This window comes from Streptoalloteichus hindustanus (genome assembly GCF_900129375.1).
Lineage (GTDB): Bacteria > Actinomycetota > Actinomycetes > Mycobacteriales > Pseudonocardiaceae > Streptoalloteichus > Streptoalloteichus hindustanus.
The window spans coordinates 398,309-628,994 of record NZ_FQVN01000006.1 but is presented as its reverse complement, the minus strand read 5'-3'; the positions used below and the strand labels follow the sequence as shown (position 1 = coordinate 628,994).

Genomic DNA, 230,686 nt, shown 5'->3' with positions numbered 1-230,686 from the left:
CGGCGACCCGCACGTGCATCCCCGCGGTGGCCCCGCCGAGCATCAGCGAGTGGGCCATGTTGTTCGCGCCGTCGCCGAGGTAGGTCAGGGTGAGGCCGGCGAGCCGGCCGAAGCGCTCGCGCACGGTCTGCAGGTCGGCGAGGACCTGGCAGGGGTGGAACTCGTCGGTGAGGGCGTTGATCACCGGCACCCGGGACACCGAGGCCATGGCGTTGATCCTGGCCTGGGCGAAGGTCCGCCAGACCACGGCGTCGACGTAGCGGGACAGGATGCGCGAGGTGTCCTCGATGGTCTCCTCGCGGCCGAGCTGCATCATCCGGCCGTCCACGATCACCGGGTGGCCGCCGAGCTGAGCGATGCCCACCTCGAAGGACAGCCGGGTCCGGGTGGAGTTCTTCTCGAAGAGCACCGCGACCGACCGCGGCCCGGCCAGCGCCCGGTTGCCCAGCGGGTCCCGCTTGAGCTCGTCGGCCAGGTCGAGCACGGCGAGCTGCTCGTCGGGCGACAGGTCGTCGTCCCGGAGGAAGTGGCGGGGGGTCATGACGTCGCCTCCGAGGAAGAGGAAGGGAGGGCGGCGTCGAGCACCGCCGGCAGGTCGGCGAGGAACTGGTGGACGTCGGCCTCGGTGAGCACCAGGGGCGGCGCCAGGCGGAGCGCGTCGGGCTGGACGTTGTTGAGCAGGTAGCCCGCCTTCCGCGCGTGGGCCGCGACGGCGGCCGACACCGGGTGGCGCAGCATCACGCCCAGCAGCAGGCCGACGCCCCGCACCCCGGCGACCAGCGGGTGGCCCAGCTCCTCCACGCCGTTGGCGATCTCCTTGCCCAGCCGGGAGACGTGGTCGAGCAGACCCTCGTCGCGGATCGTGCGCAGGACGGCGAGGCCGGCGGCGCAGCAGACCGGGTTGCCGCCGAAGGTCGTGCCGTGCTGGCCGGGCTCCAGCAGCTCGCCAGCCCGGCCGACGCCGACGCACACGCCCAGCGGCAGCCCGCCGCCGATCCCCTTGGCCAGGGTGATCACGTCCGGGACGATTCCCGCGTGCTGGAAGGCGAACCAGGTCCCGGTGCGCCCGATCCCGGTCTGCACCTCGTCCAGCACGAGCAGCGCGCCGTGCCGGCTGGTGATCTCCCTGGCGCGCTGGAGGTAGCCGTCCGGCGGGACCAGCACGCCGTTCTCGCCCTGCACCGGCTCCAGCACGACCGCGGCGGTCTCACCGTCCACAACGGACTCCAGCGCGTCGGCGTCGCCGTAGGGGACGTGCACCACGCCGGGCGTCAGCGGTTCGAAGGGCGCGCGCTTGGCCGGCTGGCCGGTCAGCGCGAGCGCGCCCATGGTGCGGCCGTGGAAACCGCCCTCGGCCGCCACCACCTTCGGCCGGCCGGTCCGCCGCGCGATCTTGAAGGCGGCCTCGACGGCCTCGGCCCCCGAGTTGCAGAACAACACCTTGGCCTCGCCGTGCAGGCCGGCCAGGTCCAGCAGCGTCTCGGCCAGCTCCAGCGTCGGCTCGGCGACGAAGAAGTTGGAGACGTGGCCCAGCCGGCCGAGCTGGTCGGTGACCGCGGCGACGACGGCCGGGTGCCCGTGGCCGAGCGCGTTCACCGCGATGCCGGACAGCAGGTCCAGGTAGCGGTTGCCGTCGGCGTCCCACACGTGGGCGCCCTCGCCCCGCACCAGGGTGAGCTGCGGCGTGCCGTAGTTGTTCATCATCGCGGCCCGCCAGCGCCGCTGGCCCCCGTCGTTGCCAACGTGGTCGCCGGCGTGGTCGCCGGTGTCGTTGCCGGCGCCGGCGCCGGTCCGGGTGTCGAGGTCCGACATCACGCCCCCTCTCCCCGACCCGGGACGACCATGGTCCCGACGCCGGAGCTGGTGAAGACTTCGAGCAGAACGGAGTGGGCCAGCCGGCCGTCGACGACGTGCGCGCTGGGGACCCCGCCCCGGACCGCGCGCAGGCAGGCCTCCATCTTGGGCGCCATGCCGGCGTCCAGGCCCGGCAGCAGCTCCGCCAGGGTGTCCCCGTCGATCCGGGAGACCAGCGACGTGCGGTCCGGCCAGTCGGCGTACAGCCCCTCGACGTCGGTGAGCACGACGAACTTCTCCGCCTTCAGCGCCACGGCCAGCGCGGCGGCCGCGGTGTCGGCGTTGACGTTGTGCACCACGCCGTCCCGGTCCGGCGCGACCGTCGAGACGACCGGGATCCGGCCGGCGTCGAGGAGGTCCAGCACGACCTCTGGGTTGACGTCGACGACGTCGCCGACCAGCCCGAGGTCCACCGGCTCGCCGTCGACGACGACGCCCCGCCGCCGCGCCGTGAACAGCCGGGCGTCCTCACCGGACATCCCCACCGCGTACGGCCCGTGCTCGTTGACCAACCCGACGAGCTCGCGCCCGACCTGGCCGACGAGCACCATCCGCACCACGTCCAGCGCCTCGGGCGTGGTGACCCGCAGCCCGCCGCGGAACTCGCTGGCGATGCCGAGCCGGCCCAGCATCGCGCCGATCTGCGGGCCCCCGCCGTGCACGACGACCGGCCGCAGCCCGGCCGCCCGCAGGAAGACCACGTCCCGCGCGAAGGCCCGCCGGAGCTCGTCGTCGACCATCGCGTTGCCGCCGTACTTCAGCACGACGGTGGCGCCGTGGAACCGCCGCAGCCAGGGCAGGGCCTCGACCAGGACCTCGGCCTTGCCCGCGGCCTCGGCGATCCGCCGCTGGTGGCTGTCGGTGTCGGTCACGACCACGTGCTCAGGAGGAGTAGGCACTGTTCTCCTCCACGTAGCCGTGCGACAGGTCGGTGGTGAGGACCGTCGCCTCACCCCCGCCCAGCCCGAGTCCGATGTGGACGGTGACGTGGCGGCCGGACAGGTCGGCGGCGGAGCGCTCGGCGGCCTTGGCCCCGCCCTCGCAGAGCAGAACACCGTTGATGGTGACGTCGAGCCGGTCCGGGTCCAGCTCGGCCGGCGCGGCGCCCGCGGCGGCGGCGATCCGGCCCCAGTTCGGGTCCGAGCCGAACAGCGCGGTCTTCACCAGGTTGTCCCTGGCGACCCAGCGGGCCACGGTGAGCGCGTCGGCCTCGCTGGCCGCGCCGGTCACCGTGATCGTGATCTCCTTGGTCACGCCCTCGGCGTCGGCCTGCATCTGCGCGGCCAGGTCGGCGCTCACCGCGGTGAGCGCGGCGGCGAGCTCCTCCTGCGACGGCCGCACGCCCGACGCTCCCGACGCGAGCAGCAGCACGGTGTCGTTGGTGGACATGCTGCCGTCGATGTCCAGGCGGTCGAAGGTGACCCTGGACGCGGCGCGGAGCGCGGCGTCGGCGGTCTCGGGTTCGACCACCGCGTCGGTGGTGAGCACGACGAGCATCGTGGCCAGGCTCGGGGCCATCATGCCGGCGCCCTTGCCCATGCCGCCCACGGTCCAGCCGGACGGGTCGCGCAGGGCGGCCTGCTTGGGCCGGGTGTCGGTGGTCATCACGGCGACGGCGGCGGCGAGGCCGTCCTCGGCGGCGTCGCCGAGCGCGGCGGCCGCACTGTCCACACCGGACAGAACGGCGGGCATCGGCAGCCGTTCGCCGATCAGGCCGGTGGAGCAGACCACGACGTCGATCGCGCCGATCCCGAGGACCTCGGCGACCTTCTCCGCGGTGGCGTGCGCGTCCTGGAAGCCCTCCGGCCCGGTGCACGCGTTCGCGCCACCGGAGTTCAGCACCACGGCGCGCGAGCGCTGCTGCCGCAGCACCTGCCGCGACCACAGCACCGGCGCGGCCTTCACCTTGTTCTCGGTGAAGACACCGGCCGCGACGTCCGACGGGCCGTCGTTGACGACGAGCGCGAGGTCCGGGTTGCCGGACTCCTTGATGCCGGCGGCGATCCCGGCCGCACGGAAGCCGCGCGGCGCGGTCACCCCGACCGATCGGTCCACAGTGGACACACCTGGCCCGGCGGACTCGGTGGACACAGTGGACACGGCGGTCTCGGCGGTCTCGGCGGTTGGGCCGCTGACGGGCTGCGCGCTCACGGGGCGACTCCCACGGTGGACAGGCCGGTGGTCTCCGGCAGGTCGAGGGCGATGTTCATGCACTGCACGGCGGCGCCGGCGGTGCCCTTGGTCAGGTTGTCCTCGGCGGCGACCGCGACCAGGCGGCGCGCGTCCGCGTCGACGGTGACCTGGAGGTGCAGGGCGTTCGCGCCGAGGGTCGCGCCGGTGGTGGGCCACGCGCCCTCGGGCAGCAGGTGGACGAACGGCTCGTCGTCGTAGGCGTCCGCGTAGACCTTCCGGACCGCGGCGGGGTCGGCGTCGCCGGCGAGCGACGCGGTGCAGGTCGCGAGGATGCCGCGCGGCATCGGGGCGAGCACCGGGGTGAAGGACACCGTCACCGGCTCGCCGCCGGCCGCGGCGAGGTTCTGCGCGATCTCCGGCGTGTGCCGGTGGACCCCGCCGACCCCGTAGGCGCTGACCGAGCCCATCACCTCGGACCCGAGCAGGGTCGGCTTCAGCGAGCGGCCGGCGCCGGAGGTGCCGGAGACCGCGACGACCACCACGTCCGGCTCGACCAGGCCCGCGGCCGCGGCGGGCGCGAGCGCCAGCGAGGCCGCGGTCGGGTAGCAGCCGGGAACGGCGATCCGCCGGGCCCCGCGCAGCGCGTCCCGCTGCCGGCCGCCGCCGGCCAGCGGCAGCTCGGGGAGGCCGTAGGGCCAGCTCCCGGCGTGCTCGCCGCCGTAGTAGCGCTGCCACGCGGCCGGGTCGGCGAGCCGGAAGTCGGCCCCGCAGTCGATCACCAGCACGTCGTCGCCGAGCTGGGCGGCGAGGGCGGCCGAGTGGCCGTGCGGCAGCGCCAGGAAGACGACGTCGTGGCCGGCGAGCCGCTCGGCGGTGGTGTCGACGAGGACCCGGTCGGCCAGCGGCAGCAGGTGCGGCTGGTGCTGCCCGAGCCGCGTGCCCGCGCTGCCCCCCGCCGTCACCGCGCCGATCTCCACCTCGGGGTGCGCGAGCAGCAGGCGCAACACCTCGCCACCCGCATATCCGCTCGCCCCGGCGACCGCCACCCGAACCGTCATGCGCATAAGTATGCACATCCATGCAAACCTTTACAAACCAGGGCCGGACGATCACCCGATCGAGACGCGCTGGCAGGCGCTACCCCGCGTGATACAGGCAAGAAGGCACGAGAAGGTGCACGTGGACGAGCAACACCATGCGATGACCGACGCCGAGGCCGCCGAGCACTACTTCGTGCACCAGAACGACCCCGATCTGTTCGGCGAGCTGGTCGAGGTGCGCACCCGCGACCGTCTCCCGCGAGTCGTCTCGGTCCGGTTCGATCCCCATGAAGCCGAGGAGATCGACCGACGAGCCGAGGACGCAGGACTGCCAGTCCCCGCGTATGTGCGGCAGGCAGCATTGAACGCCGAACGGGTCAGCGCGGAGAAGGTGCTCCACGAACTCGTCGCGCTGCGTGACGCCGTCTCGCGGATCGAGGACAAGCTCGGCGCCTGACGGCAGCCCGCCGTGGACGACTCGGCCCACGCTTGGTGGTCGGGAGCCGAGGAACCAGGCCGGGCGGTTCTGGTCTTCGGGCCCGGCGTTCGTGAAGGGACGTGAAGCTCGGTCGACCTCACCCAGCCGGATTTGCCCTGTTCGTGGGCGAGTTGTTCACAGGCCCGGGGAGTTGTCCCCAGAGACCCGATTGTCGGGTGACCATGTGGCCCATCCGGAGCGGGTTGTCCACAGGTCCACATCTTGTCCGGGCGGTCGCGGGCGGGGAGCGAATAGGCTGGAGCAGGGCTCGCCCCCCAGGGCGGGTGGGGGCTGACCTGAGGAGAGCAGGAGGTGGGGCCGCGAAGCGCCGGCTTGGCGGAGGCGGCGGTGCGGCTCCGGGCGAACCCCTACGAGTGCAACGAGAAACACGCGACGAGAAACGCCCCCGGCCGTTGGCGCCGGGGGCGTTCGTCGGTTCGTGGAGCCGGTCAGGCGCGCAGGGTCGCGCCGAAGCGCTCCGCCGCGGCGGCGACCGCCGCGTCGCGGGCCGCGGTCGCCTCCTCGACGGTCAGCGTCCGGTCGGCGGCGCGGAAGCGCAGCGCGAACGCCAGCGACCGCTTGCCCTCCCCGAGCTGCTCGCCGGTGTAGACGTCGAACAGCCGCACGTCCTCCAGCAGTTCGCCGCCACCGCCGCGGATCACCTCGGCGACCTCGGCGACCGGCACCTTCTCGTCCAGCACGAGCGCGACGTCCAGCAGCACCGGCGGGTACGGCGACACGCGGGGCGCGGGTCGGCGTCCGTCCAGCGGCAGCAGGTCCAGGTCCAGCTCCATCGCGCAGGTGCGCGCCGGCAGACCGAGCGCCTCCACGACCTTCGGGTGCAGCTCGCCCGCGTGCCCGACCGGGATGTCGCCCACCCGCAGCTCGGCGCACCGGCCCGGGTGCCACGGCGCCAGGTCGCCGGCGACGACCCGCAGCTCGACCCCGGCCGCCTCGGCCACCACGCGCGCGGCCTCCACGGCGTCGGCCCAGGTCGCGGCCCTGCCCTTGCCCCACCAGCCGGCCCGCTCGCGGTTGCCCGCCAGCACGACGGCCACGTGCGTCGGCTGCTGCGGCAGCGCCGCCTCCAGGCCGGCCAGCTCCTCGTCGGACGGCCGGCCCTCGGCGCCCACCTCGGGCACCGGGAGCCGCTGGGCGCGCGGCAGCGTGACCTGCCCGATGTGGAACAGGGCCACGTCGCGCTGACCCCGGGCGACGTTGCGCTGCAACGCCTCCAGCAGACCGGGCAGCAGCGTGGTGGTCAGCTCGGCCTTCTCCGGCTCCAGCGGGTTGAGCACCCGGACGGTGCGACGCCGCACGTCGTCGGCGGGCAGGCCGAAGGCGTCCCACACGGCGGGGCCGGTGAACGGGAAGGGCAGCACCTCGACGTGGCCGGTGTTGGCCAGCACCCGGGCGACGGCGCGGCGCCGGCGCTGGGTCTCGCTCAGTCCCCGGCCGGCCGCGGCGGACGGCAGCGTGGAGGGGATCGTGTCGTAGCCCTCCAGCCGCAGCACCTCCTCGACGAGGTCGGCGGGCTGGGTGAGGTCGGGCCGCCAGCTCGGCGGGGTGGCGGTGACCATCGCGGTGCCGTCGTCGGCCGTGAACAGCTCCAGCCGGCAGCCGATCTGCCCCAGGCGGCGGGCGGTGGCGCCCCGCTCGTAGCGCACGCCGGCCACCCGGTCGGGCAGCGCCAGCGGCATGGTGATCGGGGCGGGCGACGGCGGCGTGCCGACGTCCGTGCGGCCCCGGCCGAACCGGCCGTCGCCGTAGCGGACCAGCAGCTGGGCGGCCATCTCCGCGGCGGCCGCGGCCACCATGGGGTCGACGGCGCGCTCGAACCGCTTCGCCGCCTCGCTGGGCAGCTTGTGCCGGCGGACCATCCTGGCCACCGTCGCCGGCTCCCAGTTGGCCGCCTCCAGCAGGACCTCGGTGGTGGTCGAGCCGATCTCGGTGCTGGCGCCGCCCATGGTGCCGGCCAGCGACACCGGGCCGGAGTCGTCGCAGATGACCAGGTCGTCGGGGTCGAGCACGCGCTCGACGCCGTCGAGGGTGGTCAGCTTCTCGCCGGCGACGGCCCTGCGCACCACCAGCGGGCCCTTGACCAGGTTGGCGTCGAAGGCGTGCAGCGGCTGGCCGGTCTCCAACATCACGTAGTTGGTGACGTCGACCGCCAGCGAGATCGACCGGATGCCGGCCAGCATGAGCCGGCGACGCATCCACCACGGCGTGGGCGCGGTCGGGTCGACCTCGCACACGCGCCGCATCACGAACCGGCGGCAACCCACCGGGTCCTCCACGCGCACCTGGTAGGCGTCGCCGTCGGCCTCCGGCACCTCGATCGCCGCCGGGTCGCCGTAGGGCAGGTCCAGCGCGCAGGCCAGCTCGCGGGCCAGGCCGCGCACCGAGAAGCAGTAGCCCCGGTCCGGGGTGATGGACAGCTCGATGACCGCGTCGTCCAGGCCGAGCAGCTCGCTGGCGTCGTCGCCGGGGCTGGCGGTGCCGCTCGGCAGCACCAGGATGCCGGCGTGCTCGTCGCCGAGCCCCAGCTCCCGGGCCGAGCAGATCATGCCGTCGCTGACGCGGCCGTAGGTCTTCCGCGAGGCGATCTTGAAGTCGCCCGGCAGCACCGCGCCCGGCAGGGCGGCGACCACGAGGTCGCCCTCGCGGAAGTTGGTGGCGCCGCAGACGATGCCGCGCGAGTCGGCGGCGCCGTCCTGGCCGTCCGGGCCGACCTCGACCCGGCAGAACCGGATCGGCTTCTTGAAGCCGGTCAGCTCCTCGATCTCGGCGACCCTGGCGACCACCAGCGGACCGGTGACCGGGCCGACCGGGTGGACGCCCTCGACCTCGATACCGAGGCCGACGAACGCGTCGGCGAGCTGCTGGGCGGTGACGTCCTCCGGGAGCTGGAGGTGGGTCCCCAGCCAGGAAACCGGGATGAGCACGACTCAGGCCTCCGTTCCGAAGGGCAGGGTGAAGCGGACGTCGCCCTCGACCATGTCCCGCATGTCCGGGATGCCGTTGCGGAACTGCAGGGTGCGCTCCAGCCCCATGCCGAAGGCGAAGCCCGAGTAGACCTCGGGGTCGACGCCGCAGGCGCGCAGCACGTTCGGGTTGACCATGCCGCAGCCGCCCCACTCGACCCAGCCCGGTCCGCCCTTCTTCTCGGGGAACCAGACGTCCACCTCGGCGGACGGCTCGGTGAACGGGAAGTACGACGGCCGCAGCCTGGTCCGCGACTGCTCGCCGAACATGGCGCGGGCGAAGGCGTCCAGGGTGCCCTTCAGGTGCCCCATGGTGATGCCCCTGTCCACGGCGAGGCCCTCGACCTGGTGGAAGACCGGGGTGTGGGTGGCGTCCAGCTCGTCGGTGCGGAACGTCCGGCCGGGGCACACCACGTACACCGGGAGCTCGCGGTCGAGCAGCGTGCGGATCTGCACCGGGGAGGTGTGCGTGCGCAGCACCAGGCCGGAGTCCTCCGACCCCACGTAGAACGTGTCCTGCATGGTGCGCGCCGGGTGGTCCTTGCCGAAGTTCAACGCGTCGAAGTTGAACCACTCGGTCTCCAGCTCGGGCCCCTCGGCCACCTCGTAGCCCATGCCCACGAACACGTCGGCGACGTGGTCGGCGAGCTGGCTGATCGGGTGGCGGGCGCCGAGCGGGACGCGGTCCCACGGCAGCGTGACGTCGACGGCCTCCTCGCGCAGCACCCGCTCGTCGCGCTCGGCCTGGAGCGCCGCGCGCCGCTCGTCGAAGGCGGACTGGATCGCGGCGCGGGTCTCGTTGACCCGCTTGCCGGCCTCCGAGCGGGCGGCCGGGGGCAGCGCGCCGATCTCCCGCCGGGCGGTCAGCAGCGGCGACCGGTCACCGAGGTGCGCGGGCTTGACGGCGGCCAACGCGTCGAGGTCGGCCGCCGCGGCGAACGCCGCCCGCGCCCCCTCGACGGCGTCGCGCAAGGCCTCCGGCGCGAGCGCCGCGACCTCCTTGGGGTCGTACGGGTCGTTGGCTCCGGACATGGTGGTGAACAGCTCCCGGGCTCCTCGACGGCCACTACACGTCGTCGCGGCCCGAGGGCCACCACAACGGGCCGATCCTATGTGATCGGACCGAGTGGGATTGACGCAGATGGCGCACACAGTTGTCACTGTCGGTAGCGTCGGCGCGAATCCACTCCGTCACTGTCCGGGTGACGCAGTAACCTCGCCCTCGTTGATCTCGCACCGACGGTCCGATCTTCTTCGAGGTTCAGCCTTGACCCACACCTTCGGCGTCAACCTGCGTGGCGTCATCGACCTGTTGAGCCACCACCTCTACAGCAGTCCCCGCGTCTACGTGCGGGAACTGCTGCAGAACGCGGTCGACGCCATCACGGCCCGACGCGCGGTGGAGCCGGACGCCCCGGCCACCGTCGTGATCGAACCCGCCGAGACGACCGGCACCGGGCGGCTGCGCGTGACCGACAGCGGCATCGGGCTCACCGAGGACGAGGTCCACGCCCTGCTGTCCACGCTGGGCAGCACGTCCAAGCGGGACGAGCTGGGTTTCGCCCGGCAGGGCTTCCTCGGCCAGTTCGGCGTGGGGATGCTGTCCTGCTTCCTGGTGGCCGAGCGGGTGGAGCTGACCACGCGGTCGGCGAAGGGCGGGCCGGCGGTGCGCTGGGTCGCCGACGCGTCCGGCAGCTACTCGGTCGAGGTCGACGAGCGGTTCGCGACCGAGGTGGGCACCACCGTCGAGCTGGTGCCGCGCCCGGACGCCGAGCACTGGCTGTGCCGGGACGTGGTCGCGGCGCTGGCCGAGGAGTTCGGCTCGCTGCTGCCGGTCTCGGTGGACGTGCGCGGGCCCGGCGGCGACCAGCGGGTGACGCTGGGCGAGCTGCCCTGGCTGCGGGGCGCCGACGAGTCGCCGGAGGAGCACGAGGCCCGGCTGTCCGACTACTGCGAGGCGGCCCTCGGCTTCCGCCCGTTCGGCGTGCTGCCGGTGTCCGCGCCGGCGGCCGGGCTCACCGGCGCGATCTTCGTCCTGCCGGGCGGCGCGCACCCGGGCAACCGGCAGGCGCACCGTGTCTACCTCAAGCGGATGCTGGTCGGCACGGCGGTGGAGGGACTGCTGCCGGACTGGGCGTACTTCGCGCGCTGCGTGGTGAACACCGAGACGCTGCGGCCGACCGCCAGCCGCGAGGCGCTGTACGAGGACGAGACGTTGCTCGCGGTGCGCGACCAGCTCGGCGCGAGCCTGCGGGACTGGATGGTGCGGCTCGGGGCGAGCCAGCCGGAGCGGGCCGGCGCCCTGTTGGCCACGCACCACCTCGGGATCAAGTCGGTGGCGCTGGTCGACGACGAGATGCTGCGGCTGGCGGAGCGGTGGCTGCCGTTCGAGACCACCGAGGGCGTCATGCCGCTGCGCCAGTTCCGGCGCCGCTACCCCACCCTGCTGTACACGCCGGACGCCGACGAGTTCCGGCAGCTCGCCCCGGTCGCCGAGGCGCAGGGGATCGGGCTGGTCAACGCCGGCTACGCCTACGACACCGAGCTGGTGCGGCGCCTCGGCGAGCTGGAGGGCGCGTCGGTGGCCCGGCGGGTCGAGCCGACCGAGCTGCTGGCCGCCCTGGACTCGCCGGCGCCGGAGGTCGCCGCCGGCTTCGCACCGGTGCTCTCGGTCGCCGAGCGGGTGTTGGCGCGGCACGACTGCGCGCCCGTGCTGCGCGAGTTCGACCCGGTCTCGCTGCCCGCGCTCCTGATCAGCGACCCGGCCGGCCAGCGCCGCCAGGACGCCGAGCAGGCGCGGCAGGACAGCGACCCGCTGTGGGCCGACCTGCTGGAGCGGCTGGTGGACGAGGAGCCGACCGCGAGCCAGCGGCTGGTGCTCAACGCCCGCAACCCGCTCGCGCAGCGCCTGCCGGCCCTGGGCGGGGACGCGGTGGCCGAGCTGGTGGTCGAGTCGCTCTACGTGCACGCGGTGCTCCAGTCCCGGCGGCCGCTGCGGCCCAGGGAGACCGCGGCGCTGAACCACTCGTTCCTGGCGTTGCTCGACCGCGCCGTCCAACCCTGACGGCGTCGCCCGAGGTTCCGACGATCCGGAAAGGCCGACCAAGGTGACCGACGACTTCGACGCGCCCACCGCCGAGCAGGAGCGGGTGCGCCAGCTCATCGGCGAGGCGATGAGCATGCCCGTCGGCGACACGCGGTGCGAGCTCCTGGAGCGCGCCGCCCGGCTGGCCGACGCCGCCGGCGAGGTGCAGCTGGGCGTGCTCGCCCGGCTGGAACTGGTGGACGCCTACTCCGAGCTGCGCCGCAGCGAGCTGATGCTCGCCCCGTTCGCCTGGTGCCGCAAGGCCGAGCAGCGCGCGCCCGAGGCGTTCGACGAGTCGCTGACGCACTGGCTGAACTGGCAGCACAAGTGGCTGCCCGGCGCGTTGGTCGACGACCCCCGGTTCAGCCTGGCCCAGGTCGGCGCCCTGGTGGACGACCTGGCCGCGCACTACCAGCGGCAGGGCTTCTCGGCGCACCCCGTGCACGGCATCCGCCTGTCCGTGGCGGAGCACGTGGGCGACGAGGAGGCCGTGGAGCGGCACTACGCGGCGTGGGTCGCGGCCGAGCCGGACGCGATGAGCAACTGCGCCGCCTGCGTGGTGGAGGCCCAGATCGACCACCTGGTGCGCCGGGGACGGCACGAGGACGCCGTGCGGCACGCGGAGCCGGTGCTGTCCGGCCAGACGACGTGCCGGGAGCAGCCGCACGGCGTGCTGACCGCGCTGCTGCCGGCGTTGCTGGCGACCGGGCGGACCGAGTTCGCCGCCCGCGCGCACCTGCTGGCCTACCGCGCCGAGCGGGACCTGCCCCGGGGGCGCACCTCGGTGCACCACCACCTGTGGTTCTGCGCCCTGACCGACAACGTCGACCGCGGCGTGCGGTTGCTGCGGCGGCACCTGGACATGGTGACCGACCCGCCGAGCCCCCGGCAGGCGATGACCTTCGCGACGGACGCGGCCCTGCTGCTCGGCCGGCTGCCGGCGGCGGAGCGGGACCGGACCGAGTTCACCCTGCCCGGCCCCGACGGCGCGCGGCGGACGCTTACCGGCGAGTCGCTGCGGGTCGAGTTGGAGAAGACGGCGCTGGAGCTGGCCGCGCGGTTCGACGCCCGCAACGGGACGGACGCGCGCAGCCGGTGGGTGCGGGAGCGCCTGGCCGCGCCGGACGCCGACCCGGTGCCGCTCGCCGTGCCCGACGTGGTGGTCGGCCCGACTCCTCCGTCCACACAGGACGTCCACTCAGGACAGTCCCCTGCGGACACTCAGACCCGCGGGGACAGCGGGGATGCCGGGGACGGCGCGCCGCTCGCCGACCCGGTCGAGCTCGCCGGCCGGGCGGTGGCGGCGCTGGACGACGGCGAGTTCTTCGAGGGGGCGCGGCTGCTGGCCCAGCTCCCCGCCGATCTCGACGCCCTGCTGCCCTCGGCGCTGGCCGCGAAGGTCGCGGCGCACCGCCTCTGGCGGGAGGTCGCGGCGATCCCGCGCGCCGAGATGCTGGCCGAGCTGGACCGGATGGTCGAGCGGCTGCGCGCGGAGGGCGAGCACGTCGCCGCGCTCCGCTTCGAGTGCCGGGCCATCGGGCTGCTCGACGCCCACGACCCGGAGGCCGCCGCGCTGGCCAGGGCGGAGCGCGCGCTGCGGGAGGCCGAGCTCCTCGACGACCCGCAGGCGCTCATCGCCACCCACCTCACCCTGGCCGACGTCCTGTCCCACACCGAGGACGCCGCCGGGGACGGCGCCGCGGGCGACACGCGGCGGGCCGAGCAGCTCGACCGCGCCGAGGACGTCGCCACCCGGCGCCTCCCGCGGCGGGTGGCGTGGGTGCGGGTGGAGCGGGCCGCGCTCCTCGCCGACCGGGGCGAGCAGGGCGCGGCGCTGCACGTGCTGGGCGAGGTGTTGGCCGAGCCGACGCCGGCCGGCACCCGCTACGCCGCGCTGCGGGCCAAGGCCCGCCTGCTGCTGGACGTGGGCGAGGTCGAGGAGGGCCTGGCGGCGCTGGACGAGTTCACCGCGTTCGCGGGCACGGTCGACGGCCCGTGGCACGCCCTCGCGCTGCTGGAGCGCGCGTTCATGGTCGACCACCTGGACCGGGGCGGCGACCGGATCGCCGACCTGGTCGCGACGGTGGCCGCGACCCGCCGGCACCTGCCGCCCTCGGCCACCGCCACCGCCTGCCTCTACCTGGCCGGCGGCTACCTGCTGCAGGGCAGGAACCTGGAGGCGGCCGAGACCCTGGAGGAGGGGCTGCGGCTGGCCGGGCCGGAGCCGGACGAGGAGTTCGAGCTCAACGCCCGGTACCGGCTCGGCTTCGCCTGCGGCGCGCTCGGCGAGCACGCCGCGGCCGCAGAGCACTTCGGCGCGGTGGCCGCGCGGATGGGCGACAACCAGCCGAGCCTGCACGCCAGGGTGCTCGACAACCTCGGGCGCGCCCACTCGATGCTGGGCGACTCGGACGCCGCGGCCGACGCGTTCCGGCGCTCCGCCGAGCTGCGGGAGCGCGAGGGGGACCCGGTCGAGGCCGCGGGCAGCCTGGTCCGCCTCGCCCAGGCGATCACCCCCGACCTGCCGGCAGCCTCGGCGGCGTTGGACAGGGCGGTGGAGCTGACCAGGGAGTCGACCGAGGACGGCGCGGCGGCCGAGCACGCCAACGCGGTCGGCTTCCGGGCCGCCCTGCTCGCCAGCCACGGCCGGTTCGACGAGGCGCTGACCGCCAACGCCCACGCCGAGCAGCTCGCGGTCGACCTCGGCGACCCGGACTGGCAGGCGTTCCTCGCCGGCCGGGCCGGCCGGATCCACCTCGCGGCCGAGCGGCCGGACCAGGCCGAGCGGGACGCCCGCCGGGCGGCCGCGCTGCTCACCGCCGACGGCGACGAGGACACCGTGGCCGGGGTGCTCGACACGCTCACCCGGGCGCTGGAGGAGCAGGGTCGGCCGGTGGCGGCGGACCCGCTCGTGCGCGAGCTGACCGACCGCCTCTCCGACTGACCCGCGGTCTCGCGCTGCCGGACGGCGGCCGACGGCGTTGGATGGAGCCCGTGATGCGGGCGTGGTCGGTCCGCCGGCCCGGGCCGGCGCGCGGGTGGCCGATGGTGCTGGAGCGGCGGCCGGTGCCGACACCGGCCGCCGACGAGCTGCTGGTGCGGGTGCGCGCGTGCGGGGTGTGCCGGACCGACCTGCACGTGGCCGAGGGCGACCTCCCGGTGCACCGGCCGGGCGTGGTGCCCGGGCACGAGGCCGTCGGGGAGGTCGTGGCGCTCGGCAGCGCCGTGACCGGCTTCGCCCCCGGGGACCGGGTCGGCATCGCCTGGCTGCGCGGGACGTGCGGGGAGTGCCGGTACTGCCTGACCGGGCGGGAGAACCTGTGTCCCTACTCGGTCTACACCGGATGGGATGACGACGGTGGCTACGCGGAGTTCACCACCGTGCCCGCGGAGTTCGCCTACCACCTGCCCGAGGGCTACCCGGACGAGAAGCTGGCCCCGCTGTTGTGCGCCGGGATCATCGGCTACCGCGCCCTGCGGCGCACGGAGCTGCCGAGGGGCGGACGGCTCGGGATCTACGGCTTCGGGGCCAGCGCGCACCTCACCGCGCAGGTGGCGCTCGCCACCGGCGCGCTCGTGCACGTGTTCACCCGCTCGCCGCGCGCCCGGGAGCTCGCGCTGGAGCTGGGGGCGGCCTCGGCGGGCCCGCCGACGGGCCGGCCGCCCGAGCCGCTCGACGCGGCGATCCTGTTCGCCCCGGCGGGCGAGCTGGTGCCGCCCGCGTTGGCGGCGCTGGACTGGGGCGGCGTGTTGGTGGTGGCCGGCATCCACCTGACCGACATCGCCCGGTTGAACTACCAACGCCACCTCTACGGGGAGCGCACCGTGCGCAGCGTCACCGCCAACACCCGGGAGGACGGACAGGAGTTCCTGCGCCTCGCCGCCCGACACCCGCTCCAGGTCCACACCACGGCCTACGACCTCGGCGCCGCCGACCACGCGCTCGCCGACCTCGCGGGCGACCGCGTCACCGGCGCCGCCGTCCTGGTCGCGGGCTGACCACGGGCTGACCACGGGTTCGACCACCGAGGACTTCTCCCCACAACGCCGGACGGCACGAGGGATGCCCTCGTGCCGTCCGGTGGGTGGAACCGTGGTGGTCAGCCCCGTCGCTGGGCGCGGGCGCTGGTGTAGAGGCAGACCGCGGCGGCGGTGGCGAGGTTGAGGCTCTCGGCGGCGCCGTACAGCGGCACCCGCACCGCCTCGTCGACCGCGGCCAGCACCTCGCCCGGCAGGCCGTGCGCCTCGCTGCCGAAGACCCAGGCCGTCGGGCGCACCAGGTCGCCGAACTCCTCGGCGGCGTCCAGGTCCGTCTCGGCGTGGCCGTCGGCGGCGACCAGCCGCAGCCCGGCCGCGCGGCACGCGTCGAACACCGCGTCGACCTCGCGGCCGCGCGCGACGGGCAGGTGGAACAGGCTGCCGGTGGTGGCGCGCACGCACTTGCCGTTGTGCGGGTCGACGGCGTCGCCGGCGAAGATCACCGCGTCCGCGCCGGCGGCGTCGGCCACCCGCAGCACGGTGCCGGCGTTGCCGGGGTCGGACACCCCGACCAGCACGGCGACCAGTCGGGGCTGGCCGGCCAACGCGGTCGCGAGGCGCACGTCGACCGGGTCGCAGACGGCCACCAGGCCCTGCGGGGTGACGGTCTCGGACAGCCCGGCCGCGGCCCGCTCGGTCACGGTGCTGACCGGGACGCCGGCCTGCCGCGCGGCGGTCAGCAGCTCGGGGTGGCGCCCGGCGGCCTCGTCGGTGGCGAACAGCTCGTGCACGCGTCCCCGGCCGGCGCCGGCCCAGGCCAACGCCTCGCGGACGGCCTGGGCGCCCTCGGCGAGGAAGCGCTCCGCCCGGTCCCTGCCGGCGCGGCGGGTCAGGTGCCGAGCGGCGACGACCCGGGGCGTCCGCTCGGTGAACGGAGCGTCCCCGGGTCGTCCGGCACGCTGGTCGCGGCTCAACTCAGGCCGCATCCCCGGTGGCCAGGTTCTGGCGGGCCAGCTCGGCCAGCGCGGTGAACGCGGCCGGGTCGTTGACGGCCAGCTCGGCGAGGATCTTGCGGTCGACCTCGACGCCGGCGGCCTTCAGGCCCTGGATGAACCGGTTGTAGGTGATGCCGTTCTGCCGCGCGGCGGCGTTGATCCGGGTGATCCACAGCTGGCGGAAGTCACCCTTGCGGGCACGGCGGTCCCGGTAGGCGTAGTTGAGCGAGTGGAGCATCTGCTCCTTGGCCTTGCGGTACAGCCGGGAGCGCTGCCCCCGGTAGCCGCTGGCCAGCTCCAGCACAGTGCGGCGCTTCTTCTGGGCGTTGACCGCCCGCTTGACGCGTGCCACGGGTCCGTCCTGTCGTTGTCTCGGGGGCGACGATCAGCCGCCCTGGCGGTGGAAGGTCTGGAGGGCCTTCGGCCGTCAGCGGCCGAGCAGCTTCTTGACGCGCGAGACGTCCTGCTTGGCCAGGGTGTCGGTGCCGGCAAGGCGCCGGGTGCGGGTCGTCGGCTTGTGCTCGAGCAGGTGCCGGCGGTTCGCGCGCTCGTGCTGCAGCTTGCCCTTGCCGCTCACCTTGATGCGCTTGGACATCCCGCTGTGCGTCTTGTTCTTCGGCATTCGTCGTCCTCGTCGGTTCGGGGGCCCGGCCCCGTCGGACGGCCGCCCGCGGGCACGGGTGGTCCGGCGGGGCCTGGTCGGCCCGGTGGGGGGTGAGCCGGGGTGGGCCCGGCTCACTCCTCCCTGGTGTCCTCGGCGCTGGCCGCCGCCTTCGAGCGCGGCTTCACGTTCTTGTGCGGCGCGAGCACCATGATCATGTTTCGACCGTCCTGCTTGGGCGCGGCCTCGACGAACCCCAGCTCGGCGACGTCGTCGGCGAGCCGCTGCAGGAGCCGGAAACCGAGCTCCGGCCTGGACTGCTCGCGGCCCCGGAACATGATCGTCACCTTGACCTTGTTCCCATGCTCGAGGAAGCGGGCCACGGCCTTCTTCTTCGTCTCGTAGTCATGGGTGTCGATCTTGGGGCGGAGCTTCTGCTCCTTGATCACGGTGAGCTGCTGGTTCCGGCGGGCCTCGCGGGCCTTCTGCGCGCTCTCGTACTTGAACTTGCCGTAGTCCATGAGCTTGCAGACCGGCGGGCGCGCCTGCGGGGCGACCTCAACGAGGTCGAGGTCCGCTTCCTGGGCAAGCCGGAGCGCGTCCTCGATGCGGACGATCCCGACCTGCTCACCCTGCGGTCCGACGAGACGGACCTCCGGGACCCGGATGCGGTCGTTGATGCGCGGCTCGGAGCTGATGGGGCCTCCTCGGTTCGGTCGGTGCTGCGGTGGGACCCGTTCCCGCGGAAAGACGAGAGCCCCGGCGCCTCTTGGCGCGCGGGGCCCGCTTCCGACCGTTCGACCCGCCGCCGGATGGCGCGCGCGTCGACCATCACCAGTGTGATCACCGGTGGTGGACCGGACCCGGCCACCTGATCCGGCGGCTCGGGTGGGAGCGGGGGCTCCACTTGGCCGCCCCCGACTACACGGGGGCTGGTCGCTCGTGACAGGGTAGCAGCCGTGTCCGAGTCCATGCGAACCGAGTCCGACCAGCAACCCGTTCGGGAGCTCGCCGAGGTGCCGAGCGTCGAGGTCATCAGCAAGGCGGCCGTGATGCTGCTGTCCGCCGCCGCGGAGAAGCTGGGCCTGGCCGACGAGGACCCGGACTCCAGCGAGCGCCGGGACCTCGACGAGGCACGCCGGGTGATCACCGCCCTGGCCGGCCTGGTCACCGCCTCCGCCGAGTACCTGGGGCCGCACGCCGGGCCGCTGCGCGAGGGCCTCCAGGCCGTGCAGCGCGCCTTCCGCGAGGCGTCCCCGGTCCCGGACGAGCCGGGCAAGGGCCCCGGCGAGAAGTACACCGGCCCGGTCTACTGACCGACCTCGACCCCGACGCGCCACCACCGACGAACACCGGTCCCCCTCCGGCGGAGAACACCCCTTCTCCGCCGGAGGGGGACTTCGTCTCTCCGGGCCGGGCTCCGGGCGCCGGCGCGCGAGATCAGGGCGAACCACCCGGACGGCGGCGCAGCCCCAGCTCGTCGAGCTGGGTCTGGGCGAGCGCGGCGATCGCCACCGGGTCGCCGGCCCGCCACGCGGTCGCCGGGTCGACGCCGTACCGCGCGAGTTGGGCGGCGGGCAGGCGGGTCAACGCGCGCAGCGCGAGCAGGTCCTCGAAACCGCCCTGGTCGGCGAGCCGGCGCACCACCGCGGCCTCCCGCGCGTAGCGCAGGCGCGCGGGCAGCCAGACCATGAGCAGCATCAGCACGGGCACCACGATCACCACGACGGCGAGCCAGGTGCCGGTCCGCTCCACCGCGGCGGCCTGGTTGTGCCCGGCCAGGACCAGCCGGGTCCCCGCCGTCTCGCCGCGGCCGAACGCCGCGGCCAGCGACTCCCCGAGCAGCGGCACCCGCGCCGCGTGCTCGGCGGCGGCGCCGAACGCCCCCTGCAGGCCGGCGCCGGCGTCGGCCATCCGGTCGCCGGGGCCGCGCAGCCGCAGCACGTCGTCCCGCAACCGCAGCGCCAGCACCACCCAGAGCACGATCCAGGCCAGGGCGAACACGTCCGCCGCGAGCTGGCGCGCCCGACGGGCCGGGGCGTCGGCGTACCACTTCATCGGGCCTCCCCACGATCACCGCGTGGGTCGACCGTACGGGCTCCGGCCCCGCGCCGGCAGGCGGGAACGGCCGAACCGCCCGACTCGTGGCGCGCGGTCGGGCGGTTCGGCGTCAGGGGCGGCTCAGGCGGTCGGCTCGCCCACCACGGCGAGGGCGTCGATCTCCACGAGCAGCCCCTCCGGCAGCCCCACGTAGACCGTGGTGCGGGCCGGGTAGGGCTCGGCGACGAACTCGCCGTAGGCCTCGTTCATCTCGGCGAAGTGCGCGGTGTCGGTCAGGTAGACGCGCAGCATCACCACGTCGTCCATGCTCGCGCCGGCCGCGGCCAGCACCGCGTTGACGTTGCGCAGGGCCTGCCGGGTCTGCTCCGCCACGGTGTCCCCGACGACCGCGCCGGACGCCGGGTCGAAGGCGACCTGGCCCGCCACCTGCAGGATGTTGCCCTTGCGCACCCCCTGGGTGAACTTGGCGACCGGCGTCGGGGCGTCGGCGGTGCGGATCTCGGTCTTGGCCATCAGTCGTCCTTCCTCGTCCTGATCAAACCGTGCTGATCGAACCGTGCTGATCGAACCGTGCTCGTCGAACAACTGTGCTCGTCGAACAACTGTGCTCGTCGAACAACTAGGTGCCCGGGGTGCGGCCCGGGCTCGGGGTCCAGCCGCACTCGACGGAGGCGGCCTCCGCGGTGCGCGCCAGGTCGGGCAGCAGGCCCATCAGGCCCTCGAAGTCGAGCAGCATCTGCGGCACCGACAGGGAGACCGCGGCGAGCACCCGACCGCCCGCTCCCCGGATCGGCGCGCCGAGGCAGTGGATGAAGTCCTCGTGCTCGGCGTTGTCGACGGCGTACCCCTGCTCGCGGACCCGGTCCAGCTCGGCGAGGTAGCGCTCCGGATCGGTGATCGTGTTCTCGGTGAGCCTCGGGTACTCCAGCGAGGCCGCGATCGCCCGGCGCTCGGCCACGGGCAGCGCCGCCACCAGCACCTTCGCCACGGCCGTGCAGTGCAGGGCCGCCCGGCGGCCGATCCGGGAGTACATCCGCACCGGGTGTCGGCTGTCGTACTTGTCGATGTAGACGACCTCGCCGTCCTCGTAGCTGGCGAGGTGGACGGTGTGCCCGGTGCGGGCGTTGAGCGCGCGCAGGTGGGGCTCGACCACCCGCCGCACGTCGCGTTCCTCCAGCGCCTGGTTGGCGAGGTCGAACATGGCGGTGCCGAGGCGGTAGTGCCGGACGTCGTCGCGCTGCACGAAGCGGTGGGACTCCAACGTGCGGAGCAGGCGCAGCGCCGTGGACTTGTGCACGCCGAGCGTCACGGCGAGCTGGTCGAGGGTGCGCGGGCCGCCGGCCAGCTCGGCGAGCATGGTCAACGCCCGGTCGAGGCTCTGGCTCATCGCGGCGCCACCCCCTCCCGGGTGACACGGGCGGCGGCCCAGGTCGCGGCGTCGGCGGCGAGCAGGGCGGCGACGCGGTCGGCGGGCAGCGGGTCGCCGACGTCCTCGCGGCTGCACAGGGTGGCGGCGGCGAGCAGGTGGCCGGCGCGCAGGCGGTGGGCGGGTTCCGCCCCGGCGAGCGTGGCGGCGAGGAAGCCGGCGGCGAAGGCGTCCCCGGCTCCGACGGGTTCCACGACGTCCACCGCGAGCGCGGGCTGGAAGACCGCGGTGCCCCCCTCGACGAGGGTCGCGCCGCGCGCGCCCTGCTTGACGACCACGGTGGTCGGGGCGGGCAGCAGCGCGCGCACCCGGTCGGGGTCACCGGTCCCCCACAGCGCCTCGGCCTCGTCCTCCCCCACGAACACGACGTCGGCGGCGTTGGCCAGTTCGGTCAGCACGCGCGCATCCTGGTCGCGCCACAGCACCGGACGCCAGTTGACGTCGAACGACACCAGGGGGGACGACCGACGCCGGCCCGGGTCCATCGCGGTCCGCAGCAGCGCCCGGCAGCTCGGGGACAACGCGGCGGTGATGCCGGTGAGGTGCACCAACCGGGCGGTCGTGAGGTCGAGGGTGGCGAGGAAGTCGGGGCCGAGCGCGGACGCCGCCGACCCGCTGCGGTAGTACCGCATCCGGCTACCGCCGGCGTCGGGCTCCTTCACGTAGAGGCCGGTGGGGCGCTCGGGGTCGACCCGCACGGCGGCGACGTCGACGCCGGAGGCGCGCAGGTGGTCGAGCACGGCGCGGCCGAGGTCGTCCTCGCCCACCGCCCCGACCCACCGGACGGGCAGGCCCGCCCTGGCGAGGTGGCGGGCCACGTTGGACTCGGCGCCCCCGATCGTGAGCAGGTAGCGCCCGGGCTCCTCGGCGTCCGGGACGAACACCGCCAGCGACTCGCCGAGGCAGACCACGTCGCCCGTCGCGTTCCCATCGGGGACGGCGTCCTCCACCACCGCACTCCCCACTGCGGCGTTCCCCGAGGCGTTCCCCGCGGCGTTCCGAGGGCGGGAACGTTCCCGGGGGTCGACCCTGTCCCTGTCCACACCGGACTGCCCCATGTGTCCCCTTCCGTGCACGGCCCACCACCGGGCGCGACACCGTTGACCGGGCGGCGGCGGGAATGCTACACACCCCCGCATCACATCTTGCAACTGCCGTTGCACATGCTGCAACAGAGCGGAGGTGGGCGGTGCGTCCGGCCAACATCGACCGGGCCGCGGTCGCGGCCATCGGGTCCGAGCGGGTCGACTGGCACTTCAAGGGAATGCCCTCGTGGGCGTTCGGCGCCACCCTCGGGGAGGTGGCCGCCCGCCGACCCCGCCTCTTCACCGACGGGTTCGTCGGCCCGCTCGTCGTGATCGACAAGCCGGCGCTGGAGCACAACCTCCGGACGATGGCCGAGTGGTGTGCCCGGCACGGTCTCGCGCTGGCCCCGCACGGCAAGACCACCATGGCGCCGCAGTTGTTCGCCGCCCAGCTCGACGCGGGCGCGTGGGCGATCACCGTGGCCACCCCCAGTCAGCTGCGCGTGTGTCGCGCGTTCGGGGTCAGCCGGATCGTGCTGGCCAACGAGCTGGTCGAGGCGCCGGCGGTGCGCTGGGTCGCCGACGAGCTGGACCGCGACGCGGACTTCGAGTTCGTCTGCTGGGTGGACTCGGCGCGCGGCGTGGAGCTGATGACGGAGGCGCTCGCGGGGCGGACCCCCGGCCGCCCGGTGGACGTCGCGGTCGAGCTGGGGGCGGCCGGGGGGCGCACCGGCGTGCGGGAGCTGGCCGAGGGGCTCGCCGTCGCCGAGGCGGTCGCGGCCAGCCCGGCGCTGCGACTCGTCGGCGTCGCCGGCTACGAGGGGGCCGTCGCCCACGAGGCCACCCCGGACGCTCTGTCCACTGTGGACGAGTATCTGGGCCGGCTGCGGGAGCTCGTGGTCCTGCTCGCCGGGGCCGGCCACCTCGCCGGCCTGGAGCGGGTGTTCGTCTCCGCCGGCGGCAGCTCGTACTTCGACCAGGTGGCGGCCGCGTTCACCGCACCGTGGCCGGCCGGGATCGAGGTGCTCCCGGTCGTCCGCAGCGGCGCCTACCTCACGCACGACGACGGCCTGTACCGGCGGTTGTCCCCGTTCGGCCGGGCCCACGCGCTCGCCGGCGACGAGCCGCCGTTCCGCCCCGCGCTGCGGGCGTGGGCGCAGGTCCTCTCGCGCCCGGAGCCGGGGCTGGCCCTGCTCCCCCTCGGCCGCAGGGACGCCTCCTTCGACCAGGACCTGCCCGAGCCGCAGGTGCTGCGCCGCGCCGGCGGCGGGCCGGAGCGGCCGCTGGCCGGGTGCCGGGTCACCGCCCTCGCCGACCAGCACGCGTTCCTGGAGGTGGGGCCGGACGTCGAGCTGGCCGTCGGCGACTGGGTGGGATTCGGCCTGTCGCACCCCTGCACGGTCTTCGACAAGTGGCCGCTCCTCCCGGTCGTCGACGCGGACGGCGAGACCGTCGTCGACCTCGTCCGGACCTACTTCTGACCAGCGGCTGGACGGGGAGGCACAGGTGGACATCGTCTTCAGGGGCGCGACGGTCGTCGACGGAACCGGGGCGCCGGCGGTGCGCGCCGACGTCGGGGTGGCGGACGGTCGGATCGCCGCGATCGAGAGCGACCGGCGGCTCGGCGGCCGCAGGGTGGTGGACGCCGACGGGCTGGCGCTGGCGCCCGGCTTCATCGACATGCACTCCCACTCCGACCTCCAGCTCCTCGCCAACCCCGACCACCTGGCGAAGGTGTCGCAGGGCGTGACGCTGGAGGTGCTGGGCCAGGACGGGCTGTCCTACGCGCCGGTGGACGACGACGTGCTCACCCAGCTCCGCACCCAGCTCGCCGGGTGGAACGACGACCCGCCGGGGTTCGACTGGGACTGGCGCACGGTCGGCGAGTACCTGGACCGGCTCGACCGGGGCGTGGCCGTGAACGCGGCCTACCTCGTGCCGCAGGGAACGCTGCGGATGATGTGCGTGGGCTGGGAGGCCCGGCCGGCCACCGAGGACGAGCTGGACGCGATGCGCCGGCTGCTCGCCGAGGGGCTGGCCCAGGGCGCGGTCGGCATGTCCTCGGGCCTGACCTACACCCCGGGGATGTACGCCGACACCGCCGAGCTGGTCGCGCTGTGCGAGGTGGTCGCGGCCCACGAAGGTTTCTACAGCCCGCACCACCGCAGCTACGGGGCGGGCGCGCTGGCGGCCTACGCCGAGATGGTCGACGTGGCACTGCGCTCCGGCTGCGCGCTGCACCTCGCCCACGCCACGATGAACTTCCCGGTCAACGCGGGGCGCGCCGGCGAACTCCTGTCCCTTGTGGACAGTGCGATGGCCAGGGGGTGCGACATCACGCTGGACACCTACCCGTACCTCCCCGGCGCCACCTACCTGTCCGCGCTGCTGCCGAGCTGGGTGTCCGAGGGCGGCGTGGACGCCGCGCTGGCCCGGCTGACCGACGCGGCGACCCGGGAGCGGATCAGGCACGAGCTGGAGGAGGTCGGCTCGGACGGCTGCCACGGCGTCCCGGTGGACTGGGACACGATCGAGGTCAACGGCGTGCGCCGGGCCGAGAACACCGGCCTGGTCGGGCTGACCGTGGCCGAGGCCGCGCGCCGGGCCGGACGCGCGCCCGCCGAGCTGTACTTCGACGTGCTGGTCGCCGAGCGCCTGGGCACGTCGTGCCTGATGCACGTGGGCCACGAGGACAACGTCCGGACGATCATGCGGCACCCGGCGCACACCGTGGGCAGCGACGGCCTGCTGGTCGGCGACCGCCCGCACCCCCGCGCGTGGGGGACCTTCCCGCGATACCTCGGCCGCTACGTGCGCGAACTGGGCGTGCTGACCCTGGAGGAGTGCGTCGCGCGCATGACCGGCCGGCCGGCGCGGCGGCTGCGGCTGCGCGACCGGGGGCTGGTGCGGGTGGGCCACGCGGCCGACCTCGTGCTGTTCGACCCCGACGCGGTCCTGGACACCGCCACCTTCGACGAGCCGAGGCAGCCCGCCGTCGGCATCCGGCACGTGCTGGTCAACGGGGTGCCCGTGATCGACGACGGCCGACCGACCGGCGCGCTGCCCGGTCGCTCGATCCGCCGCGGCTGACCCGCCTCCCGCCTCCCGCTCCCCACCCGCCCACCGCCGGCATACCGGCGGTGGGCGCGGACACCCCTACCTGGAGGACATTCGTGGCCGCACTCCTGCAGTGGTTGCGGCAGGACACGGCCGGGCTGCTGACTCTGTCCGCGCTCGGCATCGCCCTGCTGCTATTCCTGATCATCAGAGTCAAGACCGAGCCGTTCATCGCGTTGCTGCTGGCCGGTCTGCTCGTCGCGCTGGGCGCCGGCCTGCCGGTGGAGCGGATCGTCGGCTCGGCGCAGAGCGGCAAGGAGTCGCTACTGGAGGGCGGCTTCGGCGGCATCCTCGGGCACGTCACCGTGATCATCGGGTTGGGCACGCTGCTCGGCGCCGTGCTGGAGGCCTCCGGCGGCGCCGAGGTGCTCACCCGCCGCCTCCTCGGCGCGTTCGGGGAGCGCCGCGCCCCGCTGGCCATGGGCCTGTCCGGCCTCGTCTTCGGCATCCCAGTGTTCTTCGACATCGGCATCTTCGTGCTCGCGCCCCTGGTCTACGTGGCGGCGCGGCGCAGCGGCCGGTCGATCCTGCTGTACTGCCTGCCGCTGCTGGCCGGCCTGTCCGTCACGCACGCGTTCCTGCCGCCGCACCCCGGCCCCGTCGCGCTGGCCGGCCTGCTCAAGGTCGACATGGGCTGGATCATCATCATGGGCCTGGCCTGCGGCATCCCCGCCTGGCTGGTCGGCGGCGTCCTCTTCTCCTCCTGGATCGGCAGGCGGCTGCACCTGCCGGTGCCCGAGGAGGTGGGCGCGGCCGACGCCGACGCCCGGACGGACGGGCGGCCCGAGCCCCCGCTCGCCCTGGTCGGCACGATCATCGGCATCCCGCTGGTGCTGATCCTGGGCGCCACCTTCGGCGGCATGCTGCTGCCCAGGGGATCGGCGGCGCTCGGCGTGCTGACCTTCCTCGGCACGCCGGCGGTCGCGCTCACCATCGCGGTGCTGCTGGCGATCTGGCTGCTCGGCCTGCGGCGCGGCATGACCAGGGCGGAGATCGGCCAGCTCACCGCCGCCTCGCTGCGCCCGGTGGGCATGCTCCTGCTCGTCGTCGGCGCGGGCGGGTTCTTCGGCGCGGTGCTGGCCGCCACCGGCGTGGGCAAGGCGCTGGCCGGCGCGTTGTCCTCGGCCGGACTGCCGCTGATCGTGCTCGCCTACGTCATCAGCTGCGCGCTGCGCGTCGCCCAGGGCTCGGCCACGGTGGCGATCGTGACGACCGGCGGCATCGTCGCGCCGCTGCTGGCCGGTGGCCAGTACACGCAGCCCCAGCTGGCCCTGGTCGCGGTGGCCATCACCGCCGGCTCGATCATCGCCTCGCACGTCAACGACGGCGGGTTCTGGATCGTCTCGCGGTACTTCGGCATCCCGGTCAAGGACACGCTGCGCACCTGGACGGTCCTGGAGACGATCCTGTCCGTCGTCGGCTTCGCCGTCGCGGGCCTGCTCAGCCTCGTGATCTGACCGCCCGGTCGCCTGCCTGACCGCAACCACGGGCGGCGGGCTCCAGCCGTCGGCCGGGCACCCGCTCGACGACGTTCCCGCCTGCTCCCGCGACAGCCCCCACCCGTCCCGGGGGGCGAGCCCCGCTCCAGCCTATCGGCCGACGATCAGCCCGACCAAGAGCACATCGCCGAGCTGTGGACAACTGGGCCGCCTGTGGACAACTCGGCCGTTACCAGCGATAACAAGTTGCGCGCCCCGGCGCCGAGCGTCCGAGCAAATCCCTCCGCACACGGGGATTCACGGGCTCGCGGAGGGGACAGCGGACACGACCAAGTCGCCGCCGGCACCGGCCGAATCGCTCCATGGAGCGAACTTCGCCCTCCCCATCCGACAGCAGCAGACATCACCAAACCACGGAGGGTGTCTGTCCCTAGTGGACGGACACCCTCCGTGGTTCGTGGTCAGGCGAGCGGTCAGGCGGAGGCCGACTCCAGCTCCGCCGCGTCCAGCAGCGGCCGCAGGAACCGCCCGGTGTGGCTGTCCTCGTCCGCCGCGATCACCTCGGGCGTGCCCTCGGCGACCACCGTGCCGCCCCCGGAGCCGCCCTCCGGCCCCATGTCGACGATCCAGTCCGCCGTCTTGATGACGTCGAGGTTGTGCTCGATGACGATCACGGTGTTGCCCTTGTCCACCAAGCCGTTGATCACGCCGAGCAGCTTGCGGATGTCCTCGAAGTGCAGACCGGTCGTGGGCTCGTCCAGGATGTAGACGGTCTTGCCGGTCGAGCGCTTCTGCAGCTCGCTGGCGAGCTTCACCCGCTGCGCCTCGCCGCCGGACAGCGTCGGCGCCGGCTGGCCCAGCCGGACGTAGCCCAGGCCGACGTCGACCAGGGTCCGCAGGTGGCGGTGGATGGCGTTGATCGGCTGGAAGAACTCCGCCGCCTCCTCGATCGGCATGTCGAGGACCTCGGCGATCGTCTTGCCCTTGTAGTGCACCTCCAGGGTCTCCCGGTTGTACCGGGCCCCCTTGCACACCTCGCACGGCACGTAGACGTCCGGCAGGAAGTTCATCTCGATCTTGATCGTGCCGTCGCCGGCGCACGCCTCGCAGCGCCCGCCCTTGACGTTGAACGAGAACCGGCCGGGCTGGTAGCCCCGCACCTTCGCCTCGGTCGTGGCCGCGAAGAGCTTGCGGATGTGGTCGAACACGCCGGTGTAGGTGGCCGGGTTGGACCGGGGCGTGCGCCCGATCGGCGACTGGTCCACCTGCACCAGCTTGTCCACGTGCTCCAGGCCCTTGACCCTGGTGTGCCGGCCGGGGACCTGGCGCGCGCCGTTGAGCTTGTTCGCCAGCACGGTGGCCAGGATGTCGTTGACCAGCGTCGACTTGCCCGACCCCGAGACGCCGGTCACCGCGACCAGGCAGCCCAGCGGGAACGACACCTCGACGGACCGCAGGTTGTGCTCGCGCGCGCCCACCACCGTGAGCTGCCGCTTGCGGTCGACCGGCCGCCGGGTGTCGGGCACCGCGATGCGCTTGCGCCCGGACAGGTACGCGCCGGTCAGCGAGCTGGTGTGGGAGAGCAGCCCCTCGACCGGACCGCTGTGCACCACCCGGCCGCCGTGCTCGCCGGCGCCGGGGCCGATGTCGACCACCCAGTCGGAGGCGCGGATGGTGTCCTCGTCGTGCTCGACCACGATCAGCGTGTTGCCGAGGTCGCGCAGGCGGGTGAGCGTCTCGATGAGCCGGTGGTTGTCCCGCTGGTGCAGGCCGATCGACGGCTCGTCGAGCACGTAGAGCACGCCCACCAGCCCGGAGCCGATCTGCGTCGCCAGCCGGATGCGCTGCGCCTCACCGCCGGACAGGGTGCCGGCCGCGCGGTCCAGCGACAGGTAGTCCAGGCCCACGTCGAGCAGGAAGCCCAGGCGCGCCTGCACCTCCTTGAGCACCCTGGCGGCGATCATCCGCTCCCGCTGGCCCAGCGCGAGGCCGGACAGGAAGTCGGCGCAGTCCCGCACGCTCATCGCGCAGACCTCGGCGATGGAGCGCTCGCCCAGCTCGCCGTGCTCCAGGGTGACGGCGAGGATCTCCGGCTTGAGCCGGGTGCCCTGGCAGGCCGGGCAGGGCACCTCCCGCATGTAGCCCTCGTACTTCTCGCGCATGTACTCGGACTCGGTCTGGTCCAGCCGGCGCTCGAGGAACGGGATGACGCCCTCGAAGTTCGCGTAGTACGCGCGCTCGCGGCCGTACCGATTGCGGTAGCGGACGTGCACCTGCTCGTTGACGCCGTGCAGGACGGCCTTCTGGACCTTGGCCGGCAGCCGCCGCCACGGCACGTCCATCCGGAAGCCGATCGTCTCGGCCAGCGCCTCCAGCAGGCGGAGGAAGTACTCGGCGCTCTGGCCGCCGGCCCACGGCGCGATCGCGCCGTCGGCCAGGGATAGCTCGTCGTCCGGCACGACCAGCTCGGGGTCGACCTCCTTGCGCACGCCGATGCCGGTGCACTCGGGGCAGGCCCCGTACGGGGAGTTGAAGGAGAACGAGCGCGGCTCCAGCTCGTCGATCGCCAGCGGGTGGCCGTTGGGGCAGGCCATGCGCTCGGAGAACCCGCGCTCGCGGTGCGGGTCGTCCTCCGGCAGGTCGACGAACTCCAGCACGACCAGCCCGTCGGCCAGCCGCAGCGCGGTCTCCACCGAGTCGGTGAGCCGCTGCTTGGCGCTCCGCTTGACGGTGAGCCGGTCGACGACCACCGCGATGTGGTGCTTCTCCTGCTTCTTCAGCTTCGGCGGCTCGGTCAGCGGGTGGACCTCGCCGTCGACCCGGACGCGGGAGAAGCCCTGCGTCTGGAGCTGCTCGAACAGGTCGACGTACTCGCCCTTGCGGCCGCGCACGACCGGGGCGAGCACCTGGAACCGGGTGCCCTCCGCCATGGCGAGCACCTGGTCGACGATCTGCTGCGGCGTCTGCCGGCTGATCGGCTCGCCGCAGGTCGGGCAGTGCGGCTTGCCGGCGCGCGCGTAGAGCAGCCGGAGGTAGTCGTAGACCTCGGTGATGGTGCCGACCGTCGAGCGCGGGTTGCGCGAGGTCGACTTCTGGTCGATGGAGACCGCCGGCGACAGGCCCTCGATGAAGTCCACGTCGGGCTTGTCCATCTGGCCGAGGAACTGCCTGGCGTAGGCCGAGAGCGACTCGACGTACCGTCGCTGCCCCTCGGCGAAGATCGTGTCGAAGGCCAGGCTGGACTTCCCCGACCCGGACAGCCCGGTGAAGACGATCAGGCTGTCCCGCGGCAGCTCCAGGTCCACGCCGCGGAGGTTGTGCTCTCGGGCACCGCGAACGACGAGTCGGTCGGCCACTGGGGCGGGTCCCTTCGGATCAGGTCCGTGCGGAGATGGCGGGTGTGCGTGGTGGTCGTGCTCTCGGTCGGTACGGACCGGAGCCTGCCCGCGACTCGCCTCGGACGAGCCGAGACGCGCCGTGAACGAGCTCTGCCGAGCACCGCCGGGTGTCCGTCCTCGCGCTCGTCCAGCGCTGGACGAGCAGGCCCGACCCGACGGCGCCGAACCGAACGGTGCCGAGCGGGGTCGGCTGGCCCGACCGGCGCCGCCACCGACTCGCCCGGTGCTCGTGGCACCTGACGTGCGTCGATGTGCGTTGGTGTGCGCGCCGGCCGAACCGCACAGGACGGCCGCCGACCACTGTAGGCCCGCCCACCGACAACAACCGGCGAGGTGGGTCGTTCTGTTCCGCCGCGGACCGCCCGGGTCAGCCCTCGTCCGCCCGGACGAGATCCGCGTCCCGGGTCTCCTTACCCCTCAGGTACACGACCAGGCTCAGCAGGCACAGGAGTCCCAGGTACCAGGGGTACCAACCGCTCCTCCCCTGTGCGGTGAGCCACTCCACGATGTAGGGGGCGGTGCCGCCGAACAACGCCACCGTGAGGGCGTAGGGCAGGCCGACGCCGGCCGCCCGCACCTCGGTGGGGAACAGCTCGGCCATCGCCGCCGGGGCGACCGCGCCGTAGCAGGAGAAGAGCACCAGCCCCGCCGTCATGGCCGCGAACAGCGACCACGCGGACGAGGTGAGCAGGGCGAACAGCGGGACGACGAGCACGACGAACCCGGCGGCGAAGGCGATCAGCAGCGGGCGCCGGCCCACCCGGTCGGACAACGCGCCGAGCAGCGGCAGGACCACGATCATGACCAGCTGCGCGGCCACCGAGGCCCACAACGCCGACGACGTCGGCACCGCGTGCTCCTTCTGCGCGTAGTTCGGCAGGTAGACCGCGAAGGTGTAGTAGGCGGTGGTGGCGCCCACCGTGAACCCGACCACCCGCAGCGCGCCGAGCGGGTGCTTCCGCAGCAGCTCCAACGTGGGCCGGGCCACCCGGCGCCGCTGCCCCTCGGTGTACGCCTCGGTCTCCTCCAGCGTGCGGCGCAGGTACAGGCCGTAGACGCCGAGCAGCGCGCCCACCGCGAACGGGATGCGCCACGCCCACTCGGCCACCGCGGCCTTGCCGAGGGTGCTGGTCAGCACCGTCGCCAGCAGGGTCGCCGCGATCGTGCCGAGCGTGGTGCTCAGGTAGAGGAAGCTCGCGTAGAAGCCGCGCCGGCCCGGCGGCGCCAGCTCGGCCAGGTAGGTCGAGGACGCGGCGAACTCGCCGCCGGTCGACAGGCCCTGCGCGACCCGCGCGAGCAGCAACAGCACCGGAGCCAGCAGGCCGACCTGCTCGTAGGTGGGGCTCACCGCGATCAGCAGGCTGCCGCCGGCCATCAGCACCACCGACAGGGTCAGGCCGGCGCGGCGGCCCCTGCGGTCGGCGAAGGCGGCGAGCAGCGCGCCGCCCAGCGGCCGGAAGAAGAACCCGACCGCGAAGATCGCCAGCGCGCTGAGCACGGCCGTCGCGCTGCTGCCCTTGGCGAAGAACTGCGGGGCGAAGAACGTCGAGAAGATCGCGAAGCTGTTCCAGTCGAACCACTCCAGGGCGTTGCCGATCGACGCCGCGACCAGCCCCTTCCGCCGGGTCCGACTCCGCTCCGCCCGTGTCTCGGGCACCGTGCTGGTCACTGTCGCCTCCGCTGTTCGCGCTCCCCCCAGGAGGCAGAGCTAACCCCACGGAACTGACGGGTTCCACGGCCCGGGGTATTCGTTCCACGAGGTGGGACACGTGCGCCACTGGCCGACCGGGCGCGCACGCTGCGTCATCGCCGACGGCCCGTCCTGGGCAAAACCAGTGGTCGGCAGCGGTTCAGCGGCCCCGATCGGGTCTATCGGGGGGTCGCTCGTCGCACTTACCCTGTTCCCTACCGCACGCGCTCACGCCACCCGCTCACCCCACCTCCAGGAGGGGCGCCATGTCCGCAGCGGAGACGCGACCGGACCTCCGGTCCCTGGCCCTCGCCCGGTCCGCGGCCGCCGCCCAGGCCGCCGGCCGGGCCACCGCCGGACTGACCGCCCTGGACCAGGCCACCGACCGCCTCCTCGACGTCGTCGACGGGATGGACGAGACCACGGCGCACGGCCCCAGCCTGTGCCCCGGCTGGACCAGGGCCCACGCCATCACCCACCTGGCGCGCAACGCCGACGCGCTGGTCAACCTGCTCACCTGGGCCAGAACCGGGGTCGAGCACCAGATGTACGCGAGCCGCGCCGACCGGGACGCCGACATCGAGGAGGGGGCGGCCCGCCACTGGCGGCTGCTGGCCGAGGACGTGCGCGCGGCGTGTGAGCGGTTCGCGGCCGCGGCGGCCCGGCTCCCGGAGGACGCCTGGCGCGCCGAGGTGATCGGCGGCCGGGGCCGTCCGATCATGGCCTACGACATCCCGTGGATGCGGTTGCGCGAGGTGTGGGTGCACCTGGTCGACCTCGACCGCGGCGTGGGGTTCGGCGACATCCCCGACGGCCACCTGGAGCCGTTGCTGGACGACGCGGTCGTGCAGTTCCGCGGGCGGTCGGACGTGCCGCCGATGCGGCTGCACGTCGACCTTCCCGACGGGGGTCAGCGGGTGTGGGAACTGGCCCCCTCCGCCAGCGGCACGCCCACCTCGATCAGGGGCCGCGCGGCCAGCGTGCTCGCCTGGCTGACCGGGCGCGGCGACGGGATGGCGCTGGCCGGCGAGCTGCCCGAGCTGCCGCCCTGGATCTGATCCCCTGGCCGCGACGCGGTCGGGAGCCGGCCGAGGCCGGCGCTGATCCGCAACGCCCAGCGGAGCCGGAGCGCCAGGGCCAGCCGGATGCCCCAGCCCGCGCGCAGGCCGACGGCCCGCCCGGCGTGGGCCAGCCGGTCGCCGACCCGGCCGGTGAGCCACCGGTGCGCGGGCCGTTCCACGAGCGCGGTCAGCAGCCAGCCCAGCAGGACGGCCGTGGCCACGGTCGCGGCGAGCCGGGACCACGGTCCGACGCCGTGGTCGAGCAGCACCCTGGCCACCAGGTAGCCGATCTCCTGGTTGAGCAGGTAGACCCCGTAGGAGATGCCGGACAGGAAGGCGACCGGCCGGCCGAGGAACCGCGCGAAGGGCCAGTCGGGTCCGGCGGCGGCGAGGCAGACCAGCCCGAGCACCACCCCGACCGCGACCGTGGACGGCCGGTCGTCGGTCTGCACCTCGTGGCCGACCAGCACGGCGCCCACGAGCGCTGACAGGTGCCAGCCGCGAAGCCGGCGGCGGCTCCACAGCCAGATGCCGACACCCGCGGCGAACAGGTGGGCGCGGTAGAGGCCGAGCCCGTCGTAGACCGACCGGACGAGCTGGCTCGCGTCGTCGGTGCGCCACAGGAGCCGCAGCGCCATCGGCACGACGACGAGGGCCCACAGGGTGAGGGGCGCGCGCCAGCCCCGCATCCAGCGGATCGGCCACAGCACGGCGGCGCTGGTGAACGCGAGCAGTTGCACCGGCAGCGTCCAGTACGAGCCGTCGACGTAGTGCACGTCCGGCCACCACGCCTGGGCCAGCAGCAGGTTGCCGACGAGGTCGCCCGTGGTCGGTCGGTACCAGTCCGGCACCGCCACGAGGACGACGAGCAGGTAGGTCAGCACGACGGCGACCAGGTACGGCGGCAGCAGCCGGCTGACCCGGTTCCACCACCAGCGCAGCGGTCGGTCCCGGCGCACCGTGCAGCACACGAAGAACGCCGAGATGACGAGCAGGGTCGCGGCGCCGGCCTGCACGGAGAACGTGAACGGCGCCGGTCCCAGCTCGGGGTGGCTGACCGGTCCCTGGTGGGTGGCGTGTTGCACGACGACGGCGAGGACCGCGACCACACGGAGGAGGTCCCAGCTCGTGCGCCGGTGCGAACGGGGTCGGGGGCGGGGGGCCGCCCCGGGTGGCGGGGCTTCGGGGGACGAGGCCTCGCCGGGTGAGGTGTCGGCGGGTGGGGTGTCGGGGGACGGTGGAACCTGGGGGGAACGCTGTTCGGGGAGCAAGGTGAGGGGCGGGTTTTCCGGACGGGAACCGGCGACGTGGCCGATTCGGGGTCGGCACGGGGGCGCCCACCGCGTCCACCTCGGAAGCGCGCACGCCGGAACAGGTCACGCGGGGGGCGTGACCGGAAGGGGACGGCGGCCCCAGGGGGGAGGCCGCCGAAGCGGGGAACGGTCGGTTCCCCGCCGACGTGGAACTCGCGGGGTGGGTTCGCGGACGGCGTGGACCCGGTGGGTTCCGGCCGGTCGGGGGCACGGCCCTCGGGGTGGGGTCGTGCGCGGTCGGAGCCCTGCGGACGGGGCGCCACGGCTGTCGCCGTCGAGCCCCGCGTCCATCGCCGTCACTGGTGGGGGTCTGGGGTGGGGGTTCGGGTGGAATCTGCGCTCGGGTGGGTGGTTCCTCGCGTCGCCGGAGTCCGGCTCGGGGGTGACGCGGGTGACGACCACTCCACCCGACTCGGTGTCTCGCCCTCCTGAAGTCAAGATCCTTTGTGGTCAGCCTAGGGGGCCGACCTGAAGGCGAGCTGAGAACTCCCGGTCACCTCGATGAGAGATCGCGGGGCCGCCCCGCCCCGGCGGCGCGCGGGGGACTACGGTCGCCCCCGTGGAGGTTCTCGACGACTACACCGGCCACGTCGAGCCCGGCGGCCCCGCCGCCCGGCGCACGCTGGCGGAGCTGACCATCAGCAAGATCTCGGTCGGTCCGATGGACAACAACGCCTACCTCCTGGTCTGCCGGCGCAGCCGGGAGGCCCTGCTGGTGGACGCGGCCAACGACCCGGAGCGGCTGTCCGACCTCATCGGGCACGACGCGGACCGGCCGCAGCTCACCACGATCGTGACCACCCACCAGCACGGCGACCACTGGCAGGCGCTGGGCGCCGTGGCCGGCGCGAACGGGGCGGACACCGTCGCCCACCCGGCCGACGCCGACGCGCTGCCGGTGCCCCCGGACCAGCTCGTCGAGCACGGCGACGTCGTGCGGTTCGGCGAGTGCGAGCTGGAGGTGATCCACCTGCGCGGCCACACCCCCGGCTCGATCGCCCTGCTCTACCGCGACCCGCACGGCCACCCGCACCTGTTCACCGGCGACTCGCTGTTCCCCGGCGGCGTCGGCAAGACCACCAGCCCCGAGGCCTTCTCCTCCCTCATCGACGACGTCGAGCACCGCCTCTTCGACGTCCTCCCGGACGACACCTGGTTCTACCCAGGCCACGGCGACGACTCCACCCTCGGCGCCCAACGCCCCCACCTCCCCGAATGGCGCCAACGCGGCTGGTGAGTTGAGGATCTTCCCGGACGGGGCCGCCTGATCCGACAGGCGGCCCCGTCTGCTGTCGCAGCAGCACGACGGCGCCTCGATCGGACGCAGGAGGTCCGACCGTGCGCACGTCGTGCCGCAGTTCCCGCCAGCCGGCGGTGCTGCCGTGAGCATCGAGGCGATCAACTGGGCGCTCAACCACGCCCCCATCCCCACCGACCGCAAGGACGCCTCCGCCCTGGCGATCACCCTGATCGCCCTGGCCAACCACGCCGGCCCGGACGGCACCGAGGCGTTCCCGTCGGTCGAACGGTTGACCACCTACACCCGGCTGTCCCGCCGCACCGTCCAGCGCGCTCCGCTCCCTGGAAGAGCTGGGCCTGATCCGCAAGGGCACCCCGCGCTACCGCGACGCCCGGATCGAGCACGCCGACCACCGCCCCAGGTCTACGACCTGGTCCTGAGCGCGGGCATGTCCACCGGCTCGGCACCGGGGCGTCAGGATGACGCGCCGCTGACCAGCTCGGGGCGTCAACAGAGCTGGAACGGGGGCGTCAAGCACGACCGGACGGGGCGTCAGCATGACGCCCAAAACGTCCGTCAACCGTCCACGAACCCGCCCCGCACCGAGCGCACCCAACGGGCGCTCGGCAAAGCCACCGGAGTGCAGCCAGTGCGACGCCCGACCGGGCGGCCCTGCCGATCGCCTTGATCTCCTCCATGCGCTCGGCTATCGCCGTGTCGAGATGTTCCACGATCTTCCGCAGCTCATGGCCCTCCTCGACCTCTTCCTCAAGTCAGGCCACCGCTTTGGCCAGATCACCCATCTGTTCCCCTGTCTCGTCTGGGCAGTCGCCCCGTCCCATCAGAGGTGTAGCTATGGCAAGGCTGTCCGGTCCGCTGGCATCTAGCCACGGGGTCGGGCTACCTCTGGATCACGTCGGCAGCCATTGTCAAGCAACCAACAGACAGGAGGATAGTTCATCTTGATAACCCGGGTTATCAGCTAAATCCCGCAATGAAGGCCGCGATCCTCGTATCGTTCTGCGGCGTCGGTCGAGGAGCCGCTGCCTGTGGCAGAAGCTCGACCCGCGGTCGGGTCGGCTGGTGCGACGTGAGAGGGACGAGGGAGGGGCATACCGTGGTCATCGGTCCGCCGGACACGGCGCTACGCATCCAGGCCCCCATCCTGGTGTCGATGTCGGAAATCGCCGCGTTCGCCCGGGTGAAGCGTCCCGTCGTGTCCACCTGGCGCCGCCGTTACCCGGATTTCCCCGCCGCCGTGTCCGAGCGCTCGGGCAGGCCGCTGTTCGACGGTGCCCAGGTGGCCGATTGGCTGATCGCCTCGGGCCTGGGCAACGCTACCCCGGCGGAACTCCGCTCCGAGCTGGCTCTCTTCGGCATCGTCGCGCTGCGGGAGCGGTTCACGCCGTGGCAGCTGATCGAGACACTGGGAAGCCTTCTGTGTCTGCGCAGGCTTGACGGCCGACCGCTGACCGAGGGCCCAGGCGGCCTCCCCAGCAGCGCCGAAGCGGACGAGGCACTGTGGTCCGCCGTCCTGCGCCGCGCCGAGCGGATCGACGCCGAGGACGATTTCCTCCTCCGGGAACTGCGCTCCCTCGACGCCACCGCGACCCCGCTCGCTCGCCTCACCGAGGATCTGATCGAGGCCGCCTACGATGAGCACGGCGCATACGAGTGGCTGCTCGCGGCCCGCTCCCGGCTCGGACTGGACTCCCTCGCCGCTGACGCCGTCGACCCAGAACTGCGCCGCCTGCTCACCCAGCTCGCCGACCTCCGCATCCGGCTGGAGCACGGCGAGTCCCTCACCCTCGCCGACCCGCACGCCCGCGCCGGCGACCTGCTCGCCTCGCTCCTCGACGACACGGAGGACCGCGAACACATCACCGTCCTGGCCGCCGACCCCGACGAGCGGCTGGCCCGCATCACCCGTCGCCGCCTCCTTCTCGCCGGTGTCAGCGAACTCGACCTCGACGTCCAGACCGGCCCTGACCTGGAGGAGCGCCTCGCTGATCCGGACCTCGTCGTCACCCAGCTCCCCTACCGCCCTGGCGAGAAGCGCTCCGTGCTCGCCGCCCTGGCGGAGGTCGAGCGCGTCGCCGACCTTCTTCGCCCCGGCCGCACCGCCCTCGTCCTGGGCCCGGCCGACGCGCTCATGGACGAGCTCAAGGACACCGAGGCGGCCCAGCTCCGCTCGGCCCTCCTGCGCGGCAACGTCGTCGAGTCCGTCATCGCGCTTCCCGGCGGCGTCGTGCCCTTCCGCCCCGGTTACCGCCCCGCGCTGTGGACACTCACCCGCGATCCCGTCCCCGAGGCGGAGGGCAAGGTTTTACTGGCCGACATCAGTGCCGAGCAGCTCACGGCGGAGGTGCGCGTGCGGCTCGCCGAGGACGTCCTCCTCTGGCGGGCGGAAGGTTTCCGGGAGCTCGACGGCCACGACCCGCGCTACGGTCACGCGGTTCCCGTCGCCGTCCTGGAGCGAACCTTCGGCGGCCCGCTGATCCCGCCCGCGCCGCCCGCCGCTGTGATCTGGTCCGACAAGGTCGCGGAGCGCCCGGCCCTGATCGCCGAGGCGGAGGCGCGCCTGGAACGGGCGGCGGCCGATACCCGCACGTACCAGGACGAGCACGGCCCCTATCGGGGAGGCGTGCTGCGCCGCGTGGGACGCCTCCCCCGGCGCACCACCCTCGGCAAGTTGATCGCCGAACGCAGGGTGGCCCGGCTGCCGGGCCACCGCTTTGACGACCGGCACCTCACGTCGAACGGCCACCACGTCGTCCTGGGGCCCGAGGAGATCACGGGCGCACGGCCCGTCGGCACGCGCCGCATCGACCGGCTGGTCCTGGCCGGCGAATACGACCAGGTGGCGCTCACCGAGCCCGGTGACATCGCCTACACACTCGCGCCCCGCCTCGGCCTGTACGTCGATCACGACGGCTTCTCGGTGGTCGCCTTCCCGGCCCGCGTCCTGCGCGTGAACCCCGACGGCGCCCGCCCGTTGACTCCGCAGGTCCTGGCAGCCCTGCTGAGTGCTGCCCCCAGCACCGCCCGCAGCCCCGGCGCGGTGCGCCCCGCCCGCCGCATTGAGGACTACCAGTTCCCCGACCTCGACCCGGACGAGGTGCGGCGCTTCGACGCCTTGCTGGCCGAGACCGAACGCCGGGAACGCCTGCTGCGCGCCCAGAGCGATGCCCTCGCCGAGGCCCGCGGCTTGACGATCGCCGGGCTGGCAGACGGCACGCTCACCCTTGCCGATCCGCCCACCCGCACCGTCAACCGCACGTAGCCCATCCACCGATTAGGCCCATCCACCCATCAACAGGAAGTAAGGAACGATGCCTCCCCGCAAGCGAGCCGCGGCAGCCGCCGGACAGGGCGAACTGCCCGGCATCTCCAGCACCAAGGAGATCCAGGACATCCTGTGGAAGGCCGCGGACAAGCTCCGCGGCTCCATGGACGCAGCCCAGTACAAGGAGTTCGTGCTCGGCCTGGTCTTCCTGAAGTACGTCTCCGACGCCTTCGCCGAACGCCGCGAGGAACTGGCCGCCGACCCCGAGCTGGCCCAGATCCCCGAGCACCGCCGCGCGGCCTTCCTGGAGGACAAGGACGAGTACACCGAGAAGAACGTCTTCTGGGTGCCCCCGACCGCCCGCTGGGACTACATCTCCGAGAACGCGGCCAGCGCGGAAGGCGGCGTCGGCAAGCTCCTCGACACAGCCATGGACGAGGTGATGAAGGCCAACAAGGCCCTCACCGGCGTCCTCCCGAAGATCTTCAACCGCGACAACGTCGACCAGAAGCGTCTGAAGGAACTCGTCGACCTGATCAGCGACGCCCGCTTCACCGGCCACGGCGACCGCCCGGCGCAGGACGTGTTGGGTGAGACGTACGAGTACTTCCTGGAGAAGTTCGCCCGTGCCGAGGGCAAGCGGGCCGGCGAGTTCTACACCCCGGCGAGCGTGGTCCGCCTGATCGTGGAGGTTCTGGAGCCGTACGAGGGGCGGGTGTACGACCCGGCGTGCGGATCGGGCGGCATGTTCGTCCAGAGCGGCAAGTTCGTGAAGAAGTGGAAGGGCCAGGACCACACGCACGACATCGCGATCTACGGTCAGGAGGCCAACGAACGCACCTGGCGCCTGGCGAAGATGAACCTCGCCATCCACGGCATGGACCCCAAGGGCATCGGCGACCGCTGGGCGGACACCTTCGCCGAGGACAAGCACCCCGACCTCAAGGCCGACTTCGTGATGGCCAACCCGCCGTTCAACATGTCCGACTGGGCGAGGAAGACGGACGACCGGCGTTGGAAGTACGGGGTACCACCCCAGTCGAACGCCAACTACGCCTGGCTCCAGCACATCGTCTCCAAGCTGGGCGACCGGGGCAGCGCGGGCGTGGTCCTGTCCAACGGCTCGATGTCGTCCAAGCAGTCGGGCGAGGGCGAGATCCGCGCCGCGATGGTCGAGGCGGACCTGGTCTCCTGCATGATCGCGCTGCCGGGCAACCTGTTCCGCACAACGGCCATCCCGGCGTGCCTGTGGTTCCTGACAAAGGACAAGTCCCCGCAGGGCGCGAAGGCCCTGGCCGATCGGCGCAGCCGGGTGCTGTTCATCGACGCCCGCTCGATGGGCACGATGGTCGACCGCACGGAGCGGATCCTCACGGACGAGGATCTGGAGAAGATCTCCGATACGTACCACGTGTGGCGCGGCACCAAGTCGGCGAAGAACAAGGGCCTCACGTACGAGGACGTGCCGGGCTACTGCTACAGCGCGACGATCGAGGAGATCAAGAAGAACGACTACGTGCTGACCCCAGGGCGGTACGTGGGGGCGGCACAGGCCGAGGAGGACCCGGACGCGGAGCCGGTGGAAGAGCGGATTGCGCGGCTGACGAAGGAGCTGTTCGAGCAACTGGACGAGTCAGCGCGGCTGGACGCGGTGGTGCGGGAGCAGCTGGGGAGGCTCGATGTCTGAGTGGCGCCAGACAACCTTGGACCAGTTGGTCAAGCTCCAGCGTGGTCACGACCTTCCAACTTCGCGAAGGATGCCTGGAAGTGTGCCTGTCATGGGCGCCGCAGGCCGAAGCGGCACGCATGACACGGCGATCGTCAAGGCGCCGGGAGTTGTACTAGGACGCGCCGGGGCGTCCATGGGAAAGGCAACATATTGCAATGTGGATTTCTGGCCGCTCAACACAGCCCTCTACGTAACAGATTTTCAGGGCAATGACCCAAGGTTCGCTTATTACCTGCTCGACCAGATCGATTTTTCTGGTTATAATTCTGGGGCTGCCCAGCCCATGCTCAATCGAAACTACATCACTCAGATTAAGATTTCCTTGCCTGAGCCAACGGAACAAAGGGCTATCGCCGCTACACTCGGGGCACTGGACGACAAGATCGCGGTCAACGAGCGCATCTCCACTACATATGAGCAGTTGCTCATATTGCAGGTCGAGCGCATGGGCCTGGAAACCGAGCCAGACCCCGAAAATTCTGTACCTGTGACCGATCTCGTACATTTCAACCCGAAGGTCGCGAAACCATCCCCGGAAGCCATCTACGTGGACATGGCCGCCCTCTCCACGAATCGCGCGGCCATCAACACCTGGACAAGAAGGGAACCAAAGGGGGGAACTCGATTCGAGAACAGCGACACGCTCCTGGCTCGCATTACTCCGTGCCTAGAGAACGGCAAGACAGGTTATGTCGACTTCATGAAAAAAGGTGAAGTTGGCGTCGGCTCCACGGAATTTATCGTGATGCGCTCGACCCAGGGGGTGCCACCCGAATTTAGCTATTTCCTTGCGCGCAATAGGAGATTCCGCGAACACGCCATCCGAAACATGGTCGGCTCATCAGGGCGCCAGCGTGTCGCCGCCGCCGATCTGGCAAACTTCCAAGTAATCCGCCCTGACGAAAAATTGCTTACCGAATTCGGAAAAATGGCGTCTAATTTTTTTGCGCACATCCGGTCACTTGCGCGTGAGTCGCGCACCCTTGCACGCCTCCGCGACACCCTTCTCCCCCAGCTGATGTCCGGCAAGCTCCGCGTCCGTGACGCTGAGAAGATTGTGGAGGACGCCCTATGACCGCCGAAAGCGTCAGCGAGCAGCTTCCCGCCCACCTCGACGCCAAGATGACCGAGGCCACCTGGGAACACCTCGCCCTGGACGAACTGGGAGAGCTCGCCTGGGAGGTAAAAGCCGGCAAAGACGTCGCCCCCGGCACCGGCCACCGCCGCGACTGGGGCGACCTGATCCTGCACGACGAACTCCAAGCGGCCATCGAGAAGCTGAACCCGGAGCTGACCGCCACCGCCGCCCACGAAGCCCTCCGCATCGCCACCGACCCCGCCTCCCGCGAGGCGTACGCGGAGAACCGGCAGGCGCACGAGTATCTCACCGCCGGCATCCGGCTGACCTACACCGACGAGTTCGGCGCCGAGCAGACCCCGACCGTGCGCCTCGTTGACTTTACGGACCCCGACGCGAACAGCTACCTCGCCGTCAACCAGGTCATCGTCCGAGAAACCGACGGTAGCCACCGCCGCTTCGACATCGTCCTCTACGTCAACGGCCTGCCCCTGGCCGTCGTCGAGTTGAAGAGCGCGTCCGACGAGAACGCGACCCTGAAGTCCGCGCACGCCCAACTCCAGACCTATGTCTCGGAGTTCCCGATCGCGTTCCGCTACAACGTGCTCTGCCTGCTCTCGGACGGCATAACCGCCAAGTACGGCACAATCTTCACACCGTACGAGCACTTCGCGCCCTGGAACGTCGACCACGACGGTGAGCGCGTCGACACCACCGAGCCCGGCTACGACGGCCTCGACGCACTGAACCTGGCGCTGCACGGTCTGTTCACACAGGTCCGGTTCCTCTCCCTCACCCGCAACTTCGTCAACTTCCCGCCGCCCAAACCCGGCGAGTCCCTCTCTGGCAAGCGCATCGCGAAACCGCACCAGTACTTCGCGGTCAACAAGGCGGTGAAAGCGGTCGTCGAGGCGTCCCGGTCAACCGGGCAGGCCGGCGTCGTCTGGCACACGCAGGGCGCGGGCAAGTCGGAGGAGATGGTGGAAACGTCCGCCCTCATCTCCCGCCACCCCGCCCTGAACAACCCCACCATCGTCGTCATCACCGACCGCAACGACCTCGACGACCAGCTCTACGACACCTTCCGGGACAGCAAGACCCTTCTCGGGCAGGAACCCATCCAGGTCAACACCCGTGAGGAACTGCGCACTGAGCTGAAGAGCCGTACCGTCGGGGGGATCATCTTCACCACCCTCCAGAAGTTCGGCCTGAGCAAGGAGGAGAAGCGGGCCGGCAAGTCCCACCCGCTCCTGTCCGAGCGGCGCAACATCCTGGTGATCGTCGACGAGGCGCACCGCTCGCACTACGACAGCCTCGACGGGTACGCCCGCCACCTGCGCGACGCCCTCCCGTACGCCACCCTGCTCGCCTTCACCGGCACGCCGATCTCCAAGGCCGAGGCCGACACCCGGGCCGTCTTCGGCGACTACATCGACGTCTACGACTTGAAGCGCGCCGTCGACGACGGGGCCACGGTCCGCGTGTTCCACGAACCGCGCGTCATCGAGGTCAACCTGCCCAAGGACGTCGACCCGAACACGCTCGACGAGCAGGCCAACAGCCTCACCGAGGGCATGGACGACGCCGAACGCCGCCGTGCCATCAAGTACGCCACGACGATGAACACCGTCTACGGTGCCCCTGACCGGATAGCGAAGCTCGCCGACGACCTGATCGCCCACTGGGAGCGGCGCCGCGAACTGGTCAAGCCCGACATCGGCGGCCCCGGCAAGGCGATGGTCGTCTGCGCCACCCGCGACATCTGCGTACGGCTCTTCGACGCGCTGGCCGAGCGGCGGCCGGAATGGGTGGGCACGGAAGCCGACCAGGGCGTCATGAAGATCGTCTTCCACAGTGACCCCTCTGACGGGGAGCACCTGCGCGAGCACGCCCTGCGGCCGTCCCAGCAGAAGGTCGTCCAGGCTCGCGCCAAGGACCCGGACGACGAGCTGGAACTGCTCATCGTCCACTCGATGCTGCTCACCGGTTACGACGCGCCGCCCATCCACACCTTGTACATGGACCGCCCCATGCAGGGCGCCAACCTGATGCAGGCCCTGGCCCGCGTCAACCGTCGCTTCCGGGGCAAGCAGGACGGCCTCCTCGTCGGCTACGCGCCCCTCACCGACAACCTCAACAAAGCCCTGCGCGAGTACTCCGACCAGGACCGCAAGGATCAGACGCTCGGCGCGGACATCGAGCGGGCCATCACCGAGGTCAAGAACGAGCTGTCGACCATCAGGGGACTGCTGGCCGGGTGCCGCTGGAAAGAATGGCTGGCCGACACCGGCCGTCCCGACTCCCGCAGACGCGCACTGCGCCTGACCGCCGACTTCCTGCGTGACCCGACAAACCCTGGCAACCAGGTCGAGCCCGGTGCCAAGCCGCTCTCCGTCCGCTTCAAGGACAGCGCCGCCCGGCTCGACCGCTTCTACCGCCTCTGCGCGATGAGCCGCGTCATCGTCGAGCGTTGCGTGGACATGGACGACTGGCGCCGCGACATCGCCTTCTTCAGCGAGGTCCGGGCCTGGATGATCAAGCTCGACGCGGCGCAGCGCGAGGCGAGCGGGCAGCCGCTCAGTGTCGAGGTGCAGCGCTACCTCCAGGCATTGGCGGCCTCGGTCGTCGACGCCGACGAGATCACCGATCTGTACGCGGAGGCCGGGATCGGCAGGCTGGACATCACCCGCATCAACGAGGCGCAGCTGCGCAAGCTGGCGAACTCCGAGACTCCGCACCTGGTCGCCGAGGCGCTGCGCCGCCTGATCCAGCAGAAGATGCGCGAGGTGACCAAGCACAACGTCGTCCGCAACGAGAGCTTCTCCAAGCGCCTCGACGACCTGATGAAGCGGTACATGCTCCAGCAGCTCACCAGCGCCCGGGTCATCGCCGAACTCGCCGCCCTGGCCAGGGAGGTGTCGGCGGAGGCCCGCCGTGGTGAGCAGTTCGACCCGCCACTCAGCCACGCGGAGCTGGCCTTCTACGACGCGGTCGCCCAGAAGAACATGGCCGAGCTGGTGGAGGGCGGCCAGGACACGCTCGCCAAGATCGCCCGAGCCCTGGTCAAGGACATCCGGAAGAACCTCTCCGTCGACTGGCTCTCCCGCGAGCCCGTCCGGGCCAAGTTGCGCACCCGCATCCGCCGCGTGCTGGCGATGTTCGAGTACCCGCCGGAGGAGGAGCGCGAGGCGGTCGACCTCGTCCTGAAGCAGATGGAGATCGTGGCCGCCCTGTGGGCGCCTGCCGCGAAGTAGGCAGGAACGTGATGGGCGGGCCGAGTGCCGCCCGCCCATCACGGCCAGGTGTGCTCGATCCAGTCATATCGGTGACGTTCTGCCCGGCGATGGTAATCGGTGCACTCGTCATCCAGTCGACAAGACGGTATGGGCGCGAAGCGCTCCTCGGGCGTCAACTCGCGTCGAAAGTATTCGAATTACGATAACCCAGGTTATCGCTGAATAAGTGGATTGCGGCAATCCTCCGTCCCTAACGTCTGTCCCGTCGTACCGGGCTCGCGAATCGTCGGAGGCTCACCCCCTCTCGCTTACCGCGTCCGCCCGGCCGACCCCACCGGAACGAACCACAAGAGGGCGGAGAGCGCCATGACGGAAGACCTTGAGCACCACAAGCGCCCGGAGCACATCGCGCAGACCGGACAGGACCCCGGCAGCGGCAGCCCATCGACGCTCTCCCAGCTGGCCAGCCGCCTCGAAGCGTCCACCCTCCCCGAGGGAGTCAAGGCGATGCTCCGCGAGGCGCTGGGCGAGGCGGGAACTGGTGCGGGCGCGTCAGCAGGCCCGCGCCCCGATCAGCGGATGTTCCTCGAATCCATCAGCGTCGCCGGCTTCCGCGGCATCGGCCGCAAGGCGCGTCTGCCGCTGACCGCGAAGCCCGGTGTCACTCTCGTGATGGGGCGCAACGGTTCGGGGAAGTCCAGCTTCGCCGAGGGCGTCGAGACCGCGTTCACCGGACGGACCGCCCGCCTCGACAAGCAGCGCGGTGAGGTATGGCGCCGGCACTGGCGCAACCTGCACGACGGGGGCGAGCCCAAGGTCGAGGTCCGCCTCTCTGCTGCGGGCGACGCCAAGCCGTCCACTCTGACGTGCACCTGGTCGCGCGGCGACGTCACGGCTCCCGAGGTCGAGTTCAAGCGACCGGGGCAGGGACGGCGGCCCTTCAAGGAGGCTGGCTGGGAGCGGGCGCTGCACGACTACCGGCCCTTCCTGTCGTACCACGAACTCGACAAGGTCATCAGCGGCAGGCCCAGCGAGCTGTACGACTCGATCGCCACCATCCTCGGACTCGGCGAGCTGACGGCCGCGGACGAGCGGCTCCAGGCCGTCGAGAAGGAGCTCAACACGGCGGTGAAGGCGGTCGAGGCGGAGCTGCCCGTCCTCGTCGAGGCGCTCTCCGCGCTGGACGATCCCAGGGCGGCACGCGCGCTCGCGGCTGTCAGCGCGTCGGGGACGCCCGACTTCGGGGTGCTGGACGCCCTCGTGACCGGACTGCCTGATGCGGACGACGAGCACCTTCGGGAACTGCGCGCGATTGTCGAGCTGTCCGGTCCCGACCTCGACGCGGTCGGTACGGCGGTGGACCGGCTGCGTAAGGCCATCGCCGCACTAAACGACGTGCGCGCCTCGGGTGCCGAGGACGCCCACCAGCGCGCCGAACTGCTGTCCAGGGCCTTGGACCACAGCCGCCGGCATGCGAACGAGGACATCTGCCCGGTGTGCGGGGCCGACCGGCCGCTCGACGAGGAATGGGCCGAGCGGGCCGCCGAGCAGGTGGCGGTCTTGCGGTGCGATGCAGCAGCCGCGCAGGAAGCCCGCACCAAGCTGCGGGAGGCGATGGACGCCGTCCGATACCTCGTCACGCTGGTCCCCGCCTGGCTGCCCGCCCCGCTGGCCGTTCCGTGGAAGAAGTGGGCGGCCTGCCGGGAGATCGACGATGCCGAGCGGCTCGCAGCCCACGCCGAGACCGCCGCGCTCGTCCTCGCCGACACCTGCGCTGCCCTGCGCGAGGAGGCCGCCCAGGAACTGGAGGAGCTCGACGAAAACTGGCGGCGCTGCGTCACCCGCCTCGCCGCTTGGCTCGGCCGGGCCCGGACCGCGTACGAGGGCAGGCCCCGGCTGCGCCAGGTTAGGACGGCCCGCAAGTGGCTCAAGGAGGCGTGTGCCGAACTGCGCGAGGAACGGCTGCGGCCCTTCGAGGACCACTCACAGCGGGTCTGGGAGGAACTGCGTCAGCAGAGCAACGTCGACCTGCGTTCCGTGCGCCTGACCGGCAGCGAGAAGGCCGCCGTGCGCAAGCTCGTGATGGACGTGTCCGTGGACGGTACGGAGGCCGCCGCGCTGGGCGTCATGAGCCAGGGCGAGCTGCACTCACTCGCGCTCTCGCTCTTCCTGCCACGTGCCGCCGCACCAGGCAGCCCTTTCGGGTTCGTCGTGATTGACGACCCCGTGCAGTCCATGGACCCCGCGAAGGTCCACGGCCTCGCGAAGGTCCTGCACCACCTCGGTGAGACCCGCCAAGTCGTCGTCTTCACCCACGACACGCGGCTCCAGCGGGCCTTCACCAACCAGGAACTTCCGGTGACGGTCCTGGAGGTGGAGCGGCAGGCGCGCTCGACGGTGACCGTGCGCCGGGTGACCGACCCGGTCGTCCAGGCGCTGAGCGACGCACACGCTCTCGCCCGTACGCCAAATCTGCCGCCAGCGGCCCTGACGCACGTGCTGCCTGGTCTCTGCCGCACTGTCCTGGAACGTGCCTTTTCCGAGGCCGCCTGGCTGCGGCTGCACCGTGCCGGACTGACCGAGCACGAGGCGGAGAAGACCGTCACGGCCGCCGTCAAGCTGACGGACATCGCCGCCCTGGGACTCTTCGGGGACTCGTCGAGGACGGCGAGCGAGGTCTACCGCGAGCTGTGCAGACGCTGCGGGCCCGCGGCGGTGGACCTCATCCGGCAGTGCCAAGAAGGCGTCCACCCGACCGGGACCCCGATGCCGGAGCCCTTGCGGTTCGTGAGGGACATCGAGGCCATCGCCCAGATCGTGCGCAAGCTGGAGGTGGCCGACCAGTGAACCCAACGATTCATGAGTTGCTGCATACCGCCGACCAGCTCCTTGCTGCCCCCGCCTCCAGTGATCTCCCCAGCGCCGAGGCCGCAACAACCGTGTCCGACCCGTCCGTCATGCTCACCGTTACGACGGCGAGTCGGTGCCGCGGTGCGGCCTTCGCTCTCCGCGTCGCGCTGGAGATCGCGGTCGCCGCCCGCCTCACCGCGCACCGCGCGCCCCGTACGATTCGCGAGGGCAACATGCGAGCCGCGCTTCTCTGGCTTCGCGGCTGTGTCGAAGCCGGGACCGCCCGCCGGGCGAAGGCCGCTTGGAGCCAGCTTTGCCTCGGCTGCCACTACCACCAGTACGAGATCGGTCCCACGGAGGACCAGGTTCGCTCCTGGCGGGGCGAAGTCGCGGCGCTAGTCGCACTGATGGGCCGGTGACTACGAGTGGACCGTGCCATCAGCCGGTTCGGCAACGGGAAGGCCCTACGCCAGTCGGCACAAGGGTCGCTGCCAGGAGGGGAAGCACGTAGGACGAGATCAAGAGGGCAGTTGTCGTCGCCCCGCACCGGAGCGGCACCATGGCAACCGGTACGTCCAAGCGAACGCGGTACCGCCTTAGCGTTGCCCACCATGACCCAATCAATCACGACCAGCCAAAACGTGTCGTGCAAGGAATTCGCGTTCTTCCTCACCCTTAGCGGACCATACCCAGCAACTTGCGGTTGGACCCGACAGGAGGGCAAGGCAGCCGCAGCGCCTGGAGACAGCCGCTTGGACTCCCCTGAGTCAGGTCAGCGTGTACGTCCGCAGTCCAGTGGTGCCACCCTGCCAGCATGGACTTCTACTCGCTTGAACGCCCTCATCCGGGCAGCCAGGTAATCCCTCTGCGAGGAACAGACCACAGTGGTCCTCGCAAGATCTTGGACCGTTCGACGTAACAATCGTAGCACTCGAAGCGAACCACAACCATCGGACACCAAGGAGGTAGGAGTGAAAACCTTCGACGAAGCGTTTAAATGGCTACTGGAACCGCTTAAGCCCCAGAAGCGACCACATGCACTTTTGGGGAACGGATTCAGTATGGCACTCGACCCCTCCAGGTTCTCTTATTCAGCACTCGCCACGGCAGCAGAATCTGACGACCTACTTCCAGCAGACGCGATTAGCGTAATGCGGAAGACAAGCACTGTGGATTTCGAGAAAGTCATCCGACAACTCGAAGACACGGCACAAACGCTAAAGATTCTCGCAGCGTCCGACACCGTCGACATAGTGGCCAGGCTTCTGAAGTCCTCGGCGACTCTCCGCGAAGCTTTGGCACAATCCATTGCCGGCCTACATCCCGATAGGCCGTACGACATCGAAAAAAGTCGGTACATCTCGACCCGCGACTTCCTCGATAGATTCGACCACGTCTTCACAGTCCCCGGCGGCGCCGGCAAGACCACCAGCCCCGAGGCCTTCTCCTCCCTCATCGACGACGTCGAGCACCGCCTCTTCGACGTCCTCCCGGACGACACCTGGTTCTACCCAGGCCACGGCGACGACTCCACCCTCGGCGCCCAACGCCCCCACCTCCCCGAATGGCGCCAACGCGGCTGGTGGCCGTGCCCGTCTCAGATAGCCGTCGTGAAAACATCCGCGACCTTGTGGAAGCGGAACTGATCGCTGCGGGTGACCGGCTGAGGCTCACCCGCCCCAGGTCAGGCGAGGAACATGTCGCCACTGTGTCGCCCGACGGGTGCATCGTCCTCGCGAACAGGAGGGAGTACCTGACGCCGTCGGATGCCGCGAGGGCGGTGACCAACAGGTAAACGGGTGGCACGTGTGGCGAACCGAGGCGGGCCGTACTCTCGCATCCCTTCGAGACGAGTTTCGCGATGCCGGGGCAGGCGACTCCTCTACGCGCCATACGAGTACCTCAGTGAGGTCACTGAACAACTGAGAGCGGGAGACACCGTCTCGGTCACCGTGCGCGAATTGCTACGGCGCTGGAACGCGCGAACCCGGGGAACCGTGGTGACTCGCCAGATCGAGAAGGACCTCGCGATCCACGGCCTGACGACGTTCCCGCATTTTCGCAACGTCGCACTCGACACTCTGGTGTGGTTCATCGCCCTTGACCACAAGAATATATCGGAATCAACGGCCAGCCCCATATTCAACGTACACACGCTACCTGGATCCGATTCCGCATCCGAACCCGAACAGAGGAGAGCGATTCACCACAGATCGGACTCAAGGTCGGCAACCTGCCGTCAGCTCTGGGTGGAGTTACCTTCGTGTCACCGGAGGGCACCGTCGAGCAGGCGATAACACTGATGCAGATCGATGATTTCTCCCAGTTGGCCGTGATGTCCGCCAACAAGCGCAAACTGGCCGGCGCGGTGACCTGGAAGTCGATCGCCATCGCAAGACACATCAACCCCGACGCCATACTGTGCGACTGCCTTATTGACGCCCCAGAAATCACTTACGATCAAGCGCTCGTCGATGTGCTGAGCGTCCTCCAGAGCGTCGGTTTCGTCTTCGTCCGCAACGAGATAAACGAAATCAACGGCATCGTGACAGCGGCGGACCTGGCGCATGGGCACGGCTGGACACCAAGCTGGACCGCGCTCTCTTCTGTAAGAGGTTGGGGATGATCCGCGAAGTCCGCAACGACATCATGCACTTCAACCCGGAGGATCTCCCGACGAACACCGTCGACATGCTCCGAAATCTTCTACGCATGATCCGTCTGAACATGCCACTTCTGAGCTGAAGCACTGCCGGCCAGCCGCCGAGAGAGTGGGCTGCCTCAGCCCGGCTTCACATCTCACCCACTTCCGCACCACCACCCGACCCGACAAATTCGGATTGCGGTCAACTCGAGGATCTTCGACAGCACCGTCAGGGTTGACCAGCCCATGGTCAAGGGAAGCGCAGGTGTGCGTCAGCCGACATGTGCCGGTCAGCTACGGCCGCGCTTCCAGGAATTCCTCGAGAAGGTGATCTCCGGCAGCGAAGAACTCGTCAGCTTCGCGCCGCATGTCTTGATCAACCCGTGGCAGCTTCCTGTGCCGCTCGACCAGCTCCTCAGCGGTCAGGCGTGGCCGATCGGGCAGCGGACGAACTCGGCGATTCCTACGCCGTCACGAGTGATGCGGTAGGTCTCCCCCAGATTGACCGCTTCCAGGATCGCGGCGAAGTTGTCGCGGAGCTCCCTCTGGCTGATGACCTTCACAGCTCAGCGTAGCCCCCGGCGCCACCTGAGCTCATCCTCCGATGAGCGACGTGGTCGGTCGGCTGCCCGTGCCACTCGGGCAGAGCGCTCTGATCGTGTTCCAGAACCGCGACCTCAAACGCTGCACCGCGTTGCTTCGCGAGGCGAACGTCCCGTTCCTTCCGCTGGACAAGTACACCGGGGAACTGGACGACAAACTCAAGATCGGAACGGTGTACCGGGCCAAGGGGCTGGACTTCCAGGCCGTCCTGGTCGTTCGGTTCGCGGCGGCGGACGCTGGTGGCGAAGCGGCCGTTCAGGAGTTGCGGGAGCTGAGGGAGCGGCAGGAGTTGGTGGCTGCCACTCGGGCGCGGGATTTTCTCTGGTGGGGTGACGTCGAGAGCCTGTGAGGCGAGCCGTCGGCGCCGGGAGGGCGTCGGTATGTTCCGTGCGTGGTGGAGCACGAGGTGAGGCCGACTGTGGACATCTACACGGATGGCGCGTGTAGCGGTAATCCCGGTCCCGGTGGCTGGGGCGCGGTTCTGCGGAGCGGTAGGCACGAGAGGGAGTTGTGCGGCGGCGAGCCCGGGACGACGACGAACAACCGAATGGAGTTGATGGCGCCCATCCAGGCACTGGAGTGCCTGAAACGCCCCAGCGTCGTCCGCATTCACACGGACAGCACCTATGTGCGCAATGGGGTCACGTCCTGGCTGCCCCGGTGGAAGAGCAACGGATGGCGAACCAGCGACAAGAAGCCGGTGAAGAACGTCGACCTGTGGCAACGCCTGGACGCGGCTGCCGGCCCGCACGACGTCCAGTGGTTCTGGGTGAAGGGGCACGCCGGGCACCCGGAGAACGAACGCGCTGACCGGCTGGCGGTTCGCGGACTCCAGGAGGCGGTCGCTTCGGGGGGTTCCGGCTCGCGCGAGCCGGCCCCAGCCCGGGCCGTGAAACTCAGCGAGGAAGGGGCGTTGCCCCTTCCGTACGCCACCTGATAGGCCCTGCGGCTTCTGGTGTTCCGCGCCGAGCGCATGGTGCTCGGGGTCGGCCGTTCAGGTGTTCTCCTCGCGTTTCTGGCCACCACGTTCCGTTTCTCCCCTAGAACGGCCGCCGGGTTCGGCGGACGTGATGGAGGAACCGGATGGCGAACCGGAGGATCGGCGGAGCCGGTGGTGGGTCGGATCCCGGGCCGGGAAAGGGAAAGGCCGGGGTGTTCGTCGCGGCGGCGGTGAGTGCCGGTCTGGTCGCCGCGGCGGGCAGCGGCGCCGGTGGGACCCTGCTGGGGAGTTCCGGTGGGACGGCGAGTGGTTCCTCGGGTGGGGCCTCGGCCGGGAAGAGCGTCAGCGCGCGGAAGGCCGAAGGGAAGAAGGCGGCGCGCAGGGGTAACGCCGACGAGGCGTGGGACCGCATGGGAATGCGGAGGATCAAGCAGGCGGTGCGGCAGGACCTCGACTGCCTCCGCCATTCCTTCGGTCAGGTGCAGCAGTTCTTCGTCCGAACGCCGTGCACGTCACTGGACCGGGTCGTGCTCGCGGTGGGCGACGGCGGGAACACGGTGGTGGTCTCCGTGGTCTGGGTCAGTTTCCGGGACCGAGGTGATGTGCGGCGGTTCCGGGACGTGATGGACGTGCACGGAAGTGGGGACATCAAGCCGCTGGGCAGCGCGTTGCTCGGGATGGCGGACATCCGGTTCACGGGGCACCACTACCACGCTCACTCGAACGGGCGCACGGTCGCGATAGCCGAGACCGAACGGGTGAGCGGGCGGGTCAGTGACGAGATGTTGGGGGCGATGGCGGAGGTGGCCGCGCTGCTGCCGCGCCCCTGACGCCGGCGCACCGGGGCCGCCCGGTCGGGCGGCCCCGAGGGGGTTCACCGGACGACGAGGGTGTTCTGGCGGGCGGCCACCCACCAGCGGCCCTGCTCCTTGACCAGGACGTAGAGCGCGTTCATCGCGTGCTCGGCGTCGATCCGCTCGCCCTCGGGCGTGGTCGCCCACGCGTGCTTGTGCGCGATGGCGACGTCCGGGCGGAGGAAGAGGACGTTGGCCAGGTGGTACTGGGCGTACTCCTTGCTCAGGAAGCCGCTCAGGCCCTTCCGGCTGGAGTCGAGGAGCGCGTCCCAGCCCGAGATCTGGACGCCCATCGCGTTGACGACCGTGGCGTTCGCCGCGAAGTGGGCGTTCATCAGCTCCGCGTCGTTGGTGTTGAAGCCCTTCTCGACGTCCGCGACGATCCGCCGGATCTCGGCGATGTCCTGCTCGTGGTCGGTGGCGCCGTCCTCGATGACGGGCGGCTGGGGCGCTGTCGTTGCCATGCGACCAGCCTCCGACCTCAACCAAGCACGAGGTCAACTCGACCGGACGGACGTCACAGCGGGTGGTTCGCGCGGACGACCCGCGACCGGGGGATCGGCAAGGGGCTCGCGGCGGGCGGAGGATGCCGGGGGGAGCAGTGCCGTGCGCCGTACGGAGGAGGACGTGATGACCAGTGGGCTCGCCGAGGCGTGGGAGCGGTACTGGCGCGAGCTGCCGACGACACCGGGGGCCGCGCCGTGGGACGGGGACGCCACGGCCCACGTGGCCGAGCACGTCCCGCTCTTCCAGCCCTACTTCGAACCGGACCTGCCGCTGCTGGACGTGGGCTGCGGCAACGGCCGGCAGACGTTGTTCCTCGGGACGTGCTTCCCCCGGGTGATCGGGCTCGACGTCTCGGCGACGGCGGTGGAGCGGGCCATGGCCGGGTACGTGCCGGACAACGTGGAGTTCCGGCAGCTCGACCTGCTCGACAACGCGGCGGTGGCGGAGCTGGCCGACGAGTTGGGGGACGTGAACATCTACATGCGGACGGTCCTGCACCAGCTCCCGCCGGAGATGAAGCCGGCCGCGGCGGCCAACCTGGCACGCCTGGTGGGCGCCCGGGGACACGTGTTCGCGTTGGAGCTGTCCCCCGAGGCCGGGGAGCTGCTCGGCGCGATGGCCGACGACGAGGCGGCGATCCCCAAGGTGAAACGGGTGATGGGTTACGGGATCGTGGCCGCCCAGTGGTCCGGGCAGGACGAACGCCACCTCCTGGAGGCGGCGGGTCTGCGGCTGTTGGAGAGCGGGCGGACCAGGGTGCAGACCACCGACCACCTCGGCGACGGCTCCCCGCTGGTCCTCCCCGCCGACTACGTCGTGGCCAACCGCGCCTAGCCGCCGCGAACTCCCGCGTGGGGCGCCGGAGCCGGCGCCCCACGCGGGAGCGGGGTCGGTGGTCAGGCCACGTCGAAGGTCTCCGGGTCGGGGCCGTTGCGGGTGCCGGTGTCCAGCCCGGCGATGGCCGCCATGTCCTCGTCGTCCAGCTCGAAGTCGAACACCGCGATGTTCTCCCGGATGCGGGCGGGGGTGACCGACTTCGGGATGACGATGTTGCCGAGCTGGAGGTGCCACCGCAGGACCACCTGGGCCGGGGTCCGACCGTGCTTCTCGGCCACCTGGGCGAGCGCGGGGTCGGTGAGCAGGTCGCCGCCCTGGGCCAGGGGCGCCCACGCCTCGGTCGCGATGCCGTTCCTGGCGTGGAAGTCGCGCAGCTCGGCCTGCGGGAAGCGCGGGTGCAGCTCCACCTGGTTGACGGCCGGCACCACGCCGGTCTCCTCGATCACGCGCCGCAGGTGGGCCTCAGTGAAGTTCGAGACGCCGATGGCCCGGACCCGGCCGTCGCCGCGCAGCTTCTCGAACGCCCGCCAGGTGTCGACGTAGCGGTCGCGCGAGGGCACCGGCCAGTGGACGAGGTACAGGTCGAGGTAGTCCAGCCCCAGTCGGCGCAGGCTCTCGTCGAAGGCGCGCAGCGTCGAGTCGTAGCCCTGCTCGGAGTTCCACAGCTTGGTGGTGACGAACAGCTCCTCGCGCGGCACGCCGGACTCGGCGAGGGCGCGGCCGACGCCCTCCTCGTTCTGGTAGATCGCCGCGGTGTCGATGCTGCGGTACCCGGCCTCGATCGCGGTCCGGACCGCGAGCGCGACCTCGGCGTCGGGGACCTGGAAGACACCGAAGCCGAGCTGCGGGATCGGCACACCGTTGTTGAGTGCGACGTTCGGAACCGTGCTCATCAGAGGGAGACCTCCACCAGTGGATCGGACGAACGGACCGGTCTGCCCAACCGCGCCCCACCCGTGTTCGCGCGGGGCCGGGGGCCCGCTCACCGGCACCCTACGCGCTCGCCGCGAAGCCGGCACACGGGCGCTTGGTCCAGACCACCTGCGAACGAAAAGATCTAGCAGGGCAAGGACTTCCACCGCCCGACGGCGCACCGGACAACAGTGTCCATAGTGGACATCTCAGCCGTCGGGCCAACTGTCGTTCAGCCGAACTGGACCGAGCGCTTCGACAGCCCGTACCAGTACCCGTCGATCACGGTCCGCTGGTCCGCCGGCCGGTCGAGCGCGGCCCCCAGTGCGACGAAGAGCGGCGCGAAGTGCTCCGTCCTGGGGTGGGCCAACCGGGCTGCCGGGGCCTTGCGCTCGAAGTCCAGCAGCGCGTCGAGGTCCTGCGCGGCGAGCGCGCGGTCGGCCCAGTCGTCGAACTCCGACGACCAGCCCGGCGGGTCGTAGTCCGACCCCCGCCGCAGGTCCACCGCGCGCAGGTTGTGCGTCATGAACCCGCTCCCCACGATCAGCACCCCCTGGTCGCGCAGCGGCGCGAGCCGCCGCCCCAGTTCCACCAACCCCTGGGGGTCGAGCGTGGGCATGGAGATCTGGAGCACGGGGACGTCGGCGTCCGGGAACATCTCGACGAGCGGGACGTAGGCGCCGTGGTCCAGCCCGCGCGCCGTGGCGTCGTGGATCGGGGTGCTCGGCGAGCGGAGGAGCTTGCGCACGGCCTCGGCCAGGCGCGGCGCGCCCGGCGCGGGGTAGCGCACCTGGTAGTAGCGCTCAGCGAAGCCCCAGAAGTCGTAGGTCAGCGGCACCGTCGTGGTGGCCCCGAGGGTGAGCGGCGCCTCCTCCCAGTGCGCGGAGACGACCAGGACGGCCTCGGGCCGCGGCAGCGCGCGGGCCCAGTCCGCGAGCTGACCCGTCCACAGCGGGTCGTCGGCCAGCGGCGGCGCGCCGTGGCCCAGGTAGAGCACGGGCATCCGGTCGTCCGCGGTCGTCGTTGTCAGGTCCATGGGCCCCTCCCGAGGTGTGTGCCCACCACCCTGACGCCAGATTGTTTAAATTTCAACTTCATGCCCGGGGCACCACTCCGCACGCCCTGCCCCGGCCGGCCGCGACTGGTACGGAGGGAGGGTGGAACTGCTGAGCAGTCGGGTGATCATCCGTCCGAGGGACCCGGACCGGTCCCTGGCCTTCTACCGCGACGCCCTCGGCCTCGCCGTCTACCGCGAGTTCCCCGGCGGGACGGTCTTCTTCCTGGGCCAGGGCCTGCTGGAGCTGTCCGGCAGGGGGGACGGGGCGCCCAGCCAGGACCTCGCGCTCTGGCTCCAGGTGCGCGACCTGACCGGCGTCCTCGCCGAGCTGCGGGACCGCGGCGTCCCGGTGCTGCGGGAGCCGCGCAGGGAGCCGTGGGGGTTGGACGAGGCGTGGATCAGCGACCCGGACGGGCTGCGCCTGGTCCTGGTCGAGGTGCCCGAGGGGCACCCGCTGCGCACCGACCTCCGGGCCGGCCACCACCCGGGCTGAGGCGTCGACGGGCCGGGGGACGGGGACGGGTGGTCAGCGCTCGCAGACCGCGAGCCACCCGGTCGCCCGCGCCTCGGCGCCCTCCCCCTCCGGCTGCCGGCCGCTCGCGGCCAACAGCTCGTTCGGCGTGAACAGGCGCACGTGCCAGCCGTGCCGACGCAGCCAGGCCACGGGGTCGTCGACGAAGGAGCGCCACTCCGCCCGGCGGCGGACGAGCTCCGAGCGCACCCCGCTGAGCGTGGCCGACCCCACGACCTCCCGGGTGATGTGCTCGACGACGAACCGGCTGCCGGCGGCCGTCCGCTCACCGAGCGCGACCATCACCCGGTCCCCGTCCTCGGGTGTCAGGTAGTACAGGACGCCCTCGGCCGCCCAGACCACGCGTTCGGCGGGGTCGAAGCCCGCGTCGAGCAACGCGGCGACCCACTCCCCCGTGAGGTCGGCGGGCACCACCATCCGGCCGGACCGGGGCATGGCCCCGCAGCGCGCCAGCACCGCCTCCTTGAACTCCAGCACCGCCGGCTGGTCGACCTCGTAGACCGTGGTGCCGGGCGGCCAGTCCAGGCGGAACGCCCTGGTGTCGAGCCCGGCCCCGAGCTGGACCACCTGGCGGCAGCCGAAGTTGGCCGCCTCCACCAGGCTGTCGTCGAAGAAGCGGGTGCGCACGGCCAGGTAGTCGGCCAACGCGGTGCGCCGGGCGCCGGCCTCCATCGGCAGGTCGGGCACGACGGGCGCGGCGGCGGCGAACTCGGCCGCGTAGGGGTCGGTGAACAGCCGGTCGGGCCGGCGGCTCTCCGCCGCGCGGGCCAGCGCGAGCAACAGCGACGTGCTCCCCACGCCCTCCGCCGAGATCACCCGCACCACCGTCCCCAGTCCGCCGCGGTCCTCGCCGGGCCCGGGGCCGACCGCGCGAGCTGTCCGCCGAGTCGCCCTCCTTCATAACACCGATCGGCCCGTCCCTCACCCGCCGTGCCCCATTCGAATGATCTTGATCCTTCCGGTGGCCGAGCCGGCGAACCGCGGGCACGGACAGTCACCGACGGCCGAGCCCCGGCAGGTCGCGCCCGAGGTCTGGCGGACGGCCCCGGGTGGGCGCACCCTGGGGAGCGGAAGGGGAGGTGACGGGGATGCAGCCAGTCGGATGGCACGTCGAGGTGGAGTTCGACGAGGACGACTCGCACACCAGGGCGGCCGCCCTGCTCCGCCTGCGGGACGGCAGCGAGCTGCGGGCGCGGGGCCGGGCCAGCCGGGAGCCCACGGACCCCAACGAGCCCCGCATCGGCGAGGAGCTGGCCGGGGCGCGGGCGCTGATGGACCTCGCGCAGCAACTCATGGCGAAGGCGGGCGCCGAGGTCCGCGATCTCGAACGCGCGAAGGGCTGAGCCGATCCCGGTCGGCGCTCACGAATTGCGCGGGTGATCGGCGAATGTCCGACCACTTCCGGCGATCACGGCGAGGAGTCTGTTCGGACTCTGGCAATTCACTGCTCACGATCTTCCACCCGGGTCGGTCACACCGAGTCCGGTCGGCCGGATCTGTCATACGCGGCGCGGATGTCCGGTGTGGCTCGTTCGCCCTCTCGTCGCACTCTCTCGTCACGGTCTTCCGCGCCGAGCGGACCGTTGAATGCGCGCGTCCGCCGCAATCGCGGTCGTCCATTCCGCACCGAAGTGGACGGTCCCGCCGGTCGTGACCCGACAGATTCGACCGAGCCGGGCCGACCGAGTCGGGCCGACCGAGTCGCGCTGACCGGGACGCGTCGAGCCGACAAGGAGGAGCCGTGGGGGAACTCATGCTGCGCCGGTGGTGGATGCCGGCGGCGCGGGGCGTCGCCGCGATCCTGTTCGGGCTGGTCACCCTGGTCTGGCCGGCCGTGACGCTGCTGGCACTCGTCCTGTTGTGGGGGGTGTTCGCGCTGGTCGACGGGGTGATGGCCCTGTCGGTCGCGTTCTCGGGGGCCACCGCCCGCACAGCGCCGACCGGGGACCGCTGGACGTGGGGCCTGCTCGGCCTGCTCGGCGTGCTGGCCGGCGTCGTCGCCCTGCTGTGGCCGGGCATCACCGCGATCGCGTTGGCCCTCGTCATCGCGGTGTGGGCGGTCGTCGTCGGCGTGCTCCAGATCGTCGCCGCCGTCCGCCTGCGCCGGGTGATCCGGAACGAGTGGCTGCTCGGGATCGCCGGGGCGCTGACGGCCCTGTTGGGCGTGTTGTTGTTCGTGCGACCGGGAACCGGAGCGCTCGCGTTGGTTACCGTGATCGCGGTCTTCGCGATCCTCTGGGGAGTCGTCCTGGTGTTGCTCGGCCTGCGACTGCGCCGACTGACCACAGGGGCGACCGGAGGGGCCATCTGAGCGAGGAGTAACGGAGCAGAATCACCCGAACAGAACAACGCATTGTAGCGGTGTGCGCGCGTATGGTGAAAGCAGCTGGTTGATTTGGCCACAAGGGCGCACGAATGCGCACGGCCGCTATAAACTGTGCGCATGAGTGTGGCGCTGGAGACGGTGTTGGCGAGGGCTGGACTCAAGGCCACCGCCGCCGAGTTCCTCGAACTCGTGGAGGACGCGGCCCGCAGGCTCGCGCCACCGCACCCCACCCCCGGCGCGTACTTCTCCCCCGACCAGCGCGACGCGTTGGCCGAGGTCGGCCTCGACCTCTCGCCGCGCGTCGACAGCGACCCCGACCCGAGAGCCAGGGCCGTGGCCACCCAGGCCGTCCTGCGGGACACCGCGCTCACCGTGACCGAGGTCGCGGCCCAGCTCGGCGTGGACGCGAGCCGGATCCGGCACCGGCTCGCCGACGGCCGGCTGACGGGCTGGAAGGACCGCGGCGGGTGGCGACTGCCGGCGTGGCAGTTCGCCGACGCCCGGGTGCTGCCCGGCCTGGACGTGGTCCTGCACGCCGTTCCGCCGGACCAGCCGCCGCTGGTGGTGGCCGGGTTCATGACGACCCCCCAGGAGGACCTCCCGCTCGGCGACCGGCAGGCCACCCCCCGGGAGTGGCTGCTCGCCGGCGGCGACCCGCACCGGGTGGCCCGGCTGGCGTCCGTCATGGGCAGCCCAGCGTAGAAGGGCCAGCCCGGCCGGTCCGCCCCGTCGGAGCCCCAGCCGGCGCCCACGGCCCAGCCCGGGTTGACCACCCCTCCCGGCCCACGACGAGACGACTGGACGCGCATGGCACGGCTCCCCCAGCCGCCCCCTCCGGCTGTCCTGCAGGCGCTGCTGCGCCGCACCGAGGACGTGGTCGCGGTGCACCGCGCCACCCGACTGGTGCGCGTGTTCACCGCCGCGGGACGGCATCCCCAGCACTGGAACACGTTCCGGTTCGCCGGGCCGCTCCCCCACGCCCGCTTCGACCCGCACCCCATCGCGCCGGACGGCGGTCCCAGCGGGACCAGGGAACACGGCGTGCTGTACTTCGGCCTGTCGGTGCGCACCAGCGTCGCCGAGGTCTACCAGGCGACGTCCACCGTGGACCGCCGCACCCGGCAGCCCCAGCTCGTCGTGCTGCGCCCCCGGCGCACGCTGCGCCTGCTCGACCTGGCCGGGCTGTGGCCGACCAGGGCCGGCGCGTCCCAGGCGATCTCCAGCGGCCCCAAGGACCGGACCCAGGCGTGGGCGCGGGCGATCCGCGCGGCCTACCCCGAGCTGGACGGCCTCTGGTACCGCTCGTCGATGGACTCCGGGAACCCGGCCATCTGCCTGTGGGACCCGCCGGGTGCGAGCGCGTTGCCGGACACGCCGGACGTGTTACTCCCGCTGGAACACCCGGGACTGGACCTGCCGCTGGCCAGGATCTGCGAGGAGCTGAACTACACGCTCCTCGGCTGAGGGCCCGGAAAACCCGGCGCGGCAAGGGATCCGTCGTCCTCCCTCAACCGATCGGCCGGGAGTAGCGGATCTCCGCGATGTCCTCGTCACCGATCCGCAGGAGCTGGACCACCTCGTCGCAGCGCCAGCCGTGCGACTCGTAGAAGCGTCGGGCCGAGGCGTTGGCCGCGAAGACCCAGAGCACGGCGTGGCGGAAACCCGTCGCTCGCAGGTGTTCCCACGCCCGCTCGTGCACCGCGTGCCCGGCGCCGGTGCCCCACGACCACGGCGCGGCGTAGATCGAGAAGAGCTCACCGGTGGGCGAGGGTTCCCGCGCTTCGCCCGCCTCGCTGGGCGCGCCGACGGCGCAGTAGGCGCCGACCCGCCCGTCGTCGCCCGTGGCGACGAACACCGCCGCGGGGTCGGGTTCGGCGAGCACCCGAAGCCAGGCGGCGGCGCGGTCCCGCTCGGACATCCCGTCGAGCACGGCGTCGGGAATCAGACCGGCGTAGGCGGACCGCCAGGCCGCGACGTTGATCGCGGCGATCTCGGGGACGTCGTCGGGCACGGCACGTCGGGTCTGCCACCTCATCCCGTCATCGTGCCGTGCGGGGGTCCGCGCGCTGTCAGGCGGTCGTGGGCAACCAGAACACGGCGTCCCTGGCGGCGGCCACCAGGTACCCGGCGGCGGGCTGCCAGTCGACGCAGGTCGGGCGCGAGCCGGTGCGCTGGAACTCGTGGAGCGCCGCGCGCACGTCGGGCAGCGCCAGGATCGAGGTCGAGGGGAAGCGCAGCAGGCTCCCGCAGTCGGCGTAGAGCGTGGGCGGCTCGACCAGGCGCAGCCCCGACCGGCTGAACCAGGTCCCGCCGAGGTCGGTCGCGTCGGCCACGAAGGACAGCGCGCCGACTCTCGCCGTCCGGTCGATCACCACGCGCAGCTCGTGGTCGGGCACGTCCACCCCGCCGCCGGCGAGGTAGAGCAACGCGTCGTGGGCGGTGTGGTGGGCGGCGTCCCCGCCGGGGTGGCCGGCGGGGACGCCCGAGAACAGGTCGTCGACGAGTTGGTCGAGTTCCTCGGCTGTGGACAGCAGGACCGGGCTCACGCCCCGCGGGTTGGCGTAGAACGCCTCGATCGTGTGGGTCACGGCCGGCAGGTTGCTCCGTCCGAGGTAGGTATCAGGTGGGCGAGCCGTGCCTCACCGCGACCCACCTCGACCCACTCACCCGTTCGTGGTTATCGGCCGGGGCCGACCAGGTGCCGCTCCCACCACTCCAGGACGAGGTCGAACCGCTGCCGCCGGTGCCGCGGCCGGCCCGAGCGGGTCAGCTCGTGCCCCTCGCCGGGGAAGAGCACCAGCTCGGCGGCCACCCCGTTGAGCCGGAGCGCGACGAACAACCGCTGCGCCTGCTCCACCGGGCACCGCCAGTCCGACTCCGAGTGCACCACCGCGAACGGGAGGTCGATGCGGTGCGCGTGCGTCAGCGGGCTCATCGCGCGCTGCGCCTCCGGGTCCGGACCGCAGTAGGCGTCGGCGAACCACCAGCCGATGTCGGAGGAGCCGCGGAAGGAGTCCCAGGCGTTGACCGCCCGCTCGCTCCAGGCGGCGCGGAACCGGTGGCCGTGGTGGGCGGCCAGCCAGGTGGTCAGCAGCCCGCCGTAGGAGCCGCCCATCACGCCGACCCGCTCGGCGTCGCACTCCGGCCGCTCCAGCGCGGCGTTGAGCAGGGCCAGCACGTCGTCGACGTCGACCGAGCCGAACCGGCCGATCACGGCCCGCCCGTGCTCCTGGCCGTACCCGGCCGACCCGCGCGGGTTGGGCAGCACCACCGCGTAGCCGGCAGCCGCGTAGACCTGGGCCTCGTCGAAGAAGCCCCAGCCGTGGTACTGGAACGGGCCGCCGTGCACGCAGAGCAGGACCGGGTGCGGCCCCTCGCCCTCCGGGGTCACCAGCCAGCCGTGCACCGGGTAGCCGTCCGGGGCGGTCGCGGTGATCTCCCGGGCCGGGCGCACCCCGGCCGCGCGCAGCGGCTCACTCCAGGCCGTGAGGGTCCGCGCGCCGCCCGGGGTGTCGACGAGGACCACCTCGGCGGGGCTCTCGGGAGTGGAGACCACGGCGGCGACCCGGTCGCCGTCCACGTCGAAGGCCCGGACCGCGGCCCGGTCGCCGACGACCAGCGGCAGGTCGGCCAGGGCGACGCCCTCGGCGTCGAGCGGGACCGCGCGCAGCTCGACCGCGCCCCGGTTGCGGACCGCGACGAGCACGTCGTCGCCGGCCGGCGCCGGCGGTCCGGACAGCGGCTCGCAGTCCACCGTCTCCACGTCGGTGAGCCGGCGCGGCTCGCCGCCGACCGCGCAGGTCGCGCCCAGGACCAGCGGCACGGCCCACAGGCCGGTGTTGCGGGCCACCGCGTGAATGCCGGTGAACTCGGTGCCCAGGTAGAGCAGGACGCCGTCGCCGGTCACCACCGGGTGCGCGGCGTGCCCGCGGGTGCGGAGCAGGAGCACGGGGTCGCCGCCGTCGGCCGGCACGGTGTAGAGGTCGCTGTGCAGGCTGTCCTCGGGCCGCTCGCCGTCCCGCTCCGTCTCGAAGACCAGGTGCCGCCCGTCCGGGGTCCACGTCGGGACGCTGACACCGGCGGCCAGGGAGGTGAGCTGGCGGGGCTCGGGGTCGTCGGCGGCCACGTCGACCACGAACACCTGGTTGGGCCGGTCGAGGAGGAAGCCGACGTCGTCCAGCCGGTAGGTCAGCCGGGTGATGCGCCGAGGGGCCTCCGCCTCCGGGCCCACGCCCTCCTCGGTGCCGTAGCGGCCGGGCTCGGGCACCCTGGCGACCAGCGCGATCCGGCGGGAGTCGGGCGACCACACCGGGGCGCCCGCGCCCAGCGGCAGGTCGGTGAGCCGGCGGGCCTCGCCGCCACCGGTCGGCATGACGTGCAGCTGCGGGCGGGCGGCGGGGCCGGAGCCGGAGCCGCGCCGGAGGAAGGCCACCCACCTGCCGTCAGGGGAGATCCGGGGCGCGCTGTCGCGGTCGCCGCGCGTCCACTCCGTCGGCCCGCCGGCCGCCTCGTCGACCACGTCGACCGCGTCCGCCCGCTCGCCCAGCGGCACCCGCCACACCGCGCCGCGCTGCTCGTCGGCCGTGAGGTCCGGCCAGGCGACGTCGACGAGGAGGAGGTCGTCGCGCAGGGTGGGGCGACCGATCGTGGGCAGCAGGGTGAGGTCCTCGGGGCGCATGGTGGCCGACGCTACCGGATCGTTAGCAGTCCTCACGACCCCCGAACACCGTCGAGCCCCCGCCCTGACGCAGGGGACGGGGGCTCGACGGGACCTGCCAGCGGGGGCCGGGCTCAGCCCACCTTCTTGACCGCGCTCGGGTCGCGGCGCACCTTGACCAGGCTGGCGATGGTGGTGACCGCCAGCACGACCACGATCACGGTCAGCGACAGCCCGATGCCCACCGTCGGCACCGGCAGGGGCTGCCCGTCGTTGAGGAACGGCAGCGAGTTGCCGTGCAGCGCCTCCAGGATCAGCTTCACGCCGATGAAACCGAGGATCACCGACAGGCCGATCGACAGGTAGACGAGCCGGTTGAGCAGGCCGCCGATGAGGAAGTAGAGCTGGCGCAGCCCCATCAGGGCGAAGGCGTTGGCCGTGAAGACCAGGAACGGCTCCTTGGTCAGGCCGAAGATCGCGGGGATCGAGTCGAGGGCGAACAGCAGGTCCGTGGTGCCGATCGTGACCATCACGACGAACATCGGGGTCACCCAGCGCCGACCCTCGACCCGCACGAACGAGCGACCGCCGTGGTAGGTGTCGGTCACCGGCAGCACCCGGCGCAGGCCCCGGAGGACCGGGTTCTCCTTGAACTCCTCGTCGCCCTCGTCGTCGGACACGGCGAGCTTCCACGCCGTGTAGATCAGGAAGGCCCCGAACAGGTAGAAGACCCAGCTGAACTGGGCGATGACCGCGGCCCCCGCCGCGATGAAGACGCCCCGCATGATCAGGGCGAGCAGGATGCCGATCAGCAGCACCCGGTGCTGGTGGATGGGCGGCACCGCGAACTTCGCCATGATGATGACGAAGACGAACAGGTTGTCGACGCTGAGCGAGTACTCGGTGATCCACCCGGCGAAGAACTCGCCGGCGTACCCCCCGCCCGCGAAGGCCCAGATGCCGACGCCGAACAGCACCGCGCAGGCGATGTAGAAGACGACCCACCTGGCCGCTTCGCCGACGGTCACCTCGTGCGGCTTGCGGTCGACGATCACCAGGTCGACCGCGAGCAGGACGAGCAGACCCGCGATGCTCGCGAACCAGACCCACAGGGGGACGTTCATCTCCACCTCCGGTACAGGGCATGCGCCAGTGACCGGAGGTCTCTTCCACCGACAGCCCGCCGGTCGACGGCACCGGGACCCGTGGGTCCGTGATGACGATGCCGCCGCGAAGGAATACTCCCCTCCACGTTGGCCAAGATTGTCACTGACCGACGGCCCCGCACACCAGGCAGGGTGAGCATTCACACGGCGCTGAACACGGAACGCACCCGGATGGACGCTATGGCCACCGAGGCCGCGTCACCGTCCTGTGCGATTCAGACACTTTGGGTAGCGATTCCAGCACATTTCCTTCCCCCACGAGAAGATAGATCACACTTTTGTACTAATCGGGGGCGGACAGCCCCGCCACGGACGTGCGACCATCACGAGGTGGTCGTGACCGTGGTGGAGCTGCTGATCCGCAAGGGGGCTGAGGAGGCGTTCCTCGCCGCCTACCGGGACGCCTCGCAGCACGTGCTCGCGGTCGGCTGTCGCACCCTCCGCCTGGTCCGCAGCTCCACCGACCCGCGCCGGTTCCTGGTGATCGGCGAGTGGGACACGGTCGACGACCCCAGCGCCGCGTTCCAGGGCTCGGACGGCTTCGTGCGGTGGCGGGACGCGGTCAGCGAGTTCTTCGCCGAGCCGCCGTTCGTCGACCAGGGCGTCCAGCTCCACGTCGAGACCACCCCGGTCGAGACCCCCGCCGTCCAGACCGCCGCCGTCCAGACCGCCGCCGTCCAGACCGCCGCTGTCGAGACCGCGGCCGTGGAGACCACCGCCGTCGAGCCGGCCAGCCCCAACGGGCCGGCCGCGCTGCCCACCGCCGCCACGACGGCACGCGAGAGCTGACACGCGCCCCACGCTCTTCCCCCGGTCGCGCTACGCCCGTTCGTGGGAATCGACGGTGAAGTTGACCACTCAGGGCGACTGACCCGGACGGGGAGGCGCAGGTCGGGCCGCTCGGGCGGGCTGGTGCCCCACGACGGGGCGTGGTCGCCTACCGTCGATCGTGTGGCCCCCTCCCCCCGCAGCCGCCGGACGCTCGCCCTGGTCGCGGTCGTCGTCCTGCTGGCCGGCCTGGCCGGCGTCGTGGTGTGGACCCGCTCCGGCGGCGGACCACCCCCGGTCCGCACCCGCGACCTGCGGATCGACGTCGCCGACGGCCCCGGCCGGGACCAGCCGGTCCAGCTCGACGCCACCTTCTACCTCCCCCAGCGCACCCCAGCCCCCGCCGTGCTCGTGGCGCACGGCTTCGGCGGCGACAAGGACGCGGTCGCCGCGGAGGCCAGGGAGCTGGCCGAGCGGGGGTTCGTCGCCCTCGCCTACTCGGCGCGCGGCTTCGGCCGCTCCACCGGCCAGATCGCGCTGAACTCCCCCGACTACGAGGTCGTCGACGCCCAGCAGGTGCTGGACTGGCTCTCCCGGCAACCCGAGGTCACCACCGACGCCCCCGGCGACCCGAGGGTCGGCGTGACCGGCGGGTCCTACGGCGGCGCGCTGGCCCTCCTGCTGGCCGGCGTGGACCCGAGGGTCGACGCGCTCGCGCCCGTGATCACCTACAACGACCTCGGCCAGGCGCTGCTGCCCAACGCGGGGACCACCGGCAAGCTCACCCCCAGGTCGCCGGCCGCCGGAGCGTTCGCCGCCGACGGCGTGTTCAAGCGCGGCTGGGCCGGCCTGTTCTTCGCCGCCGGCCTCGGCCCCGGCGGCTCCACCGCGCCGAAGGGCGAGGCGCCCGAGCCCGGGCAGCCGAGGACGGGTGAGCCGAGCCCGACGACCGGGCCGAACCCGCGGGGGACGCGCTCCGACCGACCCGGCGGTCCCCAGCCCGGTCAGCCCGGTCAGCCTGGCCAGCAGCCCGGTCAGCAGGGGCCGGCCACCTGCGGCCGGTTCCGGCCCGAGGTCTGCCAGGCCTACGTCGAGGTCACCACGACCGGCCGGGCCAGCGCCGCCACCGTGGAGCTGCTGCGCCGGTCCTCCCCGGCCAGCGTCACCGAGCGGATCAAGGCGCCCACCCTGCTCGTGCAGGGCGAGCAGGACACCCTCTTCGGCCTCGACCAGTCGGACGCGACCGCCCGGCAGATCACCGCGGCCGGCGGGACGGTGAAGACCGTCTGGTACAGCGGCGGCCACGACGGCGGCAACCCGGGGCCGTCGGTGCGCCGGCAGATCGCCGACTGGTTCACGTTCCACCTCCGCCGCACCGGCCCCGACCCCGGCGAGGGCTTCGAGTACGCCGTGCAGGGCGCGTTCCGCAGCGGGGGACCGACGATCCGCACGGCGGTGGCGGACCGGTACCCAGGACTGGAGGGGGCCGGCGCGGGCGACGACGAGGTGGAGCGCCGGTCCGTCGGGCTGCGCGGCCCGGCGCAGACCGTGCTCAACCCGCCCGGCGGCAACCCCGCGGCGATCAGCTCGCTGCCCGGGCTGGGGTCGCGGTTGTCCGGCTCCGGCTCCGGGGCCGCCGCCCTGGCCGGCGGGCTCGCCGTCGACGTGCCGGGGCAGACCGCGCTGTTCACCAGCGAGCCCGTCGACGCGCAGGTGCTCGTGACCGGGTCGTCCCGCGTGCGGCTGCGGGTCTCCGCCGTCCCCGGCCAGCCCACGACCGGCGAGGCCGTGCTGTTCGTCAAGCTCTACGACGTCGCGCCGGACGGGCGGCGCACGCTGCCGGGCAACGCCGTCGCCCCGGTCCGCGTGGGCGGGCTGCCGGCGGACGGCGCCCCGGTCGAGGTCACGGTGACGCTGCCCGGCGTGGTGCGCCCGGTGGAGGCGGGGCACCGGTTGCAGGTCGCGGTCAGCACCACCGACCAGGGCTACGCCGGGCCGACCGCACCCGCCGTGCACCGCGTCGAGCTCGCCGGCGATGGGCAGCTCTCGGTGCCGACCGTGCCGGGCCGGCGCGCGGCGGGCAACGGCACGCCCGCCGTCCCGCTGCTGGGTGTCGGGGTCGTGCTCGCGGTCGTCGTGCTGGTCTCGCTGGGGGGCGCGGTGCGGCGCCGGCACCTGGACAACGTCGACGAGGAGCTGACCGACGTCCCGCTGGTGATCAGGGACCTGAGCAAGTCCTACCGCGGCGGCCTCAAGGCGGTCGACGGGCTGTCGTTCCGGGTCGAGCGCGGCCAGGTGCTGGGCCTGCTCGGCCCGAACGGCGCCGGCAAGACCACGACCCTGCGCATGCTGATGGGCCTGGTGCGGCCCTCCACCGGCGAGATCAGGGTGTTCGGCCACCGGGTGCTGCCCGGCGTGCCCGTGTTGTCCCGCATCGGCGTGTTCGTCGAGCGCACCGGCTTCCTGCCGCACCTGTCCGGCATGGACAACCTGCGGCTGTACTGGGCGGCCACCGGCCGGCCGGCCGAGCAGGCCCGCGCCGAGGAGGCGCTGGAGATCGCCGGCCTCGGCAGGGCGGTGCACCGCAGGGTCGGCACCTACAGCCAGGGCATGCGGCAGCGACTGGCGATCGCCCAGGCCATGCTCGGCCTGCCGGACCTGCTGGTGCTCGACGAGCCCACCAACGGGCTGGACCCGCCCCAGATCCACCACATGCGCGAGGTGCTGCGGCGCTACGCGGCCACCGGGCGGACCGTCGTGGTGTCGAGCCACCTGCTCGCCGAGGTGGAGCAGACGTGCAGCCACGTGGTGGTGATGCACCACGGCCGGCTCGTCGCGGTGGGCGAGGTCGGCGAGATCGTGGCGGGCGGCGAGGTCGCGTTCCGGGTCGACGACCCGGAGCTGGCGGCCGACGCGCTGCGCGGGCTGGTCGGCGTGGGCACGGTGACGCCCGACGGCCAGGTCGTGCACGCCGACCTCGGCGACCTGCCGCGGTCGGCCGCGGTGGCGGCGCTGGTCGCCGCCGGCGTCGCCGTGGACCAGGTGGGACCACGCCGTCGGCTGGAGGACGCGTTCCTCCAGCTCGTCGGAGAGGAGGCGGTGGAATGAGCGAGGGCCACGCCGGGTACGTGCTGCCCGAGCTGCCGGAGCCGGGCGGGGGCGAACCCGGGCCGGACGGGGCCACGCCCGGCTACCGGGCGCGGCACACGTTGCGGCTGCGGGTGGAGCTGGCCCGACAGCTCCGCCGGCGACGCACGCAGGTCGCGCTGGGGCTCCTCGCGGCGCTGCCGCTGCTGCTGCTCGCGGCCTTCGAGCTGGGCGCGGACGACCGCAACCGGCGCTCGGGGGGCCTGGTCGACCTGGCCACCGCGAGCGGCGCGAACTTCGTGTCCTTCGCGTTGTTCGCCTCGGCGAGCTTCCTGTTCGTCGTGGTCGTGGCGCTGTTCTTCGGCGACACCGTCGCCAGCGAGGCGTCGTGGTCGAGCCTGAAGTACCTGCTGGCGATCCCGGTGCCCCGGCACCGGCTGCTGCGGCAGAAGGCCGTCGTCTCGGGGGTGCTGTCGCTGCTCGGGCTGGTGCTGCTGCCGCTGGTCGCGCTCGGCGCCGGCGCGCTCTGGTACGGCGTCGGCGAGCTGGCCACGCCGACCGGGGAGGCGCTGCCCTTCGGCACCGCCGTGTTCCGGCTGGCGGTCGCGGTCGCCTACCTCGCGGTGCACCTGAGCTGGGTGGCCGGACTGGCGCTGCTGCTCAGCGTGTCGACCGACGCGCCGCTGGGCGCGGTCGGGGGCGCGGTGCTGGCGTCGATCCTGTCGCAGATCCTCGACTCCATCACCGCCCTCGGCGACCTGCGGGTCTACCTGCCCACGCACTACTCGTTCGCGTGGTCGGACGTGCTGACCGCCGAGGTCGACTGGACCGACATGGCGCGGGGCGCCTTCTCCGCCGTCGCCTACGCCGCGGTCTTCCTCCTGCTGGCCGGTCGGCGGTTCGCGACCAAGGACATCACGAGCTGAGCGCGTGGCCTCGGGCGTGGCCGACGCCCGCCCGAGGCCACGGCAAGGTCGAGTCCGAGCCAGAGACCGATTTCGGGACCGGGACCGATTTCGGGACTGGGACCGATTTCGGGACCGCGCCGGTGGCGGAGTCGCCGGCCGCCCAGCGCGGTGTCGTCACCGCTGCGCCGCGAGGTTCGGCGCGGTCGGGTACTGCCGCCACCGCTCCTCGCTGACCTCGCTGACCGGCGAGGAGTTCAACGCGGCCACCTGGTCCGAGCCCACCAGCCACAGCCGGCCGTCGTCGAGCAGCATGCCCAGCGGGCGGCCGGGAGCGCGCACCGCGGGAACGCCGGCCGACATCCGGGCCGTCACCGGCAGCTCCTCCAGGGCCGGCGGGCGGTGGTCGAGGATCCGGACGGCCAGGGTGGCGGCCACGCTGCGCCGCTCGACCCGCACGAACGCGCCGCCCACGACCAGGTCCACGGTCCGCTCGGGGGACGGGACCGCGAACCCCTCCAGCACCTCCGCCGCCCGGCCGCGCTCGCGGCAGGCGTTCACGCCGTGCACGTCCAGCCCGAAGCGGGCCAGGTCGGTGGGCACCTCCTGGGGCACCGAGACGGTGCGGGTGGCCCGCAGGACGTCGATCGGCACCCGGCCGCAGGGGTCCTCCCGCGATACCGGGGCGTGGCCGTCGGGGCGGCGCACCAGCCCGGGCCCCTCCCGCCACGGCCCCCTGATCACCAGCGGCTGGTAGGGGTGCCGGGTGAAGTCGCGGTCCCAGAAGGTGATCGTGGTGCCCTGCTCGGTCTGGTGGGCGATCGCGAAGGCGTCGAGCGCGTCCACCCACATCCAGTCCGCGCTGAACGCGTCGACGATCGAGCGGGCGCGGGGCGTCCTCGTCGAGCCCACGCCGGCGAACCCGGTCTCGCCCAGCGCCTGGACCTCGGTCCGGAACGCCGGGTCCTTCGCCCGCAGCACGAACTGGCCGGCGCCGTTCCAGCCCGCGCCCTTCGCGCTGGTGTCGGTGAACATCAGGTAGAACCAGCCGTCCAGGTACAGCGCGGAGGGCTGCCCGGCGCCGTAGGCGTTCTTCCGGACTGTGTCCTCGGCCGGGGTCACGATGGGCTGGCCGTTGGCGAGCCGGGTCCAGGTGAGCCCGTCCGGGCTGCTCGCCACGCCGATGGCGTTGCCGTGCGCGTGGTCGTCGCTGGCGGCGCCCGTGTAGTAGAGGTAGTAGGTCCCGTCGACCTTGATCACCGACGGGTCGCAGGTGTGCATCCCGTCGAAGCCGCCGCCGCTGCCGCTGAACACCGGCACGGCCGGCGCTCCGCCGGCGGCCGCGAACGGGCCGTCCGGGCTGGTGGACTCGGCGTGGAGCACGTCGTCGCCGGCCGGTCCCGCGCCCGGGAGCTGGCTGCACCACCACACGCGGTACCGCCCGCCCTCCTGCAGGACGGTGGGCCCGTAGTTGTACGGCGCGCTCTGCCCGCCCGAGGCCACCACGCCGGAGCTCTGGCGCGTCCGGTCGACCTGCAGGGACACGGTCGCCGCCGGCCGCTCCGGCTTCTTCGACGCGCTGGGCCGGCTCGACGAGGACGGCGACGACGAGGGCTCCTGCTGCGGCGCCCCGTCGGCGTTGCCGCACGCGGTGAGCAACACGACGCCGAGCAGCGGACCGACAGCACGCGGGGCTCGGCGCGGCTTGCGCATCGTGTGTCTGGTCCTCCGTCAGCTCTGGTGTCCCGGCGGGCGCCGGGACCCGGGAGCCGATGCCGCCCGGGCCCTGTCAGTCTAGGGACCCCCGATCACCCGAGTGGGGGAGTTGCGGCCGGTGCTTCGTCACGCTCCTCGCCCTGCCGCCGACAAGGACGGCAGAGCGCGCGGGTTGGTCCGCTCGCACTCACCCCAACAGGGGATCACTCGCTGGTGGTCGCCGTGACGTCCTTCAGCCAGCGGAGCGCGAGCGCGTAGCCGGTGACGCCGAGGCCGACGATCACCCCGGAGGCCACGGCCGAGATCAGGCTGTGGTGCCGGAACTCCTCGCGCCGGTGGACGTTCGAGATGTGCACCTCGACCAGCGGCGCGGTGAGCATGGCGCACGCGTCGCGGACCGCGACCGAGTAGTGCGTCCACGCGGCGGCGTTGAGGACGACGGGCAGCCGCTGGTCGGCCGCCTCGTGCAGCCAGCCCAGCAGCTCGCCCTCGTGGTCAGTCTGCCGCACCTCGACCTCGACGCCGAGCTCGTCGGCGGTCCGCTCGCACAGCGCCACGAGGTCGGCGTGCGTCGTGCTGCCGTAGATCTCGGGCTCCCGCGTGCCGAGCCGGCCCAGGTTCGGCCCGTTGAGCACCAGCACCTTCACCAGAGCACTCCCCTCGGCTCACGCCCCGCCCAGAGCAGGATGGTCCTCAGAGCAGGATGGTCCCGCCACCGCCGGTGCCGCCGCCGGCCACCGCCGAGTAGGCGGCGGCGATCAACGTCGGGTCCGGCCCCTCCAGCCGGCCCGGCTTGGCCAGGCCGTCCAGCACGACGAACCGCAGCACGCCGGACCGGTTCTTCTTGTCGCTGCGCATGCCCTCCATGAGCTGGGGCAACGCGTCGGCGTCGTAGGTGGTCGGCAGCCCGAGCGCGGACAGCACCGCGCGGTGACGGTCCGCCGTCCCGTCGTCCAGGCGGCCGGCCGCCCTGGCCAGCTCGGCGGCGAACACCAGGCCGACGCTCACCGCCGCGCCGTGCCGCCACCGGTACCGCTCGCGCCGCTCGATGGCGTGCGCCAGCGTGTGGCCGTAGTTGAGCACCTCGCGCAGGTGCGACTCGCGCAGGTCGGCCGAGACGACGTCGGCCTTGACCTGGATGGCGCGGCACACCAGCTCGCCGAGCACGTCGCCGGTCGGGTCCAGCGCCCGCTCCGGGTCGGCCTCGACCAGCTCCAGGATGCGCGGGTCGGCGATGAAGCCGGCCTTGACCACCTCGGCCATGCCCGCGACGAGCTCGTTGCGGGGCAGCGACTCCAGCGTCGCGAGGTCGACCAGCACCGCGGTGGGCTCGTGGAACACGCCGACCAGGTTCTTGCCGGCGTCGGTGTTGATGCCGGCCTTGCCACCGACCGCGGCGTCGACCATGGCCAGCAGCGTGGTCGGCACGTGCACCACGCGCACGCCGCGCATCCAGGTGCCCGCCACGAAACCGGCGAGGTCGGTCACGGCGCCGCCGCCGAGCGAGATCACGACGCCGGTGCGGTCCATGCCGATCCGGCCGAGCACCTCCCAGCAGAAGCCGGCCACCGCCAGGCTCTTGCCGTCCTCGGCGTCCGGGACCTCCACCCGGTGGGCGTCCACGCCGGCGTTGGCCAGCTCCTCGCGCACCGCCTCCGCGGTGGCGGCCAGCGTGGGCTGGTGCATGATCGCGGCGGTCGGGACGCCCTTCAGCGTCTCGACCAGCTCGCCGAGCAGGCCCCGCCCGACCACCACGTCGTAGGGCCGCTCGGCGGCCACCCTGATGCGCACCGGTTCGGACATCCCGATCCCCTCGCTCTTCCCGCCCGACAGCTCCCCATCCCACCAGACGTCCCCCGACCGGGGGGCGGGAGGGCCGCCGCCGGTCACCTGGCCGGCAGCCCGGCCAGCACCGACTCGGCCACCTCGGCGGGTTCCCGCCCGTCGGTGTCCACCTCGACGGTGGCCACCTCGCGGTAGAGCGGGAGGCGGGCCTCCAGCAACGTCCGGAACGTGGCCCTGGGGTTCACCCCGGCCAGCAGCGGCCGGGCGGTGGACAGCCCGGTGCGGCGCACGCCCTCGGCCAGACCCACGCTGAGGAAGGCGACCCGGTGGCCGGCCAGCCGACGCCGGGTCTCGGCGGACAGGACCGCGCCGCCGCCGAGGGCGAGCACGCCGTCGTGCTCGACCAGCGCGGTCGCCACGGCCCGCTCCTCCATGTCCCGGAACACCGGCTCGCCGTCCTCGGTGAAGATCTCCGCGACGGTCCGGCCCGCCGCCCGCTCGACGTCGGCGTCGGTGTCGCGGAAGGCGACGCCGAGCCGCTCGGCGAGCAGCGTGCCGATGGTGGTCTTGCCCGACCCCGGCGGGCCGACCAGGACGACCACCGGAGTCATCGACCGGCCTCCGGAGAGGACGACTCACTGTCCACAGTGGACGCCGCGCGCCCGGCCACCAGCGCCGCGAGGTAGGACTCCGCGTTGCGCCGGGTCTCGGCGAGCGAGTCGCCGCCGAACTTCTCCAGCACCGCGTCGGCCAGCACCAGCGCCACCACCGCCTCGGCGACCACGCCGGCGGCGGGCACCGCGCACGCGTCCGAGCGCTGGCTGATCGCCACCGCCGGCTCACCGGTCGCGGTGTCCACAGTGGACAAAGCGCGCGGCACGGTCGAGATCGGCTTCATCGCCACCCGCACCCGCAGCGGCTCGCCGTTGGTGATGCCGCCCTCCAGACCGCCGGCCCGGTTGGAGCGCCGGGTCACCCCGGTGACCCCGCCCGCCGGCTCGATCTCGTCGTGGGCCTGGCTGCCCCGCCGGCGCGCGGTGGTGAAGCCGTCGCCGACCTCGACCCCCTTGATCGCCTGGATGCCCATGAGGGCGCCGGCGAGCCGGGCGTCGAGCCGGCGGTCCCAGTGCACGTGCGAGCCGAGACCCGGCGGCAGGCCGTAGGCCAGCACCTCGACCACGCCGCCGAGGGTGTCGCCGTCCTTCTTCGCCGCGTCCACCTCGGCCACCATCGCCTCGCTGGCGCCCTGGTCGAAGCAGCGGACCGGGCTCTCGTCGATCGCGGCGAGGTCGCCGGGGCCGGGCAGCACCGCGTCGCGCGGAGCGTCCACCTCCCCGATCGACACCACGTGGCTGAGCACCTCGACGTCGAGGGCCTGCCGCAGGAACGCCCTGGCCACCGCGCCGAGCGCGGTGCGCGCCGCGGTCTCCCTGGCGCTCGCGCGCTCCAACACCGGCCGGGCGTCGGCGAAGCCGTACTTCTGCATGCCCGGCAGGTCGGCGTGGCCCGGCCGGGGCCGGGTCAGCGGCGCGTTGCGGGACAGGCCGGCCACCTCGGCCGGGTCGACCGGGTCGGGAGACATGACCTTCTCCCACCTCGGCCACTCGCTGTTGCCCACGCGCAACGCCACCGGACCGCCCTGGGTGCGCCCGTGCCGCACGCCGCCGAGGAAGTCGACCTCGTCGGCCTCGAACTTCATCCGGGCGCCCCGGCCGTGGCCGAGCCGACGGCGGGCCAACTGGGTGGCCACGTCCGCGCTCGTCACCTCGACCCCGGCGACCAAGCCCTCCAACACGGCGACCAGGGCCGGCCCGTGCGACTCACCAGCGGTCATCCAGCGCAGCACGCCCCGATCCTGCCATGCGGCGGGGCCCGGTCCGCCCCCGGAGTGTCACCACCCGGGCATTCCGCCACCTGGGAAGACGACGTCTCCGAGAAACACGTCCCCGAGAAGCGTTCCGGGGAACGCGGCGACGAGCCAGGCGGCGATGAGCAGACCCGGGCCGTGGGGAACGCCGCGGTCCCGGGCACTGGCCGGACCATCCCGGGAGCGCGCGCCGCGCGACAGCGCGGACGCGCCCGCGAGGACGACTGTCCCGAGGTTCGCGAGGAGCGCCCCGACGAGCAGGGCGGCCCAGTCCACCGCGGCCAGGACCGCGCCGAGCACACCGGCCAGCTTCACGTCCCCCGCGCCCATCGCCCGGGGAGCCACGAGCCGGACCAGGGCGTGCGCCGCGCCGAAGACCACCGCGCCCCCGAACGCCCGCCAACCGAGCACACCGCCCGGGCCAGTCAGGGCGGCGATCGCGAGCAGTGCCGCCGCCACCGGGTAGGCGGGCAGCGTCAGCGCGTCGGGCAGTCGGCGACGGGCCAGGTCCGCGGCCGTGAGCAGCACCGCGAGCCAGCCGAGCGCGGCCGGGACGGCGACCCACCACAGCGGCAGCAGGCCGAGCGCGGCTCGGCTCCCGACCACGGTGGTGAGCCCGCCGACGGCGAGTTCGCACCACGGCGGCCGGACGGGGACGCCCCGCGGCAGGCGGCCCAGGAGAACCCTTCCAGCGGCCCCGGCGAGCACGCCCGCGCCAACCAGGAGCGCCACCAGGACCCAGAACCACAGCACGTCGGTCATGCGGGCAGCGTGCCGCCCGTCTGCCGGTGTTCGAGGCTCATCCGGGCTCGCGGCCGCGTGTCCAGCGAATCCGCCACCACACCTGGCCCGATCGGCGGGCTCACCCTGGTTCTGACGACACCACGGATCGATTCAGAAGGCCCCACCGAGCGAGAATCCGCCAGGGCAGGCCGACGCCGAGGTGGCTCACCGACGGGAGAACCACCTCGGCGTCGATCTCGTTCCACCGCGCGACAGCGCGGTGCGGAGTGCGCTCAGCGCTGCCAGGTGAACAGCGGTTCGCCCGCCGCGACCGGGCCACTCTCCCGCACCTCGACCAGGGCCTCGGCCTGGGCGTCCAGCGCGACCACCGGGCAGACCGGGGACTTGCCGCCGGCCTCGACGGCCGCCGGGTCCCAGCTCACCACCCGCTGGCCGGCGCGGACGGCCTCGCCCTTGACCACGTGCAGGGTGAAGCCCTCGCCCTTGAGCTGGACGGTGTCGATGCCCAGGTGCACCAGCACCGCCGCGCCGCCCTCGGTCGCCACCACGAACGCGTGCGGGTGCAGCGTCACGACGGTGCCGTCGACCGGGGCGACCGCGTCGCCCGCCGTCCGGTCCGGGTCGACCGCGAGCCCCGGACCCACCATGGCCTGCGCGAACACCGGGTCGGGCACCTCGGACAGCGGGACCACCGTGCCCGCGACCGGGCTCAGGACGCGCAACGTCACCGCAGGTCCTCGATGTCCTCGGCCAGGGTGTCCGCCTCCGGGCCCACGACGACCTGGACCACGGTCCCCTGCTGCATCACGCCGTGCGCGCCGGCCGCCTTCAGCGCCGCCTGGTCCACGAGCGTCCCGTCCCGCACCTCGCACCGCAGCCGGGTGATGCAGGCCTCGATCTCCTCGATGTTGTCCGCGCCGCCGAGACCGGCGAGGATCGCCGCCGCCTTGTCTGCCACCTGGGTCCTCCTGGAAGTCCTGCGCCGGAGCAACCGGTTGCTCCGGCTGGTCACGCCCGGTATCAGGTCGAACGCCGGCAGGTTACGGCTCGGCCAACCTCCGCGGGCCCGTAGTTGACACCCGTTCGAGTAGAAGCGCATCCTGCCGGGCGCAAACTGGTTTAGACCGGACCGTACCAATGGCGGAGGCCCGGTGACCACGGGGGCGGCCGACCCACCGCCCCACCCGACCAGGACCAGATCCACGCAGGCCAGCGGCACAGGGAGGTGCGCCGTGCCCGACCAGGCACGCCCGGCGACGGGGTCCCCGGACTCCGTTCGTCCCACCGCCCGCCGACTGCTGGACGGCCCCACCCCCAAGCACGCCCAGCTCCGCGAGATCCTGCGCCGGCTCGCCGAGGAGGAGCTGCCCCCCGGCTCACCGGTCCCCTCCGAACGCGAGCTCGCCATCCGGTACGGAGTGTCGCGGCTCACCGTGCGTGAGGCCATCGGCCAGCTGGTCGCCGACGGCCTGCTGACGAGGGTCCGGGGCAAGGGCACCTTCACCGCGCGCCCCCGGGTCGACGCCCAGCTCTACCTGGAGTCGTTCACCGAGGATATGCGGCAGCGCGGGATGGAGCCCGGCACCGCCGTGCTGCTCGCCGAGGAGCGGGTACCGCCCCCGGACACCGCCGCGGCGCTCGCGCTCCCCGTCGGGCACCGCGCGTACCGGCTGGAGCGCCTGCGCACGGCCGACGGCACCCCGATCTCGGTGGAGCGGGGCTGGTACTCGCCGCCGCGGGTACCCGACCTGCTGAGCCACGACCTGACCGGCTCGCTCTACACCCTGTTGGCCCGGGAGTACGGCGTCGTGCTCGACAACGGCCGGCAGACGGTGTGGGCCGAGACCGCCGACCCGGCGACCGCGCGACTGCTCGACGTGCGCCCCGGCTGCCCGCTGCTCGCCTTCCGGCGGGTGGCCAGCGCCCACGGCGAGCCCGTCGAGGACATGACGTCCTGGTACCGGGGCGATCTCTACCAGGTGACCATGCACCTGGACCGGAACGTCCCGGGTTCCGGTCCCCACCCCGCCAAGGGAGGTTCCCGATGAGCGCGAGCGCCAATCCGGCGGGAGCACGTGACATCAAGGGCCTTGCCGTCCTCCAACGGCTCGGCCGAAGCCTGATGCTGCCGATCGCCGCGTTGCCCGCGGCCGGCCTGCTGCTCCGCCTCGGTCAGGACGACCTGCTCGGCCGCTTCGAGGTGTTGCGGCGGCTCAAGGTCGCCGAGATCGTCGGCGGCGCGGGCGGCGTGCTGTTCGACTACCTGCCGCTGCTGTTCGCGGTCGGTGTCGCGATCGGCTTCGCCCGCAAGTCCGACGGCTCGACGGCGTTGGCCGCCGTCGTCGGCTACCTGGTGCTGAGCCGGGTCGTCATGATCTTCGACCCGCAGCCGGTTCCCGGCAAGCCCGGCGCGACCGCGATCCCCGACGCGGTCGGCGTCATGCCGCAGAAGTGGCCCTTCGGCGTGCTGACCGGCCTGATCGCCGGCCTCGTCGCCGCGCAGCTCTGGCAGCGGTACCACCGCGTGAAGCTGCCGCCGTACCTGGCGTTCTTCGGCGGCCGCCGGTTCGTGCCGATCATCACCGCCGCGACCATGGTCGTGCTGGGCGTCGTGCTCGGCCTGCTGTTCCCGCTGTTCGACTCGGGCATCACCGCCATCGGCGAGGCGATCACCGGCAGCGCCGTGATCGGCGGCGCCGCCTACGGCGTGATCAACCGGCTGCTGCTGCCGTTCGGCCTGCACCACATCATCAACACCTTCGTGTGGTTCGTCTTCGGCGAGTTCGGCGGCGAGAAGGGCGACATCAACCGGTTCATCAAGGCCCACGACCCGGACGCCGGCGCCTTCCAGACCGGCTTCTTCCCGATCTTCATGTTCGCCCTGCCCGCCGCCGCCCTGGCGATCTGGCAGTGCGCGCGGCCGCGGCAGAAGAAGGTCGTCGGCGGCATCATGCTCTCCGCCGCGCTGACCTCGTTCCTCACCGGCGTGACCGAGCCGCTGGAGTTCTCGTTCATGTTCGTGGCGTGGCCGCTGTACTTCATCCACGCCTTCCTGACCGGCACCTCGCACGCGCTGATGAACGCGCTGGACGTCCACACCGGCTTCACGTTCTCCGCCGGCGCGATCGACTACGTGCTGAACTGGGGCATCTCGAAGAACTCCTGGCTGGTCATCCCGATCGGGCTCGGCTACGCGCTCATCTACTACGTCGTGTTCCGGTTCGTCATCACGAAGTGGAACTTGCGCACGCCGGGCCGCGAGGAGGACACGACCGCGACCGACGCGGAGACCACCGGCGAGACGACCGCCCAGACCACTCGGACGACCCGGGCCACCAGGGCCTGAGCGTCATCACCCGACCGTAGGAGAGAGGAACACCATGCCGGAACGACGGGTCGTCGTCGCCAGCAAGGTCGGCCTGCACGCCCGGCCCGCCGCGATGCTGGCCAGGACCGCCGCCGAGCAGTCGGTCAAGGTCACCATCCGCAAGGAGGGCGGCCAGCCGGTGGAGGCGGCCAGCGTCCTGGGGCTGATGACGCTGGGCGCGATGCACGGCGACGAGGTCGTGCTCACCGCCGAGGGCGAGGGCGCCGAGACCGCGCTGGAGGCGGTCGCCGCGCTCATCGCGACCGACCTCGACGCGAGCTGAACAGGCGACTCCACCGAGAACCCGGCTCCGGCCGGGTCACGGGGTCCCACCGTCCGAGCCCCCGACCGGACGGTGGGACCCCGTTCTTCGTCGGGACCACCGGCCGAGGCTCGGACGGCAGGCGCCGCGTCAGTCGAGCTCAGTCGAGCGGGAGCGGCAGCACGTCGCCGGTCGCGGAGCGCAGTGCGTCCCGCATCGCCGCCCTCGGCGCGCTCCGGCCCGTGAACTGCTCGACCTGGCCGAACGCCTGGTGCAACAACATGTCCAGCCCGGTGGCCAGGCGGCCGCCACGGGCCGCCACCGCCGTGGCCAGCGGCGTCGGCCACGGGTGGTAGACCACGTCCAACACGCACGGCGCGGCGGCGAGCCGCGCGGCCTCGGCGTCGGCGACGCCGGCCGGCACGGTGCTGACCGCGACGTCGGCCCGCGCGGCGAGCTCGCCGAGGTCGACGTCGGCCCAGCGCAGCGCCTCCGCGCGCAGCCCGAGGCGCTCCGCGCAGGCCAGCGCGTCGCCGGCCCTGGCGGGGTCGCGCACGACGAGCCGCACGTCGGCCACGCCCAGCTCGGCGAGCCCGGCCAGGGCCGCCAACGCGGTGCCGCCCGCGCCCAGCAGGAGGGCGGAGCCGCCGGGTTCGCCCTGGTAGCCGCCGGCCGCGCGCAACGCGCCCACCACTCCGTCGATGTCCGTGCAGTCCGCCCGCCAGCCGCCGTCGGGCAGCCGGACCAGGGTGTTCGCGGCGGCCACGACGACCGCGCGCTCGGTCGCCTCGTCGGCCGAGGCCAGGGCGACGCGCTTGCCAGGCATGGTGACGGAGAGCCCGACCCACTCGGGGCCGAGGGAGGCCAGCAGCGAGGGCAGCCGCGCGTCGTCGCACTCGACCCGGTCGTAGCCCCAGTCGTCCAAACCCAGGGCCGCGTAGGCCGCGCGGTGCAGCACTGGGGACAGGGAGTGCTCGATCGGCGATCCGAGGACCGCCGCCCGCCGAGACGTCACATTCCCACCCTATACCGGCCAGAAACGCGCCCGGGAGCGCTCGGGGAATTCACGGGAACAGCGGGGAGAACGCCCGGCCGCGTTCCCGGCGGCTTTCCCGTCATCGACGCCGGGAACGCGGGCGGGGCTCAGAACACCCCGTTCGCCCGGGCCTTCCGCTCGTTCTCCTGCTGCTCGGGGTAGGTCACGGCGAAGCAGGTGGTGCCGTCCTTCTCGCACGCCACGAAGTAGAACCACTTGCCGGGCTCCGGCTTGGTGGCCGCCTCGATCGCCTGCTTGCTGGGCGCGGAGATCGGGGTCGGCGGCAGGCCCCTCGACTCGTACGTGTTGTACGGGCTCTGCTGGCGCCGGGCATTGTCGTCGGTCGCGATGTGCTGCTTGAACAGCAGGTAGTTCACGGTCGAGTCGAATTCCAGCTTGTGGTTCTCGGCGAGCCGGTTGTAGATGACCCTGCCGACCTTGCCGAAGTCCTTGGTGAGGGCCTCGCGCTCCACCAACGACGCCATCACCAACACCTCGTACGGGCTGAACCCGCTGTCGGCGGTGCTGTCCGGCAGCCCGGCGGCCTGCAACCGCAGCGACGAGATCTTCAGCACCTCGCGCAGCAGCTCCTCCGCGTCGGAGCCGGGCTTGACGTCGTAGTTGCCGGGGACGACCAGGCCCTCCAGCCGGCGCTTCGGCTCCGCCTTGGCCACGCTCGGCAGCGCCCAACCCGGCACCCCCAGCGACGCCGGGTCCGCCTGCTCGGCGGCCGCCCTGAGCTGGTCGACCGGGACGCAGGTCTCCTTGCCGTTCAGGGTGGCGCAGCTCGCCTTGGAGATCTTGGTGAGGATGCCCTCGTAGATCTTGCCGGCGTTGTCGGTCGTGTCGTCGAGCTGCTGGCCGCCCCGGACCTCGAAGGCGCCGACCCGCGCCTTCGGGTCGACCAGGCGGGTCACGGCGGCCTCGCCGGACATCTTCGTCTTCAGCACGTAGTAACCGGCCTGGACACCGCTGGCCTTGGCGTTCTTCTCCGCGGCCTTGGTGAACGCCTTCACGCTGCCCACCACGCCCTGCTGGGTCAGTCGGTTGCCGATCTTGGCCAGCAGGTCGCCGTTCTCGACCCGGACCACGACGTCCTGCTCGCCCGCGCCCTCGAAGTCCTCGTACCCGCCGAAGCCGCCGAACAGCGACATCGCGTACCAGCCGCCGCCGGCGATGATCAGCAGACCGGCGACGGCGACCGCGATGGTGGTGATCCGCCGCCGCTTGCCGCGGCCGCGCGCCGCCGGGTCCTCGGCGCTCCCGGCGCCGGCGTCGTCCGTGGTGTCGGCGAACAGTCCGAGGTCGTCGGTCACGAGCCGCCCTTCCGCGCGTCCAACCAGGACTGCAGGATCTCCACCGCGGCGGCCTGGTCGACGACCGCCCGCTGCCGCCGGCCCCGCACCCCGCGGTCGCTGAGCATCCGGGTGGCGGACACCGTGGTGAGCCGCTCGTCGGCCAGGCGCACGGGCACCGGGGCCACCCGGGCGGCGAGGGCGTCGGCGTAGCCGACCGCGGCCTCGGCCGCCGGGCCGTGGCGACCGGCGAGCGTCCTGGGCAGGCCCACCACCACCTCGACCACCTCGTGCTCGGCCACGAGCGCGGCCAGCGCGTCCAGGTCGGCGCCCGCCGCCTCGTCCCTGGCCAGGGTAACCAGCGGGCTGGCGAGCAGCGGGGCGGGATCGCTCAGCGCCACCCCGACGCGCACCGCCCCGACGTCCACGCCGAGCCGCCGGCCCCGCCCGGGGTCGTCCGCCCCCGGGCGGTCGGGCTGACGGCCCGGCGACGGGCGACTCACGCCCCTGCCGTCCCCTCAAGGGCGGCGCGCAGGGCGACGATGGCGCCCGGCACGCCCGCGGGGTTGGTGCCGCCGCCCTGGGCCATGTCCGGCTTGCCACCGCCCCGGCCGCCGACCTCGGCGGCGAAGCTGGGCACGAGCTTGCCGGCGGCCAGCCCGGCCTCGCGCGCCGCCGGGGTGGTGGCCACGACGAAGTTCACCTTGCCGGCGGCCGGGTCGGCCGAGAAGAGCGCGACCACGCCGGGCCGGCCGCCCAGCCGGTTGCGCACCTCGGTGGCCACCTGGCGCAGGTCGTTGCCGCCGACGCCGTCCGGCAGGGCGGTGGCGACCAGCGCGGTGCCGCGCACGTCCTCGGCGGCGTCGGCGAGCCCGCCCACGTTCGACAGCAGCTGGGCGGCGCGCAGCCGCTCCAGCTCCTTCTCCGCCGCGCGCAGCCGCTCGACCAGGCTCTCGATCCGGCCGGGCAGCTCCTCGTTGGGCACCTTGAGCATGCCGGCGATGTTCTGCACCAGCGCCCGCTCCCTGGCCAGGTGGCGGAACGCCTCGATGCCGACGTAGGCCTCCAGGCGGCGCACGCCCGAGCCCACCGACGACTCGCCGAGCAGCATCACCGGGCCGATCTGCGAGGAGTGGTCGACGTGCGTGCCACCGCACAGCTCCCGCGACCACGGGCCGCCGATCTCGACCACCCGCACGGTCTCGTCGTAGGTCTCGCCGAACAGCGCCAGCGCGCCCATCCGCTGGGCCTCGGGCAGCGAGGCGTGCACGACCCGCACCGGCAGGTCACGCCGCACCGCGAGGTTGGACACCTCCTCGATCTCGCTGCGGGTCTCGGCCGACAGCGCGGAGGTCCACGCGAAGTCCAGCCGCAGGTAGCCCGGCTTGTTGTAGGAGCCGCTCTGCAGCGCCGACGGGCCGAGCACCTCGCGCAGGGCCGCGTGCACGACGTGCGTGCCGGAGTGCGCCTGCCGCGCGCCCACCCGCCACTCGGGGTCGACCTGGGCGATCACGTGCTGGCCCTCGGCGATCTCGCCGCTGCGCACCCGCACCTGGTGCACCCACAGCTTGCGGGCCACCTTCTGGACGTCGAGCACCTCCAGCTCGGCGTTCGGCGAGGTGATCGTGCCGGCGTCGCTCTCCTGGCCGCCGGACTCCGCGTAGAGCGGGGTGCGGTCGAGCACCAGCTCGACGATCTCGCCCTCGCCGGCGGAGCGGATGCGCTGGCCCTCGCGGACCAGGCCGCGCACCGTCGCCTCGCTGGCCAGCTCCTGGTAGCCGGTGAACTCGGTGGCGCCCTGCTCCAGCAGCTCGCGGTAGACGGTCCGGTCGCCGTGGCCGGTCTTGCGGGCCGCCGCGTCGGCCTTGGCCCTGGCCCGCTGCTCGGCCATGAGCTTGCGGAAGCCGTCCTCGTCGACGGCCAGCCCCTGCTCGGCCGCCATCTCCAGGGTGAGGTCGATGGGGAAGCCGTAGGTGTCGTGGAGCTGGAACGCCTTGTCGCCGGTCAGCAGGCTGCGCCCGGCCGACTTGGTCTCGGCCACCGCGACGTCGAAGATCCTGGTGCCGGTGCTCAGGGTCTGGAGGAAGGTGTTCTCCTCGGCGGTGACCACCCGGTGGATGCGCTCGAAGTCGGTCGCCAGCTCGGGGTAGGCCGGCCCCATCGCGTCCCGCACGACCTCGGCGAACGTGCCGAGGACCGGCTCGCTGGTGCCGAGCAGCCTGGCCGAGCGCACGATGCGGCGCAGCAGCCGGCGCAGCACGTAGCCGCGCGCCTCGTTGCCCGGGGTGACGCCGTCGCCGACGAGCATGACGCCGCTGCGGGCGTGGTCGGCGATGACCCGGAACCGGACGTCGTCCTCCGGGTTGACGCCGTACCGGCGGCCGGTCAGCTCCTCGGCCCTGGCGATCACCGGGCGGACCAGGTCGGTCTCGTAGACGTTGTCCACGCCCTGGAGCAGGTAGGCAACCCGCTCCATGCCCATGCCGGTGTCGATGTTCTTGGTCGGCAGCTCGCCGATCGGCGGGTGGCCCTTCTTGGGGCTGAGCTCGCCGCGCTCGTCCTGCATGAAGACGAGGTTCCAGATCTCCAGGTACCGGTCCTCGTCGACGACGGGGCCGCCGTCCCTGCCGTACTCCGGGCCGCGGTCGTAGTAGATCTCCGAGCACGGGCCGCCGGGGCCGGGCACGCCCATGTCCCAGTAGTTGTCGTCGCCGCCGCGGCGCTGGATGCGCTCCTCGGGCAGGCCGGCGATCTTCTTCCAGAGCGCGATGGCCTCGTCGTCGTCCTGGTAGACGGTGACCCAGATGCGGTCGGGCGAGAAGCCGTAGCCGCCCTCGTCCTGGCTCTTGGTCACCAGCTCCCAGGCCAGCTCGATGGCGCCTTCCTTGAAGTAGTCGCCGAACGAGAAGTTGCCGGCCATCTGGAAGAACGTGTTGTGCCGTGTGGTGAGGCCGACATTCTCGATGTCGCCGGTGCGCACGCACTTCTGGATGCTGGTCGCGCGCTTGTACGGCGGCGGCGCCTCACCGAGGAAGTACGGCTTGAACTGGACCATCCCGGCGTTGACGAACAGCAGGTTCGGGTCGTCCAGGATGAGCGAGGCGCTCGGCACGACGGTGTGGCCGTTGCGCTCGAAGTGCTCAAGGAAGCGCTTGCGGATCTCGTGGGTCTGCACGGTGGTGTTCCTCGCGGTGGGCTGCGTCGACGGTACCTCTGCGGCCGACGGCAGCGGTGGCTGTGGCGGGCGGGTGACGGCGGGAGGCGGCGGCGCTCAGGCGTGGGCGGAGCCCACGTCGGCGCTGCGGGTGGGCTGGGATCAGCCTCCCGCCCGGCGCGCTCGCGCGCCGGGCGACCGGCGGGCCGACGAGCGGCGCGCGGTCGTGTCCTGCCCGAGGTCGCTGCCCGCCCACGGCAGGGCGGCGGGCGGGGTCCAGCCGCCCGAGCCGCCCTCCAGGGCGCCGGTGCGGCGCTCCACGACGTGGTGCAGCTCCCGCTCCCGCTCCGTCATGCCGGCGCGCACCTCGGCGCCGAAGGAGCCGACCGCGCCGGCCAGCTCGCGGAGCGCGTCCGAGACGTTGGCCGCGATACCGGCCGGGGTGGCCTGGCGCGCGGTCTCGGTGGCCTTCCTGGTGGCCACCACGCCCGCGACCGCGCCGAGGGCGAACCAGAACAGCCGGCTCACTTGCGACCTCCCCGACCACGACGGGTCCGGCCGGCGCCGGTGTCGGCGCCCGACTTCCTGGCGCGCCGGGCGCGCACGGCCTTGCTCACGCCGTAGGACAGCGCGGCGGCCTTGACCAGCGGTCCGCCGAGGGTGGCGGTGAACAGCGAGGTCAGCGCGGAGACGTTGCCGGTGACGGCCCGGGCGTTCGCCGTGATGCCGTCGACCCGCTCCAACTGGGTGTTCACGTGGGTCAACGTGGTGTTGGCCTCGGTGAACAACGGGGTGCTGTTCTCGTGCGCCTTGCGGATGGCGATGGTCGCCTCGTCGAGGGTACGGCCCAGCTTGATCAGCGGGATCGCCAGCAGCAGCACCAGCAGCACGAAGGCGCCCGCTGCGATGAGCGCCGCGATCTGCCCTGGCGACACGTGCCCTCCTGAGTTTCGCGGGACGGCCGGCGGCACGCCCGCCGGTCCGTCGGTGTCCGTTGCATTGTCGCGTGCTCACGCAACCGACCTCGGCCGCCTGACGCCACGCCGGCCGACGCGAGGCGTCCGGCCGTGATCGCGGGTCAGGCTACCGCGCCGCCCTGAACGCGTGACGTACGCCCGCCCCACGCGTTTCCCCCTTGACAGCTGTCACGAGAGTCACTGAGGTAAGCCTTACCTAACTACTCCGTTCCGCCCCCAGCGGAGGTGCAGTGATTCCCACCGCCCAGGCCCCATCCCGCTCCGCCGCCTGGTTCGCCCCCGACCTGCTGGCCGGCTCCCCCGAGGGCCTGCTCGCGACCTCCACCGCGTTCGCCTCGGCCGTGGGCGCCGCGCTCGCCGCGTCCCGGCCGGCCGGCCCGCTGCCCACCGGCGCCCCGGCCGACGTGCTCCGCTCCGCCGCCGAGGCGCTGGGCCCCCCGGCGCTGCCCAGGACCGGCATCGGCCAGGAGGCCGCGCTGCACCGGCTGGCCAGGGTGCTCGTCGGCCACGGCGTCGACCTCGCCCACCCGCTGGCCGCCGCCCACCTGCAACCGCCGCCGCTCACGGTCGCGGTGGCCGCCGACGCCCTGGCCAGCGCCGGCAACGCCTCGTTGGACACCTACGACTCCGGGCCGGCCACGCTGGCCGTGGAGCGCTGGGTGGTCGCCGCGCTGGCCGGGCTGGCCGGGCTCGGCGAACGGGCCGACGGGGTGCTGACCCCCGGCGGCTCCCTGTCCAACCTGCTCGCCCTGCTGCTCGCCAGGGACGCCGCCGCCACTCGGCTGGGCCTGGACGTGCGGCGGCACGGGGTGGCGGCGCTGCCCCGACCGGTGGTGCTCTGCTCGGAGCTGGCGCACTTCTCGGTGCACCGGGCCTGCGCGGCGCTGGGCCTCGGCGAGTCCGCCGTCCGGCCGGTCCCGGTCGACGGCCGGGGCCGGATGCGGCCCGAGGTGGTGCGGGCGCTGCTGCACCGGCTGGACGGCAAGCACACCCCGCTCGCGGTCGTGGCCACGGCGGGCACCACGGACTTCGGCGCGGTCGACCCGCTCCCCCAGCTCGCCGAGGTGGCCGCCGAGCACGGCGTCTGGCTGCACGTCGACGCCGCCTACGGCTTCGGGGCCCTGTTCTCCGAGCGGCTGGCCGACCGGCTGGCCGGGCTGGAGCTCGCCGACTCGGTCACGGTCGACCTGCACAAACTGGGCTGGCAGCCGGCGGCGGCCAGCGTGCTCCTGACCGCCGACACGACCGCGTTCGCCGCGTTGGACCGCGAGGTCGCCTACCTCAACCCGGCCGACGACGCCGCCGCCGGCTACGACGGCCTGCTCGGCCGCAGCCTGCAGACCACCCGGCGGCCGGACGCGGTGAAGGTCGCGGCGACCCTGCTGGCGCACGGCAGGCACGGGCTGGGGCGGATGGTGGACGCGTGCCACGCCCTCGCCCTGCACGCGCAGCGCCGGATCAGCGCGGAGCCGGAGCTGGAGCTGGTCGCCCCTGCCGAGCTGACCACCGTCGTGTTCCGCTACCGCGCCACCTCCCCGGACGGCCACGACGCGGCGCTGGACGACGAGGTCAACGGCGCGCTGCGCCGGCTGCTGGCCGAGAGCGGGCGGGCGCTGGTCGGCCGGACGACGGTGCGCCCCGCCGGTCCCGACTCACCGCGACGGGTCTGCCTGAAGTTCACCCTGCTGAACCCGACCGCGACCGCCGAGGACGTGGACGCCCTGGTGGACGCGGTGCTGGAGGCGGCGCGCGCCTGCCGGGCCGAGCGCGTCCCCGGGGCTCCCGCCGAGCCGGAGGTCATGGCGGAGGCCGCGTCGGCCCACGCGACCGACACCTCCCTGACAGACAGTGATCCGAAGAACAGCGACCTCACGAACAGCGACCCGGCGGACGCCGACCTGACGAGCAGCGACCTGACGAACGAGGAGGGGGCGGCGTGAGCGTGCTCGCCCGGACGAGTGACCCACTGCACGAGCTGTCGCCGAGGGAGGCCGCCGAGCACGCCCACCTGGAGGCGCTGCTGCGGTGCTGGCTGCGCGAGACCGACACGCCGGCGCCGCCGGGCCCGCTGCGGATCGAGCTGCCGACCGTCGGGCGCGCGGTGCTGACGGAGGTGCTGCACAGCTCGCCGACCGGCTGGCACCGGTTCGGGCCGGTCTCCTGCGAGCACCCCGGCGACCACCGGCGGCGGGGGCCAGCTCCCGCCGACCCGGTGATGGTCGCGACCTTCCTGGCGACCGAGGCCGGTGCCCGGGGAGGAGGGATCGACACCGCCGAGATCACCGACCTGGTCGCGCGGGTCGCGGACTCGGTGCGCCAGGTCACCGCGTTCCTCACGCACCGCGCGGCCCACCCGGTCCCCTCCGGGGAGGTGGACGGGTTCCTGGAGGCCGAGCAGGCGCTGGTGCTCGGCCACCTGCACCACCCGGCGCCGAAGAGCCGCGACGACGTCTCCGCGCTGGAGTCCGCCGGCTTCTCCCCGGAGACGCGCGCCGCGTTCCCGCTCTTCTGGTTCGCCGCCGACCCCTCGGTCGTGTCGCACGACGCGGTGCCGGGCTCCCCGTCGCTGGGCGGCCGGGACTGCGTCGCGTTGCTGGCGGAGCTGGCCGGGCTGCCGGCCGACGGCCGGGTGCTCGTGCCCGCGCACCCGTGGCAGGCGCGGGACCTGCTCACCCGGCCCCGGATCGCGGCGCTGGTGGCGGCGGGCCTGCTGGAGCCGCTCGGGCCGGCGGGACCGCCGTGGTGGGCGACGTCCAGCCTGCGCACGGTCTACCGGCCAGACGCCCCGGTGATGCTGAAGCTGTCGCTGGGCCTGCGGATCACCAACTCGCGGCGGGAGTCGACCCGCACCGAGCTGCGGCGGGGGCTGGAGATCCACCGGTTGCTCGACGCGGGCTACGCCGCGGCGACCGAGCGGGCGCACCCGGGCTTCTCGATCGTGCGCGACCCGGCGTGGCTGGCGGTGGACGAACCGGGCCGGCCGGAGGGGCCGGCGGTGACCGGGCTGGACGTGGCGGTGCGGGAGGTTCCGGACGGGGTCGCCGACCTGCGGTGCCTCGCCGGCCTGGTGGCGCCCCGGCCGGGCATCGGCCGCAGCCGGCTCGGCCAGCTCGTCACCGGGATGGGCAGCGGTGGCGCCGCGCGGTGGATGGCCGACTACACCGACCGCGTGCTCGTGCCCATGCTGCACCTCCACGCGGCGACCGGGATCGGACTGGAGGCGCACCAGCAGAACACGCTGGTCCGGCTGGGGCCGGACGGGGCCGTGCTCGGCGGGGCGTTCCGCGACAACCAGGGCTACTACCTGGCCGAGTCGCACCTGCCCCGGGTGCTGGGCGTGCTGGCCGACCGGCACGGGGAGTCCGCCGCGTCCACCCTGGCGGTCGTCCCCGACGCGCTCGTCGACGAGCGGCTGTCCTACTACCTGCTGCGCAACCAGGTGTTGGCGGTCGTGGGCTGCCTCGGCGTGGACGGGGTCGCCGACGAGCGCGAGCTGCTCGCCGTGCTGGCCGGGCGGCTGCGGGCGGCGCTGCCCGCGCTGGCGGCGGCCGGGCCGGACGGCGACCGCCTCGCGCGCCGCTGGCTGACGGCCGAGACCCTGCCGTGCAAGGCGAACCTGCTCACCCGGCTGCGCGGCATCGACGAGGTCCTCGCGCCGCTGGACGCCCAGTCGGTGTACCTCGACACGCCCAACCCGCTCCTGGCGGCCGCGTCGTGACCCGCGTGGACGACGAGACCCGACCGAGCGCCCGACCGAGCCCTCCCACAAGCCGCACAAGCGAAACGAGCCGAACGAGCCGCGTGTCCACTGTGGACAGTCGGCCGGCGGGAGGGGAGGCGGACCCGGCGCCGCCCGGCCCGCCGCTGCCCCGGCTGGCCCCGCCGTGGTCGGCGCGCGCGGCGCGCCCCGAGGGCGGCGACCTGGAGCTGGTGCACCGCTGGATGCTCGCGCCGCACGTGGCGGCGTTCTGGCAGCAGGCGTGGCCCCTGCCCCGGTGGGCGGCGGAGCTGGCCGGCCAGCTCGCCGGCGTCCACTCGCTGCCGTGCCTGGTCTCGCTCGACGACGACCCGGTGGCCTACCTGGAGGTCTACCGGGTGGCCATGGACCAGCTCGCCGGCCGCTACCCGCACCGCCCGCACGACCTGGGCGTGCACGTGGCCGTCGGCGAGCTGGGCCGGACCGGCCGCGGCCTCGGGCGGGCCCTGCTGCGGGAGGTCGCCCAGGGCCTGCTCGCCGCCGACCCGGCGTGCGCCAGGGTCGTGGCCGAGCCCGACGTGGGCAACGGCCCGTCGATCAGGGCCTTCCTGGCCGCCGGCTTCGTCGCCGTCGGCGAGGTCCGGCTGCCGGACAAGACCGCCGTGCTGCTCGTGTACCCCCGCACCGAGGAGGACCTGCCGCGTTGAGCACCCGACCCGAGACCGAACCCGTCCCGACGACCGAGCACGACGTGGTGGCCGTCGGCTGCGGCCCGTGCAATCTGGGGCTGGCCGCCCTGGCGTCCACTGTGGACGACCTCGACCTGGTGGTGCTGGAGGCGCGGCCCGAGCTGCACTGGCACCGCGGGATGATGTTCGACGACGCCTCGCTCCAGGTGAACTTCCTGGCCGACCTGGTCACCCTGGTCGCGCCGACGCACCCGCTGTCGTTCCTGGCCTACCTGCACGACCAGGACCGGCTGTACCCGTTCACCATCCGCCAGGACTTCCACCCGACCCGGCGCGAGTACGAGGACTACCTGCGCTGGGCGGCGGCCCGGCTGCCCTCGGTGCGGTTCTCGCACCGGGTGGAGGGCGTGCGGTGGTGCGCCGAGTCCCAGCGGTTCAGCGTGCACGTGGTGCGGGGCGACGGCGCGCGCCTGCGCATGCTGGCCGACAACCTCGTGCTGGGGGTGGGCACCGAGCCGTTCGTGCCGACCGCGCTGGCCGACCTGCCCGGCGGGCGCCTCACGCACACCGCCGACTACCTGAACCGACTGTCCGATGTGGACGAAGCACGGCACGTGACGGTGATCGGCTCCGGCCAGTCCGGGGCCGAGGTCGTGGTGGACCTGTTGCGCCGCAACCTCTCCGGCGGGCCGGCGGTGAGCTGGCTGACCAGGACGCCGTCCTTCGCGCCGCTGGACTACACGAAGCTGGTGCTGGAGATGACCACACCGGCCTACATGCGGTACTTCCACGCGCTGCCGCAGGAGCGCAGGGACCAGCTCACCGCCGAGCAGTGGCAGTTCTACAAGGGGATCTCGACCGCGACCCTGGACGAGATTCACGAGCTGCTCTACCGCAGGGAGCTGGAGCACGGGCTCGCCGACGTGGAGCTGCGGTGCGGGGTCGCGGTGGAGGCGTCGGCGACCGACGCGCACGGCCGTCCCGTGCTCACCTGCCGGCACCGGGACACCGGGCGCCTCTTCGAGCACCGCACCGACCTCGTGGTCGCGGCCACCGGCTACGCGCCGCGCCGCCCGACCTTCCTGGCCCCGGTCGAGCACCTGGTCCGGCGGGACGACCGGGGCCGCCCCCTGGTCCGGCTGGACCACTCGCTCGACCTGGCCGACGAGGCCGCCGGCCGGCGGATCTTCGTGGCCAACGCCGAGCTGCACAGCCACGGCGTCGCCACACCCAACCTGGACGTCGGCGCGGTGCGCAACGCCACGATCCTCAACGCCGTGACCGGCAGGGAGGCCTACCGCCTGCCGAAGCGGACCGCGTTCACGACCTTCGCGGCCCCGGGAGGCGACCGGTGAGCGCGGAGCGGTGGCGGGAGGCGTCGCGGGCGTTGTTGGCCAAGGCGATCGGGGAGCTGTCCTTCGAGGCGATGCTCGACCCCGAGCCCCTCGGCCAGGACCGGTACGCGCTGCGCCTGCCACGAGCCACCTACACCTTCCGCGCGCGGCGCACGGCGTTCGGCGGGTGGCTCGTGGAGCCGGGATCGGCGCGCAGGAGCGCGGCGGGCATCCTCGGCGACGACGTCGGCCAGGCCGCCGAGGACGTGCAGCAGTTCCTGGTCGACGCCGCCCCGACGGTCGGGGTCGCGCCGGTGACGCTCGCCGGCTACCTCAACGAGGTGACGGCCACCCTGACCGCCGACGTCGCCGCGGCGGCCACCGCGCTGCCGGCCGGGGAGCTGGCCGAGCTCGGGCACGCGGAGCTGGAGGGCCACCTCACCGGGCACCCGTGGCTGGTCGCCAACAAGGGGCGGGTGGGATTCTCGGCGGCCGACCTCGCGGCGTACGCGCCCGAGTCGCGCCGGCCGCTGCGGCTGCCCTGGCTCGCCGTGCACCGGGGGCTGGCCGAGTTCCGCGGCACGCCCGAGCTGTCCGAGCGGGGCGTGCGGGAGCGGGAGCTGGACGCGGCGACCACCGAGGCGTTCCGGAAGGCGCTCAGGGGGCGGGGACTGGACCCGGACGCCTACGTCTGGCTGCCCGCGCACCCGTGGCAGGTCGACCACGTGGTGCGCACGCTGTGGGCGCCGGAGCTGGCCGCGGGCCGGATCGTGGAGCTGGGCGAGGCGCCGGACCGCTACCTGCCGACCCAGTCCGTCCGCACCATGTCCAACGTGGACGATCCGTCCCGGTTCCAGGTCAAGCTGCCCCTGCGCGTGCTCAACACCGCCGTGTGGCGCGGGATTCCGCCGCACTGCACGCTGGCCGCGCCGGTGGTCACCCAGTGGCTCAAGGGGATCTGGCGCGCCGACAAGGCGATCGCGGAGTGGGGCACCGTCCTGCTCGGCGAGGTGGCCTCGGTGACCGTGCGCCACCCCCAACTGTCCACTGTGGAGGGTGTGCCCTACACCTGGCTGGAGACGCTGGGCTGCATCTGGCGGGAGCCGGTGGAACCGGAGCTCGCCCCGGACGAGCGGGCCTGGCCGCTGGCGGCCGTCCTGCACGTCGACCCGGCCGGCCGGCCGCTGGTGGGCGAGTACGTCGCCAGGGCGGGCGGCGACGCCGAGGCGTGGTTCGGCGCCCTCCTCCGGGCGCTGCTCCGACCGCTGCTGCACGTCCTCTACCGCTACGGGATCACGGTGAACCCGCACGGCGAGAACGTCCTCGTGATCGTGGGCGGGGACGGGCTGCCCCGGCGCGCGGTGCTCAAGGACCTCGTCGACGACGTCAACGTCTCGGCGGAGCCGGTGGCCGAGCGGGGGCCGGAGCCGGACTCCCACGACCGGGTGCTGCCCCGCAAGCCATGGCGGGTCCTGCGGCAGTACCTGGTGGACGCCCTGCTCGTAGGCGTGTTCCGCCCGCTGGCGGTGCTGCTGGCCGACCACCACGGGCTGCGCGAGGAGCGGCTGTGGGGCCTGGTGCGGGGCGAGGTGGAGTCCTACCGCCGCCGGCACCCCGACCTGGCCGGCCGGATGGCCGAGGGCGACCTGCTCTCCCCCACCTTCGCCCGGTACCCGCTCAACGGCGACCGCCTCGTCCAGACCGGGTACACCGAGCTGGCGCACCGGCACGCGATCGCGCCCCGGGGGGAGGTGCCCAACCCGCTGCACACCGTCGCCGCGCTGCCGCCCGCCGACGGCTGGTGATCCCACCAAGCCGGGTCGGAGCGCGGTCCGCGCTCCGCGCTCCGACCCGGGCTCGACGGCCCCGCGACGGCACGGCCCAACGACGAGTCAGTGACGGCTCAGTGACGGCTCCGGGATGGCTCCGGGACGGCTCAGCGACGCGGCAGGGGGCGGTCCTGACGCGTGGGACGCCAGGCGGCCCGGCCCTCGGGCAGCAGGTCGAGCAGGCCCCACGCGGCGCAGAGGAAGTCGAGCGAGCCGGCGTCGGTGGCGCCCCCGGCGGGGGTTGGGGTCGGCGCGCCCTCGGTGGCCTGCCAGTGCAGGCGGACCCGGCCGTCGTCGCCCCAGTGGAAGACGGTCACCGCCGACATGAGGCCGCCGGACCCGGTTCCGGCCCCGGCCCCCGCGCCGGCGCGCAGGCCGAGCCGGTCGACGAGGTCGCTGGGCTGGCTGGAGACCACCGGGACCCAGCTCCAGCCCCGGCGGGCGACGACGGCGGCCAGTTGGCCGGGGCTCGCCGGGGCCAACACGGCCACGCCGGCGCGCTCGGCCAGGTGCGGCGTCAGGGCGTCCAGGCCGTCCACCCACATCGCGGACGCCGGGCAGGGCCGCTCCCAGCCCTCGTCGAAGCGCAGGCCGTAGGTCACCAGGCTGCGGTGCGGGCCGAAGAGCCCGCCCAGGGTCACCGGCTTGCCGCCGGCCATGGTCAGCGGCGTCCCGGGGTCGACCTCGGGGCCGGGCGGCAGGGCCCCGCGCAGGGCCGCCACCCGCTCCGCCGCCGCGCGGAGCTGTCGTTCGGCGGCCGCGAGCTCGGCCCGCGCTGTCCGGTAGTCGGCGCTCGCCGACATGTGCGCCGACATGTGCACTGTGTCCACGGCTCGGGGACGCTACCGCCGCGCGCCGGGTTCCCCTCTTCGCGTGGTCCGAGAACCCGCGCGCGACCCGACCGAACCCGTGCCGCGGCCTACGCGGAGCCCTCGCCCCGGACCATCCGGCGAAGCTTGGGCACGCGGTCGGCGAGAACGCGTTCCGCGCCGCGCGCCGTCGGCTGGTAGTAGTCCCGGCCGACGAGGCCGTCCGGCGCGTACTGCTGGGCCAGCACGCCCTCGGGCACGTTGTGCGGGTAGCGGTACCCCTGGGCGTTGCCCAGCTTGTTCGCGCCCGCGTAGTGGCCGTCCCGCAGGTGCGGCGGGACGGTGCCGGCCTCGCCCTTGCGGACGTCGCCGATCGCGCTGTCGATCGCGGTGATCACCGCGTTCGACTTCGGCGCGGTGGCGAGGTGGATGGTGGCCTGGGCCAGCGCGAGCCGGCCCTCGGGCAGGCCGACGAGCTGCACGGCCTGCGCCGCCGCGACCGCGGTCTGCAACGCCGTCGGGTCGGCCATGCCGACGTCCTCGCTGGCGTGGACGATCAGGCGACGCGCGATGAACCGGGGGTCCTCCCCCGCCTCGACCATGCGGGCCAGGTAGTGCAACGCCGCGTCGACGTCGGAGCCCCGGATGGCCTTGATGAACGCGCTGGTGACGTCGTAGTGCTGGTCGCCGGAGCGGTCGTAGCGCACGGCCGCCCTGTCGACGGTGGCCTCCAGCGTGGGCAGGTCGATCACGCCCGCCTCGGTGGACGCCGCCGCGTCCGCAGCGGCCTCCAGGGCGGTGAGGGCGCGCCGCGCGTCCCCACCCGCCAGCCGCACGAGGTGGTCCTCGGCGTCCGGCTCCAGGGTGAGCGCGCCGCCCAGCCCCCGGTCGTCGGTCAGCGCGCGGCGCACGAGCGCGCGCACGTCGTCGTCGGTGAGCGAGCGGAGCTGCAGCACCAGCGACCGGGACAGCAGCGGCGAGACGACCGAGAAGAAGGGGTTCTCGGTGGTGGCGGCGACGAGCAGCACCACCCGGTCCTCCACCGCGCCGAGCAGGGCGTCCTGCTGGGTGCGGGAGAAGCGGTGGACCTCGTCGATGAACAGCACGGTGGCCTCGCCGGAGCGGACGAGCCGGCGGCGGGCCTCCTCGATGACCCCGCGGACCTCCTTCACGCCGGCGGTCAACGCCGAGAGGGCCACGAAGCGGCGGCCGGTGGCCCGGGAGACCAACGTCGCCAGGGTGGTCTTGCCGGTGCCCGGCGGCCCGTAGAGCAGCACCGAGGCGGGCGCGGCGCCCTCGACCAGCCGGCGCAGCGGAGCGCCGGGCCCGAGCAGGTGCTGCTGCCCGACCACCTCGTCCAGCGAGCGCGGGCGCATGCGCACGGCCAGCGGCGCGTTGGCCGCCACCCGCTCGCTGGCGGAACCGGTCATCCCGAGTCCGACGGCCGGCCCGGGGGCGTCGGCAGCCGGCCCGGACGTGGGGCCGTCGACGTCGAAAAGCCCCTCGTCGAACAGCGCGTCGTCCACGTTCCCGACGCTACCGGCCGACCCCGACCGACCGCGGACCCGACCGGGGTTTGGGCAGTATCACCCGAACGTGCGACACTCGTTTCCCGTGCCGTCACCCGCCGTCAACGCCAGGGTCGTCCTGCTCGCCGGCCCCTCCGGTTCCGGGAAGTCCACCCTCGCCAGCCGACTGGGCTGGCCCGTGCTGCGCCTGGACGACTTCTACCGCGACGGCGACGACCCGCTGCTGCCCAGGGACGCCGAGGGCCGGGTGGACTGGGACGACCCCGACGCGTGGAGCGTGGACGACGCGTTCGCGGCGATCGCCGAGCTGTGCGCGAGCGGCGCGGTGGACGCGCCGGTCTACGAGATCGGCGAGGACCGCAGGGTCGCCACCCGGGAGCTGCGCCTCGACGGCGCGCCGGTGTTCTTCGCCGAGGGGCTGTTCGCCGACCGGCTGGTCGGGCGGTGCCGGGAGGCGGGCCTGCTCGCCGACGCCGTGGTGCTGGCGCCCCGCGCGAGCGTGACGTTCGTGCGGCGGTTCGTGCGGGACGTGTCCGAGGCCCGCAAGCCGGTCCCGGTGCTGCTGCGGCGGGGCCTGCGGCTGTGGCGGGAGCACATGAGCGTGGTGGAGCGGTGCGTGCGCGCCGGGATGCGGCGGTGCGTGCCGCACGACGTCGCGTCCGAGCTGGTGGAGCTGCGGACCGAACTGACGGCGGCGCCCCAACCGGCCCAGCCGGCCAACCCGGTCGACCTGCGCGAACCCGCCGGCCCGGCCGGGATGGCGTCCGCCGCGCTGGAGCCGGGCGTCAGCGGCCGGAACGCCGCTGGGCCGATCGGTGATCGTCTGGTGAACAGCTGATCCGAACCCTTCTCACATCCGCTCTGTTACTGCACAGTAACCGAATGTGAGCAGCAGTTCGTGGGACCGGCGCACCCTGTTACGCGCCACCGGAGCCGCCGCGTTGGGCGTCGCCGCGGCCACCTCCCTCCCCTCCGGCGCCCACGCCGCGGCGGACGCGGCCACCTCCTTCCAGCACGGCGTGGCCTCCGGCGACCCCCTGCCGGACGGTGTGCTGCTGTGGACCCGGATCACCCCGACCGCCGACGCCGTCCCCGGCTCGGGCGCCGGCCCCGAGGTCGAGGTGCGCTGGGAGGTCGCCGCCGACGCCTCCTTCGGGGCGGTGGTCGCCTCGGGCGTCGTGCGCACCGGCCCGGACCGCGACCACACCGTCAAGGTCGACGTGACCGGCCTGTCGCCGGCCACCCGCTACGCCTACCGCTTCCGGCACGGCGGCCAGCTCTCGCCCGTGGGCCACACCCGGACCGCGCCGGCCCCCGACGCACCCGTGGCCCGGCTGCGCTTCGGCGTCGTCTCGTGCGCCAACTGGCAGGCCGGGCACTTCGCCGCCTACCGCTACCTGGCCGAGCGCGGCGACCTCGACGCCGTGCTGCACCTGGGCGACTACCTCTACGAGTACGGGCCGGGCGGCTTCCCCCTCGGCCACTCGGTCCGACCGCACGACCCGCCCCGGGAGGCGCTCACCCTCGCCGACTACCGCCGGCGGCACGCCCAGTACAAGACGGACCCGCACCTCCAGCGGCTGCACGCCGCCCACCCGTTCGTCGTGACCTGGGACGACCACGAGGTGGCCAACGACGCGTGGTCGGACGGCGCGCAGAACCACACCCCGGACACCGAGGGCGACTACGCGGCGCGCAAGGCCGCGGCGCACCGCGCGTACTTCGAGTGGATGCCCGTGCGCAACGCCGGGGACCGGATCTACCGGCGCCTGCGGTTCGGGCGGCTGGCCGAGCTGTCCCTGCTCGACCTGCGGAGCTACCGCTCGCGGCAGGCGAAGCCGCTCGACGGCGCGGTGGACGACCCGGACCGGACGATCACCGGCCGGGAGCAGATGCGCTGGCTGGTCGACGGCCTGGTCGACTCGACGGCCCAGTGGAAGCTCGTCGGCACGTCGGTGATGGTCTCCCCGGTGCTCCTGCCGCCGCTGCCCGCCGACCTGACCGGGCCGGTGGCCGAGCTGCTCGGGCTGCCCCGCGAGGGTGGCGCGGTGCTCACGGACCAGTGGGACGGCTACGCGGCCGACCGCCGCACCCTGCTGCGCGCGCTGGCCGACAACCACGTGCGCGACACGGTGTTCCTCACCGGCGACATCCACTCGTCCTGGGCGGCGGACGTGCCGCTGGACGCCGGGACGTACCCGTTGAGCCCGTCGGTGGCCGCCGAGTTCGTGTGCACGTCGGTCACCTCGGACAACATCGACGACCTGCTCCGCGTCCCGCCGCGCACCGCGTCGATCCCGGTCGAGGCCGGGCTCATGGCGCTCAACCGGCACCTCCGGTGGGTGGAGCTGGACTCGCACGGCCCGTCGGTGCTGGAGGTGACCCCGGCCGGGGCGCAGATGGACTGGTACTACCTCGCCGACCGGACGGAGGCGGACTCCGGCGTGACCTACGCCCGGTCGTACCGCGTCCGCGCGGGAACGCACCGCGTGCGGCGGAGCTGGATCCCGATCGACTGACCCCGCACGCCGCACTCTCAGCGACCGCAGTGCCGCGGGGGTGGGGAACGGTGGTTCCCCACCCCCGTGGCGCTAGGCGACAGCTTCGGCCGGCAGGGACACCCGCACGTCGCTGTCGGTGCGCCGGCGTTGCGCGGCCCAGTTCTCCACCGCCTGGTGGCAGGCCCGGTCCAGGTGCCGCACGCCGGAGAGGTCGAGCCGGACCCGGTCGGCCGACGGGACCTCGTGCAGGGCGGCGAGCAGCCGGGGCAGGCGGACGAAGGTGGCGTTGCCGCTGAGCCGGACGACGAGGTCGTCGTCGTCCTGCTGCCAGGTGACGTGGAAGTGGGAGACGTCCCACGCCGCCTTGGCGATGGCCGCCGCCAACCCGACGAGCACCCCGACCAGCAGGTCCACCGCGGCGATCGCGCCGGCGGTGAGGACGACGATGCTGGCCTCGACGCGGTGGGCGCGGGCCAGCGCCACGAGCTGACGCAGGTCGAGCAGCTTCCACCCCGCGTGCAGCAGCAGCGCGGCCAACGTGGTCAGCGGGACCAGCGCGAGCAGGTTCGGCAACCACACCGCGAACAGCAGCAGCCACGCGCCGTGCAACACGCGGGACGCCTTGGTGCGGGCGCCGGCCTGCACGTTCGCCGCGCTGCGCACGATCACCGCCGTCAGCGGCAGCCCGCCGAGCACGCCGGCGGCCGTGTTGCCGACCCCCTGGGCGACCAGTTCGGTGTTGTAGCTGGTCGGCTGGCCGGTGTGCATCCGGTCCACGGCGGCGGCGCTGAACAGGCTCTCCGCCGAGGCGACCAGGGCGAAGGTGACCGCCGTGCCGAGCACGGCCGGGTCGGCGAGCAGACCGAAGTCGTGCGGGCCCACCAGGTTGATCACCGAGCCCAGGCCGCCGACCTGGACGGTGGCCACCGGCAGCCCGAACACGGCCACCAGCGCCGAGGTCAGCACCACGGCGACCAGGGCTCCCGGCACCAGCCGCAGCCGGGCCGGGACCTTCTGCCAGAGCACCACGACGGCCACGGCCAGCACGCCGACGCCGAGGGTCGCCGCGATCCGCGGCTCGCCCAGCCGGGCGGCCAGACCGGGCAGGCCCAGCACCTTCTCCAGCGTCGTCCCGGGTTGGGCGGCGCCGAAGAGGGGGTAGGTCTGCCCCAGCAGGAGCACCAGGCCGATGCCGGCGAGCATGCCCTGCACCACCGACGGGGAGATCGCCTGGAACCAGCCGCCCAGCCGGGCCAACCCCATGCCGATCTGCAGCAGGCCGCTGGCCAGCACGATCACCCCGAGGGCCGGCAGGCCGTGCCGGGCGACGGCCTCGGCCACGAGCACGGTCAGGCCGGCGGCCGGGCCGCTGACCTGGAGGCTGCTGCCGGGCAGCAGGCCGACGACCAGGCCGCCGACGATGCCGGTCACGATCCCCAGTTCGGCGGGCGCGCCGGAGGCGACGGCCACGCCCACGCACAGCGGCACCGCGACCAGGAACACGACCAGGGAGGCGCCCAGGTCGGCGGTGGCGTCCCGCCGCCACCAGCGGGACAGGTGGTCGATCGTGTTGCCGAAGCTCATCTGGTTCTCCCTGGTCACAGTGGCTGCAGGGCCGGCTCGTCGGCGGGCGCGCAGGCCCAGACCGCGCCGGTGTCCAGTTCGTAGAACCAGCCGTGCAGGCGCAGCGCGCCGCGCTCCAGCCGGGTCCGGACGAACGGGTAGTCGGCCAGGGTGGCCAGCTGTTCGGTCAGGTGCCGTTGGGCCGCCGACCGGACGGCGGGGTCGTTCTCGGCCGGGAGCGCCGTGCCCGGCGCCGTGGTGAGGCGGAGCCAGTCCCGGACGGCGGGCAGCCGGTCCATCTGGTCGATCCGCTGCCGGGCCGCGACCGCGCCGCAGTGCGAGTGGCCGCACACGACGACGTCGGAGACGCCCAGCTCCTCCACCGCGAACTCGATCGTCGCGATCTCGCTGCTGGGCCGGTCCGCGCGGAAGGGCGGGACGATGTTGCCGGCGGTGCGCAGCTCGAAGAGCTGGCCGGGAGCCGCTCCCGTGATCAACGCCGGCACGATCCGGGAGTCGGAGCAGGTGATGAACAGGGCGACCGGGGACTGGCCGGCCGCGAGTCGGAGTCGCTGGGCGACGGGAATCCGCGTCTGGTGCGCGCGGGCGTTCTGGACGAGTTGCTCGAAATTCATCTCTTCGCCTCTGTGTCACTCGTTGTCCGATCGGGCCGAATGCCGAACAGCACGGGCAGCAGGGTTCGACCCGGTTTTCCAGCGGTGAACGCGGTGGCATGTGGGCGACGTCGACCACGCCCACGGGGAACCCGGGGCGCCGCGCCAGCGCGCCCGGGCCGTGCGGTGCGGATCTCCTGCCCGGCCGGTCGGAACCGGGGGCGGAAGTGGACCCCCTCACCGCACTTCGATCATCACCCTACCGGACATCTCGGGTGATTTGGAACATACCGTCCATTTTTCCCAAAGTGGGACAAACCGGACGACAGACGCGCCCCGGTCTGGTAGACACGAGGGAATGGCCGGCGTCGCCGAGGGCGGCCGGAACCCGCGCGAAAAGAGTGGAGCCGGCCGGGCGGCCGTGATCCACATCAAATTCTTCGAATGTTTCGCCGATGTTTCCGCCAAATGCCGCGGCGGTTGCCCGTCAGTTGCGGAACACCTGGAGCGCCACGACTGACCGCTCTTCGGGCCACCACTCGCCGAACACGTTTGACGCGGGAACCGTTCGCGTTTCCCGGCGACATCGGAACCACTCGTCGAGCGGGCGGACGGTCCGGTCCGAGCCGACTCCCGGCTCGCTCCGCGGGGTGACACGTCGATGCGCGACCCCGCGCTCGACGGGGACCTTGTTCCCCCGACCGGTCGGGTCGACCTCCGAGGCGACCCCGGAGCCAGCGGGTTCGGCGAGCGCCAGCGCCTCGACCGACACCCCGACCCCGAGCAGCGCGAGGACCAGCAGGCCCAGCACGACCGGCAGAGCCGACCGCCGCCTCATCCAGCCCACGCTGTCTCCCCCGCCGATCTCGGCCTCGACTACCCAAAGTAGCCGATCGATCGCCCGAACGGGCGCGAGCCGTGAGTCAGATCACGACTTTATGGGCGAAACGGACACGAACTGGTTTCACTTCTTCTCATCGCCGGGCACTCTCGGACTCGCCCTCCCCGTTCCGGTCACCACCCCAGGCGACGACGGAGGTCCTGGACGAACACGGACACCGCGTAGGGCACCAGGTCCTGCCCCCGCCGCCACAGCCACGGCACGCCCTTCACCACGAGCCACGCGGCGTGGTGCACCGGCGTCACCACGGCGCCCCCCGAACACCTGAGATCCACCGGTCGCGCGACGTGGCAGCCCGCCTCCAGGAGCCGCTCCGCGAAGCCGGCGGCGAGCAGGCGGTGCCCGCGCTCCGACGGGTGCAGGCGGTCGACGCTCCACGCGTCCCGCTCGTAGGCGCCCGGCAGCACGTGGAGGTCGAGACACCGCGCCCCGTGCCGGGCGACCACCCGGTCCGTGATCGCGTTCAGCTCGTCGATGCGCCGCATCAACGCGAGGTGCAGCGCGCGCGGAATGCGGAAGACGCGCCCGTGGTCGTGGTAGCGCGCGGTCACGACGGCGGTGCCCGCCGCCGTGAGCTGCCCGACGACGGCGTCGAGGTCGTCGTGCAACCGCACGGGGTCGAAGTCCGCGCGGAGGGTGTCGTTCATCCCCACCACCATGACCGCGGCCTCCGGGCGCGCGCGCAACGCCCGCGGGAGCTGCCGAGCGCGCACGCAGCCCATCCGCGCGCCGGTGAAGGAGAGGTTGACGAGCCTGGCGTCCAACGCGTCGGCGAGCAACGGGCCGAAGCCCCGCCACCCACCGCCGGGCAGGGGATCGCCCAGCCCGACGGTGGTCGAGTCGCCCAACGCCACCAACGTGCGCACCAGGGTGGCGGACGGCGCCGCCTCCCCTGCCCCTACCGGTTGTGCGGTCACCCGGCAACGATCACGCCTCGCGGTGAGGACCACGTGACACGACGGGGACGGGGCGACGAACTGTCGGTGCCCGCCCGGCTCAGCGGAACGCCGGGTACAGCGGCAGCTCCTGGTCCCCGAGCCCGAACCGGGTCCGCAGCGCGGCGGCGACCGCCTCGGCGTGGCCGGCGCTCTCCGCGCACACCGGCCGCAACTGGACGGCCAGCCGCTCCCACCGGTCCACCAGGGCGATCGACCGCCGCGGTGACGGCAGGTGCGCGTCCACCGGTCGGTCGGGCTCCTCGGCCCTCGGCAGGAACCACCAGGTCGACACCCACACCCACAGCAGCTGGGCGTCGAGCAGGCGCGGCAGCACCGCCTCCTCGGTCAGGTCCGGCCAGGCCACCCGCACCTCGGCCTGCCAGGCGGCCACCATCGCCTCGGCCATCCCCGGCGGCAACGCGAACACGCACCAGCAGGACGGGAACGGCACCCGCAGGTAGGCCGCGTCGAGCGCGATGTCCCGCACGCTGCCCCACTCGAAGTCCAGGAACCGCACGCCCCGGCTGGTCACCAGGTTGTTGTCCGGGCAGACGTCCGACGGGCTGAAGGCGCGGTAGCGGGTGACGCCGAGCAGCCGCGCGGTCCGCCGCGCCCGCTCCGCCACCCGCTCGGGCGTCGGCACGCCGAGCGCGCCCGCGAGCAGGTCCGGCAGCTCAGCCAACGCGACCCGCGCGTGCGCGGCGACCGGGTCGTCCGCCCCGGCCCGGCCGAGCCGACGGGCCAGCGCCTCGAAGTCGGCCTCCCGGCCGGCGGTCGTGGCGTGCAGCCGGCCCAGCGAGCGGGCCCACCCGATCAACGCGCGCTCCGCCGCCCTGGCGTCCCCGCCGAGCAGCTTGTCGGCCAGGGTCGGCGCCCGGCCCAGGTCCTCCAGCACCAGCAGGCGCTCGCCCGGGTCGTAGGCGACCAGCTCGGGACCGACCCGCTCCTCCACCGTCATCGAGGTGAAGAGCTGGCAGCTCGCGGCCTCGCGGGTGAACGCGTCCACGCCCACCCGCGCCAGGGCCTCCCGCGAGGCGCCGGCGGGCGAGCCCTGCGGAACGCCCGCGCGGCCCTCCGGCGGGAGCTCCTCGTGGTCGCACTGCCGCCCCCGGAGGGCGCCGCTGTTCCGGTAGTGCTTCACCACCAGGGTTCTGGGCAGGGAGAACGGGGTGGCCGCGACCTTGACCCGCGCCACCACCGACCGGCCGCTGCCGCCGAGGTCCTCCGGTTCGGCGAGCCGGACAGTCGCGCCGAACCGCCGGCTGAGCACGGCCTCGGCTGCCTTGACCGTCGCGGCCACCTCCGGACTGACCGGGTGCTCGTCGGCGATGTCCGGCGGTCCGGCGGTGATCTCCACACTCATCTCCTCCGACCCTACTCCCGATGTCGGCCCCCGGATCGTGACCCCGTGTCCCCGATCCGTTCCTCTCGGTCAACGAGCCCGCCCGCGTCACCGTGATGCGCGGACACCGACGGGCAGTCAGTGTGACCGCGCTCGGTTCCCACGCGGGCACACACAGGTAACGGTCGGGTGGGCGGACGGTTGCCCGTCGGACGGCCTAACCCTTGGCCAACGGGCGACCGTTGTCCTCCCGGCGGGCGGTCGCCCGCCCGCCGCGCGACCCGCGTCCCCCGACCGACGAGCCCGAGCGCCGCAGCACCAGGACCAGCCACGCCGCCAGGACGATGCCGACCATGTTGACCACGAGCTGCGCGAGCGACCGCCCGCAGAGGTCCCACCGGCCGAGCACGGCGGCCACCGCCGCGAACCCGGCCGCGGGCACGGTGGTGACGGAGATGAACACGCCGACGAGGGCGGCCGACTTCGCCGAGGTCATGGCGAGCATGCCGGCCGCGCCGGCCAGCATCGCCACGATGAGGGAGAACGGGCCGACCTGGAACACGAAGTCGACCTGCTGCGCGCCCTGGTCGAGCACGCCGGGGCCGAACAGCCCCACGCCCTCGGCCAGGACGGTCGCGGCCGCGGTGACCCCGGTGGCCAGCAGGAACCCCGCGACGAGCGCGAACGCCGCGCGCCGCACCAGGTCCCACCGCCGGCCGACCAGCCCGACCGCGACGGCCGCCAGCGGCCCGAACTCCGGGCCGACGACCATCGCGCCGACCACCGTGATCGCGGAGTTGGTCACCGCGCCCACGGCGGCCAGCAGGCAGGCGATGGTGAGGAACGCCTGGAAGGTGACGCTGAGCCGGGACTCCTCCCCGGTGCGGGCGATCAGCTCCTCCCACACCACCGCGTCGGCGCCCTCGCCCGGCGCGGCCTCCTCCGCCCGGTCGGCGGCGTCGGACAACGCGGTGTCGATGGTCTCCAGCGTGATGCCGCCGCTGTGGTCCACGCCGAGGCGGCACAGCTCGGACAGCACCTCGTCGGTCGCCTCGCGGGCGATCTCCGCCTCGACGACGTCGCCGACCGGGTCGAGCGCGGCGCCGCGCAGCAGCACCAGGTGCGTGGCTCCGGGCGCCGCGCGCAGCACCCGGAGCACGTCCTCGGTCCGCTCCGCGGGGCAGACCACCCTGAGGTGGAGCACGCCCCGACTACACCTGGTGCGTGGGCTGGGCGTGCTTGGGCAGCTCCAGCGGGGCCTGCGCAGTCGCCGGCTTGGCGTCCACCCCGGCCTCCTTGCGCTGCTGCTCCGTGATCGGCGCCGGCGCGCCGGTCAGCGGGTCGAAGCCACCGCCGGTCTTCGGGAACGCGATGACGTCCCGCAGCGAGTCGGCGCCGGCCAGCAGCATGCAGATCCGGTCCCAGCCGAAGGCGATGCCGCCGTGCGGCGGCGGGCCGTACTTGAAGGCGTCGAGCAGGAAGCCGAACTTGTCCTGCGCCTCCTGCTCACCGATGCCCAGCAGCGAGAACACCCGCTCCTGCACGTCGCCGCGGTGGATTCGGATCGAGCCGCCGCCGATCTCGTTGCCGTTGCAGACCAGGTCGTAGGCCCAGGCCAGCGCCTGGTCGGGCGCCTCCTCGAACCGGTCGACCCACTCCGAGGTCGGCGAGGTGAACGGGTGGTGCAGCGCGGTCCAGCCGCCCTCGTCGTCCGACTCGAACATCGGGAAGTCGACGACCCACACGAACGACCACGCGCTCTCGTCCACCAGGCCGCACCGCTGCGCGATCTCCAGCCGGGCCGCGCCGAGCAGCGCGCGGGCCTCCCTGGCCTCGCCGGCCGCGAAGAAGACGCAGTCGCCCGGCTGGGCGCCGGCCGCGGCGGCCAGCCCCTCCCGCTCGGCCTCGGACAGGTTCTTGGCCACCGGGCCGCCCAGCGTGCCGTCGGCGTTGACCAGCACGTAGGCCAGGCCCTTCGCACCGCGCTGCTTGGCCCACTCCTGCCAGGCGTCGAGCTGCTTGCGCGGCTGCCCCGCGCCGCCCGGCATGACCACGGCGCCCACGTAGGGGGCCTGGAAGACCCGGAACGGGGTGTTCCGGAAGTACTCGGTCAGCTCGGTCAGCTCCAGCTCGAACCGCAGGTCCGGCTTGTCCGAGCCGTACTTCGCCATCGCCTCGGCGTAGCTGATCCGCCGGATCGGGCCGGCGATCTCGTGGCCGGCCAGCTCCCGCCACAGCGCGCCGACGACGCGCTCGCCGAGCGCCATCACGTCGTCCTGCTCGACGAAGCTCATCTCGATGTCGAGCTGGGTGAACTCCGGCTGCCGGTCGGCGCGGAAGTCCTCGTCCCGGTAGCAGCGCGCGATCTGGTAGTAGCGCTCCATGCCGGCGACCATCAGGAGCTGCTTGAACAGCTGCGGCGACTGCGGCAGCGCGTACCAGCAGCCGGGCTGCAGGCGCGCCGGCACCAGGAAGTCGCGGGCGCCCTCCGGCGTGGAACGGGTCATCGTCGGGGTCTCCACCTCGACGAAGCCGTCCTCGTGCAGCACGTTGCGCGCGATGCGGTTGGCGTCGCTGCGCATCCGCAGCGCGCGGGACGGGCCGGAGCGGCGCAGGTCCAGGTAGCGGTGCCGGAGCCGCACCTCCTCACCCACGGTGAGGTGCTCGTCCAGCGGGAAGGGCAGCGGGGCCGCCTCGCTGAGCACGTCCAGCTCGGTGGCGGTCACCTCGACCTGCCCGGTGGCGATCTCCGGGTTCTCGTTGCCCTCCGGCCGGCCCGCCACGGTGCCGACGACCCGGACGCAGAACTCGGCGCGCAGCCGGTGCGCGCGCTCCGCCATCTCGCCCTCGCGGAACACCACCTGCACGACCCCGGACGCGTCGCGCAGATCGATGAAGATCACCCCACCGTGATCGCGGCGCCGGGCCACCCAGCCGGTGAGGGTGACGGTCTGCCCTGCGTGCTCGGCGCGGAGTGTTCCGGCCTCGTGCGTCCGCATCACGGGTGTCGATCTCCTTGGTTGGTGCCTGCGGTGTCGCGCGCGGACCGGGTCACGCGCGCGGTACGACTCGAAAAGGCTAACGAACGACGGTCGCCGACCGCCCAACAGGTTTCCGGCCCGACCTGGTCGGGGCCACCCACACCGGTCACGTCCGATCACGAGTGCGCAACAACGGGGTTGCAGGTGTAACGCCGACGCCGGGACCCGAGTTTCGGAATCGGTACCGTCAGCGTTGATGGGGCGTCCGGTGCGGGCGCCCTTGTTCGTGTCCTGACCCCGATCGTCCTGGAGGCTGCGATGTGGCAGTGGGTAGCGGTATCCGTCCTGGTCCTGGTCCTGGCAGTGCGCGTGGTCGTCGCGTTGCACGACCGCCCGTCCCGCCCCGAGGCCGGGGACAGCGCCACCGGGTGAACGAGGGTCCCAGGAGTTGACCCCGTGCCGCCGCCCCCGGGACCGCGCTCCGGCGAGCAACGCCGCCGCACTCACCTGGAACGAGGAACCCCTGTCACCAACGGGGACAGCTCCGTCCCGTCCCCCGACCACCCCGACCCGGCGCTCGACGACGCCGGCCAAGGCCGCCGCGAGCTCCAGCACCACACCGCGGTGATCACCGCACGCCTGTCAGCGGACCGCAGGGCCACGCCCCCACGCCGGGCCTTCCCGACCGACCCCCTCGGAACCACGGTCGACGCCGGCCCGCTCCCCTGACTCCTCCCCCAGGGCCGCCGTCCCTGCCTCTCACCGCTCTCGATCGGGTGAACCCCGCCGCGAAGCAGGCTTCTCCCACCCCGGGCGACCACTACAACCGCCTGCGGTGAACCACTGGATGGCCAGACGCAGGGGGAAGCCGTGTCCCAGCCCGTGCCCCGCCGCCCGATGACGGTGGACGAGTACCTGGCCCTCGGCGAGGACGAGCACGGCCGCACCGAGCTCCAGGAGGGCAACCTCGTGGTCTCGCCAAGCCCGACCATGGGGCACGCGATCGCCTCCATGAATCTGCTGTTCCAGATCGAGCGGCAACTCCCCGCTCACCTGAAGGTCATCCAGAGCGTCGACGTGGACCTCGAACTCGCTCCGCCCGACCAACCGGGGACCGTGCGATCTCCCGACCTCATCATCGTGGAGAAGGCGACCGTGAAACGGGTCAAGGCGGAAGGCGGGATCGCTCGCGCCTCCGACGTCCGTTTGGCGGTCGAGATCGTGTCCCCGGGATCGCGACGCACGGACTGCAAGTTCAAGCACATCGAGTACGCCGAGGCCGACATCCCGCACTACTGGATCGTGGACATCGAACGCCCTGTCTCCCTGGTCGCCTGCCGCCTGACCAGTGAGTTCGGCTACCAGGACGCCCCGGCGGTCACCGGCGCGTTCACCACTGACGAACCCTTCCCAGTCACCGTCGACCTCGACCAGCTCCAGGGGTTCCGTCAGAGCAAGGTGAGTTGTTCCTGGCCCCCTGGGCCGGAGCAGGCTGCGGGTGGGCCGTCGACGGCGGGGAGGGCGCCGTTGGGCCAGTCCCCTTCCTCGTCGGAGGAAATACCGCGCAGCGGGCTTTCCTTCCGCGCGCTGCCCTTCGTCTCCAACCCGTGTTTGCGGACCAGCGGTCGCACGCGTTCGGCGAGCCACTTCCGGTAGCGCGCGTCGGCGTAGGAGCCCCGGGCGTAGATCCGCCGGTAGCCGGGGACGAGCTTCGGGTGCTCCCGCTCCAGCCAGGCCATGAACCACTCCCGCGCGCCGGGCCGGAGGTGCAGCGGGAGCACCGTGACCCCGGTGGCCCCGGCCTCGGCGATCGCGCCGAACAGGTCGTCCAGCGCCGCGACCGAGTCGGTCAGCCACGGCAGCACGGGCGCGACGAACACGCCGCAGGGCAGCCCGGCGTCCCGCGCCTTGCGCACCAGGTCCAACCTCGCCTGCGGGCTGGGCGTGCCCGGTTCCAGCGACGCCTGCAGCTCGCGGTCCAGCAACGCGATCGACACCCCGAGCCCGACCGGCACCTCCTGGGCCGCGTCGGCCAGCAGCGGCAGGTCCCTGGCCAGCAGCGTGCCCTTGGTGAGGACGGAGAACGGGGTGCCGGAACCGGCCAACGCCGAGATGACGCCCGGCATCAGCTGGTAGCGCCCCTCGGCGCGCTGGTACGGGTCGGTGTTGGTGCCCATGGCGACGTGCTCCCGCCGCCAGCGCGGCGCGGCCAGCTCGCGCGCCAACACCTCCCCGACGTTGACCTTGACGATCACCTGGCTGTCGAAGTCCCGCCCGGCGTCCAGGTCGAGGTAGGTGTGAGAGCGCCGAGCGAAGCAGTTGTGGCTGACGACCCCGTTGGCGATGAAGTCGCCCGTGCCCGTCGTGATGTCGTAGAGCGGAAGCTCCATGCCGAGGGGTTCGACCGAGACGACACCGAGCCGGGCGTTCGACTTGATCGCGACCCCGTCGATCGTCCGCTTGCGCGTGATGGCCGGGTCAACGGTGTGGAAGAAGCGAAGACGCTCGGGCAGACCACCGAGGAGCCGGACTGCGCGCAACCCGTCGGCCAACGCCCGGTCCTCGACGACGTGCTCGAACCCGAAGCGCTTCAGGGCGAGACCGGTCGCAGTGATGATCTCGTCGTTCGTGTTCGGGATGCGGAAGACTCCCTGTGAGCAACTGCCCTCCGCGTCGAAGATCCCGGCGAGGAACCCGCGCGACCAGTCCGCGTCAGGGACCGCCGGCCACCGGATGATCTCGCTGATCGCGTCGACGGCGGCTCGCTCCGCCGTCGTGATCTCCCTGGTCTCCCGCCGGTCGACCGCTTCGGCGGCGAACACGAACGCCGAGGTCGGAACCCCGAATCCGGCCAGGTAGGCCCGTGCCCTGTCCAGCGCCTCGAAGTCCGCCAGCGCGAGACGGAACGAGTGGATGTCGCCGTTCGACCTCCTCGACCGCTCGTAGGCGTAGCGGCCGACGGTTCCGTCGCCCCGGATCACGCCGCGGAGATAGCCCGACCGGTAGCTCGACGTGGCCTCGGGCGGCGCGGCGAACTGCCCGGTGCCCACCAGCTTGGCGCCGGTGGTCAGGTACGGCCGTCGGCCCGCGCCGCACATCCCGCCGACGACGTGCTTCCAGCCGCGATCGGTCAGAAAGCGGTGGTCACCGCTGGCGACGAGCTCTGTCCCGTCCTCCAGCACAACCCGATAGGCGGGCTTGACGGTGAGCCAGTGCGCCAGGACCTCCGTGCGCACATAACGACGGTAGGAGCCGACTCGCCGGGTCCCGTAGATGGCGTCGCCGACCTTCAGGTCCGCGATCGGCCGTGTGCGCCCGTCGGCCAAGAGAACGGGGGTGTCCGCCGAGAGGCAGTAGGTGCAGGCATGGGAGCAGCCCCGGTAGGGGTTGACGGTCCAGCGGAAGGGCATCGCCGACTCGCCGGGCACCCGGTTGAGCGCCGACTTCGCCGCGACCTCGTGGAAGACGATGCCCTGGAAGTCGGGGGTGCGGACGCTGCGGACCAGCCCCGGCAGGCCGGGCAGGGTCGGCGCCGCGACCAGGTCGCCGTCCACCACTCGCTGCCCGTTCCACCGCATGGCCTAATTCGAACACGCGTTCGAAGGAGGGTCAAGGCGGCCTACCCGCCCGGGCGACACCCACGGCCACCTGCGACGACGGCGTCTTACTTCGTTCAGCGCCCGTGATTCGTTACCGGGTGGAGCCGGTCGCGAAGGTCACAGTTCGCCACCCAAACCGGGACGTGCGTCCCACTTTTGGTCTAGCGTCGATCGGCGGTTCTGATCACCGACGGAAGGAGAGGTGTGTCCGTCCCGGCGACGAGCACGACCGAACCGACCCCCAGCGACCGCGCCGCGGCCGGCCGCGGCCCCTCCCGACTGATCACCCTCGGGGTGTTCGGGCTCGGGCTGGCGGCCGCCGCGGTCTACATCGCCCTCACCCAGCCCCGGGTCTCCTGGCCGGCGCTGCTCGCGATGTTCGCCTTCTACGGCGTCTTCTACTGGCTCGGCGCCGTCGTCGCGGCGCGCAGAGCGAGCAACCTGGCCGAGACCCTGGTCGCCGGCCGCAGCCTGCCGCTGTGGATCGGCGTGTGCACCATGACCGCCACCTGGGTCGACGGCGGCTACATCAGCGGCACCGCCGAGGCCACCGCCTCCCGCGGCCTGGTCTTCGCCCAGGCGCCGTGGGGCTACGCGTTGAGCATGCTCGTCGGCGGGCTGTTCTTCGCCGGCCCCATGCGGCGGGGCCGCTTCATGACCATGCTCGACCCGATGGACATCCGCTTCGGCAAGCGGGTGGCCGGGCTGGGCTCGGTCCCGGCCGTACTCGGCGAGGTGTTCTGGTCCGGCGCGATCCTCACCGCGCTGGGCACCACGTTCGCCGTCATCGTCGGCCTGGACTTCACGCCGGCGATCATCATCTCGGCGGCGATCGGCATCGCCTACACGGTCGCCGGCGGCGCGTGGTCGGTGGCGCTCACCGACGTCGCGCAGATCGTCGTGATCTTCGTCGGCCTGTTCCTCGCGCTGCCGTTCGCCGCCGGCGCGGTCGGCGGCCTGGGCGCCGCGTGGGACTCCTACTCCGCCAACCTGGGCGGCTACGCCTCGCTGTTCCCGCCGCTGACCGGGTGGGACGACCCGGCGTGGGGGCCGAAGTGGTGGAACTGGTGGGACATGGGGCTGCTGCTGGTCATGGGCGGCATCCCGTGGCAGGTGTACTTCCAGCGCGTTCTGTCCAGTAAGGACGAACGCACCGCGCGCCGGCTCTCCTTCGCCGCCAGCGGTCTGTGCGTCGTGGCCGCGATCCCGCCGGCGCTGTTCGGCGTGATCGCCTCGGCGGCGGACTTCACCGCGCACGGCGCGCCCCCGATGGACAACCCGGCGCTGACCGTGCCGTACGTGCTGCGCTACCTGCTGCCCACGGCCGTCGCGATCGTCGCGCTGGGCGCGATGGCCGCCGCGGTGATGTCCAGTGTGGACGCCTCGATCCTGTCCGCCGCCTCGATGGGCGGCTGGAACCTCTACCGCCGGCTGGTCAACCCGAAGGCCGGCGACGAGCGGGTGCGCCGCGTGGTGCGCCGGGTCGGCGTGCTCGTCGGGGCCGCCGCCACCGTGCTCGCGCTCAACGTGGGCAGCGTCTACCAGCTCTGGTACCTGGCCAGCGACCTGGTCTACGTGCTGCTGTTCCCGATGCTGGTGTGCGCGTTGTTCGTCCCCTTCGCCAACCGGACCGGCGTGCTGTCCGGGTTCGCTGTGGGCCTGCTGCTGCGCGTCAGCGGCGGCGAGCCGACCTTCGGCCTGCCGGCGCTGCTGCCGTGGCCGTGGCAGGAGGACGGCGCCGTGCTCTTCCCGTTCCGCACCGTGGCGATGGTGGCCGGGCTGGCCACCACGTTGGCGGTGTCCCGGCTGACCCGGCGCGCGGACCCGCCGGTCCCGCTGTCGGCCCTGCGTCCGGACTCCCCGGAACGCCGCGCGATCGGGCTGGCCAGCCCGGAAACCCAGGAGGTGACCGCATGACCCGCACGGCAGGAACGCCGAGCGGCCTGTTGATCGACGGTCGGTGGACCAACACCGCCAACACCGCAGGCACCGGTGGCACTCGCGAGGTGCGCTGCCCGCACGACGACCGCGTCGTCGCCGTGGTGGCGGAGGCGACGGCCGAGGACGTGCGCGCCGCCGTGGCGGCCGCCCGGCGCGCGTTCGACTCCGGGCCGTGGCCCGCGCTGCCCGCCGCGGAGCGGGGCGAGGTGGTGACCCGCATCGGCGAGCTGGTGCGGGAGCACACCGACGAGCTCGCCGAGCTGGAGAGCCTGGACACCGGCAAGCCGTTGGCGGACAGCCGTCAGGACATGGCCGACGTCGCAGCGGTCTTCCGCTACTACGGCGGTCTCGGGCCGGCGCTGTCCGGGCGCACGGTGGAGCCGCCGGGGCCGGACGTGGCCAGCGAGGTGGTGCGCGAGCCGGTCGGGGTGTGCGCGCAGATCACGCCGTGGAACTACCCGTTGTTGCAGGCGTCGTGGAAGCTCGCGCCGGCGTTGGCCGCGGGCTGCACGGTGGTGCTCAAGCCCAGCGAGCTGACCCCGTTGACGACCCTGCGGCTCGCCGAGCTCGCCGCGCCGCTGCTCCCGCCCGGCGTGCTCAACGTCGTGCTGGGCGCGGGCGATCCGGTGGGCAGGGCGATGGTCACCGACGCGGACGTGGACATGGTGTCGTTCACGGGCGGTCTGGCCACGGGCCGGCGGATCATGGCCGACGCCGCGGCGACGGTGAAGAAGGTGGCCCTGGAGCTGGGCGGCAAGAACCCCAACGTGGTCTTCGCCGACGCCGACTTCGACGCCGCGGTGGACAACGCGCTCAGCGCGGCGTTCTTCCACGCCGGCCAGGTCTGCTCGGCGGGCGCGCGGCTGCTGGTGCAGCGCGAGCTGCACCAGCGGTTCGTGGCCGCGCTCGTGGACCGGGTCGGGGAGATCCGGCTCGGCGACGGGTTCTCCGAGAAGGTCCACAGTGGACAGAACGGCTCCGTCGTCCACTGTGGACCGCTCATCTCGCGCGCGCACCGGGAGAAGGTGGCCGGGCTCGTCGAGGCCACCCTCGCGGAGGGCGCGGTGCTGCGGGCCGGCGGCCGGCCGCCGGAGGACGCCGCGCTGGCCGACGGCTGGTACTACCTGCCGACCGTGCTCGACGGCTGCCGCGCCGAGATGACCGCCGTGCGCGAGGAGGTCTTCGGCCCGGTCATGACCGTCGAGGTCTTCGACACCGAGGACGAGGCGGTGGCCATGGCCAACGACACCGTCTACGGCCTGGCCGGCGCCGTGTGGACCGGCGACGCCGGTCGCGCGCGGCGCGTGGCCCGGCGGCTGCGGCACGGCACCGTGTGGATCAACGACTACCACCCCTACGTCCCGCAGGCCGAGTGGGGCGGTTTCAAGCAGTCCGGCGTCGGGCGGGAGCTGGGGCCGACCGGGCTGGAGGAGTACACGGAGGCCAAGCACGTCTACCACAACCTGCGGCCGGCCCGGTCGGGCTGGCTGGCCGCCGGCGGAGGGGGCGCCGCGTGACCGGCAGGCACCAGCTCCTGGGGGAGTTCGACGTCGTCGTCGTGGGCGGCGGCAGCGCGGGGGCGGTCGCGGCGCGGCGGCTGGCCGAGCTCGGCGCGGGCGCCGTCGCCCTGGTCGAGGCCGGGCCGTCGGACGAGGGCCGCGACGAGGTGCTGCGGCTGCGCCGGTGGACCGAGCTGCTGGAGTCGGAGTACGACTACGACTACCGCATCGAGCCCCAGGCCAGGGGCAACGGCCGCATCCGGCACGCGCGGGCGAAGGTGCTCGGCGGCTGTTCGTCGCACAACTCGTGCATCGCGTTCTTCCCGCCGGACCAGGATCTGCGGGAGTGGGAGCGGCTCGGCGCGGCCGGGTGGGGCCCGGCGGCGGTCGCGCCCGCCGTGGCCGCCGTCCGCGCCCGCGTCCCCGTCGCCGAGCCGCCGGAGGACAACCCGCTGAACCACGCCGTGCTCGACGCGTGCGCCGCGCTGGGGCTGCCGACGGTGCGGTTCAACCAGGACGGGCGGCTGCGGGCCGGCGCCGGCCGGTTCCAGCTGAACGCACGGGACGGCGTCCGCCAGTCGTCGTCGGTGTCCTACCTGCACCCGCTGGTCGCGGTGCCGCCGGAGCTGACCGTCCTCACCGACACCCGCGCGACCCGGGTGCTGGTGGAGCGCGGCCGCGCCACCGGGGTCGCCACCGACCGGGGCATCCTGCGCGCGCGACGCGAGGTCGTGCTCTCGGCCGGCGCGTTCGACACCCCGAAGTTGCTGATGCTGTCCGGCATCGGGCCCGCCGACCAGCTCCGCGCGCTGGGCGTCGACGTGCTGGTCGACCTACCGGTCGGCGAGCACCTGCTCGACCACCCGGAGGGCGTGCTGAACTGGGAGTCCCAGCGCCCGCTGGACTTCCCCAGCGCCCAGCTCTGGGAGGTCGGCGTCTTCGCGCACGTGCTGGACCCGTACCACCCGGACCTGATGCTCCACCTCGGCCTGGAGGTGTTCGACCTCCAGACCGGGCCGGCTGGCTTCCCCACCGCCGAGCACGGCTTCTCGCTGACGCCGAACGTGGCGCGGGCTCGCAGCGAGGGCGTGGTCCGGCTGCGGTCGGCCGACCCGGCCGCCCCACCCGTGATCGACTTCCGGTACTTCACCGACCCGGAGGGGTACGACGAGCGGATCATGCTCGCCGGCGTGCACCTGGCCAGGGAGATCGCGGCCCAGGCCCCGCTGCGCGACTGGGTGGGCAAGGAGCTGTCCCCGGGGGCGGCCATGGTGGACGACGCGGAGCTGTCGGAGTACGTGCGGCGGACCGCCAACACCGTCTACCACCCCGCCGGCACCTGCCGGATGGGCGCGCCCGACGCGGCCACCACCGTGGTCGACCCGGAGCTGCGGGTGCTCGGCGTCGACGGCCTGCGGGTGGCGGACGCCTCGGTCTTCCCGAGCATGCCCTCGGTCAACCCGAACCTGACCTGCATGGTCGTCGGGGAGCGGCTGGCCGGGTTCGTCACGGGACGCCACGACCCGGCGCACGACACCACGTCGGTGGCCCCGCGACGGCGGTAGGCACTATGTGACGGGTGACGACCAGCGACGAGCGGCGGTCGCCGGGCTCCGGGACCCGGTCCCCGGCGACCGCCACGCCGCGTTCCCCCCGCCGTGCCCGCCGGACGACCGACGTCCCCGACCACGGGCACGGCCACGGCCACGGGCACAGACCCGCCGCACCCGCCTCGCGTCGGGTGCGCCTCCTGCTCGCCGCCCTGCTCGTGCCGTGCGCGCTCGCGTCGCTGGTCGGCGTGCTCCTGCTCCACCCGTTCGGGGAGAGCCCGGGAACCAGCGAGAAGCTCGGCGCGCACCAGATGCCGGTGCGGGCCGAGGTCACGGCGGTGGTGGGCGGCCCGTGCACGGCGGGCGAGCAGCCACCGCCCGCGCCGCACGGCAGGGGCGAGGCCAAGGACTGCCTGAACGTCACCGTGCGGCTCACCGACGGCCCGGCCGTCGGCCTGTTGATCCAGCAGCGGATGCCCCAGGAGCCCAGCACGCCGCACTACTCGGTCGGCGACCACGTGGTGCTGGCCTACGGGGGCGCCGACCCCAGGGACCCGACCGCCTACCAGCTCGTCGACTTCCAGCGCGGCTGGCCGCTCGCGGCCCTCGGCGCGGTGTTCGCGCTGGCCGTGCTCGTGCTGGCCCGGTGGCGGGGACTGGCCGCGCTCGGCGCCTTGGTGATCAGCTTCGGGGTGCTGACCTGGTTCGTGCTGCCGGCGATCCTGGCCGGCCGGAGCCCGGTCGCGGTGGCGGTGGTCGCCTCCGGCGTGATCATGTTCGTCGCGCTGTACCTGACCCACGGGCGCAGCGCGCGCACCTCCACCGCCGTGCTGGGCACGCTGGCGAGCCTCGTCGTGATCGGCGCGCTGGGCTGGGCCTTCGCCGCCGCGACCAAGCTGACCGGCCTCGACGAGGACACGGCGAACCTCATCGGCCTGCTCGGGCACGGCATCGACGCCAGGGGCCTGCTGCTGGCCGGGGTGATCATCGGCGCGCTCGGCGTGCTGGACGACGTGACCGTCACCCAGGCCAGCGCGGTGTGGGAGCTGCGCCGGGCCAACCCCGCGCTGGGCTGGCGGCAGCTCTACGCGGCGGGGCTGCGGATCGGGCGCGACCACGTGGGCTCGGCGGTGAACACGTTGTTCATGGCCTACGCGGGCGCGGCGCTGCCGATGCTGCTGGCCTACTCGGTGTCCGGCCGGAGCTTCGGCGAGGTGGTGACCGCCCAGGTCGTCGCGTCCGAGGTGGTGCGGACCCTGGTCGGCAGCGTGGGTCTGGTGGCGGCCGTGCCGGTCACCACGGCCCTGGCCGCGTGGGTCGCCGTGCACGAGCCGCCGCCGCCCTCCGATCACGCCGACGAGGACGCCGGGAAGGCCGGCGTCCCCCGCGATCCCGCCACCGACGGCGAGGACGCGCCCGAGTCCGACGACCGATCGTCGGCTTCGGTGAAGGCGGACGAAGGCCGGGATGCCGGCACGGAGATCGGTAAGGCCGCAGCCACGGCCACGGTCACGGCCGCGCGAAGGGCACCGGACCGCGCTCCCGCGCCCCGGGACCGGGACCGGGACCGGGACCGGGACCGGGACCGGGAAGAACGACGCCACGACGAGGAACCGGTGTGGCCGACCGCCACGACCCGTCGTCGGGTGCTGGACGCCGACCCGCCGACCGCGCCGATCCCCCGGGTCGACCACGTGACGTCGCGACGCGCTCCCCTTCCGCCCTCGCGCCGCCCTTCGCCCTGACCACGCACGCGGACAGGGCACAGCCCGCGGAACCAGCGCTCGCACGGCCTGGAACCACCTCTGGATCGCAGCCTCCGAACCGCGGCACGGAGGAGCAGATCCCCCCGAGAGGATCACCAGGCCGCGCGCCGGGCGGAAGTTCTCCGACCGGGAGACCTCAGTCGAGGGTGGTGACGAACCGCGCCACGACCTGGGAGGTCAGCTTCTGCGCGAGCCGACCCGAGGGCGCCAGCGACGCGATCTGGTACAGCGGGCGCTCCGGCGGCGCGTCGCCCCTGGCCTCCGCGCGGAGCTGGGCGACGAGCAACTGCGCGAACACCAGCCCGGACGCGTCCCCGGTCGCGGCCAGCGCGTCGGCCAGCCGCCGCAGCGGCATGATGCCCAGCTCCCGACCGCCGGTCCCGGCGTACATCGCCAGGGCGAGGTTGATCGCCCGGCCGCGCCCGCTCACCAGCATCCCGATCGTGCGCACCCCGCGCGCGTCGGTGACGAGCAGGTCCAGCGTCGCGCCCGCGAGCTCGACCCGACGCGTGCCGAGCGCGCGCACGGAGAGGACGCCGTCGGACAGCCAGGTCCGACGGCGCGCCTCCGCGGCCGCGAGCAGCAGCAGCGGGAGGCCGATCACCCCGGCGGTGACCAGACCGGCGGCCCCGCCGCCGAACAGGCCCACGATCCCGCCGAACGCGGCGCCCACCAGGAGCCCGCCCAGCGCGACGGACCACGCCCGCCGACGCACCACCGGTGCGTCGAGCAGGTCCAGGGGAACGACCTCCTGCCGCTGCTGCCCGGTCACCGCTCGGTCGCCCTCCCCAACGCGCGCAGCACGGCCGGCACGGCCGCGTCCAGGCCCACCGGCCGCTGCTCGCCGCTGGCCAGCTCCTTGAGCTGGGCCGCGCCCTCGGCGAGGTCCCGCTCGCCCAGCACGAGCGCGAACCGCGCGCCGGACCGGTCCGCCGCCTTCATCGCGCCCTTGAGGCCCTTGCCGCCGTAGGCGAGGTCGACCCGGACCCCGGCGGCGCGCAACTGCCCGGCCAGCGCCACGACCCGAGCCTTGGCGGCCTCGCCCAGCGGCACGCAGAACACGTCGCAGCGCGCCTGGTCGCCCACGGTCAGGCCCTCGGCCTGGCAGGCCAGCAGGGTGCGGTCCACGCCGAGGCCGAAGCCGACGCCGGACAGCGGCTGGCCGCCCAGCTCGGCCATCAGGCCGTCGTACCGGCCGCCGCCGCCGATGCCGGACTGCGCGCCCAGCCCGTCGTGCACGAACTCGAACGTGGTCTTGGTGTAGTAGTCCAGGCCGCGCACCAGCCGCGGGTTCTCGACGAACTTCACCCCGAGGTCGGTGAGGTGCCCCTTGACCTGCTCGTAGTGCTCGCGGCACTCCGGCGACAGGTGGTCGACCATCAGCGGCGCGTCCTCGACCATGTCCCTGACCTCGGGCCGCTTGTCGTCCAGCACGCGCAGCGGGTTGACCTCGGCCCGCTGCCGGGTCTCCGGGTCCAGCGGCAGCTTCCGCAGGAACTCCTGCAGCTTCTCCCGGTAGGCCGGCCGGCAGGTCGCGTCGCCCAGGGTGGTCAGCTCGACCCGGTAGCCGGAGAGCCCGAGCGCGCGGTAGCCGGCGTCGGCGATCGCGATCACCTCGGCGTCCAGCGCCGGGTCGTCCACGCCGATCGCCTCGACGCCGAGCTGCTGCAACTGCCGGTAGCGGCCGGCCTGCGGGCGCTCGTAGCGGAAGAACGGGCCGGTGTAGAACAGCTTCACCGGGAGCTGGCCGCGGTCCAGGCCGTGCTCGATCACCGACCGCATGACGCCGGCGGTGCCCTCCGGGCGCAGCGTCACCGACCGGCCGCCCCGGTCGGCGAAGGTGTACATCTCCTTGGTCACGACGTCGGTGGACTCGCCGACGCCGCGGGCGAACAACGTGGTGTCCTCGAACACCGGCAGCTCGACGTAGCCGTAGCCGGCGCGCCGGACCGCCTCGGCCAGCGTCTCCCGGACGGCGAGGAAGGCCGCCGACTGCGGCGGGTAGTACTCGGGGATGCCCTTGGGGGCGGTGAAGGTGCTCATCTGCTCTCGTTCACAGTCCTCGGTGCGGTGCGGCCGGCGCGTCGGCGTCAGCGGGGTCGGTCTGGTCGACAGAGCCCAGCCCCCGCAGGAACGGGTTGCTCACGCGCTCGCGCCCGATGGTCGTCGTGGGTCCGTGGCCGGGGAGCACCACGGTGTCGTCCGGCAACGGCAACACCCTGGTGCGCAGCGTCTCCAGCATCTGCTGGTGGTCGCCGCCCGGCAGGTCGGTGCGTCCGATCGACCCGGCGAAGAGGGTGTCGCCGGACAGCATCAGCCGCCCGCCCTCCTCCGTGCCGGTGTGGAACGACACCGACCCGCCGGTATGGCCAGGGGTGTGGGCGACCGAGACCCGCAGGCCGCCCAGGTCCAGCTCGGCGCCGTCGGCCAGTTCCCGCACCTCGGCCGGCTCCCGCATCTCCAGGGAGCCGCCGAACATCGCGCGCGTCGCCACGCCCAGCCCCCGGCCGGGGTCGCTGAGCAGCCCCCGGTCCTCCGGGTGCACCCACGCCGGGATGTCGTGCCCGTCGCAGACCGGGGCGACCGAGAAGCAGTGGTCGAAGTGGCCGTGCGTGAGCAGGACCGCGACCGGCGTCAGCCGGTGCTTCCTCAGCTGCTCGGCCAGCGTCTCCGCCACGTCCTGACCGGGGTCGACCACGACGCAGGCCTCCCCCTCGCCCGGGGCCAACAGGTAGCAGTTGGCCTGCAGCGGACCGGACGGGAACCCGACGACGAGCACGGCGCGGACCTCCAGAACGAGCCCTCAGCGGGCGCACGACGGGAGCTGGCGGATGGAATCGCCCGGCGACCAGCCTAGAGGACCGGGCCCAGCCACTTCGGTGCGATCACGGCCGTCACCCGATCCCGTCGACCGCTCGTTCCTGACCGCAATGCGGACCTCACACCCTGTCGCCCTAGACTCCCCGGCTAGTCACCAGCGGTTGGTCGACCTTCGGGAGGAGCAGGTGCCGAGCAACGAGCAGCGCCGCCAGAACGCGAAGCGGAAGCTGGAGCGTCAGCTGGAGCGTCGTGCCCAACGCGCCAAGCGGCGCCGGCTGCTGGGGGTGGTGTCCGCCATCGCGGCGACCGTCGTCGTCGCCGGCGGCGTGTACTACCTGGCGACGCGCGACGGCAAGACGGAGCCGGCGGCGCAGTCGTCGGAGAGCTCCGCCCCGCCGGAGGGCAAGACCACGGGTGGGCCGTGCGCCTACCTGGAGACGCCGGGCGAGAAGGCCGCCAAGGCGGTCGGGATGCCCGACGACCCCAACCCCACGCCCAACCAGGGCACCACGCAGGTCACGCTGAAGACCGACCAGGGCGACGTCCCGCTGACCCTGGACCGGGCGAAGGCGCCGTGCACCACGCAGAGCTTCGTGCACCTGGCCAAGGCGAAGTACTTCGACAAGACCTCCTGCCACCGGCTCACCACCACGCAGGGGCTGAAGGTCCTGCAGTGCGGCGACCCGAGCGGCACCGGCTCCGGCGGCCCCGGCTACTCGTTCAAGGACGAGACCAAGCCGGACATGAAGTACACCCGGGGCACGCTGGCCATGGCCAACGCCGGCCCGAACACCAACGGCAGCCAGTTCTTCATCGTCTACGGCGACTCGCAGCTCCCGCCGAACTACACCGTGTTCGGCTCGGTGGGCGAGGACGGCCTGAAGACGGTCGACAAGGTGGCCAACGCCGGCCCCGAGGCGGGCGCGCGCGGCGAGGGCGACGGCAAGCCGAAGCTCCCGATCACGATCAACGAGGCCGTGGTCGCGAACTGATCGATCGGGCGGCCGGGCCTCCCGGCCGCCCGGTGGAAGACCCGAAGAACCCGGAAGACCCTCCGGACCGGCGGTCCACCGCCGCCCGGAGGGTCTTCCGGCGTTCTGTCCTGTCCGCCGCGCGCTCGGTCTCGTCCGGCGCGCGCTCGGCGCCGGACGCCCAGCGGCCGGGCCGTCAGGACGCCGAGGTGACGCGGTACACGTCGTAGACGCCCTCGACGTTGCGCACGGCCTTGAGGACGTGGCCGAGGTGCTTGGGGTCGCCCATCTCGAAGGTGAACCGGCTGACCGCCACCCGGTCCCGGGACGTGGTGACCGAGGCCGACAGGATGTTCACCCGCTCGTCGGCCAGCACCTTCGTCACGTCGGAGAGCAGGCGGTGCCGGTCCAGCGCCTCGACCTGGATGGCCACCAGGAACACCGAGGACGACGACGGCGCCCACTCCACCTCGACCAGCCGCTCCGGCGCGGAGCGCAGGTCGTCGGCGTTGGTGCAGTCGGTGCGGTGCACGCTGACCCCGCCGCCCCTGGTGACGAAGCCCAGGATCTCGTCGCCGGGCACCGGCGTGCAGCACCGGGCGAGCTTGACCCACACGTCGCTGGTGTCCTTCACCACGACGCCGGCGTCGCCCACGCCCCGGCGGCGCACCACCGTGGACGGGGTGAGCCGCTCGGCCAGCTCGTCCTCGGCGTGCTCCACGCCGCCGATCAACGCCACCAGCCGCTGCACCACGTGCCTGGCCGAGACGTGCCCCTCGCCAACCGCCGCGTACAGGGCGCTGACGTCGGTGTAGCGCAGCTCGCGGGACAGGGCGGCCATCGAGTCGGCCGACACCAGGCGCTGCAGCGGCAGGCCCACCCGCCGCACCTCGCGGCCGATGCCGTCCTTGCCGGCCTCGATGGCCTCCTCGCGGCGCTCCTTGGCGAACCACTGCTTGATCTTGGTCTTGGCCCTCGGCGAGGAGACGAAGGACAGCCAGTCCCTGCTCGGGCCGGCGCCCTCGGCCTTCGAGGTGAAGATCTCGACGACCTCGCCGTTCTCCAGCTTGCGCTCCAGCGCGACCAGCCGGCCGTTCACCCTGGCGCCGATGCAGCGGTGGCCCACCTCGGTGTGCACGGCGTAGGCGAAGTCCACCGGGGTGGAGCCGGCCGGCAGGGTGATCACATCGCCCTTGGGGGTGAAGACGAAGATCTCCAGGGCCGCCAGGTCGTACCGCAGCGACTCCAGGAACTCGCCGGGGTCGGCCGCCTCCCGCTGCCAGTCGAGGAGCTGGCGCATCCAGGCCATCTCGTCGATCTCGACGGTCCGGCCGCGGTGGGTGCCCCTGGTCTCCTTGTACCGCCAGTGCGCCGCGATGCCGTACTCGGCGGTGCGGTGCATCTCGTGGGTGCGGATCTGCACCTCCAGCGGCTTGCCGTCCGGCCCGATCACCGTGGTGTGCAGCGACTGGTACACGCCGAACCGCGGCTGGGCGATGTAGTCCTTGAACCGGCCGGGCATCGGCTGCCACAGCGCGTGCACCACGCCCATGGCCGCGTAGCAGTCGCGCACCTCGTCGACCAGGATGCGCACGCCCACCAGGTCGTGGATGTCGTCGAAGTCGCGGCCCCGCACGATCATCTTCTGGTGGATGGAGTAGTAGTGCTTCGGCCGGCCCTCCACCCGCGCGGTGATCCGCGCCTCGCCGAGGTGCGCCGACAGCTCGGCGATGACCTTGCGCAGGTAGATGTCGCGGGACGGCGCCCGGTTGGCCACCAGCCGGACGATCTCGTCGTACTTCTTCGGCTGGAGGATGGCGAAGGCCAGGTCCTCCAGCTCCCACTTGACCGTGGCCATGCCCAGCCGGTGCGCCAGCGGGGCCAGCACCTCCAGCGTCTCCCGCGCCTTGCGGGCCTGCTTCTCCGGCGGCAGGAACCGCATGGTGCGCATGTTGTGCAGCCGGTCGGCGAGCTTGATCACCAGGACCCTGGGGTCCCTGGCCATGGCGATGACCATCTTGCGGATGGTCTCGGCCTCGGCCGCCGCGCCCAGCTTGACCTTGTCCAGCTTGGTGACGCCGTCCACCAGGTGCGCGACCTCGTCGCCGAAGTCGGCGCGCATCTGGTCGAGGGCGTAGTCGGTGTCCTCGACCGTGTCGTGCAGCAGGGCGGCGACCAGCGTGGTCGTGTCCATGCCCAGCTCGGCGAGGATGGTGGCCACCGCGAGCGGGTGGGTGATGTAGGGGTCGCCGGACTTGCGGCGCTGCCCGCGGTGCCGCTCCTCGGCCACGTCGTAGGCGTGCTGCAGCAACGCCAGGTCGGCCTTGGGGTGCAGCTCGCGGTGCACCGCGGCCAGCGGCTCCAGCACCTGCTTGACCGGCGCGGCCCGCTGGGCGGTGATCCGGCGCGCGAGTCGCGCCCGCACCCGACGGGTGGCCGACGGCTGTCGCGGCGACACGGGTTGTGCCGACGCGGCGGGCTCGACGTCTTGGCTCACGCACGCTCCCGGCTGACGATCCAGGCCCGTCCGCTCCCCGGACGAGCTGAGGAAACCCGACACCGGGCGCCTCGGGCACCCGGGTGTCGAGGATAACGCTCAGCAGCGGGGTTCCCTTCCCAGAGGGTGACGAGCTGCGGCGAACGGCGCGACCGCGGCGGCCACCGGCCCGCCCCCGGACCAGCCGCGCCGAAGCGTCCGGTCGGCGGCCCGCCGGGCGGCCTCACCCGAACCACCCAGTACCACCCGTGTGAGGGTCATCCGTACGAGGGCGGCCGCACCGCCCGCACCCGCCCACGGGAGGAGGGCCGCACTCGGCCGTCAGGGACTCGTTCCGCCCCGAACACGCGGATGGCCCACCGGGAGTCCCCGGTGGGCCATCCGCGAGCGACAGGCCGATTCAGGCGGTGAAGACCACCTGGAGGGGCAGGTCGGACAACCGCTCCCGGCCGCCCAGCGCCGACAGCTCCAGCGCCACCGCCACGCCGACCACCTCGGCGCCGGCCCGGCGGGCCAGCTCGCAGGTCGCCAGCACGGTGCCGCCGGTGGCCAGCACGTCGTCCACGACCAGCACCCGCTGGCCGGGCCGCACGGTGTCCTCGGGCAGCTCCAGCGTCGCCGTGCCGTACTCCAGCGTGTAGTCCACCCGGTGCGCGACCGCCGGCAGCTTGCCCGGCTTGCGCACACCGACGACACCGGTGCCGCAGGCGTAGGCGACCGCCGCGCCGAGCAGGAAGCCCCTGGCCTCCACTCCGAGCACCAGGTCGAACTCCGGCGCCTGCCGGACCATGCCGTACACCACCGCGCGGAACGCCTCGGCGTCGGCCAGCACCGGGCTGATGTCCCGGAACAGCACGCCCGGCTCGGGGAAGTCCGGCACCTCCCTGATCAGGCCGCGGGCCCGCTCCAGGTCCCCGGACAGCTCGCCGAGCGTCGCCAGCGCCTGGCCCAGCCGGACCATGCCCTCGCGCAGCCCCTCACCCGGGTCGGCCATCGCCTCGTCCCTCACTCCGGTCACCGGCCGCGCTTCCCGGTCGGGCGGGTCGACTTGCCCGCCGGCCGCCGGGTGCGCCGCGTGTCGGCCGCCCTGCTGGTCCTGGCCGGCACGCTCGCCGCGGCCGCCAGCGCCCGCTCGTGCCGCAGCTCGGCGGCCAGCGACTCCTCGTCGTCGGCGCCGTCAGCGCCGCTGCCGTTGCCCTCGGCCTGGCCGGCCTCCCGGCCGGCCGCCTTGGCCCGCCTGGCCGCCACCCGGGCCGCCTGCTGCTGGTAGGCCCTGTCCCGCAGCTTGAAGTCGACCAGCAGCGGGGTGGCCAGGAAGATCGACGAGAACGCGCCGGCGATCATGCCGGTCACCTGCACCAGCGCCAGGTCCTTCAGGGTGCCGACGCCGAGCAGGCCGACGCCGATCGCCAGCAGGCCGAGCACCGGCAGCACCGCGATCAGCGTGGTGTTGATCGAGCGCATGAAGGTCTGGTTCACCGCGAGGTTGGCCGCCTCCGCGTAGGTGCGGCGGGTCAGCCCGAGGATGCCCCTGGTGTTCTCCTTGACCTTGTCGAACACCACGACCGTGTCGTAGAGCGAGAAGCCCAGGATGGTCAGCAGGCCGATGACCGTGGCCGGGGTGACCTCGAAGCCGACCAGCGAGTAGACGCCCGCGGTGATCAGCAGGTCGTGGCCGAGCGCGATGAGGCCGGCCACCGCCATCCAGCGCTCGAAGTAGAACGCCAGGAACAGCGAGACGAGCACGAGGAAGACCACCAGCGCGATCAGCGCCTTCTTGGTGATCTCACCGCCCCACGACTCGCTGACGAGGCTGTCGCTGATCGCCTGCATGTTGGGCTGGCCGTCCCTGCCCAGCGGCTTGAACTGGTCGAACAGCGCCTGCTTGAGCTTGGCGACCTCGTTGGTGGACAGCGCCTCCGAGCGGACCTGGATGCTCGCGGTGGCGCCGCTGCCCACCGTCTGGGACGCGGCGACCTCCTTGTTCAGGGCGGTGTGGAACACCTCCTCGACCCGCTTGCTGTCGATCGGGCCGCTCGCGCCGACCGTCGGCATCTGGATCTTGGTGCCGCCCTGGAAGTCGATGCCCAGGTTGAAGCCCCGGATCGCCATCGAGCCGAGGCAGATCACCGCCACGACGAGGATCGCCGCGTACCAGCGCTTGCGCTTGCCGACGATGTCGAGCGCGCCGGTGCCGGTGTAGAGGCGGGTGAAGAACCCGTCGCGGGTGGTCTCGGTGCTGGCCACGTCACGCCTCCTTCGCGGACGTCGTCGCGGCGACCTTGTTGGCCGCGCGCTGGGCGGCGCCCATCCGCTGCATCGCACCGAGGCCGGACAGCCCGGGGCTGGACAGGAACTTGGACCGGGACGCGTAGACGACCAGCGGGTGGGTCGCCAGGAACACGACCACGAGGTCGAGCACCGTGGACATGCCCATGGTGAACGCGAAGCCCTTCACCTGGCCCACGGCCAGCACGTACAGCACCGCGGCGGCCATGAAGCTCACCGTGTCGGCGGACAGGATGGTGCGCCGCGCCCGCGTCCACGCCCTCGGCACCGCGGACCGGAACGTCCGGCCCTCCCGGACCTCGTCCTTGAGGCGTTCGAAGAACACGATGAACGAGTCCGCGGTGATGCCGATCGAGACGATGAAGCCGGCGACGCCGGCGAGGTCCAGCGTGTAGCCCATCCACCGGCCGAGGAGCACGAGCACGGCGTAGACGAGTACGCCGGACAGGGCCAGCGACAGGATCGTCAGCACGCCGAGCGCCCGGTAGTAGAACAGGCAGTAGACGAACACCAGCGCCAGGCCGATCGCGCCGGCGAGCAGACCCGCCTTGAGCGAGGCGAGGCCCAGCGTCGCCGACACCGTCTCGGCCTCGGACGCGGCGAAGGACAGCGGCAGCGCGCCGTACTTCAGCACGTTGGCCAGCTCGGTGGCCGACTGCTGGTTGAACTGGCCGCTGATCTGGGTCTTGCCGCCGAGGATGGCGGACTCGATCCGCGGCGCGGAGACGACCTGGCTGTCCAGCACGAACGCGGCCCGCTGGCCGACGTTGGCGGAGGTGAAGTCACCCCAGGTCTTGGCGCCGCCGCTGCGGAAGTCCAGCTCGACGATGAAGCCGGGGCCGTTCGGGGTCGGCACCGCGTTGGCCGTGGCGACCTCCTTGCCCGGCAGGAAGACCTTGTCGAGGACGTACTTCTCGGTCCGGTCCTCGGAGCAGGTCACCAGCGGCAGGTTCGGGTCGTCGTTGCCGCGCAGCGGGTCGGCCTGGGAGCAGTCGAGCTGCGCCAGCGCCTGCTGCTGCACCGCCGGGTCGGCGCTCTGCCGCAGCTCCTTGGCCTTGCGGATGTCCTCGGCCGCCTTCGGGTCGACCGCGGCGGCGGGGTCCTGGGCGGGCGCGGGGGCCGCCGAGGACGTCGGCGGCTGCTGGCCGCCGGAGGGCGGCTGCTCGGCCGCCGGCAGCGGACGGCCCTGCGGCTTGGCGCCGCCCGAGGGCGCCGCCGGCGCCGAGGACTGGGCCGGCGGGGTGGTCGGCTGGGTCGGCTGGGGCCCGGCCGGCAGCGCGGTGACGACCTTGCGGAAGTTCACCTCGGCCGTCCGGCCCAGGTTCTTCGCCTGGTCGCTCTCCTCGCCCGGCACCGTGATGACCAGGTTGTTGCCGTCCAGGACGACCTCGGCGCCGTTGACGCCCAGGCCGTTGACGCGCTGGTCGATGATGGCCTTGGCCTGGTTCAGCGCCTCCCTGGTCGGGGGGGTCCCGTCAGGGGAGCGCGCGGTGAGCGTGACCCGCGTCCCGCCCTGCAGGTCGATGCCCAACTTGGGGGTCGCCTTGCCATCGCCGGTGAAGAACACCAGCGCGTAGAGCACGGCGACGATCAGGGCGAAGGCCGCCAGGTATCGCCCTGGGCGGATCTGCCCGGCCGGAGGTGCCACGGTGCGTCCGTCTCCTCAACCACACGTCGGTAACGGCACGCCCCGCGAAACGCGGTGCGCGCCCCCGCCCAGTCTGACAGCGCGAGCCGTCAGACCGGGCGGGGGCGCAGCGTACCGGTGATCGGATGTGCTCGGTGTGTGCCGCACCCCACCGAGCGCTCACGCATTCTTACCGGCCGTTGTTGCCCTGCTCCAGAGGCGGGGCGACCTGCGGGCCGTCCTTCTTGTCCTTGGGGGCCTCCGCGGCGGGCTCCTCGGTCGCCTCGACGGTGGTCGCCGAGTCGGTCCCGGCGGTGTCGGTCTGCACCTTCTCCCGCACGGCCGCCCGCAGCCAGGTGGTCACCACGCCCGGCGCGATCTCGACGTCGAGGGTGTCCTCGTCGGTGCCGACGACGGTGCCGTACAGGCCGGAGGTCGTCATGACCCGGTCGCCGGGGCCGAGGGAGTTCTGCAGGGACTGCATCTCCTGCATCATCTTCTTCTGCTTGCGGGTGCTCAGGAACAGCGGCAGCGCGAGCAGGATGATCAGAAGGGGGAAGAGGAAGGAGGCGTCCATCGTTCTCGTCTCCGGCGACGGTGCGTCGCCTGGTTGTTTCGTCCGGTTCTGCGGGGTGCCGCCTCCGAGTGTGCCAAACGCGGCGCGCGGGGCATGAGGCGGAGGTCACGGCGGGGCCTGCCCGGTCACTCCTCGGACGACGTGGGCAAATCCTCTCCGGGCGCGTGGCCCGGCGGCTCCAGCCCGAGATGCCGCCACGCGGCGGCGGTGGCCACCCGGCCGCGTGGAGTTCGGGCCAGCATCCCGGCCCGCACCAGGTAGGGCTCGCAGACCTCCTCCACGGTCGTCGGCTCCTCGCCGACGGCCACCGCGAGGGTGGACACGCCGACCGGCCCGCCGTGGAAGGACCGCACCAGCGCGTCGAGCACGGCCCGGTCCAGCCGGTCCAGCCCCAGCTCGTCGACGTCGTAGACGGCCAGGGCGGCCCTGGCGACCTCCCTGGTCACCGCGCCGTCGGCCCGCACCTCGGCGTAGTCGCGGACGCGCCGCAGTAGCCGGTTGGCGATCCGGGGTGTGCCCCGGGAGCGTCGGGCGACCTCCTCGGCGCCGTCCGGCCGCAGGTCCACGCCCAGGATCGCGGCCGAGCGCCGCAGCACCCGCTCCAGCTCCTCGGGCGAGTAGAACTCCATGTGCGCGGTGAAGCCGAACCGGTCCCGCAGCGGGCCGGTGAGCACACCCGACCGGGTGGTCGCGCCCACCAGGGTGAACGGGGCGATGTCCAGCGGGATGCTGGTGGCGCCCGGCCCCTTTCCGACGACCACGTCGACCCGGAAGTCCTCCATGGCCAGGTAGAGCATCTCCTCCGCCGGCCGGGCGATGCGGTGGATCTCGTCGATGAACAGCACGTCGCCCTCGACGAGGTTGGACAGCATCGCGGCGAGGTCGCCGGCGCGCTCCAGGGCGGGGCCGGAGGTGACCCGGACCGCGCTGCCCAGCTCCGCGCCGATGATCAGGGCGAGGCTGGTCTTGCCCAGCCCCGGCGGCCCGGACAGCAGGACGTGGTCGGGTGGCGCGCCCCGCCGGCGCGCGCCCTCCAGCACGAGGTCGAGCTGCTCGCGCACCCGGGACTGGCCGACGAACTCGGCCAGCCGGCGGGGGCGCAGGGTCGACTCCACGTCCCGGTCGCCGGGCTCGGCGTGGGGGGACAGCGGCGCCTCGTCCGGCATCCAGGTGTCGTGCACGGCGTCGTCCATGACCTGCCCTCGACCCGCCCTACTTCTTCCGGCCGAGCACGACCAGCGCCCTGCGCAGCACCGCCGAGGTGTCGCGCGCGGCGACCTCGCCGTCGGCCAGCACCGCGTCGACGGTCTGCTCGGCCTGCTTGGCGGAGAACCCGAGGCCCACCAACGCCTCGCACACCTCGGCCCGCACGCGCCGCGTGTCGCCGGGGGTGGGGCCGGCCGGGCCCTCGGCGGCGCCGAACGCGCCGATCTTGTCCCGCAGCTCGACCACCAGCCGCTCCGCGCCCTTGCGCCCGATGCCCGGCACCTGGGTGAGCACGGTGATGTTGCCCTCCGAGATCGCGTGCCGCAGCTTGTCCGGCTCCAGCACCGCCAGCGTGGCCAGTGCCAGCCGGGGGCCGACGCCGGTCACGGTCTGGAGCAGGCCGAACAGCTCCCGCGCCTCGGCGTCGGCGAAGCCGTAGAGGGTGAGCGAGTCCTCCCGCACGACGAGCGCGGTGGCCAGCGCGGCCTCCTCGCCCCTGCGCAGCGCGGCCAGCGTCGAGGGGGTGGCGTGCACCGCGAGGCCGACCCCGCCGACCTCCACCACGGCGTGGTCCAACCCGACCGACAACACGGGCCCGCGGACCGATGCGATCACCCTGCTCCTCCTGCCTCTGCTCGTCCCGTCCCGGCGCGTCCGGCCCGGGGCGCCCGCCGCGCGGCCTCGGCCAGCCGGGCCCGGTGGGCCCTGGCCAGCTCCGCCGCCCTGGCCTCGGCCTCGGCCATCCTGGTCAGCATCGGGCCCCGCCACAGGTGGCACACGGCCAGGGCCAGCGCGTCGGCCGCGTCGGCCGGCTTCGGGGCCTCCGCGAGCTGGAGCAACCGGGTGACCATGGTCGTGACCTGCGCCTTGTCGGCGCGGCCGGAGCCGGTGACGGCGGCCTTGACCTCGCTGGGGGTGTGGAAGGCCACCGGCAGGCCCCTGCGGGCCGCCGCCACCGCGACGATCCCGCTGACCTGGGCGGTGCCCATCACGGTGCGCACGTTGTGCTGGCTGAACACCCGCTCGATCGCCACGACCTGCGGCCGGTGCCGGTCCAGCCACTCCTCCAGGCCCTCGGCCACGGCCAGCAGCCGGTGCGCGAGGTCGGCGTCCACCGGCGTGCGGATCACCCCGACGTCCACGCAGCGCACGCTGCGCCCGGAGCCGCCGTCGACCACGCCGATCCCGCACCGGGTCAGGCCGGGGTCGACACCCAGCACCCGCACGCGCGCCTCCTCGACACCCCGGCTCGGCCCCAGCCGACCACCCGTTCCGACGAACACCCGTTCGAGACCCTAGTTGGTCGACTCTTGCGCGCATGCACGCAACACGTCGTGCATGCGCGCAAGAACCCGCTCTGTACTCGCCGCGAGCGGTCCCGTCCACGTCATGCTCGTTACACCAATTTCAGTAGGTGCTGTAATTGCCAACATCCGCTGACACTGCTGTACTGAGTCGCGATGGGCACCGAGAGGCGTGAGCCGGAGCTCGACGAGCTGCGGGCGTGGGCGGAACAGGTCGCGACGTACTTCATGCGGCTGAGCGGGTGGCCCCCGATCACGGGGCGCGCGCTGGGCTGGCTGATGGTGTGCGAGCCGAGGGAGCAGTCGGCCGCGGGCATCGCCGAGGCGATCCGGGCGAGCCGGGCCTCGCTGACCAGCACCCTGCGGGTGCTGACGTCGTCGAACCTCGTGCAGGCCGTGACCCGCCCCGGCGAGCGCACGACCTACTACCGGATCGCGGACGACGCCTGGGCGAGGGTGATGCGCCAGCGGTTCGCCGGGCTGTCCGAGTTCCTGGAGATCACCCGGCAGGGCATGGCGCTGCTCCCCGACGACCCCGAGCGGTCCGCGCGGGTGCGGGCCGCCAACGAGGCCTTCCGGTGGTTGTCCGAGGAGGTCGAGCCCATGTTCGAGCAGTGGGACGCCGAGCACCGCCGGTAGGCGGGCGACTGGGGGTAACGATGAAGGTCGTCATCATGACGATCGGCTCACGGGGCGACGTGGCGCCCTACACCGGCGTGGCGACGCGGTTACTCGCGGCCGGCCACGACGTCGCGATCGCGACCGAGGAGGGCTTCGCCGACGTGGTGCGGGCCACCGGCTGCGAGTTCCGGCGCATGTCGAGCGACACCCGGACGATGTTGTCGTCCGAGCAGGGCAGGGAGTGGCAACGGGGCGGGACGGGGCTGCGCGGCATCCGCAACAACATCCGCATGGGCCAGCAGCTCATGGCGAACCTCGGCGACGACGTCGCCGCCGCCGCCGAGGGCGCCGACGTCCTGCTCCTCCAGCGGGGCGTGATGACCCACGGGTACCTGGTGGCGAAGGCGATGGGCATCCCGAGCGTGTCGCTGGAGCTGTTCCCCGGGGTGCCGACCACGGAGTTCACCCTGCCCAGCCTCGGCGGGCTGGCCATCCCCCGGTGGGGCGTCCGGCTCGTCACCCGGCTCGCCACGCGCGTCCCGACGCCCTTCGACGACGAGCTGAAGGAGTTCGGTCGACGGCTGGGACTGCCGCCGGCACGGCTCGGCGCCGTCCGCGCGCAGATGCTGGAGGACGCCCGGCACCCGATCCTGCACGGGTTCAGCCCGTCGGTCGTGCCCCGGCCCGGCGACTGGCGACCCGGCGTGGAGATCGTCGGCTACTGGTGGCCGGAGCGCCCGGCGGGATGGGAGCCGCCGGCCGAGCTGGTGGACTTCCTGGCGGCCGGCCCGGCGCCGGTGTTCGTCGGGTTCGGCAGCATGAGCCCCGGCGAGAGCGAGCGGCTGTCCGGGATCGTCGCGGCGGCGCTGCGCCGGGTGGGCGTCCGGGGTGTGGTCCAGGCCGGCTGGGCCGGGATGACGGCCAGCGGCGACGACGTGCTCGGCATCGACTCCGTGCCGCACGACTGGTTGTTCCCCCGCATGGCGGCGGTGGTCCACCACGGCGGCGCCGGCACCACGGGCGCCGGGCTGCGCGCGGGCGTGCCGGCGGTGCTGACGCCGGTGCTCGCCGACCAGCCCTGGTGGGCCGAACGCCTCCGACTCGTCGGCGTCAGCCCCGGCTCGGTGCCGTTGGCGGAACTGTCCGTCGAGCGCCTCGCCGGCCTGATCCGCCAGGCCGTGACGGACGAGTCGTACCGGCGGCGCGCCCAGGCGTTGGCCGGGCGCGTCCAGGCCGAGGACGGCGCGGGCCGCGTGGCCTGGTGGGTGGAGCGACTCGACCGGAAGTGAGTCGGCGCGCACGGAGATGACCACCAGCGGACGGGCGCGTGCCGGTTTCCGGTGAGGGTGGGGGGTGTTTCCCCACCCTCACCGGAAACAACCGGCTACGCGCTCGCTTCGCTCCACTACGCGAAGCGACCACACTATGTCCACTCAGGACTGTCCACAGTGGATAACTCGGGCGCGCGCGACCGCCGTCGGGCCCGGCGTCTCCCAGGTCCGGCCGGAGCTCCCGCGTCAGGCGTCGCGGACCGCGCGCAGCGAGAACAACAGGGGCACCCGGGGCGCGCCCTCGGGCAACCGCCACCACCGCCCCTCGGGTCGCATCCCGTCCCACCGGGCCCACGGCGTGATCTCGTGCTCGGTCAGGGATACCAGCCGCAGGCCCGCGCCGAGCACGGCCCGCACCACGTCCCCGATGCCGAAGGACCACTCGTAGGTCACGGTGTGCCCCGGCAGCGGCGGCCCGTCGGTGTAGGTCTGGCCGGCCTCGAACCGGTTCGGCTCGCCGGTGGCGACGGCCGGCCAGTCCAGCACGAGCCGGCTCGCCAGCTCGGGCTGCTCGTCGGCGGCCGCCGTGAACAGGGGGTGCAGCTCGACCACGTGCAACAGGCCGCCAGGGCGCAGCAGCTCGGCCGCGACCCGCGCCCAGGCGTCCAGGTCGGGCAGCCAGTTCAACGCGCCCTTGCCGGTGTGGACGACGTCGAACGCGCGCCCACCCAGCGCGGACACGGCGTCGTACACGTCCGCGTGCACGTACTCGACGTCCACCCCGGCCTCGGCGGCGATCCGCCGGGCCCTGGCCACCGACTCCGCCGAGAAGTCCAGCCCGACCGCCCTGGCCCCGGCCCTGGCCAGGCACACCGTGTCGGTGCCCAGGTGGCACTGCAGGTGGACCAGGTCCCTGCCGGTCAGGTCGCCCAACTCCGCGTACTCGAACGCGGCGAGGTGGTCCTCGCCGCGCAGCAACCCCTCCAGGTCGTAGAAGGCGCTCTGCTCGTGCACCCCGGCCCGGGCATCCCAGCTCGCCCGATTGCTCGCGATCAGCGACTCGGTCCCGCCCGGCGCCGGGTTCGTCCCGGCGTTCATGTCCATGCCCACCATTCAGCCTGGCGGGGCACCCGGGGGCCACCGGTTTTCGATCTTGGCCCCCGGTTCTCGATCCCGGCTCAGGGGCCGTCGACGCCGGGGACCCAGCTCTCCGGCGCGCCGCTGTCGGTCAGCACCGGCTGCCACCGCGCGAACCCGCCAGGCGCGTCCTCCTGCCACGGCCAGCTGCCGTCGGGCGCGGACACCAGGATCTGCACGGCGGCGAACTGGCCCGTCCGATAGACGAGGAAGGCGTGCCCGAAGTACTCCGGGTAGAACTGCGCCGCCACCCGCTCGAAGGTGACCGGGCACCCCTCCAGGAACCCATCGTACGACTCGCCCGGCCGGAAACGCTCCCCCGCGCCGGCCCGCGCGACGTAGGTGTTCAGCACCGCCTGCGCCACCTCGGGCGGCAGGCCGATGACGACGGCCTCCGGGACGCCGGCCCGCCGCCAGGCGCCGACCGTGAACGCGAACGGCGCCGCGCCCGGGTCACCGGTCCCGTCGGCCTCGACCCCGTCCACCTGAACGACAGCGGCGCCGTACTGCTCCGCCGTGTCGAGCAGCCAACGCCGCAGTTCCTCGTCGCTCCTGGTGTCGCTGACCGTCACGGTCCCGTCCCCTCCGGATCCCAGCTCTCCGGCCGGCCGGACGCGGTCAGCACCGGCTGGCCCCGGACCAACTCGTGCGGCGCGCCCGGCTGCCACGGCCAGACCCCGTCGGGGTCGGGCACCAGCAGCTGGAGCATCCGGAAGCCGCCGTCCGGGTAGACCACGCTCGCCGAGCCCAGCCACTCCCGGTGGTGCTCCGCGCTGACCCACTCGAAGGTGACGGGCAGCCCCTCCAGGAAGCCCTCGTAGCACCGCCCCGGCTCGAACCGCTCGCCGTCCCGGCACCGCCGCACGTACTCCTCGACCAACGCCGCGCCCAGCTCGTGGTCCACCCCGACGGCGATCACCTCGGGAACGCGGAGCCCGCGCCAGACGCCCAGCGTGTACGTGAGCGGCGGGACCTCCTCGTCCGGGTCGAAGACCGCGAGCACGGCGTAGCCCTCGCCGTCCACCCTGGACCGCAGCTCGGCCTCCAGCCGCTCCCGGTGGCCATTGCCCTCGCGCCGCACAAGACCATTCTGCCGGGCCGGCGAGCGCCGGCGGCACGAGGGCGGGCCCCGCCGCGCTCCCGGGACGGGGCGCCGGAAACGCGACGGCGCCCCCGCGGCGGTGACCGCGGGGGCGCCGGGTTCGGGCTGGGCCAGCCCGGGGCTCAGCCCGTCGCTCAGCCCATGACCTCGGCCAGCACGTCGTCCGCCACATCCATGTTGGCGTAGACGTTCTGCACGTCGTCGCAGTCCTCAAGCGCCTCGATCAGCTTGAAGACCTTCCGCGCGCCCTCGGCGTCCAGCTGCACCGACGTCGACGGGAGGAAGTTCGCCTCCGCCGAGTCGTAGTCGATGCCCGCCTGCTGCAGCGCGGTGCGCACGGCCACCATGTCGCCGGCCTCGCTGACGACCTCGAAGCTCTCCCCGAGGTCGTTGACCTCTTCGGCGCCGGCGTCCAGCACCGCGTCGAGCACGTCGTCCTCGGCAAGGCCGTTCTTCGGCACGATCACGACGCCCTTGCGGGTGAACAGGTACGCCACCGAGCCCGGGTCGGCCATGTTGCCGCCGTTGCGGGTCATCGCGGTGCGGACCTCGCCGGCCGCGCGGTTGCGGTTGTCGGTCAGGCACTCGATGAGCACGGCGACACCGCTCGGGCCGTAGCCCTCGTACATGATCGTCTGGTAGTCGGCGCCACCCGCCTCCGCGCCGGACCCGCGCTTGATCGCCCGCTGGATGTTGTCCATCGGCACGGAGCTCTTCCGCGCCTTCTGGACCGCGTCGAACAGCGTCGGGTTGGCCTCGGGGTCACCCCCGCCGGTCCGCGCGGCGACCTCGATGTTCTTGATGAGCTTCGCGAACAGCTTGCCGCGCTTGGCGTCGAGGGCGGCCTTCTTGTGCTTGGTGGTGGCCCACTTGGAGTGGCCGCTCATCTCTCCTCCTGTTTCGTGCGGGACACCCGCACGCCGCTTCGTGCGCACCCGCACCCGGGCGCGGCGGCCGTGAGCGGCGTTCTCGCCCCGCCCATGACCGCCTCCAGATCGACGCTGCGTGGCCCCACGCAGCGGTACCCCTACCGCCGGGTCCCCGGGGCGCGGCACCGACGCACGGTGCCGAGCGCCGACGGGCCCGGTCGGACCCGCCCGCCGGCCTGGGCGCCGGCCGGGCGCGGCGGACCCCCGTCCCGCGCCGTCGGCGCCGCCCGCGTCAGGCCGCGCGCACGGTGTCCGCGAACAGCCGGTGCACGCGCCCGTCCCCGGTCAGCTCCGGGTGGAACGCGGTGGCGAGCACGTGCCCCTGGCGAACCGCGACGATCCTACCGGCGGCCACTCCGGCCACCGGCTGGTCGGGCACCCTCGCCAGCACCTCGACCGCGCCGCCCACCGACTCCACCCAGGGCGCCCGGATGAATACGGCCGGCAGCGGCCCGCCGGGCAGGCCGGTGAAGTCCAGGTCGGCCTCGAACGAGTCGACCTGCCGGCCGAAGGCGTTGCGGCGCACCACCATGTCGATCGCCTCCAGCTGGTGCTGGTCGGGCCGGCCGTCGAGGGCCTTGGTGGCCAGCAGGACCATGCCGGCGCACGAGCCGTAGGCGGGCATGCCGTCGGCGAGCCGGGCCCGCAGCGGCTCCAGCAGCTCGAAGGTCTCCAGCAGGCGGCTCATGGTGGTCGACTCGCCGCCGGGCAGGACCAGGCCGTGCACCTCGGCCAGCTCCTCGGGCCGGCGCACGGGACGCGCGAGCACGCCGACCTCGGCGAGGGCGAGCAGGTGCTCCCGGACGTCGCCCTGCAGGGCGAGCACGCCGACGACGGGCTGGGCAGGGGACACGGTGGCAGCCTCCGGTTCTGGCGACGGGACGTTCCCGGTCAAGGGTAGAGAACGGCGACGGGGTCGGGTCGGGCTCCCGCCCGACCCGACCCCGCGACGCCCGCGGCGCGTCAGGCCTCGACGCCCTCCCGGTTCCGCCGCCGACCCTGGATGATCTTCCAGCCCACGGCCAGCACGACGGCCAGCGCCGGGGCCAGGGCGATCGACAACTGCTGCTTCCAGTCGTCGGACAGGACCATCAGCGCCAGGCACAGGACCAGGAAGCCGATCGCGGCCCAGTTCGTGTACGGCGAGCCGGGCATCCGGAACGACGGTCGCTCCAGCTCACCCCGCTTCGCCCGCTTCCGCAGCTGGATCTGGCAGTACAGGAGCGTGATCCACGTGGTGACCACGCCCAGCGACGCGACGTTCACGGCGATGTCGAACGCGTCCTTGGGCACCCAGTAGTTCAGGAACACGCCGAACAGGTAGATCACCGCGGTGAACAGGATTCCGCCGTAGGGCACGTGCCGACTGCTCATCCTGCCGGTGAAGGCCGGGGACTCGCCCTTGTTCGCGAGCGACCGCAGAATGCGGCCCGTCGAATACAGGCCGGAGTTGCAGGAGGACAGCGCCGCGGTGAGCACCACCGCGTTCATCACGTCGCCGGCGCCCGGCACGCCCAGGGCGGAGAACACCGTGACGAACGGGCTCTGGTCGCCGTTGTAGAGGGTCCACGGCAGGACCATCGCCAGCAGCAGCACGGAGCCGATGTAGAAGATGCCGATCCGCCAGATCACGCCGTTGATGGCCTTGGGCAGGACCTTCCTCGGGTTCTCGGTCTCGCCGGCCGCGATGCCCACGAGCTCGATCGCCGAGTAGGCGAAGATCACGCCCTGCAGCGCCATCAGCACGACGGGGAAGCCGTTGGGCAGGAACCCGCCGTGGTCGGTCAGGTTGTGCACGCCGGCGTTGCCCGTGGTGCCGACGCCGGAGCTGGTGACCACCAGCGCGACGCCGACGAACAGGAAGACGACGATCGCGAGCACCTTGATGACGGAGAACCAGAACTCCAGCTCGCCGAACAGCTTGACGGAGAGCAGGTTGATCGCCAGCAGCACGGCGAGCGCGACCAGCGCCGTGATCCACTGCGGCACGTCCGGCAGCCACTTGTGCACGTAGATGGCCGCCGCGGTGATCTCGGCGATGCCGGTCATCGCCCAGTTCACCCAGTACATCCAGCCGCTGGCGTAGCCGGCCCACGGCCCGACGAACTCCCGGGCGTACTCCACGAAGCTGCCCGCGGTCGGCCGGTGCAGCACCAGCTCGCCGAGGGCGCGCATCACGAAGAACGCCGCGATGCCGCACATGGCGTAGGACAGCACGAGTGCCGGCCCGGCGCTGTTCAGTCGGCCTCCCGCGCCGAGGAACAGGCCGACGCCGATCGCGCCGCCGATCGCGATCATCTGGACCTGGCGGTTGCTGAGGGACTTGGCGTACCCCTCGTCCTCTGTGTTCGACCCACCGGCGCCGTTGCCGGGCGAGGTCTTCAGCTCCAGCGAATCCACGCTGCGAGCCCTCCTGTCCTCGTGGGGCCGGGTCTCCCGCTACCCAGCCACCCTCGAACGGGGGACGATAGCCATCGTTAACCCTCCTGTCAGAGACTCTGCGGCCGGGACGTAACAGGGATCACACTTACGCGAACGGAGTAGTGATCGCCACCGAACTCGTCACTTTCCGTTGCGGAAGATCGGGTTTCCCCTGACCGGGGCACCCGGCTCCACCTTCGGTGGACCACCCCCGGCGAACCCCCGCTGACCAGGTGACATGGCGCGCTGAGCCAACCGGGCGAACCGGGAGGACGACGCGGGGCCGGCCCGGGAACCCCGGACCGACCCCCTCGAACGTGTGACGGTGTGTTGTCAGCTCTCCGTGGCCGCCGGACCGGCGGGCGGCGTGGCGCCGGCCACGCCGGCCCGGGCCCGACGCCGGGAGATGATCCACCAGCCCCCACCGAGCACCACCGCGAGCACCGGCGCGATCGCGACCGACACCTGCTGCTTCCAGTCGTCGGAGAACACCATCAGCACCAGCACCCCGACCAGGAACGCCAGGGTCAGCCACCCGGTGACCGGCGCGCCCGGCATCCGGAACGCCGGAACCGCCACCTCGCCGCGCCGCGCCTTCCTCCGGAACCTGATCTGGGAGTAGAGCAACGTCATCCAGGTCGTGATCACACCGAGCGAGGCGACATTGACCGCGATGTCGAACGCGTCCTTGGGCACCCAGTAGTTCAGGAACACGCCGAACAGGTAGATCACCGCGGTGAACAGGATTCCGCCGTAGGGCACGTGCCGACTGCTCATCCGCGCGGTGAACGCGGGAGCCTCACCCCGGTTCGCGAGCGACCGCAGAATGCGGCCCGTCGAATACAGGCCGGAGTTGCAGGAGGACAGCGCCGCGGTGAGCACCACCGCGTTCATCACGTCGCCGGCCGCCGGCAGGCCGATCGCGGAGAACACCGTCACGAACGGGCTCTCGTCGCTCCGGTAGACGGTCCACGGCAGCACCAAGGTCAACAACAGCACGGAGCCGATGTAGAAGAAGGCGATCCGCCACACCACGCTGTTGATCGCCTTGGGAACGACCTTGCGCGGATTGTCCGTTTCGCCGGCCGCGATTCCGACCATCTCGATCGCGGCGAACGCGAAGACCACGCCCTGCAGCACCATCAGGACGGCGGGGAAGCCCTGCGGGAAGAAGCCGCCGTGGTCGGTCAGGTTGTGCAGGCCGGCGCGGTGGCCGGTGTCGCCGACCTCGGAGGAGGTCAGCACCAGCGCCAGGCCGACGAACAGGAACGCGATGATGGCCAGCGCCTTGACCAGCGCGAACCAGAACTCCATCTCGCCGAACAGCTTCACCGACAGCAGGTTGACCGACAGCAGCACGGCGAGCGCGACCAGCGCCGTGATCCACTGCGGCACGTCCGGCAGCCAGCGCTCGACGTACAGCGCGGCGGCGGTGATCTCGGCGATCCCGGTCATCGCCCAGTTCACCCAGAACATCCAGCCACTCGCGTAGCCGGCCCACGGACCGACGAACTCCCTGGCGTACTCGACGAAGCTGCCGGCGGTCGGCCGGTGCATGACCAACTCGCCCAGCGCGCGCATCACGAAGAACGCGGCGATTCCGCTGATCGCGTACGAGAGCATCAGACCAGGACCGGCGAACTGCAGTCGGCCGCCGACGCCCAGGAACAGGCCGACACCGATCGCGCCGCCAATGGCGATCATCTGGATCTGGCGGTTGGTCAGCGATTTCGCATAACCCTCGTCACCCGACACGGGGTCCTTCCCCCGGGCAGCGCTGTTCAGCTCCGACGACTCCACGCCGCGGGCCCTCCCGTCTTCCTACGCGGCCGGAGGCCGGCCAAACCCCGACCAGTGAACGATAGTGACCGTTAACCGTCCAAACGGGGGACCGGGGAGAGTGACGTAATGTCGGCCACACGCCGCGAGGGGGTGGAGAAATCCGTCACAGCGACTCCCTCCGGGCCCTGAACGAAATGGTCCCCAGTGCGGAGTCGGGCCGAACAACGTTATCGGAGCGCGCAACGAATCGCGCGAGGAGCGCTCACGGAACTCCGAGCCACCGCAGGAGCGCCGTCGTCGCCGCGGCGAGCACCACGACCGCGACGAAGGGCAGCCGGCGCCACGCCGCGAGCGCGCCGACCGCGACCCCGGTGGGCCTCGCCCAGCCGGCGAAGCCGCCGTCGACGGTCAGCGTCGCGGTCGCGACGAGCGCGGCGAGCAACACCGTCGCGGCGATGGACACCAGCTTCTCCACCCGTTCGGGCATCTCGACCCGCTCGCGCAACAACACCCCGCCGAGCCGCATCGCGTAGGTGCCCACGGCCAGCACCAGCACCGCCGTGATCGTCATCGGGCCTCCCCCGCCTCGGCCGCGGCCGTCGGCCCGGCCCCGCCGTCCGCTCGCCCGGCACCTGTTCGCCCGGCGTCCGCTCGCCCGCCATCCGTGCGCCCATCGCCCGTGCGCCCGGCGGTCCGGGTCGCCGGCACCGCCGCCAGCACGGCGAGCAACGCGAGCAGCACGGGGATGCCCGCCGGGAGGAACGGCGTCGCGACCAGCGCGATCACCGCGCCGAGCAGCGCCACCCCCAGCACCGCGCGCTCCCGCAGCGAGGGCAGGAGCAGCGCCAGCAGCCCGGCGGGGAAGGCGGCGTCCACGCCGAAGGCGTTCGGGTCGCCGATCACCTGCCCGGCCAGCACGCCGAACACCACGCCCACGTGCCAGGTCACGAAGAGGACGGTCCCGGCGACCCAGTAGACGGCGCGACGCCGGGCGGGGTCGCGCTGGGCGAGCGCGAAGGCGACCGTCTCGTCGATGAGCAGGTGGCTGCCGACCAGCCGCGCGAGCAGGGAGCGGCCCAGCACGTCCCCGGTCGCCAGGCCGAACGGCAGGAAGCGGGCGTTGAGCAGGAGACCCGCCACCACCGCCGCCACCACGCCGCCGCCGGCGGCCACGACCCCGACCGCCATGAACTGCGACCCGCCGGCGAACACCAGGAGGCACATGGTGATCGCGAGCCATGGCGACAGGCCCGAGGCGACCGCGATCGCGCCGAAGGACACGCCGACCAACGCCACCGCGGTCGCCACCGCGAGGACGTCGCGCAGCAGCTCACGGTCCAGGGTTCGCCAGGCCGAACGCACTGACTCTTTTATCGAACACATCACTCCGTATGCTGAACGCGCACACCCCTGTTCGTCAAGACGAACGATGCGACCGCTGGAGCGAACGGATGGAGCTGGACGAGGAGCGCCGCGGAGCGCCCCTGGACGTCATCGCGACCGCCCTGCGCCGGGAACGGGACCGCGTCGGCCTGTCCCAGAGCGAGGTCGCCAAACGCGCGGGCATCGCCAAGTCGACGCTGTCCCAGCTGGAGTCGGGCAGCGGGAACCCCAGCGTGGAGACGCTCTGGGCGCTCGGCGTCGCGCTGGGCGTCCCGTTCAGCCGGCTCGTCGACCCGCCGACGCCCCGGATCCAGGTGATCCGCGCCGGGGAGGGCGCGAAGTTCCGCTCGGAGCAGACCCACTACGTCGCGACGCTGCTCTCGTCCTGCCCGCCGGGAGCCCGCCGCGACATCTACCTCATCAACGTCGAACCGGACCAGCCCCGCAGGGCCGACCCGCACATCCCCGGCACCGTGGAGCACGTCGTCGTCAGCGCCGGCCGCCTCCGCACCGGCCCGGTCGACGGCCCGGTCGAGCTCGCCCCCGGCGACTACGCCTCGTTCTCCGGCGACGTCCCGCACATCTACCAGGCCCTCGAACCGGGCACGTCCTACGTCCTGGTCATGGAGCACGTCTAGGCGCGACCGCCACGCCCCGGCGGGCGCTGTCGGGGAGCGCGCGTCGGGGGCCCGGACGGCCGGCCCGCCCCGGAACGAGCGAGGGCCCCGGTCATCTCGACCGGGGCCCTCGCCACTTCAGACACGCGGGCGGCGGACGCCGCCCCGGCTCACCAGCCGCGCTCGGCCAGCCGGTGCGGCTCCGGGATCTCGTCCACGTTGATGCCCACCATGGCCTCGCCCAGGCCGCGGGAGACCTTGGCGATCACGTCCGGGTCGTCGAAGAAGGTGGTGGCCTTCACGATCGCCTCGGCCCGCTTCGCCGGGTCGCCGGACTTGAAGATGCCCGAGCCGACGAACACGCCCTCGGCGCCGAGCTGCATCATCATCGCGGCGTCGGCCGGGGTGGCGATGCCGCCGGCGGTGAACAGCACGACCGGCAGCTTGCCCTCGCGGGCCACCTCGCGGACCAGGTCGTACGGCGCCTGCATCTCCTTGGCGGCCACGAAGAGCTCGTCCTCGGCCATCGACTGGAGGCGGCGGATCTCCCCGCGGATCTTGCGCATGTGGGTGGTGGCGTTCGAGACGTCACCGGTGCCGGCCTCACCCTTGGAGCGGATCATCGCCGCGCCCTCGGTGATCCGGCGCAGCGCCTCGCCCAGGTTGGTCGCGCCGCAGACGAAGGGCACCGTGAACTGCCACTTGTCGATGTGGTTGGCGTAGTCGGCCGGGGTCAGCACCTCGGACTCGTCGATGTAGTCCACGCCGAGCGACTGCAGCACCTGCGCCTCGACGAAGTGGCCGATGCGGGCCTTGGCCATCACCGGGATCGAGACGGCCTCGATGATGCCGTCGATCAGGTCCGGGTCGCTCATCCTGGCCACGCCGCCCTGGGAGCGGATGTCCGCGGGCACGCGCTCCAGCGCCATCACCGCGACCGCGCCGGCGTCCTCGGCGATCTTCGCCTGCTCCGGCGTGACCACGTCCATGATCACACCGCCCTTGAGCATCTCGGCCATGCCGCGCTTCACCCTGGCGGTGCCGGTCGCCTGCGTGAGGTCGTTCTGCGCGTTGCCGGCGGTCTCGGTGTCGGTCACCTCGGACCCTTTCCACAGCGGTTGGACAGGGGGAACGCCGTCGGCGGACGGCGGGATCGCCGTCATCCTACGTGCCACGTGGACCAGCCGGGCAGGCCATTGCGCCCTGATTTCAACAGTCCAATCACCCGGGCTCCGCGGCCGGACCAGGCGCCGGGCCGCCGACGGGCCGCCAGCGGGCCGCACCGCGCTCCGCCGACCGCCGGCCACGCTGGCCGGCCGGCGGGCCCGGACGGCGGGCGCCGGGGCGGTTTCGTTCGTCCTCCCGGATGGGGTCGGGCGCCCCGGGGTTGTCGACGGGGGGACGACGGTGTGAGATCGACCACATGAACACCCCGTGAACAACGCCTTCGTGGAGGTGGTGCCCGATGGGAGCCAAGCACGCGGAGATCGGTCATGCCGGAGCGTCGGTCGCTGTAGCCGACCCGGCCAAGGTGCGCAACGTGGTGCTGGTGGGCCCGTCCGGCTCGGGCAAGACCACCCTCACCGAGACGTTGCTCGCCGCGGCCGGGGTGATCACCAGGGCGGGCTCGGTGACCGAGGGGACCACCGTCTGCGACCAGGACCCGGCCGCGGTGCGCCAGCAGCGCTCGGTCGGGCTCGCGGTGGCGCCCCTGGTGCACGACGACGTCAAGGTCAACCTCATCGACACCCCTGGCTACGCCGACTTCGTCGGCGAGTTGCGGGCCGGGCTCCGCGCCGCCGACGCCGCCCTGTTCGTGGTGGCCGGCTCGGAGGGCGTGGACGCGGCCACGGTCGCGCTGTGGGAGGAGTGCGCCGCGGTCGGGATGCCCCGCGCGGTCGTCATCAGCCGGCTGGACCACCACCGCGCGGACTTCGACGCCGGCCTCGCCGCGTGCCAGAGCGCGTTCGGCGCCGGCGTGCTGCCGCTGTACCTGCCGGTGCCCGGCGACGGGACGACCCGGGTCGTCGGGTTGATCACCCGGCGGGTGTTCGACTACTCGGGCGGCTTCCCGCCGCTGGTGAAGGACCCCGACCCGGAACTCGGCGCGCTGATCGCCGAGCACCGCGACGCCCTGATCGAGGGGATCATCGCCGAGAGCGAGGACGAGACCCTCATGGACCGCTACCTGGCCGGCGAGGAGATCGACCAGGACACGCTGCTGCGGGACCTGGAGACCGCGGTGGCCCGCGGCTCGTTCCACCCGGCGCTCCCGGTGTGCTCGACCACCGGCGTCGGCGTCTCCGAACTGCTGGAGGTGCTCACCAGGGGCTTCCCCTCACCGCTGGAGCACGGGCTGCCCGAGGTCAGCTCGCCCGACGGCATCCCCCGGCAGCGCCTGTCCCCCGATCCCTCCGGGCCGCTGGTCGCCGAGGTCGTGCGCACCGCCGTCGACGCCTACGTCGGCCGGGTCTCGCTGGTCAGGGTGTTCTCCGGGACGCTGCGCCCCGAGCGGTCCGTGCACGTCTCCGGGCACGGCCTCACCGACCGCGGCCACTCCGACCACGACGCCGACGAACGCGTCGCGCACGTCTACTCCCCGCTGGGCGCCAACCTGCGCGAGGTCCCGTACTGCGTGGCCGGCGACCTGTGCGCCCTGACGAAACTCGGCACCGCCGAGACGGGCGACACCCTGTCCGCGCCGGGCGAACCGCTCGTGGTGCGGCCGTGGGACATGCCGGAGCCGCTGCTGCCGGTGGCCGTGGTCGCGCGCAGCCGCAGCGACGAGGACAACCTCGCCCGCAACCTCTCCCGACTCGTCGCCGGCGACCCGACGCTGCGGCTGGAGCGCAACGCCGAGACCCACCAGCTCGTGCTGTGGTGCATGGGCGAGGCCCACGCCGACGTCGTGCTGCAACGACTGCGGGCCGGCGGGGCCGAGGTGGACACCGAGCCGGTGCGGGTGTCGCTTCGGGAGACCTTCGCCGGCCCCGCCAAGGGCCACGGCCGGCACGTCAAGCAGTCCGGCGGCCACGGCCAGTACGCCGTCTGCGACATCCAGGTGGAGCCGCTGCCCAGGGGGTCCGGCCTGGAGTTCGTGGTCAGGATCGTGGGTGGGGCGATCCCCAACCAGTTCATCCCCAGCGTGGAGAAGGGGGTGCGGGCGCAGATGGCCCGCGGCCTGCTCGCCGGCCACCCCGTCATCGACATCCGGGTGACGCTGGTGGACGGCAAGGCGCACAGCGTGGACTCCTCGGACGCGGCGTTCCAGACCGCCGGCTCGCTGGCGCTGAAGGACGCCGCCACCAACGCGCGCCTGACGTTGCTGGAACCGGTCGACGAGGTGGCGGTGCTCGTGCCGGACGACCACATGGGCACGATCCTCGGCGACCTGTCCGGCCGGCGCGGCCGCGTGCTCGGCACCGAGGGCGGCGGGCCGGGCCGCACCCTGATCAGGGCGGAGGTGCCGGCGACGGAGCTGGTGCGGTACGCGGTGGAGCTGCGCTCGATGACCTCGGGCACGGCGACGTTCACCCGCCGGTTCGCCCGGCACGAGCCGCTGCCGGAGTCGTTGGCCGCCAAGGTCGAGAAGAACGAGCGCAAGTGACGAGCGTGCCCGTGCGGCACGGGGAACGCGCACGCCCCCGTGCCGCACGGGCACCGCGACACCCGGCGACGGACCGCCGGATCAGCTCCTGCGCCGCCGACCGAGCCGGGCGACGGCCGGCTTCTCGTGCTCCGACTGGCAGTCGCACTCGGTGTCGGTGACCGCGTCGGCGGCGACGGTGCACTGCTGGCGCACACCGGTGACGATCGACTCCCCCTGCGAGGCGAGCGAGACCCACACCGACACCGAGTCGCCGAAGTTGGCGTCCTCCGGCAGACCGGCGGCGGCCTTGACCGCCCCGGCCAACCACGCGGCGACCTCCTGCGGCGTCAGGAGCACCTCGTCGGGCAGCGCGACCAACCGCTCCTTGCGGGTCTTGGCCACCGCCATCGGCACTTCCTCGACATGGCCGTGCCAGTGGACACCGAGCATCTCCCACTCGTCGGAGACCGGCCATTGTCCGTCGCTCATGGCGCAACATCATGCCAGCGGTCCGCGCCGGACCGACGCGGCATGGCGCTCACCCGGCAGGGAACCCGGCGAAACCGCGCGCGGCAAGGGGATCGGCGGGCGCCGCAGGGGGATCGGCGGCGCCGACCTCACCGGACGGACCGGGTCCTGCCGTCCCACTCGGAGTCCAGCAGCCCCGGCAACACCTCGGCGAGCTGGAGCGGGTAGACGGTGTCCGCGGTCTCCCGCAGCTCCTCCGCCGTCCACCACCGGTGCCGGCGGATCGTCCGCGTCTCGACCTCCTCGAACCCCGAGGTGTCGACCGGAACGTCCACATCGGACAGCCGTGCGAGGAAGAACCACTCCTCGCCGTCGTAGGCCTGACCGTCCCAGCTGAACATCACGCGCCGCCGCCACACCGGGCCGACCAGCTCGTCGGCCGGCACGCGCAGCCCGGTCTCCTCCCACAGCTCGCGCAGGGCGGCCGCGCGCAGTTCCTCCCCCGCGTCGACCCCGCCGCCCACGGTGAACCAGAACATCTCCTGCGGGCAGGCCGGGTCGTGGCCGTGGAACAACAACACCCGGTCCCTGCCATCCACGAGCACCACCCGCGCGGCCGGGCGGAACACCGGCGCCGCCGCCTCCTCGCCGAGCGCCACCGGCTCGGCGATCTCGAAGTACTCCGGGCGCGGCGCCGTGCCGGCCAGCCGCAGCCAGCGGACCCGACGCCGGCGCCGCAGCGCCAACGTGTCGCGGACGGCGTCGTTGTGCACCCGGCGGGCCAGCACCACGCGTTCCTCGGCGTCGGCCAGCTCCGCCGCCAGGGCCGGGGGCAGCACCGACCGGTCGAGGTCGGCCAGCAGCCGGCCCAACGCGTTCTCGGCCGCCTCGCGGTCGGGCCGCCGCGCCCGCTCCGCGTCGTAGGCCGCCGCCCGCAGCCCCCGCCCGACCTCCGCGTCCACCCCGGCGGTCGCGGTCACCGCCCGCACGACCACCGCCCGCCGGGCCAGCGCCGCGTCGAGGGCGGCCCACGCGGCGTCGGTCCGCACGTGCAGCCGGTCCAGCCGGTTCGCCGTCAGCAGCGACCACAGGCCGACCACGGCGACCAGCAGGAGCAGCGTCGCCAGGAGAGTGATCACGACTGGCACGCCGCCGGCCCCTCCCCCGCCTCGTGCACCCGGCGCGGGTCGGCCGCGACGGCCGTCTCGTAGACCCGCAGCACCTGCGCCGCCACCACCGACCAGTCGAAGGCGGCGACCCGGTGGCGGGCCGCCGAGGACAGCTCGGCGCGGCGGACCGGGTCGCCGAGCAGCCCGCGCAACGCCGCCGCGAGCGGCTCCGGCTCCTCGACCGGCACCAGCACCCCGGCGCGGCCGTCGTCGAGCACCCGGCGGAACGAGTCGAGGTCGCTGGCCACGACCGGCGCGCCGGCGGCCATCGCCTCGGCCAGGATGATCCCGAAGCTCTCCCCGCCGGTGTTCGGCGCGCAGTAGACGTCGACGCTGCGCAGCGCGCGGGCCTTCGTCTCGTCGTCCACCTGCCCGAGCAGGACCAGCCGCTCGGCGAGCCGGGGGCCGGCGGCCCGCCGCAGGTCGTCCGCGTCGCCCCTGCCGACCACCAGCAGCCGCGGGTCCGGCAGCTCGTCGACGAGCAGGCGCATCGCCTCCAGCAGCACCGGCATCCCCTTGCGGGGCTCGGTGAACCGCCCGACGAACCCGACCGTCCCGCCCTCGCGGGGATAGCCCTCCAACGGCTCGGCGCGGTCGAAGAAGCCCACGTCGACCCCGTTGGCGATCTCCACGGCGTCCCCGCCCAGGTGCTCCACCTGCACCCGCCTGGCCAGCGCGGACACCGCGATCCGCGCGGTGATCTTCTCCAGGAACGGCCGCAGCACGCCCTGGAACGCCGACAACGCCCTGGACCGGGGCGTGGAGGTGTGGAAGGTGGCCACGATCGGGCCGTCGGCGGCCATCAGGGCCAGCATGGCCAGGCTCGGCGCCGTGGGCTCGTGCAGGTGCAGCACGTCGAACTCGTGCTCGCGGATCCACCGCCGCACCCGCGCGTAGGACACCGGGCCGAAGGCCAGCCGGGCCACCGAGCCGTTGTACGGGATGCCCACCGCCCTGCCGGCCGAGGTGACGAAGTCGGGCAGCGGCGTGTCCTCGTCGGCGGGGGCGAGCACGTTGACCTCGTGCCCGAGCCCCCGCAACGCCCGCGCCAGGTCCACGACGTGGGCCTGCACCCCGCCGGGGACGTCGAACGAGTACGGGCAGACGACGCCGATCCTCATCGCGCCGCCTCGGACCGCTCGGCCGACGCCCTCCCCCTGGCCGGCGGCAGATCTGCCAGCCACAGCCGCTGCAGCATGTGCCAGTCCTCGGGACGACGGGCGATGTCGGCGGCGAAGACGTCGGCCACCGCCTGGGTCGCCTCGGCCACCGCCGCCCTGTCCCTGCCGGGCACCGCCACCGGCGGGTGGATCTCGATGTCGTACCCGCGCTCCCCCGCGAACAGCGACCGCGCCGGGAGCAGCGCCGCGCCGGTTCTGGCCGCCAGGTGCGCGGGTCCGGCCGGCATCCTGGTGCGCTCGCCGAAGAACGTCACCTCGACCCCGGTGGCGGACAGGTCGCGGTCGGCGACCAGGCACACCACCTGGTTGCGCCGCAACCGCCGGGCCAATGTCATGGCCGGGGGCACCGGTCCACCGGAGGACGGCAGGATCTCGAAGCCCAGCGACTCCCGGTAGGCGACGAACCGCCGGTAGAGCGCCTCCGGGCGCAGCCGCTCCACGACCGTCGTGAACGGGCCGGAGTGCCCGACGAGCCAGACCCCCGCCGCGTCCCAGTTCCCCGAGTGCGGCAGCACCACGATCGCGCCCCGCCCGGCCGCCAGCGCGGCGTCCAGGTTCTCCTTGCCCCGGACGGACGGGTCGACCTCGCGGTAGAGCGCGCGGTGGTCCGTCGATGGCAGGCGGAACGCCTCGCACCAGTACCGGGCGTAGGACCGGAGCCCCCGCAGGACGAGATCGTCCAGCTCGGCGGCAGTGGCGGTCGGCACGACCCTGGCGAGGTTGCGGCGGAGTTGGCGGACCCCGGCGCCGGGCCGGCGCGCCGCGAGCTCGGCGCCGGCCAGGAACAGCCGCCGGGCCACCGGCTCGGGCAGCGTCCGCACCAACCGCCACCCCGCCGCGTACCCGGCGTCGACCAGCTTCGCCCGCACGCTCACCCGTCAGCCTCCATTCGCCGACTCCCTGGCCGAGCGGGCCACCGCCACCAGGCGCTGCACCACGGTCGCCACCGAGAGCGCCGCGAGCAGCCACAACGCGACGTCCAGCGCCCACGGCACGCCCAGTCCGGACAGGCCGGCGCCCACCAGGGCGATGATGAACCGCTCCGCGCGCTCGACCAGGCCGCCGTCCGCGGACAGCCCGGACGCCTCGGCCCGCGCCTTCACGTAGGAGATGACCTGCGCGGCGACCAGGCACACGAGGGCGGCCGCGGCCAGCGGCCGGTTGTCCGCGCCGGTGAAGCACCACCAGGCCAGCGCCCCGAACAACGCGCCGTCGGCGATCCGGTCGCAGCTCGCGTCGAGCACCGCCCCGAACGGGGTCCCCCGGCCCGCCGCGCGCGCCATCGCCCCGTCCAGCAGGTCGAACAGCACGAACAGGGTGACGACCAGGGTGCCGACGAAGAGCTGCCCGCGCGGGAAGAACCACAACGCGGCCAGCACCGTGCCGGTCGTGCCGACGACGGTGACGACGTTCGGGGTGAGCCCGCACCGGACCAGCCACGCCCCGACCGGATCGGTGACGCGGGAGACCGAGGAACGGGCGAAGACGTTGAGCATCGGGAAGTCTCGGCACCTACCGGAAGCGGAGGGACTGGTGGTTCCGGCAGCCTAACCAGCCCGCCGCGCGCCGCCGGCGGCGACACCTCCGCGACCGCGGGCCGACGTGGCGCGCGTTACGCCGGCCGGGCCGCTCCGGGTGGCGGTCCGGGGCGCACGCCCGGCACGCCACCCGGTCGACGGCGCTGGTCACACCGCTGGTCCCCAGCCCTGACCCGCGGCCCCGGTCCCCGGCGCCGGCCCCCTGGCGGTCGGGCGGGACCGCCGGCGTTCCCGGCGGGCTAGTCGACCCGCCGCCAGGCCTCCGCCAGCAGCTCCCTCGTCTGGCCCAGCAGCTGGGGCAGCACCTTGGTCTGCCCGACCACCGGCATGAAGTTCGAGTCCCCGCCCCACCGCGGCACGACGTGCTGGTGCAGGTGGGCCGCGATGCCGGCGCCGGCCACGGCGCCCTGGTTCATGCCGATGTTGAACCCGTGCGGGGCGGAGGCCAGGCGCACCGCCCGCATCGCGTGCTGGGTGAACTCGGCCAGCTCGACGGTCTCGTCGGCGGTCAGGTCGGTGTAGTCGGGCACGTGCCGGTACGGCAGCAGCATGAGGTGCCCCGGGTTGTACGGGTACAGGTTCAGCACCGCGTACACCAGCCGGCCCCTGGCGATGATCAACGCCTCGGCGTCGGGCAGCTCCACTACCCGGCAGAACGGGCAGCCGCCCGGCTCCGCGCCGACCGGCTTGTTCTCGCCCTGGATGTAGGCCATCCGGTGCGGGGTCCACAGCCGCTGGAGGGCGTCGTGCACGCCGACGCCCTCCTGGGCGACGACCTCGGGGGAGCCGCCGGCCGCGCCGGCCGGCCCGCCCGGCACCGGGCCCGGCAGTCCGTTCTCCGGGTCCACGGGGTTCACGCCGCGTCCACCGGGAAGGTCTCCGCGGTCGGCGAGGAGTTCTCCCGCCGCTCCACCCACCGGGTGACGGCGGCCACCGCCCGGTCCACCGGCACCCCGTTGATCTGGCTGCCGTCGCGGAACCGGAACGACACCGCCCCGGCCTCCACGTCCTTGCCGCCGGCCAGCAGCAGGAACGGCACCTTCTGCATCGTGTGGTTGCGGATCTTCTTCTGCATCCGGTCGTCGGAGAAGTCGACCTCGACCCGGATCCCGTTGGCGCGCAACGCCTTCGCCACCTGGGCCAGGTGCTCGACGTGCTCGTCGGCGATCGGGATGCCCACGGCCTGGACCGGGGCCAGCCACGCCGGGAACGCCCCCGCGTAGTGCTCGGTCAGGACGCCGAAGAACCGCTCGATCGAGCCGAACAACGCGCGGTGGATCATCACCGGGCGCTTCCGCGAGCCGTCCGACGCGGTGTACTCCAGCTCGAACCGCTCCGGCAGGTTGAAGTCGAGCTGGATGGTGGACATCTGCCAGGTGCGGCCCAGCGCGTCCTTGGCCTGCACCGAGATCTTCGGGCCGTAGAAGGCCGCGCCGCCCGGGTCCGGCACTAGCTCCAGGCCGGAGTCCTCGGCGACCTGGCGCAGCGTCTCGGTGGCCTGCTCCCAGACCTCGTCCGAGCCGACGTACTTCTCCTCGTTCTTCGTCGACAGCTCCAGGTAGAAGTCGTCGAGGCCGTAGTCGCGCAGCAGGTCGAGCACGAAGGTCAGCAGCGACTTCAGCTCGTCCTGCACCTGCTCCTGCGTGCAGTAGATGTGCGCGTCGTCCTGCGTCATGCCGCGCACCCGGGTCAGGCCATGCACCACGCCGGACTTCTCGTACCGGTAGACCGAGCCGAACTCGAACAGCCGCAGCGGCAGCTCCCGGTAGGACCGCCCGCGCGCCCGGAAGATCAGGTTGTGGAACGGGCAGTTCATCGGCTTGAGGTAGTAGTCCTGCCCCGGCCGGCGGACGGCGCCCTCGTCGTCGAGCTCGGCGTCGAGGTGCATCGCCGGGTACATGCCGTCCCGGTACCAGTCGAGGTGGCCCGAGGTCTCGAACAGCGTGCTCTTGGTGATGTGCGGCGAGTAGACGAACTCGTAGTCGGCCTCCTCGTGGCGACGCCGCGAGTAGTCCTCCATGACCCGGCGGATCACCCCGCCCTTCGGGTGGAAGACGGCCAACCCGGAGCCGATCTCGTCGGGGAAGCTGAACAGGTCCAGCTCGGAGCCGAGCCGCCGGTGGTCCCGCCGCTCGGCCTCTGCCAGCAGCTCCAGGTGCCGGTCCAGCGCCTCCTGCGACTCCCACGCGGTGCCGTAGACCCGCTGGAGCTGCGGGTTCTTCTCGCTGCCCCGCCAGTAGGCCGCGGCGGAGCGCATGAGCTTGAACGCCGGGATGTACTTGGTGGTCGGCACGTGCGGGCCGCGGCACAGGTCGCCCCACACCCGGTCGCCGCTGCGCGGGTCGAGGTTGTCGTAGACCGTCAGCTCGCCGCCGCCGACCTCCATCACCTCGGAGGTGTCCACGGCGTCCGCCGCGCCCGGCTCCGACTTGATGTCGACCAGTTCGAGCTTGTACGGCTCGGCGGCCAGCTCGGCCTTCGCCGCGTCGACCGACTCGACCACGCGCCGGGAGAACCGCTGCGCGCCCTTGATGATCTGCTTCATGCGCTTCTCCAGCGCCTGCAGGTCCTCGGGCGTGAACGGCCGGTCCACGTCGAAGTCGTAGTAGAAGCCGTCCCTGATCGGCGGGCCGATGCCCAGCTTGGCCTCGGGGAAGAGCTGCTGCACCGCCTGCGCGAGCACGTGGGCGCAGGAGTGGCGGATCACGCTCCGCCCGTCCTCGCTGTCCGCGGTGACCGGCTCGACCTCGGTGTCCGCCGCGGGCGCCCAGGACAGGTCGCGCAGCCGACCCTCGGGGTCGCGCACGACGACGACGGCCTCCGGCCCCTTGTTCGGCGCCCCCGCCTCGCGCAGCGCCTGGCCGGCGGTCGTCCCGGCCGGCACCAGCACGCGCGCTGCGGGCTCGGCGGACACGGGACTCGTCTGCGACACGGGGGTCTCCTCGACTCGGGGCGCGCCGCTCTGCCCGGCGCGCGAACGGGTGGTGCTCGTCCGCCGATGCTATCGAGTCCGCCCCACGCGCAACCTGCGGGTTTCCCTCCCCCGCCGGACGGGCGCGGCGGCCCGGCCCACGGCGCGGGGCGGTCAGGGCAAAGTGGGCGGACCGGACCGGCGAGCCGGCTACCGTCGTGGCGTGCCCGGTGCCCTGTCCCCGTCCGACCGCGGCCGTCAGCTGCGAGCCGAGCTGACGCGGTTCCTCCGCTCGTTGCTCCCGCCCCGGCCGATCCCCCGCCGCCGCCTGTTCTACGAGCTGTTCGTGCTGGCCCTCGTGCTCGGGCCGGGCGCGCTGTTCGGGCTCGCCGACTCGGACACCCCCTCCTGGGCCTTCGCGGTGGCCGCGCCGCTGGCCGCGATCCTCACCCTGCTCCGCCTGCGCTTCCCCGCGTTCACCCTGCTGGCGGTGGGCGCGTTGAGCCTCCTCTCGGCCGGCACGGTCAGCGTGCTGGTCGTCGTGGCGAGCTACGGCGCCGGGTACCGGGTCGCGCGCTGGTGGCGGCTCATCGTCTCGGTCTGCGGGGTCCTCACGTTCCAGATGACGGCCGCGTGGTTCCAGTTCCTGGGCAGCAGGAGCGTGCTGACCATCGTGCTGGCCTTCCTGGTGCTGGTGGTGGCGCTGCCGGCGCTGATGGGGCGGTACCGCGCGCAACGCCGGGCGCTGATCAACGCCCTGCGGCAGCGCAACGCCCACCTGGAGCGCGAGCGCCTGGTCGTGGCCGAGCAGGCGCGGCTGCGGGAACGCACGCGGATCGCCAGGGACATGCACGACAGTCTCGGGCACCAGCTCACCCTGGTGTCGCTCCACGCCGGCGCGCTGGAGATGACCGCGGCGCTGCCGGAGCCGCAGATGCGGGCCGTGCGGGTGCTGCGCGACGCGACCCAGTCGGCGATGCAGGAGCTGCGGCAGATCATCGGCGTGCTGACCCAGGAGGACGACGCCGAGCGGGGCGCCACGCAGACGCTCTCCGACGTCGACGAGTTGGTCACGCGCTCGCGCCAGGCGGGGATGAACGTCCTGGTGGAGCGGACGGGGCAGCACCGCGCGCTCCCGGCGCTGACCGAGCAGGCCGCCTTCCGGGTGTTGCAGGAGGGGCTGACCAACGCGCACAAGTACGCGCCGGGCGCGGAGGTGCGGGTCCTCGTGGAGTTCCGGCCCGCCGGCCTGCGGGTGGCGGTCGCCAACACCGCGCCGACCGGGCCGGCGCCCGACGGCGTCAGCAGCGGCGGCCAGGGGTTGATCGGCCTGCGGGAGCGGGTGGCGGTCGCCGGCGGCGAGCTGACCTCGCGGCCCACCGCCGACGGGGGGTTCGTGGTCGAGGCCGCGCTGCCCGACCAGCCCCCGGCCGACGCGGAGCCGGTCAGGGCGGCGAGCCCGAGCCCGACCCCGAGCCCGACCCCCGTGGCGGGGGCCGAGGACGCCGCCCCGCCGCCGGAGCTGCCCAGGGCCGGCACCACGGGGGTGTTGTGGGCCATCGCCATCACCGTCCTGGTGGTGTTCGCGTGCTTCGTGGCCTTCGTCTTCGTCGCCAGCCAGGAGTGGGGCGACATCGAGATGGGCCGGCCCGCCTACGACCGGATCCAGGTCGGGCAGCGGGAGGACGAGCTGCCGCCGCTGCCCAACGACGCCGGCGAGATCTGGCCGCAGGCCCGGCAGGCGGGCGCCCCGCTGCCGACGGGCGCGCGCTGCACCCACTTCCGCGCCCCCGACGAGCACGCGCCGAACAACGAGCTCGCGTTCTACCGCCTGTGCTTCCAGAACGGAAAGGTCACACAGAAGGACGTCGTACACACTCGCGAATGATCGTCTTCGCCCGTTGGAGTGAGGAGCGCCGAGTGCGTCGACACCTGTTCACCCCCGACGACCTCGACTCCGCCGTCGACGTCGTCGTGACCGCGCTGAGGTCGGTCGCGGAGACCGCCGACTGGTCCGCGCCCGCCGGGGGCCTGGACTGGGACTGCCGGAGCACGGTCGACCACCTGCTCGACGACCTGTTCACCTACGCCGCCCGGGTCGCCGTCGCCGCCCAGGAGCGCGGGGTGCCCTTCGCGGCGCGGGTCGGGGACGGCGTGCCGCCGTCCGGGGCACTGGAACTGGTCACGATCGGGGGGCGCCTGCTCTCCGCCGCGCTCCGCACCGCGCCGGAGGGTCAGCGCTTCTTCCACCCCTGGGGCACGACCGACGCCGAGGGCTACGCGGGGATCGGCGCCGTGGAGGTGCTGGCGCACGGCGCGGACATCGCCGCCGGTCTGGGCGTGCGCCTGGCTCCCCCGGCCGACCTGTGCCGCCGGCTGCTCGACCGGATGTTCCCGGACGCGCCGGAGCACGCGGACCCGTGGGAGCTGCTGTTGTGGTGCACCGGTCGGGCGGAGCTCCCCGGGCTGCCCCGACGCACCTCGTGGCACTGGCGCAACACCCCGCCGGAGGAGCAGGAAAAGCAGTCCTGACCAGCCAAAATTGTCAGGGGTCCCGGCTAGTGTCCTGGGTGTGGCCGAGGCGCACAGGGGGTGCGCCGCCAGGCCAGGGAGGCAGCAGTGGCGACCACGTCTGCAGTGATCAGGATCTCACTGGGGAGCTTCGTCGACTACAGCGTCGGCACGGGGTCCGTGCGCATCAGCACCGTCACGCAGCAGCGGCGGCTGTACGACAACCCCACCGTGTTCGGGCTCTCCTTCTACCCCCGCATCATCAACGCGATCCGCGCCGGCCGGGCGCGGGGTGACGACCTGGCGGCGCTGGCGCCCGTGGTCGAGGCCGCCCGGCCGCCGCAGCGCCCGCACTACGAGGCGGTCGCCGAGGGCTGGCTGGAGTGCACGCGGCACTGGAAGCCGGCGGTGGTCCCGGTCGGCTCGACCCGCTGGCGCTCCGGCGACCTGGACCTGGGGATCACCCCCCACCTGGGCCTCCAGGAGCCGAACGGCCGCACCCACGTCGTGTTCCTGTACGTCAAGGACCGACCGCTCACCAGGGACGGCGCGACCGTCGCGCTCCGCCTCCTGGAGCGCCACCGGGACGTCCTGCTGCCGGGCGCCGAACCCCTCGTGATCGACGTCCGACGACACCGCCACCACCGGCTCACGGCCCGGGCCAACCGCGCCAAGCTCGACGCCTGGATCGACGGCGAGGTGGCGGCCTACACCGCCCACTGGTCGTCCGCCGCCGTCGCGTGACCACCCGTCCGACGCGCCGCGGGCCCGTCATGACCGGGTCCGCGGCGCACCCCACCAAACCCAAGCCCCCTAACCGATTCCACTGTGGTCTGAGCAACGGGAGACGCCAGTGGGGTACGCGTCACCCACTCCCCCACCAGGAGGTCGCCGAACTGGAAGGCCGTCCACTGTGTCCTGAGCAGCAAGAGGCGCGAGTGGGGGACAACGAGCTGATCCGAGGCGGGAGACAGCCCGGAGGCAGGCCATCGCACCACCGGGAGCCGGGCTGCCAGCGGTCAGCCCATGAGCGAAAAGCGTTGAGCCACAAGGAAAACATGATCCGCAACCGTCAACGGGGAGCGAGATCTCCAGGTGTGCCAAGCCCCACACCCCACCCCGGTGTGATGCGCGGCGCGGGGAGGCCCGGCCCCGTGTGGGTGACAACGAGCGATCCCCGGAACTGAGCGGAAAACCACGCGGAAGCGAAAGATCAAAGGCGCTGTCGGACCCCTGAACGGAGCCAGGAAGTGAACGGGATCACTCCGGTCGGAGCGCCAACGACGCCGAGCGGGTTTGGGCAGCCGCGGCGAAGCCCGCGGCCCCGAGCACGTCAAGGGGAAGCCACAGCCGTGGCGGAGCCCACGGCCCCGGGGAAAGTGCGTTGGTGAAAGGGAAAAGCGCCCAGCGCTCGTCAGGGCGAGGAACTCGCGCCGCGGGGGTATGGGGGCTCGCCCCCCAACATCACGACCCCAACATCACGACCAAGGCCCCGGACGCTTCGCGTCCGGGGCCTTGGTCTTCGGGTGGGCGATACTGGGATCGAACCAGTGACCTCTTCGGTGTGAACGAAGCGCTCTCCCCCTGAGCTAATCGCCCGAGTGTTCTGTTGTCCCGACCGGGATGAGGGCGCTCCCGCGCCCGCCGTTCCCCGCCGGCAGGAGAAACATACAGGACCAGCCCCGCAAAGACGAAATCGGGGTGCCCAGCCACGGCAGGTCGAGCCGGAGCAGGCCCGCGACCAGCCCGAACACGTTCAGCAGCCAGAGGGTGCCGAGCACGACGACGCCGGTGGCGCCGGCCACGAGCAGCCGGGTGGCGAGGCGCTGGCGGCGCAGCCACCCGGTCCAGGCGTCGTACCGGGAGCGGGCGCGCCCCAGGACCCGCGCGGCCCAGCGGAACTCGGTGGCGAGGATGGCCAGCCCGGCGAAGACGATCAGCCACCCCGGCCCCGGGTAGGGGATGGCGACGACGCCGACGGCGAGGACGAGCCCGCCGGCCACGCCGACCCCGGCGCGGTACGCGAGCCGGAGGGCGGGGTTGCGCCGGAGGCGGTCCCGGAAGCCGAGCTGTTCCGCGACCTCTTCGAGCACATCGTCCGGTTCGCCGTTTCCGCCCCGGCGCGCGCCGGGAGGCAGCCGGGTCGGCGGCGGGGAATGCCGGCGGTCGCCGGGTTGTTGGTCCTGGCGTTCGGGCATGGCGCCGAACCGTCCTCCCGTGGCTCGCGACGGGCTCGTGGTGGGGGCGGGACCACAGCTTCCAACACGGGGGCCGTGGGCGACAGCGGGGCGACCGCCGTCACGCGCGACCGCGCTCACAGCGCGTCCGGCACACCGTTCCTCCAGCGTACGGTGGTTGTCGCTGCCCGAAGCCGGGTTGTTCGGCCACCCGGGAACCGAGCACGGGGAGACCCAACCGGGGGTCCACCTCACGGGGATTCCTCGCGTGCAGCGTTCGCGTTCAGATGTGGTCGGGGTCACGCTGGTCTGGTAACGGAATTGCCGGCGGACCCTGAACACGCACAGCAGCGCACTCGTCGCCCAGCGGAATATCGCTGACCCGTATGGGTGATCTATGCGCCGCAAGCGAGCGTTGAGCGCCACATCCGCGTCACAACTGTGGGGCTCGGTCGTTTCCTGGCCGGGAAGGAGCAGGAAAGGCGATCACAATGCGCAACGAACACGTGACACTCCGCTCTGCGGCGGTTTTCGACCTACTGGCACCTCGGACCCCTGCCGTTCCGGTGCAGGTGGAGCTCCGCTACGACACCCGCGACCCGTACGCCGTCGTCGCGGCGTTCCGCACCGGCCGCGCCGGGTGGGTGGAGTGGGTGTTCGCCCGCGACCTGCTGGCCGACGGCCTGATCGCCGAGGCCGGTCAGGGCGACGTGCGGATCCGACCGGCGGTGGACGACCCCGAGGTGGTCGTGATCGAGCTCAGCTCGCCGTCCGGCCACGCCGTCTTCGAGGCATCGGCCCAGGAGCTCGCCGAGTTCCTCGACCGCACCTACGACGTCGTGGTGCCGGGCAACGAGAACCTCTGGGTCGACATCGACGAGGCCCTCACGCACCTGCTCTCCAACGACCTGACCTGAGGAAACGCCCGGCCCCGACGCTGCGAGGGGACCCCGATTTGATCCCGGCTCGCAGCGTCGGCTAAAGTTTCGCTCGCAGCACGGCGAACGGGCCGGGAAGCGAAGCGGAAGTCAGGGGAACTCCCCGGCGACCGGGAGCGGAACGGACAGCCAGCCGGAGCGTGCGGACGTAGCGCAGTTGGTAGCGCATCACCTTGCCAAGGTGAGGGTCGCGGGTTCGAGTCCCGTCGTCCGCTCTGAGCGGCCCACTCTACCGGGCCGGTCTCCCCGGGGAGGCCCGGGGAACGGCGGAGTGGCCGAGTGGCTTAGGCAAGGGCCTGCAAAGCCCTGTACGCGGGTTCGATTCCCGCCTCCGCCTCGGGCGATTAGCTCAGTGGGAGAGCGCTACCTTGACACGGTAGAGGTCACTGGTTCAATCCCAGTATCGCCCACCATCAGGGCCCCGGACGCTTCGGCGTCCGGGGCCCTTGGTCTTCCCCGGATCGTCCGCACTTCTCGCGGCGGGAGTTTCCCACCTTATTCCGACCCACGCCGTCACGATCCAACCGCCACTCTTCGCATTTCTTTCACCACAGGTCGTGACGCTTTCTTTCTTCTGCGTCAAGTCGGCCCCTTTCGCCGTCCCCACCATTCGGCTCCGCCCCTTTGTGACGCGCATTACTCCACGCGGGCGAATCGGATCTCGAAGGCGGGAGCCCGAGCTCGGAACCGACCCCGTGCCGCGCTGGCGAATGGCCCAACAAGACGCGGGTGACGGACGTCGCAGGCGTGGGGCGACGTCGCCGGTTCGGGGGATGCCCGGGCCCGGCGGGAAGCGGGAAGGGTGGGGCGGAACGCCCGCTCCACAGCGCGGGACGCGGACGCCGGAGGGAACGTGATGGACGACACGGCGGCGGGAACGACACCGACCGCGCCGGCGCGGGACCTGCGCGCGCTGCCCAAGGCCCATCTCCACCTCCACCTCGCGGGCTCCCTGCGGCCGGAGACCCTCGTCGAGCTGGCCGCCCGGCACGGGGTGCGCCTGCCGTCCTCGCTGGACTGCTCCCGACTGGACGGCTGGGCCGGGTTCCAGGAGCTCTACGACGCGGCCCGCGCGGTGATCCGGACCGCGGCCGACGTGCGGCGGGTCGTGGTGGAGGCCGCGGCGGCCGACGCGGCCGACGGCTGCGGCTGGCTGGAGATCCAGGTCGACCCCACCGCCTACGCCCCCGTGCTCGGCGGGCTGCGCGCGACGCTGGAGGCCGTGCTGGCCGGGGCCGCCGAGGCCAGCGTGCCCACCGGCGTGATCGTCACGTCGAGCTGGGCCCGGCCGCCGGAGCACGCCGAGCGGTTGGCCGGGCTGGCCGCCGAGTACGCCGGGGCGGGCGTGGTCGGCTTCGGGTTGTCCAACGACGAGCGGCGGGGGCGTCCCGCCGACTTCGCGCCCGCCTTCCGGATCGCCGGCGACGCCGGCCTGCTGCGCACGCCGCACTCCGGGTTCTTCACCGGGCCGGACCACGTCCGCGCGTGCGTGGAGCTGCTGGGCGCCGACCGGATCGGCCACGGCACGTCGGCGGCGCGCGACCCCGCCACGCTCGACCTGCTCGCCAGCCGCCAGGTCGCGTTGGAGGTGTGCCCGACCTCCTACCCGCCGCTGGGGGTGCACGAGCTGGCGGAGGTCCCGATCGCCGCGCTGCTCGCCGCCGGGGTTCCGGTGGCGGTCGCCAGCGACGACCCGCTGCTGTTCGGGGTCGGCCTCGCCGGGCAGTACGAGCTCTGCCGCTCCGCGCTGGGTCTGACGGACGACCAACTGGCCACAGTGGCCAGAGACGGCATCCGCCGGTCGGCCGCGCCCGAACAGCTCGCCGCCGCAATGCTGTCCACAGTGGATCGATGGTGCGCCGGGGTGGGGTCGACCGCCGACGTCGGGTGACTTTTCTTACACCGACAGTGAAACCGGGGATCCGGCCCACGGGGAGAAGTCGACCTCGCACCAACCCCGTGACCGCGCCCAACCTGCGCGCCGCCCGCCGGCATGACCGAGCTCACCACCGGCGACCGCCGTCCGTGATCCACCATGGACGCACGTCGGTCGTTGACTCCGGCCGGGGACGTGAGTTGAATCCCGCCCGCGTGTCCGGTGTCCGGACAGTGGGTCCGCGCCCACCGTCCGGACTCACCGACACCGGGGCAGCGCGGTGTCCCCCCGGTCCAGGACACCGCGGCGCACGAGGAGGTACGGGAATGGCGGCGGGTAGACGGGCGTACGCGGTGGCCGCGGCGGTGGCCGCGGCGAGCATGCTGACGGCGTGCGGCGGCGGCTCCGAGACGGGGAGCGAGGGCGGCAAGCCGAAGCTGTACTTCCTGCCCGGTGTGAAGGCCGAGCCGTTCTACGTCTCGATGGAGTGCGGGGCGAAGGAGGAGGCGGCGGCGCTCGGCTACGAGTTCGTGGCCAAGGCGCCGGACAAGTTCGACGCGGACCTGCAGCTGCCGCTGGTCGAGGAGGCCCGCAAGGCCAAGGCCGCCGCCGTGCTCATCGCGCCGACCGACGAGCGCCGACTCATCGCGCCGATGAAGGACCTCGACCGCAACGGGACGAAGGTCGTCGAGGTGGACACCACCGTCCTCGCCAGCGGCGTGTCGACGTCCAGGGTGGCGTCCGACAACGTGCAGGGCGGGCGCAAGGCGGCGGAGACCCTGCTCCAGCTCGTCAACGGCAAGGGCAAGGTGCTGGTGCTCGACACCACGCTGGACACCTCGAGCACCAACGCCAGGGAGAAGGGCTTCGCCGAGGTCACCACGGCCAACTCGAAGATCACCTACCTGCCGAAGAAGTACACGGACAACGACCCGACCAAGGCCGCGCAGGTCGTCGCGCAGGCGCTCACCGAGAACCCCGACCTGGCCGGGATCTTCGCCACGAACCTCAACACCACCGAGGGCGCGGCGAACGCGCTGCGGGCCGCGGGGCGGACCGGCCAGGTGAAGCTGGTGGGCTTCGACGCGAGCCCGAAGCAGGTCGAGGACCTGCGCAACGGCGCGGTGCAGGCGCTGATCGCCCAGGATCCGGCCGGCATCGGCCGACAGGGCGTCCAGCAGGCGGTGGCCGCCGCGCAGAAGAAGCCCGCCAAGAGTGAGATCAAGGTCGAGGTGGTTCCGATCACCAGGGACTCCATGGACCAGAACAGCAGGTACTTCTACCGCACGAGCTGCTGACCAGGTCTTTTGGTTCCGGAGGGGCGGTCGGCGACAGGTCGGCCGCCCCTTCCGCGTCCTGGTCGGCGCCGGGGTTCACGCCCGTCCGCCGCCTATGCTGGTACTCGCGACTGGTTCGCCCGGCCCTCCGCCGGGCGTCGTAAGAGGGAATCCGGTGCGAGTCCGGAACTGCCCCGCAGCGGTGAGCGGGAACGACCGCCGTCATCAGGCACTGGGCGCCGCCGGGCGCCTGGGAAGCGACGGCCAGTAGGCGTCGCCGGGTCCCCGCCCCGCGGGGGCGGGCCGGTCGGCGTGCCCGCGAGTCCGAAGACCTGCCAGTGGCCCACGCGCGTGGGCGCGTGGTGGTCCGTGGCCCGGGGGAGGCCGAGGGCCGCGAGGTGGGTCGCCCGTCGTCCCCACGCGGGCCACGGACGTGGCCGAGGGACACGCGAGGGAAGGACAAGGCCATGGCTCAGCGATCGTTCGACGCCCCCGTCGGGGCGGACAGCGGGTGGGGGGACGACGTCCCGACTCCGGCGGCGAAGCCGGCGTCGGCGTCCCGCACGACGTTGTCGCACATCATGTCGGCGCAGGACGCCAACCTGTACGGCACGGGCCACGGCGGGGTGGTGATGAAGCTGGTCGACGACGCGGCGGCCGCCGTGGCCGGGCGGCACAGCGGCGGTCCCGCGGTCACCGCCGCGGTCGACGAGCTGGCCTTCCTGGTCCCGGCCAGGGTCGGCGACCTGGTGCACGCGCACGCGCAGGTGAACTGGACCGGGCGCACCTCGATGGAGATCGGCGTGCGGGTGATGGCCGAGCGGTGGAACGAGTCCACCCCGGCGAACCACATCGCCAGCGCCTACCTCACGTTCGTGGCGATCGACCCGGAGGGCCGGCCCCGGCCGGTGCCGCCGGTCCGGCCGGAGACCGCCGAGGACCACCGCCGGTTCCGGGAGGCGGAGATCCGCCGCACGCACCGGCTCGCCCGGCGGCAGGCCATCCAGCTGTCGCGGGCCGACGACGAGGCGGCCGACGTCACCGGGTGATCCCGGGGTTCGGCGCGCCGCCCGGCACGGGACCGGCGCGCCGAACCCACCCGCCGGACCCACTCACCGAACCTGACCGCCACCCCGTCCGCCGCGCGCCGTGGTGGACGGATCACACCCGGCGACAGAACCACCGCGGTTCGCCGACCCCTGCCGGTACAATGCGATTTGGCCCACAGCGCCCGAAGTCCACGAAGTCGGCGCCGCGAAACGCGGCCACCCCGTCCGGGCCAACGGAAGGAGAAGGCGGGTAATGGGAAAGAAGGAAGGGTCCGTCGAGGTCGAGGGACGGGTGATCGAGGCACTGCCCAACGCGATGTTCCGGGTGGAGCTGCAGAACGGGCACCACGTCCTCGCCCACATCAGCGGAAAGATGCGGAAGAACTACATCCGGATCCTGCTGGAGGACCGCGTCGTCGTCGAGCTGTCGCCCTACGACCTGACGCGCGGCCGCATCGTCTACCGCTACAAGTGACCGGGGCGCCAGCAGCGCGCCGCGGACGGACCGGCGGACGCGACTGACCGCGATCACGTGGTCATCGCGGTCCGCGCCCCCGCCTCCCCACCGCCGACCGACTCCTCCGGCGTCACCGACGTCGCAGACCTCCACCCGGCGCGCCGTGTGGGCCAGCTCGGTGAGACCGAGCTCAGTGAGACCGAGCTCAGCGCGGCGCCGCCGCGACCGGCGGTTCCCCGGCTCCGGCGAGCACCACCGTGAACTCGCCGCGCACCCCCGCCGCCGCCCACTCCGCCAGCTCGGCCAGGGTGCCCCTGCGCACGTCCTCGTAGCGCTTCGTCAGGTCCTTGCAGACCACCGCTTCGCGCCCTCCTCCCAACGCCGCCGCGGCGTCGGCGAGGCTCTCCGCCAGCCGGTGCGGCGACTCGAAGAACACGCAGGTCCTGGTCTCTCCCGCCAACGCGGCGAACCACCGGCGGCGCGGCCCCGACTTGCGCGGCGGGAAGCCGTCGAAGCAGAACCGCCGTCCCGGCAGGCCGGCCACCGCCAACGCGGTGAGCACGGCCGACGGCCCTGGCAGGCAGGTCACGGGCAGGTCCTCGGCCACGCACGCGGCCACCAGCCGGTATCCGGGGTCGGAGACGCTGGGCATGCCCGCGTCGGTGACCAGCAGCACGGTCGAGCCCGAGCGCAGGGCGGCGAGCAGGCCGGGCACCCTGGCCGCCTCGACGGCGTCGTAGAAGCTGATCACGCGCCCGGTCGGGTTCACCCCCAGCACACCGGTCAGGGTGCGCAGGTGCCGGGTGTCCTCGGCCGCGATCACGTCGGCGGTGGCCAGCATCTCGACCAGGCGGGGCGAGGCGTCCCCGAAGTCACCGAGGGGCGTGGCGGCGAGGACCAACCGGCCCGGATCGTCAGGGGAACCCACGCCAGGAGTCTAGTGCGGTCGCCGGCACCGGCCCGCCCGGCGGCGCGCCGGCCGACGGGTGCCCCGGGATTGTCAGGCGTTCTTCCGCACGAAATAGACGAGTTCGTTCCTGAATTCGACCTGCTCGACGTCGTGCGGCCGGTTCTCCAACCAGGCGCCGAAATTCGCCGAGTAGGTGTTGAACATCCCCTTGGAACGCTGGCCGAGGGACTTCGTCGGGAAACTCACCACGACCACCGGCGACCGGATCGCGTCGATCAGGTCCCACCCCTGCCCCCTGCCCTGCGCCTCGATGCAGGGCAGGGTCTTGAGCAGCAGGGTGACGTCGGTGGCCACCTCGCCCACCCCGGTCATCAGGTCGCGCACCCGCACGTCGTGGGCGACGCCGAGCGTCTCCAGGGCCGCGGCGAGGAACTCCGTGAGCCGGGTGTCGATGTCCGAGGCGTGGTAGGTGAACGCGTCCGAGCCGGGCATCCAGGGCGCGGCCAACGGGTTCATCCCGCACGCCAGGTCGCGCACGCTGGTCGGGGCGTCGAGCCGGGCGAAGACCTCCCGGTAGAACTCCTCCAGGATGGGCAGCCGCTCGCGGGTGGAGGCGTGCGTGGACATCGCGCGGTGCAGCACGGCCCGGACGGCCTCGTCGTCGCCGGCGTCGACCGCGTCCCGGAGCTGGCGCAGCAGCGCGTCGTACTTGGGCGGGCTGGGCAGGTAGGCGCCGAAGACCTCGTGCAGGCTGCGCTTGGTGCGCTTGACCGCCTCCGCGAGGTCGCCCCGGCTGGCCACGAGGGCGTTCGCGGCGAGCCGGCGCACGGTCTCGGGCGCGACGCTCTGGTAGCGCCGGCTCGACCGCACCGCCGCCATGACCTCCGCCAGCCGGGGGTCCTCGGCGTCGGCCGGTCCGGGGGCCGGGTGCGGCATCACGGGGTCCTCTCCGCTCGGTGACGGCACGCCGGCCGGGACGGCCACGGCGCGGGCGCGTCCGGGCTCGTCCGGGCGCCGCTCCACTGTCGTCCCAGCCTAGCGAGCCGGGCCCGGCCGGCGTGCCGCCCACCCGCCCCTCGGCGTCAGCCCGCCTCCGCCAGGGCCGCCCTGCGGACGGCCCGTTGCCGGCGCGCCTCCTCCGGGTCAAGGCGGGGCACCGCGGCGAGCAGGTCGCGGGTGTAGGGGTGCGTGGGGTTGTCGTAGAGCGCGTCGGACTCGGCCAGCTCCACCAGCTCCCCCGACCGCATCACCGCGACCCGGTCGCTGACCTGCCGGACGAGGGCCAGGTCGTGCGCCACGAACACCAGGGTGAGGTCGAACTCCCCGCGCAGGTCGGCCAGCAGGCGCACGATCCGGCTCTGGGTGGAGACGTCCAGCGCGGAGACCGGCTCGTCGCAGACCAGGAGCCGGGGCCGCAGCACGAGCGCGCGGGCGATCCCGACGCGTTGCCGCTGCCCGCCGGAGAACTCGTGTGGGTAGCGGTCCCGCCGGTCCGGGTCGAGCCCGACCCGCTCCATCATCTCCGCCACCGCCCGCCGGATCTCGGGCTCGTCGACGCCGTGGACCCGCAACGGGTCGCCGATGCTCTCGCCGACGGTGCGCCGCGGGTTGAGCGAGGACGCGGGGTCCTGGAACACCATCTGGAGGTCCCGCCGCAGCGGGCGGAGGCGGCGCTCGGGCAGCGACGCGAGGTCGTGGCCGTCGAAGTGGATCGTGCCCGAGGTGGGGTCGAGCAGCCGGACCATCATCCGCGCGAGCGTCGTCTTGCCCGAGCCGCTCTCCCCGACGACGCCCAGGGTCTCCCCGCGCCGGATGTCCAGGCTCACGCCGTCGACGGCCCGCACCGGCTCCCGGCGGCCGATGAGCCACCCGCGCTGCCGGAAGTGCTTGCGCACGTCGGTGATCCGCATCAGCGGCTCGCCGGCGGTGGAACTGTCCGATGTGGACACTTCAGGCACCGCGGAAGTTGCGACCACTGTGGACACTCCGGAGGACTCCACAACGGACTTCCGGGTCGTCTCGATCCGGGGGACGGCGGAGACCAGCTCCCGGGTGTAGGGCTCGGTCGGCGCGGACAGCACCCGGTCGACCGGGCCGCGCTCCACCGCGACGCCGGCGTGCATCACCAGCACGTCGTCGACGTTGCCAGCCGCCACCCCGAGGTCGTGGGTGACCAGGAGCAGCGCCATGCCCGCGTCGGTGCGCAGCTCGTGCAGCAGGTCGAGGATCTGCGCCTGCACCGTGACGTCCAGCGCGGTCGTGGGCTCGTCGGCGACGAGCACGTCGGGCTCGCAGGCCAGGGCCATCGCGATCATGGCCCGCTGCCGCATGCCGCCGGAGAACTCGTGCGGGTGCGACCTGGCCCTGCGCTCGGCCGACGGGATGCCGACCCGGTCCAGCACCGTCACCGCCCTGGCCCACGCGGCCCGGCGGTCCACCCCGGTGTGCACCCGGCAGACCTCGGCGATCTGGTCGCCGACGGAGTAGTAGGGGTCCAGCGCCGACAGCGGGTCCTGGAAGATCATCGCGATCCGCCGGCCCCGGAGCCGCCGCACCTCCTCGGCGTCGGCCGTCGTCAGGTCGACGCCGGCCACCTCGATCCGGCCGCTGACCCTGGCCCCGGAACCCCGGTGCAGGCCGAGCAGCGCCAGGGCGGTCGCGCTCTTGCCCGAGCCGGACTCGCCGACCAGACCGAGCGCCGCGCCCGGCCGCAGCGCGAACGACAGGCCGTCGACGGCGACGACCTCGCCGGTGTCGCCGGGGAAGGCGATCCGCAGGTCCTCGACCGCGACCACCGGCCGCGCCGGGTCGACAGCGGCGGCGTCGGCGGCGTTGTTGGCGGGACGGTCCCCCGCGGAGTCGCCGGGGAGGAGAACGGGTTGGGACGCGCTCATGTCAGGCTCACCCTCCGGTCCAGCACCGCGTACACCAGGTCCGCGACCACGTTGCCGACGACGATGGCGAAGCCGGCGAGCAGCACCAGCCCCACTACGACCGGCAGGTCGAGCGTGTTGACCGACTGCACCAGGAGCTGCCCGAGGCCGGGCAGGCCGAACAGCGTCTCGGTGAGCGAGGCGCTGGTGAGCACCCCGCCGACGTCGACGGCCAACATGGTCGCCAGCGGGGTCAGCGCCCCGCGCAGCGCGTGCCGGCCGATCACCCTGCGCTCCCGCAGGCCGTACGCGCGCGCCGTGCGGATGTGGTCCTCGGACAACGTCTCCAGCATCGAGGTCCTGGTGAGCCGGGCGTACTTGGCCGCCTCCACCAGCGCCAGGGCGAACCACGGCAACACCAGGCTCCGCGCCCACCCGGCGGGATCGCTCGCCAGCGACACGTAGCTCGGGAACGGCAACCACTGCAGCCAGACGCAGAACACCATGAGCAGCAACAGCCCGGAGATGAACACCGGGATGGACATGCCGCCCAGGACGAAGACGGTGGTGGCGCGGTCGATGAACCGGCCGCGGCGCAGCGCGGAGAGCACGCCGCCGCCGACCCCGATGGACAGCCACAGCACCATCGCGCCGGCCGTCAGCGACAGCGAGACGGGCAGCCGGTCGGCGATGAGCGCGAGCACCGGCTCGTCGGTCTGGAACGAGAACCCGAGGCACGGCGCGGGGCAGTGGAACACGTTCGGCCCCGCGCTGACGTCCCGCCCCACCACGAGGCCGGTGAGGAACTGCCAGTACTGCACGGCCACCGGCTGGTCGAGGCCGAGCTTCTGCCGGACGAGGGCCAGCCGGTCCGCCGAGCAGGTCTTGATCCCGCAGACGAGCTGCGCCGGGTCGCCGGGCAGCAGGTAGAAGATCGCGAAGACCACGACGGACAACGCGAGCAGCACGAGGGCCGCGCCGACGACGCGGCGGGTCAGGTAGGGCAGCACGGTTCACTCCGCCCTGCGCGCCACGCCGGTGGCGCGCGGGTCCAGCGCGGTGCGCAGCCCGTCGGCGAGCAGGCTGAACGACAACACGGTGAGGAACAACAGGGTCGCGGGCACGAGCACGTACAGCGGGTCGCCGCGGAACCAGGTCGTCGCCTTGGACAGCATCTGCCCCCACGAGGGCGTCGGCGGTCGGACGCCGACGCCGAGGAAGGACAGACCGGCCTCGGAGATCATGTTGCTGGGCAACAGGATCGCCGCGTAGGACAGCACCGGCGCGACGACCCCGGGCAGGATCTCCCTGAAGGCCACCCTGGTCGGGGTCGCGCCGGCCAGCCGGGCGGCGGCGACGTGGTCCCGGGAGCGCAGGCTCAGCACCTGACCCCGCACGATCCGGGCGGTGCCGCCCCACCCGAACATCCCCATGATCAGCATGAGCAGCAGGGGCCGGGGGAACGAGTCGGGCACGATGGCCAGCAGCGCCACCGAGAAGATCAACGAGGGGAAGGCGATCACCAGGTCGGTCAGCCGGCCCAGCGCGTTGTCCAGCCAGCGCCCGCCGAGGCCGGCGGCCAGCCCGAGCAGCACGCCGAGCCCCACCTGCACGACCGCGGCGCCCACCGCGACCAGCAGCGAGATCCGCGCCCCGTACACGGTCCGCGCGAACAGGTCCCTGCCGGTCTGCGGCTCCACCCCCAGCCAGTGGTCGGCGCTGACGCCGCCGAACGAGCCGAGCGGCACGCCGCCCCGCGCGGAGTCCACCAACTCGGGGTGGAAGGTGACCGGGTCCTGCCCCTCCAGCATGGTCAGCAGCGGGGCGGCCAACGCCACGAGGACCGCCAGCCCCGCGAACACCATGCCGAACACGGCCGGCCGATCCGCCACCACCCGACGCCAGACGGCCCGTGCCGACCGCACCGGCGGCGGCCCTGCCTCCGTCGTCCCGACCCCCGCCGTCCCGACCTGCGCCGTCCCGACCTGCGCGCCCACCGCGATCGCCTCCTCCCCTCGGCCGACCGCCCGGCCCGGGGTCGTCCCCCTGGCCGGGCGGTCGGAGCGCGTCACTTGACCGACAGCGCCGTCAGGTCGTACTTGCCGGTCCAGTCGCTGACGAACGCGTTCTTCACGTTCTTGCCGGTCAGCGCGGCGTCCTTGCCGTGGAACAGGGTCACCACCAGCGCCTTCTGGCCGAGCTTCTCGTCCAGCTCGCCCCACCGCTTGGCGGCCTGCTTCGGGTCGGTGATCCGGGTGATCTCGTCGATCTCGGCGTTGATCGCCGGGTCGTCGTGGTGCGCGAGGTTGAAGTTGCCGCCGCTGGCGAGGATCTGCCTGCCGTCGAAGACCGGGGTGAGGAACGGGCCGCCCGACGGCCAGTCGGCGCCCCAGCCGGAGATCGCGATCTGGGGCTGGGTGGCCGGGTTCGCGATCGTGGTCGAGTACGAGGCGGAGTCGATGCCCTGCAGCCGCACCGTGATGCCGGCCCGCTTGTAGGCGTCCTGGAGCGCCGCGGCGACCTCGGGCCCGTCGCCCTCGCCGCTGTGCGTCGAGTGGGCCAGCGTCACCTCGACGCCGTTCGGGAAGCCGGCCTCGGCCAGCAACTGCTTCGCCTTCTCCGGGTCGCCGGTCGCGCCCGCCGGGTAGAAGTCGTACTTCCGGAAGCCCATCGACTCCTGCTCGGGCAGGAAGGTGGTGGCCGGGTAGGCCAGCGAGCTGCCGCCGGCGGCGTTGACGACGGCCTGGCGGTTCACCGCGTGGGTGAACGCCTGCCGCACCTTGGGGTTGTCGAACGGCGCCTTCGTCGTGTTGAAGGACAGGTACCAGGTGTAGGGGAAGTTGCCCTTCGCCACGCGCTTGGCCAGCTCGGGGTCGCCGTCGAGCCGGGCCAGCTCGTCCGGGCCGAGCTGGGTGTCGGTGGTGACCGCGTTGGCGTCGGCCCCGGCGCCGCCGGCGATCCGCTGGTTGATCACGGCCGCGTTCAGCCCGGAGTGGATCTCGATCCGGTCCGGGCAGCCGAGCCGGTTCGGGTCGACCGACCGGGACCAGTGCTCGTTGCGCACGAGCAGCAGGTCCTTGTTCTTCTCGTACTTCTCGATCCGGTACGGACCGCTGGAGACCGGCTTGTTCTCGTAGTTGGTCCCGGTGTCCTTGGCCTTGGGCACCGGGGAGAACTGCGTCGCGGTCGCCAGGTAGGGGAAGTCGCCCTGCGGCTTGCGCAGCCGGAAGACGATGGTCCTCTCGTCGGGCGTCTCGATCGCCGCGATGCCCTCGGGCTGGGCGTAGACGCCCTTGTAGTCGGCCGCGCCGACCAGCCAGTCGCGCAGGTAGGGCGCGCCGCCGGGCAGCTCGGGCGAGAAGCTGCGCTCGATGCCGTACTTGACGTCCTGCGCGGTGATCGGGCTGCCGTCGTCGAACTTCAGCCCGTCCCGCAGGTGGTAGGTCCAGGTCTTCGCGTCGTCGCTGGGCTCACCGGTGTTGGTGGCCAGGTCCGGCGCGACCTTGGTGCCCTCCTGGCCGCCGGCCCTGGTCCGGGTGGTCAGCGTCCGGAACAGCAGCGACGGGATGTTGCCGCCGCCGGAGGTGTAGAGCCGCGCCGGGTCCAGGTGGGTCTGGTCGCGCTGGTTGAGCACGGTGAGCGTGCCCCCCTGGCAGGTGGCGGGGTCGAAGGCGCCCGAGGCCGTGGCGCCGCCACCCCCGCACGCCACGCTCAGCGAGCCGGCGACGGCGGCCACCGAGAGCAGGACGAGTTTTCTCTTCACGACGATCGCTCCTGGAAGCAGGGGACGGCGCACCGCCGCCGAGCGGCGGCGACCGTCACCAGTGGGTGCTGCACGGGCGTGCGAACGAGCCCGGGACGACCACGGACGTCACGTGGTCAGCGCAGGAAAGGGGAAAGAAAGAGGTGTGCGTGCGTAGCGCTCAGCGACAGTGCACGTCGCTGACGCTCAGCGTGTGCACGCCGAGCAGCACGAGCTCGAAGTCGGGCATCGAGAGCCGACCGAGGGACACCATGCCCCGCACCCTAAACCGTCCAGATCACTCTTTCGGGTGAACGTCCTACTCCTCGGGAACGCACTTCTCGGACAGGGTGTCCCGTACCGCCCGAACCGGGCGGTACGGGACCATGGCGCGCCCAGCGACACCGAGCGACGCCGAGAGCGGTCAGGCGAAGGACGCGGCGTTGTCCTCGGCCCACCGGGCGAAGGTGCGCGCCGGGCGGCCGAGGACCTCCTCGACCGTCGGCAGCACCGGGTCCGGCGTGCGCTCCGCGTCCGCCCAGTAGCCGAGGAGCATGTCCACGACCTCGTCACCCAGGTACACGCCCACCAGCTCCCGGTACCGCTCCGGGGAGATCTCCTCGAACCGGACCGACCGCCCGATCGCCGCGCCGATCGCACGCGCCTGGTCGACGCGCGAGATCGCCTCGGGGCCGGTCAGCAGGTACTTCGCGCCCGCGTGGCCGTCGCGCAGCAACGCCGTCGTGGCCACCTCGGCGATGTCCGCCTCGTGGACCATCGCCTGGCGACCGGCGCCGTGCGGCGCGCGGACCACCCCCTCGGCGCGGATGGCCGGCGCCCACTCCAGTGTGTTGGCGGCGAAGGCGCCGGGCCGGACGAACGTCCACTCGACGTCCGCGGCCTCGACCGCCCGCTCGACCGCGAGGTGCTCCTCCCCCGCGGCCCAGTTGGTGCTCCGCCGGTCCACGGTGGACGACGAGGAGAGCACCACGATCCGGCGCACTCCCGCCTGGACGGCCAGCTCGACCACCTCGCCGGCCGTCTCAGGAACTGGGAACAGGTACATCCGGTCCACCCCGGCCACGGCCGGCGACACCGTCTCCGGCCGGCGCAGGTCGCCCGCCACCACCTCGACGCCGGCGGGCAGCCCGGTCCGCTCCGGCCTCCTCGTCAGCGCCCGCACCGCCTCGCCGGCCGCCACGAGCTGGTTGACGACGTGCCGGCCCACGTTCCCCGTCGCGCCAGTCACCAGGATCGTCATCCGTTCCTCCACTCTCGGTTCCCCGCTCTTCCCGGTCAGCCACTTCACCGACGGCAGCGAACGCGAGCGCCGCAAGACGCCTTTTCACCGATTCCCGCCGCGAAAGTGACCGCCGGCGACAGTACCGGCGGAAACCGAAACAGCGCACATAGGAGTTGGCGTTCGTTAATTTCCACCCCAGCCGGTTGACACCCCTCGCACACCCTGCTCTCAGCAGGCCCTGACCAGGGCATTTTTGAGATCACACGTGACCCGCGCCCGTCAAGCCGAAGGACGGCTCACTTGGTCGGTCACCCGCGCAGAAATGCGCGACCAAGCCGCGTCAATTCACTGGGAACAAGAGAACGGAAGCATCCGGAAAGACATTCCGGAGCGCGAGGGGACAAACAACGGACGCCAACGCGCGAGGTGACGCCGACCGGGTCACAGGACGGCACGGCCAGGTGGCGGCAGCACCGACAGCAGGCACGTCGGGCGGCCCGCGCCCCTGGTCAGCACCTCGATCTCGCAGACGAGGCGGGCCCGGGCGGCGTTCGGCACCCGCCACACCCGGACCCGCCACCGCTCACCCGGCGGACGGCCCGCCCGCTCGAACCACTCGTCGGCGACCAGCTTCGCGTAGTCCGGCGCCGGGTCGTGGCCGCCCCGGCGACCGAGGTGGAACCCCGAGTCGTTGAGGCGTTGCGCGTACAGGAGGAGGAACCCGCCCCGCCCGTGCCGGAGGTACTCGACGCGGTGCCAGTCGTCCCAGTCCATCCCCGCCACCACCTCCACCCCGGAGGGACGCGACGGGGACGGGCCGGCGGACGGCGGTCAGCGCGGCGCCGTCCTCCCCGCGTCCGACGACCCGTGGGCCGCCCTCCGGAGGATCGCCTCGGTCATCACCTCGCGGCTGGGCAGGTTGAACGCCCTGCCCAGCGAGCGCATCAGCGAGTTCTGGGTCGGTCGGTAGACGCCCCGCTTGTGGTAGTGCGCGCCCTCGTAGGCGGCCACCACCCCGCCGTCGGGCGAGGGCGTGCCGATCCAGCGGTGCCACTTCAGGCGCCGGGCCGCCAACGCCCCGGCGTCGTGCACCGACACGTTCGGCGCGCCCGGCTCCGGCCCGGTGTACAGGTCGTCGGGGTAGTCGTACTCGTCGGCCAGCCCGCCGAGGGAGTGGCCGAGCTCGTGCGGCACGATCTGCCCCGCCTGCTCGTTGCCGCCGGAGGAGGTGGCCACCCGGCCGCCCGCCCCGCCGTACTTCGTCGAGTTGCCCAGCGCCACCACGTGGTCCACCTCGGGCGCGGCGGCGGCGTACCGCTCGGCCGCGGCCTCGTCCACGCAGAGCAGCCGCTCCATGCCCTCGCACCAGAACCCCATGTCCATGGCGGTGTCCCGGTTCACGCCCCGCTGCGGGTCGTTGTCCACCCCGGACTCCCGGGAGATCACGTTGACCTGCCAGACGTTGAAGCGGTCCTTCAGGGTCCGGAACGGCTCCACCTCGCTGAGCTGCCGCCACCGCTCGACCACGTGCTGGTGGTAGAGCGGGAGGTCGGCCTCGGTGTAGCCGTCGCCAACGAAGACGAGGTCCAGCCGCTGGGAGGACGGGCCCGTGCGCTGGATCGGCACCACCTCGGCCCGCACCTCGCCCAGCTCCTTGGTGGTCCGCTGCCGCTTCGGCACCCGGACGCGGGTGATCGTGCCGTCGGGAGCGAAGACCTCCCTGACCTCGTGCCCCAGCGGCGCCGGGGCGGGCGGCGGGGCCGAGGCGCCCGCCGGAGCCATGAGCGTCACCGCGCCCACCGCCGTCACCCCGGCCACCAGAAGCCGTAATCGAACCGAGCCACCGACCATGCGAGGACTCCCCTCGTGCCGTTCCGTCGCGGGCGCCCACACCGGTCGGCGCCCGCGCGCGGAGGGAGGAGAGACCGCTCGCGGACGCCTGCGCGCCCTCCTGAGAACCTGCCGCACGATCCACGGGCGTGACTCATCCGAACAGCCCATAACAGGGTGATCGCCGCGACAGCGGAGGCCGTCGCGGCGATCGGGCGATCCGGGCGACCGGCGGGACACGGCGGCGGGCCAGGTCAGCCAGGCCAGGTGTCAGGCCGGGCCGGACGGGCCGGGTCGGACGGGCTCGCCGGCCCCGTCACCGGCGCGCGCTCGCCGCCGACTTGGTCACGCCCTCCAGCGCGGGCAGGTAGCCCTTGGCGTGCCCGTCCGCGTTCGGGTGGTAGGACTCGGCGATCGGCCAGCTCAACCCGTTGACCCACGGCGTCCGCGAGCACACGCCGTGCCCGGCGAACCGCTGCCGCACGTCCACGAAGGTGAAGCCGGCGGCCTTCGCCCTGGCCGAGGTGACCGCGGCCATGCGGTCGGCCGCCTGGTTCAGCCGGGCCCGCTTGGGCTCGCTGAGCGCCCCGAACACCGGGCACGACCCGAGTTCGAACAGCCGGGGGTAGCCGACCACGAGGACCTTCGCCTTCGGCGCCGCGCGCCGGATCCGCGAGTAGGTGCTGTCCAGGCGGGCGGGCAGCTCGTTCTCCATGTACTCCTCGGCCTCGTCGACCGTCTGGTCGCACTCGGCGTCGGTGCCGAGCTGGCAGGTGGTGACCCGGTCGGCGAACCCGGCGTCGTTGCCGCCGACCGACACCGTCACCAGGTCCGTGCCCGAGCTCAGCGCCCCGAGCTGGTTCGCCTTCACCTCGGCGGTGGTCGCGCCGGAGCAGGCGGCGAACCGGAACGACGCCGGCGCGCGGCTGGCGCTCCACAGGGCCGGGTACGCCTTCGGGCCGCGCAGGCAGTTCCCGCTGTCGTTGTCGTAGGACCTCGTGCCCACCCCGGAGGAGTAGGAGTCACCGAGCGCGACGTAGTCGACCGAGACGTCGGCGAGGACGGGTGAGGCCCCCAGGACGGCGGCGCCGCCGGTGACGAGGCTGAGCAGGACGGTGGTCAGGACACGGAGGACGGGACGAGCTGGTCGCATGGCAACCTCCGAGCAGGGGTGTGATCCAGCTCATAGCTACCACGCACCGTGTCTGCTCGGAAGCTTGCGGTAATCGCCCTAGCCGAACACCAGGCAGACGGGTGAACCGGTGGCCAGCACGTCCTGTCCGGGCAGCAGCGCTCCGGTGCTCTCGTCCACCCGGAAGCGGGTGACGCTGTGCCCCCGCCAGTTCGACGCGTACAGGTGGTTGCCCGCCGGGTCGATCGCGATGTGCCACGGCCACGCGCCGCCGGTCGGCGTCGCCCAGAGCAGGCGGAGCCGGCGGCCCTGCTCCTCCACGGCCAGGACCGCGACGCTGTCGTGGCCGCGGTTCGCGGCGTAGCAGAACCGCCCGTCGGCGGACAGGACGATCTCGGAGGGGTAGTTGGTCCCGGTCCAGCCGGGCGGCAGCGTCGACACCACCTGGCCCGGGGACAGCTGCCCCCGCTCCGCGTCCCAGGCGCAGACCGTGATCGTGGAGTCCAGCTCGCCCACCACGTAGGCGGTCCGGCCGTCCGGGTGGAACGCCAGGTGCCGGGGCCCGGAGCGCGGGCGGAACGCGGTGACGCCGTGCCGGCCGATCCGCCCGGCGGCGCGGTCGAAGCCGTAGCCGACCACCGAGTCGGTCCCGAGGTCGACCGCGAGCACCCAGTTCCCGCTCGGGTCGGCCAGCACCTGGTGCACGTGCGGCCCCTCCTGCCGGTCCGGGTCCGGGCCGGAGCCGGTGTGCCGGGCCGAGTCCGAGGGCTCCGCCAGTCCGCCGTCGGGCCGCACCGGGTGCACGACCACGCTGCCGCTGCGGTAGTTCCCCGCGAACACGTGCCCGCCGTCGGGGTGCGCGCTCACGTGGCAGGGACTCGCGCCCAGGCTGGACTGGGAGTTGATGACGGCGGGCCGGTCCCCGGTCAGCCGCACCGCGACGACCTTCCCCTGGTCCTGCTGGTTGACGGCGTAGAGCACGTCCCCGCCGGGCGAGAGGGCCAGGAACGTCGGGTCCGGCCCGACGTCGACGCCGCCGTCCAGCGTCAGCTGACCGCTCGCCGGGTCGGCGGTGAGCAGGGAGAGCCCGGTCCCCCGGGCGTCCCCGGTCGTGTAGGAGCCGAGGTAGGCACGCGTCATGATCTTCATCATGCCAAGTTCGGCGCCCGCTGTCCCCCGTCCGTGTTACGGGTTCGCGGCGTCCGTCCGGCCCTCTCCGGCCGGGGCGCAGCCGACGGCCATGAGCCGGGCGCGCTCCGCGGCCACGTCGAAGTCCGGCTCGGGGAAGCTCGGCGCCACCTCGGTCAGGACGGCTGTCAGCAACCGGGCGACCACCCAGTTCCGGTACCACTTCCGGTCCGCGGGAACCACGTACCAGGGCGCCGCCGCGGTGGAGCAGTGCAGGAGGACGTCCGCGTAGGCGCGCTGGTACGCGTCCCACGTCTCCCGGGTCACGACGTCCTCCGGTCGGTACTTCCACCGCTTGGTGGGCCGGTCGAGCCGGGCCAGCAGGCGCGCGCACTGCTCCTCGCGCGAGAGGTGCAGGAAGCACTTGAGGAACGTGACGCCCTGGTCGACCAGGCCGGCCTCGAACCGGTTGATCTCGGCGTACCGGCCCCGCCACACCCGCTCCGGCACCAGGTTCTCGACCCGCGCGACCAGCACGTCCTCGTAGTGCGAGCGGTCGAACACGCCGATGCGCCCCGGCGGGGGCACCTGCCGGCGGACGCGCCACAGGAAGTGGTGCCGCAGCTCCTCGGGCGTCGGCGGGCCGAAGGACGCGATGTGCAGCCCCTGCGGGTTGACCAGCCCGGCGACGTGCCGGATGGTGCCGCCCTTGCCCGCGGTGTCCATGCCCTGCAACACCACCAGCACCCGGCGGCGACCGCCGTGCGCGCCCTCGGCGTACAGGGCCTCCTGGAGCTGGCGCAGCCGCGTGGCGAGCCCCGCCATCCGCTGGCGCGCCTCGGCCTTGGTCCGCGGGCCGACCGGTGTGGCGCGCGGGTCCCAGACGGCCGGTTCCGCCTGGTCCGGGCGCGCTCGCAACAGGTCGAGCACCTCGGCGCGGGAGTCGCCGCCGCCCATTCGCGCGAGGGTAGCGGTTCGCCGCCAAACCCGCCGCTTCCACAACAGATCACGCACTATCGGGTCAATTACGCAACGATCTGCGGGCACAAGCAACGCCTGACCGATGATTCCGTAGGCGGACCGCCCTTAGCCTTGCCGCATGACCGTGACCGACGACCGTCCCGCCACCGGCGCGCCCTCGACGGCGGCCGAGTACGTCGCGCTCGACGAGCAGTGGAGCACGCACAACTACCACCCGCTGCCCGTCGTCATCGCGCACGCCGAGGGCGCCTGGGTGACCGACGTCGCCGGGCGTCGGTACCTCGACTTCCTGTCCGGCTACTCCGCGCTCAACTTCGGGCACCGGCACCCGGAGCTGGTCGCGGCCGCGGTGGAGCAGCTCAACCGCGTGACGCTGACCAGCCGGGCCTTCCACCACGACCAGATGGGCCTGTTCTGCCAGGAGCTGGCCGAGCTGACCGGCACCGAGCTGGTGCTGCCGATGAACTCCGGCGCCGAGGCGGTGGAGTCGGCGATCAAGGTGGCCCGGAAGTGGGCCTACCGCGTCAAGGGCGTGCCCGAGGACGCCGCGCGGATCGTGGTCGCCGGCTCGAACTTCCACGGCCGCACCACGACGATCGTGTCCTTCTCCACCGACAGCACGGCGCGCGCGGACTTCGGCCCGTTCACGCCGGGCTTCACGGTGGTCAAGTACGGCGACGTGCACGACCTGGAGGCGGCGATCGACGAGCACACCGCCGCGGTGCTCGTCGAGCCGATCCAGGGCGAGGCCGGCGTCGTCGTCCCGCCGCTGGGCTACCTGCGGGCCGTGCGCCGGATCTGCGACGACAACAACGTCCTGCTGATCGCCGACGAGATCCAGTCGGGCCTGGCCCGGACCGGCGACCTGCTGGCGCTGGACCACGAGGGCGTGCGGGCCGACCTGTACACGCTGGGCAAGGCGCTGGGCGGCGGGATCATGCCGGTCTCCGCCGTCGTCGGCCGCCGGGACGTCCTCGGCGTGCTGCGCCCCGGCGAGCACGGCTCCACCTTCGGCGGCAACCCGCTGGCCTGCGCGGTCGGCCGCGCGGTGGTGCGGCTGCTGGCCACCGGGGAGTTCCAGGAGCGGTCCCGCGAGCTGGGCGCGCACCTGCACTCCCGGCTGGGCGAGCTCGTCGGGCACGGCGTCGCCGAGGTGCGCGGCCGCGGTCTGTGGGCCGGCGTGGAGATCGCGCCGGGCGGCCCGAACGGCCGGGTGGCCTCCGAGGCGCTGGCCGAGCTCGGCGTGCTGTGCAAGGAGACGCACGACACGACGCTGCGGGTCGCGCCGCCGCTGGTGATCACCCGCGAGGAGCTGGACCGGGGCGTCGACGCCATCGCCGAGGTCGTCGGCGCCTGAGGCGTCGGCGCGGCGCGGTCACTCCCCGGTCGACGGGGTCGGGTGGACTCCCGACCCCGTCGACCGATCGCTTCGAGCGGTAGCGCGCGCCCGCTCCGCCTCCGCTCACATCCGCATTCCGGCCATCTCCGTGCACGACTCGGCGCAGCGGTGGCAGGCCTCCGCGCAGGCCCGCGTCGCGTCGTCGTCGAACCGGGAACACGCGTCCGCGCAGGCGCGGCAGACCTCCGCGCAGATCATGCAGACCGTGTTGGCCATCGGCGACTGCCGCATCATCATGTCGGCGCTGAGCCGGCAGATGTCCGCGCAGTCCATCAACGTGGACATCACGCCCCGCTCGACCATCGCGCCCCCCTGCCGCAGCGCGTGGTCGATGGTCTGCTCGCACACCCGGTGGCACTCGTCGCACGTGTCGATGCACTGGCGCATCCGCTCCGAGATCTCCCCCGTCATCCGCGTCATCGCGCCCTCCGTCCGGTCGGGTCGGCTCGGGTCCCCCGTGACACCTCCCAGTCGACGCCGCCGTTCGGGTGACCGCCACCCGGTGAAATACGAACGGGTGACAGCACGGCAAGATGGTGATCGTGCGCAGGGGGGACAGCGGACGGCTTCTGGACGGCTGGCGTGATCCGGCGACGGTGCGCGCCCAGGGCATGGCCCTGCGCGACGTCGCGCCCCACGCGGCCCACGACCACCCGGCGCTCGGGCCGAACCGGCCGGCGGTGCTGGACTACGTCACCGCGAGCAACGAGGGTCGGCTCAACCACCTCGTGCCCCTGCGCATCGGCCGGATGCTCGCCTCGCCCTTCGCCTTCTACCGGGGCGCCGCCGGCCTGATGGCGGCCGACCTGGTCGGCGGGCCGGTCAGCGGGCTGTCCGCGCAGATCTGCGGCGACGCGCACGCGGCGAACTTCGGGCTCTACGGCGCCACCGACGGCACGATCGTCATGGACGTCAACGACTTCGACGAGACCCTGGTCGGGCCGTGGGAGTGGGACCTCAAGCGGCTGGCGGCCAGCCTGGTGCTGGCCGGCCGGGTCGGCGGGGTCTCCGAGCGGGGCTGCCAGGACGCCGCCGAGGACGCCGTCCGCTCCTACCGGCTGGTGGTCGCCCACCTCGCGGAGCAGCCGTTCCTGGAGTCCTGGACCGCGCCGCCCGACAAGCGGGTGATCAGCCGGGCGCGGGCCCACGCGCTGCTGGACGACTTCACCAGGGCGTCGGACAAGGCGCGCAAGAACACCAGCGCGAAGGTCGCCGCGAAGTGGACCCGCCAGGTCGACCACGCCACCTGGCGGTTCGTCGAGAACCCGCCGGTGCTCACGCACGTCGACGCCGCGACGGCCGGGGCAGTGGCGCGGGGCCTGGTCGGCTACGTCGAGACGTTGCGGGAGTCGCGGCGCAACCTGATCACCCGATACACGCTGTCCGACGTGGCGTTCCGGGTCGTCGGCACCGGCAGCGTCGGCCTGCGCAGCTACGTGGCGCTGCTGCACGGCAACGGCGACGAGGCGTTGGTGTTGCAGCTCAAGGAGTCCCGCCCCTCCGCGCTCGCGCCGTACCTCGGCTCGCCGCCGGCCGAGCACGACGGCCGGCGCGTCGTCGAGGGCACGCGGCTGGTGCAGACCGAGACCGACGTCCTCCTGGGCTGGACGACGGTGGACGGCCGCCCGTTCCTGGTGCGGCAGTTCCGCAACAAGAAGGGCGACATCGACCCCACGCGCCTGAACGGGGGCCGCCTCGACGACTACGGCCGGCTCGCCGGCGCGTTGCTGGCCCGCGCGCACGCCCGCTCGATCGACCCGCGGGTGCTCGCCGGCTACTGCGGCGAGGAGGACGACCACAGCGCGTTGGACGATGCCGTGGGGCGGTTCGCCGTCCGGTACGCCGACCAGACCGAGCAGGACCACGCCGAGCTGGCCCGCGCGGTGAAGGACGGGCGGCTGCCCGCCCTCACCGGGGTCTGACCGACCGGGGTCCGACCGGCCGTCGCCCGGTCCCACCCGGCCCGACCGCTCACTCCTGTCCACTGTGGACAGTCTCTGCCCTGTCCCCGGACTCGCGCCGGCGCCGGGCGGCCCGGCGCTGCCGGTGGTGGGCGCGCATCAGCTCGGCCAACGCGCGCAGGATCGCCGGCCGCTGGGCGGGCGACGTCCTGCGCAGCGCGATCACCAGGGCGAGCACGACGGTGATCCCGCGGACGCAGGACAGGCTGAGCAACACGACGAACGCCGTCCAGGAGACGGCGGAGACCAGGCCCATGACGTGACCTCCTCGGCGGAACGACTGTTTCCGCGAGGTCTCTCCCGCCACGGTTGGCCGGCGGCGCCGAGCCGTCGTGCGGACGGCCGTGCTGACGACACCACCGAGAAGGAATACTCCCCTCGAAGCCGAGAGTAGCCACGCCCGGACGCGACATCACCCGGATTCCTCTGAACGCCAACGAAAAGCGACTCAGCGCACCGACCACCGAACCCCGGTTCTGGACCGGTGTCACGCGGCGCGGACGACCCGTCGGTCAGGCCCGGACCGCGTCCCGGGACAACGCGACGAGCCTGGACACGGCGCGCAGGTACTTCTTCCGGTAGCCGCCCCGGAGCATCTCGTCGGTGAACAGCTCCGACAGCGGAGCGCCGGAGACGGCGACCGGGACGGCGCTGTCGTAGAGCCGGTCCGCCAGGGCCACCAGACGCAACGCGACGTCCTGGTCCGGCGCGGCGTGCACACCGCGCAGGTGCACCGCGCTCACGCCCTCGACCAGCCGCCCGTACCGGGACGGGTGGAGCCGGCCGAGGTGCGCGCACAGCTCGTCGAAGTCGTCCAGGGTCGCGCCGGGCACGGTGGCCGCCCGCCGGGTCAGCTCGTCGTCGGTGAGCGGGTCGGGCGCGTCGGGCAGGCCGCGGTGCCGGTAGTCCGGGCCGTCGACCCGCACCACGTCGAACCGCGCGGACATGGCGTGGATCTCGCGGAGGAAGTCGTCGGCGGCGAACCGCCCCTCCCCCAGCTTGTCCGGCAGCGTGTTGGAGGTGGCTGCCACGTGGACCCCGGCCGAGGTCAGCTCGCTCAGCAGCCGGGTGACCAGCATGGTGTCGCCCGGGTCGTCCAGCTCGAACTCGTCGATGGCCAGCAGCCGGTGCGCCGAGAGGCGGCGCACGGCCTCGGCGAAGCCCAGCGCGCCGACGAGGTGGGTCAGCTCCACGAAGGTGCCGTAGGACTTCGGGCCGGGCGCCGCGTGCCAGATCGAGGCCAGCAGGTGGGTCTTGCCCACGCCGAACCCGCCGTCCAGGTACAGGCCGGGCCGGCCGGCCGCCGCCGCGTCCGAGCCGCCGCCGAACAGTGAGCGCACCCACGACTTCCGGGGCCGCCCCGCGCCGACCCGCTCGGCGAACCCCCGGCACGCCACCACGGCGGCGGCCTGGCTCGGCTCGTCCGGGTTCGGGAGATACGTCCCGAAGCGCACCGCGTCGAACCGGGGGGGCGGGGTCATCGCCGCGACCAGCTCGTCCGCGCCGACCTCCGGCCGACGGTCGGTCAGGCGCGGGGTGCTCATGGCAGTGACTCTAACCTGGGCGGGTGCACCAACTCTGGCCCGCGGACGTGACCCCGCCCACCGAGCTCGACGACGCCACGCTGGAGCGGTTGTACGCCTACCCCGAGCCGCTCGACCGCCCCCTGCTGCGGGTGAACTTCGTCTCCAGCCTGGACGGCGCGGTCACCGTGGCCGGCGTGTCCGAGGGCCTGTCCAGCAAGCCGGACAAGCGGGTGTTCGCGCTGCTGCGGGACCTGTCCGACGTCGTGCTGGTGGGGCTGGGCACCGCGCTGGTCGAGGGCTACCGGGGGGTCAAGCGCACCGAGGTGCGCCTGGAGCGCCGGCGGCGGCTGGGCCGCTCGGAGGTGCCGCCGGTCGCCGTGGTGACCCGGACCTGCGCGCTCGACCCGCTGGCGCCGCTGGTCACCGACACCGTCGCGCCCCTGGTCGTGCTGACCTGCGCGGCCGCGCCCGAGGAGCGGCGGACCGCGCTGGCCGCGGCCGGCGCCGACGTGGTGGTGGTCGGGGACGACGAGGTGGACCTGCCCGCCGCGCTGGCCGCGCTCGACGAGCGGGGCCTGCGCCGGATCTGCTGCGAGGGCGGGCCGGCGCTGTTCGGCTCGTTGGTGGCCGCCGACCTCGTCGACGAGCTGTGCCTGACGCTGTCCCCCCTGCTGACCAGCGGCGACGCCGGGCGGATCAGCCGGGGGCCGGCCGCGGAGGTCCCCCGGCGGCTGCGGCTGGCGTCGGTGCTGCACGCCGAGGACTCGTTGTTGCTGCGGTACGCGCGCCAGGCCGGCTGAGCACACCACCCGGTTCACTCTTTCGAGTGGGCTGACCGGGAACGGCCGGCATCCCACGTTCGGCGCGAATGCGCGGCGGGGAGAGCGGGCACCCGACCGGCGAGCGCGACAGCGGTCGCGCGAGCGGGAGGAGGCGCACGCATGGCCCAGAGCACGGCACAGCCCGACACGACGAGCCACCCGCCGGCGCAGCGCTCGGAGAGCGCTCCGACCCGGCTGGCCGACGAGCACTCGCGGGGCAAGACGACGATCGCCTCGTCGGTGGTGCAGAAGATCGCGGCGATGGCGGCGCGGGAGATCTCCGGCGTGCACGCCATGGGCGGCGGGGTGTCCCGGGCCTTCGGCGCGCTGCGCGAGCGCATCCCGGGCGCGGGGACCTCGTCGACCAGCGGCGTCCAGGTCGAGGTCGGCGAGAAGCAGGCGGCCATCGACCTCGACCTGGTCATGGAGTACGGCGCGTCCATCGTGGACCTGGCGCGCGCGGTGCGGCGCAACGTCATCTCCACGGTCGAGCGGATGACCGGCCTGGAGGTGATCGAGGTCAACATCGAGGTCAACGACATCCACGTGCCCGAGGACGACTCCGGCGAGGACCAGCCGCAGAGCCGGGTGGAGTGAGGGACGGGACCCGTGGGCGCGGCCGACAGGGACCCCGCGGACGGCGCGGACCCCACCGAGTTCGCCGAGGTCGTCGCCAGGGCGGTGACGGAGCACCCGGCGGTCGCCCGGTTGGACGGCGGCCCGCACGGCGTGATCGCCACCCACCTGCCCGGCCGCCGCGTCGTGGGCGTGCGCGCGCTGGAGCGGGGCGAGCCGGTGGAGGTCGGTGTGGTCCTGCGGTGGGGGCACTCGCTGCCCCGGGTGGCCGACGAGCTGCGCGAGCGGGTGCGGGCGGTGGCCGGCCACGTGCCGGTCGACGTCACCATCACCGGCGTCACCGCGCCCACGGAGGAGACCGACGGATCGGGGCACCCGTCATGACCGACCGGGCCGACCGCGCGGCGTTCCTGGCCTTCGTCCGGGCGAACCACCCCGACGTCGGCGGGGACCACGACGCCTTCGTGGCCGGTCTCGCGGCGCTGCGGGCGACCCCGGGCGCCGGGAACGCCGCCACGCGGCCCGATCGGTGGGACGCGCCGATCGTCGCCCGCCCGGGAGGGCTGCGCGGGATGGTGTCGCGCTGGCGCGACCGACGCCACCGGCGGCACCGCCGCCTCCGGTGACCCGACCCGGTCCGCCCACCGCCCGGACCGTCCACTGTGAACTGTCCACTGTCGACGAATGACCAGTGACCGGTGTTGACCGGAAGGAGACGTCACGTGAACGGAACCCAGACCGGGCTGCTCGCCGGACTCGTGCTCGGCGCGTCCGGCGCCATCGGCGGCTTCGGCGCCTTCCTCGTCACGCTGGTCGCCGGGATCATCGGGCTGCTCGTCGGCCGGGCGGTCGACGGGCGGCTCGACCTCGGCGACCTGTTCGGCCGGGGCAGGGACCGGTGAGCGCGCCGACCACGACCGGCGCGCCCCACCCACCGCGGGACGACCCGCCCCGCCGCGAGCTGCCCGCCCCCGAGGACCGGGGGACGTTGCGCGTCCACCCCTCGGTGGTGCGGCGGATCGCCGAGCGGTGCGCCGACCTGACCCCCGGCGTCGTGCGCGCCCCCCGCGGCCTGGGCCGCGGCGACCAGGGCTCCAGGGCGCACGTCTCCGGCGACGGCAACGACGTCGACATCGCGCTCGACGTCGCGCTGCGCTACCCGACCGCGGTCCGGGGAGCCGCGGCGGCGCTGCGCAGACGGGTCGCCGAGGAGGTGCGGCGGGTCACCGGCTACCACGTCAGATCCGTCCACGTGACCGTCTCCGCGCTGTTGCCCGAAACCACACCGCGAGTGGAGTAGCCGATGCGTGTCGTGCTCCGAGTGCTGTCCGCCCTGATCGGCCTGGCCGTCGCGGCGGCCGGCGCCCTTCTGGTCCTGGAGGTCGCCTGGGCGTGGGCACGCCCCGACGACGCCCCGCTGGCCGTGCCCTGGCCCCGCTGGCGGTCCACGTTGTCCGAAGTGGACTGGTCGTCCGACGGGGTGCGCTGGACGGCCGTCGGGCTGGTCGTGCTCGGGCTCCTGCTCGCCCTGCTGGCCGCGCTCGCCGGACGCCGGGAGGTGCGCCTGGCCGACCCCGCGCCCGGGATCACCGTGGTGACCTCGCCCCGGTCGCTGGCGCGGCTGGTGGGCCACCACGTCCGCGCCGCCGACGGCGTGTCCGGCGCGGCGGTCACCGCGAGCGCCCGGCACGTGCGCGTGCGGGCCACCAGCCGGATGCGGGACGAGGCGACGTTGCGCCCCCGGCTGCGCGAGCTGGTCGGGAACGTCCTGGGCGGGCTGCCGCTGGTCCGCCGGCCCCGCGTCTCCGTGGTCGTCGACTCGCCGAAGGACCGCCGATGAGCCGTCGCTCCACCGCCGCCGTCACCCGCTCCGCCCTCGGCGAGCGCGGGGGCCTCACCGCCCTCGGGCTGCTGCTCGTCCTCGCCGGCGTGGCCGCGCTGGTGGTCGGCGCGGGATGGCTGGGCACGTTCCGCGCCCGCCGCCCCCTGCTGGACCCGATCGCGGTCGACTGGCTGGCCGAGCACGCCGACCTCGCCCGGGCCATCGCGCTCGTGCTCGGCCTGCTGGCGCTGGTCCTCGGCCTGCGCTGGGCCCTGCTCGCGCTGCGCCAGGAGCCCCGCCCCGACCTGGTGCTCGACCACACGGCGGACTCGGAGCTCACCGTCACCGCGGGGGCGCTGGCCGACGCGCTGCGCGCCGACGCGGAGGCGGTGCCGGACGTCACCAGGGCCAGGGCGCGGACCGTCGGCAGCGCCGACGCGCCCGCCGTCCGGCTCTCCCTCTGGCTCCGGGACGGCGCCGACGTCCGCGCGGTGTGGGAGGAGCTGGACCGCACCGTGCTGGGCCGGGCCCGCTCGTCGTTCGGCACGCCCTCGCTGCCTACAGCCGTGCGCCTGGAGCTGGAGACAGCCGAGCGCCAACGGGTGCGCTGACCGGCGGCCGGCCGCGCTGGGCGGGCGGAGGCGCTGGGCGGGCGGGGACGCCAGGTCGGGGGCACCATGGCCGCGTGGCGCTCGCGCTCTCCCCACCCGTGCAGCCGATGCTGGCCACGTCGGTGGGCGACGTGCCGGACCGGCCGGGGCTGGTCTACGAGCCGAAGTGGGACGGGTTCCGCTGCCTGGTCTTCGCCGACGGCGCGGACGTCGTGCTCCAGTCCCGCAACGGCCGCGACCTGGCGCGCTACTTCCCCGAGGTGGTGACCGCGGCCGGGGACGGGCTGCCGGGGCCGGCCGTGCTCGACGGCGAGCTGGTGGTGGACCGGCACGACCGGCTCGACTGGGACGCGTTGAGCGAGCGCGTGCACCCGGCGGCCAGCCGGGTCCGCCGGCTCGCCGAGGAGACCCCGGCCCGGTTCGTCGCCTTCGACCTGCTCGCGCTGGCCGACCGGTCACTGCTCGACGAGCCGTTCGGCGCCCGCCGCGCCGCGCTGGCGGACTTCCTGCCCGGCGACGCCGACCGGCTGCACCTCACCCCGGCCACCACCGACATCGCCACGGCGCGGGAGTGGTTCCGGCTCTTCGAGGGCGCGGGCCTCGACGGGCTCGTCGCCAAGCCGGTCGACGGCCGCTACACCCCCGGCCGGCGCACCCTGCTGAAGATCAAACACATGCGGACGGCGGACTGCGTGGTCGCCGGACTGCGCTGGCACATCAACACCGAGCCCGGCACCGCCGTCGGCTCCCTGCTGCTCGGACTGCACGACGAACACGCGGTGCTGCACCACGTCGGCGTGGTGGGCGCCTTCCCGGCCGCCACGCGGCGTCAGCTCGCCACCGAGCTGACGCCGCTCACCGAACACGCCCGGCCGGACCACCCGTGGCTGGAGCCGAACCGCCGCGAGGGCCAACGACTGCCGGGCGCGGTGAGCCGCTGGCGCAGCACCGAGCAGGAGTGGGTGCCGCTGCGGCCCGAGCGCGTGATCGAGATCGCCTACGACCACACCGAGGGCGGCCATCCGGCGCGCTTCCGGCACACCACCCAGTTCGTCCGCTGGCGACCGGACCGCGACGCTGCGTCCTGCGGCTACGACCAGCTCGACGAACCGGCCCGCTACGACCTCGACGCCGTCCTGCGGGGCGAGGTCCGCCCGTCCTGACCGCGCCCGTGCGGAGTTTCCGCCGCCGGCGTGTTTCCCTCGGGATTGTCGGGGAGATTGTCAGGTGACGTGAGGCCAGCCCTCCTCGTCCCAGCCGAGATAATTCGTGCCCAGATATGCCGTGCCGTTGTCGTTGCGGTTGTAGTAGTGGTAAACCAGCAGATCCCGGTCGCCCTCGCGCAGAACCGACTGACCACCCGGCCCCACGACCCAGTCGTGCCCGGCGAGCAACTCGGTCCCGCCGCCTTCGAGCATGGGCTTCCCCGACCGGTCCAGGTACGGGCCGGTGGGACTGGCGGACCGGCCGACCATGATCCGGTAGGTGCTGTCCGCGCCCGCGCAGCAGGTGTCGAACGAGACGAACAGGTAGTACTGGCCGCCACGCTCCAGGATGAACGGCGCCTCGATCGCGCCGTTCTCCGGACGGCGTGCCAGGTTGTGCCGGGCTCGGTCGGTGGTGGACTGCATCCCCGTCTCCGGGTCGATGCTGATCAGGTGGATGCCGGTGTGGAAGGAGCCCCACACCAGCCACCAGCGGCCCTCCGCGTCGACCAGCAGCGAGGGGTCGATCGCGTTGAAGTCGTCGCCCCCGCTGGAGGCGAAGACGATCCCGTGGTCCTCCCAGCTCCCCGGCAGCCCGGTGTCGCTGGTCGCCAACCCGAGCGCGGAGTTGTTGCTGCCCCAGAGAGACACGGAGTAGTAGAGCAGGTAGCGGCCGTCGTGGTGGCTGAGGTCGGGCGCCCAGATCACGCCGGTGGTGTTGTAGTTCTGCCACCACGCGGGCGGCTGCGCGAAGGCGCGGCCGGAGTTGTGGAAGTGGACGCCGTCGTCGGAGACCAGCGACCGGACCGCCTCGTTGGTCGCGTAGACGACGTACTGCGCGCCGACCCTGGCCATCGTCGGGTCGTGCACCACCCGGATGTCGCCGGTCAGCGGGCGGGGGAACGGGTACTGGGGGGAGTCGGCCGGGACGGCGGTCGTCCGGGCCGCGCTGGGCGACCAGGACCGGGCCGGCGCCGGGTACCGGACGCCGCACAGGACCACCATCAGGGCGAACAGAATCGCGAGCGCTAACCGCGAGCGGTGCGAGAACGCCATGATCACCCCACAGAGCGCGGACGCGGGCGCCACGCGGCGCCGGAGACGGGAAGGGACGCCGAACAGTTCAGCGGTCGGGAACGGAACGGGAGACGGCGGCCGACCGGGAATCCGACCGCGGAAATGATCACCAACGAAAGACGATTATTCCGCGCGCGCCCGCCCCTCGCGAGGTGGTGGCGGTAGCCCACTCAGGCGGAAAACGAATGCCGACCGTGCGCGGAAAACACCTTCACGTCCGGCGCCCCACCAGCGGGGGAAACGCGCGCGGGTGAGACACGGTGGGACAACAGCTGTGCGCATGGCCCCGGCCAGCGTTGGTCACGCCGGGCCCACCCCCTCACGGCGGCCTCACCGCGTCCGTGTCAGGCTCCACCACGACGGTGGCGGCACCGCGACGAACCGCCGCGCCGTCACCACCGCGTCAGCGGAGAAAGCGTCACCACCGAAACGTCGAACCGGAACACCGACACCGACACAGACACCGACCCGGGAGCGAGGAGCAGCCGTGCCGCGAGCCGCCATCCGGGCCGCCGCGCTGCTCCTGCCGCTGGTCCTCGTGGTCATGGCGGGGTGCACCGTGGGGCCCGCCGACCCACCCCCCATCGGCGTGCGCGGCGCGGGCCGGGAGCAGCCGCCGGCCGCCGCTCCCGGCGGTGGCCGGCCGCTGCCGCAGTTGGAGGAGTCCACCAACGACCGGATCTCCTGGACCGACTGCACCGAGGCCATGCGCCCCCGGCTCGGCGGCGCCGGCGGCGGCCCCCGCCTGGAGTGCGGCCGCGTCGTGGCGCCGTTGGACGCCCCGGACCGCCCCGGCCGGGGCTCCCTGCGGCTGTCGGTGCTCAGGGCCGGCTCCGGCAAGGTGCCGCTGCTCGTGGTGAACGACGTCGACGAGGAGCCGGGCACGACCCGGGCCGCCCGACTGGCCGGCCAGCTCCCCGCGGAGATCCTCCAGCGGTTCATGCTGGTGGGCGTGGACCGCAGGGGCACCGGCGGCTCGTCCCCCGCCGACTGCGTCCCGCCGGAGCAGCGGCGCGCCATCGTCGGGTTCGACCCCGCGGCGCGGGAGTCGGGCCCGCTCCAGGACCTGATGGACGCGCTGCGCAAGGCGACCCAGCGCTGCCTGATCGACCTGGAGAACCAGTTCCCCGCGCTGGACGCCTGGCGGGCCGCCGGCGACCTCAACCACGTGCGGGAGGCGCTCGGCGTCTCCCGGGTCAACGCCCTCGGCCGGGGCACCGGCTCGCAGGTGCTCACCACCTTCGCCCAGCGGTTCCCCGACGCGGTCGGCCGGTTCGTCCTCGACGGGGTGCCCGACCCGACGACCGACGCGGTCGGGCAGCACGAGGCCAGGGCCGCCGCGGCCGAGCAGGTGTTCGACGCGTTCGCCCAGGACTGCGTCGCGCGCGGCTGCCCGATGGGCGGCGACCCGAAGCAGACCCTGACCGCGTTGTTGGACAAGCTGCGGCGCCAGCCGATCGTCATCTCCGGCGGCGCTTCCGTCACGGCGGGCGCGACCATGCGCGCGGTGGTGGCCGGCCTGGCGGACCGGCAACGGTGGGCCGCGCTGTCGGAGGCGCTGGCCAAGGCCGCCTCCGGCGACGGCAGCAAGATCAGCGCGATGACCCGGCCGCTGGTGTCCGGTCAGGGTGACCAGCCGCCCGCCTTCGACGGCATCCTCATCAACACCTGCAACGACACCGCGACCCGCCTGCCGTTCGACCGGCTCGGCGCGCTCGCGGCGGAGTGGCAGGGCAAGTACCCGCTGTTCGGCTCGTTCCTCGTCCAGCAGCTGATGGCGTGCTCGGCGTGGCCGCAGGTCAAGCCGCTGCCGGCGCCCCGGAACCTGGACGTCCCCCCGATGGTGGTGCTCGCCGGCGCCGCCGACCCGGTCACCCCGCTCACCGGCTCCACCAGGGCCGCCGAGCAGCTCGCCAACAGCGCCCTGGTCTCCTGGCAGGGCAGCGGCCACGGCGCCCTCCCGACCAGCCCCTGCGCCACCGCCGCCGTGCAGCGGTTCCTGGTCGACGGTCAGGTCCCGGTCAACAAGACGACCTGCCCGCCGTGACGCCCGGCGCGCGCCGGAAAGCGGCCGTGGCCGCGTTTCGTCAGCGTTCGTCAGCCTTCGACAACGTTCGGCAGCGTTCGTTGCCGGGTGCTAGCTGCAGCTCCCGCAGCAGCCACAGCCCGGACCGCTGCAGCTCGAACAGCAGCTACACCCACCCTGTGCCTGCGGAACCTCCACGGGAACCTCCCTTGGTGCGGCGGTTGAGGGACACGTCCGACGGTATGCAGGAACGAGCATGAGTGGGACCGCCGCGAGGGCGACCGCCCCGGGGAAGCGGGTGACCGGGGTGGATCGGTGCGGTCACCGACCGGTATCACCCACCACCCCACCTGCGGCCATTCGATCGGGTGAGCACCTGCCAAAAACCACCCTTTCGTCACCAGACTCCGCCGAATGGTCGAACGACACCAGGTCCACATCGAACTGATCGGCGGTCCCGAGGACGGGCGAACGCTGTCCGTCCCCGGGAGCCGCGGCGGCCTGCCGACGCCGTGCTTCGAGTTCCCCGGCGAGTTCCGCCCGGACTTCGACGCGGCTACCTTCCTCCGGGCGGTCCGCGCCGGCAGCGCCGAACTGACCTGGCTGGGCTACGCCAGGGACGACCGCCGCGACGACGGCGTCTGGCGCTACCGCTACACCGGTTCGCGCACGACGCCGATCACGGACACCCGCGACGATCGGAGCGCCTGAGGTCGAGGACCGGAGAAACCCGGGCGTCCCGAGCCGCCGCGGCGGTGGGGACCCGGCCGCGGGGGGCGACAGCGCGGCCGGCCCCACCGCCCCGAAACCCCAGAATTCGTGCCCTGTCCGGTGGACGACACCGGTTCCCGGCGACGGGCAGGGCGGACGAGAACCACGCCCCCGGCTCGTTGAGCAACATCACGTCAGCACGTCCGCAGCGTTGTTGTGCTCGGAGAACACGGAGCGGAACGTCTTTCCGCCCGTCGGGCGACCGGTGAAACGGTTCTTGTCGGTCAGTTCCGCCCCGTAAAGTCCAGGCCGCGCGCCCGGTCACTCGATACGGTGAGCGCGCGCCGGACAGCGAAGGAACACCATGACCGCTCCGCAGCCCTCGGACCACTTCGACAACGCGCCGCCGCCCGTCCTGTTGGAGCCGCTGGCCGAGGCGGACCAGCGACGCAACGGCCTGGGGACCGCGGCGTTGGTCGTCGGCGCGAGCGGGATCCTCCTCGCCGCGCTCGTCGTGACCGGGCCGGTCGGCGCCCTCCTCGGCGTCGCGGGCGTGGTCCTCGGCGTCCTGGGCCTGCGCCGGGTCCGCGGCGGGCAGGCCGACAACCGGACGGCCAGCGTCGCCGGCGTCGTCGTCTCCGTGGTCGCGCTCGGCGTGGGCGCGGCGACGAGCGTCCTGCTCGTCCAGTCAGTGCGCGAGCACAGCGAGCCCAAGACCGTGGCGGCGCCGACGGCCCCGCCGCCCACCGGGCCGCCCATCACCCCCCAGAGCACGCCGGACCGGGTGAAGGAGAAGCCGGTGGAGATCCCCACCGTGGCTCCCGGCACGCCGGTCACCGTCCACGAGCGCCGGGCCGAGTACGTGGTCACGGTCTCCGACATCCGGCCGAACGTCCCCGCGCCGAACCAGTTCGACCGGCCGACCGACGGGGGCGTCTTCCTGACGGCGCAGGTGGAGTTCGCGGTCTCCGAGGCCGCGGACCCGATCCCGGTGTTCGCCTCGGCGACGCGGTTCAAGTTCGTCTACGCGGACGGCACGACGAACAACACCGCGCACGCCGGGTTCAGCATCCCCGGCCGGAAGCTGGACACCCTGACCCTCGCCGCCGGGCAGAAGACCAACGGGATGATCGTCTTCGAGGTCGACCCCAACCGGCTGGCCGGGGCGCGCATCCAGGTCGACGACCGGGGCGGAGCGCCGGCCGGGTACTGGACCGTCGGCTGACGCCCGAGCGCGCCGGAGAGATCTTCCACGTGGCCGGTCAGGCCGGCGGCTGGCGACGGCGTGAGGGCTGGACCCTGGGCGGCTCGCCGGGCATCTTCGGGTACTCCGGCGGGTAGGGCAGCTCGCCCATCCCCCGGTCCCTGCCGTCCCGGTCGAACCAGTCGAGCAGGACCTCGATGCCGTGGGCGTGGTCGTCCAGACCGAGGTGTGGATCGCCGTGCTCGGCCAGCCAGTCGGGGCTGGTGCGCACGTCGAAGTCGTCGGGGTCCACTTCGGGCAGCCGCTCCCAGGTGACCGGCATCGACACCGTCGCCCTCGGGGTGCCGCGCACCGACCACGCCGAGGCGATCGTGCGGTCCCTCGCCGCCTGGTTGTAGTCCAGGAACACCCGCCGCCCGCGCTCCTCCTTCCACCAGGCCGTGGTGGCCTCCTCGGGCATCCGCCGCTCGACCTCGCGGGCCAGCGCGATCACCGCGCGGCGCACGTGCACGAAGTCCCACTCCGGCCGGATGCGGGCCAGTACGTGGACGCCGCGCCCGCCCGAGGTCTTCGGGAAACCGACGACCCCAGCCTCGGCCATGACCTCGCGCAGCACCCCGGCCACCCGCACCGCCTCCCGGAACCCGGTGCCCGGCTGGGGGTCGAGGTCGATCCGCAGCTCGTCCGGGCGGTCGACGTCGTCCCGCCGCACGGGCCACGGGTGGAAGTCGAACGTGCCGAGATTGGCCGCCCACAGCAGCACGCCCGGCTCGGTCGGGCAGATCTCGTCGGCGTGTCGGCCGGACGGGAAGCTGATCCGCACCGTGCGCACCCACTCCGGCGCGCCCTTGGGCACCCGCTTGGAGTAGAAGAACTCGCCGGTCACGCCGTCCGGGTAGCGCTTGAGCATGGTCGGCCGGTTCCGCACCGCCCGCAGCAGGGGCTCGGCGACCGCGAGGTAGTACCGCAGGACGTCGCCCTTGGTGATCCCCCGCTCGGGGAAGTAGACCTTGTCGAGGTTCGACACCCGGACGACCCGGTCGCCGTCGGGACCGGGCACGGTGAGCTCGACCCGTTCGGTCACCCCGCCACGGTAGGCCCGGTCAGCGCGGTCCGCCGGCTACCGTGGAGGCGTGGCCGAGCACGGCAAGCGGGAGGACAGCCCGAAGTCGCCGACCGGGCGGTTCGACGACGACCTCGTCGGCCTGGACCCGCACGACCCCGAGGCGCGGGCGTTCGCCGAACACCTGGACCGCATGGAACACGCCAACCCCAACTACACCGTCGAGGGCTACCTGGACGGTGTGCGGAACTTCGCCGAGTCGGCCAACCGCGTCAGCGGCCACCGGCGACTCGTCGCGACGCTGCTGGTCGGGCTGATCCTGCTCGGCGTGCTGTACACGGTGTGGGAAGCACTGCTGTTCATCCTCGGCACCTTCCTGGGGCCGGGGAGCTAGCGTGGAGGACGTGGAGACACCGAAGGTCGTCCGATCCGAGCAGGAGTGGCGGGAGCGGCTCACCCCCGCCGAGTACCGCGTGCTGCGCGAGGCGGGAACGGAACCGGCGTGGACCGGTGAGTACACCGAGACGAAGACCAGGGGTGTGTACTCCTGTCGCGCCTGCGGGGCCGAGCTGTTCAGCAGCGAGACGAAGTTCGACTCGCACTGCGGCTGGCCGTCGTTCTTCTCCCCGCTGGCGGGAGACCAGGTGATCCTGCGGGAGGACCGCAGCCACGGCATGGTGCGCACCGAGGTGCTGTGCGCGCGGTGCGACAGCCACCTGGGGCACGTCTTCGAGGGGGAGGGCTACCCCACCCCCACCGACCAGCGGTACTGCATCAACTCGATCAGCCTCCGGCTGGAGCCCGTCGAGTAGGAGCCCGCCAGGGAGGACCGGGCCAGGACCACCGAGTCAGGGGCACACGCGGCGTGCGTGGGCGTGAGGTTGCTCCGCCCGCGCACGCCGCGGCGCGCGACTGTACCGGTAGGGGGTTACTCCAAGTGACGGAGTCGCGACCCTAAGCCTTTCCCAAGAACCCTAAACCTTGGTCAAGTGCCCTTGGCCACCCCGTGACCCCGGCCACACCATGTCGTCCCAACCGGGGGAAGGGGACGCGATGGAGCCGTGGGGGCTGTCCGAGCCGAAGTTCCTCGCGCTGTACCTCACCGCGCTGCCGGTGGCGTTGTCGTGGGCCTCCGCGGTCCGGTCGACCCTCTGGCGCCCGAACCAGCCGGCGGACTCCCGACCGCTGGACCTGCTGGAGCTGGCCTTCCTCGCCGGCGGTGTCCGGCGTGTCGCCGAGGTCCTGGTCGCCCGCCAGCTCGACGCCGGCGCGATGCGCCTGGCGGCGGGCGTCCTGGTCCCGGTTCCGCCGCCCACCACCGCCACCGGCGTCGACGAGCTCGTGGCGCGAGCGGTACCCACCCACGGCAGGCCGCTGGCCAGGGTGCTGGCCGAGGTCGGCCGCTCCCCGGCGGTCGACGCACTGGGCGCGCGCCTCGTGCGCGCCGGCTACGCGGTCGACCCGCACGCCGTGGGCAGGGCGCGGGCGGTGGCGGTGCTGCCCCTGCTCCTCCTCGCCGCCGTCGGCCTGGTCCGGTGGTGCACGGGGCTCGTGTCGGGCGAGCCGATCGACTGGGACACCGGACTGGTGGGGCTGACCCTGCTCGCCGCCGTCTGGGTGCGCCGCCGGCGGCCGCCGACCCGCACCGCCGCCGGCGACCGGGTGCTCCGGGCGGCCCGCCGGGCCGTGTGGGAGCCCACCACCGACGACGGAACCCCGCTGGCCGGCTTCGACCCGGCCGTGGTCCGGGTCGCCGGCCCGGCGGGCGTGGTCGCCCTGGACGGCCTGGCCGCCCACCCCGACCACCCGCGCGACCCGTCCGGCGACGGGAGCGGGACGGCGGGGTGGCCGCCCGGGTGGTGGCGGGGCGACAGCGTCACCGGGTCCAACAGCCACGGCGTGGTCTGACGGAGAGAACGGGGGGACGGGGATGAACGAGCCCTGGGGGTTGAGCGGCCCGGAGTTCCTTCTGGTGTACGTGGTCGCGCTCGGACTGGCCGCGGTGTGGCTGGTCGCGGCGCGGCACAGGATGCGCGTGGCGGACGGCCGTCCCCGGACGCTGAGCTCGGAGGAGTTGGCCTACCTGGCCGGCGGTCCGTCCCGGCTGGCCGACCTCGCGGTCGGACGGCTGGTCACCTCTGGCGCGCTGCGGGTCTCCCGCGGCGGTGGCCTGCGGGCGACCGGCGTGCCGGCGTCGTGGGTGATCGACGCGGACCTGCTGAGCCTGGTCGCCGTCGGCCGCGCCCTGACCGTGAGTCAGCTCCGCGCGGCCGCGCGGACCCTGCCGGCCGTCGAGGAGATCGAGCGCCGGCTCGTGGCCTCCGGCGCGGTCGTCGACCCGGAGCACGCGCGGGCCGGCGCGACCAGGGCGGTCCTGCCGGCGGCCCTGGTCGGCGTGGTGGGCGTGCTGCGCCTGGTCAACGGGATCGAGCTCAACCGGCCGGTGCTCTGGTTGTCGCTCCTCCTCGCCCTCACCGCGCTCGTGGTCGTGCTCGGCCTGGTCCGCCCCCACCCGCTGCGCACGACGTTCGGCGACCAGCTCGTGGCGACGGCGCGCGCCCGGCGGTACTCGCAGGTTCCCACGGCCGAACTGCCCATGATGCTCGCGCTGGTCGGGATCACGGCGATGCCGCCGGGGCCGGAGCGGGCCGCCCTCCTGTCCGGCGAGCGCTCCTCTTCCGACGGCGGCGGAGGTTCCAGTGCCAGCGGTGGCGACGGGGGGTCGGGCGGGGGCTCCGACGGGGGATCTGGCGGTGGAGGGGGCGGCGGCTGCGGTGGGGGCGGCTGCGGAGGGTGACCGCCATGACGGGCTCGTCCCGCGCCACCGCCGGGTAGGGGGGAATCTCCCCGGCGGGCCGGGGCGGGACGAGCCCACTCTCCCCACGGGAAGGACCACAGGGACCTGTCACCACCCGACGACGAGAGGTGATCGCATGAGTGCCCTCCCCCGGCTCGGTCTCGGCATCGGCTGGCGCCCCGAGATCGACCTGACGGTCGAGAGCCTGCCCGGAGTGGACTTCGTCGAGGTGGTCGCGGAGGGCGTGCGGCCGGGAAACCTGCCGGAGTCCCTGCGGGTGCTGCGCGGGCGCGGCGTCCCGGTGCTGCCGCACGCGGTCTCGTTGTCGCTGGGCGGCGCCGACCCGGTCGACCGGTCCCGGGTCGCGCACCTGGCCGCGGTCGCCGAGGCGCTCGGCGCGCCGCTGGTCAGCGACCACGTGGCGTTCGTCCGGGGCGGGGGCTGGGAGGCCGGGCACCTGCTGCCGGTGCCCCGGACCAGGGACGCGCTGGAGGTGCTGGTCGCGAACGTGCTCGACGCGCAGGCCGAGCTGCCGGTCCCGCTGGCGCTGGAGAACGTGGCCGCGTTGCTGGACTGGCCGGACGCCGACCTGGGCGAGGGCGAGTTCCTGGCCGAGCTGGTCGAGCGCACCGGGTGCTGGTTGCTGGTCGACGTGGCCAACCTGCACGTCAACGCGCGGAACCTGGGCAGCGACCCGCTGGCGTTCCTGGACGCCGTGCCGTGGGAGCGGCTCGCCTACGTGCACGTCGCGGGCGGGGCCGAGCGGGAGGACGGGCTCTACCACGACACGCACGCCCACCCGGTGACCCAGCCGGTGCTCGACCTCCTCGCCGAGCTGCGGCGGCGGGTGGACCCACCCGGGGTGCTGCTCGAACGGGACGACCGCTACCCCTCGGACGAGGAGCTCGCGGCCGAACTGGCCGCCATCCGGGACGTCGTGCGGCCGCAGTGGACATGAGCGGAGGAACTCGCGACGGCGGCGTGGACCCGGGTGACGCGGAGCGCCGCCATCGGTTGGCCGCCGCGCAGACCGACCTGCTGCGCGCCCTGGTGCTCTCGGCCGACCCACCACCGGGATTCGACGCCGAGCGCGTGCGGGCCCAGGCCAGGGCGCTCCGCGCGAAGCGCCGGCGGATCGTCGCCCGGCTCCGACCCGACCTCGTCGACCAGCTCGGCGACCGGTTCAGCCCGCTGTTCGACGCCTACGCCGCGGCCAACCCCCGCCGGGCCGGATCGACCACACGGCAGGACGCGAGCTCCTTCGCGGACTGGTTGGCCCAACGCGGCGAGGTGCTACCGCCGCGCCGCCGCTGGTGGTGGCGGCGCGGCCGATGAGAAGGCCGCGCGCGGCGGACGTCGCCGGGCGCGGCGCTGCCTCCGAGGAGCGTGGCTCAGGGCAGGTTGAGGACCAGCTCGGAGGGGACCACGCGGGTGCCGGTGTAGAACGGGATCTCCTCCCGCACGTGGCGCCGCGCGTCGGTGCCCCGCAGGTGCCGCATCAGGTCCACGATGCGGTGCAGCTCGTCGGCCTCGAAGGCGAGGATCCACTCGTAGTCACCCAGCGCGAACGAGGCCACCGTGTTGGCCCGCACGTCCGGGTAGTCCCGCGCCTCGCGGCCGTGCTCGGCCAGCAGCGCGCGGCGCTCCTCGTCGGGGAGCAGGTACCACTCGTAGGAGCGGACGAACGGGTAGACGCACACGTACTTGCGCGCCTCCTCGCCGGCGAGGAACGCCGGGATGTGGCTCTTGTTGAACTCGGCGGGCCGGTGCAGCGCCACGTTGCTCCACACCGGAGTCGACGCACGGCCCAGCGCGGTGCGGCGGAACCCGGTGTAGGCGGCCTGCACCTGCTCGATCTCCTCGGCGTGCCACCAGATCATGTAGTCCGCGTCGGCGCGCAGACCGGCGACGTCGTACACACCGCGAACCACGACCCCCTTGCCCTCCAGGGCGTCGAGGTACTCCTGCGCCTCCCGCGCGGCCGGACCGCGGTCCGCGGGCAGCGCCCCCGGCTGGATCCGGAAGACCGACCACATCGTGTACCGGATGGTGTTGTTGAGCTCGGCGTAGTTCAGGCGGGCCATGCGCCCATCGTCCCACTCCCGGCGACCGCGTCGGCCGGGAGGTGGGCAGCGACACGGCGGGCCGCGGCGTCCGCCGTCGCCACGCAGGCCGGCAGGCCGACACCGTGCAACGTGGCGCCCGCCACGGCGAGTCCTGGCTGGTCAGCGACGGTGCTCTCGATGGTCGCGACCACGTCGTTGTGATCGACCGCGTACTGCGGCAGACCACCGCCCCACCGCATCACCGCGGCGTCCGACGGCTCCACGCGGACGCCGGTCAGCTCCGCCAGGTCGGCGCGCACCGCGCGCACCAGATCGGCGTCGTCGCGCCGCAACACGGCCGCGTCCCCGAACCGGCCCACCGAGCCCCGCACGAGCACCCGGTCGCCGAAGTGCCCCCACTTCCGGCTGGAGAACGTGAACGCCTTGGCCGTGAACGGGGTGCCGTCGGCCCACCGCTCGCCCTCGGCGACCAGCACCCCGCTGGCCTCGGGCAGCTGGGTGCCGGCCGGCAGCGCCAGCGCCACGACCGCCATGGAGGCGACGTCGACCCGCCCGTAGGCGGCGGCCGCCACCGGCGCGACGTCGGCGAGCAGCCGCCGGGCGGCCGGCGCCGGCACGGCGAGCACCACGCCGTCGACGTCCACCACCTCCGGGCGCGGGGCCGGCCCGATCTCCACCCGCCAGCCGCGTTCGGCGCGCGTCAGCGAGCGCACCGGCTGGCCGAGGCGGAGCCGGGCGCGGGACGCGGCGGCGAGCCGGTCCACCAGGACGCGGAAGCCGCCGCGCAGCGCGCCGAAGACGGGTGGGCGCGGCGCGTCCGGGTTCGGCGCCGGGACCACCTCGGCGGTCGCCCGGACGAGGGAGCCCGCGCCGCGGTCCAGCGCCGCGGCCAACTGCGGCATGGTGGCGCGCAGGCCCAGGTCGTCGGCCCGGCCGGCGTACACGCCGCCCAACAGCGGGTCGACCAGCCGGTCGACCACCTCGTCACCCAACCGAGCGCGCAGCAGCCCGCCGACCGACACGTCCGCGCCGTCCAGGTCGAGCGGGGGCAGCGCCGGCTCGTCGGCCACCCGCCGCACCGCGGCCGGCGAGAGCACCTCCCGCAGCACCTCCGGCGCGGCGGGCACGCCCATCAGGGTGCGCGGGGGGACCCGGACCGACTGCCCCGCCGCCCGCACCCGCGACGCCAGCAGCGCCGGGGTCACCAGCTCGTCGGCCAGCCCCAGCTCGGTGACCAGGTCCAGCAGCTCGGGCCGGCGCAGCAGGAACCCCTCGGCGCCCACGTCGTAGCCCTCGCCGGCCAGCTCGACCGTGCGCAGCTTGCCGCCGATCCGGTCGGACTGCTCGACGACGACGATCTCGGCCCGCTCCCCGAGCAGGGTCCGCAGGCGGTACGCGGCCACCAGGCCGGAGATCCCGCCCCCGACGACCAGCACCCGCGCCGGGGTCACGACCGGACCCGCTCCCGCTCCGGGGCGACCGGCAGGGAGTGGACCAGCTCGACCACCCTGGTCAGCACCGCGGGATCGGTCTCCGGCATCACGCCGTGACCGAGGTTGAAGATGTGCCCGTCGGCGGCGTGGCCCTGCTCGACGATCCGGCGCACCTCGGCCTCGACGACGTCCCAGCCGGCGAACAGCAGCGCCGGGTCGAGGTTGCCCTGCAACGCGACGCCGGGACCGACCCGCCGCGCGGCCTCGTCCAGCGGCACGCGCCAGTCGACGCCCACAACATCCGCGCCGGCCTCCCGCATCGCCCCGAGCAGCTCGCCGGTGCCGACGCCGAAGTGGATCAGCGGCACGCCCGCGTCGGCCAGGCCGGACAGCACCCGCCGCGAGTGCGGCAGCACGAACCGGCGGTAGTCGGCCTCGGACAGCGCGCCGGCCCAGGAGTCGAACAGCTGCAGCGCGTCGACGCCGGCCGCCACCTGCACCCGCAGGAACTCCAGCGTGAGCCCGGCCAGGTGGTCGAGCAGCGCGTGCCAGGTCTCCGGGTCGGAGTGCATCAGCGCCTTGGTGCGCTCGTGGTGCCGGCTCGGGCCACCCTCCACGAGGTAGGAGGCCAGGGTGAAGGGCGCGCCGGCGAAGCCGATCAGCGGGGTCTGGCCCAGCTCGCCGACCAGCAGCCGCACGGCCTGCGCCACCGGCTCCACCTGGGCCGGGTCCAGCGCCGGCAGCGCGGCGACGTCGGCCGCCGAGCGCACCGGGTCGGCCACCACCGGGCCGGTGCCCGGCACGATGTCCAGGTCCACCCCGGCCGCGGCCAGCGGCACCACGATGTCGCTGAACAGGATCGCCGCGTCCACCCCGTGCCTGCGCACGGGCTGGAGGGTGACCTCGCAGGCCAGCTCGGGGGTGAAGCACGCCTGGAGCATCGGCACGCCCGCGCGGACCTCGCGGTACTCCGGGAGCGAGCGGCCGGCCTGCCGCATGAACCAGACCGGGACGTGGGAGGGGGCGCCGCCGCGCGCGGCGACCAGCAACGGGGCTTGGGTGAGGTCCCGGCGGGCCGAGACCGGCGCTGCGTTCGTCATCTCCCCACCATCGTCGCACGCGGCCGTCACCCGGTCGGCCCTCCCCCGGGGCCGGGCCGGGGAGGCGTCGGCCACACCGCCGGGCGGCCTCCGGTCGATCCCCTCACCGGCGACGCGGTCGGCGCGTCTGGCGGCGAATACGACGCGTCGAGGCATACAGTCACGGCGTGACCGGGTTGTCGGGAGTGCCCGAGGTGTTCCGGCGGGCGGTGGCGGCGTTGCGTTCGGTGCGGCCGCGGCCCGAGGTGGAACTCGACGAGGTGCGCCCGCCCCAGCGGCTCGCCCCGTGGACGTTCGCCCTCGCCGCCGAGGTGGAGGGCCCCTCGGGCGAGCTCGCCACCGGCCGGCTCGTGCTGCTGCACGACCCGGACGGGGACGAGGCGTGGGGCGGGGTGCTGCGGCTGGTCGTCTACGCGCGGGCGGAACTGGACCCCGAGGTGGCGACCGACCCGCTGCTGCCCGACGTCGGGTGGTCGTGGCTGACCGAGGCGCTGGAGGCGTGCGGCGCCGCCCACGTCGCGCTGGGCGGCACGATCACGCTGACCTCCTCCGCCCGGTTCGGGGACATCTCCGGCCCGCCGCACACGCACGACCTCGAACTCCGGGGCTCGTGGACGGCGCTGGACCCCGAGCTGACGACGCACGGCGAGGCGTTCTGCGAGCTGCTGGCGAACGCGGCGGGACTGCCCCCGGTGGGCGTGGCCTACCTCAGCCACCGGAAGAGCGGCTGAGCGCCCAACAGGGCGACGAGCCCGCGCACCCCATCTCTTTACTCGTCTCTCCTCCGACCATTCACGCTGGCCAGAGCCCTTACGCGTATAGGTGAACGGTGACGGGCGCGACCTCGCCGCACCCGCCGAAACCGGAGTGGCGTCGGTGGTGTTCCCGGAAACGCGGGAAGCGCGGCCGGACCTCTGCCAGCCGTTATTGAAAGCGCTTACAGAACAGGGGTGGGCGCTCTCCGCGAGCCGTGCGCCCGTCCCCACCCGGGATGTCGTCGCTCGCGAGCCACCCGACCGCAGTGGGGCTGTTACGACGTTGAGCCGCCCAGCGCTCCGCCGGGCGGCCCAGTGTCAGACATCCGTTCGCGACGCCTACCGCAGGCTCGCGGCCACCGACTCGGCGTCGCGCAGCACGCGCAGCACGTTGCGCCCGGCGAGCTTCGCGCAGTCGTCCTCGCTCCAGCCGCGCTCCAGCAACGCGGCGATGAGGGACGGGTAGCTGGTGACGTCCTCCATGCCCGGGGGGAACTCGTCGACGCCGTCGTAGTCGCCGCCGAGCCCGATGTGGTCGACGCCGGCCACCTCGCGGGCGTGCTCGACGTGCTCGACCACCTGGGCGAGCGTCGCGCCCGGCCGGGGCACCCGCTCCGCCCGCCGCCGCCCCGCCGCGGCGCGGGCGGCCAGGTCGCGGTAGTCCTCGCCGGCCCGCGCCATCTCCGCGCGCAGCTCGACCTCCCACGCCGCCCGCTCGGCCGACACGAACGCCGGCACGAAGGTGATCATGCACACGCCGCCGTTGTCGGCCAGCCGCGCGAGCACGTCGTCCGGGACGTTGCGCGGGTTGTCCGCCACCGCGCGGCAGGAGGAGTGGCTGAACACGACCGGCGCACCGGACACGGCGAGCGCGTCACGCATCGTGGTGGCGGCGACGTGCGAGAGGTCGACCAGCATGCCGAGCCGGTTCATCTCCCGCACGACCTCGCGCCCGAACCCGGCGAGCCCGCCCGCGACCGGCTCGTCGGTCGCCGAGTCGGCCCACGGCACGTTCTCGTTGTGGGTCAGGGTCAGGTACCGCACCCCCAGCCGGTGCAGCGCCCGCAGGACGCCCGGCGACTCGGCGATGGCGTGGCCACCCTCGGCGCCGAGCAGCGAGGCGATCCGGCCGGCCGCCACCGCGCGCTCCACGTCGTCGGCGGTCCGGGCGAGGGCCAGGTGGTCCGGATACCGCAGCACCAGCTCGTGGACCAGCTCGACCTGTTCCAGGACGGCGGTCACCGCCGCGTGCCCGGTGAGGCGGCAGGGCACGTAGACCGACCAGAACTGGGCGCCGACGCCACCACGGCGCAGTCGGGGCAGGTCCGTGTGCAGGCCGGGCTGCTCCTGGGTGAGGTCCACCCGATCCAGCGCCGTGTAGTCCAAACGGGTGAAATCCGAACGGCCGTCGTCACGCACCGCCATCTGGCGCAACGCCCAGGGCAGGTCGTTGTGGCCGTCGACGACCGGCGCGCGTCCGAGGAGATCCCTGGCACGGGCGAATGCGTCCCCGGTGGCGTGCACAGACACTGTTAACTCCTCCTTGTCGCCGGGAAAGCCAGCGGCGTTAGCCACCCTGCCCGCATTCCCACGATCGTGCTAACGACCCACCAACTCGTCACAACTCGATCGAGATACTTACCCGATTGATCGTCCCGCAGACCCTCTCGGGCGGCTACGCTGCCTCCGTCGACACCACTTTCGGTCGATCAGTGGCGCGGCTGATCGGTCGAGAGTCCCGGTGCCGGTCGGGGGGCACGACCGACTCCAGGGAGGTAGTGACGTGGCTGCCGTCGGCTTAGGTCAGGCCGTTCGAACCACGCCAGCCGGCTCGTTGCCGGCGAACATGGTCCCGCACCCGCGGGAGGAGCTGTTCTCGGTGCTGGTGGTCGATGACCATCCGCTGCTCCGGGAGGCGATCGCCGCCCGGTTGCAGCAGATGGGAGCGGGCACCGTGCACGAGGCCGCATCGGTGGCCGAGGCCAGGGCGCGCGCCCTGGCCACCGGACCGTGCGACCTCGCGATCCTCGACCTCGGACTCCCGGACGGGAGCGGCATCGACCTGGTCACGGAGCTCCGTGCCCAGGGCTGGCCGCGGATCGTGGTACTCGCCTCGTCCGACGACCCCTACGCGGTGCGGGCGGCCTTCCAGGCAGGCGCTCAGGCCTACCTGCTGAAGTCCGCCTCGCCGATGGTGGTCACCGACGGCGTGCGGCGGGTCCTCGACGGCGGCGTGTACGCCGATCCGAGCGTCGCTCCGGTGCTGGCCGCCGGGACCAGGGTTCCCGGCACCGACAACACGCCGCGGGAGTTGTCCGCGCGTGAGGTGGAGGTGCTGCAACTGGTCGCCGACGGCCGGTCGAACAAGGAGATCGGCGAAGCGCTCAACCTGTCCGCGCTCACGGTGAAGAGTCACCTGTCGCGGATCGGGCGCAAGCTGGGCACCGGTGACCGGGCCCAGATGGTCGCGTTGGCCATGCGGGCCGGCGTGATCCGCTGAGGCGCGGACGCCGCGACGTGCGCCGCCGACCCGTCGGTCCCCGGATCACCCCGAGGACCGACGGGTCGGGGTCACGCCGTGCCCGGCCGCCGTCGCACCCGGCGGCCGTCACCGGCCCCGCTCCGTCGCCCGTGCCTCCCCGAACACCCCCGCGACCGGCCGTTTCGACGTAGGGTCAGCGGCCGTGGAAGCTCCCTACGCCGACCCCACCGGTCCCACCGGCTCCGAGCCCGTGCCGCTGACCGAACCCGCCGAGGGCGTTCCCCCGGTGGTGGCGGACCAGGCGGCGTTGCGGCGTGCCGCCGCGGCGTTGGCCGCGGCCGACGGCCCGGTGGCGGTGGACACCGAACGGGCCTCGGGTTACCGCTACTCCCAACGCGCCTACCTGGTGCAGCTCCGCCGGGACGGCGCGGGAACCGTGCTCGTGGACCCGGTCGCCCTCGGCGGCCGGCTGGAGCCGCTGGTCGAGGCGCTCGCCGACACCGAGTGGGTGCTGCACGCGGCCTCGCAGGACCTGCCCTGCCTCGCCGAGCTCGACCTCCGGCCGACGACCCTGTTCGACACCGAGCTGGCCGGCCGGCTCGCCGGCTTCGACCGGGTGGCGCTGGGCGCGCTCGTCGAGCGCATGCTCGGCTACCGGCTGGAGAAGGGGCACGGCGCCGCCGACTGGTCCCGGCGGCCGCTGCCCGCCGACTGGCTGACCTACGCCGCCCTGGACGTCGAGCTGCTGATCCCGCTGCGCCAGTCCCTGGAGGAGGAGCTGAGCGCCCAGGGCAAGCTCGGGTGGGCGTTGCAGGAGTTCGAGGCGGTGCGCACCGCCCCGCTGCCGCAGCCCCGGTCCGAGCCGTGGCGGCGCACGTCCGGCATCCACCGGCTGCGCAACCCCCGGCAGCTCGCCGCCGTGCGCGCGTTGTGGGAGGCCAGGGACTCCATCGCCCGCGAGCGGGACATCGCGCCCGGCCGGGTGTTGCCGGACAGCGCGATCGTGGACGCCGTCGTCGCCAGCCCCGAGGGCATCGCCGAGCTGCTCAAGCTGCCGGTCTACCGGGGCAGGGCGCAGCGGCGGCTCGCCGGGGTGTGGATGGGCGCGCTGGAGCGGGCCCGCCGGCTGGCGCGCCGCGAGCTGCCCGAGGTCAGCCCGGCCAACGACGGTCCCCCGCCGCCGAACCGGTGGGCCGACCGCGACCCGGTCGCGGCCGCCCGGCTGACCGCGGCGCGCGCGGCGTTGAGCGAGCTCGCCACGGAGCACCGGCTGCCCGTGGAGAACCTGCTCTCCCCCGACCTGGTGCGGCGGACCTGCTGGCAGCCGCCGGAGGACACCTCGGCGACCGGGGTGGCCGAGACGCTGGGCGCCGGCGGCGCCCGGCGGTGGCAGGTCGAGCTGACGGCGGAGCGCCTCAGCGAGGCCCTGCGGGCCGAGCCCGCCTAGAAGCGCTCGTGGCTTCCCGGCGTGCCCTCCGATCGGACGCGACTCGGACGGCGCACCGGGAAGCCGGCGAGCAGGTGACGGCCGCTGTGACGCAGCAGACACGCCCACCTTGGTGGTTACTGCTCAGTAACTGGGGCTAGAGTGCGTGTTACCGGCCAGTAGCGGCAGCGCCGCGGGCCCGCGTCTCGACGACCCGAGCCGCGTCCCCGGCGCCCCGCCCCCGGCCGCAGTCGTTGCCTGTACCTCGAACGAGCACAGAGGAGCACGCCGTGGCCGCACCCGCTGCACCCGCAGCACCGCGCGCCGTTCGGAACGTGGTCTTCGTCGACGGTGTCCGCACGCCGTTCGGCAAGGCCGGCCCGAAGGGCATGTACGCCGAGACCCGCGCCGACGACCTCGTCGTCAAGGTCATCCGCGAGCTGCTGCGGCGGCATCCGGAGCTGCCGGCGGAGCGCGTGGACGAGGTGGCCGTCGCCGCCACCACGCAGATCGGCGACCAGGGCCTCACCATCGGCCGCACCGCGGCGATCCTCGCCGGGCTGCCCAAGTCGGTGCCCGGCTACGCCATCGACCGGATGTGCGCCGGCGCCATGACCGCGGTGACCACCAGCGCGAGCGGCATCGCCTTCGGCGCCTACGACGTCGTCATCGCCGGCGGCGTCGAGCACATGGGCCGGCACCCGATGGGCGAGGGCGTCGACCCGAACCCCCGGTTCCTGGCCGACAAGCTCGTCGACCCGTCGGCGCTGGTCATGGGCCAGACCGCCGAGAACCTGCACGACCGGTTCCCGCACCTGACCAAGGAGCGGGCCGACGCCTACGCCGTGGCCTCGCAGGCCAAGTACGCGGCGGCGCTCAAGGCCGGAAAGATCAGCGCCGATCTGGTGCCGGTGGCCACCCGCTCCGCCGAGCACGGCTGGGGCCTGGCCACCGCCGACGAGCCGCCCCGCCCGGGCACGACGATGGAGGCCCTGGCCGGGCTGAAGACGTCGTTCCGCCCGCACGGCCGGGTCACCGCCGGCAACTCCGCCGGCCTCAACGACGGCGCCACCGCCGCGCTCCTGGCCGACGAGGAGACCGCCGCCGAGCTGGGCCTGCCCGTGGGCATGCGGCTGGTCGGCTACTCCTTCGCCGGCGTGGACCCCGAGGTCATGGGCGTCGGCCCGGTCCCGGCGACCGAGAAGGCGCTGCGGCGGGCCGGCCTGACCATCGACGACATCGGCCTGTTCGAGATCAACGAGGCGTTCGCCGTGCAGGTCCTGGCCTTCCTGGACCACTTCGGCATCGCCGACGACGACCCCAGGGTCAACCCGTGGGGCGGCGCCATCGCCTGCGGCCACCCGCTGGCCTCCTCCGGCGTCCGCCTGATGACCCAGCTCTCCCGGCACTTCGCCGAGCGCCCCGACGTCCGGTACGGCATCACCACGATGTGCATCGGCATCGGCATGGGTGGCACCGTGATCTGGGAGAACCCGCACTGGAACGGGGGCGACAAGTGAGCAACACCGCTGAGCTGCGCGCGGCCGCGAAGGCGCTGCACGACAGCAACCCCGGCGAGGTCGTCACCAGGGCCGCCACCCGGTTCGTCGAGGTGCCCGGCCTGGACGGCCGGGTCGCGCTGGTCACCCTGGACAACGGGCACGACCACACCAAGCCGAGCACCTTCGGCCCCGGCGGCCTGCTCAGCCTGGACGCCGCGCTGGACGAGGCGTTCGCCGGCAACCCGGTGGCGGTCGCCGTCACCGGCAAGCCGTTCGTGTTCGCCGTGGGCGCCGACCTCACCGGCGCCGCCCAGATCGACGACCGCGAGCAGGCGCTGACCATCGGGCGCACCGGCCACGCGGTGTTCCGCCGGCTGCGCGAGTCCGAGGTGCCGACCTTCGCCTTCGTCAACGGCGCGGCGATGGGCGGCGGCCTGGAGATCGCCCTGCACTGCCACTACCGCACGGTGGCCGCCAACGCGGCGGCGATCGCGCTGCCGGAGTGCTTCCTCGGCCTGGTTCCCGGCTGGGGCGGCACCCAGCTCCTGCCGAACCTGATCGGCCCGGACGCGGCCGTGACGGTGATCCTGGAGAACGCCCTCAACCAGAACCGGATGCTCAAGCCGGCGCAGGCCGCCAAGCTGGGCATCTTCGACGAGGTGCTGGACAGCGCCGACTACCTGGAGCAGTCCCTGCTCTGGGCGGCCAGGGTCGTGCGGGGCGAGGTCACGCCGGCCCGCCCGGAGATCGACCGCGGCGCGGCGTGGGACGCGGCGCTGGCCCGCGGCCGGGCCGTCGTCGAGGGCAGGACCCACGGCGCGGCGCCCGGCCCGCTCCGGGCGCTGGAGCTGCTGGAGCTGGCCCGCGAGAACGACCTCGACCGCGGCTTCGCCGCCGAGGACGAGGCGCTGGCCGACCTGCTCGTGTCCGACGAGCTCCGGGCCGGCCTGTACTCGTTCAACCTGGTGCAGAAGCGGGCCAAGCGGCCCGTCGGCGCCCCGGACAAGGCGCTGGCGCGGCCGGTCACCAAGGTCGGCGTCGTCGGCGCCGGCCTGATGGCCAGCCAGCTCGCGCTGCTGTTCGTGCGGCGGCTGCGGGTGCCGGTGGTGCTCACCGACATCGACCAGGCGCGCGTCGACAAGGGCGTCGGCTACGTCCACGCCGAGATCGACAAGCTGCTCGGCAAGGGCCGCGTCTCGCCCGACGAGGCCAACCGGCTCAAGGCGCTGGTCACCGGCTCGCTGGACAAGGCGGCCTTCGCGAACGCGGACTTCGTGATCGAGGCCGTGTTCGAGGAGATGTCGGTCAAGCAGCAGGTGTTCGCCGAGGTGGAGCAGCACGTCTCACCCGAGTGCGTGCTGGCCACCAACACCTCGTCGCTGTCGGTCACCGAGATGGCCTCGAAGCTCCGGCACCCGGAGCGCGTGGTCGGGTTCCACTTCTTCAACCCGGTCGCCGTGCTGCCGCTGCTGGAGATCGTGCGGGGCGAGCGGACCGACGACGCCGCGCTGGCCACCGCCTTCGCCGTGGGCAAGCAGCTCAAGAAGTCCTGCGTGCTGGTCAAGGACGCCCCGGCGTTCGTGGTCAACCGCCTGCTCACCCGGTTCCTGGGCGAGGTCATCTCGGCCGTGGACGAGGGCACGCCGTTCGAGGTCGCCGACAAGGCCCTGGAGCCGCTGGGCCTGCCGATGAGCCCGATGGTGCTGCTCCAGCTCGTCGGGCCGGCCGTGGCGCTGCACGTGGCCGAGACCATGCACGGCGCGTTCCCGGACCGGTTCGGCGTCAGCGAGAACATGAAGCGGTTCGTGGCCGCCGGCAAGACCGCCGTCTGGACCTGGGACGAGCAGGGCAACCAGAAGGTCGACCCCGAGGTCGCCGAGCTGTGGCAGCCGGGCGACCGGCCGCTGACCGCCGAGCAGGTGCGCGACCGCGCGCTGGAGGCGCTGGCCCAGGAGATCCGGCTGATGCTGGACGAGGGCGTGGTGGCCGAGGCGCAGGACATCGACCTGTGCATGATCCTCGGCGCCGGCTGGCCGTTCTGGCTCGGCGGCATCACGCCGTACCTGGACCGGGCCGGCGTGTCCGAGAAGGTCAACGGCAAGCGGTTCCTGGCGCCGGGCGTCGCCTCCGTGCCCGCCTGACGCTCCGCCCGTGACGGGGCCGGTCATCCCTCCGGGGGTGGCCGGCCCCGTTCTTTCTTGATCGTTCTCCGACGGGCTACCGACGCCCGCGACCGGGTACAGCACCACCATGGCGAGAACGGAGCCGACGCGCGGCCGGGCACGGGTGGGAACCTCGGGCTGGCTGTACCCGCCCTGGCGCGGCACCTTCTACCCGGCGGGGCTGCCGCAGCGGCGGGAGCTGGACCACCTGTCGCGCCAAGTGGGCTCCGTGGAGATCAACGGCTCCTTCTACTCGCTGCAACGGCCGGAGAGCTACCGCTCGTGGCGCGAGCGGACCCCGGACGACTTCCTGTTCGCGGTGAAGGGCGGTCGGTTCATCACGCACATGAAGAAGCTCCGGGAGGTGGAAACACCGCTGGCGAACTTCTTCGCGTCCGGTCTGCTCACGCTCGGCCCCAAACTCGGCCCGCTGCTGTGGCAGCTCCCGCCCCGCCTGCCCTTCGACGCCGACCAGTTGGCCGCGTTCTTCACCCTGCTCCCGCGCACGACGTCGGAAGCGGCCGCACTGGCGGAGAAACACGATCACCGACTGGAGGGGCGTTCCTGGACGACAACCGAAGTCGAGCAGCCGCTAAGGCACGCGCTGGAGGTGCGGCATCCCAGCTTCTGCGACCCGTCCTTCATCGAACTGCTGCGCGAGCACGATATTGGGCTGGTTGTTGCTGACACCGCGGGGAAGTGGCCCTACTTGGAGGATGTGACCTCCGATTTCGTCTACGTCCGGCTCCACGGCGACGTCGAGCTGTACACCAGCGGCTACACCGACGAGGCCCTGGACCGGTGGGCCGACCGAATCCGTACCTGGCTCGCCGGCCGTGATCCCCAGAGCGAACACACCGTGGGCGCACCCGCCCCGCCCCGGCCAGCGGGCCGCGACGTCTACGTCTACTTCGACAACGACATCAAAGTCCACGCCCCGTTCGACGCCATCAACCTCGCCAAACGCCTGGGCGTCCAACCGCCTGAAGAGCCACGAAATGGGGTGGCACCAGGAAAAGCTCGGAGCGGTCTGACATGAACTCGCGCCGAAGCTCGCACTGATTCAATCAGCCATCTTCCCCGACACGCGCTTCAAGAGCAGTCAAGACCAATGTTGCGAGCCTCAGCGCCGCATCCCAGTCCGCCTGCCCAACATCCGGAAACTCCGCTCGAACCGACTCCGGCACCTCCACCCCTTCAGCCGCGTTCAGCAGGTCCGCCGCAGGAACACCTATCGACCTGAGGCCCAGACGCCTGACACGAGAGCCGTCCCGCGAGACCTCTTCGCAAACGCCGATCCGCTCGACACAACTCTGGTTGTCTTCGGTCTGCGACCCGTAGTCCAGAAGGCTCCTCACGAAGGCGGAGTCCAGGTCCTCAACGCGAGACCCCACTTGACGCGAGATCGCCGTGAGCGAAGTGATGAAGCTCTCCTTGGCGGATGGCACGGTCACCTCAGTTTCACCACAATAGTTTTACTTACTATTCTTCTCCAAATACGTAGGAATCCTCACCGATGCGGTCTACCTCGTCCTCACCAATAACATCCTCGAGAGCCTCTCCCATCACACCCCTCAGCCAGGCGATACGACGGAATACATCCCGATCAGAAAAATACTGCAGAAGGATTTGCGGGTCTTTCCCTCCGGTCCCAATCCTGGACATTATTCGATCGAGAGAGACAACATACTCGTTCAAATCCTGAAAGGCACGAGAAGCATCCGCGACGGGAATACTCACACACTCCCGAACGTCGCCCATCAGCGCACCACCTTGATCTTGGTGACAGCAAGATCGCCAATCGCAGTCCACTCATAGATCTTCATCACCGAGTTCCACTCCTTTGTCACCCGGTCCACTGGCACGTCGAACTCAAGCACATGCCTACCACGGCCCCGACCGATACCGAGGGCCGCCTCGGCGTCTCGCGGGCTCATGGGCTTTCCCTTGGCCGGAACCATGAATACCTTGTTCTGGTCGCTCGCCTTGATTATCCCTGTCTCCAGAATGCCTGCCTTACCTTTCGCGTTCGTGTAGTGACGCATACGAACTGTGCACGGAGCAAGCCCCAAGGGGTCCAACCAGGCAGCGGGGTTGGGGACGTAGGTGTGAGGGTTCGGGCCGCCGGCCAGGTCGAGCGGGTCGGGTGTGGTGTAGCGGCTGGTGAGGGGGTCGTAGTAGCGGAAGTAGTTGTAGTGGAGGCCGGTTTCGGGGTCGTGGTACTGGCCCGGGAAGCGGAGTGGGCAGTAGGCCGGGGTTCGGGGGCTGGGGAGGTAGGCGCCCCAGAGGGTGCTGCGGTGGTGCCAGGCCAGGTTGCCGGCGGGGTCGACGAGTTCGGTGGGGGTGCCGACCAGGTCGGTGACGATCGCGTAGAACTGCTGGTCGACCCATTCCTGGGGCGCGTCGCGCAGGGGCGAGCGCTCCACCTGGGCGATCGGCCGGAAGGTGCCGGGTTCCCAGTCCCAGGTGGTGGTGCGGCTGGCGGGGCCGGTGGGCTGGAGCAGAGTGTGGGTCTGCTCGGCCAGGACGACTCCGTCCCAGGTGAAATCGACCTGCTCGACGACCGAAATCCCGTCGGGGGCCAGTCGTTGTTTGGCGATGCGCCGGCCTAGTGGGTCGTAGAGGTAGCGCCAGCGTTGGCCGTCCGGGGTGGTGACAGCGGTGAGGCGGTCCTCGGCGTCCCAGGTGTAGTGCCAGGTCAGGGTCTTGCCGGAGAGGGTGCGGTGCTGGCGGAGCAGGACCCGGCCCTGGGGGTCGTGCTGGTAGTGGACGTTGCCGGCCCGCTGGATGAGGGTGCCGGCGTAGGCGCGGTCGCCCTGGGCTTCGGCGCCGGGTGCGGCGGGAGGCGTGGGCCAGGCCGCGTGGGTGAGGTTGCCGGCGGGGTCGTAGGCGTAGCGCTCGGTCCAGCCCGGGGCGTGGACGGCCGTGACGCGGCCGGCGGCGTCGAGGTCGAAGCGGCGGGGCCCGCTGAGGTGGTCGTCGACGCCGGTGAGGTAGCCGTCGGGACGGTAGTGGTAGGCGCGGTGCTGGACCACGCGCGCCTGGGACGCGGGTGCCGGCTGCGCGGGCGCGGTGAGGGTTTGGGACAGCAGGCGGTGGGCCGGGTCCCAGGTGCTGGCCAGGACCGGGCCGGTGTCCAGGGCACGCTGGATCTCGCGGCCGGCCGCGTCGTGGCGGAAGCGCAGGGTGCGGCCGGCGGTGTGCAGGGCGACGGGCTGGTCACCGGCGTCGTACTCCCACCGGCTCACCGCGCCGGAGGGCGTCTGCCGCAGGAGCCGGCGGCCCAGCGGGTCGAAGGTGGAGACGACGGAGCGGTCGGCGCAGGTCTCCGTCAGGACCTGGCCGAGCGGGTCGCGGTGGAAGGTCAGTTCCGCGTGGGTGTTGGCCGCGCGGATCATTCGGCCGGCTGGGTCGTAGGCGAAAGTGCTTGTGCCGTCGGGAGAACGTTGCTCGACGACGTTGCCCAGCACGTCGCGGGTGTAGTGGATGGACTGACCGGCGCCGTTGGTGCGGGAGGCGAGTTGGCCGGCCTCGTCGTAGGTGTAGGTCAGGACGCGGCCGTTGAAGTCGGTTTCGCGGACGAGGTTTCCGGCCGGGTCGTACTCGTAGCGCCACACCAGGCCCTGCGGGTTGGTCACCGCGACCAGGCGCAGTTCGGTGTCGTGCGTGAAGGTCAGGCGGGAGCCGTCAGGCGCCGTCTCAGTGGCGGGCAGGTCGAAACCGACATAGGTGGTGCGGGTGGCCTGACCGAGGGCGTCGACGTGTTCGACGAGGTTGCCCTCGCCGTCGTAGCGCCAGCGCTCGGTGGAGCCGTCGGGCAGGGTGCGCCAGGCGAGTTTGCCCTCCACCGTCCAGCCGAGGTCGGTCACCCCGCCGAGCGGGTCGGTGATGTCGGTGACGCGCCCGAAGGCGTCCCGGGTGTAGCGCGTGGTCGCGCCCAGCGGGTCGGTCACCGCGACCGGCAGACCAGCGGCGTTGGTCTCCACGCGGCGGGTGTTGCCCAGGGCGTCGACGACGGAGGTGAGCTGCCCTCGCTGGTCGTAGGTGTAGCGGGTGGTGGCACCGGTCGGGTTGGTGACGGAGAGGAGGTTGCCGCGCTCGTCGTAGGACCGCTGCCACACGGCGCCGTCCGGCTCCTCGACGCGCACCGGCAGGCTCAGCTCGTTGTAGCTGACGACGGCCTCGGTGCCATCCGGTCGCGTCACCGCCAAGAGGTTGCCGGCCTCGTCGTAGCGGTAGCGGGTGACGCGTCCCAGGGGGTCGGTGCGGGACAGCAGCCGGTGGTAGCGGTCCCACTCCGACAGCGTGGCCTGGCCCAGCGGGTTGACCTCGCGGATGACCTGGCCGAGCTGGTTGAGGTGGTAGGTCGTGCGGTGGCCGAGCGAGTCGGTCACCACGGTCACGCGGTTGTCGGTGTCGTAGGCGAGGGTGCCGTCCAGGAAGCCGTCGGCCCCGACGGTGCGCACGCAGCGGCCGTGCTCGTCGTAGACGTAGCGGTACCAGACGCCGTTGCGGTCCTGCCACCCCGTGATCCGGCCCGCGTTGTCGTAGTCGAACCGCAGCGCCTGCCCCGAGGAGTTGCGGACCTCGACCAGGCGGCGCGCGTCGTCGTAGACGTAGCGGACCAGGACCAGGTCGCCGCCCCGGTCCCCGCCGGCCAGCCGCAGGGCCGTGACCAGGCCGGCGGCGCTCTCCACGGTGATCCGGTAGCCGCCGGAGTGCCGGAGGCCGGCCAGGACGCCGCTGTCGTCGTAGTCCAGGTCGACCCGGTGCCCGTTGCGGTCCACGATCGCCCGCAACGGCAGGCCGCTCCCGTTGCCTGGAGCGAAGTGCAGAGTCTGCCCCAGTTCGGGGACAGTCACCACATAATTGTCGTCCACAATGGACAGTGGCCAGCGGGCGCCGGTCTCGGGCAGGACGGACGCGCCGGCCGTCGGCGTCGGGTAGACCAGCGTCAAGCCGTCGTCGGCGACGAGGACGACGCCCTCGTCGTCCACCTCCAACCGCTGGTCCACAGTGGACGACCAGGATCGGCCGAACCACCGCCCCGACCGGTAGGACGACACGTGGGTGCGGGACAGCACCAGGGGAAGCACGCCCGCCAACTCGACATCGTTCTGCCGCAACACCATCTCGCCGGTGGCGACGTCGATGGGGTCGCGGGAGCAGGTCCGGTCCTTCGTCTGCTTGCTGGTGCCGTTCGGGTTCTTCGGGCGGTCGGGCGAGGTTTTCTTCCCGCCGCCACGGGGTTTCTTCCCGCCGGGGGCGGGCGGCCTGCCGCCGGGTGTGACCGGTCGTCCGTGGGTGCTGGGTGTGGTGGAGGTGCTGCCCGGCGACGTCGACGGGTTGGTCGACGTCGGGGAGGTCGGATGGCCGCCGTCGGGCGGGTGGCTGGCGGTGGGGCTGGTGCCGGCCGGGGAAGTCGTCGGCTTGTCAGGCGGTTTGGCGCCCGTGGGCTTCGTCGAGGCCGGCGAGGTGGGCGTGTCCGGGCTCCGGGGCGCGTGCGGTGCGCCGCCGCGGCCCTTGGTCAGCGCTTTCCTGATGGCGTCCCAGATCTCGCCCAGCCGCTTCATCAACGGGCGCAGCTTCTCCAGCGAGCGCACCAACTTCTTGATGAAGTCCTTGATCCGGTTGACCCACTTGGCGATCAGTGACGCCGCCGACGCCACCACGTGCGGCGTCGCGATGCCCAACGTGCCGCCGATCTCGGCGATCCACTGGGGAATCCGGGCGATCAGCGTGGCCACGCACTCGGAGACTAGGTCCCGCACGATCTCCCTGACCGCGCCGACCAGCACACCGACGACCTCGACCACCGTGCCGATGGTGTCGGCCGCGGTCCCCGCCGCGGTGATCTGCTCGCCGTGCCGCCTCGCCGCCGCCCGGTAGGCGTCGGCCGCCGCGCCCGCCCAACCCGCGGTGCCCTTGGCGACCTCGGCGGCGTAGTCCTGCGCCACCTGCCCGGTCGCCTGTGCGACGTTCTTCCACGTCTGCGCGTACGCCGCGATCTGGTCGGCGTCGCCGGCCAGCCAGTCCAGGGCGTCCGAGAGCGGTTTGACGTGCTCCATCAACCAGGACACCGCGTACTGCAGCAGCGTCCCGACCGGGTCGAGGGCCAGCGACAGGGCCTCCAGGCCCACGCCGGCCGCGCCGAGGCCGGCCTCCAGCCACGACTTGCTCTCGACTCCGTTGTAGACGTCCGCGGCGGACTCGGCGATGCCGATGCCGGTGATCGCGGTCGTCGAGTCCTTGCGCTGCGCGACTAACGGGTTGTCGGCCATCACGCGCCCCCGGCGGCGAACGGCCGGGTGTTGGCCTGCTCGGTCGTCTCGTAGGTCTGGCCGGTCTCGCGGACCTCCCGCGCGGTCTCCGCCATCGAGTCCGCCGCTCGCCCCAACACCTCCACGCCGGGGTCGCTCACCGCGTGCACGACCGGCACGAAGAAGGAGCAGATCTTCCCGTACGCCTCGTCGCCCATCGACACCTGGCGAGCCGCGTCGAGGGCCGCGCCCAGCCGTTCCCCCAACGCGTCCAACCGGCTCGCGTGCGCCCGCAGCTCGTCGAACAGGACGTCGTAACCATCCGCCATCGTCGATCCCCCTCAGGCCGTGCTAGCGCAGGAACGAGTCCCCGCCCCACTCCTCGTCGTCGTCCCGGCGCGGCCGCGACCGAGGCGGCGGCGTCGGGCGCGGGGGCTCGGCCTCGTCGGTGTCGTCGGCGTCGTCTCCGGGGGCGAACCGCATCTCCTCGGCGCCCACCGAGCCGGTCGCCTCCTCCGGCTCGGGCTCGGGGAACCGCTGCCGGTAGTTGCCCACCACCGCCTCGACGGTCTGCGCGTCGTCGCCCACGGTGGATCGCATCACCTCGGCGACCTGGTCGGTGATCCGGGCCTGGGCGCGGCGCATCGTCGTCAGCACCAGCGCGGCCACCTCGGAGCCGGACATCTGCCGCACCCGGTCGGAGATCTCCAACCCCGTCAGGACTCCCGACGAGTCGACGGTGACCCGCACGGCGCCGTCCGAGGACGCCGCCGTGGAGCTGATCGACGACACCTGCTGCTGCATGTCCTGGTACCGCTCGGCCTTGGCCGTGACCTCGGCGGCCCAGCGGTCGAGCTCCTGCTCGGTCCGCGCGCCGTCCAGCCCGAACACGGGCTCGCCCACGCCTCTCGCCCCCTCACGCACACCGGTGACACCCGACCTCGGACCCTACCGAGGGACGTGGCCCCCGCGGGTCGGCACGACAAGATCACCGACGATCGGGTGGCGGCCGGGCCCCGGCGCCGGTCAGGCCGGGGCGGCGGGGAGTTCGACGGACACGGCGAGGCCGCCGGCGGCGACGGGCGCGGCGCGCAGGCGGCCACCGTGGGCGGCCACCGCGGCCCGCACGATCGACAGGCCCAGGCCGGCGCCGGACTTGCCGGTCCGGGCGACGACGCCCCTGCGGAACGGCTCGAACAACTCGGTCACCCGCTCAGGGGGGATCACCGGGCCGGAGGAGGCGACCTCCAGCCGGCTCCACCCCGGCCCCGCCTCGGTGCGCACGGTCAGCCAGCCGCCGTCGACGTTGTGCCGCACGGCGTTCTCCAACAGGTTCCCCGCCACCCGTTCGAGAAGCGCCGGGTCACCCACGGCCAGCGCCGGTCGCGTGTCGAAGGACAGCCGCAGGCCCCGCCGCTGCGCGTCCGCCCGTGCCCCGCGCCACGCGCTGGCCACCACCGCCGCGAGGTCGACGGGTTCGTGCACGGCCAACCCGGCCGCGTCGGTGCGGGCGAGCAGCAGGAGCGCTTCGACCAACTGCTCGGCGCGCATCGCGGCGTCCCGCACCACGCCGGCCATCCGGCGCAGCTCCTCGGTGTCAGCGTCCGGGTCGGACAGGGTCACGTCCAGCTCGGTCCGGATCACGGCCAGCGGCGTGCGCAGCTCGTGGCTGGCGTTCGCCACGAACCGGCGCTGCGAGTCGAAGGTCGCCTGCAGCCGGTCGAGCATCTGGTCGAAGGTGTCGGCCAGCTCCGCGACCTCGTCCCTCGGCCCCTCCAGCCGGATGCGCTCGCCCAGCGACTCCGCGGAGAGCCGGCGGGCGGTCTCGGTGACCTCGTGCACCGGCGCCAGCACCCGGCCGGTGAACACCCACGCGAGGATCGCGGTCGCCGCGACCACGCAGAGGAACGCCACCAGCCCGCTGGTGAGCACCTGCTCCCGCGCGTGCCGGCCGAGCACCACCCCGAGCTGGTCGGCCGGGATCTCGTGGCCGTCGACCCGCACCCGGCTGCCGTCGGGCAGCCGGGGCACCGCCGCCACCACACCGCCGACGAGCAGCCAGCCCAGCCACAGCAGCAGGGCGCTCGCCCCGGCGACCAGCCCGGTGGCGACGAGGGTCATCCGCAGCCGCAGCCCCGGTCCCCGCCGCCGGCGCACGCCCCACCACCCGGTGGCCGGCGGCGTCCCGATGGTCACGGCCATGGGCTCAGGCGCCGGAGGCGGCTGTCGGCACGCGGTAGCCGGACCCGACCACGGTCTCGATGACGCCGGGCTCGCCCAGCTTCTTGCGCAACGTCATGACGGTGACCCGCACCGTGGTGGTGAACGGGTCGGCGTTCTCGTCCCACACCCGCTCCAGCAGCTCCTCACTGCTCACCACCGCGCCGCCGGCGGCGAGCAGTACCTCAAGCACGCCGAACTCCTTGCGGGTCAGCTCGACGAGCCGGCCGGCCCTGGTGACGGTGCGGCGGGCCGGGTCGAGCACGACGTCCCCGGCGGTGAGCACCGGCGGGGTGGGCGGGGTCGCCCGTCGGCCCAGGGCCCGCACCCGGGCCACCAGCTCGGGGAAGGCGAACGGCTTGGCGAGGTAGTCGTCGGCGCCCAGGGAGAGCCCGGCGACCCGGTCCTCGATCGTGCCGCTCGCGGTGAGCATCAGCACCCTGGTGAGCGCGCCGGAGGAGACGATCTCCCGGCACAGCTCGTCCCCGTTCATCCCGGGCAGGTCCCGGTCGAGGACCACGACGTCGTACCGGGTGATGCTGACCTTCTCGTGGCCGGCGTCGCCGTCGTAGGCGACGTCCACGGCCATCCCTTCCCGCCGCAGCCCCCGCGCTACCGCGTCCGCGAGTGGCTGTTCGTCCTCCACGACCAGGATGCGCACCCCACAACGGTGCCACACGACTCGGGGAACAGTGACCACGGTTCGTCACTTCTTCCCGGCGGCGACCCGGTGCGGCTCGCCTGGCAGGGGGTGCGATGCGGTGAGGCAGGTAGCGGTGAGTAACCGGTCGTCCCCGCCGACGACAGCACGGCGGGGACGACCGGAGGGACGAACGGGAGAGCCCGGGGCGCGGGTCAGCGGTGGTCGGCGTCCTCGGCGGCCGGCAGGGCCGCCTCGTCCACCGACGTGTCGCCGAGCAGCCCGGCGGCCCAGCCGGTCACCCGGCGCGCCACGTCCTGCGCGGTCAGGCCCAGCTCGGCCAGCACCTCGTCCCGCGAGGCGTGGTCGAGGAAGCGCTGCGGCACCCCGAGGTCGCGCAGCGGGACGTCCACGTCGGCGTCGCGCAGCGCGGCCGCCAGCGCCCAGCCGAACCCGCCGTGCCGGCCGCCGTCCTCGACGGTGACCACGAGCCGGTGCTCGGCGGCCATCCCGACCAGCTCGGTCGGCACCGGGGTGACCCACCTCGGGTCGACGACCGTGACCCCGATCCCCTGGTCGGCCAGCCGCTCCGCGGCGGCGACGCCGAGCTTGGCGAACGCGCCCACCGCGACGAGCAGCACGTCCCTGCTCTCGCCCCGGCGCAGCACGTCGACCTGGCCGACCCGCTCCACCGCGGGCAGCTCGGGGATCACCCCGCCCTTGGAGAAGCGCAGCACCGTCGGGCCGTCGGAGACCGCGACCGCCTCGCGCAGCTCCTCCCGCAGCGTGACGGCGTCCCGCGGCGCGGCGACCCGGATGCCCGGCACCACACCGAGGATCGACATGTCCCACATGCCGTTGTGGCTGGCGCCGTCGCTGCCGGTGATGCCCGCGCGGTCCAGCACCACGGTCACCGGCTGCCGGTGCAGCGCGACGTCCATGAGGAGCTGGTCGAACGCGCGGTTGAGGAACGTCGCGTAGACCGCGACGACCGGGTGCAGGCCGCCCATGGCCATGCCGGCGGCCGAGGTCAGCGCGTGCTGCTCGGCGATGCCGACGTCGAAGCTGCGCTCGGGGAAGGCGTCGGCGAACGGCTGGAGGCCGGTCGGCCCCCGCATCGCGGCGGTGATCGCCACCAGGTCCTCGCGCTCCGCGCCGAGCTTGACCAGCTCCTGGGAGAACACCGAGGTCCACGAGGTCTTCTTGGCCACCAGCGGCTCGCCCGTGACCGGGTCCATCGCGTCGGTGGCGTGCATCTGGTCGGCCTCGTGGTTCTCGGCCGGCGCGTAGCCGTTGCCCTTGCGGGTCACCGCGTGCACGATCACCGGCCCGCCGAAGGCCTTGGCCCGGTGCAGGGCCGCCTCCAGCGCGCGCAGGTCGTGGCCGTCCACCGGCCCGAGGTACTTCAGGCCCAGGTCCTCGAACATGATCTGCGGGCTCAGCGCGTCCTTGATGCCGCGCTTGGCCGCGTGCAGCGCCGCGTAGAGCGGCTTGCCGACGACGGGCGTCTGCTGCAGCGCGCGCCGGCCGCTCTCCAGCGCCTTCTCGTAGCCGGGGCGCAGGCGCAGCGCGGCGAGGTGGTCGGCGAGGCCGCCGATGGTCGGCGAGTAGGAGCGCCCGTTGTCGTTGACCACGATCACGACCGGCCGGTCCTGGTCGGCCGCGATGTTGTTCAGCGCCTCCCAGCACATGCCGCCGGTCAGCGCGCCGTCGCCCACGACGGCGACGACGTGCCGCCGCGCGTCGCGGAGCTGGAAGGCCCTGGACAGGCCGTCGGCGTAGGACAGCGCGGTCGAGGCGTGGCTGTTCTCGACGAGGTCGTGCTCGCTCTCGGCCCGCGAGGGGTAGCCGGACAGTCCGCCCTTCGTGCGCAGCCCGTCGAAGCCGTCCCGCCGACCGGTGACGATCTTGTGGACGTACGCCTGGTGGCCGGTGTCGAAGACCACGGCGTCGCGCGGGGAGTCGAACACGCGGTGCACGGCCAGCGTCAGCTCCACCACGCCCAGGTTCGGGCCGAGGTGGCCACCCGTCCGGGAGACCTTGTCCACGAGAAAAGTGCGGATCTCGTCGGCGAGCCGCGTGAGCTCCCCGTGCTCCAGCCGCTTCAGGTCGGCAGGGCTCTGCACGGATTCCAGCAGCGTCACCGCTTCACCTCTCCTGTACCGGGCTACCTGTCAGGCCGTTGTCGTGGGCCCTGTCGCCGGACGCGCCGCCCGGTGGGCGACTTCCGGCCAGTCTACGGAGACCCGTTCGGGTGCTCTCGGCGACCGGTCGTGGGACGTTCGGGAGGGGCGGCAGGTTGACGTCACGCGGTGCGACCGGCCATTTCCTCCCCGTGATGGGTGATCCGTCACCCCGCGCGACCTCGCGTCATCGGGGGACATGCCACCCGAACGCCGTAAGTGAGATGTGTCTCACTCGACGCGGGCGGTGGTCGGGCACACGAACGCCGTAACCGGCGGGCGCCGGCCCGGGACAGGAAGGCGGGCGGAAGATCAGCGCGCGGCGCCGGTGGCGCGGAGCGCGTCGACCTCCTCGGCGGTGAAGCCCCAGTCGAGCAACGCCTCGGTCGTGTGCTGCCCGGCGTGGGGCGCGGGTCCCGCGACGGAGCCCGGCGTGCGGGACAGCCGCGGGGCGGGCGCCGGCTGGGGCAGGCCCGCGACGTCGACGAACGCCCGGCGCGCGCGCAGGTGCGGGTGGTCGACGGCCTCCGCCGGGCTGAGCACGGGGGCGACGCACGCGTCGCTGGCGCCGAACACCTCCGCCCACCCGTCCCGGGTCCGGGTGGCGAACACCGCGGCGAACCGGTCCCGGAGCGCCGGCCAGTTGGCCCGGTCGTGCCGGTCCGGCACGTCCTCGTCGTCGAGGCCCAACCCGGTCAGCAGCGCCGCGTAGAACTGGGGCTCCAGCGCGCCGACCGCGACGTACCGCCCGTCCGCGCAGGTGTAGCAGGAGTAGAACGGCGCGGCCCCGTCGAGCAGGTTGCTCCCCCGGTCGTCGCGCCACATGCCCACGGCGCGGAAGCCGTGCAGCATCGCGGTCATCAGCACCGAGCCCTCGGCCATGGCCGCGTCGACCACCTGGCCCCGCCCGGAGCGCTCCCGCTCCCACAGCGCCGCGAGCACACCCGCGACCAGCAGCATCCCGCCGCCCCCGAAGTCGGCCACGTAGTTCAGCGGGGGCACCGGGGGCCGGTCCGCGGGACCGACCGGCCACAGCGCCCCGGAGATCGCCAGGTAGGTGATGTCGTGCCCGGCGCGGGGCGCGAGCGGGCCGTCCTGGCCGTAGCCGCTGAGCCGCCCGTAGACCAGTCGGGGGTTGCGGGCCAGGCACACGTCCGGGCCGAGGCCCAGCCGCTCGCACACCCCGGGGCGGAACCCCTCGACCAGCACGTCGGCCCGCTCGACCAGGCGCAGCACGGCGGCGACGCCCTCGGGTCGCTTGAGGTCGACGCCGACCGAGCGGCGCCCCCTGGCCAGCGGGTCCGGTGGCGGGTCGGCCGGCGGCGCCGCCGGCACGCGGTCCGCGCGGTCGACCCGCAGGACCTCCGCGCCCAGGTCGGACAACACGGTGCACGCGAACGGCGCAGGGGCGAGGCTCGCGACCTCCACCACCCGGAGGCCGCGCAACGGTCCTGGCACGCCCATCCCCTCCGGCGACTCAGCCGAGCAGCGCCCGGCCGATGATCTCCTTCATGATCTCCGAGGTGCCGGCGTAGATCCGCTGCACGCGGGCGTCGGCGTAGGCCCGGCAGACCGGGTGCTCCCACATGAAGCCCGTGCCGCCGTGGATCTGCACGGCCTCGTCGGCCACCCGGCCCAGCACCTCGCTGGCGAACAGCTTGGCCTCGGCCGCGTCCGCCGGGCCGAGGTCGCCGACCTCGTGGGCCAGCGCGCACCGGTCCACGAACGCGCGCGCCACGTCGACCTCGGTGCGCATCTGGGCCAGCCGGAACCGGGTGTCCTGAAACTTCGCCAGCGGCCGGCCGAACGCCTCCCGGCCCTTGGCGTGCTCCACGGCAAGCCCCAGGGCGGCCTCCGCGCCGGCCACGCAACCCGCCGCGACGGTCAGCCGCTCCTGCGCGAACATGCCCATGATCGCGCCGAACCCCCGCGCGGGGTCGCCGAGCACCCCCTCCGGGCCGACCCGCACGCCGTCGAAGAACAGCTCGGCGGTGTCCTGGGAGCGCAGGCCGAGCTTGTCCAGCTTCCGCCCCCGCGCGAACCCGGGGGCGCCGGCCTCCACCAGGAACAGCCCGACGGCGTGCCGCTGCTCCGGGTCGGTGCGCGCGGCCACGATCACCAGGTCGGCGTGCACCCCGTTGGAGATGAACGTCTTGGACCCGGTGAGCACCCAGTGGTCGCCGTCCCGCTCGGCCCTGGTGGTCATGCCGGCGACGTCGGAGCCGGTGCCCGGCTCGGTGATCGCGAGCGCGAGCACCACGTCGCCGCTGACCGCGCCGGGCAGCCACCGGTCGCGTTGCTCCGGCGTGCCGTGCGCGGCCAGGTACGGCGCGACGACGGCGGAGTGCAGCGGGATCGCCAGTCCGGTCTCGCCGATCGCCGCGAGCTCCTCGATGAGCACCTGCTCGTAGCGGAACCCGGTGAGCCCCAGCCCCCCGTGCCGCTCCTCGGCCCACGGCAGCAGGAACCCGTGCTCGCCGGCCGACCGCCACACGTCGCGGTCGACGATGCCCTGGGCCAGCCACCGCTCCTGCCGGGGAACGACCTCGCGTTGCAGGAAGCCGCGGAAGGCGGAGCGGTACTCCTCGTGCCCCGCCTCGTAGTGCTGACGCCGCACGTCGATCACCTCCGGTTGCCGTCTGGCACGCTAGGCGCACCCGGCGGCCGGCGCCCATGGCGTCGCCGCTCGATCCGGGTGACCGCAGCGGTCATCCCCGGTCATCCGGCACCCGACCCGGCCCAGCCCGGCCCACCACGAGGCGATGACGACACGCACGATCGCGATCCACCACGTCACGGCCGCCCTCCGCGGCGCGCGGCGGCGCGGGCTGGCGGTCGACCCGCTGCTCACGGCCGCCGGCATCGCCCCGGTGCTGCTGGCCCAGCCCAGGGCGCGGGTCACCGCGGACCAGTTCGCCCGGCTGGTCAAGGGGCTCTGGAACGCGCTGGACGACGAGTTCCTCGGCTTCGGCGCCGACCGCAGCCGGCGCGGCACGTTCGCCACGATGGGACTGCTCGCCGTGCACAGCCCGGACCTGCGCACGGCGCTCCAGCGCGCGGCGTCGTTCTACGCGTTGTTCGCTGACACCGACGCCGACACCGACCCGCTGCGCCTGGAGGTCGTCGGCGACACCGCGCGCTTCGCGGCCCGACTGTCCATGGTGGACGATCCGGACCACTTCCTGACGGAGTCGGTGCTCGTGATCGCGCACCGGTTCGCCAACTGGCTCGTCCGGACGCGGATTCCCCTGCTGCTGGCCGAGTTCGACTACCCGCAGCCGGCGCACCGCGCCGAGTACGACCTCATCTTCGGCTGCCCGCAGGAGTTCGGCGCGCCCCGCACCGCGGTCAGCTTCGCCGCCGCCCACCTCGACCGGCCGGTGCTGCAGGACGAGGCGAGCCTGGCCGGCTTCCTCCACCGCTCCCCCGCCGACCTGCTGGCCCGCCGCGACTACGACCGGACGGTCGGCGCCCGGGTGCACACCCTGCTGGCCAGGGCGGTGCGCGCCGGGGCGGCCAGCCCGAGCGGACCCGGCCTGCCCGGGCTGGATGAGGTGGCCGCGCGGCTGTCGGTGAGCCCGCAGACCCTGCGCCGCCAGCTCCGCGAGGAGGGCGCGGCGTTCAGCCGGATCAAGGACCAGGTCCGCAGGGACGCCGCCGTGGCGGCGCTGGTCGCCGGGCGCGAGTCGATCGAGGAACTGGCGTTGCGACTGGGTTTCTCCGAGGCCAGCGCGTTCCACCGCGCGTTCCGCCGGTGGACGGGCGCGAGCCCTGGCTCCTACCGGGCGGCGAGCGCCCCCGTACCGCGCTGAGGTCGCACGGCACGGGGGTGCCAGCCGGAGCTGGGCCGCGTTGTCGAAGCCACGTGATCAGCGTGGCTGATCCACCACGCCCTGCCGTGCCCTGCCCTGTCAGGGCAGGGCGCTCCGTCACACCGGTCGCGACGATCGCCCGATACTGCTTGAGCTGCTCGGATCACCGCCTTACCACTGTCCAAACGCGACAGACGACCGGGGCGAAGACGGTGGCCGTCCACTCGTCCTGCCCCGGTGTGGAAGGTCTGCCACTGCTCGACGGTCAGGTCGTGCCGGTGCACCGAGACCTAGAACGGCCTGCCCTCGGCGGCCCGCTCCCGGAGCAGGTCCGGCACGGCGAACCGGTCGCCGTGCGCCGCCGCCAGCTCGTCGGCGCGGGCCACGAACGCGGGGAGCCCGTAGCCGTTGACGAACTGCAGCACGCCCCCGGTCCAGGGCGGGAAGCCGATGCCCATGATGCTGCCGATGTTGGCGTCCGCCACCGAGGTCAGCACGCCGTCCGCCAGGCACCGCACGGCTTCCAGCGCCTGCGCGAACAGTAGCCGGTCCCGCAGCGTCCGCGCGTCGACCTCCAGCTCCGGACGGTGGAACCGCGTCGTGAGCTCCGGCCACAGCCGCTTCGGCCCGTCGGCGGGGTAGTCGTAGAACCCGGCCTTCGCGGCGCGCCCCGCCCGGCCCAGCTCGTTGACCATGAGGTCGACGACCGGGAAAGCGGGGTGGTCGGGCAGCGCGCGGCCCTCGCGGGCGAGGTCGGCGGCGGTCTGCTCGCGGATGTGCCACATCAGCGACAGCGAGACCTCGTCGGAGACGGCCAGCGGGCCGACCGGGAACCCGGCGAGCCGGGCCTGGTTCTCGACCAGCGCCGGGAGCACGCCCTCGGCCACCATCGCGATGCCCTCGGTGGCGTAGGTGCCGAACACGCGCGAGGTGAAGAAGCCCCGGCCGTCGTTGACCACGATCGGCGTCTTGCCGATCCGCCGCACGTAGTCGAAGGCGGTGGCCAGCGCCTCGTCGCCGCTGTCCCGGCCGCGGATGATCTCGACCAGCGGCATCTTCGGGACCGGGGAGAAGAAGTGCAGGCCGCAGAACCGCTCCGGCAGGCGGAGCGCCGCGGCCAGGCCGGTGATCGGCAGGGTCGAGGTGTTGGACGTGACGACCGCGTCCGGACGGGACCCCGTGACCACGTCCTCCGCGGCGGCCAGCACCGCGTTCTTCAGCTCCCGGTTCTCCGGCACCGCCTCGATCACCAGGTCACAGCCGGCCAGGTCGGCGTCCGACCCGGTGGGCGTGATCCTGGCCAGCACGGCGTCCCGGTCGGCTTCCGCCAACCGGCCGGCGGCGACGACCGCCGCCAGCTCGGCCGCGATCCGGTCCCGGCCGGCCGCCGCGACCTCGGCGGTGACGTCCTTGAGCACGACCTCGATGCCGGCCTCGGCGGTGACCCTGGCGATGCCGGCGCCCATCATCCCCGAGCCCAGCACCCCCACCCGCCGCGCCTCGCGCGCCGGGACGCCGTCCGGGCGCGACCGACCGGCGTTGACCTCGTTGAGCTGGAACCAGAACGCGGTGATCATGTTCTTGGCGACCTGCCCGGTGACGAGGTCGGCGAAGTACCGCGTCTCGACGCGCTGCGCCGTCTCGACGTCCACCGCCATGCCCTCCACGGCGGCCGACAGGATGCGCTCGGGCGCCGGCAGGGTGCCGTGGGTCCGCTTCCGGAGCATGGCGGGGGCCGCCGCGGTCACCTGCCGCACCACCGGATCGCTCAGCCCGCCGCCCGGGATGGCGTACCCCGGGCTGTCCCACGGCTGCCGCGCGTCCGGGTTGGCCGCGATCCACTCCCTGGCGCGCTCCAACCCGGTCGCCGCGTCGGGCGCCAGCTCGTGCACCAGCCCCGCCGCGAGCGCGCGGGCCGGCCGGAGGCGCTTGCCCTCCAACAACAACGGCAGCGCCGCGGCCAGCCCGAGCAACCGCACGTACCTCGTGACACCGCCGCCCGCGGGGAGCAGGCCGAGCATCACCTCGGGCAGCCCGACCCGGAGCCCGGGATCGTCCACGCACACGCGGCGGTGGCAGGCCAGCGCCAGCTCGAACCCGCCGCCCAGCGCGGACCCGTTGACCAGGGCGACCACCGGCCGGCCCAGCGTCTCCAGCCGCCGCAACAGGGTCTTGAAGCCGTCCAGCTCGGTGGTCAGCCGGGGCACGTGCTCCTCGCCGACCGCCAGCATCTCGGTCAGGTCGGCGCCGGCGAGGAAGGTGCGCTTCGCCGACGTGAGGACCACGCCGCTGATGTCGTCCCGCTCCGCCTCCAGCCGGTCCACGACCTCGGCGAAGGCCGTGCGGAACGCGGAGTCCAGGGTGTTGGCCGACCTGCCCGGCGCGTCCATGGTCAGCGTGACCACACCGCGCGCGTCGCGCTCCCACCGGATGATCTCGTTCATCGTCCGCCCCCTCAGACCCGCTCGACGACGGTCGCGACGCCCATGCCGGCGCCCACGCACAGGGTCACCAGGCCCGTGCCCAGATCCCGCCGCTCCAGCTCGTCCAGCAGCGTGCCGACGAGCATGCAGCCGGTCGCGCCCAGCGGGTGGCCCAACGCGATCGCGCCGCCGTTGACGTTCACCCGGTCCTCGGGCACCCCGGTGTCCCGGAGGAACTTCAGCACCACGGCGGCGAAGGCCTCGTTGACCTCGAACAGGTCGACGTCGGCGAAGGACATGCCGGCCCTGGCCAGCGCCCGCCGCGCCGCGGGGGCCGGCCCGGTGAGCATGATCGTCGGCTCGGTGCCGACGACGGCGGTGGCCAGCACCCTGGCCCTGGGCCGCAGGCCGACCCGCTCCGCCGCCGCGGCCGAGCCGAGCAGCATCGCGGCGGCCCCGTCCACGATCGCCGACGAGTTGCCCGCGGTGTGCCGGTGCTCGATCCGCTCCACCGCCGGGTACCGGTCGACGGCCACGGCGTCGAAGCCGGCCGCGCCGACCCCGGCGAAGCTGGGCGCGAGGCCGGCCAGCGACTCCACCGAGGTCTCCGGCCGGATCGCCTCGTCCTCCGCCAGCACCGCCACGCCCAGCCGGTCGACCACCGGCACCACCGAGCGGTCGAAGCGGCCGGCGGCGCGCGCCTCGGCGGCCAGCCGGTGCGACCGCGCGGCGTAGGCGTCCAACTCCGCCCGCCCGAAGCCCTCCATCGTGGCGATCAGGTCGGCCGACACGCCCTGCGGCACGAACCCGGTTGCCAGGTTCAGCTCGGGGTCGCCGTACCAGGCGCCGCCGTCGGAGCCCATGGGCACCCGCGACATCGACTCCACGCCGCCGGCGACCACGAGGTCCTCCCACCCGGCGGCGACCTTCGCCGCCGCCAGGTTCACCGCCTCCAGCCCGGACGCGCAGAACCGGTTCACCTGCACGCCCGGCGCGTCCGTGTGCCAGCCGGCGTGCAGCACGGCGGCCCGGGCGATGTCACCGCCCTGCTCCCCCACCGGGGTCACGCAGCCCCACACCACGTCGTCGACCAGGCTGGTGTCCAGCTCGGCGCACTCGGCGAGCCCGCGCAACGCGGTCGCCGCCAGTTCCACGGGTTTGACGCTGTGCAGCGCGCCGCGCTTGCCCTTGCCGCGCGGGGTGCGCACCGCGTCCAGAATGAACGCATCGCCCATGCGCCGACGCTAGGGCCGCCCGGCACGCCCACCCATGACCTGAGCGCTCGGCTTGCCTGACCTCCCCGGTCCGCCCCTCACGGTCAGCGGCCCATCACCGGGTCAGCAGGGCCACGCACTCCACGTGGTGGGTCATCGGGAACGCGTCGAACGCCCGCAACCCGGCCAGGGTGTAGCCCTGGTCGAGGAACAGGCCGACGTCCCTGGCCAGCGCCGCCGGGTCGCACGCCACGTGCACGACCCGCTCCGGGTCCCGGTCGGCGATCGCGTCCACGACCGCGCGGCCGGCGCCCTTGCGGGGCGGGTCCAGCACCACGACGTCCGGCCGCTCGTCGGCCAGCTCCGGCGAGCCCAGCACGCGCTCGACCCGGCCCACCTCCCACCGCACCTGCGGCAGGTCGCCCAGGTTGGCGATCCCGTCCGACACCGAACGCCGCGCCGACTCGACCACCAGCACCGAGCCGTCCGCGCCGACCTGCTCGGCCAGCACGGCGGCGAACAGCCCGACACCGCCGTAGAGGTCCCACGCCAGGCCGCCCGCCGGGGCCTGCGCCCACTCCCGCACGGTGTCGGCCAGCGCGTCGGCCGCCGCCGGGTGGACCTGCCAGAACACCCCGGGCGAGAGCCGCCACTCTCGGCCGACGGCCCGCTCCACCACCACGCCGCCGCCGGCGACCAGCCGCGCCGGCCGGTCCGGCCGCAGCTCGCTGACGTGCACCTCGCCGGCGTCGTCGGCGACGATCTCCAGCTCCAGGTCGCGCCGCCAGCGCCGGTCGGCGACCGCCTCGACCGCGCCGGGCACGGCGATCGGGCAGTGCTCGACCGGCACGACCGCGTGCCCCCGGTGCTGGCGGAAGCCCGGCCGGCCGGCCGGGTCCACCGCCATCCGCACCCGGCTGCGCCAGTCCAGCAGACCGCCGGGCAGCGCCTCGACCGCCACCGGCCACTCGACGTCGGCGATGCGCCGCAACTGCTCGGCCACCACCTGGGCCTTGATCCGGCGCTGCGCGTCGGCGGTCGCGTGCTGCCAGTCGCAGCCACCGCACTTGCCCGGCCGGGCGACGGGACAGGGCTGCGGCACCCGGTCCGGCGACGCGGCGTCCACCCGGACGGCGTCGGCCCGGCAGAAGGACCCGCCGTGGTCCTCGGTGACCTCGGCGAGCACCCGCTCCCCCGGCAACGCGTGCCGGACGAACACCACCCGCCCCTCGAACCGGGCCACGCAGTGCCCGCCGTGCGCCGGGGCGCCCACCTCCAGCTCCAGGCGCCGCCCCGTCCAGTCCGGCCGGTCCCGGCGCCGCTCGCCGGCGGGCGAGGCCGAAGCCGAGGTCGCGGCTTCGCCCGCCGGCCCGTGCGCGTCGACCCGGTCACCCGGGGAAGGTCGTCCGGTCACGGCTTGCCGCCCGTCCGCGCGCGCTCGGTCTCCACGGCCTCCAGGCCACGCCGCACCGACCCCGGAGCGTGCACCTCCTTCTCGTGCACGCGCGCCGACGACGCGAGCTGCCACGGCACGCTGGTGACCATCACGCCCGGCTGGAACAGCAGGCGGCCCTTGAGCCGCAACGCGCTCTGGTTGTGCAGCAGCTGCTCCCACCAGCGGCCCACCACGTACTCGGGGATGAACACCGTCACGACGTCCCGCGGGTTGTTGCTGCGCACCCGCCGGACGTAGTCCAGCACCGGCTTGGTGATCTCCCGGTACGGCGACTCCACGACCTTCAACGCGACCGGGATGTCCTGCTTCTCCCACTCCCGCACCAGGGCGCGGGTGTCCGCGTCGTCGACGTTGACCGTGACGGCCTCCAGCACGTCCGGCCGGGTCGCCCTGGCGTAGGCGATCGCCCGCAGGGTCGGCATGTGCAGCTTGGAGACCAGCACGATGGAGTGGTTGCGGGACGGCAGCACCGCGGCCCGCTCCTCCATCTCCAGCTCCCTGGCCACCCGGTCGTAGTGCCGGCGGATGGCCGTCATCAGGGCGTAGATGGCGGCCATCGCGGCCAGCGCGATCCACGCGCCCTTGGTGAACTTGGTGATCAGCACGATGACCAGCACCGACCCGGTCATGAACAGGCCGAAGGCGTTGATCGCCTGCGAGCGGCGCATCCGGCGGCGGGCCGACGCGTCGGTCTCGGTGCGCAGCAGCCGGTTCCAGTGCCGGATCATGCCGGTCTGGCTCATGGTGAACGACACGAACACGCCGACGACGTAGAGCTGGATCAGCCGCGACACCTCGGCGTCGAAGGCGATGACCAGCAGGATCGCGAACCCGGCCAGGAACAGGATGCCGTTGGAGAAGGCCAGCCGGTCGCCCCTGGTGTGCAGCTGGCGGGGCAGGTAGCGGTCCTGGGCCAGGATCGAGCCCAGCACCGGGAAGCCGTTGAAGGCGGTGTTCGCGGCCAGCACCAGGATCAGCGCGGTGGCGCCGGTGACGAAGTACAGGCCGGCCGGGAAGTGGTCGAACACGGCGCCGGCGAGCTGCACGACCATGGTCTTCTGCTCGTAGCCCTGGGGCGCGTTGACGAGCTGGTGGGCCGGGTCCTCGGCCATCTTCACGCCGGTGACCTGGGCCAGCATGATCAGGCCCATCAGCATGGTCACCGCGATCAGGCCCATCATCAGCAGCGTGGTCGCCGCGTTGCGGGACTTGGGCTTGCGGAACGCCGGGACGCCGTTGCTGATCGCCTCGACGCCGGTCAGCGCGGCGCAGCCCTGGGAGAACGCGCGCAGCAGGAGGAAGACGAAGGCGAGGCCGGCCAGGTGGTCGCCCTCCGGCCGCAGCTCCAGGCCCGCGCTCTCCGCGCGCATCTCGTCACCCAGCACGAACGCCCGGAACAGGCCGAACAGGATCATGCCGATGATGGCGACCATGAACGCGTAGGTGGGCACCGCGAAGGCCGAGCCCGACTCCCGGATGCCGCGCAGGTTGGCCGCGGTGAGCAGGGCGATCGCCACCACCGCGAACTGCACCTTGTGCTCGGCGACGAACGGGATCGTGGAGCCGATGTTGGCCATCGCCGAGGAGATCGACACGGCCACGGTGAGCACGTAGTCGACCAGCAGCGCGCTGGCGACGGTGAGGCCGGCGGACTTGCCGAGGTTGACCGTGGCCACCTCGTAGTCGCCGCCCCCTGACGGGTAGGCGTGCACGTTCTGCCGGTAGCTGGCGACGACCGCCAGCATGACGACGACGATGACCAGACCGACCCACGGCGCGAAGGCGAACGCCGACAGCCCCGCCAGGGACAGCACGAGGAAGATCTCCTCCGGCGCGTAGGCGACGGAGGACATCGCGTCCGAGGCGAACACCGGGAGCGCGATCCGCTTCGACAGCAGGGTGTGCGACAGTCTGTCGCTCCGGAAGGGCCGTCCGACGAGGATGCGTTTCGCCGCGGTAGCGAACTTCGACACGGGGCGTAGCGTATGCGCTTCTATCACCTTGTTGGCGCATCAACGCCCGACGGCGTGCTCCCGAGCACACCGGGGTACCCGCCATGACGGCGGACTCGCCGGCGGGTAAGTTGCCACAGCCCACGTCATCGAGGAGGGGCACGTCGTGCACGTCGTGATCATGGGCTGCGGTCGCGTGGGGTCATCGCTGGCCACGGCCCTGGAGCGGCTCGGACATACCGTGGCCGTGATCGACAAGGATTCCCAGGCGTTCCGCCGCCTGGGCGGTGAGTTCCACGGCCAGCAGGTGGTCGGGATCGGCTTCGACCGGCAGGTGCTCGTCGAGGCCGGCATCGAGCGCGCCGGCGCGTTCGCCGCCGTCTCCAACGGGGACAACTCCAACATCATCTCCGCCAGGGTGGCCAGGGAGACCTTCGGGGTCCAGCACGTGGTCGCCCGCATCTACGACGCCAAGCGGGCGGCGGTGTACGAGCGGCTGGGCATCCCCACCGTCGCCACCGTGCCGTGGACCACCGACCGCCTCATGCGGATGCTGCTGCCCGAGGGCGTGGCCACCGCGTGGCGCGACCCGTCCGGGACGGTGGCGGTGCTGCCGCTGCCGCTGCACGAGGACTGGGTCGGGCGGCGGGTGGCCGAGGTCGAGGAGACCACCGGCTGCCGCGTGGCGTTCATCATGCGGTTCGGCACCGGGGTGCTGCCCACGGCGGACACCGTGGTGCAGGCCGACGACGACGTCTACGTCGCGGCCCTGTCCGGCACCGTCACCGTCGTCTGCGGCGCCGCCGCGCAGCCCCCCGAGGAGTCCCACTGATGCGCGTCGCCATCGCCGGGGCCGGCGCGGTCGGCCGCTCGATCGCCCAGGAGCTCCTGACCGCCGGCCACCAGGTCATGCTCATCGAGCGGGACCGGGCGCAGTTCGACCCGCACAGCGTCGAGCAGGCCGAGTGGGTGCACGCCGACGCCTGCGAGCTGTCCTCCCTGGAGGAGGCCGGCATGGAGCTGTGCGACGTGGTCATCGCCGCCACCGGCGACGACAAGGTGAACCTGGTGGTCGCGCTGCTGGCCAAGA

The 230,686-nt window shown here is 73.2% G+C and carries 203 protein-coding genes, 4 tRNA genes, 2 pseudogenes and 1 riboswitch (2 of these 210 cut by a window edge); of the genes and pseudogenes, 93 read left to right on the top strand and 116 right to left on the bottom strand.

Translation table 11 applies throughout. From position 1 onward, the window contains the following. From argF to argC, 5 genes are all read right to left on the bottom strand, one after another. On the bottom strand, window positions 1-541 hold the 5' portion of the coding sequence (gene argF / locus BUE43_RS21675) for an ornithine carbamoyltransferase (RefSeq protein WP_073485992.1). Its footprint begins 395 nt before the window's first position; only the first 541 of its 936 coding nucleotides appear in the window; the start codon lies at window positions 539-541; the stop codon falls past the left edge of the window. Continuing rightward, window positions 538-1,812 (bottom strand): acetylornithine transaminase, encoded by a 1,275-nt coding sequence (locus BUE43_RS21670; protein ID WP_073486229.1) that lies wholly within the window; start codon window positions 1,810-1,812, stop codon window positions 538-540. Before BUE43_RS21670 ends, argF begins: the two co-directional genes overlap by 4 nt. Then, window positions 1,812-2,726 carry an acetylglutamate kinase gene (gene argB, locus BUE43_RS21665; RefSeq protein ID WP_073486227.1) on the bottom strand — a complete coding sequence of 305 codons (915 nt, stop codon included), beginning with the start codon at window positions 2,724-2,726 and terminating at the stop codon, window positions 1,812-1,814. The genes BUE43_RS21670 and argB overlap by 1 nt, the downstream gene beginning before the upstream one ends. Window positions 2,727-2,736: 10 nt before the next feature. Beyond that, window positions 2,737-3,891 (bottom strand): bifunctional glutamate N-acetyltransferase/amino-acid acetyltransferase ArgJ, encoded by a 1,155-nt coding sequence (gene argJ / locus BUE43_RS21660; protein WP_200797631.1) that lies wholly within the window; start codon window positions 3,889-3,891, stop codon window positions 2,737-2,739. A 110-nt stretch (window positions 3,892-4,001) separates the two neighbouring features. Further along, entirely contained in the window at window positions 4,002-5,045 is a 1,044-nt protein-coding gene (argC, locus tag BUE43_RS21655) for an N-acetyl-gamma-glutamyl-phosphate reductase (protein ID WP_073486223.1), read from the bottom strand. A gap of 121 nt (window positions 5,046-5,166) precedes the next feature. Between argC and BUE43_RS21650 the strand changes: the two genes are divergently transcribed. Beyond that, a complete protein-coding gene (locus tag BUE43_RS21650; RefSeq protein WP_143174283.1) occupies window positions 5,167-5,484 on the top strand; it encodes a plasmid mobilization protein in 318 nt (105 codons plus the stop codon). Between the two features lie 470 nt (window positions 5,485-5,954). On the opposite strand, the gene pheT is transcribed toward BUE43_RS21650, so the two are convergent. Further along, complete coding sequence (gene pheT, locus BUE43_RS21645; RefSeq protein ID WP_073485987.1) at window positions 5,955-8,450, bottom strand: phenylalanine--tRNA ligase subunit beta; 2,496 nt, start codon at window positions 8,448-8,450, stop codon at window positions 5,955-5,957. Between the two features lie 3 nt (window positions 8,451-8,453). Then, complete coding sequence (pheS, locus tag BUE43_RS21640; RefSeq protein ID WP_073485985.1) at window positions 8,454-9,521, bottom strand: phenylalanine--tRNA ligase subunit alpha; 1,068 nt, start codon at window positions 9,519-9,521, stop codon at window positions 8,454-8,456. Window positions 9,522-9,756: 235 nt separating this feature from the next. Between pheS and BUE43_RS21635 the strand changes: the two genes are divergently transcribed. From BUE43_RS21635 to BUE43_RS21625, 3 genes are read left to right on the top strand one after another with little or no spacing between them, the layout of a single operon-like run. Continuing rightward, window positions 9,757-11,553 carry an HSP90 family protein gene (locus BUE43_RS21635; protein WP_073485983.1) on the top strand — a complete coding sequence of 599 codons (1,797 nt, stop codon included), beginning with the start codon at window positions 9,757-9,759 and terminating at the stop codon, window positions 11,551-11,553. Between the two features lie 43 nt (window positions 11,554-11,596). Next, a complete protein-coding gene (locus tag BUE43_RS21630) occupies window positions 11,597-14,518 on the top strand; it encodes a tetratricopeptide repeat protein (protein WP_083959904.1) in 2,922 nt (973 codons plus the stop codon). Window positions 14,519-14,571: 53 nt separating this feature from the next. Continuing rightward, window positions 14,572-15,573 (top strand): zinc-dependent alcohol dehydrogenase family protein, encoded by a 1,002-nt coding sequence (locus BUE43_RS21625; RefSeq protein ID WP_143174282.1) that lies wholly within the window; start codon window positions 14,572-14,574, stop codon window positions 15,571-15,573. Window positions 15,574-15,674: 101 nt separating this feature from the next. Here the strand turns inward: BUE43_RS21625 and BUE43_RS21620 are convergent, their stop codons facing one another. From BUE43_RS21620 to infC, 4 genes are all read right to left on the bottom strand, one after another. After that, window positions 15,675-16,538 (bottom strand): TrmH family RNA methyltransferase, encoded by an 864-nt coding sequence (locus tag BUE43_RS21620; protein WP_073485979.1) that lies wholly within the window; start codon window positions 16,536-16,538, stop codon window positions 15,675-15,677. Continuing rightward, on the bottom strand, window positions 16,528-16,899 hold the full coding sequence (gene rplT / locus BUE43_RS21615) for a 50S ribosomal protein L20 (protein ID WP_073485977.1): 372 nt from the start codon (window positions 16,897-16,899) through the stop codon (window positions 16,528-16,530). The genes BUE43_RS21620 and rplT overlap by 11 nt, the downstream gene beginning before the upstream one ends. Window positions 16,900-16,974: 75 nt before the next feature. Then, the gene (gene rpmI / locus BUE43_RS21610; protein ID WP_073485975.1) at window positions 16,975-17,169 is read right to left on the bottom strand and encodes a 50S ribosomal protein L35; all 195 of its coding nucleotides are present in this window, start codon (window positions 17,167-17,169) and stop codon (window positions 16,975-16,977) included. A gap of 113 nt (window positions 17,170-17,282) precedes the next feature. Further along, window positions 17,283-17,846, bottom strand: a complete 564-nt coding sequence (gene infC / locus BUE43_RS21605; protein ID WP_073486219.1) for a translation initiation factor IF-3 — start codon at window positions 17,844-17,846, stop codon at window positions 17,283-17,285. A gap of 273 nt (window positions 17,847-18,119) precedes the next feature. On the opposite strand from infC, the gene BUE43_RS21600 reads away from it, so the two are divergent. Next, a complete protein-coding gene (locus BUE43_RS21600; protein WP_073485973.1) occupies window positions 18,120-18,464 on the top strand; it encodes a DUF1844 domain-containing protein in 345 nt (114 codons plus the stop codon). Between the two features lie 124 nt (window positions 18,465-18,588). On the opposite strand, the gene BUE43_RS21595 is transcribed toward BUE43_RS21600, so the two are convergent. From BUE43_RS21595 to BUE43_RS21580, 4 genes are all read right to left on the bottom strand, one after another. Next, window positions 18,589-19,206, bottom strand: coding sequence for a hypothetical protein (locus tag BUE43_RS21595; protein WP_073485971.1), 618 nt, complete (start codon window positions 19,204-19,206; stop codon window positions 18,589-18,591). Window positions 19,207-19,329: 123 nt separating this feature from the next. Continuing rightward, on the bottom strand, window positions 19,330-19,722 hold the full coding sequence (locus BUE43_RS21590; protein WP_073485969.1) for a RidA family protein: 393 nt from the start codon (window positions 19,720-19,722) through the stop codon (window positions 19,330-19,332). 106 nt (window positions 19,723-19,828) lie between these two features. Then, window positions 19,829-20,596: an IclR family transcriptional regulator gene (locus tag BUE43_RS21585; protein ID WP_073485967.1), complete on the bottom strand. Its 768-nt coding sequence runs from the start codon at window positions 20,594-20,596 to the stop codon at window positions 19,829-19,831. Beyond that, entirely contained in the window at window positions 20,593-21,585 is a 993-nt protein-coding gene (locus BUE43_RS21580; protein ID WP_234995826.1) for a sugar kinase, read from the bottom strand. The genes BUE43_RS21585 and BUE43_RS21580 overlap by 4 nt, the downstream gene beginning before the upstream one ends. A 239-nt stretch (window positions 21,586-21,824) precedes the next feature. Here BUE43_RS21580 and BUE43_RS21575 point away from each other — a divergent pair, with 239 nt between their 5' ends. From BUE43_RS21575 to BUE43_RS21565, 3 genes are all read left to right on the top strand, one after another. Then, window positions 21,825-23,141 carry an amino acid deaminase gene (locus BUE43_RS21575; protein WP_073485966.1) on the top strand — a complete coding sequence of 439 codons (1,317 nt, stop codon included), beginning with the start codon at window positions 21,825-21,827 and terminating at the stop codon, window positions 23,139-23,141. A 25-nt stretch (window positions 23,142-23,166) separates the two neighbouring features. After that, complete coding sequence (locus BUE43_RS21570) at window positions 23,167-24,750, top strand: N-acyl-D-amino-acid deacylase family protein (RefSeq protein ID WP_073485964.1); 1,584 nt, start codon at window positions 23,167-23,169, stop codon at window positions 24,748-24,750. A gap of 83 nt (window positions 24,751-24,833) precedes the next feature. Then, window positions 24,834-26,234 (top strand): GntP family permease, encoded by a 1,401-nt coding sequence (locus BUE43_RS21565; RefSeq protein WP_073485962.1) that lies wholly within the window; start codon window positions 24,834-24,836, stop codon window positions 26,232-26,234. A gap of 455 nt (window positions 26,235-26,689) precedes the next feature. Here the strand turns inward: BUE43_RS21565 and uvrA are convergent, their stop codons facing one another. Both uvrA and BUE43_RS21555 read right to left on the bottom strand, forming a co-directional pair. Further along, entirely contained in the window at window positions 26,690-29,572 is a 2,883-nt protein-coding gene (uvrA, locus tag BUE43_RS21560; protein WP_073485960.1) for an excinuclease ABC subunit UvrA, read from the bottom strand. Window positions 29,573-29,981: 409 nt separating this feature from the next. Further along, on the bottom strand, window positions 29,982-31,283 hold the full coding sequence (locus tag BUE43_RS21555; RefSeq protein WP_073485958.1) for an MFS transporter: 1,302 nt from the start codon (window positions 31,281-31,283) through the stop codon (window positions 29,982-29,984). Window positions 31,284-31,570: 287 nt separating this feature from the next. Here BUE43_RS21555 and BUE43_RS21550 point away from each other — a divergent pair, with 287 nt between their 5' ends. Beyond that, entirely contained in the window at window positions 31,571-32,362 is a 792-nt protein-coding gene (locus BUE43_RS21550; RefSeq protein WP_073485956.1) for a maleylpyruvate isomerase family mycothiol-dependent enzyme, read from the top strand. A gap of 200 nt (window positions 32,363-32,562) precedes the next feature. Here BUE43_RS21550 and BUE43_RS21545 read toward each other — a convergent pair. Next, window positions 32,563-33,636: pseudogene (locus tag BUE43_RS21545) on the bottom strand (acyltransferase family protein); the annotation flags it as partial. A 601-nt stretch (window positions 33,637-34,237) separates the two neighbouring features. On the opposite strand from BUE43_RS21545, the gene BUE43_RS21540 reads away from it, so the two are divergent. From BUE43_RS21540 to BUE43_RS21495, 11 genes are all read left to right on the top strand, one after another. Continuing rightward, entirely contained in the window at window positions 34,238-34,915 is a 678-nt protein-coding gene (locus tag BUE43_RS21540) for an MBL fold metallo-hydrolase (protein WP_073485952.1), read from the top strand. A gap of 145 nt (window positions 34,916-35,060) precedes the next feature. Further along, a complete protein-coding gene (locus tag BUE43_RS35285) occupies window positions 35,061-35,606 on the top strand; it encodes a helix-turn-helix domain-containing protein (protein ID WP_073485950.1) in 546 nt (181 codons plus the stop codon). A gap of 429 nt (window positions 35,607-36,035) precedes the next feature. After that, complete coding sequence (locus BUE43_RS21530; protein WP_083959899.1) at window positions 36,036-38,201, top strand: DNA methyltransferase family protein; 2,166 nt, start codon at window positions 36,036-36,038, stop codon at window positions 38,199-38,201. A 49-nt stretch (window positions 38,202-38,250) separates the two neighbouring features. Beyond that, on the top strand, window positions 38,251-39,891 hold the full coding sequence (locus BUE43_RS21525) for a class I SAM-dependent DNA methyltransferase (RefSeq protein WP_073485946.1): 1,641 nt from the start codon (window positions 38,251-38,253) through the stop codon (window positions 39,889-39,891). Further along, window positions 39,884-41,008 carry a restriction endonuclease subunit S gene (locus BUE43_RS21520; RefSeq protein WP_073485944.1) on the top strand — a complete coding sequence of 375 codons (1,125 nt, stop codon included), beginning with the start codon at window positions 39,884-39,886 and terminating at the stop codon, window positions 41,006-41,008. Before BUE43_RS21525 ends, BUE43_RS21520 begins: the two co-directional genes overlap by 8 nt. After that, on the top strand, window positions 41,005-44,265 hold the full coding sequence (locus tag BUE43_RS21515; protein WP_073485942.1) for a type I restriction endonuclease subunit R: 3,261 nt from the start codon (window positions 41,005-41,007) through the stop codon (window positions 44,263-44,265). Before BUE43_RS21520 ends, BUE43_RS21515 begins: the two co-directional genes overlap by 4 nt. Before the next feature lie 213 nt (window positions 44,266-44,478). Beyond that, on the top strand, window positions 44,479-47,094 hold the full coding sequence (locus tag BUE43_RS21510) for an AAA family ATPase (RefSeq protein WP_200797617.1): 2,616 nt from the start codon (window positions 44,479-44,481) through the stop codon (window positions 47,092-47,094). Continuing rightward, a complete protein-coding gene (locus tag BUE43_RS21505; RefSeq protein WP_073485940.1) occupies window positions 47,091-47,516 on the top strand; it encodes a hypothetical protein in 426 nt (141 codons plus the stop codon). Before BUE43_RS21510 ends, BUE43_RS21505 begins: the two co-directional genes overlap by 4 nt. Window positions 47,517-48,068: 552 nt before the next feature. Then, window positions 48,069-48,743: a DUF4917 family protein gene (locus BUE43_RS21500; RefSeq protein ID WP_200797616.1), complete on the top strand. Its 675-nt coding sequence runs from the start codon at window positions 48,069-48,071 to the stop codon at window positions 48,741-48,743. Next, window positions 48,662-48,892: a restriction system modified-DNA reader domain-containing protein gene (locus BUE43_RS36010; RefSeq protein WP_407697133.1), complete on the top strand. Its 231-nt coding sequence runs from the start codon at window positions 48,662-48,664 to the stop codon at window positions 48,890-48,892. Before BUE43_RS21500 ends, BUE43_RS36010 begins: the two co-directional genes overlap by 82 nt. Before the next feature lie 468 nt (window positions 48,893-49,360). Further along, complete coding sequence (locus BUE43_RS21495) at window positions 49,361-49,723, top strand: CBS domain-containing protein (RefSeq protein WP_073485936.1); 363 nt, start codon at window positions 49,361-49,363, stop codon at window positions 49,721-49,723. A gap of 440 nt (window positions 49,724-50,163) precedes the next feature. Here the strand turns inward: BUE43_RS21495 and BUE43_RS35280 are convergent, their stop codons facing one another. Further along, entirely contained in the window at window positions 50,164-50,304 is a 141-nt protein-coding gene (locus BUE43_RS35280) for a type II toxin-antitoxin system Phd/YefM family antitoxin (protein ID WP_234995825.1), read from the bottom strand. A 41-nt stretch (window positions 50,305-50,345) separates the two neighbouring features. Between BUE43_RS35280 and BUE43_RS21485 the strand changes: the two genes are divergently transcribed. The 3 genes from BUE43_RS21485 to BUE43_RS35275 all read left to right on the top strand — a co-directional run bounded on the left by BUE43_RS21485 (window position 50,346) and on the right by BUE43_RS35275 (window position 52,114). Beyond that, window positions 50,346-50,693, top strand: a complete 348-nt coding sequence (locus BUE43_RS21485) for a hypothetical protein (protein ID WP_073485934.1) — start codon at window positions 50,346-50,348, stop codon at window positions 50,691-50,693. 42 nt (window positions 50,694-50,735) lie between these two features. Beyond that, window positions 50,736-51,281 carry a ribonuclease HI gene (rnhA, locus tag BUE43_RS21480; protein WP_200797615.1) on the top strand — a complete coding sequence of 182 codons (546 nt, stop codon included), beginning with the start codon at window positions 50,736-50,738 and terminating at the stop codon, window positions 51,279-51,281. A 146-nt stretch (window positions 51,282-51,427) separates the two neighbouring features. Then, the gene (locus tag BUE43_RS35275; RefSeq protein WP_234995824.1) at window positions 51,428-52,114 is read left to right on the top strand and encodes a hypothetical protein; all 687 of its coding nucleotides are present in this window, start codon (window positions 51,428-51,430) and stop codon (window positions 52,112-52,114) included. 44 nt (window positions 52,115-52,158) lie between these two features. Here the strand turns inward: BUE43_RS35275 and BUE43_RS21470 are convergent, their stop codons facing one another. Continuing rightward, window positions 52,159-52,602 carry an SgcJ/EcaC family oxidoreductase gene (locus BUE43_RS21470; protein ID WP_073485932.1) on the bottom strand — a complete coding sequence of 148 codons (444 nt, stop codon included), beginning with the start codon at window positions 52,600-52,602 and terminating at the stop codon, window positions 52,159-52,161. 166 nt (window positions 52,603-52,768) lie between these two features. Between BUE43_RS21470 and BUE43_RS32875 the strand changes: the two genes are divergently transcribed. After that, window positions 52,769-53,479 carry a class I SAM-dependent methyltransferase gene (locus BUE43_RS32875; protein WP_073485930.1) on the top strand — a complete coding sequence of 237 codons (711 nt, stop codon included), beginning with the start codon at window positions 52,769-52,771 and terminating at the stop codon, window positions 53,477-53,479. Window positions 53,480-53,541: 62 nt separating this feature from the next. On the opposite strand, the gene BUE43_RS21460 is transcribed toward BUE43_RS32875, so the two are convergent. Next, on the bottom strand, window positions 53,542-54,375 hold the full coding sequence (locus BUE43_RS21460) for an aldo/keto reductase (protein WP_073485928.1): 834 nt from the start codon (window positions 54,373-54,375) through the stop codon (window positions 53,542-53,544). 251 nt (window positions 54,376-54,626) lie between these two features. Continuing rightward, window positions 54,627-55,430, bottom strand: coding sequence for a dioxygenase family protein (locus tag BUE43_RS21455; protein ID WP_073485925.1), 804 nt, complete (start codon window positions 55,428-55,430; stop codon window positions 54,627-54,629). Window positions 55,431-55,551: 121 nt separating this feature from the next. Between BUE43_RS21455 and BUE43_RS21450 the strand changes: the two genes are divergently transcribed. Continuing rightward, window positions 55,552-55,944 (top strand): VOC family protein, encoded by a 393-nt coding sequence (locus tag BUE43_RS21450; RefSeq protein ID WP_073485923.1) that lies wholly within the window; start codon window positions 55,552-55,554, stop codon window positions 55,942-55,944. Window positions 55,945-55,977: 33 nt separating this feature from the next. On the opposite strand, the gene BUE43_RS21445 is transcribed toward BUE43_RS21450, so the two are convergent. After that, window positions 55,978-56,799, bottom strand: a complete 822-nt coding sequence (locus BUE43_RS21445) for an SAM-dependent methyltransferase (protein ID WP_159447764.1) — start codon at window positions 56,797-56,799, stop codon at window positions 55,978-55,980. A gap of 272 nt (window positions 56,800-57,071) precedes the next feature. Between BUE43_RS21445 and BUE43_RS21440 the strand changes: the two genes are divergently transcribed. The 4 genes from BUE43_RS21440 to BUE43_RS21425 all read left to right on the top strand — a co-directional run bounded on the left by BUE43_RS21440 (window position 57,072) and on the right by BUE43_RS21425 (window position 59,773). Next, a complete protein-coding gene (locus BUE43_RS21440) occupies window positions 57,072-57,326 on the top strand; it encodes a DUF1876 domain-containing protein (protein WP_073485919.1) in 255 nt (84 codons plus the stop codon). Between the two features lie 398 nt (window positions 57,327-57,724). Further along, window positions 57,725-58,294 carry an HdeD family acid-resistance protein gene (locus BUE43_RS21435; protein ID WP_234995823.1) on the top strand — a complete coding sequence of 190 codons (570 nt, stop codon included), beginning with the start codon at window positions 57,725-57,727 and terminating at the stop codon, window positions 58,292-58,294. Window positions 58,295-58,426: 132 nt separating this feature from the next. Continuing rightward, the gene (locus tag BUE43_RS21430; RefSeq protein WP_073485917.1) at window positions 58,427-59,011 is read left to right on the top strand and encodes a MerR family transcriptional regulator; all 585 of its coding nucleotides are present in this window, start codon (window positions 58,427-58,429) and stop codon (window positions 59,009-59,011) included. Between the two features lie 105 nt (window positions 59,012-59,116). Continuing rightward, window positions 59,117-59,773 (top strand): RES family NAD+ phosphorylase, encoded by a 657-nt coding sequence (locus BUE43_RS21425; RefSeq protein ID WP_200797614.1) that lies wholly within the window; start codon window positions 59,117-59,119, stop codon window positions 59,771-59,773. 43 nt (window positions 59,774-59,816) lie between these two features. Here the strand turns inward: BUE43_RS21425 and BUE43_RS21420 are convergent, their stop codons facing one another. From BUE43_RS21420 to BUE43_RS21405, 4 genes are all read right to left on the bottom strand, one after another. After that, complete coding sequence (locus BUE43_RS21420; RefSeq protein WP_073485915.1) at window positions 59,817-60,344, bottom strand: GNAT family N-acetyltransferase; 528 nt, start codon at window positions 60,342-60,344, stop codon at window positions 59,817-59,819. A gap of 34 nt (window positions 60,345-60,378) precedes the next feature. Continuing rightward, complete coding sequence (locus BUE43_RS21415) at window positions 60,379-60,897, bottom strand: Imm1 family immunity protein (protein WP_073485913.1); 519 nt, start codon at window positions 60,895-60,897, stop codon at window positions 60,379-60,381. An 89-nt stretch (window positions 60,898-60,986) separates the two neighbouring features. Further along, window positions 60,987-62,987, bottom strand: a complete 2,001-nt coding sequence (locus BUE43_RS21410) for a S9 family peptidase (protein ID WP_073485911.1) — start codon at window positions 62,985-62,987, stop codon at window positions 60,987-60,989. A 113-nt stretch (window positions 62,988-63,100) separates the two neighbouring features. After that, window positions 63,101-64,090: a TerC family protein gene (locus BUE43_RS21405; protein ID WP_073485909.1), complete on the bottom strand. Its 990-nt coding sequence runs from the start codon at window positions 64,088-64,090 to the stop codon at window positions 63,101-63,103. Between the two features lie 372 nt (window positions 64,091-64,462). On the opposite strand from BUE43_RS21405, the gene BUE43_RS21400 reads away from it, so the two are divergent. From BUE43_RS21400 to BUE43_RS21390, 3 genes are all read left to right on the top strand, one after another. Then, window positions 64,463-64,921 carry a putative quinol monooxygenase gene (locus tag BUE43_RS21400; RefSeq protein WP_073485907.1) on the top strand — a complete coding sequence of 153 codons (459 nt, stop codon included), beginning with the start codon at window positions 64,463-64,465 and terminating at the stop codon, window positions 64,919-64,921. Window positions 64,922-65,083: 162 nt separating this feature from the next. Next, entirely contained in the window at window positions 65,084-68,008 is a 2,925-nt protein-coding gene (locus BUE43_RS21395) for an alpha/beta fold hydrolase (protein ID WP_073485905.1), read from the top strand. After that, window positions 68,005-68,913, top strand: a complete 909-nt coding sequence (locus BUE43_RS21390) for an ABC transporter permease (protein WP_073485902.1) — start codon at window positions 68,005-68,007, stop codon at window positions 68,911-68,913. The genes BUE43_RS21395 and BUE43_RS21390 overlap by 4 nt, the downstream gene beginning before the upstream one ends. 156 nt (window positions 68,914-69,069) lie before the next feature. Here BUE43_RS21390 and BUE43_RS21385 read toward each other — a convergent pair whose 3' ends face one another. The 8 genes from BUE43_RS21385 to BUE43_RS35270 form a co-directional block, all read right to left on the bottom strand. Continuing rightward, window positions 69,070-70,605, bottom strand: a complete 1,536-nt coding sequence (locus tag BUE43_RS21385; RefSeq protein ID WP_073485900.1) for a glycoside hydrolase family protein — start codon at window positions 70,603-70,605, stop codon at window positions 69,070-69,072. Between the two features lie 206 nt (window positions 70,606-70,811). Next, complete coding sequence (gene aroQ / locus BUE43_RS21380; protein WP_073485898.1) at window positions 70,812-71,255, bottom strand: type II 3-dehydroquinate dehydratase; 444 nt, start codon at window positions 71,253-71,255, stop codon at window positions 70,812-70,814. Between the two features lie 46 nt (window positions 71,256-71,301). Then, window positions 71,302-72,411: a 3-dehydroquinate synthase gene (gene aroB, locus BUE43_RS21375; RefSeq protein ID WP_073486205.1), complete on the bottom strand. Its 1,110-nt coding sequence runs from the start codon at window positions 72,409-72,411 to the stop codon at window positions 71,302-71,304. Window positions 72,412-72,494: 83 nt separating this feature from the next. Further along, window positions 72,495-73,004 (bottom strand): shikimate kinase, encoded by a 510-nt coding sequence (locus BUE43_RS21370; RefSeq protein WP_073485896.1) that lies wholly within the window; start codon window positions 73,002-73,004, stop codon window positions 72,495-72,497. Beyond that, window positions 73,001-74,239, bottom strand: a complete 1,239-nt coding sequence (aroC, locus tag BUE43_RS21365) for a chorismate synthase (protein ID WP_073485894.1) — start codon at window positions 74,237-74,239, stop codon at window positions 73,001-73,003. The genes BUE43_RS21370 and aroC overlap by 4 nt, the downstream gene beginning before the upstream one ends. Window positions 74,240-74,284: 45 nt before the next feature. After that, window positions 74,285-75,022 (bottom strand): prepilin peptidase, encoded by a 738-nt coding sequence (locus BUE43_RS21360; protein ID WP_073485891.1) that lies wholly within the window; start codon window positions 75,020-75,022, stop codon window positions 74,285-74,287. Window positions 75,023-75,276: 254 nt separating this feature from the next. Then, window positions 75,277-75,732: a PTS sugar transporter subunit IIA gene (locus BUE43_RS21355; RefSeq protein ID WP_073485889.1), complete on the bottom strand. Its 456-nt coding sequence runs from the start codon at window positions 75,730-75,732 to the stop codon at window positions 75,277-75,279. Then, window positions 75,729-75,962, bottom strand: coding sequence for a PTS sugar transporter subunit IIB (locus BUE43_RS35270; RefSeq protein ID WP_073485887.1), 234 nt, complete (start codon window positions 75,960-75,962; stop codon window positions 75,729-75,731). Before BUE43_RS35270 ends, BUE43_RS21355 begins: the two co-directional genes overlap by 4 nt. A 337-nt stretch (window positions 75,963-76,299) precedes the next feature. Between BUE43_RS35270 and BUE43_RS21345 the strand changes: the two genes are divergently transcribed. From BUE43_RS21345 to BUE43_RS21335, 3 genes are read left to right on the top strand one after another with little or no spacing between them, the layout of a single operon-like run. Then, a complete protein-coding gene (locus BUE43_RS21345) occupies window positions 76,300-77,052 on the top strand; it encodes a GntR family transcriptional regulator (RefSeq protein ID WP_407697136.1) in 753 nt (250 codons plus the stop codon). Continuing rightward, on the top strand, window positions 77,049-78,350 hold the full coding sequence (locus tag BUE43_RS21340) for a PTS transporter subunit EIIC (protein WP_073485882.1): 1,302 nt from the start codon (window positions 77,049-77,051) through the stop codon (window positions 78,348-78,350). Before BUE43_RS21345 ends, BUE43_RS21340 begins: the two co-directional genes overlap by 4 nt. A gap of 34 nt (window positions 78,351-78,384) precedes the next feature. Next, complete coding sequence (locus BUE43_RS21335) at window positions 78,385-78,654, top strand: HPr family phosphocarrier protein (protein WP_073485880.1); 270 nt, start codon at window positions 78,385-78,387, stop codon at window positions 78,652-78,654. 139 nt (window positions 78,655-78,793) lie between these two features. Here BUE43_RS21335 and BUE43_RS21330 read toward each other — a convergent pair whose 3' ends face one another. The 6 genes from BUE43_RS21330 to BUE43_RS21305 all read right to left on the bottom strand — a co-directional run bounded on the left by BUE43_RS21330 (window position 78,794) and on the right by BUE43_RS21305 (window position 85,053). Beyond that, on the bottom strand, window positions 78,794-79,648 hold the full coding sequence (locus BUE43_RS21330; RefSeq protein WP_073485878.1) for a shikimate dehydrogenase: 855 nt from the start codon (window positions 79,646-79,648) through the stop codon (window positions 78,794-78,796). Window positions 79,649-79,776: 128 nt separating this feature from the next. Beyond that, entirely contained in the window at window positions 79,777-80,985 is a 1,209-nt protein-coding gene (locus BUE43_RS21325; RefSeq protein ID WP_073485876.1) for an endolytic transglycosylase MltG, read from the bottom strand. Continuing rightward, the gene (gene ruvX / locus BUE43_RS21320) at window positions 80,982-81,467 is read right to left on the bottom strand and encodes a Holliday junction resolvase RuvX (RefSeq protein WP_073485873.1); all 486 of its coding nucleotides are present in this window, start codon (window positions 81,465-81,467) and stop codon (window positions 80,982-80,984) included. Before ruvX ends, BUE43_RS21325 begins: the two co-directional genes overlap by 4 nt. After that, on the bottom strand, window positions 81,464-84,139 hold the full coding sequence (gene alaS / locus BUE43_RS21315; RefSeq protein WP_073485871.1) for an alanine--tRNA ligase: 2,676 nt from the start codon (window positions 84,137-84,139) through the stop codon (window positions 81,464-81,466). Before alaS ends, ruvX begins: the two co-directional genes overlap by 4 nt. 141 nt (window positions 84,140-84,280) lie before the next feature. Next, window positions 84,281-84,646, bottom strand: coding sequence for a hypothetical protein (locus BUE43_RS21310; RefSeq protein ID WP_073485869.1), 366 nt, complete (start codon window positions 84,644-84,646; stop codon window positions 84,281-84,283). Then, window positions 84,643-85,053: a DUF948 domain-containing protein gene (locus BUE43_RS21305; RefSeq protein ID WP_073485867.1), complete on the bottom strand. Its 411-nt coding sequence runs from the start codon at window positions 85,051-85,053 to the stop codon at window positions 84,643-84,645. Before BUE43_RS21305 ends, BUE43_RS21310 begins: the two co-directional genes overlap by 4 nt. A 272-nt stretch (window positions 85,054-85,325) precedes the next feature. On the opposite strand from BUE43_RS21305, the gene BUE43_RS21300 reads away from it, so the two are divergent. From BUE43_RS21300 to BUE43_RS21280, 5 genes are all read left to right on the top strand, one after another. Further along, window positions 85,326-87,035, top strand: a complete 1,710-nt coding sequence (locus BUE43_RS21300) for a pyridoxal phosphate-dependent decarboxylase family protein (RefSeq protein ID WP_200797613.1) — start codon at window positions 85,326-85,328, stop codon at window positions 87,033-87,035. Then, a complete protein-coding gene (locus BUE43_RS21295; protein WP_073485864.1) occupies window positions 87,032-88,813 on the top strand; it encodes an IucA/IucC family protein in 1,782 nt (593 codons plus the stop codon). Before BUE43_RS21300 ends, BUE43_RS21295 begins: the two co-directional genes overlap by 4 nt. Window positions 88,814-88,896: 83 nt before the next feature. Further along, complete coding sequence (locus tag BUE43_RS21290) at window positions 88,897-89,499, top strand: GNAT family N-acetyltransferase (RefSeq protein WP_234995822.1); 603 nt, start codon at window positions 88,897-88,899, stop codon at window positions 89,497-89,499. Next, entirely contained in the window at window positions 89,496-90,836 is a 1,341-nt protein-coding gene (locus tag BUE43_RS21285; protein WP_073485862.1) for a lysine N(6)-hydroxylase/L-ornithine N(5)-oxygenase family protein, read from the top strand. The genes BUE43_RS21290 and BUE43_RS21285 overlap by 4 nt, the downstream gene beginning before the upstream one ends. Further along, a complete protein-coding gene (locus tag BUE43_RS21280; protein ID WP_073485860.1) occupies window positions 90,833-92,620 on the top strand; it encodes an IucA/IucC family protein in 1,788 nt (595 codons plus the stop codon). Before BUE43_RS21285 ends, BUE43_RS21280 begins: the two co-directional genes overlap by 4 nt. Window positions 92,621-92,751: 131 nt before the next feature. On the opposite strand, the gene BUE43_RS21275 is transcribed toward BUE43_RS21280, so the two are convergent. Both BUE43_RS21275 and BUE43_RS21270 read right to left on the bottom strand, forming a co-directional pair. Further along, window positions 92,752-93,474 carry a DUF899 family protein gene (locus BUE43_RS21275; RefSeq protein WP_143174279.1) on the bottom strand — a complete coding sequence of 241 codons (723 nt, stop codon included), beginning with the start codon at window positions 93,472-93,474 and terminating at the stop codon, window positions 92,752-92,754. Window positions 93,475-93,563: 89 nt separating this feature from the next. Next, window positions 93,564-94,883, bottom strand: a complete 1,320-nt coding sequence (locus BUE43_RS21270; protein ID WP_073486201.1) for a replication-associated recombination protein A — start codon at window positions 94,881-94,883, stop codon at window positions 93,564-93,566. 184 nt (window positions 94,884-95,067) lie between these two features. Between BUE43_RS21270 and BUE43_RS21265 the strand changes: the two genes are divergently transcribed. Both BUE43_RS21265 and BUE43_RS21260 read left to right on the top strand, forming a co-directional pair. Next, a complete protein-coding gene (locus tag BUE43_RS21265) occupies window positions 95,068-95,820 on the top strand; it encodes a uridine kinase family protein (protein WP_234995821.1) in 753 nt (250 codons plus the stop codon). Window positions 95,821-95,866: 46 nt separating this feature from the next. After that, window positions 95,867-97,501 (top strand): alkaline phosphatase D family protein, encoded by a 1,635-nt coding sequence (locus BUE43_RS21260; RefSeq protein ID WP_073485856.1) that lies wholly within the window; start codon window positions 95,867-95,869, stop codon window positions 97,499-97,501. A gap of 72 nt (window positions 97,502-97,573) precedes the next feature. Here the strand turns inward: BUE43_RS21260 and BUE43_RS21255 are convergent, their stop codons facing one another. From BUE43_RS21255 to aspS, 7 genes are all read right to left on the bottom strand, one after another. Then, complete coding sequence (locus BUE43_RS21255; protein WP_083959969.1) at window positions 97,574-99,067, bottom strand: SulP family inorganic anion transporter; 1,494 nt, start codon at window positions 99,065-99,067, stop codon at window positions 97,574-97,576. 14 nt (window positions 99,068-99,081) lie between these two features. Next, window positions 99,082-99,681, bottom strand: coding sequence for a carbonic anhydrase (locus BUE43_RS21250; protein WP_073485854.1), 600 nt, complete (start codon window positions 99,679-99,681; stop codon window positions 99,082-99,084). A gap of 466 nt (window positions 99,682-100,147) precedes the next feature. Continuing rightward, complete coding sequence (locus tag BUE43_RS21245; RefSeq protein ID WP_143174278.1) at window positions 100,148-100,498, bottom strand: hypothetical protein; 351 nt, start codon at window positions 100,496-100,498, stop codon at window positions 100,148-100,150. A gap of 176 nt (window positions 100,499-100,674) precedes the next feature. Further along, window positions 100,675-101,478 carry an SGNH/GDSL hydrolase family protein gene (locus BUE43_RS21240; RefSeq protein WP_200797612.1) on the bottom strand — a complete coding sequence of 268 codons (804 nt, stop codon included), beginning with the start codon at window positions 101,476-101,478 and terminating at the stop codon, window positions 100,675-100,677. Window positions 101,479-101,557: 79 nt separating this feature from the next. Beyond that, a complete protein-coding gene (locus tag BUE43_RS35260; RefSeq protein ID WP_073485850.1) occupies window positions 101,558-102,862 on the bottom strand; it encodes a phosphotransferase family protein in 1,305 nt (434 codons plus the stop codon). Between the two features lie 196 nt (window positions 102,863-103,058). Continuing rightward, complete coding sequence (locus BUE43_RS21230; RefSeq protein WP_073485848.1) at window positions 103,059-104,045, bottom strand: DUF389 domain-containing protein; 987 nt, start codon at window positions 104,043-104,045, stop codon at window positions 103,059-103,061. Window positions 104,046-104,052: 7 nt separating this feature from the next. After that, window positions 104,053-105,843, bottom strand: a complete 1,791-nt coding sequence (gene aspS / locus BUE43_RS21225) for an aspartate--tRNA ligase (protein ID WP_073485847.1) — start codon at window positions 105,841-105,843, stop codon at window positions 104,053-104,055. 435 nt (window positions 105,844-106,278) lie between these two features. Here aspS and BUE43_RS21220 point away from each other — a divergent pair, with 435 nt between their 5' ends. Continuing rightward, window positions 106,279-106,551 (top strand): hypothetical protein, encoded by a 273-nt coding sequence (locus BUE43_RS21220; protein WP_073485845.1) that lies wholly within the window; start codon window positions 106,279-106,281, stop codon window positions 106,549-106,551. 168 nt (window positions 106,552-106,719) lie between these two features. Beyond that, window positions 106,720-107,184, top strand: a pseudogene (locus BUE43_RS21215) (Uma2 family endonuclease); the annotation flags it as partial. Window positions 107,185-107,270: 86 nt separating this feature from the next. On the opposite strand, the gene BUE43_RS21210 reads toward BUE43_RS21215, so the two are convergent. Continuing rightward, window positions 107,271-109,400, bottom strand: a complete 2,130-nt coding sequence (locus BUE43_RS21210) for an intein-containing Rv2578c family radical SAM protein (protein ID WP_073485841.1) — start codon at window positions 109,398-109,400, stop codon at window positions 107,271-107,273. A 225-nt stretch (window positions 109,401-109,625) separates the two neighbouring features. Between BUE43_RS21210 and BUE43_RS21205 the strand changes: the two genes are divergently transcribed. The 4 genes from BUE43_RS21205 to BUE43_RS21190 are packed head-to-tail and all read left to right on the top strand — an operon-like array spanning window position 109,626 to window position 116,156. Beyond that, entirely contained in the window at window positions 109,626-111,338 is a 1,713-nt protein-coding gene (locus BUE43_RS21205; RefSeq protein WP_200797611.1) for a high affinity choline transporter 1, read from the top strand. Beyond that, complete coding sequence (locus BUE43_RS21200) at window positions 111,335-112,879, top strand: aldehyde dehydrogenase family protein (RefSeq protein WP_083959887.1); 1,545 nt, start codon at window positions 111,335-111,337, stop codon at window positions 112,877-112,879. The genes BUE43_RS21205 and BUE43_RS21200 overlap by 4 nt, the downstream gene beginning before the upstream one ends. Continuing rightward, window positions 112,876-114,426 (top strand): GMC family oxidoreductase, encoded by a 1,551-nt coding sequence (locus tag BUE43_RS21195; protein ID WP_200797610.1) that lies wholly within the window; start codon window positions 112,876-112,878, stop codon window positions 114,424-114,426. Before BUE43_RS21200 ends, BUE43_RS21195 begins: the two co-directional genes overlap by 4 nt. A 14-nt stretch (window positions 114,427-114,440) precedes the next feature. Further along, the gene (locus BUE43_RS21190) at window positions 114,441-116,156 is read left to right on the top strand and encodes a YibE/F family protein (protein ID WP_073485839.1); all 1,716 of its coding nucleotides are present in this window, start codon (window positions 114,441-114,443) and stop codon (window positions 116,154-116,156) included. A 157-nt stretch (window positions 116,157-116,313) separates the two neighbouring features. Here BUE43_RS21190 and BUE43_RS21185 read toward each other — a convergent pair whose 3' ends face one another. From BUE43_RS21185 to BUE43_RS21175, 3 genes are read right to left on the bottom strand one after another with little or no spacing between them, the layout of a single operon-like run. Next, window positions 116,314-116,949 carry a hypothetical protein gene (locus tag BUE43_RS21185; protein ID WP_073485837.1) on the bottom strand — a complete coding sequence of 212 codons (636 nt, stop codon included), beginning with the start codon at window positions 116,947-116,949 and terminating at the stop codon, window positions 116,314-116,316. Then, on the bottom strand, window positions 116,946-118,220 hold the full coding sequence (hisS, locus tag BUE43_RS21180) for a histidine--tRNA ligase (protein WP_073485835.1): 1,275 nt from the start codon (window positions 118,218-118,220) through the stop codon (window positions 116,946-116,948). Before hisS ends, BUE43_RS21185 begins: the two co-directional genes overlap by 4 nt. Window positions 118,221-118,230: 10 nt before the next feature. Continuing rightward, complete coding sequence (locus BUE43_RS21175) at window positions 118,231-118,956, bottom strand: MBL fold metallo-hydrolase (RefSeq protein WP_073485833.1); 726 nt, start codon at window positions 118,954-118,956, stop codon at window positions 118,231-118,233. A gap of 202 nt (window positions 118,957-119,158) precedes the next feature. Between BUE43_RS21175 and BUE43_RS21170 the strand changes: the two genes are divergently transcribed. Beyond that, window positions 119,159-119,989 carry a peptidylprolyl isomerase gene (locus BUE43_RS21170; RefSeq protein WP_327083470.1) on the top strand — a complete coding sequence of 277 codons (831 nt, stop codon included), beginning with the start codon at window positions 119,159-119,161 and terminating at the stop codon, window positions 119,987-119,989. A 175-nt stretch (window positions 119,990-120,164) separates the two neighbouring features. On the opposite strand, the gene BUE43_RS21165 is transcribed toward BUE43_RS21170, so the two are convergent. The 8 genes from BUE43_RS21165 to ruvC all read right to left on the bottom strand — a co-directional run bounded on the left by BUE43_RS21165 (window position 120,165) and on the right by ruvC (window position 129,390). Beyond that, window positions 120,165-122,465: a RelA/SpoT family protein gene (locus tag BUE43_RS21165; protein WP_073485829.1), complete on the bottom strand. Its 2,301-nt coding sequence runs from the start codon at window positions 122,463-122,465 to the stop codon at window positions 120,165-120,167. 400 nt (window positions 122,466-122,865) lie between these two features. Next, window positions 122,866-123,426 (bottom strand): adenine phosphoribosyltransferase, encoded by a 561-nt coding sequence (locus tag BUE43_RS21160; protein ID WP_073486189.1) that lies wholly within the window; start codon window positions 123,424-123,426, stop codon window positions 122,866-122,868. Between the two features lie 53 nt (window positions 123,427-123,479). Next, window positions 123,480-124,712: a protein translocase subunit SecF gene (gene secF / locus BUE43_RS21155; protein WP_073485827.1), complete on the bottom strand. Its 1,233-nt coding sequence runs from the start codon at window positions 124,710-124,712 to the stop codon at window positions 123,480-123,482. A 1-nt stretch (window position 124,713) separates the two neighbouring features. Continuing rightward, entirely contained in the window at window positions 124,714-126,402 is a 1,689-nt protein-coding gene (gene secD / locus BUE43_RS21150) for a protein translocase subunit SecD (protein ID WP_073485825.1), read from the bottom strand. Window positions 126,403-126,571: 169 nt separating this feature from the next. Then, the gene (gene yajC / locus BUE43_RS21145) at window positions 126,572-126,958 is read right to left on the bottom strand and encodes a preprotein translocase subunit YajC (protein ID WP_073485823.1); all 387 of its coding nucleotides are present in this window, start codon (window positions 126,956-126,958) and stop codon (window positions 126,572-126,574) included. 125 nt (window positions 126,959-127,083) lie between these two features. Then, window positions 127,084-128,124: a Holliday junction branch migration DNA helicase RuvB gene (gene ruvB / locus BUE43_RS21140; protein WP_407697135.1), complete on the bottom strand. Its 1,041-nt coding sequence runs from the start codon at window positions 128,122-128,124 to the stop codon at window positions 127,084-127,086. A gap of 46 nt (window positions 128,125-128,170) precedes the next feature. Next, window positions 128,171-128,779 carry a Holliday junction branch migration protein RuvA gene (gene ruvA, locus BUE43_RS21135; protein WP_073485819.1) on the bottom strand — a complete coding sequence of 203 codons (609 nt, stop codon included), beginning with the start codon at window positions 128,777-128,779 and terminating at the stop codon, window positions 128,171-128,173. Beyond that, window positions 128,776-129,390: a crossover junction endodeoxyribonuclease RuvC gene (gene ruvC, locus BUE43_RS21130; RefSeq protein WP_073485817.1), complete on the bottom strand. Its 615-nt coding sequence runs from the start codon at window positions 129,388-129,390 to the stop codon at window positions 128,776-128,778. Before ruvC ends, ruvA begins: the two co-directional genes overlap by 4 nt. Before the next feature lie 234 nt (window positions 129,391-129,624). Here ruvC and BUE43_RS21125 point away from each other — a divergent pair, with 234 nt between their 5' ends. After that, window positions 129,625-130,107, top strand: coding sequence for a GbsR/MarR family transcriptional regulator (locus BUE43_RS21125; RefSeq protein ID WP_073485815.1), 483 nt, complete (start codon window positions 129,625-129,627; stop codon window positions 130,105-130,107). 35 nt (window positions 130,108-130,142) lie between these two features. Further along, a complete protein-coding gene (locus BUE43_RS21120; protein WP_234995820.1) occupies window positions 130,143-131,378 on the top strand; it encodes a glycosyltransferase in 1,236 nt (411 codons plus the stop codon). Window positions 131,379-131,606: 228 nt separating this feature from the next. Here BUE43_RS21120 and BUE43_RS21115 read toward each other — a convergent pair whose 3' ends face one another. The 9 genes from BUE43_RS21115 to BUE43_RS21075 form a co-directional block, all read right to left on the bottom strand. After that, window positions 131,607-132,458, bottom strand: a complete 852-nt coding sequence (locus BUE43_RS21115; RefSeq protein ID WP_073486187.1) for a class I SAM-dependent methyltransferase — start codon at window positions 132,456-132,458, stop codon at window positions 131,607-131,609. An 80-nt stretch (window positions 132,459-132,538) separates the two neighbouring features. Next, window positions 132,539-133,069, bottom strand: a complete 531-nt coding sequence (locus tag BUE43_RS21110; RefSeq protein ID WP_200797609.1) for a DUF4262 domain-containing protein — start codon at window positions 133,067-133,069, stop codon at window positions 132,539-132,541. Further along, window positions 133,066-133,578, bottom strand: coding sequence for a DUF4262 domain-containing protein (locus BUE43_RS21105; RefSeq protein WP_073485811.1), 513 nt, complete (start codon window positions 133,576-133,578; stop codon window positions 133,066-133,068). Before BUE43_RS21105 ends, BUE43_RS21110 begins: the two co-directional genes overlap by 4 nt. A gap of 155 nt (window positions 133,579-133,733) precedes the next feature. Then, entirely contained in the window at window positions 133,734-134,486 is a 753-nt protein-coding gene (locus BUE43_RS21100) for a YebC/PmpR family DNA-binding transcriptional regulator (RefSeq protein WP_073485809.1), read from the bottom strand. 274 nt (window positions 134,487-134,760) lie between these two features. Then, a complete protein-coding gene (pdxT, locus tag BUE43_RS21095) occupies window positions 134,761-135,381 on the bottom strand; it encodes a pyridoxal 5'-phosphate synthase glutaminase subunit PdxT (RefSeq protein WP_073485807.1) in 621 nt (206 codons plus the stop codon). A 110-nt stretch (window positions 135,382-135,491) separates the two neighbouring features. Continuing rightward, the gene (locus BUE43_RS21090) at window positions 135,492-136,826 is read right to left on the bottom strand and encodes an amino acid permease (protein WP_143174299.1); all 1,335 of its coding nucleotides are present in this window, start codon (window positions 136,824-136,826) and stop codon (window positions 135,492-135,494) included. 456 nt (window positions 136,827-137,282) lie between these two features. Next, entirely contained in the window at window positions 137,283-138,653 is a 1,371-nt protein-coding gene (locus BUE43_RS21085) for an amino acid permease (RefSeq protein WP_083959963.1), read from the bottom strand. 340 nt (window positions 138,654-138,993) lie between these two features. Beyond that, entirely contained in the window at window positions 138,994-139,302 is a 309-nt protein-coding gene (locus BUE43_RS21080; RefSeq protein ID WP_073485805.1) for an AzlD domain-containing protein, read from the bottom strand. Continuing rightward, window positions 139,299-140,093, bottom strand: coding sequence for an AzlC family ABC transporter permease (locus tag BUE43_RS21075; protein WP_083959885.1), 795 nt, complete (start codon window positions 140,091-140,093; stop codon window positions 139,299-139,301). The genes BUE43_RS21080 and BUE43_RS21075 overlap by 4 nt, the downstream gene beginning before the upstream one ends. 89 nt (window positions 140,094-140,182) lie before the next feature. Between BUE43_RS21075 and BUE43_RS21070 the strand changes: the two genes are divergently transcribed. Further along, entirely contained in the window at window positions 140,183-140,752 is a 570-nt protein-coding gene (locus tag BUE43_RS21070) for a helix-turn-helix domain-containing protein (protein ID WP_073485801.1), read from the top strand. A gap of 149 nt (window positions 140,753-140,901) precedes the next feature. On the opposite strand, the gene pdxS is transcribed toward BUE43_RS21070, so the two are convergent. Further along, complete coding sequence (gene pdxS, locus BUE43_RS21065) at window positions 140,902-141,828, bottom strand: pyridoxal 5'-phosphate synthase lyase subunit PdxS (protein WP_073485799.1); 927 nt, start codon at window positions 141,826-141,828, stop codon at window positions 140,902-140,904. 368 nt (window positions 141,829-142,196) lie between these two features. On the opposite strand from pdxS, the gene BUE43_RS21060 reads away from it, so the two are divergent. After that, window positions 142,197-144,338, top strand: a complete 2,142-nt coding sequence (locus BUE43_RS21060) for an elongation factor G-like protein EF-G2 (protein ID WP_073485797.1) — start codon at window positions 142,197-142,199, stop codon at window positions 144,336-144,338. Window positions 144,339-144,419: 81 nt separating this feature from the next. Here BUE43_RS21060 and BUE43_RS21055 read toward each other — a convergent pair whose 3' ends face one another. The 7 genes from BUE43_RS21055 to thrS all read right to left on the bottom strand — a co-directional run bounded on the left by BUE43_RS21055 (window position 144,420) and on the right by thrS (window position 151,608). Continuing rightward, window positions 144,420-144,809, bottom strand: coding sequence for a hypothetical protein (locus BUE43_RS21055; protein WP_073485795.1), 390 nt, complete (start codon window positions 144,807-144,809; stop codon window positions 144,420-144,422). A 128-nt stretch (window positions 144,810-144,937) separates the two neighbouring features. Beyond that, window positions 144,938-145,936, bottom strand: coding sequence for an NUDIX hydrolase (locus tag BUE43_RS21050; RefSeq protein ID WP_073485793.1), 999 nt, complete (start codon window positions 145,934-145,936; stop codon window positions 144,938-144,940). Further along, window positions 145,924-147,078, bottom strand: a complete 1,155-nt coding sequence (locus BUE43_RS21045; protein ID WP_073485791.1) for a glycosyltransferase family 4 protein — start codon at window positions 147,076-147,078, stop codon at window positions 145,924-145,926. The genes BUE43_RS21050 and BUE43_RS21045 overlap by 13 nt, the downstream gene beginning before the upstream one ends. After that, the gene (locus BUE43_RS21040) at window positions 147,075-148,007 is read right to left on the bottom strand and encodes a phosphatidylinositol mannoside acyltransferase (RefSeq protein ID WP_143174298.1); all 933 of its coding nucleotides are present in this window, start codon (window positions 148,005-148,007) and stop codon (window positions 147,075-147,077) included. The genes BUE43_RS21045 and BUE43_RS21040 overlap by 4 nt, the downstream gene beginning before the upstream one ends. 9 nt (window positions 148,008-148,016) lie before the next feature. Next, on the bottom strand, window positions 148,017-148,634 hold the full coding sequence (pgsA, locus tag BUE43_RS21035; RefSeq protein ID WP_073485787.1) for a phosphatidylinositol phosphate synthase: 618 nt from the start codon (window positions 148,632-148,634) through the stop codon (window positions 148,017-148,019). Window positions 148,635-148,915: 281 nt separating this feature from the next. After that, on the bottom strand, window positions 148,916-149,494 hold the full coding sequence (locus BUE43_RS21030) for an HIT family protein (protein WP_234995836.1): 579 nt from the start codon (window positions 149,492-149,494) through the stop codon (window positions 148,916-148,918). 35 nt (window positions 149,495-149,529) lie between these two features. Continuing rightward, on the bottom strand, window positions 149,530-151,608 hold the full coding sequence (gene thrS / locus BUE43_RS21025) for a threonine--tRNA ligase (protein ID WP_073485785.1): 2,079 nt from the start codon (window positions 151,606-151,608) through the stop codon (window positions 149,530-149,532). Between the two features lie 202 nt (window positions 151,609-151,810). Here thrS and BUE43_RS21020 point away from each other — a divergent pair, with 202 nt between their 5' ends. The 3 genes from BUE43_RS21020 to BUE43_RS21010 all read left to right on the top strand — a co-directional run bounded on the left by BUE43_RS21020 (window position 151,811) and on the right by BUE43_RS21010 (window position 154,842). Further along, window positions 151,811-153,475 (top strand): sensor histidine kinase, encoded by a 1,665-nt coding sequence (locus BUE43_RS21020; RefSeq protein WP_073486177.1) that lies wholly within the window; start codon window positions 151,811-151,813, stop codon window positions 153,473-153,475. 32 nt (window positions 153,476-153,507) lie between these two features. Then, window positions 153,508-154,119 carry a maleylpyruvate isomerase N-terminal domain-containing protein gene (locus BUE43_RS21015; protein ID WP_200797608.1) on the top strand — a complete coding sequence of 204 codons (612 nt, stop codon included), beginning with the start codon at window positions 153,508-153,510 and terminating at the stop codon, window positions 154,117-154,119. Between the two features lie 87 nt (window positions 154,120-154,206). After that, a complete protein-coding gene (locus BUE43_RS21010; RefSeq protein WP_143174276.1) occupies window positions 154,207-154,842 on the top strand; it encodes a hypothetical protein in 636 nt (211 codons plus the stop codon). 783 nt (window positions 154,843-155,625) lie between these two features. On the opposite strand, the gene BUE43_RS21005 is transcribed toward BUE43_RS21010, so the two are convergent. Then, a tRNA-Val gene (locus BUE43_RS21005) sits at window positions 155,626-155,697 on the bottom strand. Beyond that, window positions 155,688-156,296, bottom strand: coding sequence for a TIGR02611 family protein (locus tag BUE43_RS21000; RefSeq protein ID WP_073485781.1), 609 nt, complete (start codon window positions 156,294-156,296; stop codon window positions 155,688-155,690). Before BUE43_RS21000 ends, BUE43_RS21005 begins: the two co-directional genes overlap by 10 nt. Before the next feature lie 470 nt (window positions 156,297-156,766). Here BUE43_RS21000 and BUE43_RS20995 point away from each other — a divergent pair, with 470 nt between their 5' ends. The 8 genes from BUE43_RS20995 (at window position 156,767) to infA (ending at window position 161,890) form a co-directional block, all read left to right on the top strand. Further along, entirely contained in the window at window positions 156,767-157,192 is a 426-nt protein-coding gene (locus BUE43_RS20995) for an SsgA family sporulation/cell division regulator (protein ID WP_073485779.1), read from the top strand. Between the two features lie 163 nt (window positions 157,193-157,355). Further along, window positions 157,356-157,428, top strand: a tRNA-Gly gene (locus BUE43_RS20990). A gap of 50 nt (window positions 157,429-157,478) precedes the next feature. Continuing rightward, window positions 157,479-157,550, top strand: a tRNA-Cys gene (locus BUE43_RS20985). 1 nt (window position 157,551) lies between these two features. Beyond that, window positions 157,552-157,626, top strand: a tRNA-Val gene (locus BUE43_RS20980). Window positions 157,627-158,069: 443 nt separating this feature from the next. Further along, window positions 158,070-159,104: an adenosine deaminase gene (gene add, locus BUE43_RS20975; RefSeq protein ID WP_073486173.1), complete on the top strand. Its 1,035-nt coding sequence runs from the start codon at window positions 158,070-158,072 to the stop codon at window positions 159,102-159,104. Between the two features lie 311 nt (window positions 159,105-159,415). Further along, window positions 159,416-160,387, top strand: coding sequence for an ABC transporter substrate-binding protein (locus BUE43_RS20970; RefSeq protein ID WP_073485777.1), 972 nt, complete (start codon window positions 159,416-159,418; stop codon window positions 160,385-160,387). 109 nt (window positions 160,388-160,496) lie between these two features. Next, a riboswitch (cobalamin riboswitch) is annotated at window positions 160,497-160,706 on the top strand. Between the two features lie 127 nt (window positions 160,707-160,833). Next, on the top strand, window positions 160,834-161,415 hold the full coding sequence (locus tag BUE43_RS20965) for an acyl-CoA thioesterase (RefSeq protein WP_073485775.1): 582 nt from the start codon (window positions 160,834-160,836) through the stop codon (window positions 161,413-161,415). Between the two features lie 253 nt (window positions 161,416-161,668). Further along, window positions 161,669-161,890 (top strand): translation initiation factor IF-1, encoded by a 222-nt coding sequence (gene infA, locus BUE43_RS20960; RefSeq protein WP_073485773.1) that lies wholly within the window; start codon window positions 161,669-161,671, stop codon window positions 161,888-161,890. Between the two features lie 187 nt (window positions 161,891-162,077). On the opposite strand, the gene rsmI is transcribed toward infA, so the two are convergent. The 12 genes from rsmI to BUE43_RS20900 all read right to left on the bottom strand — a co-directional run bounded on the left by rsmI (window position 162,078) and on the right by BUE43_RS20900 (window position 175,687). Continuing rightward, window positions 162,078-162,800, bottom strand: a complete 723-nt coding sequence (rsmI, locus tag BUE43_RS20955) for a 16S rRNA (cytidine(1402)-2'-O)-methyltransferase (RefSeq protein WP_083959883.1) — start codon at window positions 162,798-162,800, stop codon at window positions 162,078-162,080. Window positions 162,801-162,872: 72 nt separating this feature from the next. After that, the gene (locus BUE43_RS20950; RefSeq protein WP_073486171.1) at window positions 162,873-163,718 is read right to left on the bottom strand and encodes a class I SAM-dependent methyltransferase; all 846 of its coding nucleotides are present in this window, start codon (window positions 163,716-163,718) and stop codon (window positions 162,873-162,875) included. A 146-nt stretch (window positions 163,719-163,864) separates the two neighbouring features. Further along, window positions 163,865-165,676, bottom strand: coding sequence for an ABC transporter ATP-binding protein (locus BUE43_RS20945; protein WP_083959882.1), 1,812 nt, complete (start codon window positions 165,674-165,676; stop codon window positions 163,865-163,867). Further along, window positions 165,673-166,665, bottom strand: coding sequence for an ABC transporter permease (locus BUE43_RS20940; protein WP_073485771.1), 993 nt, complete (start codon window positions 166,663-166,665; stop codon window positions 165,673-165,675). Before BUE43_RS20940 ends, BUE43_RS20945 begins: the two co-directional genes overlap by 4 nt. A 3-nt stretch (window positions 166,666-166,668) precedes the next feature. Then, a complete protein-coding gene (locus BUE43_RS20935; protein WP_234995819.1) occupies window positions 166,669-167,727 on the bottom strand; it encodes an ABC transporter permease in 1,059 nt (352 codons plus the stop codon). Beyond that, a complete protein-coding gene (locus BUE43_RS20930; RefSeq protein ID WP_143174275.1) occupies window positions 167,724-169,418 on the bottom strand; it encodes an ABC transporter substrate-binding protein in 1,695 nt (564 codons plus the stop codon). Before BUE43_RS20930 ends, BUE43_RS20935 begins: the two co-directional genes overlap by 4 nt. A 403-nt stretch (window positions 169,419-169,821) precedes the next feature. Continuing rightward, window positions 169,822-170,658, bottom strand: coding sequence for an NAD(P)H-binding protein (locus BUE43_RS20925; RefSeq protein ID WP_073485769.1), 837 nt, complete (start codon window positions 170,656-170,658; stop codon window positions 169,822-169,824). 423 nt (window positions 170,659-171,081) lie between these two features. Further along, the gene (locus BUE43_RS20920; RefSeq protein ID WP_073485767.1) at window positions 171,082-171,414 is read right to left on the bottom strand and encodes a hypothetical protein; all 333 of its coding nucleotides are present in this window, start codon (window positions 171,412-171,414) and stop codon (window positions 171,082-171,084) included. A gap of 57 nt (window positions 171,415-171,471) precedes the next feature. Beyond that, a complete protein-coding gene (locus BUE43_RS20915; RefSeq protein ID WP_073485765.1) occupies window positions 171,472-172,491 on the bottom strand; it encodes a M64 family metallopeptidase in 1,020 nt (339 codons plus the stop codon). A 295-nt stretch (window positions 172,492-172,786) separates the two neighbouring features. Further along, window positions 172,787-173,623, bottom strand: coding sequence for an SGNH/GDSL hydrolase family protein (locus BUE43_RS20910; RefSeq protein ID WP_073485763.1), 837 nt, complete (start codon window positions 173,621-173,623; stop codon window positions 172,787-172,789). A gap of 78 nt (window positions 173,624-173,701) precedes the next feature. Next, the gene (locus BUE43_RS20905) at window positions 173,702-174,742 is read right to left on the bottom strand and encodes a lactonase family protein (RefSeq protein ID WP_234995818.1); all 1,041 of its coding nucleotides are present in this window, start codon (window positions 174,740-174,742) and stop codon (window positions 173,702-173,704) included. A 45-nt stretch (window positions 174,743-174,787) separates the two neighbouring features. Then, entirely contained in the window at window positions 174,788-175,687 is a 900-nt protein-coding gene (locus tag BUE43_RS20900) for a PPK2 family polyphosphate kinase (protein ID WP_073485759.1), read from the bottom strand. A 142-nt stretch (window positions 175,688-175,829) separates the two neighbouring features. Here BUE43_RS20900 and rocD point away from each other — a divergent pair, with 142 nt between their 5' ends. Beyond that, window positions 175,830-177,068, top strand: a complete 1,239-nt coding sequence (gene rocD / locus BUE43_RS20895) for an ornithine--oxo-acid transaminase (protein WP_073485757.1) — start codon at window positions 175,830-175,832, stop codon at window positions 177,066-177,068. 105 nt (window positions 177,069-177,173) lie between these two features. Here the strand turns inward: rocD and BUE43_RS20890 are convergent, their stop codons facing one another. Beyond that, window positions 177,174-177,530, bottom strand: a complete 357-nt coding sequence (locus tag BUE43_RS20890) for a four-helix bundle copper-binding protein (protein ID WP_073485755.1) — start codon at window positions 177,528-177,530, stop codon at window positions 177,174-177,176. Between the two features lie 191 nt (window positions 177,531-177,721). Between BUE43_RS20890 and BUE43_RS20885 the strand changes: the two genes are divergently transcribed. Further along, window positions 177,722-179,032 carry a DUF2252 domain-containing protein gene (locus tag BUE43_RS20885; protein ID WP_234995835.1) on the top strand — a complete coding sequence of 437 codons (1,311 nt, stop codon included), beginning with the start codon at window positions 177,722-177,724 and terminating at the stop codon, window positions 179,030-179,032. Between the two features lie 49 nt (window positions 179,033-179,081). On the opposite strand, the gene BUE43_RS20880 is transcribed toward BUE43_RS20885, so the two are convergent. Together BUE43_RS20880 and zapE are read right to left on the bottom strand one after the other, a co-directional pair. Then, window positions 179,082-179,327, bottom strand: coding sequence for a hypothetical protein (locus BUE43_RS20880; RefSeq protein ID WP_073485753.1), 246 nt, complete (start codon window positions 179,325-179,327; stop codon window positions 179,082-179,084). 256 nt (window positions 179,328-179,583) lie between these two features. Then, window positions 179,584-180,615 carry a cell division protein ZapE gene (zapE, locus tag BUE43_RS20875; RefSeq protein WP_073485751.1) on the bottom strand — a complete coding sequence of 344 codons (1,032 nt, stop codon included), beginning with the start codon at window positions 180,613-180,615 and terminating at the stop codon, window positions 179,584-179,586. Between the two features lie 23 nt (window positions 180,616-180,638). On the opposite strand from zapE, the gene BUE43_RS20870 reads away from it, so the two are divergent. From BUE43_RS20870 to BUE43_RS20830, 9 genes are all read left to right on the top strand, one after another. After that, window positions 180,639-181,397, top strand: a complete 759-nt coding sequence (locus tag BUE43_RS20870; protein WP_073485749.1) for a pyrimidine reductase family protein — start codon at window positions 180,639-180,641, stop codon at window positions 181,395-181,397. 141 nt (window positions 181,398-181,538) lie between these two features. Further along, window positions 181,539-182,015, top strand: a complete 477-nt coding sequence (locus BUE43_RS20865; RefSeq protein WP_073485747.1) for an Asp23/Gls24 family envelope stress response protein — start codon at window positions 181,539-181,541, stop codon at window positions 182,013-182,015. A 12-nt stretch (window positions 182,016-182,027) separates the two neighbouring features. Next, entirely contained in the window at window positions 182,028-182,378 is a 351-nt protein-coding gene (locus tag BUE43_RS20860) for an Asp23/Gls24 family envelope stress response protein (protein ID WP_073485745.1), read from the top strand. Continuing rightward, window positions 182,375-182,620: a hypothetical protein gene (locus tag BUE43_RS20855; RefSeq protein ID WP_073485743.1), complete on the top strand. Its 246-nt coding sequence runs from the start codon at window positions 182,375-182,377 to the stop codon at window positions 182,618-182,620. The genes BUE43_RS20860 and BUE43_RS20855 overlap by 4 nt, the downstream gene beginning before the upstream one ends. A gap of 96 nt (window positions 182,621-182,716) precedes the next feature. Further along, window positions 182,717-182,896: a hypothetical protein gene (locus BUE43_RS20850; RefSeq protein ID WP_073485741.1), complete on the top strand. Its 180-nt coding sequence runs from the start codon at window positions 182,717-182,719 to the stop codon at window positions 182,894-182,896. Then, window positions 182,893-183,294: an Asp23/Gls24 family envelope stress response protein gene (locus BUE43_RS20845; RefSeq protein ID WP_073485739.1), complete on the top strand. Its 402-nt coding sequence runs from the start codon at window positions 182,893-182,895 to the stop codon at window positions 183,292-183,294. Before BUE43_RS20850 ends, BUE43_RS20845 begins: the two co-directional genes overlap by 4 nt. A gap of 3 nt (window positions 183,295-183,297) precedes the next feature. Beyond that, on the top strand, window positions 183,298-183,834 hold the full coding sequence (locus BUE43_RS20840; RefSeq protein WP_073485737.1) for a DUF6286 domain-containing protein: 537 nt from the start codon (window positions 183,298-183,300) through the stop codon (window positions 183,832-183,834). Further along, entirely contained in the window at window positions 183,831-184,427 is a 597-nt protein-coding gene (locus BUE43_RS20835) for a hypothetical protein (protein ID WP_073485735.1), read from the top strand. Before BUE43_RS20840 ends, BUE43_RS20835 begins: the two co-directional genes overlap by 4 nt. A 74-nt stretch (window positions 184,428-184,501) precedes the next feature. Beyond that, window positions 184,502-185,590, top strand: coding sequence for an ATP-dependent DNA ligase (locus BUE43_RS20830; RefSeq protein ID WP_073485733.1), 1,089 nt, complete (start codon window positions 184,502-184,504; stop codon window positions 185,588-185,590). 60 nt (window positions 185,591-185,650) lie between these two features. On the opposite strand, the gene BUE43_RS20825 is transcribed toward BUE43_RS20830, so the two are convergent. Further along, entirely contained in the window at window positions 185,651-186,688 is a 1,038-nt protein-coding gene (locus tag BUE43_RS20825) for an arabinan endo-1,5-alpha-L-arabinosidase (protein WP_200797607.1), read from the bottom strand. 508 nt (window positions 186,689-187,196) lie between these two features. Between BUE43_RS20825 and BUE43_RS20820 the strand changes: the two genes are divergently transcribed. The 3 genes from BUE43_RS20820 to BUE43_RS20810 all read left to right on the top strand — a co-directional run bounded on the left by BUE43_RS20820 (window position 187,197) and on the right by BUE43_RS20810 (window position 190,671). Next, window positions 187,197-188,756, top strand: a complete 1,560-nt coding sequence (locus BUE43_RS20820; protein WP_159447763.1) for an alpha/beta hydrolase — start codon at window positions 187,197-187,199, stop codon at window positions 188,754-188,756. Between the two features lie 393 nt (window positions 188,757-189,149). Then, a complete protein-coding gene (locus BUE43_RS20815; protein WP_073485731.1) occupies window positions 189,150-189,446 on the top strand; it encodes a hypothetical protein in 297 nt (98 codons plus the stop codon). 364 nt (window positions 189,447-189,810) lie between these two features. After that, window positions 189,811-190,671 (top strand): hypothetical protein, encoded by an 861-nt coding sequence (locus BUE43_RS20810; RefSeq protein WP_073485729.1) that lies wholly within the window; start codon window positions 189,811-189,813, stop codon window positions 190,669-190,671. Between the two features lie 37 nt (window positions 190,672-190,708). On the opposite strand, the gene ligD is transcribed toward BUE43_RS20810, so the two are convergent. After that, window positions 190,709-191,734, bottom strand: a complete 1,026-nt coding sequence (gene ligD, locus BUE43_RS20805) for a non-homologous end-joining DNA ligase (protein ID WP_073485727.1) — start codon at window positions 191,732-191,734, stop codon at window positions 190,709-190,711. Window positions 191,735-191,783: 49 nt separating this feature from the next. Here ligD and BUE43_RS20800 point away from each other — a divergent pair, with 49 nt between their 5' ends. The 6 genes from BUE43_RS20800 to BUE43_RS20775 all read left to right on the top strand — a co-directional run bounded on the left by BUE43_RS20800 (window position 191,784) and on the right by BUE43_RS20775 (window position 195,845). Beyond that, window positions 191,784-192,107 (top strand): hypothetical protein, encoded by a 324-nt coding sequence (locus BUE43_RS20800; RefSeq protein WP_073485725.1) that lies wholly within the window; start codon window positions 191,784-191,786, stop codon window positions 192,105-192,107. Between the two features lie 10 nt (window positions 192,108-192,117). Continuing rightward, the gene (gene msrB, locus BUE43_RS20795; protein WP_143174273.1) at window positions 192,118-192,525 is read left to right on the top strand and encodes a peptide-methionine (R)-S-oxide reductase MsrB; all 408 of its coding nucleotides are present in this window, start codon (window positions 192,118-192,120) and stop codon (window positions 192,523-192,525) included. Between the two features lie 241 nt (window positions 192,526-192,766). Further along, entirely contained in the window at window positions 192,767-193,621 is an 855-nt protein-coding gene (locus BUE43_RS20790; RefSeq protein ID WP_073485720.1) for a TIGR04222 domain-containing membrane protein, read from the top strand. A gap of 22 nt (window positions 193,622-193,643) precedes the next feature. Further along, window positions 193,644-194,510 carry a TIGR04222 domain-containing membrane protein gene (locus tag BUE43_RS34310; protein ID WP_073485718.1) on the top strand — a complete coding sequence of 289 codons (867 nt, stop codon included), beginning with the start codon at window positions 193,644-193,646 and terminating at the stop codon, window positions 194,508-194,510. Between the two features lie 136 nt (window positions 194,511-194,646). Continuing rightward, window positions 194,647-195,468: an MbnB/TglH/ChrH family RiPP precursor modification enzyme gene (locus BUE43_RS20780; protein ID WP_073485716.1), complete on the top strand. Its 822-nt coding sequence runs from the start codon at window positions 194,647-194,649 to the stop codon at window positions 195,466-195,468. Beyond that, window positions 195,465-195,845, top strand: a complete 381-nt coding sequence (locus tag BUE43_RS20775) for an SCO6045 C-terminal-like domain-containing protein (protein WP_073485714.1) — start codon at window positions 195,465-195,467, stop codon at window positions 195,843-195,845. The genes BUE43_RS20780 and BUE43_RS20775 overlap by 4 nt, the downstream gene beginning before the upstream one ends. A 56-nt stretch (window positions 195,846-195,901) precedes the next feature. Here BUE43_RS20775 and hemQ read toward each other — a convergent pair whose 3' ends face one another. The 3 genes from hemQ to hemE are packed head-to-tail and all read right to left on the bottom strand — an operon-like array spanning window position 195,902 to window position 199,109. Further along, a complete protein-coding gene (gene hemQ, locus BUE43_RS20770) occupies window positions 195,902-196,594 on the bottom strand; it encodes a hydrogen peroxide-dependent heme synthase (RefSeq protein ID WP_073485712.1) in 693 nt (230 codons plus the stop codon). Beyond that, on the bottom strand, window positions 196,582-198,027 hold the full coding sequence (gene hemG / locus BUE43_RS20765; protein WP_073485710.1) for a protoporphyrinogen oxidase: 1,446 nt from the start codon (window positions 198,025-198,027) through the stop codon (window positions 196,582-196,584). The genes hemQ and hemG overlap by 13 nt, the downstream gene beginning before the upstream one ends. After that, window positions 198,024-199,109 (bottom strand): uroporphyrinogen decarboxylase, encoded by a 1,086-nt coding sequence (gene hemE, locus BUE43_RS20760; RefSeq protein WP_073485708.1) that lies wholly within the window; start codon window positions 199,107-199,109, stop codon window positions 198,024-198,026. Before hemE ends, hemG begins: the two co-directional genes overlap by 4 nt. 167 nt (window positions 199,110-199,276) lie before the next feature. Between hemE and BUE43_RS20755 the strand changes: the two genes are divergently transcribed. After that, on the top strand, window positions 199,277-199,840 hold the full coding sequence (locus tag BUE43_RS20755; protein WP_073485706.1) for a DUF3000 domain-containing protein: 564 nt from the start codon (window positions 199,277-199,279) through the stop codon (window positions 199,838-199,840). 363 nt (window positions 199,841-200,203) lie between these two features. Here the strand turns inward: BUE43_RS20755 and BUE43_RS20750 are convergent, their stop codons facing one another. Next, window positions 200,204-201,388, bottom strand: coding sequence for a dipeptidase (locus tag BUE43_RS20750; RefSeq protein WP_073485704.1), 1,185 nt, complete (start codon window positions 201,386-201,388; stop codon window positions 200,204-200,206). 259 nt (window positions 201,389-201,647) lie between these two features. Between BUE43_RS20750 and BUE43_RS20745 the strand changes: the two genes are divergently transcribed. The 5 genes from BUE43_RS20745 (at window position 201,648) to BUE43_RS20725 (ending at window position 208,475) form a co-directional block, all read left to right on the top strand. Further along, on the top strand, window positions 201,648-202,364 hold the full coding sequence (locus BUE43_RS20745; protein ID WP_073485702.1) for a response regulator: 717 nt from the start codon (window positions 201,648-201,650) through the stop codon (window positions 202,362-202,364). A 184-nt stretch (window positions 202,365-202,548) separates the two neighbouring features. Next, a complete protein-coding gene (locus BUE43_RS20740) occupies window positions 202,549-203,793 on the top strand; it encodes an HRDC domain-containing protein (RefSeq protein WP_073485700.1) in 1,245 nt (414 codons plus the stop codon). Window positions 203,794-204,062: 269 nt separating this feature from the next. Then, entirely contained in the window at window positions 204,063-205,292 is a 1,230-nt protein-coding gene (locus tag BUE43_RS20735) for a thiolase family protein (RefSeq protein WP_073485698.1), read from the top strand. Further along, window positions 205,289-207,415 carry a 3-hydroxyacyl-CoA dehydrogenase NAD-binding domain-containing protein gene (locus BUE43_RS20730; protein ID WP_407697131.1) on the top strand — a complete coding sequence of 709 codons (2,127 nt, stop codon included), beginning with the start codon at window positions 205,289-205,291 and terminating at the stop codon, window positions 207,413-207,415. Before BUE43_RS20735 ends, BUE43_RS20730 begins: the two co-directional genes overlap by 4 nt. Before the next feature lie 109 nt (window positions 207,416-207,524). Then, entirely contained in the window at window positions 207,525-208,475 is a 951-nt protein-coding gene (locus tag BUE43_RS20725; protein WP_073485696.1) for a DUF72 domain-containing protein, read from the top strand. Between the two features lie 28 nt (window positions 208,476-208,503). Here BUE43_RS20725 and BUE43_RS20720 read toward each other — a convergent pair whose 3' ends face one another. The 10 genes from BUE43_RS20720 to BUE43_RS20675 all read right to left on the bottom strand — a co-directional run bounded on the left by BUE43_RS20720 (window position 208,504) and on the right by BUE43_RS20675 (window position 221,356). Next, window positions 208,504-208,890 carry a hypothetical protein gene (locus BUE43_RS20720; protein ID WP_073485694.1) on the bottom strand — a complete coding sequence of 129 codons (387 nt, stop codon included), beginning with the start codon at window positions 208,888-208,890 and terminating at the stop codon, window positions 208,504-208,506. A 28-nt stretch (window positions 208,891-208,918) separates the two neighbouring features. After that, window positions 208,919-209,197: a hypothetical protein gene (locus BUE43_RS20715; RefSeq protein WP_073485691.1), complete on the bottom strand. Its 279-nt coding sequence runs from the start codon at window positions 209,195-209,197 to the stop codon at window positions 208,919-208,921. Beyond that, the gene (locus BUE43_RS20710; RefSeq protein WP_073485689.1) at window positions 209,197-213,717 is read right to left on the bottom strand and encodes a DUF6531 domain-containing protein; all 4,521 of its coding nucleotides are present in this window, start codon (window positions 213,715-213,717) and stop codon (window positions 209,197-209,199) included. Before BUE43_RS20710 ends, BUE43_RS20715 begins: the two co-directional genes overlap by 1 nt. Further along, entirely contained in the window at window positions 213,717-214,025 is a 309-nt protein-coding gene (locus BUE43_RS20705) for a type VII secretion target (protein WP_073485686.1), read from the bottom strand. The genes BUE43_RS20710 and BUE43_RS20705 overlap by 1 nt, the downstream gene beginning before the upstream one ends. Before the next feature lie 22 nt (window positions 214,026-214,047). Then, entirely contained in the window at window positions 214,048-214,599 is a 552-nt protein-coding gene (locus BUE43_RS20700; RefSeq protein WP_073485684.1) for a YbaB/EbfC family nucleoid-associated protein, read from the bottom strand. A gap of 123 nt (window positions 214,600-214,722) precedes the next feature. Continuing rightward, on the bottom strand, window positions 214,723-215,817 hold the full coding sequence (locus BUE43_RS20695; RefSeq protein ID WP_073486154.1) for a sensor histidine kinase: 1,095 nt from the start codon (window positions 215,815-215,817) through the stop codon (window positions 214,723-214,725). A gap of 85 nt (window positions 215,818-215,902) precedes the next feature. Next, window positions 215,903-216,577: a response regulator transcription factor gene (locus BUE43_RS20690; protein ID WP_073485681.1), complete on the bottom strand. Its 675-nt coding sequence runs from the start codon at window positions 216,575-216,577 to the stop codon at window positions 215,903-215,905. 194 nt (window positions 216,578-216,771) lie between these two features. Continuing rightward, on the bottom strand, window positions 216,772-218,700 hold the full coding sequence (gene dxs / locus BUE43_RS20685) for a 1-deoxy-D-xylulose-5-phosphate synthase (protein WP_073485679.1): 1,929 nt from the start codon (window positions 218,698-218,700) through the stop codon (window positions 216,772-216,774). A gap of 351 nt (window positions 218,701-219,051) precedes the next feature. Further along, complete coding sequence (locus tag BUE43_RS20680) at window positions 219,052-220,203, bottom strand: CaiB/BaiF CoA transferase family protein (RefSeq protein WP_073485677.1); 1,152 nt, start codon at window positions 220,201-220,203, stop codon at window positions 219,052-219,054. A 13-nt stretch (window positions 220,204-220,216) separates the two neighbouring features. Beyond that, the gene (locus BUE43_RS20675; protein ID WP_073486152.1) at window positions 220,217-221,356 is read right to left on the bottom strand and encodes an acyl-CoA dehydrogenase family protein; all 1,140 of its coding nucleotides are present in this window, start codon (window positions 221,354-221,356) and stop codon (window positions 220,217-220,219) included. Window positions 221,357-221,501: 145 nt separating this feature from the next. Between BUE43_RS20675 and BUE43_RS20670 the strand changes: the two genes are divergently transcribed. After that, complete coding sequence (locus BUE43_RS20670; protein ID WP_073485674.1) at window positions 221,502-222,551, top strand: AraC family transcriptional regulator; 1,050 nt, start codon at window positions 221,502-221,504, stop codon at window positions 222,549-222,551. Between the two features lie 290 nt (window positions 222,552-222,841). Here the strand turns inward: BUE43_RS20670 and BUE43_RS20665 are convergent, their stop codons facing one another. The 4 genes from BUE43_RS20665 to BUE43_RS20650 all read right to left on the bottom strand — a co-directional run bounded on the left by BUE43_RS20665 (window position 222,842) and on the right by BUE43_RS20650 (window position 229,617). Then, window positions 222,842-224,995: a 3-hydroxyacyl-CoA dehydrogenase NAD-binding domain-containing protein gene (locus BUE43_RS20665; RefSeq protein ID WP_073485671.1), complete on the bottom strand. Its 2,154-nt coding sequence runs from the start codon at window positions 224,993-224,995 to the stop codon at window positions 222,842-222,844. 11 nt (window positions 224,996-225,006) lie between these two features. Beyond that, the gene (locus BUE43_RS20660) at window positions 225,007-226,209 is read right to left on the bottom strand and encodes an acetyl-CoA C-acetyltransferase (RefSeq protein WP_073485669.1); all 1,203 of its coding nucleotides are present in this window, start codon (window positions 226,207-226,209) and stop codon (window positions 225,007-225,009) included. 94 nt (window positions 226,210-226,303) lie between these two features. Next, window positions 226,304-227,473, bottom strand: a complete 1,170-nt coding sequence (locus BUE43_RS20655; protein WP_073486150.1) for a class I SAM-dependent RNA methyltransferase — start codon at window positions 227,471-227,473, stop codon at window positions 226,304-226,306. 125 nt (window positions 227,474-227,598) lie between these two features. Continuing rightward, complete coding sequence (locus BUE43_RS20650) at window positions 227,599-229,617, bottom strand: APC family permease (RefSeq protein ID WP_073485666.1); 2,019 nt, start codon at window positions 229,615-229,617, stop codon at window positions 227,599-227,601. Window positions 229,618-229,762: 145 nt separating this feature from the next. Here BUE43_RS20650 and BUE43_RS20645 point away from each other — a divergent pair, with 145 nt between their 5' ends. Both BUE43_RS20645 and BUE43_RS20640 read left to right on the top strand, forming a co-directional pair. After that, complete coding sequence (locus BUE43_RS20645) at window positions 229,763-230,428, top strand: potassium channel family protein (protein WP_073485664.1); 666 nt, start codon at window positions 229,763-229,765, stop codon at window positions 230,426-230,428. Continuing rightward, on the top strand, window positions 230,428-230,686 hold the beginning of the coding sequence (locus tag BUE43_RS20640; RefSeq protein ID WP_073485662.1) for a potassium channel family protein. It continues 398 nt past the right edge of the window; 259 of the gene's 657 nt are visible here — the first part of the coding sequence; its start codon is at window positions 230,428-230,430; the stop codon falls past the right edge of the window. The genes BUE43_RS20645 and BUE43_RS20640 overlap by 1 nt, the downstream gene beginning before the upstream one ends.

Coding starts and splice junctions, on each gene's coding strand:
- BUE43_RS21405 (WP_073485909.1), bottom strand. CDS start 64,090: ATGAACGTCCCCCTGTGGGTCTGGTTCGCGAGCATCGCGGGTCTGCTC.
- BUE43_RS21470 (WP_073485932.1), bottom strand. CDS start 52,602: ATGGCAACGACAGCGCCCCAGCCGCCCGTCATCGAGGACGGCGCCACC.
- BUE43_RS20905 (WP_234995818.1), bottom strand. CDS start 174,742: ATGACGCGTGCCTACCTCGGCTCCTACACGACCGGGGACGCCCGGGGG.
- BUE43_RS35260 (WP_073485850.1), bottom strand. CDS start 102,862: ATGAGTGTGGAGATCACCGCCGGACCGCCGGACATCGCCGACGAGCAC.
- BUE43_RS20915 (WP_073485765.1), bottom strand. CDS start 172,491: ATGGTCGGTGGCTCGGTTCGATTACGGCTTCTGGTGGCCGGGGTGACG.
- BUE43_RS20835 (WP_073485735.1), top strand. CDS start 183,831: ATGAGCCGTCGCTCCACCGCCGCCGTCACCCGCTCCGCCCTCGGCGAG.
- BUE43_RS32875 (WP_073485930.1), top strand. CDS start 52,769: ATGACCAGTGGGCTCGCCGAGGCGTGGGAGCGGTACTGGCGCGAGCTG.
- hemE (WP_073485708.1), bottom strand. CDS start 199,109: ATGACGAACGCAGCGCCGGTCTCGGCCCGCCGGGACCTCACCCAAGCC.
- BUE43_RS21670 (WP_073486229.1), bottom strand. CDS start 1,812: ATGTCGGACCTCGACACCCGGACCGGCGCCGGCGCCGGCAACGACACC.
- BUE43_RS21360 (WP_073485891.1), bottom strand. CDS start 75,022: ATGACCGACGTGCTGTGGTTCTGGGTCCTGGTGGCGCTCCTGGTTGGC.
- zapE (WP_073485751.1), bottom strand. CDS start 180,615: ATGAGCACCCCGCGCCTGACCGACCGTCGGCCGGAGGTCGGCGCGGAC.
- BUE43_RS21460 (WP_073485928.1), bottom strand. CDS start 54,375: ATGAGCACGGTTCCGAACGTCGCACTCAACAACGGTGTGCCGATCCCG.
- BUE43_RS20920 (WP_073485767.1), bottom strand. CDS start 171,414: ATGGACTGGGACGACTGGCACCGCGTCGAGTACCTCCGGCACGGGCGG.
- BUE43_RS20855 (WP_073485743.1), top strand. CDS start 182,375: ATGACCGACCGGGCCGACCGCGCGGCGTTCCTGGCCTTCGTCCGGGCG.
- BUE43_RS21210 (WP_073485841.1), bottom strand. CDS start 109,400: ATGCGGTGGAACGGGCAGCGAGTGGTGGACGGCGACCTGGTCGCGGCG.
- BUE43_RS21620 (WP_073485979.1), bottom strand. CDS start 16,538: ATGCGGCCTGAGTTGAGCCGCGACCAGCGTGCCGGACGACCCGGGGAC.
- BUE43_RS21255 (WP_083959969.1), bottom strand. CDS start 99,067: ATGAGCTTCGGCAACACGATCGACCACCTGTCCCGCTGGTGGCGGCGG.
- BUE43_RS20825 (WP_200797607.1), bottom strand. CDS start 186,688: ATGGCGTTCTCGCACCGCTCGCGGTTAGCGCTCGCGATTCTGTTCGCC.
- BUE43_RS20705 (WP_073485686.1), bottom strand. CDS start 214,025: ATGGCGGATGGTTACGACGTCCTGTTCGACGAGCTGCGGGCGCACGCG.
- BUE43_RS21485 (WP_073485934.1), top strand. CDS start 50,346: ATGAGCGACGTGGTCGGTCGGCTGCCCGTGCCACTCGGGCAGAGCGCT.
- yajC (WP_073485823.1), bottom strand. CDS start 126,958: ATGGACGCCTCCTTCCTCTTCCCCCTTCTGATCATCCTGCTCGCGCTG.
- aroB (WP_073486205.1), bottom strand. CDS start 72,411: ATGTCCGAACCGGTGCGCATCAGGGTGGCCGCCGAGCGGCCCTACGAC.
- BUE43_RS21595 (WP_073485971.1), bottom strand. CDS start 19,206: ATGAAGTGGTACGCCGACGCCCCGGCCCGTCGGGCGCGCCAGCTCGCG.
- BUE43_RS20995 (WP_073485779.1), top strand. CDS start 156,767: ATGCGCAACGAACACGTGACACTCCGCTCTGCGGCGGTTTTCGACCTA.
- BUE43_RS20810 (WP_073485729.1), top strand. CDS start 189,811: ATGACCGCTCCGCAGCCCTCGGACCACTTCGACAACGCGCCGCCGCCC.
- hisS (WP_073485835.1), bottom strand. CDS start 118,220: ATGAGCACCTTCACCGCCCCCAAGGGCATCCCCGAGTACTACCCGCCG.
- BUE43_RS21585 (WP_073485967.1), bottom strand. CDS start 20,596: ATGAGCCAGAGCCTCGACCGGGCGTTGACCATGCTCGCCGAGCTGGCC.
- BUE43_RS21250 (WP_073485854.1), bottom strand. CDS start 99,681: ATGAATTTCGAGCAACTCGTCCAGAACGCCCGCGCGCACCAGACGCGG.
- BUE43_RS36010 (WP_407697133.1), top strand. CDS start 48,662: ATGGCGCCAACGCGGCTGGTGGCCGTGCCCGTCTCAGATAGCCGTCGT.
- BUE43_RS21055 (WP_073485795.1), bottom strand. CDS start 144,809: ATGAGCGACGGACAATGGCCGGTCTCCGACGAGTGGGAGATGCTCGGT.
- BUE43_RS20710 (WP_073485689.1), bottom strand. CDS start 213,717: ATGGCCGACAACCCGTTAGTCGCGCAGCGCAAGGACTCGACGACCGCG.
- BUE43_RS20945 (WP_083959882.1), bottom strand. CDS start 165,676: ATGAGCGCGTCCCAACCCGTTCTCCTCCCCGGCGACTCCGCGGGGGAC.
- BUE43_RS21045 (WP_073485791.1), bottom strand. CDS start 147,078: ATGAGGATCGGCGTCGTCTGCCCGTACTCGTTCGACGTCCCCGGCGGG.
- BUE43_RS21245 (WP_143174278.1), bottom strand. CDS start 100,498: ATGAGGCGGCGGTCGGCTCTGCCGGTCGTGCTGGGCCTGCTGGTCCTC.
- hemQ (WP_073485712.1), bottom strand. CDS start 196,594: ATGGCCCGCCTGAACTACGCCGAGCTCAACAACACCATCCGGTACACG.
- BUE43_RS21625 (WP_143174282.1), top strand. CDS start 14,572: ATGCGGGCGTGGTCGGTCCGCCGGCCCGGGCCGGCGCGCGGGTGGCCG.
- BUE43_RS20880 (WP_073485753.1), bottom strand. CDS start 179,327: ATGGGCCTGGTCTCCGCCGTCTCCTGGACGGCGTTCGTCGTGTTGCTC.
- BUE43_RS20815 (WP_073485731.1), top strand. CDS start 189,150: ATGGTCGAACGACACCAGGTCCACATCGAACTGATCGGCGGTCCCGAG.
- BUE43_RS21410 (WP_073485911.1), bottom strand. CDS start 62,987: ATGCGCCCCGAGGACCTCACCCTGCTGCCCACGATCGGTCGCCCCACC.
- BUE43_RS20950 (WP_073486171.1), bottom strand. CDS start 163,718: ATGCCGCACCCGGCCCCCGGACCGGCCGACGCCGAGGACCCCCGGCTG.
- BUE43_RS21600 (WP_073485973.1), top strand. CDS start 18,120: ATGCGAACCGAGTCCGACCAGCAACCCGTTCGGGAGCTCGCCGAGGTG.
- BUE43_RS20840 (WP_073485737.1), top strand. CDS start 183,298: ATGCGTGTCGTGCTCCGAGTGCTGTCCGCCCTGATCGGCCTGGCCGTC.
- BUE43_RS21120 (WP_234995820.1), top strand. CDS start 130,143: ATGACGATCGGCTCACGGGGCGACGTGGCGCCCTACACCGGCGTGGCG.
- BUE43_RS21085 (WP_083959963.1), bottom strand. CDS start 138,653: ATGATCGCCATTGGCGGCGCGATCGGTGTCGGCCTGTTCCTGGGCGTC.
- BUE43_RS20790 (WP_073485720.1), top strand. CDS start 192,767: ATGGAGCCGTGGGGGCTGTCCGAGCCGAAGTTCCTCGCGCTGTACCTC.
- BUE43_RS21385 (WP_073485900.1), bottom strand. CDS start 70,605: ATGCGCAAGCCGCGCCGAGCCCCGCGTGCTGTCGGTCCGCTGCTCGGC.
- BUE43_RS20670 (WP_073485674.1), top strand. CDS start 221,502: ATGACGACACGCACGATCGCGATCCACCACGTCACGGCCGCCCTCCGC.
- BUE43_RS21525 (WP_073485946.1), top strand. CDS start 38,251: ATGCCTCCCCGCAAGCGAGCCGCGGCAGCCGCCGGACAGGGCGAACTG.
- BUE43_RS21440 (WP_073485919.1), top strand. CDS start 57,072: ATGCAGCCAGTCGGATGGCACGTCGAGGTGGAGTTCGACGAGGACGAC.
- BUE43_RS20865 (WP_073485747.1), top strand. CDS start 181,539: ATGGCCCAGAGCACGGCACAGCCCGACACGACGAGCCACCCGCCGGCG.
- BUE43_RS20965 (WP_073485775.1), top strand. CDS start 160,834: ATGGCTCAGCGATCGTTCGACGCCCCCGTCGGGGCGGACAGCGGGTGG.
- BUE43_RS21370 (WP_073485896.1), bottom strand. CDS start 73,004: ATGACTCCGGTGGTCGTCCTGGTCGGCCCGCCGGGGTCGGGCAAGACC.
- BUE43_RS21000 (WP_073485781.1), bottom strand. CDS start 156,296: ATGCCCGAACGCCAGGACCAACAACCCGGCGACCGCCGGCATTCCCCG.
- BUE43_RS20775 (WP_073485714.1), top strand. CDS start 195,465: ATGAGCGGAGGAACTCGCGACGGCGGCGTGGACCCGGGTGACGCGGAG.
- rpmI (WP_073485975.1), bottom strand. CDS start 17,169: ATGCCGAAGAACAAGACGCACAGCGGGATGTCCAAGCGCATCAAGGTG.
- BUE43_RS20890 (WP_073485755.1), bottom strand. CDS start 177,530: ATGACGCGGATGACGGGGGAGATCTCGGAGCGGATGCGCCAGTGCATC.
- BUE43_RS20780 (WP_073485716.1), top strand. CDS start 194,647: ATGAGTGCCCTCCCCCGGCTCGGTCTCGGCATCGGCTGGCGCCCCGAG.
- BUE43_RS21590 (WP_073485969.1), bottom strand. CDS start 19,722: ATGGCCAAGACCGAGATCCGCACCGCCGACGCCCCGACGCCGGTCGCC.
- BUE43_RS21340 (WP_073485882.1), top strand. CDS start 77,049: ATGAGCGCGAGCGCCAATCCGGCGGGAGCACGTGACATCAAGGGCCTT.
- argC (WP_073486223.1), bottom strand. CDS start 5,045: ATGACGGTTCGGGTGGCGGTCGCCGGGGCGAGCGGATATGCGGGTGGC.
- pheS (WP_073485985.1), bottom strand. CDS start 9,521: ATGTCCGGAGCCAACGACCCGTACGACCCCAAGGAGGTCGCGGCGCTC.
- BUE43_RS21515 (WP_073485942.1), top strand. CDS start 41,005: ATGACCGCCGAAAGCGTCAGCGAGCAGCTTCCCGCCCACCTCGACGCC.
- BUE43_RS21270 (WP_073486201.1), bottom strand. CDS start 94,883: ATGACCGGTTCCGCCAGCGAGCGGGTGGCGGCCAACGCGCCGCTGGCC.
- BUE43_RS20695 (WP_073486154.1), bottom strand. CDS start 215,817: ATGACCCTCGTCGCCACCGGGCTGGTCGCCGGGGCGAGCGCCCTGCTG.
- BUE43_RS20910 (WP_073485763.1), bottom strand. CDS start 173,623: ATGCGACCAGCTCGTCCCGTCCTCCGTGTCCTGACCACCGTCCTGCTC.
- BUE43_RS20725 (WP_073485696.1), top strand. CDS start 207,525: ATGGCGAGAACGGAGCCGACGCGCGGCCGGGCACGGGTGGGAACCTCG.
- BUE43_RS21455 (WP_073485925.1), bottom strand. CDS start 55,430: ATGGACCTGACAACGACGACCGCGGACGACCGGATGCCCGTGCTCTAC.
- BUE43_RS21060 (WP_073485797.1), top strand. CDS start 142,197: ATGGGAGCCAAGCACGCGGAGATCGGTCATGCCGGAGCGTCGGTCGCT.
- BUE43_RS21550 (WP_073485956.1), top strand. CDS start 31,571: ATGTCCGCAGCGGAGACGCGACCGGACCTCCGGTCCCTGGCCCTCGCC.
- BUE43_RS21335 (WP_073485880.1), top strand. CDS start 78,385: ATGCCGGAACGACGGGTCGTCGTCGCCAGCAAGGTCGGCCTGCACGCC.
- pgsA (WP_073485787.1), bottom strand. CDS start 148,634: ATGCTCAACGTCTTCGCCCGTTCCTCGGTCTCCCGCGTCACCGATCCG.
- ruvB (WP_407697135.1), bottom strand. CDS start 128,124: ATGCCGGACGAGGCGCCGCTGTCCCCCCACGCCGAGCCCGGCGACCGG.
- BUE43_RS21160 (WP_073486189.1), bottom strand. CDS start 123,426: ATGGTCCGGCTGGGCCAGGCGCTGGCGACGCTCGGCGAGCTGTCCGGG.
- BUE43_RS21070 (WP_073485801.1), top strand. CDS start 140,183: ATGGAGCTGGACGAGGAGCGCCGCGGAGCGCCCCTGGACGTCATCGCG.
- BUE43_RS21390 (WP_073485902.1), top strand. CDS start 68,005: ATGAGCGAGGGCCACGCCGGGTACGTGCTGCCCGAGCTGCCGGAGCCG.
- BUE43_RS20970 (WP_073485777.1), top strand. CDS start 159,416: ATGGCGGCGGGTAGACGGGCGTACGCGGTGGCCGCGGCGGTGGCCGCG.
- BUE43_RS20900 (WP_073485759.1), bottom strand. CDS start 175,687: ATGGGCGGCGGCGACTCCCGCGCCGAGGTGCTCGACCTGTTGCGAGCG.
- add (WP_073486173.1), top strand. CDS start 158,070: ATGGACGACACGGCGGCGGGAACGACACCGACCGCGCCGGCGCGGGAC.
- BUE43_RS20715 (WP_073485691.1), bottom strand. CDS start 209,197: ATGGGCGACGTTCGGGAGTGTGTGAGTATTCCCGTCGCGGATGCTTCT.
- BUE43_RS34310 (WP_073485718.1), top strand. CDS start 193,644: ATGAACGAGCCCTGGGGGTTGAGCGGCCCGGAGTTCCTTCTGGTGTAC.
- BUE43_RS21420 (WP_073485915.1), bottom strand. CDS start 60,344: ATGAGGTGGCAGACCCGACGTGCCGTGCCCGACGACGTCCCCGAGATC.
- BUE43_RS21125 (WP_073485815.1), top strand. CDS start 129,625: ATGGGCACCGAGAGGCGTGAGCCGGAGCTCGACGAGCTGCGGGCGTGG.
- BUE43_RS20925 (WP_073485769.1), bottom strand. CDS start 170,658: ATGACGATCCTGGTGACTGGCGCGACGGGGAACGTGGGCCGGCACGTC.
- BUE43_RS21080 (WP_073485805.1), bottom strand. CDS start 139,302: ATGACGATCACGGCGGTGCTGGTGCTGGCCGTGGGCACCTACGCGATG.
- BUE43_RS21100 (WP_073485809.1), bottom strand. CDS start 134,486: ATGAGCGGCCACTCCAAGTGGGCCACCACCAAGCACAAGAAGGCCGCC.
- BUE43_RS20660 (WP_073485669.1), bottom strand. CDS start 226,209: ATGGGCGATGCGTTCATTCTGGACGCGGTGCGCACCCCGCGCGGCAAG.
- BUE43_RS21430 (WP_073485917.1), top strand. CDS start 58,427: ATGAGTGTGGCGCTGGAGACGGTGTTGGCGAGGGCTGGACTCAAGGCC.
- BUE43_RS21200 (WP_083959887.1), top strand. CDS start 111,335: ATGACCCGCACGGCAGGAACGCCGAGCGGCCTGTTGATCGACGGTCGG.
- rocD (WP_073485757.1), top strand. CDS start 175,830: ATGACCGTGACCGACGACCGTCCCGCCACCGGCGCGCCCTCGACGGCG.
- BUE43_RS20665 (WP_073485671.1), bottom strand. CDS start 224,995: ATGAACGAGATCATCCGGTGGGAGCGCGACGCGCGCGGTGTGGTCACG.
- BUE43_RS35275 (WP_234995824.1), top strand. CDS start 51,428: ATGGCGAACCGGAGGATCGGCGGAGCCGGTGGTGGGTCGGATCCCGGG.
- BUE43_RS21520 (WP_073485944.1), top strand. CDS start 39,884: ATGTCTGAGTGGCGCCAGACAACCTTGGACCAGTTGGTCAAGCTCCAG.
- BUE43_RS20680 (WP_073485677.1), bottom strand. CDS start 220,203: ATGGGCGTGCCAGGACCGTTGCGCGGCCTCCGGGTGGTGGAGGTCGCG.
- infA (WP_073485773.1), top strand. CDS start 161,669: ATGGGAAAGAAGGAAGGGTCCGTCGAGGTCGAGGGACGGGTGATCGAG.
- BUE43_RS21425 (WP_200797614.1), top strand. CDS start 59,117: ATGGCACGGCTCCCCCAGCCGCCCCCTCCGGCTGTCCTGCAGGCGCTG.
- BUE43_RS21090 (WP_143174299.1), bottom strand. CDS start 136,826: ATGATCGCGATCGGCGGCGCGATCGGCGTCGGCCTGTTCCTCGGCGCG.
- BUE43_RS20885 (WP_234995835.1), top strand. CDS start 177,722: ATGGCCCTGCGCGACGTCGCGCCCCACGCGGCCCACGACCACCCGGCG.
- BUE43_RS21115 (WP_073486187.1), bottom strand. CDS start 132,458: ATGAACGCCGGGACGAACCCGGCGCCGGGCGGGACCGAGTCGCTGATC.